Annotated in this window: 211 protein-coding genes, 7 tRNA genes, 1 other RNA gene, 4 pseudogenes and 1 riboswitch (2 of these 224 running past the window's edge); of the genes and pseudogenes, 97 read left to right on the top strand and 126 right to left on the bottom strand. The window is 73.1% G+C overall.

Annotated elements, in window-relative coordinates; all coding sequences use genetic code 11:
* The 3 genes from HUT16_RS17070 to HUT16_RS17060 all read left to right on the top strand — a co-directional run.
* Positions 1–247: the 3' end of an IS110 family transposase gene (locus HUT16_RS17070; protein WP_176189021.1), read on the top strand. 1,208 nt of this gene lie to the left of the window's left edge; 247 of the gene's 1,455 nt are visible here — the last part of the coding sequence; its start codon lies off the left edge, out of view; it ends in the stop codon at positions 245–247.
* Positions 248–512: 265 nt separating this feature from the next.
* The gene (locus HUT16_RS17065; protein ID WP_176189020.1) at positions 513–842 is read left to right on the top strand and encodes a hypothetical protein; all 330 of its coding nucleotides are present in this window, start codon (positions 513–515) and stop codon (positions 840–842) included.
* A 289-nt stretch (positions 843–1,131) separates the two neighbouring features.
* Positions 1,132–1,782 carry a hypothetical protein gene (locus HUT16_RS17060; RefSeq protein ID WP_176189019.1) on the top strand — a complete coding sequence of 217 codons (651 nt, stop codon included), beginning with the start codon at positions 1,132–1,134 and terminating at the stop codon, positions 1,780–1,782.
* Between the two features lie 46 nt (positions 1,783–1,828).
* Here the strand turns inward: HUT16_RS17060 and HUT16_RS17055 are convergent, their stop codons facing one another.
* The 6 genes from HUT16_RS17055 to HUT16_RS17030 form a co-directional block, all read right to left on the bottom strand.
* Complete coding sequence (locus tag HUT16_RS17055) at positions 1,829–1,996, bottom strand: hypothetical protein (protein ID WP_176189018.1); 168 nt, start codon at positions 1,994–1,996, stop codon at positions 1,829–1,831.
* Between the two features lie 262 nt (positions 1,997–2,258).
* Positions 2,259–4,673 carry a CRISPR-associated helicase Cas3' gene (cas3, locus tag HUT16_RS17050; protein ID WP_176189017.1) on the bottom strand — a complete coding sequence of 805 codons (2,415 nt, stop codon included), beginning with the start codon at positions 4,671–4,673 and terminating at the stop codon, positions 2,259–2,261.
* A 16-nt stretch (positions 4,674–4,689) separates the two neighbouring features.
* On the bottom strand, positions 4,690–5,367 hold the full coding sequence (cas5, locus tag HUT16_RS17045) for a CRISPR-associated protein Cas5 (RefSeq protein WP_217712075.1): 678 nt from the start codon (positions 5,365–5,367) through the stop codon (positions 4,690–4,692).
* On the bottom strand, positions 5,364–6,386 hold the full coding sequence (gene cas7i, locus HUT16_RS17040) for a type I-B CRISPR-associated protein Cas7/Cst2/DevR (protein WP_176189016.1): 1,023 nt from the start codon (positions 6,384–6,386) through the stop codon (positions 5,364–5,366). The genes cas5 and cas7i overlap by 4 nt, the downstream gene beginning before the upstream one ends.
* Positions 6,383–7,831: a hypothetical protein gene (locus HUT16_RS17035; protein ID WP_217712074.1), complete on the bottom strand. Its 1,449-nt coding sequence runs from the start codon at positions 7,829–7,831 to the stop codon at positions 6,383–6,385. Before HUT16_RS17035 ends, cas7i begins: the two co-directional genes overlap by 4 nt.
* Positions 7,828–8,319, bottom strand: coding sequence for a CRISPR-associated endoribonuclease Cas6 (locus HUT16_RS17030; RefSeq protein WP_217712073.1), 492 nt, complete (start codon positions 8,317–8,319; stop codon positions 7,828–7,830). The genes HUT16_RS17035 and HUT16_RS17030 overlap by 4 nt, the downstream gene beginning before the upstream one ends.
* A gap of 3,062 nt (positions 8,320–11,381) precedes the next feature.
* On the opposite strand from HUT16_RS17030, the gene HUT16_RS17025 reads away from it, so the two are divergent.
* The 3 genes and pseudogenes from HUT16_RS17025 to HUT16_RS17015 all read left to right on the top strand — a co-directional run bounded on the left by HUT16_RS17025 (position 11,382) and on the right by HUT16_RS17015 (position 14,073).
* Complete coding sequence (locus HUT16_RS17025) at positions 11,382–12,860, top strand: TnsA endonuclease N-terminal domain-containing protein (protein ID WP_176189014.1); 1,479 nt, start codon at positions 11,382–11,384, stop codon at positions 12,858–12,860.
* Positions 12,861–12,883: 23 nt separating this feature from the next.
* Positions 12,884–13,183: pseudogene (locus HUT16_RS17020) on the top strand (transposase); the annotation flags it as partial.
* A 17-nt stretch (positions 13,184–13,200) separates the two neighbouring features.
* Entirely contained in the window at positions 13,201–14,073 is an 873-nt protein-coding gene (locus HUT16_RS17015; protein WP_176189012.1) for an IS3 family transposase, read from the top strand.
* Between the two features lie 75 nt (positions 14,074–14,148).
* Here HUT16_RS17015 and HUT16_RS17010 read toward each other — a convergent pair whose 3' ends face one another.
* The 4 genes from HUT16_RS17010 to argS all read right to left on the bottom strand — a co-directional run bounded on the left by HUT16_RS17010 (position 14,149) and on the right by argS (position 25,266).
* Positions 14,149–16,941, bottom strand: a complete 2,793-nt coding sequence (locus HUT16_RS17010) for an ATP-binding protein (protein ID WP_176189011.1) — start codon at positions 16,939–16,941, stop codon at positions 14,149–14,151.
* 44 nt (positions 16,942–16,985) lie between these two features.
* Complete coding sequence (locus HUT16_RS17005) at positions 16,986–19,694, bottom strand: DUF1156 domain-containing protein (RefSeq protein WP_176189010.1); 2,709 nt, start codon at positions 19,692–19,694, stop codon at positions 16,986–16,988.
* Positions 19,678–23,169, bottom strand: coding sequence for a helicase-related protein (locus tag HUT16_RS17000; RefSeq protein WP_176189009.1), 3,492 nt, complete (start codon positions 23,167–23,169; stop codon positions 19,678–19,680). Before HUT16_RS17000 ends, HUT16_RS17005 begins: the two co-directional genes overlap by 17 nt.
* Positions 23,170–23,505: 336 nt before the next feature.
* Entirely contained in the window at positions 23,506–25,266 is a 1,761-nt protein-coding gene (gene argS / locus HUT16_RS16995; protein WP_176189008.1) for an arginine--tRNA ligase, read from the bottom strand.
* Between the two features lie 341 nt (positions 25,267–25,607).
* Between argS and HUT16_RS16990 the strand changes: the two genes are divergently transcribed.
* From HUT16_RS16990 to HUT16_RS16955, 8 genes are read left to right on the top strand one after another with little or no spacing between them, the layout of a single operon-like run.
* The gene (locus tag HUT16_RS16990; RefSeq protein ID WP_176189007.1) at positions 25,608–27,410 is read left to right on the top strand and encodes a hypothetical protein; all 1,803 of its coding nucleotides are present in this window, start codon (positions 25,608–25,610) and stop codon (positions 27,408–27,410) included.
* 46 nt (positions 27,411–27,456) lie between these two features.
* A complete protein-coding gene (locus HUT16_RS16985) occupies positions 27,457–29,469 on the top strand; it encodes a radical SAM protein (RefSeq protein WP_176189006.1) in 2,013 nt (670 codons plus the stop codon).
* Between the two features lie 11 nt (positions 29,470–29,480).
* Positions 29,481–30,680 carry a glycosyltransferase gene (locus HUT16_RS16980; RefSeq protein ID WP_176189005.1) on the top strand — a complete coding sequence of 400 codons (1,200 nt, stop codon included), beginning with the start codon at positions 29,481–29,483 and terminating at the stop codon, positions 30,678–30,680.
* Positions 30,677–31,720 (top strand): radical SAM protein, encoded by a 1,044-nt coding sequence (locus HUT16_RS16975; RefSeq protein WP_176189004.1) that lies wholly within the window; start codon positions 30,677–30,679, stop codon positions 31,718–31,720. The genes HUT16_RS16980 and HUT16_RS16975 overlap by 4 nt, the downstream gene beginning before the upstream one ends.
* Positions 31,713–33,365, top strand: coding sequence for a pyridoxal-dependent decarboxylase (locus tag HUT16_RS16970; protein WP_176189003.1), 1,653 nt, complete (start codon positions 31,713–31,715; stop codon positions 33,363–33,365). The genes HUT16_RS16975 and HUT16_RS16970 overlap by 8 nt, the downstream gene beginning before the upstream one ends.
* A 5-nt stretch (positions 33,366–33,370) precedes the next feature.
* The gene (locus HUT16_RS16965) at positions 33,371–34,168 is read left to right on the top strand and encodes a hypothetical protein (RefSeq protein ID WP_176189002.1); all 798 of its coding nucleotides are present in this window, start codon (positions 33,371–33,373) and stop codon (positions 34,166–34,168) included.
* Positions 34,161–34,895, top strand: a complete 735-nt coding sequence (locus tag HUT16_RS16960) for a sulfotransferase (RefSeq protein ID WP_176189001.1) — start codon at positions 34,161–34,163, stop codon at positions 34,893–34,895. The genes HUT16_RS16965 and HUT16_RS16960 overlap by 8 nt, the downstream gene beginning before the upstream one ends.
* A complete protein-coding gene (locus tag HUT16_RS16955; protein ID WP_176189000.1) occupies positions 34,892–35,422 on the top strand; it encodes an adenylyl-sulfate kinase in 531 nt (176 codons plus the stop codon). The genes HUT16_RS16960 and HUT16_RS16955 overlap by 4 nt, the downstream gene beginning before the upstream one ends.
* A gap of 7 nt (positions 35,423–35,429) precedes the next feature.
* On the opposite strand, the gene HUT16_RS16950 is transcribed toward HUT16_RS16955, so the two are convergent.
* Both HUT16_RS16950 and HUT16_RS38240 read right to left on the bottom strand, forming a co-directional pair.
* The gene (locus HUT16_RS16950) at positions 35,430–36,287 is read right to left on the bottom strand and encodes a methyltransferase domain-containing protein (protein ID WP_176188999.1); all 858 of its coding nucleotides are present in this window, start codon (positions 36,285–36,287) and stop codon (positions 35,430–35,432) included.
* 114 nt (positions 36,288–36,401) lie between these two features.
* Positions 36,402–37,118 carry a tyrosine-type recombinase/integrase gene (locus HUT16_RS38240; RefSeq protein ID WP_254897840.1) on the bottom strand — a complete coding sequence of 239 codons (717 nt, stop codon included), beginning with the start codon at positions 37,116–37,118 and terminating at the stop codon, positions 36,402–36,404.
* A 1,195-nt stretch (positions 37,119–38,313) separates the two neighbouring features.
* Here HUT16_RS38240 and HUT16_RS16940 point away from each other — a divergent pair.
* The 3 genes from HUT16_RS16940 to HUT16_RS16930 all read left to right on the top strand — a co-directional run bounded on the left by HUT16_RS16940 (position 38,314) and on the right by HUT16_RS16930 (position 39,289).
* Positions 38,314–38,676: a hypothetical protein gene (locus tag HUT16_RS16940; RefSeq protein WP_176188998.1), complete on the top strand. Its 363-nt coding sequence runs from the start codon at positions 38,314–38,316 to the stop codon at positions 38,674–38,676.
* 33 nt (positions 38,677–38,709) lie between these two features.
* Entirely contained in the window at positions 38,710–38,916 is a 207-nt protein-coding gene (locus HUT16_RS16935; RefSeq protein WP_176188997.1) for a hypothetical protein, read from the top strand.
* Positions 38,917–39,040: 124 nt separating this feature from the next.
* Positions 39,041–39,289: a hypothetical protein gene (locus tag HUT16_RS16930; protein ID WP_176188996.1), complete on the top strand. Its 249-nt coding sequence runs from the start codon at positions 39,041–39,043 to the stop codon at positions 39,287–39,289.
* Between the two features lie 404 nt (positions 39,290–39,693).
* Here HUT16_RS16930 and HUT16_RS16925 read toward each other — a convergent pair whose 3' ends face one another.
* From HUT16_RS16925 to HUT16_RS38235, 5 genes are all read right to left on the bottom strand, one after another.
* Positions 39,694–40,173, bottom strand: a complete 480-nt coding sequence (locus HUT16_RS16925; RefSeq protein ID WP_176188995.1) for a hypothetical protein — start codon at positions 40,171–40,173, stop codon at positions 39,694–39,696.
* An 86-nt stretch (positions 40,174–40,259) separates the two neighbouring features.
* Entirely contained in the window at positions 40,260–41,144 is an 885-nt protein-coding gene (locus HUT16_RS16920) for a hypothetical protein (RefSeq protein ID WP_176188994.1), read from the bottom strand.
* Positions 41,145–41,855: 711 nt separating this feature from the next.
* Positions 41,856–43,142 carry an MFS transporter gene (locus HUT16_RS16915; protein ID WP_176188993.1) on the bottom strand — a complete coding sequence of 429 codons (1,287 nt, stop codon included), beginning with the start codon at positions 43,140–43,142 and terminating at the stop codon, positions 41,856–41,858.
* Positions 43,143–43,149: 7 nt separating this feature from the next.
* On the bottom strand, positions 43,150–43,833 hold the full coding sequence (locus HUT16_RS16910) for a pyridoxamine 5'-phosphate oxidase family protein (protein ID WP_176188992.1): 684 nt from the start codon (positions 43,831–43,833) through the stop codon (positions 43,150–43,152).
* A gap of 155 nt (positions 43,834–43,988) precedes the next feature.
* Positions 43,989–47,507, bottom strand: coding sequence for a BTAD domain-containing putative transcriptional regulator (locus tag HUT16_RS38235; RefSeq protein ID WP_254897839.1), 3,519 nt, complete (start codon positions 47,505–47,507; stop codon positions 43,989–43,991).
* Between the two features lie 292 nt (positions 47,508–47,799).
* On the opposite strand from HUT16_RS38235, the gene HUT16_RS16900 reads away from it, so the two are divergent.
* Positions 47,800–49,089: an NAD(P)/FAD-dependent oxidoreductase gene (locus HUT16_RS16900; protein WP_176188991.1), complete on the top strand. Its 1,290-nt coding sequence runs from the start codon at positions 47,800–47,802 to the stop codon at positions 49,087–49,089.
* Positions 49,090–49,251: 162 nt separating this feature from the next.
* Here the strand turns inward: HUT16_RS16900 and HUT16_RS16895 are convergent, their stop codons facing one another.
* The 11 genes from HUT16_RS16895 to HUT16_RS16845 form a co-directional block, all read right to left on the bottom strand.
* Positions 49,252–50,337, bottom strand: coding sequence for a tryptophan dimethylallyltransferase family protein (locus tag HUT16_RS16895; protein ID WP_254897838.1), 1,086 nt, complete (start codon positions 50,335–50,337; stop codon positions 49,252–49,254).
* A gap of 267 nt (positions 50,338–50,604) precedes the next feature.
* Positions 50,605–51,927, bottom strand: coding sequence for a cytochrome P450 (locus tag HUT16_RS16890; protein WP_176188990.1), 1,323 nt, complete (start codon positions 51,925–51,927; stop codon positions 50,605–50,607).
* A gap of 15 nt (positions 51,928–51,942) precedes the next feature.
* Positions 51,943–52,554, bottom strand: coding sequence for an ATP/GTP-binding protein (locus HUT16_RS16885; protein ID WP_176188989.1), 612 nt, complete (start codon positions 52,552–52,554; stop codon positions 51,943–51,945).
* Positions 52,529–52,909 carry a DUF742 domain-containing protein gene (locus tag HUT16_RS16880; RefSeq protein ID WP_176188988.1) on the bottom strand — a complete coding sequence of 127 codons (381 nt, stop codon included), beginning with the start codon at positions 52,907–52,909 and terminating at the stop codon, positions 52,529–52,531. Before HUT16_RS16880 ends, HUT16_RS16885 begins: the two co-directional genes overlap by 26 nt.
* Entirely contained in the window at positions 52,906–53,307 is a 402-nt protein-coding gene (locus HUT16_RS16875) for a roadblock/LC7 domain-containing protein (RefSeq protein ID WP_030457517.1), read from the bottom strand. Before HUT16_RS16875 ends, HUT16_RS16880 begins: the two co-directional genes overlap by 4 nt.
* Positions 53,304–54,563 (bottom strand): ATP-binding protein, encoded by a 1,260-nt coding sequence (locus tag HUT16_RS16870; RefSeq protein ID WP_176188987.1) that lies wholly within the window; start codon positions 54,561–54,563, stop codon positions 53,304–53,306. Before HUT16_RS16870 ends, HUT16_RS16875 begins: the two co-directional genes overlap by 4 nt.
* 507 nt (positions 54,564–55,070) lie before the next feature.
* Positions 55,071–56,783 carry a proline--tRNA ligase gene (locus tag HUT16_RS16865; RefSeq protein ID WP_176188986.1) on the bottom strand — a complete coding sequence of 571 codons (1,713 nt, stop codon included), beginning with the start codon at positions 56,781–56,783 and terminating at the stop codon, positions 55,071–55,073.
* A 138-nt stretch (positions 56,784–56,921) separates the two neighbouring features.
* Positions 56,922–57,578 (bottom strand): hypothetical protein, encoded by a 657-nt coding sequence (locus HUT16_RS16860; protein ID WP_176188985.1) that lies wholly within the window; start codon positions 57,576–57,578, stop codon positions 56,922–56,924.
* A gap of 172 nt (positions 57,579–57,750) precedes the next feature.
* Positions 57,751–58,260 carry a hypothetical protein gene (locus HUT16_RS16855; protein WP_176188984.1) on the bottom strand — a complete coding sequence of 170 codons (510 nt, stop codon included), beginning with the start codon at positions 58,258–58,260 and terminating at the stop codon, positions 57,751–57,753.
* Positions 58,261–58,363: 103 nt separating this feature from the next.
* Complete coding sequence (locus HUT16_RS16850) at positions 58,364–59,902, bottom strand: LCP family protein (protein ID WP_176188983.1); 1,539 nt, start codon at positions 59,900–59,902, stop codon at positions 58,364–58,366.
* A 336-nt stretch (positions 59,903–60,238) separates the two neighbouring features.
* Complete coding sequence (locus HUT16_RS16845; protein WP_030457509.1) at positions 60,239–60,466, bottom strand: hypothetical protein; 228 nt, start codon at positions 60,464–60,466, stop codon at positions 60,239–60,241.
* A 161-nt stretch (positions 60,467–60,627) separates the two neighbouring features.
* Here HUT16_RS16845 and HUT16_RS16840 point away from each other — a divergent pair, with 161 nt between their 5' ends.
* Positions 60,628–61,830, top strand: a complete 1,203-nt coding sequence (locus HUT16_RS16840; RefSeq protein ID WP_176188982.1) for an ROK family transcriptional regulator — start codon at positions 60,628–60,630, stop codon at positions 61,828–61,830.
* A gap of 69 nt (positions 61,831–61,899) precedes the next feature.
* Here HUT16_RS16840 and HUT16_RS16835 read toward each other — a convergent pair whose 3' ends face one another.
* The 3 genes from HUT16_RS16835 to HUT16_RS16825 form a co-directional block, all read right to left on the bottom strand.
* Entirely contained in the window at positions 61,900–63,141 is a 1,242-nt protein-coding gene (locus HUT16_RS16835) for an RNA polymerase sigma factor (RefSeq protein ID WP_176188981.1), read from the bottom strand.
* Positions 63,138–63,491, bottom strand: a complete 354-nt coding sequence (locus tag HUT16_RS16830; protein WP_176188980.1) for a YciI family protein — start codon at positions 63,489–63,491, stop codon at positions 63,138–63,140. The genes HUT16_RS16835 and HUT16_RS16830 overlap by 4 nt, the downstream gene beginning before the upstream one ends.
* A gap of 188 nt (positions 63,492–63,679) precedes the next feature.
* Complete coding sequence (locus HUT16_RS16825) at positions 63,680–64,480, bottom strand: GNAT family N-acetyltransferase (protein WP_176188979.1); 801 nt, start codon at positions 64,478–64,480, stop codon at positions 63,680–63,682.
* A gap of 83 nt (positions 64,481–64,563) precedes the next feature.
* On the opposite strand from HUT16_RS16825, the gene HUT16_RS16820 reads away from it, so the two are divergent.
* From HUT16_RS16820 to HUT16_RS16795, 6 genes are all read left to right on the top strand, one after another.
* The gene (locus HUT16_RS16820) at positions 64,564–64,980 is read left to right on the top strand and encodes a MerR family transcriptional regulator (RefSeq protein ID WP_176188978.1); all 417 of its coding nucleotides are present in this window, start codon (positions 64,564–64,566) and stop codon (positions 64,978–64,980) included.
* A gap of 22 nt (positions 64,981–65,002) precedes the next feature.
* The gene (gene trxA, locus HUT16_RS16815) at positions 65,003–65,326 is read left to right on the top strand and encodes a thioredoxin (protein WP_303392080.1); all 324 of its coding nucleotides are present in this window, start codon (positions 65,003–65,005) and stop codon (positions 65,324–65,326) included.
* 105 nt (positions 65,327–65,431) lie between these two features.
* Positions 65,432–66,517 carry a hypothetical protein gene (locus HUT16_RS16810; RefSeq protein ID WP_176188976.1) on the top strand — a complete coding sequence of 362 codons (1,086 nt, stop codon included), beginning with the start codon at positions 65,432–65,434 and terminating at the stop codon, positions 66,515–66,517.
* 54 nt (positions 66,518–66,571) lie between these two features.
* Positions 66,572–66,994, top strand: a complete 423-nt coding sequence (locus HUT16_RS16805) for a MarR family winged helix-turn-helix transcriptional regulator (protein WP_176188975.1) — start codon at positions 66,572–66,574, stop codon at positions 66,992–66,994.
* Positions 66,995–67,036: 42 nt separating this feature from the next.
* Positions 67,037–67,453, top strand: coding sequence for a PPOX class F420-dependent oxidoreductase (locus HUT16_RS16800; RefSeq protein WP_176192709.1), 417 nt, complete (start codon positions 67,037–67,039; stop codon positions 67,451–67,453).
* An 81-nt stretch (positions 67,454–67,534) separates the two neighbouring features.
* Positions 67,535–68,317, top strand: coding sequence for a MerR family transcriptional regulator (locus tag HUT16_RS16795; protein WP_176188974.1), 783 nt, complete (start codon positions 67,535–67,537; stop codon positions 68,315–68,317).
* A 7-nt stretch (positions 68,318–68,324) separates the two neighbouring features.
* On the opposite strand, the gene HUT16_RS16790 is transcribed toward HUT16_RS16795, so the two are convergent.
* From HUT16_RS16790 to HUT16_RS16780, 3 genes are all read right to left on the bottom strand, one after another.
* Positions 68,325–69,341, bottom strand: coding sequence for a helix-turn-helix domain-containing protein (locus tag HUT16_RS16790; RefSeq protein WP_176188973.1), 1,017 nt, complete (start codon positions 69,339–69,341; stop codon positions 68,325–68,327).
* Between the two features lie 449 nt (positions 69,342–69,790).
* Positions 69,791–71,284, bottom strand: coding sequence for an aminopeptidase P family protein (locus HUT16_RS16785; RefSeq protein WP_176188972.1), 1,494 nt, complete (start codon positions 71,282–71,284; stop codon positions 69,791–69,793).
* A gap of 167 nt (positions 71,285–71,451) precedes the next feature.
* Complete coding sequence (locus HUT16_RS16780; RefSeq protein ID WP_176188971.1) at positions 71,452–72,870, bottom strand: PP2C family protein-serine/threonine phosphatase; 1,419 nt, start codon at positions 72,868–72,870, stop codon at positions 71,452–71,454.
* Positions 72,871–72,951: 81 nt separating this feature from the next.
* Between HUT16_RS16780 and HUT16_RS16775 the strand changes: the two genes are divergently transcribed.
* Positions 72,952–73,926, top strand: a complete 975-nt coding sequence (locus HUT16_RS16775; protein WP_368662740.1) for a bifunctional DNA primase/polymerase — start codon at positions 72,952–72,954, stop codon at positions 73,924–73,926.
* 277 nt (positions 73,927–74,203) lie between these two features.
* On the opposite strand, the gene HUT16_RS16770 is transcribed toward HUT16_RS16775, so the two are convergent.
* From HUT16_RS16770 to HUT16_RS16755, 4 genes are all read right to left on the bottom strand, one after another.
* The gene (locus HUT16_RS16770) at positions 74,204–75,181 is read right to left on the bottom strand and encodes a DUF5926 family protein (RefSeq protein WP_176188970.1); all 978 of its coding nucleotides are present in this window, start codon (positions 75,179–75,181) and stop codon (positions 74,204–74,206) included.
* A gap of 76 nt (positions 75,182–75,257) precedes the next feature.
* Positions 75,258–75,755: an ATP-binding protein gene (locus HUT16_RS16765; protein ID WP_176192708.1), complete on the bottom strand. Its 498-nt coding sequence runs from the start codon at positions 75,753–75,755 to the stop codon at positions 75,258–75,260.
* Between the two features lie 249 nt (positions 75,756–76,004).
* Positions 76,005–76,826, bottom strand: coding sequence for a glycerophosphodiester phosphodiesterase (locus tag HUT16_RS16760; protein ID WP_368662686.1), 822 nt, complete (start codon positions 76,824–76,826; stop codon positions 76,005–76,007).
* 165 nt (positions 76,827–76,991) lie between these two features.
* Positions 76,992–78,365, bottom strand: coding sequence for a cytosine permease (locus HUT16_RS16755; RefSeq protein WP_176188969.1), 1,374 nt, complete (start codon positions 78,363–78,365; stop codon positions 76,992–76,994).
* Positions 78,356–78,507: riboswitch (TPP riboswitch) on the bottom strand. (Overlaps the previous gene by 10 nt.)
* Before the next feature lie 325 nt (positions 78,508–78,832).
* Between HUT16_RS16755 and HUT16_RS16750 the strand changes: the two genes are divergently transcribed.
* On the top strand, positions 78,833–80,557 hold the full coding sequence (locus HUT16_RS16750) for a S1C family serine protease (RefSeq protein WP_176188968.1): 1,725 nt from the start codon (positions 78,833–78,835) through the stop codon (positions 80,555–80,557).
* 61 nt (positions 80,558–80,618) lie between these two features.
* A tRNA-Ser gene (locus HUT16_RS16745) sits at positions 80,619–80,704 on the top strand.
* A 103-nt stretch (positions 80,705–80,807) separates the two neighbouring features.
* Here HUT16_RS16745 and HUT16_RS16740 read toward each other — a convergent pair.
* The 16 genes from HUT16_RS16740 to HUT16_RS16665 form a co-directional block, all read right to left on the bottom strand.
* Positions 80,808–82,220: a site-specific integrase gene (locus HUT16_RS16740; RefSeq protein WP_176188967.1), complete on the bottom strand. Its 1,413-nt coding sequence runs from the start codon at positions 82,218–82,220 to the stop codon at positions 80,808–80,810.
* Positions 82,221–82,276: 56 nt separating this feature from the next.
* Positions 82,277–82,471 carry an AlpA family transcriptional regulator gene (locus tag HUT16_RS16735; protein ID WP_176188966.1) on the bottom strand — a complete coding sequence of 65 codons (195 nt, stop codon included), beginning with the start codon at positions 82,469–82,471 and terminating at the stop codon, positions 82,277–82,279.
* A gap of 169 nt (positions 82,472–82,640) precedes the next feature.
* The gene (locus HUT16_RS16730) at positions 82,641–83,897 is read right to left on the bottom strand and encodes a DUF3631 domain-containing protein (RefSeq protein WP_176188965.1); all 1,257 of its coding nucleotides are present in this window, start codon (positions 83,895–83,897) and stop codon (positions 82,641–82,643) included.
* Between the two features lie 41 nt (positions 83,898–83,938).
* Complete coding sequence (locus HUT16_RS16725; RefSeq protein ID WP_176188964.1) at positions 83,939–84,847, bottom strand: bifunctional DNA primase/polymerase; 909 nt, start codon at positions 84,845–84,847, stop codon at positions 83,939–83,941.
* Between the two features lie 55 nt (positions 84,848–84,902).
* Positions 84,903–85,229, bottom strand: a complete 327-nt coding sequence (locus tag HUT16_RS38230; protein ID WP_254897837.1) for a hypothetical protein — start codon at positions 85,227–85,229, stop codon at positions 84,903–84,905.
* Positions 85,226–85,819 (bottom strand): hypothetical protein, encoded by a 594-nt coding sequence (locus tag HUT16_RS16715; protein WP_176188963.1) that lies wholly within the window; start codon positions 85,817–85,819, stop codon positions 85,226–85,228. The genes HUT16_RS38230 and HUT16_RS16715 overlap by 4 nt, the downstream gene beginning before the upstream one ends.
* A gap of 95 nt (positions 85,820–85,914) precedes the next feature.
* Complete coding sequence (locus HUT16_RS16710; RefSeq protein WP_176188962.1) at positions 85,915–86,343, bottom strand: hypothetical protein; 429 nt, start codon at positions 86,341–86,343, stop codon at positions 85,915–85,917.
* Positions 86,344–86,448: 105 nt separating this feature from the next.
* Positions 86,449–86,721: a hypothetical protein gene (locus tag HUT16_RS16705; protein WP_176188961.1), complete on the bottom strand. Its 273-nt coding sequence runs from the start codon at positions 86,719–86,721 to the stop codon at positions 86,449–86,451.
* Between the two features lie 169 nt (positions 86,722–86,890).
* Positions 86,891–88,918: a plasmid transfer protein TraB gene (gene traB / locus HUT16_RS16700; RefSeq protein WP_176192706.1), complete on the bottom strand. Its 2,028-nt coding sequence runs from the start codon at positions 88,916–88,918 to the stop codon at positions 86,891–86,893.
* Positions 88,919–88,973: 55 nt separating this feature from the next.
* Positions 88,974–89,495 carry a plasmid transfer protein TraA gene (gene traA / locus HUT16_RS16695; protein ID WP_051827572.1) on the bottom strand — a complete coding sequence of 174 codons (522 nt, stop codon included), beginning with the start codon at positions 89,493–89,495 and terminating at the stop codon, positions 88,974–88,976.
* 83 nt (positions 89,496–89,578) lie between these two features.
* Entirely contained in the window at positions 89,579–89,926 is a 348-nt protein-coding gene (locus HUT16_RS16690; protein WP_176188960.1) for a hypothetical protein, read from the bottom strand.
* Between the two features lie 13 nt (positions 89,927–89,939).
* Complete coding sequence (locus HUT16_RS16685) at positions 89,940–90,485, bottom strand: hypothetical protein (protein WP_176188959.1); 546 nt, start codon at positions 90,483–90,485, stop codon at positions 89,940–89,942.
* Positions 90,486–90,494: 9 nt separating this feature from the next.
* A complete protein-coding gene (locus tag HUT16_RS16680; protein WP_176188958.1) occupies positions 90,495–90,932 on the bottom strand; it encodes an NUDIX hydrolase in 438 nt (145 codons plus the stop codon).
* A gap of 22 nt (positions 90,933–90,954) precedes the next feature.
* Positions 90,955–92,457 carry a DUF2637 domain-containing protein gene (locus HUT16_RS16675; protein ID WP_176188957.1) on the bottom strand — a complete coding sequence of 501 codons (1,503 nt, stop codon included), beginning with the start codon at positions 92,455–92,457 and terminating at the stop codon, positions 90,955–90,957.
* Between the two features lie 104 nt (positions 92,458–92,561).
* A complete protein-coding gene (locus HUT16_RS16670) occupies positions 92,562–92,957 on the bottom strand; it encodes a WhiB family transcriptional regulator (protein WP_176188956.1) in 396 nt (131 codons plus the stop codon).
* Positions 92,957–93,208, bottom strand: a complete 252-nt coding sequence (locus HUT16_RS16665; protein WP_176188955.1) for a hypothetical protein — start codon at positions 93,206–93,208, stop codon at positions 92,957–92,959. The genes HUT16_RS16670 and HUT16_RS16665 overlap by 1 nt, the downstream gene beginning before the upstream one ends.
* 871 nt (positions 93,209–94,079) lie before the next feature.
* On the opposite strand from HUT16_RS16665, the gene HUT16_RS16660 reads away from it, so the two are divergent.
* On the top strand, positions 94,080–94,928 hold the full coding sequence (locus tag HUT16_RS16660) for a GntR family transcriptional regulator (RefSeq protein ID WP_176188954.1): 849 nt from the start codon (positions 94,080–94,082) through the stop codon (positions 94,926–94,928).
* Positions 94,925–95,614: an HAD family hydrolase gene (locus HUT16_RS16655; protein WP_176188953.1), complete on the top strand. Its 690-nt coding sequence runs from the start codon at positions 94,925–94,927 to the stop codon at positions 95,612–95,614. The genes HUT16_RS16660 and HUT16_RS16655 overlap by 4 nt, the downstream gene beginning before the upstream one ends.
* A gap of 129 nt (positions 95,615–95,743) precedes the next feature.
* Here HUT16_RS16655 and HUT16_RS16650 read toward each other — a convergent pair whose 3' ends face one another.
* Positions 95,744–96,685, bottom strand: a complete 942-nt coding sequence (locus HUT16_RS16650) for a HEPN domain-containing protein (protein WP_176188952.1) — start codon at positions 96,683–96,685, stop codon at positions 95,744–95,746.
* A gap of 401 nt (positions 96,686–97,086) precedes the next feature.
* Between HUT16_RS16650 and HUT16_RS16645 the strand changes: the two genes are divergently transcribed.
* Together HUT16_RS16645 and HUT16_RS16640 are read left to right on the top strand one after the other, a co-directional pair.
* Positions 97,087–97,172, top strand: a tRNA-Ser gene (locus HUT16_RS16645).
* Between the two features lie 220 nt (positions 97,173–97,392).
* Positions 97,393–98,286: a YDG/SRA domain-containing protein gene (locus HUT16_RS16640; RefSeq protein ID WP_176188951.1), complete on the top strand. Its 894-nt coding sequence runs from the start codon at positions 97,393–97,395 to the stop codon at positions 98,284–98,286.
* Positions 98,287–98,340: 54 nt separating this feature from the next.
* Here HUT16_RS16640 and HUT16_RS16635 read toward each other — a convergent pair whose 3' ends face one another.
* Together HUT16_RS16635 and HUT16_RS16630 are read right to left on the bottom strand one after the other, a co-directional pair.
* The gene (locus tag HUT16_RS16635; protein WP_176188950.1) at positions 98,341–99,279 is read right to left on the bottom strand and encodes a restriction endonuclease; all 939 of its coding nucleotides are present in this window, start codon (positions 99,277–99,279) and stop codon (positions 98,341–98,343) included.
* 129 nt (positions 99,280–99,408) lie between these two features.
* On the bottom strand, positions 99,409–99,630 hold the full coding sequence (locus tag HUT16_RS16630; RefSeq protein WP_033214354.1) for a hypothetical protein: 222 nt from the start codon (positions 99,628–99,630) through the stop codon (positions 99,409–99,411).
* A gap of 110 nt (positions 99,631–99,740) precedes the next feature.
* Between HUT16_RS16630 and HUT16_RS16625 the strand changes: the two genes are divergently transcribed.
* Together HUT16_RS16625 and HUT16_RS16620 are read left to right on the top strand one after the other, a co-directional pair.
* A complete protein-coding gene (locus HUT16_RS16625; protein ID WP_176188949.1) occupies positions 99,741–101,105 on the top strand; it encodes an FAD-binding oxidoreductase in 1,365 nt (454 codons plus the stop codon).
* Between the two features lie 847 nt (positions 101,106–101,952).
* Positions 101,953–102,285 carry a hypothetical protein gene (locus HUT16_RS16620; protein ID WP_176188948.1) on the top strand — a complete coding sequence of 111 codons (333 nt, stop codon included), beginning with the start codon at positions 101,953–101,955 and terminating at the stop codon, positions 102,283–102,285.
* Between the two features lie 242 nt (positions 102,286–102,527).
* On the opposite strand, the gene HUT16_RS16615 is transcribed toward HUT16_RS16620, so the two are convergent.
* Complete coding sequence (locus HUT16_RS16615; protein ID WP_176188947.1) at positions 102,528–103,376, bottom strand: DMT family transporter; 849 nt, start codon at positions 103,374–103,376, stop codon at positions 102,528–102,530.
* Positions 103,377–103,792: 416 nt separating this feature from the next.
* On the opposite strand from HUT16_RS16615, the gene HUT16_RS16610 reads away from it, so the two are divergent.
* From HUT16_RS16610 to HUT16_RS16600, 3 genes are all read left to right on the top strand, one after another.
* Positions 103,793–104,905 (top strand): DUF1906 domain-containing protein, encoded by a 1,113-nt coding sequence (locus HUT16_RS16610; RefSeq protein ID WP_176188946.1) that lies wholly within the window; start codon positions 103,793–103,795, stop codon positions 104,903–104,905.
* 379 nt (positions 104,906–105,284) lie between these two features.
* Entirely contained in the window at positions 105,285–106,955 is a 1,671-nt protein-coding gene (locus tag HUT16_RS16605) for a long-chain fatty acid--CoA ligase (RefSeq protein ID WP_176188945.1), read from the top strand.
* Positions 106,956–107,075: 120 nt separating this feature from the next.
* Positions 107,076–107,663, top strand: coding sequence for a DUF4396 domain-containing protein (locus tag HUT16_RS16600; RefSeq protein WP_176188944.1), 588 nt, complete (start codon positions 107,076–107,078; stop codon positions 107,661–107,663).
* A 66-nt stretch (positions 107,664–107,729) separates the two neighbouring features.
* On the opposite strand, the gene HUT16_RS16595 is transcribed toward HUT16_RS16600, so the two are convergent.
* Positions 107,730–108,449: a hypothetical protein gene (locus HUT16_RS16595; protein ID WP_176188943.1), complete on the bottom strand. Its 720-nt coding sequence runs from the start codon at positions 108,447–108,449 to the stop codon at positions 107,730–107,732.
* 211 nt (positions 108,450–108,660) lie between these two features.
* On the opposite strand from HUT16_RS16595, the gene HUT16_RS16590 reads away from it, so the two are divergent.
* Both HUT16_RS16590 and HUT16_RS16585 read left to right on the top strand, forming a co-directional pair.
* Entirely contained in the window at positions 108,661–109,338 is a 678-nt protein-coding gene (locus HUT16_RS16590; protein WP_176188942.1) for a response regulator transcription factor, read from the top strand.
* Positions 109,339–109,411: 73 nt separating this feature from the next.
* Complete coding sequence (locus HUT16_RS16585) at positions 109,412–110,866, top strand: cell wall metabolism sensor histidine kinase WalK (RefSeq protein ID WP_254897836.1); 1,455 nt, start codon at positions 109,412–109,414, stop codon at positions 110,864–110,866.
* A 7-nt stretch (positions 110,867–110,873) separates the two neighbouring features.
* Here HUT16_RS16585 and HUT16_RS38225 read toward each other — a convergent pair whose 3' ends face one another.
* Together HUT16_RS38225 and HUT16_RS38220 are read right to left on the bottom strand one after the other, a co-directional pair.
* A complete protein-coding gene (locus HUT16_RS38225) occupies positions 110,874–112,037 on the bottom strand; it encodes a response regulator (RefSeq protein WP_254897835.1) in 1,164 nt (387 codons plus the stop codon).
* Positions 112,038–113,559: 1,522 nt separating this feature from the next.
* Positions 113,560–114,231: pseudogene (locus tag HUT16_RS38220) on the bottom strand (PAS domain-containing protein); the annotation flags it as partial.
* A 276-nt stretch (positions 114,232–114,507) separates the two neighbouring features.
* Between HUT16_RS38220 and HUT16_RS16575 the strand changes: the two are divergent.
* From HUT16_RS16575 to HUT16_RS16565, 3 genes are all read left to right on the top strand, one after another.
* A tRNA-Ser gene (locus HUT16_RS16575) sits at positions 114,508–114,598 on the top strand.
* Positions 114,599–114,766: 168 nt separating this feature from the next.
* Positions 114,767–114,842, top strand: a tRNA-Arg gene (locus HUT16_RS16570).
* A 34-nt stretch (positions 114,843–114,876) separates the two neighbouring features.
* A tRNA-Arg gene (locus HUT16_RS16565) sits at positions 114,877–114,952 on the top strand.
* A gap of 114 nt (positions 114,953–115,066) precedes the next feature.
* Here the strand turns inward: HUT16_RS16565 and HUT16_RS16560 are convergent.
* Together HUT16_RS16560 and HUT16_RS16555 are read right to left on the bottom strand one after the other, a co-directional pair.
* Positions 115,067–116,266: a globin domain-containing protein gene (locus HUT16_RS16560; protein ID WP_176188941.1), complete on the bottom strand. Its 1,200-nt coding sequence runs from the start codon at positions 116,264–116,266 to the stop codon at positions 115,067–115,069.
* A 10-nt stretch (positions 116,267–116,276) separates the two neighbouring features.
* Entirely contained in the window at positions 116,277–116,789 is a 513-nt protein-coding gene (locus HUT16_RS16555; RefSeq protein WP_176188940.1) for a globin family protein, read from the bottom strand.
* Between the two features lie 203 nt (positions 116,790–116,992).
* On the opposite strand from HUT16_RS16555, the gene HUT16_RS16550 reads away from it, so the two are divergent.
* The 3 genes from HUT16_RS16550 to HUT16_RS16540 all read left to right on the top strand — a co-directional run bounded on the left by HUT16_RS16550 (position 116,993) and on the right by HUT16_RS16540 (position 123,119).
* Positions 116,993–120,598, top strand: a complete 3,606-nt coding sequence (locus HUT16_RS16550; RefSeq protein ID WP_176188939.1) for an Ig-like domain-containing protein — start codon at positions 116,993–116,995, stop codon at positions 120,596–120,598.
* A 209-nt stretch (positions 120,599–120,807) separates the two neighbouring features.
* On the top strand, positions 120,808–122,148 hold the full coding sequence (locus HUT16_RS16545; RefSeq protein WP_176188938.1) for an SPFH domain-containing protein: 1,341 nt from the start codon (positions 120,808–120,810) through the stop codon (positions 122,146–122,148).
* Complete coding sequence (locus HUT16_RS16540; protein ID WP_176188937.1) at positions 122,145–123,119, top strand: C40 family peptidase; 975 nt, start codon at positions 122,145–122,147, stop codon at positions 123,117–123,119. Before HUT16_RS16545 ends, HUT16_RS16540 begins: the two co-directional genes overlap by 4 nt.
* 71 nt (positions 123,120–123,190) lie before the next feature.
* On the opposite strand, the gene HUT16_RS16535 is transcribed toward HUT16_RS16540, so the two are convergent.
* The gene (locus HUT16_RS16535) at positions 123,191–124,147 is read right to left on the bottom strand and encodes an aldo/keto reductase (RefSeq protein WP_176188936.1); all 957 of its coding nucleotides are present in this window, start codon (positions 124,145–124,147) and stop codon (positions 123,191–123,193) included.
* Positions 124,148–124,296: 149 nt separating this feature from the next.
* Here HUT16_RS16535 and HUT16_RS16530 point away from each other — a divergent pair, with 149 nt between their 5' ends.
* Both HUT16_RS16530 and HUT16_RS16525 read left to right on the top strand, forming a co-directional pair.
* Complete coding sequence (locus HUT16_RS16530) at positions 124,297–124,503, top strand: hypothetical protein (protein WP_176188935.1); 207 nt, start codon at positions 124,297–124,299, stop codon at positions 124,501–124,503.
* A 106-nt stretch (positions 124,504–124,609) separates the two neighbouring features.
* Positions 124,610–125,461 carry a tyrosine-protein phosphatase gene (locus HUT16_RS16525; protein ID WP_176188934.1) on the top strand — a complete coding sequence of 284 codons (852 nt, stop codon included), beginning with the start codon at positions 124,610–124,612 and terminating at the stop codon, positions 125,459–125,461.
* Between the two features lie 22 nt (positions 125,462–125,483).
* Here HUT16_RS16525 and HUT16_RS16520 read toward each other — a convergent pair whose 3' ends face one another.
* The 11 genes from HUT16_RS16520 to HUT16_RS16470 form a co-directional block, all read right to left on the bottom strand.
* On the bottom strand, positions 125,484–126,284 hold the full coding sequence (locus tag HUT16_RS16520) for an RNA polymerase sigma factor SigF (RefSeq protein WP_254898318.1): 801 nt from the start codon (positions 126,282–126,284) through the stop codon (positions 125,484–125,486).
* Between the two features lie 221 nt (positions 126,285–126,505).
* Complete coding sequence (locus HUT16_RS16515) at positions 126,506–127,363, bottom strand: RNA polymerase sigma factor SigF (protein WP_176188932.1); 858 nt, start codon at positions 127,361–127,363, stop codon at positions 126,506–126,508.
* A gap of 202 nt (positions 127,364–127,565) precedes the next feature.
* Positions 127,566–127,859, bottom strand: a complete 294-nt coding sequence (locus HUT16_RS16510; RefSeq protein WP_176188931.1) for a Dabb family protein — start codon at positions 127,857–127,859, stop codon at positions 127,566–127,568.
* Positions 127,860–127,953: 94 nt separating this feature from the next.
* On the bottom strand, positions 127,954–128,118 hold the full coding sequence (locus HUT16_RS16505) for a hypothetical protein (RefSeq protein ID WP_176188930.1): 165 nt from the start codon (positions 128,116–128,118) through the stop codon (positions 127,954–127,956).
* 377 nt (positions 128,119–128,495) lie between these two features.
* Positions 128,496–132,221 carry a HEAT repeat domain-containing protein gene (locus HUT16_RS16500; protein ID WP_176188929.1) on the bottom strand — a complete coding sequence of 1,242 codons (3,726 nt, stop codon included), beginning with the start codon at positions 132,219–132,221 and terminating at the stop codon, positions 128,496–128,498.
* Positions 132,218–132,667 (bottom strand): hypothetical protein, encoded by a 450-nt coding sequence (locus tag HUT16_RS16495; RefSeq protein WP_176188928.1) that lies wholly within the window; start codon positions 132,665–132,667, stop codon positions 132,218–132,220. The genes HUT16_RS16500 and HUT16_RS16495 overlap by 4 nt, the downstream gene beginning before the upstream one ends.
* Before the next feature lie 132 nt (positions 132,668–132,799).
* Positions 132,800–133,468, bottom strand: coding sequence for a DUF4328 domain-containing protein (locus HUT16_RS16490; protein WP_176188927.1), 669 nt, complete (start codon positions 133,466–133,468; stop codon positions 132,800–132,802).
* Between the two features lie 173 nt (positions 133,469–133,641).
* Positions 133,642–133,731, bottom strand: a tRNA-Ser gene (locus HUT16_RS16485).
* Positions 133,732–133,784: 53 nt separating this feature from the next.
* The gene (locus HUT16_RS16480; protein WP_176188926.1) at positions 133,785–134,372 is read right to left on the bottom strand and encodes a nucleoside deaminase; all 588 of its coding nucleotides are present in this window, start codon (positions 134,370–134,372) and stop codon (positions 133,785–133,787) included.
* Positions 134,373–134,401: 29 nt separating this feature from the next.
* Positions 134,402–134,962 carry a hypothetical protein gene (locus tag HUT16_RS16475; RefSeq protein ID WP_176188925.1) on the bottom strand — a complete coding sequence of 187 codons (561 nt, stop codon included), beginning with the start codon at positions 134,960–134,962 and terminating at the stop codon, positions 134,402–134,404.
* 307 nt (positions 134,963–135,269) lie between these two features.
* Positions 135,270–135,518 (bottom strand): hypothetical protein, encoded by a 249-nt coding sequence (locus HUT16_RS16470; RefSeq protein WP_176188924.1) that lies wholly within the window; start codon positions 135,516–135,518, stop codon positions 135,270–135,272.
* A 156-nt stretch (positions 135,519–135,674) separates the two neighbouring features.
* On the opposite strand from HUT16_RS16470, the gene upp reads away from it, so the two are divergent.
* Positions 135,675–136,310 carry a uracil phosphoribosyltransferase gene (gene upp / locus HUT16_RS16465; RefSeq protein ID WP_176188923.1) on the top strand — a complete coding sequence of 212 codons (636 nt, stop codon included), beginning with the start codon at positions 135,675–135,677 and terminating at the stop codon, positions 136,308–136,310.
* A 104-nt stretch (positions 136,311–136,414) separates the two neighbouring features.
* On the opposite strand, the gene HUT16_RS16460 is transcribed toward upp, so the two are convergent.
* The 3 genes from HUT16_RS16460 to HUT16_RS16450 form a co-directional block, all read right to left on the bottom strand.
* Positions 136,415–137,119, bottom strand: a complete 705-nt coding sequence (locus HUT16_RS16460) for a LytR C-terminal domain-containing protein (protein ID WP_176188922.1) — start codon at positions 137,117–137,119, stop codon at positions 136,415–136,417.
* Between the two features lie 205 nt (positions 137,120–137,324).
* On the bottom strand, positions 137,325–137,621 hold the full coding sequence (locus HUT16_RS16455; RefSeq protein WP_014136828.1) for a type II toxin-antitoxin system VapB family antitoxin: 297 nt from the start codon (positions 137,619–137,621) through the stop codon (positions 137,325–137,327).
* A gap of 122 nt (positions 137,622–137,743) precedes the next feature.
* Complete coding sequence (locus tag HUT16_RS16450) at positions 137,744–138,907, bottom strand: hypothetical protein (protein ID WP_176188921.1); 1,164 nt, start codon at positions 138,905–138,907, stop codon at positions 137,744–137,746.
* Positions 138,908–139,001: 94 nt separating this feature from the next.
* On the opposite strand from HUT16_RS16450, the gene HUT16_RS16445 reads away from it, so the two are divergent.
* Together HUT16_RS16445 and HUT16_RS16440 are read left to right on the top strand one after the other, a co-directional pair.
* Positions 139,002–139,850 (top strand): alpha/beta hydrolase, encoded by an 849-nt coding sequence (locus tag HUT16_RS16445; RefSeq protein WP_176188920.1) that lies wholly within the window; start codon positions 139,002–139,004, stop codon positions 139,848–139,850.
* Positions 139,851–139,972: 122 nt separating this feature from the next.
* Entirely contained in the window at positions 139,973–140,494 is a 522-nt protein-coding gene (locus tag HUT16_RS16440) for a YbhB/YbcL family Raf kinase inhibitor-like protein (RefSeq protein ID WP_176188919.1), read from the top strand.
* A 117-nt stretch (positions 140,495–140,611) separates the two neighbouring features.
* On the opposite strand, the gene HUT16_RS16435 is transcribed toward HUT16_RS16440, so the two are convergent.
* Positions 140,612–141,106 (bottom strand): FBP domain-containing protein, encoded by a 495-nt coding sequence (locus tag HUT16_RS16435; RefSeq protein ID WP_176188918.1) that lies wholly within the window; start codon positions 141,104–141,106, stop codon positions 140,612–140,614.
* Positions 141,107–141,220: 114 nt separating this feature from the next.
* Here HUT16_RS16435 and HUT16_RS16430 point away from each other — a divergent pair, with 114 nt between their 5' ends.
* Together HUT16_RS16430 and HUT16_RS16425 are read left to right on the top strand one after the other, a co-directional pair.
* Positions 141,221–141,736, top strand: coding sequence for a histidine phosphatase family protein (locus tag HUT16_RS16430; protein WP_176188917.1), 516 nt, complete (start codon positions 141,221–141,223; stop codon positions 141,734–141,736).
* Between the two features lie 26 nt (positions 141,737–141,762).
* Positions 141,763–142,359, top strand: coding sequence for a hypothetical protein (locus HUT16_RS16425; RefSeq protein WP_176188916.1), 597 nt, complete (start codon positions 141,763–141,765; stop codon positions 142,357–142,359).
* Here HUT16_RS16425 and HUT16_RS16420 read toward each other — a convergent pair.
* Positions 142,350–143,342 carry a PD40 domain-containing protein gene (locus tag HUT16_RS16420; RefSeq protein WP_176188915.1) on the bottom strand — a complete coding sequence of 331 codons (993 nt, stop codon included), beginning with the start codon at positions 143,340–143,342 and terminating at the stop codon, positions 142,350–142,352. The two genes, HUT16_RS16425 and HUT16_RS16420, sit on opposite strands and share 10 nt — an antisense overlap.
* 272 nt (positions 143,343–143,614) lie before the next feature.
* Positions 143,615–144,742, bottom strand: coding sequence for a PD40 domain-containing protein (locus HUT16_RS16415; protein ID WP_176188914.1), 1,128 nt, complete (start codon positions 144,740–144,742; stop codon positions 143,615–143,617).
* A gap of 255 nt (positions 144,743–144,997) precedes the next feature.
* Between HUT16_RS16415 and HUT16_RS16410 the strand changes: the two genes are divergently transcribed.
* Both HUT16_RS16410 and HUT16_RS16405 read left to right on the top strand, forming a co-directional pair.
* Complete coding sequence (locus tag HUT16_RS16410; RefSeq protein WP_176188913.1) at positions 144,998–145,138, top strand: hypothetical protein; 141 nt, start codon at positions 144,998–145,000, stop codon at positions 145,136–145,138.
* Positions 145,139–145,141: 3 nt separating this feature from the next.
* The gene (locus HUT16_RS16405; RefSeq protein ID WP_176188912.1) at positions 145,142–145,663 is read left to right on the top strand and encodes a DinB family protein; all 522 of its coding nucleotides are present in this window, start codon (positions 145,142–145,144) and stop codon (positions 145,661–145,663) included.
* A gap of 102 nt (positions 145,664–145,765) precedes the next feature.
* Here HUT16_RS16405 and HUT16_RS16400 read toward each other — a convergent pair whose 3' ends face one another.
* A complete protein-coding gene (locus tag HUT16_RS16400; protein ID WP_254897834.1) occupies positions 145,766–147,265 on the bottom strand; it encodes an amidase in 1,500 nt (499 codons plus the stop codon).
* 70 nt (positions 147,266–147,335) lie between these two features.
* Here HUT16_RS16400 and HUT16_RS16395 point away from each other — a divergent pair, with 70 nt between their 5' ends.
* Positions 147,336–147,818 carry a hypothetical protein gene (locus HUT16_RS16395; RefSeq protein ID WP_217712072.1) on the top strand — a complete coding sequence of 161 codons (483 nt, stop codon included), beginning with the start codon at positions 147,336–147,338 and terminating at the stop codon, positions 147,816–147,818.
* A 6-nt stretch (positions 147,819–147,824) separates the two neighbouring features.
* On the opposite strand, the gene HUT16_RS16390 is transcribed toward HUT16_RS16395, so the two are convergent.
* Positions 147,825–148,511 carry a Crp/Fnr family transcriptional regulator gene (locus HUT16_RS16390; protein ID WP_176188911.1) on the bottom strand — a complete coding sequence of 229 codons (687 nt, stop codon included), beginning with the start codon at positions 148,509–148,511 and terminating at the stop codon, positions 147,825–147,827.
* A 266-nt stretch (positions 148,512–148,777) separates the two neighbouring features.
* Between HUT16_RS16390 and HUT16_RS16385 the strand changes: the two genes are divergently transcribed.
* The 5 genes from HUT16_RS16385 to HUT16_RS16365 are packed head-to-tail and all read left to right on the top strand — an operon-like array spanning position 148,778 to position 152,058.
* Complete coding sequence (locus tag HUT16_RS16385) at positions 148,778–149,527, top strand: hypothetical protein (protein ID WP_176188910.1); 750 nt, start codon at positions 148,778–148,780, stop codon at positions 149,525–149,527.
* Complete coding sequence (locus HUT16_RS16380; RefSeq protein ID WP_176188909.1) at positions 149,524–149,814, top strand: hypothetical protein; 291 nt, start codon at positions 149,524–149,526, stop codon at positions 149,812–149,814. Before HUT16_RS16385 ends, HUT16_RS16380 begins: the two co-directional genes overlap by 4 nt.
* Positions 149,811–150,560, top strand: a complete 750-nt coding sequence (locus HUT16_RS16375) for a hypothetical protein (RefSeq protein WP_176188908.1) — start codon at positions 149,811–149,813, stop codon at positions 150,558–150,560. Before HUT16_RS16380 ends, HUT16_RS16375 begins: the two co-directional genes overlap by 4 nt.
* On the top strand, positions 150,557–150,850 hold the full coding sequence (locus HUT16_RS16370; protein WP_176188907.1) for an AlpA family transcriptional regulator: 294 nt from the start codon (positions 150,557–150,559) through the stop codon (positions 150,848–150,850). Before HUT16_RS16375 ends, HUT16_RS16370 begins: the two co-directional genes overlap by 4 nt.
* Positions 150,847–152,058 carry a hypothetical protein gene (locus tag HUT16_RS16365; protein ID WP_176188906.1) on the top strand — a complete coding sequence of 404 codons (1,212 nt, stop codon included), beginning with the start codon at positions 150,847–150,849 and terminating at the stop codon, positions 152,056–152,058. Before HUT16_RS16370 ends, HUT16_RS16365 begins: the two co-directional genes overlap by 4 nt.
* Positions 152,059–152,185: 127 nt before the next feature.
* Here the strand turns inward: HUT16_RS16365 and HUT16_RS16360 are convergent, their stop codons facing one another.
* On the bottom strand, positions 152,186–153,160 hold the full coding sequence (locus tag HUT16_RS16360; protein ID WP_176188905.1) for an NADP-dependent oxidoreductase: 975 nt from the start codon (positions 153,158–153,160) through the stop codon (positions 152,186–152,188).
* Between the two features lie 118 nt (positions 153,161–153,278).
* On the opposite strand from HUT16_RS16360, the gene HUT16_RS16355 reads away from it, so the two are divergent.
* On the top strand, positions 153,279–153,872 hold the full coding sequence (locus tag HUT16_RS16355) for a TetR/AcrR family transcriptional regulator (RefSeq protein WP_176188904.1): 594 nt from the start codon (positions 153,279–153,281) through the stop codon (positions 153,870–153,872).
* 122 nt (positions 153,873–153,994) lie between these two features.
* Here HUT16_RS16355 and HUT16_RS16350 read toward each other — a convergent pair whose 3' ends face one another.
* Together HUT16_RS16350 and HUT16_RS16345 are read right to left on the bottom strand one after the other, a co-directional pair.
* The gene (locus HUT16_RS16350; RefSeq protein WP_176188903.1) at positions 153,995–154,375 is read right to left on the bottom strand and encodes a MerR family transcriptional regulator; all 381 of its coding nucleotides are present in this window, start codon (positions 154,373–154,375) and stop codon (positions 153,995–153,997) included.
* Positions 154,372–155,469, bottom strand: a complete 1,098-nt coding sequence (locus HUT16_RS16345; protein ID WP_176188902.1) for a YafY family protein — start codon at positions 155,467–155,469, stop codon at positions 154,372–154,374. The genes HUT16_RS16350 and HUT16_RS16345 overlap by 4 nt, the downstream gene beginning before the upstream one ends.
* 140 nt (positions 155,470–155,609) lie before the next feature.
* Between HUT16_RS16345 and HUT16_RS16340 the strand changes: the two genes are divergently transcribed.
* The 3 genes and pseudogenes from HUT16_RS16340 (at position 155,610) to HUT16_RS16330 (ending at position 158,242) form a co-directional block, all read left to right on the top strand.
* Positions 155,610–156,251, top strand: a complete 642-nt coding sequence (locus tag HUT16_RS16340; protein ID WP_176188901.1) for a DinB family protein — start codon at positions 155,610–155,612, stop codon at positions 156,249–156,251.
* 224 nt (positions 156,252–156,475) lie between these two features.
* Positions 156,476–157,380: pseudogene (locus HUT16_RS16335) on the top strand (sigma-70 family RNA polymerase sigma factor).
* 193 nt (positions 157,381–157,573) lie between these two features.
* Positions 157,574–158,242 (top strand): NAD(P)-dependent oxidoreductase, encoded by a 669-nt coding sequence (locus HUT16_RS16330; protein ID WP_176188900.1) that lies wholly within the window; start codon positions 157,574–157,576, stop codon positions 158,240–158,242.
* Positions 158,243–158,600: 358 nt separating this feature from the next.
* On the opposite strand, the gene HUT16_RS16325 is transcribed toward HUT16_RS16330, so the two are convergent.
* Positions 158,601–159,773 (bottom strand): SMI1/KNR4 family protein, encoded by a 1,173-nt coding sequence (locus HUT16_RS16325; protein WP_176188899.1) that lies wholly within the window; start codon positions 159,771–159,773, stop codon positions 158,601–158,603.
* A 193-nt stretch (positions 159,774–159,966) separates the two neighbouring features.
* Here HUT16_RS16325 and HUT16_RS16320 point away from each other — a divergent pair, with 193 nt between their 5' ends.
* Together HUT16_RS16320 and gap are read left to right on the top strand one after the other, a co-directional pair.
* Positions 159,967–160,923 (top strand): GlxA family transcriptional regulator, encoded by a 957-nt coding sequence (locus HUT16_RS16320; protein WP_176188898.1) that lies wholly within the window; start codon positions 159,967–159,969, stop codon positions 160,921–160,923.
* A gap of 170 nt (positions 160,924–161,093) precedes the next feature.
* The gene (gap, locus tag HUT16_RS16315) at positions 161,094–162,092 is read left to right on the top strand and encodes a type I glyceraldehyde-3-phosphate dehydrogenase (protein WP_176188897.1); all 999 of its coding nucleotides are present in this window, start codon (positions 161,094–161,096) and stop codon (positions 162,090–162,092) included.
* A 56-nt stretch (positions 162,093–162,148) separates the two neighbouring features.
* Here the strand turns inward: gap and HUT16_RS16310 are convergent, their stop codons facing one another.
* Together HUT16_RS16310 and HUT16_RS16300 are read right to left on the bottom strand one after the other, a co-directional pair.
* Positions 162,149–163,369, bottom strand: coding sequence for a serine hydrolase (locus tag HUT16_RS16310; RefSeq protein WP_176188896.1), 1,221 nt, complete (start codon positions 163,367–163,369; stop codon positions 162,149–162,151).
* A gap of 177 nt (positions 163,370–163,546) precedes the next feature.
* Positions 163,547–164,518, bottom strand: a complete 972-nt coding sequence (locus HUT16_RS16300) for a helix-turn-helix transcriptional regulator (protein WP_176188895.1) — start codon at positions 164,516–164,518, stop codon at positions 163,547–163,549.
* A gap of 275 nt (positions 164,519–164,793) precedes the next feature.
* Between HUT16_RS16300 and HUT16_RS16295 the strand changes: the two genes are divergently transcribed.
* The 3 genes from HUT16_RS16295 (at position 164,794) to HUT16_RS16285 (ending at position 167,211) form a co-directional block, all read left to right on the top strand.
* Positions 164,794–165,309 carry a SigE family RNA polymerase sigma factor gene (locus tag HUT16_RS16295; protein ID WP_176188894.1) on the top strand — a complete coding sequence of 172 codons (516 nt, stop codon included), beginning with the start codon at positions 164,794–164,796 and terminating at the stop codon, positions 165,307–165,309.
* Complete coding sequence (locus tag HUT16_RS16290) at positions 165,306–166,223, top strand: hypothetical protein (RefSeq protein WP_176188893.1); 918 nt, start codon at positions 165,306–165,308, stop codon at positions 166,221–166,223. Before HUT16_RS16295 ends, HUT16_RS16290 begins: the two co-directional genes overlap by 4 nt.
* A gap of 304 nt (positions 166,224–166,527) precedes the next feature.
* Positions 166,528–167,211, top strand: a complete 684-nt coding sequence (locus HUT16_RS16285; protein WP_176188892.1) for a hypothetical protein — start codon at positions 166,528–166,530, stop codon at positions 167,209–167,211.
* A 145-nt stretch (positions 167,212–167,356) separates the two neighbouring features.
* Here the strand turns inward: HUT16_RS16285 and HUT16_RS16280 are convergent, their stop codons facing one another.
* From HUT16_RS16280 to HUT16_RS16270, 3 genes are all read right to left on the bottom strand, one after another.
* Positions 167,357–168,133, bottom strand: coding sequence for an ABC transporter permease (locus HUT16_RS16280; RefSeq protein ID WP_176188891.1), 777 nt, complete (start codon positions 168,131–168,133; stop codon positions 167,357–167,359).
* On the bottom strand, positions 168,130–169,101 hold the full coding sequence (locus HUT16_RS16275; protein ID WP_176188890.1) for an ATP-binding cassette domain-containing protein: 972 nt from the start codon (positions 169,099–169,101) through the stop codon (positions 168,130–168,132). Before HUT16_RS16275 ends, HUT16_RS16280 begins: the two co-directional genes overlap by 4 nt.
* Positions 169,102–169,217: 116 nt before the next feature.
* Complete coding sequence (locus tag HUT16_RS16270) at positions 169,218–169,889, bottom strand: DUF4097 family beta strand repeat-containing protein (protein ID WP_176188889.1); 672 nt, start codon at positions 169,887–169,889, stop codon at positions 169,218–169,220.
* Between the two features lie 254 nt (positions 169,890–170,143).
* Between HUT16_RS16270 and HUT16_RS16265 the strand changes: the two genes are divergently transcribed.
* Entirely contained in the window at positions 170,144–170,866 is a 723-nt protein-coding gene (locus tag HUT16_RS16265) for a helix-turn-helix domain-containing protein (RefSeq protein ID WP_176188888.1), read from the top strand.
* 18 nt (positions 170,867–170,884) lie between these two features.
* Here HUT16_RS16265 and HUT16_RS16260 read toward each other — a convergent pair whose 3' ends face one another.
* The gene (locus tag HUT16_RS16260) at positions 170,885–171,577 is read right to left on the bottom strand and encodes a DUF6882 domain-containing protein (RefSeq protein WP_176188887.1); all 693 of its coding nucleotides are present in this window, start codon (positions 171,575–171,577) and stop codon (positions 170,885–170,887) included.
* Positions 171,578–171,887: 310 nt separating this feature from the next.
* Here HUT16_RS16260 and HUT16_RS16255 point away from each other — a divergent pair, with 310 nt between their 5' ends.
* A complete protein-coding gene (locus HUT16_RS16255; protein WP_176188886.1) occupies positions 171,888–173,045 on the top strand; it encodes a cellulase family glycosylhydrolase in 1,158 nt (385 codons plus the stop codon).
* 104 nt (positions 173,046–173,149) lie between these two features.
* Here the strand turns inward: HUT16_RS16255 and HUT16_RS16250 are convergent, their stop codons facing one another.
* From HUT16_RS16250 to tgmA, 6 genes are read right to left on the bottom strand one after another with little or no spacing between them, the layout of a single operon-like run.
* Entirely contained in the window at positions 173,150–173,434 is a 285-nt protein-coding gene (locus HUT16_RS16250; RefSeq protein WP_176188885.1) for a hypothetical protein, read from the bottom strand.
* Entirely contained in the window at positions 173,431–173,739 is a 309-nt protein-coding gene (locus HUT16_RS16245; protein ID WP_176188884.1) for a hypothetical protein, read from the bottom strand. The genes HUT16_RS16250 and HUT16_RS16245 overlap by 4 nt, the downstream gene beginning before the upstream one ends.
* A 36-nt stretch (positions 173,740–173,775) precedes the next feature.
* Entirely contained in the window at positions 173,776–173,997 is a 222-nt protein-coding gene (locus tag HUT16_RS16240; protein WP_176188883.1) for a hypothetical protein, read from the bottom strand.
* A 38-nt stretch (positions 173,998–174,035) separates the two neighbouring features.
* Entirely contained in the window at positions 174,036–175,178 is a 1,143-nt protein-coding gene (gene tgmC / locus HUT16_RS16235; protein WP_176188882.1) for an ATP-grasp peptide maturase system methyltransferase, read from the bottom strand.
* Positions 175,175–175,390, bottom strand: a complete 216-nt coding sequence (locus HUT16_RS16230) for a hypothetical protein (RefSeq protein ID WP_217712212.1) — start codon at positions 175,388–175,390, stop codon at positions 175,175–175,177. Before HUT16_RS16230 ends, tgmC begins: the two co-directional genes overlap by 4 nt.
* Positions 175,303–175,638 (bottom strand): putative ATP-grasp-modified RiPP, encoded by a 336-nt coding sequence (tgmA, locus tag HUT16_RS39760; RefSeq protein ID WP_368662685.1) that lies wholly within the window; start codon positions 175,636–175,638, stop codon positions 175,303–175,305. Before tgmA ends, HUT16_RS16230 begins: the two co-directional genes overlap by 88 nt.
* Positions 175,639–175,809: 171 nt before the next feature.
* Here tgmA and HUT16_RS16220 point away from each other — a divergent pair, with 171 nt between their 5' ends.
* The 3 genes from HUT16_RS16220 (at position 175,810) to HUT16_RS16210 (ending at position 177,246) form a co-directional block, all read left to right on the top strand.
* Complete coding sequence (locus tag HUT16_RS16220) at positions 175,810–176,640, top strand: helix-turn-helix transcriptional regulator (RefSeq protein ID WP_176188881.1); 831 nt, start codon at positions 175,810–175,812, stop codon at positions 176,638–176,640.
* Positions 176,637–176,858, top strand: a complete 222-nt coding sequence (locus HUT16_RS16215) for a DUF397 domain-containing protein (RefSeq protein ID WP_176188880.1) — start codon at positions 176,637–176,639, stop codon at positions 176,856–176,858. Before HUT16_RS16220 ends, HUT16_RS16215 begins: the two co-directional genes overlap by 4 nt.
* Before the next feature lie 160 nt (positions 176,859–177,018).
* Positions 177,019–177,246, top strand: coding sequence for a DUF397 domain-containing protein (locus HUT16_RS16210; protein ID WP_176188879.1), 228 nt, complete (start codon positions 177,019–177,021; stop codon positions 177,244–177,246).
* A 30-nt stretch (positions 177,247–177,276) separates the two neighbouring features.
* Here HUT16_RS16210 and HUT16_RS16205 read toward each other — a convergent pair whose 3' ends face one another.
* Entirely contained in the window at positions 177,277–178,131 is an 855-nt protein-coding gene (locus HUT16_RS16205) for a helix-turn-helix transcriptional regulator (RefSeq protein WP_176188878.1), read from the bottom strand.
* Positions 178,132–178,393: 262 nt separating this feature from the next.
* Here HUT16_RS16205 and HUT16_RS16200 point away from each other — a divergent pair, with 262 nt between their 5' ends.
* Positions 178,394–179,461, top strand: a complete 1,068-nt coding sequence (locus tag HUT16_RS16200) for a methyltransferase domain-containing protein (protein WP_176188877.1) — start codon at positions 178,394–178,396, stop codon at positions 179,459–179,461.
* A gap of 53 nt (positions 179,462–179,514) precedes the next feature.
* Here the strand turns inward: HUT16_RS16200 and HUT16_RS16195 are convergent, their stop codons facing one another.
* Complete coding sequence (locus HUT16_RS16195) at positions 179,515–181,479, bottom strand: lamin tail domain-containing protein (RefSeq protein ID WP_254897833.1); 1,965 nt, start codon at positions 181,477–181,479, stop codon at positions 179,515–179,517.
* A 229-nt stretch (positions 181,480–181,708) separates the two neighbouring features.
* On the opposite strand from HUT16_RS16195, the gene HUT16_RS16190 reads away from it, so the two are divergent.
* Entirely contained in the window at positions 181,709–182,665 is a 957-nt protein-coding gene (locus tag HUT16_RS16190; RefSeq protein ID WP_176188876.1) for a LysR family transcriptional regulator, read from the top strand.
* 59 nt (positions 182,666–182,724) lie between these two features.
* On the opposite strand, the gene HUT16_RS16185 is transcribed toward HUT16_RS16190, so the two are convergent.
* The 3 genes from HUT16_RS16185 to HUT16_RS16175 form a co-directional block, all read right to left on the bottom strand.
* On the bottom strand, positions 182,725–183,939 hold the full coding sequence (locus HUT16_RS16185; RefSeq protein ID WP_176188875.1) for a metallophosphoesterase: 1,215 nt from the start codon (positions 183,937–183,939) through the stop codon (positions 182,725–182,727).
* A 244-nt stretch (positions 183,940–184,183) separates the two neighbouring features.
* Positions 184,184–185,410, bottom strand: a complete 1,227-nt coding sequence (locus HUT16_RS16180; RefSeq protein WP_176188874.1) for a hypothetical protein — start codon at positions 185,408–185,410, stop codon at positions 184,184–184,186.
* A gap of 173 nt (positions 185,411–185,583) precedes the next feature.
* Positions 185,584–186,693, bottom strand: coding sequence for a hypothetical protein (locus HUT16_RS16175; protein ID WP_217712070.1), 1,110 nt, complete (start codon positions 186,691–186,693; stop codon positions 185,584–185,586).
* Positions 186,694–186,890: 197 nt separating this feature from the next.
* On the opposite strand from HUT16_RS16175, the gene HUT16_RS16170 reads away from it, so the two are divergent.
* The gene (locus tag HUT16_RS16170; protein WP_176188872.1) at positions 186,891–187,175 is read left to right on the top strand and encodes a GlsB/YeaQ/YmgE family stress response membrane protein; all 285 of its coding nucleotides are present in this window, start codon (positions 186,891–186,893) and stop codon (positions 187,173–187,175) included.
* A 121-nt stretch (positions 187,176–187,296) separates the two neighbouring features.
* Here HUT16_RS16170 and HUT16_RS16165 read toward each other — a convergent pair whose 3' ends face one another.
* Both HUT16_RS16165 and HUT16_RS16160 read right to left on the bottom strand, forming a co-directional pair.
* Entirely contained in the window at positions 187,297–189,768 is a 2,472-nt protein-coding gene (locus tag HUT16_RS16165) for an ABC transporter permease (protein WP_176188871.1), read from the bottom strand.
* A complete protein-coding gene (locus HUT16_RS16160) occupies positions 189,768–190,502 on the bottom strand; it encodes an ABC transporter ATP-binding protein (RefSeq protein ID WP_176188870.1) in 735 nt (244 codons plus the stop codon). Before HUT16_RS16160 ends, HUT16_RS16165 begins: the two co-directional genes overlap by 1 nt.
* 85 nt (positions 190,503–190,587) lie before the next feature.
* Here HUT16_RS16160 and HUT16_RS16155 point away from each other — a divergent pair, with 85 nt between their 5' ends.
* Entirely contained in the window at positions 190,588–191,196 is a 609-nt protein-coding gene (locus tag HUT16_RS16155; protein WP_176188869.1) for a DNA-binding response regulator, read from the top strand.
* A gap of 85 nt (positions 191,197–191,281) precedes the next feature.
* Here HUT16_RS16155 and HUT16_RS16150 read toward each other — a convergent pair whose 3' ends face one another.
* The 3 genes from HUT16_RS16150 to HUT16_RS16140 form a co-directional block, all read right to left on the bottom strand.
* Entirely contained in the window at positions 191,282–193,393 is a 2,112-nt protein-coding gene (locus tag HUT16_RS16150) for a sensor histidine kinase (RefSeq protein WP_176188868.1), read from the bottom strand.
* 79 nt (positions 193,394–193,472) lie between these two features.
* Complete coding sequence (locus HUT16_RS16145) at positions 193,473–194,906, bottom strand: DEAD/DEAH box helicase (protein WP_176188867.1); 1,434 nt, start codon at positions 194,904–194,906, stop codon at positions 193,473–193,475.
* 196 nt (positions 194,907–195,102) lie between these two features.
* Positions 195,103–195,306, bottom strand: coding sequence for a cold-shock protein (locus HUT16_RS16140; protein WP_030916923.1), 204 nt, complete (start codon positions 195,304–195,306; stop codon positions 195,103–195,105).
* A 446-nt stretch (positions 195,307–195,752) separates the two neighbouring features.
* Here HUT16_RS16140 and HUT16_RS16135 point away from each other — a divergent pair, with 446 nt between their 5' ends.
* Positions 195,753–195,974 (top strand): hypothetical protein, encoded by a 222-nt coding sequence (locus HUT16_RS16135; RefSeq protein WP_176188866.1) that lies wholly within the window; start codon positions 195,753–195,755, stop codon positions 195,972–195,974.
* A 308-nt stretch (positions 195,975–196,282) separates the two neighbouring features.
* On the opposite strand, the gene HUT16_RS16130 is transcribed toward HUT16_RS16135, so the two are convergent.
* Together HUT16_RS16130 and HUT16_RS16125 are read right to left on the bottom strand one after the other, a co-directional pair.
* Positions 196,283–196,687: a carboxymuconolactone decarboxylase family protein gene (locus HUT16_RS16130; RefSeq protein ID WP_176188865.1), complete on the bottom strand. Its 405-nt coding sequence runs from the start codon at positions 196,685–196,687 to the stop codon at positions 196,283–196,285.
* Positions 196,684–197,349, bottom strand: coding sequence for a class II aldolase/adducin family protein (locus HUT16_RS16125; protein WP_176188864.1), 666 nt, complete (start codon positions 197,347–197,349; stop codon positions 196,684–196,686). The genes HUT16_RS16130 and HUT16_RS16125 overlap by 4 nt, the downstream gene beginning before the upstream one ends.
* Positions 197,350–197,499: 150 nt before the next feature.
* Here HUT16_RS16125 and HUT16_RS16120 point away from each other — a divergent pair, with 150 nt between their 5' ends.
* Entirely contained in the window at positions 197,500–197,883 is a 384-nt protein-coding gene (locus HUT16_RS16120; RefSeq protein WP_176188863.1) for a MerR family transcriptional regulator, read from the top strand.
* Between the two features lie 44 nt (positions 197,884–197,927).
* Here HUT16_RS16120 and HUT16_RS16115 read toward each other — a convergent pair whose 3' ends face one another.
* The 5 genes from HUT16_RS16115 to HUT16_RS16095 form a co-directional block, all read right to left on the bottom strand.
* Positions 197,928–198,275, bottom strand: coding sequence for a hypothetical protein (locus HUT16_RS16115; RefSeq protein WP_254897832.1), 348 nt, complete (start codon positions 198,273–198,275; stop codon positions 197,928–197,930).
* 508 nt (positions 198,276–198,783) lie between these two features.
* Complete coding sequence (locus tag HUT16_RS16110) at positions 198,784–199,050, bottom strand: Txe/YoeB family addiction module toxin (protein WP_176188862.1); 267 nt, start codon at positions 199,048–199,050, stop codon at positions 198,784–198,786.
* Positions 199,047–199,325 carry a type II toxin-antitoxin system Phd/YefM family antitoxin gene (locus HUT16_RS16105; protein ID WP_176188861.1) on the bottom strand — a complete coding sequence of 93 codons (279 nt, stop codon included), beginning with the start codon at positions 199,323–199,325 and terminating at the stop codon, positions 199,047–199,049. Before HUT16_RS16105 ends, HUT16_RS16110 begins: the two co-directional genes overlap by 4 nt.
* 33 nt (positions 199,326–199,358) lie before the next feature.
* Positions 199,359–199,922: an SMI1/KNR4 family protein gene (locus HUT16_RS16100; protein ID WP_176188860.1), complete on the bottom strand. Its 564-nt coding sequence runs from the start codon at positions 199,920–199,922 to the stop codon at positions 199,359–199,361.
* A gap of 335 nt (positions 199,923–200,257) precedes the next feature.
* A complete protein-coding gene (locus tag HUT16_RS16095; protein ID WP_176188859.1) occupies positions 200,258–201,808 on the bottom strand; it encodes a hypothetical protein in 1,551 nt (516 codons plus the stop codon).
* A 381-nt stretch (positions 201,809–202,189) separates the two neighbouring features.
* On the opposite strand from HUT16_RS16095, the pseudogene HUT16_RS16090 reads away from it, so the two are divergent.
* A pseudogene (locus HUT16_RS16090) lies at positions 202,190–202,654 on the top strand (GNAT family N-acetyltransferase); the annotation flags it as partial.
* Between the two features lie 101 nt (positions 202,655–202,755).
* On the opposite strand, the gene HUT16_RS16085 reads toward HUT16_RS16090, so the two are convergent.
* Positions 202,756–202,840 (bottom strand) — tRNA-Ser (locus tag HUT16_RS16085).
* A 132-nt stretch (positions 202,841–202,972) separates the two neighbouring features.
* Here HUT16_RS16085 and ffs point away from each other — a divergent pair.
* From ffs to HUT16_RS16040, 8 genes are all read left to right on the top strand, one after another.
* Positions 202,973–203,063, top strand: an RNA gene (ffs, locus tag HUT16_RS16080) — signal recognition particle sRNA small type.
* A gap of 68 nt (positions 203,064–203,131) precedes the next feature.
* Positions 203,132–205,324: a DNA polymerase III subunit gamma and tau gene (locus tag HUT16_RS16075; protein ID WP_176188857.1), complete on the top strand. Its 2,193-nt coding sequence runs from the start codon at positions 203,132–203,134 to the stop codon at positions 205,322–205,324.
* A 182-nt stretch (positions 205,325–205,506) separates the two neighbouring features.
* A complete protein-coding gene (locus HUT16_RS16070; protein ID WP_176188856.1) occupies positions 205,507–205,851 on the top strand; it encodes a YbaB/EbfC family nucleoid-associated protein in 345 nt (114 codons plus the stop codon).
* A gap of 310 nt (positions 205,852–206,161) precedes the next feature.
* Positions 206,162–206,761: a recombination mediator RecR gene (gene recR, locus HUT16_RS16065; protein ID WP_033221137.1), complete on the top strand. Its 600-nt coding sequence runs from the start codon at positions 206,162–206,164 to the stop codon at positions 206,759–206,761.
* Positions 206,754–207,416, top strand: a complete 663-nt coding sequence (locus HUT16_RS16060) for a DUF5063 domain-containing protein (protein WP_176188855.1) — start codon at positions 206,754–206,756, stop codon at positions 207,414–207,416. Before recR ends, HUT16_RS16060 begins: the two co-directional genes overlap by 8 nt.
* 323 nt (positions 207,417–207,739) lie before the next feature.
* Positions 207,740–209,023, top strand: a complete 1,284-nt coding sequence (locus tag HUT16_RS16055) for an aspartate kinase (protein WP_176188854.1) — start codon at positions 207,740–207,742, stop codon at positions 209,021–209,023.
* A gap of 265 nt (positions 209,024–209,288) precedes the next feature.
* Positions 209,289–209,816, top strand: coding sequence for a SigE family RNA polymerase sigma factor (locus tag HUT16_RS16050; protein ID WP_254898316.1), 528 nt, complete (start codon positions 209,289–209,291; stop codon positions 209,814–209,816).
* A 938-nt stretch (positions 209,817–210,754) separates the two neighbouring features.
* On the top strand, positions 210,755–210,925 hold the full coding sequence (locus tag HUT16_RS16040) for a hypothetical protein (RefSeq protein WP_176188852.1): 171 nt from the start codon (positions 210,755–210,757) through the stop codon (positions 210,923–210,925).
* 53 nt (positions 210,926–210,978) lie between these two features.
* On the opposite strand, the gene HUT16_RS16035 is transcribed toward HUT16_RS16040, so the two are convergent.
* Entirely contained in the window at positions 210,979–211,737 is a 759-nt protein-coding gene (locus tag HUT16_RS16035) for an SDR family oxidoreductase (protein WP_176188851.1), read from the bottom strand.
* A 159-nt stretch (positions 211,738–211,896) separates the two neighbouring features.
* Between HUT16_RS16035 and HUT16_RS16030 the strand changes: the two genes are divergently transcribed.
* Positions 211,897–212,757, top strand: coding sequence for a helix-turn-helix transcriptional regulator (locus tag HUT16_RS16030; RefSeq protein ID WP_176188850.1), 861 nt, complete (start codon positions 211,897–211,899; stop codon positions 212,755–212,757).
* A 21-nt stretch (positions 212,758–212,778) separates the two neighbouring features.
* On the opposite strand, the gene HUT16_RS16025 is transcribed toward HUT16_RS16030, so the two are convergent.
* Positions 212,779–213,339, bottom strand: a complete 561-nt coding sequence (locus HUT16_RS16025) for a hypothetical protein (protein ID WP_176188849.1) — start codon at positions 213,337–213,339, stop codon at positions 212,779–212,781.
* 174 nt (positions 213,340–213,513) lie between these two features.
* Between HUT16_RS16025 and HUT16_RS16020 the strand changes: the two genes are divergently transcribed.
* Together HUT16_RS16020 and HUT16_RS16015 are read left to right on the top strand one after the other, a co-directional pair.
* The gene (locus tag HUT16_RS16020) at positions 213,514–215,337 is read left to right on the top strand and encodes a prolyl oligopeptidase family serine peptidase (protein ID WP_176188848.1); all 1,824 of its coding nucleotides are present in this window, start codon (positions 213,514–213,516) and stop codon (positions 215,335–215,337) included.
* Positions 215,338–215,371: 34 nt separating this feature from the next.
* Positions 215,372–216,019, top strand: coding sequence for a hypothetical protein (locus HUT16_RS16015; protein WP_176188847.1), 648 nt, complete (start codon positions 215,372–215,374; stop codon positions 216,017–216,019).
* Positions 216,020–216,083: 64 nt separating this feature from the next.
* Here HUT16_RS16015 and HUT16_RS16010 read toward each other — a convergent pair whose 3' ends face one another.
* Complete coding sequence (locus HUT16_RS16010) at positions 216,084–216,866, bottom strand: SURF1 family protein (RefSeq protein ID WP_176188846.1); 783 nt, start codon at positions 216,864–216,866, stop codon at positions 216,084–216,086.
* Between the two features lie 92 nt (positions 216,867–216,958).
* On the opposite strand from HUT16_RS16010, the gene HUT16_RS16005 reads away from it, so the two are divergent.
* The 3 genes from HUT16_RS16005 (at position 216,959) to HUT16_RS15995 (ending at position 219,037) form a co-directional block, all read left to right on the top strand.
* On the top strand, positions 216,959–217,534 hold the full coding sequence (locus HUT16_RS16005; RefSeq protein WP_176188845.1) for a helix-turn-helix domain-containing protein: 576 nt from the start codon (positions 216,959–216,961) through the stop codon (positions 217,532–217,534).
* Positions 217,531–218,046, top strand: a complete 516-nt coding sequence (locus HUT16_RS16000) for a GNAT family N-acetyltransferase (protein ID WP_176188844.1) — start codon at positions 217,531–217,533, stop codon at positions 218,044–218,046. The genes HUT16_RS16005 and HUT16_RS16000 overlap by 4 nt, the downstream gene beginning before the upstream one ends.
* A 61-nt stretch (positions 218,047–218,107) precedes the next feature.
* Positions 218,108–219,037, top strand: coding sequence for a GlxA family transcriptional regulator (locus tag HUT16_RS15995; protein WP_176188843.1), 930 nt, complete (start codon positions 218,108–218,110; stop codon positions 219,035–219,037).
* A 66-nt stretch (positions 219,038–219,103) separates the two neighbouring features.
* Here the strand turns inward: HUT16_RS15995 and HUT16_RS15990 are convergent, their stop codons facing one another.
* Together HUT16_RS15990 and HUT16_RS15985 are read right to left on the bottom strand one after the other, a co-directional pair.
* Entirely contained in the window at positions 219,104–220,291 is a 1,188-nt protein-coding gene (locus HUT16_RS15990) for an Ig-like domain-containing protein (protein WP_176188842.1), read from the bottom strand.
* A 138-nt stretch (positions 220,292–220,429) separates the two neighbouring features.
* On the bottom strand, positions 220,430–220,963 hold the full coding sequence (locus HUT16_RS15985; protein ID WP_176188841.1) for a PadR family transcriptional regulator: 534 nt from the start codon (positions 220,961–220,963) through the stop codon (positions 220,430–220,432).
* Positions 220,964–221,050: 87 nt separating this feature from the next.
* Between HUT16_RS15985 and HUT16_RS15980 the strand changes: the two genes are divergently transcribed.
* Entirely contained in the window at positions 221,051–221,821 is a 771-nt protein-coding gene (locus HUT16_RS15980) for an alpha/beta fold hydrolase (RefSeq protein ID WP_176188840.1), read from the top strand.
* A gap of 11 nt (positions 221,822–221,832) precedes the next feature.
* Here HUT16_RS15980 and HUT16_RS15975 read toward each other — a convergent pair whose 3' ends face one another.
* Entirely contained in the window at positions 221,833–222,204 is a 372-nt protein-coding gene (locus HUT16_RS15975; protein WP_176188839.1) for a nuclear transport factor 2 family protein, read from the bottom strand.
* 95 nt (positions 222,205–222,299) lie between these two features.
* Between HUT16_RS15975 and HUT16_RS15970 the strand changes: the two genes are divergently transcribed.
* Positions 222,300–223,190, top strand: a complete 891-nt coding sequence (locus HUT16_RS15970; RefSeq protein ID WP_176188838.1) for a LysR family transcriptional regulator — start codon at positions 222,300–222,302, stop codon at positions 223,188–223,190.
* Between the two features lie 47 nt (positions 223,191–223,237).
* Here the strand turns inward: HUT16_RS15970 and HUT16_RS15965 are convergent, their stop codons facing one another.
* The 3 genes in view from HUT16_RS15965 to HUT16_RS15955 are tightly spaced (at most 16 nt apart) and all read right to left on the bottom strand, a layout consistent with a single transcriptional unit that may run on beyond the window.
* Positions 223,238–224,356, bottom strand: coding sequence for an aminopeptidase P family protein (locus tag HUT16_RS15965; protein ID WP_176188837.1), 1,119 nt, complete (start codon positions 224,354–224,356; stop codon positions 223,238–223,240).
* A gap of 15 nt (positions 224,357–224,371) precedes the next feature.
* Entirely contained in the window at positions 224,372–225,730 is a 1,359-nt protein-coding gene (locus HUT16_RS15960; protein ID WP_176188836.1) for a dipeptidase, read from the bottom strand.
* 16 nt (positions 225,731–225,746) lie between these two features.
* Positions 225,747–226,225 carry the 3' portion of a hypothetical protein gene (locus HUT16_RS15955; RefSeq protein WP_254897831.1) on the bottom strand. It continues 67 nt past the right edge of the window, so 479 of the gene's 546 nt are visible here — the last part of the coding sequence; its start codon lies off the right edge, out of view — the gene reads right to left on this strand; its stop codon occupies positions 225,747–225,749.

Raw genomic sequence — 226,225 nt, 5'->3', positions numbered from 1 at the left:
CATCATGTGCCTGTACCACTGCGTGACCACCGGGGTGGGGTACGACGACGCCCTCGCCTTCGGCTACACCCCGGGGCCCGGCGCGCCGACGCTGGCCAGGCAGCCGCTGCTCGGCGAACAGGACGTCGCCCGCGCCCGGGACCTCCTCGCCCTGCCCAACGCCAGCGTCTCCGCCGTGGCGAGCACCCTGGGGGTCAGCCGCCAGAGCATCGGCCGGCACGTCCTCGGCAGACCGAGGTCCCGCTGACCGCCCCGCCCGTCCCAGGGCGCAGGTGTCCCCCGTACTGCGGGTGAGACCTCCGCCCTCGGCCAGGGCGGACGCGAGGCGGGTGGGCCGCGGTACGCCCGCTGATCTCCGGGCCACCGAGCCCCTACGTGGGAATGGCGCCCGCACCGCCCACCCGCCTCGCCACCCCCAGGAAGCACGCCGGCCCCGACCGGCACGCCCCCCACTCCGTCCCTGGAGACCCCTCCACCGGGCACCGCCGCACCCAGCGAAGGAGAGCGCCCCCATGACTGCAGACGACAAGGCCACCGACCCGACCCTCGGCTTCGCCGGGCCCATCCCGCACCCGCCGACGAAGCAGGGGCCCAACGGCCGGACGCTGCGCCGCCGCTGGATGCTCACCGGCTACCAGGCACCCGTACTCGGCAACGCCCACTTCGAGTCGGCGTTCGTCCCCGACGACGGCACCCCGGACGGAGAAGTCCTCCACGAGTGGCACGAGAGGGACGGCTTCCTCCCGCTGTGCCTCGTCGTCACCGGCTGGACGTACTGGTCCTGCCACCGCGCGTACGAACGCCTCTGGGCCGAACGCAAGACCGCGGAGACGGCCTCGTAGTACTGCCAGGAAACCGCCGCCAAGAACAGGCGGCAGCGCTGCCCCCGCTCACCGGCCGGGCCGGAGCAACACCTTATGAGTCACCCCGGACTTCGAGTCCCGACGCGGGAGCGGTGCCGCGTCCGGCCGCCTCTCCGCCCACCCGAAGCGGCCCCTTCGCCCCGCGGTGGACGGGCGGCCGGGACGGAGACGCCCCACTTCACCAACCGGGCCCCGAGCCCCGAGGAGAGTACGGCGCTGCCCGGCCGCCACCCAACCACTTCAACATCGAACCCAGGGAAGGACCTTGATGCGCGACCTCCTCGACGAGACGTACCTGAACACCCTCTGCGGGCACCTCGCGGAACGCCCACCGGCCCGCGGCGCGTGGCTGGACCGGGCACGCGGTTGGTCATCCCCGCCGAGCGACCGCCGCCAGGGGGCCTGGCTGAGGATCGCCACCACGCCGCACGTCCTCTACGAGGTCGCGGCCGACGCCGAGGTGCCGCTGCCGCCGAGCACCGGCGACACCCACCCGCTGCAACTCGTCGCCCAGGACAACATGCTGGCCACCACCCTCGCCGTGTACGCCACGCTGATAACGACCGCCCCCGGCGGCGAAGCCCACCTCGCGGGCGGCCCCAGCATCGGCACGATCATCGGCAACCTGGTCAAGCGCGGCCCCACCCACGCCGTCACCGCCCGCGCCACGGTCCGAGAGATCGCCCGCAGCGGACGGCCCGCCATGTCCCGGGTCGTCCACGACGCCGGCCGGGCCCGCGGCTCCCGCGTCGACCTGCGCACCGTCGCTGCGCTCTCCTTCGCCATCGCCGGAAGCCACCGCCTCCAGCGACTGACCACCAACCCCACCGGGCACTGGCCCAACGCCCTCAACACGGAGGAGCAGCTCTGGGAGCCCGCCACGGAGGTGATCCGCGACTTCACCGCAACTGCCCACTAGAGAGTGTCCGGCCGATCGTGCGCGGAGTCGGGTGGTGGGTTGACTCCTACCAGAGGATGACGACCAGTCCGCCGTCGCCGGTGTTCCCGTTCCAACCGCCCTTGCCGCCCTGGCCGGGCTCGGAGTAGACAACGTGTCGCTCGCCCCGGCCGCCGTCGCCGCGGCGGATGCTGGCGGGCAGGGTGTAGGCGGTACCGTCGGGGCCGGTGGGCACCGTGGCCGGGCTGGCGCCGAACAGGCGCTGGACCTGATCCGTGAGGAACTACGCCGTGCGATCACCTTCATGGGCACGGCCGGAAGCGGCGCCAGCCTGCTGGCGGCGCATGACCCCGTCGGTGCCGTATACGTCGTCCGATACGTGTATCAGCCGTCATCCGGTCCGGCCTCGAAGCTGCGGGCAGTGCCTTCGCGTGGCCTTCCGTCGCAGCGTTCGTGAGCTGTGTCGCCAGTGCCGCACGTCACGTTCCTCGTACGCTTCATGATGGGCTGCTGTGTGCTTCCGGAGGGTGGCCGCGGACATTGAGCAGTCCGAGGTCGGGGTCGTAGTCGGCGTCGAGGACGTGGACGTCCAGGGCGTGTTCGTAGCGGCTGAGGAGGACGGCCGATGGGGACAGGGGGATGAGGTATTCGTCGGCGAGGAGGCGTCCTTCGGCTCGGGTGCCCTGGGCGAGGGCTTGGGTGTAGGCGTCGAGGTGCTGTTCGAGGACGGCTTCGGTGCCGTCGAAGAGTTCGTCGAAGGAGCGGGAGAGGCGGGAGCGGTCGGCGAAGGGGTAGTGGAAGGTGAGGAAGGCGTTCTCGAAGCTGCGGCGGTGGGCGATGACGTCGTGGTGCCAGCGGCGGCCCCAGTCGGTGGTGTAGATGATGTTGAGCCAGCCGGTCGCGTCGGTTTCGTCGATGATGCGGTGGCGGTGGTCGAGTAGGTGCCGCCAGGCCGCTTCGACGGGTTCGCGGGGGTAGATGCCGTCGGCGAACTCGCCGGGCTGCTTGCTGCGGCGGGTCCAAGCGGGGGCGTGGACGATGACGTCGGCGGGTTCGCGCAGCCCGAGGCGGTTGACCCGGCCGAAGCGCTGCAGGAGGGCTTCGAGGACCGCGGCGGCGGTGAACAGGACGTCGAGGTCGAGGTCGAGGCTGACCTCGACGGCCTGGGTCGCGACCAGCAGGCCGGGCATGCGGTGGGCCGCGGTGCTGGCGAAGCGGGCGCCGATGCGGCGCTCGATGCGGCTGCGGTCCCGGCGCTCGAAGCGGGAGTGCAGGAGGAAGGCGCTGTCGTTGCCGTGCAGGGCGCGGCAGTGGGGGGCGAGGCAGGTGAACAGGGCCAGGGCGTGGGCGATGTTGTTGGCGACGACCAGGACGCTGCGGCCGAGTTCGAGTTGGGCGCGGACCTCGGCGGCGGTGGCCGGGTGGGTGAGGTGGCGGTGGCGTACCTGGAGGCGGTGGCGGGGCGGCAGGCCGAGGTCGGGGGTGTCGATCAGGGTGGGCTGGTGGGTGAGGGTGGTGGTGAACAGGTCGGCGAGGGCGTCGGGCAGGGTGGCGGAGGCGACAGCGATCCTTCCGCCCAGGCGCTCCCACAGACGGGCGGCGGCGAGGATGTAGCCGAGGCGGCGGGGGTCGTAGGCGTGCAGTTCGTCGAGGATGAACACCGAGTTCGCGGCGTCCACGAGCAGGCCGGCGTGGGCGGGGCCGGCGAGGGCGGCGCGCAGCAGCTGGTAGGGGGTTCCGACGCGGACGCTTTCGCGGAACAGGCGGGTGGCAGCCTGCCGGGACAGGGCTTTGGCGGCCTCGTCTGGTGCGGGACGGCCGGGGTGCTCCGTGTCCTGGTCGGTGTCGTCGGTGGGGCGAATGGCGGCGGCCAGGTGGTAGGAGGCGGCGCGGGAGTGGGCGACGCCGACCAGACCCGGGTCGCCGAGGAGGTCGGCGAAGCGGTCGGCCATCGCGTTGATGGAGGCGAGGTAGGGCAGGACGTAGAAGAGGCGGGGGGTGCCGCCCATGCGGTGGGCGAGTTCGGTGATCTGCAGGGCCGCCCACAGCAGGAGCGCTTCGGTCTTGCCGCTGCCGGTGGGCGCGTGCAGGAGCATGTGGCCGGTGGTTGCGGCGGCGCGGAGCTGGTGTTCGCGCAGCCCCTGTCCCCGGTGGGCCATCCGTTTTTCCAGGGTGGGGCGGAAGCGGTGGTTGAAGGGCTGGTCGGTGTGGAGGGTGCCGTGGGCGGAGGAGAGGTGGTCGGCGAGGGTGACGGCGCCCTGGAGCAGGGCGGCGGCCAAGCCGGTGTCGGTGTCCACTCCCACTGACCAGCGCTCCAGCAGGCAGTCGAGGACGTCGTGCGCGGCGTCGAGGAGTTCGCCGGCGTTGGGCGCGTCGGCGGGGCGGGGCGCGGTGGGCAGGGCGGAGGAGGCCGCGGTGGTGCGCAGCCAGCCGGCCATGGCCTGTACCGCGGGGTCGTCGATGTGGCCGATCCGCTCGGCGAGTTCGTCGGGGGACAGTCCCTCGTAGAGGAAGCGAAGGTCCCGGCCGGTGCTTCCGGTCAGGGCGCGGTGGTGGGTGGCGACGCCGGCGGCGACCCACGGCAGCAGCGACCCGTCGGGGACGAGGGCGGGCAGGAAGCCGAGCGAGACGACTTCGTGCCGCTCGCCCCAGGGCTGTGCCCGGTCGCGGACCATCTTCTGGAATCCGTCGGTGATCTTGCCGCTGTCGTGGCACAGTCCGCCCAGCTGGGCGGCCGGCCAGAACAGGTCCTTCAGGGGGCCTTCGGCGGCGTCGATCCGGCCGATGCGGTGGGCGAGTTCGCTGCCCGCGGTCAAGGTGGCCGCCAGGTGGGCGGTCAGTTCCTCGGCCGGCTGGCCGCGCTTCGCGCTCTTGGCCAGCAGACCCCGTAGCTCCCGCGTGCTCGTGTCCATGTGGGCTTCCCCGGGTTCAGGGCCGGTCGGGGGCGGTGGTGAAGTGGAGCGCGGGATGGACCGGCGGCAGCAGCACGACGGCCTGGCCGTCGGTGTCCGCCCGGCTCCCCGGCACCGGGAGGGGGCTGCGGCCGGTGGCGTCGTGCCGGAAGTCGCCCCACACCGCCCGCCCGTGGTCCGGCGCGGCGGCGATCGGCAGCCGCAACGGCGTGCCCCGGGCCTTGGGGAAGGCGGGGACGAGAGCGCCGCGCTGCTCACCCTCGCCGGGGGCCAAGGTGGTGTGGTCGAGGCGGATGCCGACGAGGTCCTGGCTGCGGCCCAACCGCATCGGCCACACCGGGCGCCGCAGTCGCTGCCACCACAGGTCCATGTCCTCCAGCAGCCACACGGTCGCCACCGTGTCGGCGAGGAACTCACGCTCGCGCGGGACCGGGAAGGGCGTCTTCCCCCGGGGCGCCAGCGGGTGGTAGGTCTCCAGGTCCACGCCGAGGCCGGCGGCGTGGAAGGCCAGGGCGAAGCGCAGCCGGACATCGACACTGCCCCAGCCGCCGGCCACCGCCGCGAGCATGCCCGCGACGGTGGACGGCGGCGGGCAGGGGTGCGTGACCTGCGCCGTGGCGTAGAGGTGGTTGCGGAAGGAAAGCACCGGGGCGGTCAGTGTCACCCTCAGCGCCTCGACCGGGGCGCCGCTCACGCGCTGTCCTCGAACCAGGCGTCGTGGCGGCCCTCCTCGAACCGGTCGGCCAGGTCGGTCAGGACCGTCCGGGGGTGCCCGATGGCGACCTTCTTCGCCTTGACGAGGTCGGCCAGGTCCTTGGCGGCCCGCTCGCGCTGGCCGTCGAGGAAGCCGGGTGCCCAGCCGATCAGCACCTGACCGTCCAGTTCCTCGCTCCACGCCCCGATCTCCTCGCGCAGCACGTCCGCCTGGAACACGGCCTTGCCGTTGCTGGCGCCCAGGATGCGGGTGAACGGGTTCACCCCGCCCTTGAGAGGGGCCAGCAGCACCAGCGCCGGAGTGCGGTCGCCGTAGTGGAGGGACTTCTTCGCGCCGCCGTGCAGCCGGGCCAGCGCCCGCAGCAGCACCACCACGCGCCGCCGACGCTCCGCCAGCGGCAGGCGCACCGCCTCGGTGCTGCGCAGCACGGTCTCCTCGGCGCCGGCCTCGATCGCCTCGGCGATGCTCTCGGGGCTGAGCGCGGGCCGCAGACCCGAGCCGTTGGTCTCGAAGACGCCGACGCGGGGCAGGTCCAGGAGCACGTCACCGGCCAGGACGGCGCTGTAGAACTCGTGGGAGTGGATCACGGGATTCTCCCCGGTGGGGAAGTCCCGGGTCATGGTGCCGAAGTCCTCGGTGGGGCGCTGCGGGGCGACGGAGACGAAGGTTCCGGTGGCCAGCACCGTGTCGCGGTAGTGGCTGTCCTGCGGCTTGGCGACCATGTAGCCGAACAGGTCGTCGTCCAAGTACAGGTCGGGGCGGCCCGCGGTGTGGGCCTGCTGCTTGTCCTTGCCGCCGCTGCGGGTCACCGGCGAGCGCGGCTCCTGCTCGGGCATGGTGGCGCGCAGCCAGTACCGGAACGCGGGCGTGGAGATGTACGGGTGGACGTCCGGGCCGACTCGCATCTGCTTGACCCTGCCGGTGTTCTCGTCCGACTTGCCGTTGTTCGGGGCGCCCGCCACCACGTCCAGAACGATCTTCCCTGCCAGGCACGTCATTTCTCGTCCTCCGTCCCGAAGCCCGGGCGCCACTCGTCTTCGAGGCCGCCCTCCCCGCCCTCGTCCCCGTCCTCCTTGTCGCCCTTCTCGGCAGGCTTCCAGCCGAGCGTGTTCAGCTCCTGCAGCACCCCCACCACGAGCATGTTCCGGTGGAACCAGCCCGGGTTCTCCGACACCGGGTTGAACAGGAGCTCGAAACTCCGCTCGGTCACCAGCGGCCCCTTCACCCCCGGGGGCGGGTCGACGGCCCACTGCACACCCTTGGAGGTCAGCCACTTGCGCAGACCACCCGGGTCGCTCAGCAACCTGCGGAAGGCGCGCAGGTCCCCGGGGGAGGTGGCGGTGCTCAGCAGCGCGGCCACGTTGCGTGCGGTCCCGGCGATCTCCGCCAGGTCTTTCTCGGTCATCAGCATCACCTCGGTGGCGAAGGAGTCGAGCAGCCGTGCCAGGGCCCGCGTGCGGGACCGGTCACTGCCCGCGCCGGTCAGGTTGCCCAGCAGCCGGGGGATCCCGGCGGACACGATCCGCTGCGGGGAGCGGAAGGCGTTGCGGGCCAGCGACACCAACCCGGGCGTCGACGCGCTCTCGTGGGCCCGCACCAGCTCCGCGAAACCGGCACGCAGGCCCTTCAGCCGCTGGGTGCGGCGCAGCCACTCCGCCAGCGGCTGCTCCAGCGAGTGGATCTCCAGCATCGGGTCGCGGTTGCTGTTGCTGAACACCATCAAGTCGACGGAGGCACCCACCGGTCGGCGGTGGGTGCGCAGCGCCTCCAGCGCCACCACCTCCCGCGCCTGGATTTGCCGTCTGCTGCCGTCGCCGGTGGCGGCGAGCATCCGGTTGAAGTCGACCTGCTCGGCCACCGCGTGCTTCAGGAAGGCGTCGTCCCAGCTGTGCAGGGCTACCGACGGGCCGCCGGTCAGCCGCACCCCGTAGGGAAGGGCGTAGAAGCTGTTCAGGCACGGCCAGCACAGCGCCACCCCGGTGTGGCCGCGGGGCGTGCAGTTGCGGTAGGAGCTGCTCTCGGCCAGCGGCACGTCGCTCTTGCCGTAGAACCCGACCGCCTGCCGCGAGCACAGCACGCACGCCACCGACGGCCACTGCTGCCGGCCCGGCAGCGTCCGCCACCGCCGCACCCACTCCCGCACCCCGTCGTCGGAGCGCTTGCCGTTGCTCGGGTGGTTCATCGCCGTGTCGGGGAAGAACGAGTGGCTGGCCTTCAGCCAGAACCCGTCGGCCGCCTTGGTGTCGCGGCCCAGCGCGGCGCGCACCGCGTCCTCGGCCATGACCTCCAGCGCCGCCTCGAAACCCTCCGCAGTCATCCGGTCGGGGGCGTCCTCGCCGGCCAGCGCCGCGAGCGCGAACGCGCCCACCCGCTGCAGCGGATGCGGGGTCAGCACGAGCCGGTACTGCTCGCCCTTGCCAGGGTCCACGACCGGGTTCGTCATGTCGCGATCCATCCGCATCCGGTGGAGTTCGCCTGGCCCAGCCCCCAGCTCCACAGGGCACGCAGCGTCTGCGGCGCCCCTGACAGCTCCACCTCCACCGCTGCCCCCGGCTTGCTGCCGTACTTCCCCACCACCGACGTCCTCGGCCCCACCCAGAACACCGACTCCAGCCCCACCCCGGCATCCAGGCCCAGCGTCTCGGCCTTGCGCCTCAGGTTCCCCTGGAAGTAGCCGGCCCACTCCCTCTCGCCCGGCAGCACCCACGCCTGCCGCGGCCCTCGCACCCCGTCCTCGCTGTACCCGGAGCCCTTCATCACCACCGGCGTCACCGTCCGGAACACCGCCCGGCCCTCCGCGAACTCCGGCGGCGCGAGCACCGATAGCCCCGTCAGCCGCAACGCCACCCCGCCCCAGTCCAGAAGTTCACGCTCCTTGAACCCGGACGCCAGCGCCCGCACGACCTGCGGAAGAGGACTCCCGAACTCCACAACCCCCCGTCCACCCGCCGCCCGACCCCCAGGACGCCCCCGCGCCCTGGAGAACACAGGCGCCCCGTACCCGAACGGAACCATCCCGTACGGGCCCTCGCCCCCCTCGTGCAACCGGCTTCCGAGCGCCGGCGCCACCCGCCCCAGCACGTCGTACACCAGCCCCCGCCCCGGAGCCAGCACACTGCCATGCGGCAACCTAGCCGCAGACGTCACAACCGCCAGCCGTATCCTCATCCGCACCCCAGATGGTCTGGGCAAAACGACAGCTGATACCCAATTCAGCCTTACACCAAGACTCCGAAGACCGCCACCCGGGAGCCCCCAGCCGCCAACCACTCCTCCCGCGGGTTTACCCTGGGGGTCCTCACCATCCCTCGGAGTGGTAGCAACGAGTTGACGAAGAGGGAGACCTCCCGCAGGACCTCCGTCCTCACCATCCCTCGGAGGGGTAGCAACTAGGGCTGGTGGTGGGGCAGGCCGTTGCCGTAGCCGGTCCTCACCATCCCTCGGAGGGGTAGCAGCGCCCGACCCCGCCCGCGATCCTGCCGGACAGCCGCAGGTCTATACCACCCCTCGGAGGGGTAGCAACCTGGCTACCACGTGCGCGCTCTCGTGCAGGCGGGTTCCACACCATCCCTCGGGGGGAGCAGCAACGGGTCGGGGTACGCCAGCAGCGTGTACGGACATCGCCATCTTTTGCTAACCCTCAGAGGGGTAACAACACCAGGGGGTCCTCGCCGTATCCGACAAGGACAGCCTTCCACACCGCTTCTAGGAGGGGTAACAACGTTTGCGACACCGACCGGAACTGCACCAGCTCGGGTCCGTACTACCCCTTGGAGGGGCAGCAACACGCCGCAGACGGCGTCACCCGGCTCAACCGCTCCCGTCCGCACCACCCCTTGGAGGGGTAGCAACGACAGGAACGTGGCGATGCTGCGCCGGGCGGGGCCCGTCCGCACCACCCCTTGGAGGGGTAGCAACGTGGTGATCGAGGAACCGCAGCCGCTGGCGTCGGCGGTCCGCACCACCCTTGGAGGGGTAGCAACGGCCTATGGACATCCGAATGTCCATGACCTGACCTGTCCGCACCACCCCTTGGAGGGGTAGCAACCCCGGCTGGAGCGGGTCCGCCGCGAGATGGGCCAGCGTCCTCACCACTCCCCGGAGGGGTAGCAACGCGAGCGCTGGCCAGCGTTGGAGCGGGCGACCTGGCGTCCTCACCATCCCTCGGAGGGGTAGCAACACCATCGCGGCCTCGTCGATGACCAGGACGTGTCTCCACCACCCCTCGGAGGGGTAGCAACTCTTTCGGGGCGCCCGTGCCGTACGTGCGGAGTCTGGTTCACGCCATCCCTTGCAGGGGTAACAATGTGTAGTGGGCATTCAGCATTTTGTGCTGGGCCGCCTTGCCACCCCTGGGAAAGGTAGCAACTGGGCATGCTGCTCCCCACCGGCGCGCCGCCGCCCCCTTGGAGGGGTACCAACTGGTGCTGGATCGGACAGGCGGGGCCTCCCCTCGGGCCCCACTGCCCCTTGAAGGGGTACCAATGTGTAGGCGCCCGGGGGCAGCAGCACATCGGCGGCCCTCACTGCCCCTTGGAGGGGTACCAACCCAGACACCATTGAGTGGACTCCGTAACCGGCGAGCCCGAATCCTCACCACCCCTTGGAGGGGTAACAACGGGTGCAGGGTACCGATCGAGTGGATGACCACCTAGAGCTCTCACCGCTCCTTGGAGGGGTAGTAACGCCCACTGGCCTCGGATGTCGCCGCCATCGGCCTCGGTACCGGTGCGGACCTCTACCGATGCCGAATGGCCGCGAATACGTCAGTACCGGGTATCGGCTGTCTGGTGCGCAGATGAGCGACGAGTGGCGACCGACGGCACGATGGCTAGGCGTGGACTCGTGAGCGGTCTACCCTCGTAGGTAGAGCGTCGAACGACACGGTGCACAGCAGGTACGCGGTACGGAACGGCGGCGCTGCGACGAAACGTCGCTGTAGTGCTCCTGCGCGACTGCTGCGCGAGTAAGGGCGGTATGCCACAGAGAGTGACGGTAAGGGATTTCAAGATCCACGACATTCCGTGCCAGGGCCTGTGCGGCTTGTGACCTGCGGATCTACCAGTCTTGCGCGGAAAGCTTCCCAAGCTTAGAGCGCGAGTTCGATTCTCGTCACCCGCTCCACGGCAAAGCCCCAGGTCAGCGGCCTGGGGCTTGCTTGTTGTCTAGACCAATTCGGGGTTTTAGGCTATGAGCTTGGATTTCTCGAGATTCTCGGGAGGTGTGACGGGGGTTTCGCTGTTGGCTCTTCCGGGGTCGGAGCTGTGCGGGCTGTCGGGGCGGCACCTACGGTCACGTCAGATACCTTCCCTGGAAAGCGACTTGGCGCCGGTTACCTGGTGACCGCCTGGATTCTTCTGCTGGATGGGCGACTCCGTGTGGGCTGGGTCGGCGGTTTGCGGCGGGGTGGACCGGGTCTGATTCGAAGCTGCGCACGAGTAGCGCACGAGTAGCACAGGGGCCCGCCGAGGGCCGTGGATCCCTTGTCCTGCGGCCTCTGTGCCCGATCGGGAGATATGAGCTTCTTTCGGGCCACCCCATCGAGCGGACAGAACTGGTGGCGAGGTGGGCCTTCGTGTTAGCTCGCAGCCGGACCGCCCGAGAGGCGGGGCTGTTCAGTGTCCCTTCCGGTCGGGCCCCGGCTGTGTGCCGGGGCAGCGGCGGCAGCGGGCCACCGTAGCGATCCGGTCGTGATCGTCCCCTGCTTTCCGCCCGGGTGAGCGGGGCGGCGAGGGCCTTCTCCCGGGTGCTCTCACCAGGTCATCTTTGGGGCGCCCTGTCGGCTGCGACAGTGCCGAGCGACCCGCGTACTGGTCAGATGCTTCAAAGTGCCACCCTGTACAGCCGCCGGCGCCGTCGTCAATGCCGAGATAAATCGAAAGTACGTTTTATTGGTCGGTTTTGTCGGTGCTCCCCACTAGCGTTGGTGCTCGCCAGCCGAATTTGCCTGGATACGGTGTGGAAGCCTTCCGGCTCAGGGTAGGTGGGAGCGCGTGGACCTCGACAACGCAGCGGGTGTCATGGAGTCAATGTCCGAACGCAGACCTGTCCGCTCGGTGGTGGCGGAGTGGGAGCAGGTGACTGGCCACTCGTTGCGCCCGGAACGTCAGGAGATGTTCCTCGCGCGTCCTGTCGTCAAGGAATTGGCGGATGTATCTCACGCCGTTCGATTGGCCGCAGCGCGGCGGCTTTGGGCCGCCAGGGGCCAGTTGCTGCTGGATTACTGGCTGCTGGACCGCCGGTGCCCTGGTGCGTCTGCGCAGACCCCGGTCTGGCAGAGTTCCGGTGAGCTGGCGCCCGACACCGTGATGATCTTGCGTGAGCTCATCACGCTAGCCGTCGAGGAAGTGCAGCACCCGCGGGACCGAGAAATCCTTGCCCGCCGCATTGGGCTGCACGATCAGCTGCCTCAGACCTTGGAACAGGTGGCCGCTGCGTTCGACTTATCGGGACAGTGGGTTAGCCAACTGCAGAACCGTGCGTTGGGGCGTATGTCGCGAGCCGCTGCGCCCGCGACCCGACGCCTGCGTAGCCTCCTGGCCGACCTCGGCGGCTTGCCTGCGGCTGAGGGGGAGTCGAGCACTCCCGAGCGCCTGCTGGGGCTGAGCGAGGCCGTCGTCCCCTCGTTGGCACCACGGCAAGCAGTCACATTAGTTGCACGGCTGGCCGGTGTTCCACGGGCTTGCGCGGAGAACTTGGCGGCTGAAGCGATGACGGTGCGTGTGTCGAGGCGTGCGGAGGAACGCCACGAGGCCGCTCGGGTGGGAAGAACCGAACGAGCCGATCTTCGCTGGTCCCGCATCGCCGGGGACATCCGGTGGCCCGGCGGGCTCTGGGAGGCGCCCCAGCAGAGGGATCTGCAGGCGTTGCGTGAGGTCAACGACGACCGGGCCGGCGTGTGGTTCTGCCCGAAGTTGAAACGTGATATCTCCTATGAATCGGCCACCGAGCTCGTAGTTATCCAGCTTCTTAGCTTCACTTCTGAAATATTGTTCTACCAAGAGCAGCCCCTTGCCGTCGGGTACGAGTTCGATGGCCGCGAACGGACCTACTATCCCGACCTCCTCGCTGTCACCACCGACGGGCGCTGCATTCTGATCGAGGTCAAGCCGCTCTATGAGGTAGCTACGGCTATCAACGTGGCCAAGTCCCGTGCATTGGAGACCCTGTGTCGCAGACGGGGATGGGGTTGGCTGGTGACGGATGGTAACCGAACCAGGGCTCTTCTGGAGTCCAGACCGGTCAGCCCGGAGTTCGCTGAACTCATCAGCTCGGCTCTGGCTCACAACGGCGAGCTGACCTGGCCTCAGGTATGCGCGGCGGCAGAAGGCTGTACGTTCGATTGGGCCGATCTTGCCGCGCTGGTTCTCCGCAATGGCTGGGACTGGCGGCACCGGCCGTACCGGCTCAAGGCCCAGCCATCCAAAAGTGCTGATGGCGTGGGCTTGATCCGCTTTGACGGACACTCCTGATCAGGGGCTTCGGCCCCGGAAGGATGATGTCCATCATGGAGAGCATGGGGAAGAAGAAGCCGCGCCCTCGCCGCTCGTTCACACCGGAGTTCAAGGCCGAGATCGTCGAGCTGTGCCGACGCGGTGACCGCTCGGTCGGTCAGGTCGCCAAGGACTTCGACCTGACCGAGACCGCGGTGCGCGACTGGATCAGGCAGGCCGAGGTCGATGCCGGTGAACGCGCCGGTCTGACCAGCGGTGAGCGTGAGGAACTGGCCCGGCTGCGGCAGGAGAACCGCCGTCTGCGCGAGGACGTCGAAGTCCTCAAGCGTGCGACGGCTTTCTTCACGAAGGAGACCCGATGACGGTGCACCCGTTCATCGAGGCGGAGAAGCAGGGCAGCCGCAACGTCAAACGGGCGTGCGAGCTGCTGAAGGTCTCCCGTACCGCCTTCTACGCCCGCCGCACCGCCGCCCCAGGTCCCCGTGCGGTGCGCGACGCGGAGCTGACCGAGAAGATCACCGAGGTCCACGAAGCCTCCCGCGGCAGCTACGGAGCTCCGCGTGTGCACGCCGCCCTGCAACGCGAGGGCGACCGGTGCGGTCGCCGACGGGTCGCCCGGCTGATGCGGCAGGCCGGCCTCCAGGGCCGACACCGCAGACGAGCCCACCGCACAACGACCCCCGACCCGCTCGCCGCCGCCCGTCCGGACCTGGTCCTGCGCGACTTCACGCCGGACCCGGTGGCCCTCGATGCGCGCTGGTGCGGCGACATCACCTACATCCCCACCGACGAGGGCTGGCTCTACCTGGCCACCGTCATCGACATCGCCTCCCGCCGCGTCATCGGCTGGGCCACTGCCGACCACCTGCGGACCGAACTCGTCTCCGACGCGCTGCGGGCTGCCCGCCATCGCCGCCGACCCAACGGCCCGGTGATCTTCCACTCGGACCGCGGCTGCCAGTACACCAGTCGTGAATTCGCCGATCTGGCGATGAAGTTCGGCGTCCGGCTGTCGGTCGGTCGCACCGGCCAGTGCTGGGACAACGCCCTCGCGGAGTCGTTCTTCGCCACGCTGAAGCGCGAGCTGGTCGACGACCGTTCGTGGCCCACCCGGGCAGCAGCCCGCACCGCGATCTTCGAATGGATCGAGAGCTGGTACAACATACGCAGGCTGCACAGCAGCCTCGGCTACCGCAGTCCCGCCGAGTACGAGACCGTCCTCGTGGCCTGACCACCACACCGCAGGTGTCCGTCAAAGCGGAGCAAGCTCACTCCCGCGGTTGCGCGGGAGGCGCCCTGGCGTGTTCTATTCGGCGCGGACCTCGGCGTGCGGGTCGCTCTCTTCGATGGGCTCCAGCAGTCCGTTGCGCAGGGCGGTGCGGTCGAAGGGGCCTTCTGCGGAGATGTGGATCTCCACGTCGGTCGCGCTGCCTTGCCCTCGGAGCCATGCGAGCGCTCGGTAGAGGTCGCCGAGACCCGACTTGTCGAACTTGGCGCGGATGTCGACGTTGCGCACGACGTCTGCAGGCGGTGCCTGCGGCTCGGGCCGGGCCCGGTTGTTTCCAGCGTCTTTGGGCGCGGGGGCGGGGAGAGTGGGCTCTGTGGGCGGGGCGTCGGATGCTGCAGGCTGACCATCCTGCAGCATCGCGCGGGCGTGGTCGTGCCAGATGACGGCTGCGTCTGCGGAGAGGTCGATCTCTTCTGCGGGGATACGCTCGGCGAAGCGGATCCGTCCGACATCGAGGGGGCGCAATGTCCCTTGGTGGTCAGTGATGCCGACGGCGTATCCGAGCTCCGAGCTGCTGATGGCGTTCGTGATGGCGGTGGCGAGAGCGCGATGGTTCCAGAGCTTGGTGAAGTCGAAGTAGCTGTAGAACCAGTCGACGAGGTCGGAGCAGCGGACGACCGGCCTATCGGGTCCGAGGCCGGAGAGTGCGACGAGGCGGGAAGCGGTGACGGAGCTGAAGACCCGCTGGCTCAGGGCTTCGACGACACGTTCGTGCAGTGCGCGGCCTGCGGCGAGCATGGAGCGCAGGTCGATGTGCTCCAGGATGTACGGAGAGTCGTCGTCCTGGCGCGGCCGCGTCGGCAGCACGGCGGTGTCGTATGCCATGCCGAGCGCTGCTGCGGCGTCACGGCGAGCGTTTCCTGCCTTCTCTCGGAGCTCGTCGATCTGCTCCGGGGAGAAGCCGTACTTGGGTGACTTGGTCAGAAGCCTGTCGGCGGCCAGCCGCAGCCGGGTGGAGTGCCGGGCACGGTCGAACTGGGAGGCGTCAGGCAGGACGAAAGCGATGCCGTTGCGGTAGCGCCGGGTCCCGGCTTTGCCGGCCTGCTCGATGAACTTGCTGAGCGGCTCGCGGTCCTGTGACCACTCGGGGTGGAGGTAGCAGACCGTGAACAGAGGCTGCTCGTCCGCGAGACCGTTAGGCCCGTCGGGCCACAGGCAGATCCCTGTGGCACCCCGCAGCTGCCGCTCAAGTTCCAGGCGGACATCGATGAGGACTTCGAGGGAGGTCAGCTTGGCGGCTTCGTCCCGGACGAGTTTGGTGAGGTTCGGGGTCGGCTCGAACCGGTAGCGACGGCCCGTGTGGTGGAGGTAGAGCTCCTCCTCCCGCAGGTCGTGGAGGGCAGCGAGGACGATGTTGCGGTCCAGGCCTGGCACCAGGACGCCGCGGACGAGGTCGGATTCGAGGACGCCGCGGTCTTCTCCTTCTCGGGCGCCGAAACTGTAGAGCATGACGGCGCTGGCGACGCGGGTGCCGACGTTGAGCTGTGAGATGGTCGGACTGTCGATGCCAAGGCGTCGGTCGACGGTGGCGGCGCCGGATCCGGCGGAGGTGATGTCGCTGGAGAGGACAGCGGTGAACCGCTCGCGTTCGCCGACCTGGGAGAAGAACGCGCCGCGGACCTGCTCGTCGGTGAAGTCGATGTCACCGGGCCCGATCAGGGGGCTCTTGGCGCCGTTGCGCCACAGCGCGTGGACGACTGCCGCGAGGAACTGCAGTGCGCCGCGGGTGCGCTGGTAGGACGGCAGGGAGCCCCAGCGGTGGTACATGAGGTCGAGCAGGTCGGGGTGGAAGGGGTAGGCCTCGACGATGCGCTTCTCAAGGTTCCCGGCAACGACCTCGGCTTCACGCCGGCCGTCGCTGGTCTCGGCGGTGGCAAGGAGCTGCTTTCGCAGAAGCTGTCCGTAGGCGCGTGCGACCTCCGTGTGGACCTGTTCGTTGCCGATCTCGTCGAACAGGCGCCGCTGCACGACGCGCAGGACCTCGTCCTCGGAGACGGGCTCGCGCTTGGCGTCGACACGGGCCACCAGCTTGTCGAGGTCGCTGAGGAGACCTTCGGCTCCTACCGCTTCGCCAACGCTGGCCTGGAGGCTGTAGACCATGACGGCATTGGGGTGCGAGCTGACGGCCTCGGTGAGGGCCTGGATGAAGAGCATGGCCTGCCGGCCGGCGGTGGAGTCGCCGCGCTGGACGGCCATCGCCTTCTCGACGAAGACCAAGACCTCGTCCAGCAGGACGAGGGTGGGGCCGTCGCCGAGGATGCGGCGCAGAGTGTCGCCGCCTGGGGCGGAGCCAGTGCGATCGTGCTCCGCGACCAGCTCGTACCGGCCGAGCTGTGCGGCGAGCTCGCCCCACAGGGTATGGGTCACGGTCCCGGTGGCAGTTGCCGGCGACAGCGGGTCGAGTTCCTCACCGGACAGCACGGCGACCTGGACCTTGCCCGGGTCGGTGATCTCCTTGAGCGCCGGGCACGCGGCGAGGGCAGCCGGACGATCGCGGACGAGATGCAGCAGTGCGACGAGGCTGTGGGTCTTGCCGCCGCCGAAGGGGGTGCGCAGTTGCAGGACATGTGAGCCCTTGCCGCCGGCGAGGACGTCCATGACGTCACCGAGCAGTTCGCCCATCTTGGCGGTCAGGTAGGTCGCGCTGTAGAACCTGCCCGCATCGGAGTACACCGGGGCGATGCCCGGCCTCCGGCGGAAGACGCCAGCGAGATTGGCGGCGTACGTGCCCATGTCCAGCACGCCGGCGGCGACGTCCTCGTGCGGGCGGGCGATGTCCGTCCACGGCGCCAGCCGGTACCCGGAGCTCACGGTGTTGTCCTTCCCCTCGGTCGGTTCACATCGGCGGCGCCACGTCAGACCAGGCCCTGGTCCCCAGTGATGCTTCGCCACGAAACTAGCAGTCGTTCGGCTGCGCTCGCCTCACGGGTCTTGGCCTCGTTGGGAGTTGAGCGCAAGGCTCGGCCCGCGAGGGCCTGGATGAGTTGCTGCAGTCGGAGCGTGTCGACATTGGTCGACAGCAGGTAGGGGCGGACGTCGGCCGGCTTGTGCTCGGCCCGCCACAGGAGGGCGTGCGCCACGTCGATCAGGGGCAAGGTGGTGGGCGGGGCGAGTTCGACGAGCGGCATAGTGCCGCCGGCGTCGAAATGCGGCAGGCCGAGGCGCTCGTCGTCGCCCCGGTCTTCGAAATCGCGCAGGACCACCGCGGACTTCACCTTCGCCACGTGGGGGTTGGCGCCATTGGTCAGCCCGTTGGGGCTGTCCAGGTCGGCTCCCGTCATCCGGGCGAGGTTGTTGGCCTCGTCGAAGGGCACGGGGCTGTAGCCGTAGGAGTACTGGGCTGCGACGTAGTAGCGGGTGACCGGGTCGACTCCGGCGAGGGATCCGAAGATCGCGTCCAGGACGCGGCTCTGGACGGTCTCCAGAAAACGTTCGGCGGGCAGTGCGTCGCCGTTGTCCTGTTCGACCCGTTCGAATCGGGTGAGTGCCCGCAATCCCGCGCCCACAGTCGCGATGACGAGGTCCGCGCCGGTGATACCGAGGCCCTCCAGCCGTTCTAGTCGCTCCTTGATGATGTCGTTGAGTTCCGACATCACCTCGGCCTCGCTGCCTACTCCTGCATTGGCGTCGCGCTTGCGGGCGACAAGGAAGATGGAGGAGGCAAGACTGGCGGTTCCTCGGCCGACGGCCCGCTCGGGCATCTCCGTGTCGAGCGGCCACGCCTCGGTGATCATGAATCCGGCGCTGCGAAGGGCTTCCACGAGGCTCGACCAGCCGGACGTGGTTTTGTGGGCGTAGACACATACCAAGGGGGCGCCGGGCTTCAGGACGCGGTGGGCCTCCTTGAAGGACTGCTCCATCAGTGTCTCGTAGTGGTTGCGGGCGGCGTCCTTGCTTCCGGCATGCCGGTAGGCCGCGACGACGGCCTCGCTCCTCTTCGGGGTGAGGTCTCCGCCGAGGTCGGTGGGGTAGAGGAATCCGACCGACCGCTTGAGCCAAACGTAGAAGAAGTCCGACAAGTCGGCATAGGAAATGTTGTCGTAGTAGGGCGGGTCGGTGACGACGGCGTCCTGCGAGTCGGCAGGAAGCGGGAGGGCCGTCGCGGATCCGCGTACGCACTGGGCGGGGTTGCGGATGTTCGCGAGCCGGTCGACCAGGTTGGCCGTTTCCTTCAGGTACTTGCGGACGTCGCCCGAGGCACCGGCGAAGGGGTTGGCTTCGTAGAAGTCCCAGACCATCGGCAAGGCCTGGCGGGCGAAGGTGTTCGTCCCGCCTTCGTTCTTGGTGTCCAGCCGGCACAGGTTGGACAGCCGGTCGGCGACCCGGTTGAGGGCCATGGCCAGGGCGGTGGCCATGGCGCCGGCCCGGCCCTCCTCCATGCCGTCCTCGCGGGCCCGGTCGTGGACCCGGCGGATTCCTGCGGAGAGCGTGCTGAGGGCGAGGAGCTGGCGCGGGGTGAACAGGTCCCGGTAGTGGGAGAAGCCGTACACCATGCACGTGCCGCCGGTGATGCGCATCGTGCCAGGCAGCGACTCGTCCATTGGCTCCAGCTGGAGTTCGGCCAGTCGCCGTGCGCATTCGGCGTCGTCAGGCAGCTCATACTCGCCGACGGGGAGGTAGTCGCGGCCTCGGCCGACGGCCTTGAGCGCGATAGCCGCCAGCGGCGCGGTGGTCATGCGCCCGGCGCGGGCCTCCTCCTTCACGTAGCGGCCTTCGACGGGTGCACCGCAGATCCGGCAGGTAACCTCGCCACCACGCGATCCCTCGGCGGGGTCGAATCCCAAGCCGTCCTCGGTGGAGGATTCCACCACTTCGTAGCGCAGGGTCCAGCTGTCGCGGTCGGCGATCGGCCGCAGTGCGACGTACCGGCCCTTCCTACGGCCCAGCCATGTCTGGCGCAGCAGGTGGGCGTCGTGGGCGGGCGCTGCGGGGTTCGGGCAGCGCACAGCCCTGGTCCACAGGTAGGCCAAGGGCGGACGCCTGTCCGTCTCGGAGTCGCCGATCATGGTCTGGCCGGTGCCGCTGTCCACCGTGGGATAGAGGTCGGAAAGATCCGCCCAGGCCTCGTCGACCCAGAGGGTGCCCCAGCGACGGATGTCGTCACCGAGGCCGGGGTAACGCTGCGGGAACTCCATAAGGGTCCGCTCGATGAGGTGCGCCACCGGGTTCAGCTCGTTGGCGGTCACCTCGCAGCCGAGCCGGAGGGCCTCCAGCGGGATGGCACCTCCGCCGGAGAACAGGTCGACGACCTTCGGGGCCCGGCCTCCGTGTGCTGCGAGGACCTCGGCCCTCGCAGTCTCGACGGCCTGCTCGGGGCCGCCCCACGTGCACAGGGCGTCGAAGAAGTCGGACAGCTCCTGGACCGAGCGGGTCCGCCCTGCGGCCGGGACGAGGGCGGAGTAGATCGCGGCCCGGGAAGCGGCCAGCGGGCGGCGCGCCCACCACAGGTGCAAGGACGCGGGATGGCCGACGCGCCCGCCGACCTTCTCGCTCGCGCTGGTGCGGCTGATGACGTCGATTGGGATGACGTCCTCGATGAGCCGCTTGTCACTGCTGTCGCGCACTGTGATCCTCTCGCCCCGCGGTCTCCGTGTTGCCGACCGCGTGAGCTCGGATACTAGCGCCCGGCACCCGGTAACCGGTGATCTGCCGGATCGCCGCAACGTTGGGCAACGTGTGGTAGGGGTCCTGGACACGCATCAGATTAGGCGCTGTCGTGGCGCCGTACACCACGTAAAGCCAGAATCCCGCGCCCCAGCGCTGTGCGGCGTACCACTCGGTCCGGTACAGGCCCACATCGCCCGCTGATGCGCCTCGGCCCTTGACCTCGATCCGGCGGACCTCGCTGGAACCGTCGGGCAGAATCTTCGTCGATCGGATGTCGAACCCGGAGCCGTCCCGCAGGTCTCCCACGTACTCCGGCGTCCAACCTGCCGAACGTTCGAACTCCATCGCCACGCGGACAGCAGCGTCCTCGACCTCCTTGCTCGGACGCATGACGTTGATGTCGGGGTCGTTGGGTGCGGCCGGCGGGACCACCACAGCTGTGCCGAGATAGGTCACCTTCCCGGGGCGCACAACACCGAGTCGGCTGAGCGACTCCAGCTTCGAGGTCCGACGGTGGCCCAGTTCCTTCAGCTGCCGGTCGGTGTTATCGCGCAGCAGCCGGTACGAGTCGTCGCCAGCATCGATCTTGGCATTGTATGCCATCCACCGATCGTCCAGGCGATGCTTCTGCGCAGCCATCGCCTCCTTCAGGTACGTCTCGCGCAGCCGGGCGTGGTCCAGCCGGTTGGTCCGCTCTGCCGAGGCACGCGGAAGCTGGACCTTCACCCGCAGCCAGTCCGTGGCCAGCCGGATCTGGTCCGGACCGGGCGGCTCGGCCTTGCCTCCGTCGGTAGGGGTCAAGGTGTGCAGGACGTCTGCCGGGCCGCGGTGCAGCCCGTCCTGGTCCTCTATCACCGCGACGACCTCGGAGAACACCTGCTCCGGCGAGCCATGGACGTCCTCACCGACAATCTGGTAGGCGAAGAGGTGCACCAGGTACGGCGACCGGGTGCCCGGGTCGATGAACACCGCCGAACTCTGCGGCACGCCGTCCGCGGCCAGGTCGCGCTCCAAGGACTCCGACAGAGCGGCGAACAGCGGGTGGCCCGGCGAGCAGAGAGCTGCGTCCTCGTGCTCGACGCGGTCGCGCTGCTCCTTGCGGAAGGTGAGCTTGCGGTAGTCGGCGGAGGGGCGGCCACGCAGGCGCACGGACGACAGGTCGTCGCTGCGCAGGGCGGCCGGCACGCGCTCCACACGCAGCAGCTGGTCGGCGCGACGCTCGACTCGAAGATGCTGGCGAGCTGCGGCCTGGAGGAAGAACTCCTCCACGTACTCAGGCATCAGGCGACGCTCGTCGGACAAGAAGTTCTGTCCGCGGACCCACTCGATGTCCACGTACTTCTTCGCCAGCGCGATACCGGTGGCCTGCTCGTATTGGGCGAGCTTCTCCGAGTCCAAACGATTGATCTCCGCGACGGCGGCATCACGGTTCGCCCGGGTCGGGTTCGCCAGCGTCTCCTTCACCAGCCGCTCGAAATCGATGCCGTTGATGGTCAGCAGCTCACCGATCACGTCGTAGACACGGCCGTTGAGGTCCTGGCGCATCGCTTCCAGGCGTGTGTGCAGGCGCTCCAGGAGTTCGCCTTCGACGGTGTTGGTCGCGCAGAAGTTGAAGATCCAGCAGTCCGCGCTCTGCCCGATCCGGTGAACACGGCCCATGCGCTGCTCAAGGCGGACGGGGTTCCACGGCAGGTCGTAGTTGATCATCAAGTGGCAGAACTGCAGGTTGATGCCCTCGCCGGCCGCTTCGGTCGCGATGCAGATCTGCTTGTTCTGCCGGAAGTCGTGCTGGATGCGCTTGCGCTCCGCCGGCGGGTGACCGCCGTGGATAGTGCACACGTCGTAGCCCCAGTTCTCCAGGTGCTGCTTCAAGTACTCCAGGGTGTCCCGGTGCTCGGTGAAGATCAGCAGCTTGCCCCGACCGTCGCGGAGCTCCTGAAACTCCGCCCTCTCCAGGCATTCCCGGAGCGCCGTGAGTTTGCGCTCCTCACCGCCCTGGGTCCGCACCCGGTCGGCGTGCGCGACAAGCCTGCGCAGTTCTGCCACCTCGGTGCGCAACTGAGAGATCTGCCCTGCGCCACTGACCTCCGTGGCCAGCAGGTCGTCGGCGACCTCGTCGATGTCGTCCGACTCCGATTCCAGGTCGTCGAAGTCACTGTCCGCAGGTAGGCGGCCCAACGCGGCCAGACGCCGTGCCGCGTCACCCGGCCGCATCGCCGTCAGCTGATCAGCCAGTTCCTCCAGACGGTTGGCCCGCTTGGCCAGCGACGAGCGGATGGCGCCGAGACTGGAGGCCAGGCGACGCTGGAGCACCGTGCGGGCCAGCGCCACCGCGTTGCCCCGGGACCCGCCGCTCGCCCCGAGGTAGCGGTTGACGTAGTCCGTCACACTCATGTAGAGGTCGTACTCGGCGGTGGACAGCTGGAACGGCTGGGTGCGCACATGGCGCTCCACGAACAGAGCGCCATTCCGCTCGTCGACGAGGTCTTCCTTCTGCCGCCGCAGGAAGTACGGGTTGTCCTCGTTGGCGATCTGCTTCTTCACCAGATCCGCCGAGGCGAATTGGTCGGGGTCGAGCAGCCCGAGGAACCTTGTGAACCGGTCCTCGTCGCCCGAGTGCGGCGTCGCCGTCAACAGCAGCAGCCGGTCGGCCTGCTGCGCGACGCCCTCCACCGCCGTGTAGCGCTTCGTCTTGACGACTCGCTCCTCGCGCCCGCGCTTAGTGACTGCGGATGCCTTGTGCGCTTCGTCCACGATCACGAGATCCCACTGGTTGCGCAGCAGGTCTTCCCGGACATCGTCACGCTTTGCGAAGTCGAGGCTGCTCACGACCATCGGGTATCGCTCCCACGGGCTACGCCCGACCTGGTGCCTTACCTGCTCGCCGCCGACCACCTCGAACTGCTCGTCGAACTTGTCGAGCATCTCGTCCTGCCACTGCGTGGTCAGCGGAGCAGGGCACAGGATCAGCACCCTCTCGACGACGCCCCGCAGCTTGAGCTCCTTGAGCAGCAGGCCCGCCATGATCGTCTTTCCTGCTCCAGGATCGTCCGCCAGAACGAACCGCAGTCGCGGTTGCGGGAGCATGTGCCGATAGACGGCCTCGATCTGATGGGGCAGCCCTCGCACGCCACTCATCGACACGGCGAACAGCGGGTCATGGGCGAAGGCCAGGCGGATGCGCTGAGACTCCACCCAGAGGAAGAAGTCGTGCGGACTAACCAACGAGGACTGGCCTGCAGCTTGATCGAGTGCAGCCTCCAGCTCGGAACGGAAGAGCTGGGTTTCGTCCGGGGCGCCACTGGAATGCCTTACCCGGACCAGGTAGACGTCGTCGCCGATCTCCTCGACGTGCTCGACCCGCACGGGGTGCGCGAAGTGCCCCTCCAGCATGACCTTCTGATTCTTCGCGCGGTCCTGCAGGTCATCCACGTCGGTCCTCCCAGCAAAGTCGCTCACCATGCAAACGTAGCGGACAGCACCGACACCGCCATGGGCATCGGCGCAGGGCACCGGGGCAGCGTAGAGGCCTGTTCCAGCGATCCCGCATGGGGAACGCCGTTCGCCTGCTGCTCAATGAACGGACGGCCCCAGAAAAAGTGCTCCGCGCTCTGATACCTCGGGCCCCGTGACGGCACAGCGCCCGCTCGAACGGCAAGATCACGCAGTCTGTCGGCCTAGCCGGCCCCGACGAACAGCAATGGGTCGGCATATCCAGCCCCGGGTCCATACGTATGGGCCCGGGAGCATGCTAATTGGGCATGTGCATTACAGCCGTTCGGGGGTTCCGATACCGAGGAGGTCCATGCCCTGGCGCAGGGTCTGGCCGGTGAGCTGGCAGAGCAGCAGGCGGGTCTCCATGACCGCGGGGCTGGGGGCCTTGAGGACGGGGCAGTGCTCGTAGAAAGCGGTGTAGGCCGACGCGAGGTTGTGCAGGTAGGCGCAGAGGCGGTGGGGCTCGAACGTTGCGATCACCTGGGTGATGGTGGCGCCGAATTCGTCGAGGAGAAGTCCGAGGGCGCGTTCGGTCGGCTCCAGGGTGAGTTCCTGGTGGACGGTCGGGGTGACGCCTTCGGGGGCCTTGCGCAGGATGGACTGGATGCGGGCGTAGGCGTACTGGAGGTAGGTGCCGGTGTCGCCGTTGAGGGAGACCATGCGGTCGGCGTCGAAGATGTAGTCGCGGGTGCGGGAGGTCGAGAGGTCGGCATACTTGACGGCGCCGATGCCGACCTGCTTGGCGCGGTCCTCGAGTTCCTCGGTGGGGAGCTGGGGGCTCTTCTCGGAGACGACGGTGCGGGCCCGGTCGACGGCTTCGTCGAGGAGGTCCATGAGGCGGACGGTCTCGCCGGAGCGGGTCTTGAAGGGCTTGCCGTCCTTGCCGAGGACGGTGCCGAAGCCGAGGTGCAGCGCGCGGACATTGTCGGGCAGCCAGCCGGCGCGGCGGGCGGTGGCGAAGACCATCTGGAAGTGGAGGGCTTGGCGGCTGTCGACGACGTAGAGGAGCTGGTCGGCGCCGAGTACACCGACGCGGTCGCGGATGGCGGCGAGGTCGGTGGTGGCGTAGCCGTAGCCGCCGTCGCTCTTCTGGACGATGAGCGGGGTCGGCTCGCCGTCGGGGCCCTTGATGTCGTCGAAGAAGACGCACAGGGCTCCGTCGGAGCGGACGGCGACGCCGGAGGCTTCGAGGTCGGCGCACACGTCGGCGAGCCTCGGGTTGTAGTAGCTTTCGCCGATGGCGTCGGCGTCTTCGAGGAGGACGCCGAGGCGGGCGTAGACGGCCTCGAAGTAGACCTTCGACTCGTCGACCATGCCCTGCCAGGAGGCGACGGTCTCGGGGTCGCCGGCCTGCAGGTCGACGACGCGCCGGCGAGAGCGGTCGGCGAAGTCGGCGTCGCTGTCGAACGTGGCGCGTGATGCCTTGTAGAGGCGGTTGAGGCGGGACATCGACGGGCCGGCGTCGTCCGGCTCTGTGCCGTCGCCGAGTTCGTCGGGGTGCTCGACGAGGTACTGGATGAGCATGCCGAACTGGGTGCCCCAGTCGCCGAGGTGGTTGCGCTTGATGACCTTCTCGCCGGTGAACTCCAGGGTGCGCACGAGTGCGTCGCCGATGATCGTCGAGCGCAGGTGGCCGACGTGCATCTCCTTGGCGATGTTCGGCTGGCTGTAGTCGATCACCGTGATGCCGGGTTGGGCGGCGCCGCCGACGCCGAGCCGGGTGTCCGCCGCGCGGGCGGCCAGCCGCTGAAGGATCGCGGCGTCGGTGACGGTGACGTTGACGAACCCGGGGCCGGAGACCTCCAGGCCCGCGATGACCTCGTCCGCGGCCAGGTGTTCGAGGACACGCGCGGCCACCTCGCGGGGGTTGGTCCGCAGGGGCTTGGCGAGGCCCATGATGCCGTTGGCCTGGAAGTCGGCGCGGTCGCTTCGTCGCAGCTGGGGGTCGCTGTCCGCTGCGTCGGGGAACGCGGTGGAGATCGCCTGAGCGAAGCGCTGCTGCACCGCGTCGGCGATGGAGAGGACCGTAGCCATAGAACGAAGGACCACTTCTGTGAGAGGGCGGATCCGCGGGCGGGCCGCGGGAGTCGCACAGCAACCGCACCAGGTGGACGGTCGGCGCCGCACGCCGATTATCCCACGCCCTCAAGGGCGGAAGGCCGATTAGGCGCAGCAAGCAAGCACGCCGACGACCCCCAACAGCGTTGATGGCCACAAGAACTGAATGATCATCAGTATTTGAGAGCCTTCCCTCCGCTTCGCGCGGCTCCGTACGGACCGGACGCCGACGACCGAATCCGAGAAATCGATCGAACACACGGTGACGGAGCAGCTACGGTGGCACATCTGCGTGCGGCACTCGGGAGGGGAGTGGGGTGAGCAGAACGATGAAGGATGCGCGTGGGCCGGGGGGCCTTGCGGTCTCGGTTCGGCGGGCGTTCGACCAGAGCAGCGAGACGGTCTCCTTCGACGACCCCGGCTTCGTCGACGTCGGTGGGTGGTTACGCCGGTTCCGGCACCGCGGGCGCGACTTGGTGGCGAAGCGCCGGTCGGTGGAGGAAGCGCTCTCGGAGCGGGATCTGGCGGCCGAGTCCGCGCGCCGGCTGGCCGGATTGACGGTCGGCGGGTTCGGCGCCGTAGAGGTCTGCGTTCCCGAGCTGGTGCCGTTACCCGGACTTGGCGCCGCACTGGTCTCCCCGTATCTGGGCAGGCCCTTGTCGGCCGGGAGCTGGACGAGCGCTCTGCCCATACCTGTCATCACCGGCCTGCTGGTGGCCCTGCTCGGTAGAGGGGTCGAGGCGTCGGGGTGTGTGCCGCGGAACATGTTCCGCCAGGACGGGCGGACGGTTCTGATCGATTGGGAGGACGCGCTCCTGGTCCGGGCGGGCGAAGCCCCTGGCGAGTTGACCTTGATGAAGTGGGACATCGCCTGGTCCGACCTGCTCGGGCGCGACCTCAAGCTGCGCGAGCGCATCCCCGTTTCGTCGCCGGGCGAGCGCACGGAGCTGGACGGCTTCGAGACGGTCCTGGCGGCCTGGCTTCCCTCGGACGCGGCCCGGCGGGATGTCCGCCGTCGCGGAGTCGAGGTGACGCTCGCGAGTGAACTGCCGTCGAAGAGGGCTGGATCGGCGAGCGCCGCCGCTCTGGGCCACCTTGCCGAGGACGTCCTTCCCGCAAGGCTCGGTGTCTTCCACACCGTGCTGACCGCGCACCTGCGCGAGCAGTGCGGTGAGGACGCCTACGCTTCCCTGCTCGGGCAGTTGGACACCCTGGTTGCAGGGAGCCGACCGGCCGCTCATGCGACGGATCTGGGGGCGCTGCGGCGGGCGTGGGTCCTGGCCCTGTTCTCGGCCGCCGAGAGAGATGTTTCCGCCGAAGCCGTGCCGCTGGAGCAACTGGTCCGGCGAATAGCCGAGTTGGCTTGTACGAGCGGTTGGGATGCGGCGCGCAAGCGGGCCGCGGCGGCCGAAGAGATCACTGACCGGCTCGCCGCGGTGATCCTCGCCGTTTTGCGGCTGGAGGGACTGGATCTGCTGTTGCGGGGCTCGTGTGCCCAGGGGGTCCTGGGCCTCGGCAGCGACATCGACTTCGAGTTGAGTTCGGCGGCGCTGCCCTATGGGCACCGGCCCGCGGAGGACCTGCTGATCGAGGCACTCGCCTGCTTCCGCCTGGACGCCGAGGGATCCACCGCGCGCCCCGTCGAGCGTGACCTCGTCAGCGCCGACGGAGGCACGGGCCGCGACCTCCACGAGTGGTTCGAGCTCCGCCGGCCCGGCTCCACCGCTCACGACCCTGGCTGGGCAGCGGCCGCCCTCACCCTGCCGTCCGCCGATACTGTCGGCCGCCCGAGCCAGTACGAGGATCAGGGCCGCGAGCTCACCGCCAAGTACCTGTGGTTCGAATCCCGGGCCGCGCTGGCACGCCTGGCGTCCGCCTGCTCGGGCGCGGCGCCAATGCCGGTGACCGTGGAGCGGCAACTCGCCGTCCTCCCTCAGGCGATCGGAGTCGAGGACGCGGCGGAGCTTCGCGATCTCGTCCATGCCTCGTTCGCCCTGCGGGAGACGGCCGACCCCGCACACCCCGCCGACGACCGGACCCGGCGCGAGATCACCCGGCTCGCCGACCGACTGGATCTGTTCCGCCGGCGCCTCGGACTGCCCGGCCCGCGACACCTGTAATCCCGTACCGCCCCGATCCGCACCGTCTCAACCCGAGAGGTCCACCGTGATCAGCGACGCGATTCCACTTTCCACCAGCGACCCCGCGCACGTCTCCTTCGCCGACGGCTACGTCTTCCACGTCCGCGGCGGCCATATCACCGCCCCGGGCACGCCGTGCCCGTGCGGCGCGCTGGAGGCGGTCCACCAGGTCACGTCCTACCGCGAGGCGTACCCGCAGGCCCAGCTCTCCCTGACCGACCAGTGCAACATGGGCTGCACGTACTGCTCGTTCCGGGACCGGGTCCACGCCGACGGCAAGCCGGTGACGATCCCGCTGGAGACGGTGGTGCAGGGCCTGGCCACCCACCGCAAGCGCCTCATCGAGGAGGACGCGCGGTACAGCCGCGTCGACTTCGGGCTCGCCGGCGAGACGATGCTGGTGCGGCACATGCACGAGGAGGTCCAGACCCTGGTGGAGGAAGGGCTGGCCGACTCGCCGGTCAGCGTGGTGTGGGCCGGCCCGATGGTCACCAACGCGACGCTGTCGATGACGCCGGAACTCGCCGACCGGCTCGGCCCGCCCCAGGACATCAGCCTCGACGGCCCGAAGGAGGTCCACGACCGGGTCCGCTTCTACACCGGCGGGCGCGGCGGCACCTACGACCACGTGCGGCCGGTCCTGGACCGGGTGCTGGCCCGCCACCCCGACATGGGCGTCTCCGCGGTCCTGACCGCGTACTGCACCGACTTCGTCGCGATCTTCAGCCACCTCTTCGAGGACGTCGGCGCCCGCAACATCTACATGAAGCCGGTCAACGCCACCCACGACAAGGACTACGCCCTCAACGCCGCCACGCTGCCGGCCTTCCGCCAGGGCTACGCCGACCTGGTCGACCACATCCTCGCCCAGCCGCCTCAGGGCATCCTCGCCCGGCTGCTCGCCCTGAACTCCGAGGACTTCTTCATGCGGTTCTTCTACCGGGTGAAGGACCGCGCGGCGCAGGTCTACCGGTGCGGTGCGGGCAAGAGCGGCACCTACCTGGACACCAACGGCAACCTCTACCCCTGCGCGCACTTCATCGGGAAGTCCGGCTGGCACATCGGCCACGCCTCCACCGGCGTCGAGGACAGCGAGCGCACCCGATACCTGGACCTGGTGGTCGACCAGCGCGACGGGTGCTCCACCTGCCCGTCCCGGTACGTCTGCGGCGGCGGCTGCTACTACCAGGCCGTGCTGGCGAACGGGGACATCACCAGGCCCGACGAGGTCAAGTGCGACCTGATCCGGTTCATCACCGACCTCGCCATCCGCCTCGTCATCACGCTTCGCGAGGAGCACCCCGAGGTGCTCGACGCCCTCCCATCCCCGTACGGGCTCACCGACGAGGCGCTCGCCGCACCCCCGGAGGCCGACTACCGGCCGAAGGCCACCCTCATCGCGGACCCGGACAACGACAACACAGCCATCCCGCTGGGCACCGCGGGCCGTCTGCGGGGCGGCCTGGCGACCTCGGCCGGTCTGCGGGCCCGGCTCGCGCTCGACAACGGCCGGCTCGCGGTCGGTCTCGACCTCGGTGACACCCCGAATGCCGTGCGCGCCGTGAGGGTTCTCCTGCAGCCGCTGGGTTCGGGATCCTTCACCCTGCACGACCTTGCCGCCCAGCAGTGGCCGGGTGAGGACCAGTGGAGCTTCGCGCGCGACGGCGCGAGCCGGCTCAACCTGCCCACGGCTCGATTCCGCCGCGTCCCGCACCCCGATCCCGTCTGGGAGGACATCGAGGACGTCGACTTCTCCTGGGAAGCGGACCAGGTGCGCCTCCGGTTGCCCCTGCCCGCGCATGGAGAGACCGGGGCCGGTCTCGGGGTGAACGTGTTCGTGGACTTCGCGGACGGCGGCTGGACCGCCCTGACCCTGCACGAGCCGTTCGCGGTCCTCGACCGCTCCCGCACCGGAGCCCTGCGACTGTCGGGGCCAGAAGCCCTCACGGGGCCGGAGAGCGCTGGTGTGAACGGGCGGATGCCCGCCGGACTCACCCCGATCGGCCGCTGGGCCGGTCTCCAGGGCAACACCTGCTGAGGGGCGCAGACGTGCGGATCCTTCTGACCACCCACCGGTTCGCCGGCGACGACGCCGGCGGCACGGAGATCCTGGCCGACGACCTCGCCCGCGCCCTGACTGCCCGCGGCGTGCACGTCAGCTGGCTCGCGGCCGGCGAACCACCGCCCCCGCACCGCCGCACGGCCGGCGAGTACCTGAGCCTGCCCGTGGCGTTCACCGGCGACTACCCCGTTGGCTGGCGCGTCCAGGAGACGGAACAGGCCCACCGCGTCGAGCAGTTGCTCGTCGGACGTCCTGGCGTGGATGTCGTGCATGTCCTGCACTTCAGCCGCATCGGCCTGGAGTTCCTCGGCACCCCGTCCCTGGCCGGGGTGCCGGTGGTCGCGACGTTGACCGACTACACCACGGTCTGCCCCGATCACCAGCTCGTTGTCAGGTCCGCCGGTACGCAGTGCACGGCGACCGCACCCACCCGGGACTGTCTCGAATGTCTGAATGCCCCCGCGAACGCCCACGGCGACGTGGCCCAGTGGCGGGCGCGGAACATTGCCTGGCTGAACGACCGGGTCAAGGCTTTGTGGACCCAGACGCCCTACCAGGCCGCCGAGCTGGCGAAGGCCGGCGTCGACGTGGGCAAGGCTGTCCGCGACCGCGCCTACTACGGGCTGCCCGACACCTGGGCTCCACTCGCAGCCAGCAGCGGAGACGGGAGGCATCTGCTGTTCCTGGGCAGGTGCTCGCCCGAGAAGGGCCTCCACCTCCTACTCGACGCCTACCGTCGCAGCCGCACCGACCTGCCGCTGCTGATCGCGACAGTGCCGGACGACGCCCCCTACGAGGAGCGGATGCGCGCCCTCGCCGCGTCGGATCCCCGGGTGCGCTGGCTTCCCCCGCACTCCCGTGCCGAGGTCGGTCCGGTGCTGGCCGACGCCCGGGCGCTGCTGGTGCCGTCGCAGTGGTGGGAGAACCACCCGTTGGTGGCGTACGAGGCACGGGCCCTGGGTGTCCCGGTGTGGTCCTCGGCCGTCCCGTCCATGCACCACCTCGCAGACGACCCCGGCGTCCACCTCGTCGAGGACTACCGCGATCCGGCCGCCTGGACCCGAGCGATCGACGCGGCCTCCCACCAACTGGCCCCTCGGATGCCGTCGTTCGACCGCAGGGTGGAGGAGTTCGCCCTGTTCGCCGACGAGACCGTCTCCGTCTACCGAAAGGCGGTGGCCGGGTGACACCCGAACACGCGCCGCAGATCACGGTGCCCGAGCGGTTCCGGAAGTTCCTCGTCACCGACGACTTCGACCGCTACGGCCTCACCCCCGGACAGCCAACCACCATGCCGCAGTACCTGCAGGTGGAGCTCACCGACCTGTGCAACCTCGCGTGCGCCGGCTGCCTTCGGGCCGTGCACGACAGCAGCGGTGGGCACCTGCCCCTGGAGGCGTTCGTCGCGCTCCTCGACCAGCTCCCCGACCTCGGCCACGTCTCCTTCGTCGGCGGCGGAGAGGCACTGATCGTCCGCGACTTCGCCGCCTACGTGAAGGCATGCACCGACCGCTCCGTGTTCACCTCGACGAACACCAACGGCCTGCTGGTGCGCCGCCGACTCGGACCGGTCCTGGACGCCGGGCTCGACCTGATCGCCATCAGCGTCGACGGCACCGACGACGCCACCCTCGGACGGATGCGCTCCGGGCTGCGCCTGTCCCAGCTGAGCACGGCCCTGCGCGAAGCGGTCGCACTAACCCAGGGACGGAAGACCGGACTGTCCGCCGCAGTGACGCTCTCCTCGGCGAACCTGTACCAGTTCCCGGCGATCGTCGACTTCGTCGCCGACCACGGCCTCACTCGCGTCAGCGTGGAGAGCCTGCACCACTGGGGCGAGGACAAGACCCTCAATACCGAGTCCCTGTTCGCCCTCCCCCCGGGCGACGTCGTCCCGCACCTCGAGGCCGGCCTCGCCCGGGCCGAGGAACACGGCCTGCAGCTGTCGATCTTCGACTACTCCCGCCTCGCCTCCCCGGCCGCCGCGAACGCCGTCTGCCCGTGGCCGTGGGACGCGAGCTACCTCACCAAGGACGGCGACGTCACGCCGTGCTGTGTCCACATGGAGTCCAGCCCCGGCAACGTGCTCGGCAACATCCACCAGACGCCGATCGCCGAGATCTGGACGGCAACGCCCTACCGGTCACTGCGGGACTCCTTCCTCCAAGGCCCCGCCTGGTCCTCGTGCGAAGGCTGCGTGTATCGAATGGAGTTCGGACGTGCCTGACCCCCAACCGCCCGCCCTGCTGAGCAACCGTCCCCGGGACGACAGCCGCGCGCTGCTGCACCGGGCGGTCGACCTCGGACTCGACTTCACCACCGGCGAGCTCCGCGACCACCTCGTCCTGCGGCACGCGAGCGTCGGCGAACTCATCGACCGCCTCGCCAGGCCGATCCCCCACACCGGGACCAGCGACGACCGGCTCATGGACTCCCTCGCCGAGATCGCCGGCTGGTCGATCTCCCAGGCCGACCCGCGCTACCTCGCCTTCCCTGACACCGGCGACAGCATCGCCGCCCTCACCGCGGACATCGTCGCCACCTTCCTCAACCAGAACCTGATCGCCTTCGACCGCAGCGCGCCCGCCGCCAGCGTGATCGAAGCCCAGCTGATCACCTGGCTGCGCGAACTCATCGGCTACAAGGCCGCGCCGCTCACCGCCTACCAGGGACTCGCCTCGCTCGGCGGGATGTGGACCTCCGGCGGCAACATGAGCAACCACATCGCCATCGCCGCAGCCCTCGCCCACACCTACCCCGAAGTCCGCCACCGCGGCCTGCGCGCCATCCCCGAGCAGCCCGTGATCCTCCTCGCCGGCGGCGTCGAGCACTTCTCCTACCTCGCCGCCGCCCAAGCCCTCGGCCTCGGCACCGACGGACTCCTGTGGGCGGACGCCACCCCCGACTTCACCAGCGACCCCGCCTCGATCGCCGGCCTGCTGGCCTCACCGCAGCCCGGCAAACGGATCTTCATGGTCGTCGGCGTCGCCGGGAACTGCCGCACCACCGGCATCGACGACCTGCAAGCCCTCGCCGACCTCTGCGCCCAGCACGGCGTCTGGTTCCACGTCGACGCCTGCCACGGCGGCAGCCTGCTGTTCTCCGAGAAGCTCAAGGTTCAGCTCGCCGGCATCGAACGCGCCGACTCCGTCGCCCTCGACCCCCACAAGGGCCTGTTCGTCTCCTACCCCTCCAGCTACGCCCTCTTCCGCGACCCGACCGTGCTCGGCCACTTCACCCGCTACCCGGACCGCGCCGACGACCCCAACTGCCTCGACCTCGGGCTGATTACCCCGTTCTACGGATCCCGCGGCTTCGAATCACTCAAGCTGTGGGCCCTGATGAAGCACCAGGGCACCGACGGCATCGGCCAACTCGTAGAAGCCCGCCAGGCCACCTACCAGCGCATGGTCGACCTGCTGGAGCGCACCGGCACCTTCCGTCTCCTCGGCACCTCCGACTTCTACCGGTGCGCCTTCGTCTTCCTCCCCAACCCAGTTGCCCACGCCCTCCAAGAGGCTTACAGCCGGCCTGAACTCCACGGGGCGGTACGCGCACTCGTCTCCCGCTACACCGCGGCCTTCGCCGACCGCCTCTACCGCAGCGGCACCGTCGTCTTCGACCTCTTCGCCCTCCAGGACCTCGCCGACCGCATCGGACTCGGGACCACCGCCAAGTACCAGGTCATGGGCATGTGCGTCGGCCACCCCCACATCCCCGACGACATCGAGCGCGGCATCGAACAGGCCATCCTCGACCACTCCCAGGAACTCACCGCCGCCATGCTGAACGACGCCCGCGCACTGCTCACCACCGCAGCCCCGCCCGACGGCGGTGCCGCGGCGGACGTGACCGGACCGGCAGGGTGGTGACCCCGGTGGCCTACCCGCCCGCTTTCACCATCGCCTACCTCGTCCACAGCGACGTCGAACTCCTGCGCCGCACAATCCCCGCCACCCTCGACGCCCTGTGCCGGGGCACCCGTCACCCCTACGACCTGGTCCTCGTCGTGGACGGCGCCGAGAACGCCCCGATCGAAGAGATCACTGAACTCGCGCACTCCACCTGGGGATTCGACGAGGTACGGCTGCGCTGGCGCACCCGCCACCGGGCCTCCGGCGACCAGGCCAACAACATCCACACCCACTTCGTCACCGACAAGAGCCGATTCCTGATCACCATCGAGGGCGACGTCGTCGCCTTCCGCGACCCCAACGCCACCGACGTCCTCGCCGAGATCGCCGACACCTTCGACCGCTACCCCCAGCTCGCCCTCGCTCAGCGCATCGACGACCACGAATGCTGGCAATGGAAACTCGAAGACGCCGGCCCCGTCCTCAGCGCCGAGGTCCGCTCGGTCAACCGGGTCTCCTCCCACTTCCTGATCTACGACACCCACCGCGCGCGTCCCGTCATGGCCGCAGCTGGCGGCATCCCCGGCGACCGGTTCCACGACGACGGCCAAAGCTGGCTGAACTACGAGGACTGGCTCTCCCACACCTTCGCCCACCCCGCCGGGCCCGGCATCGGCTACCTGCACCAGCTCCCGCTGCGGATCTTCCACTGCGACGAGAAGACCACCCCCGGCTCAGCCCACTACCGCCGCGACCTCGAAACCCGCCTGCGCGTCTTCGCCGAACGCGAGCACCAGGTGAAGAAGGAGTTCCGTGCCTGACCAGCGCCTCGTCCCCGCACCCGTCTTCATCCTCTCCCCGATCCGCTCCGGATCGACCCTGCTGCGCTGCCTGCTCGGCTCCCACCCCGACGTCCACGCCCCGCACGAACTCCACCTCGGTGGCCTCACCGTCACCGTCGACGACGAGTTCACCGACCTCGCCATGCGCACTCTCGGCCTCGGCCGCCAGGACCTCGAACACCTCCTGTGGGACCGGCTGCTGCACCGTCAACTCACCGAAGCGGGCAAGACCGTGCTCGCCGAGAAGTCCCCCGGCAACGTCTTCATCTGGCAGCGCCTCGTCGACTGCTGGCCCGACGCCCGCTACATCATCCTGCGCCGCCACCCGGTGGCCATCGCCGACTCCATCCGCCGCGCCGGCGACGCCACCGACCTCGCCGAAGCCGCCGTCACCGTCGGCAAGTTCGCCACCGCCCTCGCCGAAGCCGCCGCCCACGTCCCCACCTCCGTCAGCGTCACTTACGAGCAGCTGACCGCTGAACCGGAAGTCACCTGCAAGACCCTGTGCGAGTACATCGGCATCCCCTGGGAGCCGACCATGCTCGACTACGGCCGCCACGACCACGGCCCGTTCGTCTACGGCATCGGCGACTGGTCATCCCAGATCGCCTCCGGCCGGATCCAGGACGCCACCCCGCCTCCGGCCGACGTGACGATCCCGCCGCTGCTCAAGCACTGGTGCGAGAAGTGGGGCTACCCCGCGTGAAGCACCCACCAGCCTCCGCGGTCTTCTGGCTCATGGGCCTGCCGGCTTCCGGGAAGACCACCCTCGCCCGCCGACTCCTCGCCCACCTTCAACACGAGCACCGCGACTGCGTCCTGTACGACGCCGACGAACAGCGGGCCACCGGCATCCTGCGAGACCTCGGCTGGTCCCCGGAAGACCGCATCGCCACCATCGAGGCGCTCGCCCACGCCGCCCTCCGGCACCCGATCGGCATCGTCACGCTCGTGACCTCCACGCCCGCAGAACGGCAGCTCGCCGCCGACCTCCTCGGCGAACGACTTCACCTCATTCACGTCCGCGCACCCGAACAGCTCCGGCACGCCCGCGACGCCCTCCGACCGACACCCGCCTACCGCCCTACCCCCGCTCCTGATGCACCCGAGCTCTCCTGGACCGACCCCGAACACCCGGCGCTCACCCTGGACACCACAGCTCCGCTCGGCCTCTCGGAGAAGGCCATCTGCTCGTTCGCCGACAACGTGCTCCGGCGCCGCACCGTGCCGTAGCCGTCCGTCACGCTGCGGCGGGAGGCGTCGACGCCCAGCGCTCCCCGTGCCCGGGCAGGATGCCATCGTGAGTCGGCGGAGCGGTGCCGCCGGCCAAGCGCTCCTCGCTCGGGCGCTCGGCGACCGCGATGAAGGCCAGCTCGGAGAAGAAGAACCCGCCCAGGCGATCCGCCTCCCGCACCGTCGCGAACCACTTCTCGACCTCGGCCGCGCTGACCGCGCCTCGGCCATGCTTGTCCGCGGACAACAACGCCTTTCGGATCTCGCCGATCCTGGCCTCCGCGTGACCCGACAGCTCGGTCGACCACGTCAACAGCGGCTCGACGCTCACCAGCCTCAGCGCACTCCGCGCCAACAGCAGCCCCAGCTTGCGGCCGATTCGCCCGTCCGCGTGATCCATCCAGTTCTGCACGTCGTCCGCGTATGCGTGACAGACCCGCCGATCAAGGTCCGCATCCGCGCCGGCGATCACGAGAGAGTCGAAGTCGACGTGCGCAAGGACCGCCCGCCCACCCGGCCGGAGAACGCGAGCGATCTCTGCCAACAATTCATCTGGATCCGGCAGGCACTCCACGGTGTTGTACGACAGCACGGCATCCGCACTCCCATCCCCGCACGGAATGGCGGATCGCAGGTCTGCGGCAAGCGCCACCAGCGTGCCGGGGTGGCCCTGAAGGTTCTGCCGCGCCTGCCCGAGGAAGGCGGGAGACCTGTCGACTCCGATCAGCGTGGCATCCGGGGCTAGACGGCTCAGCGAGAGCAGCGTCGGGCCGGAGCCGCAGCCAAGGTCGATGATCCGGCTGTCGGCCATGGGCGCGATCAGCTCCGCCAACCGCGAATGGATTGCCTCTGCGCTGTCGGACAAGGCACGGCCCCTCTCCCGCGTACCGAGCTGCAGGCAAGACCGGCGAAACGCCTGCCACGTATGCGCATATTAGGTGCAAACATGCACTAATCGCCTTTTGGGAGATCGTCGGACTCATGGTGTTGTTCGGTTGCGGCCTGCGCTGCGGCGGAGGTCGGCGAGGATGCGGTGGTCGAGTTTGTCGGCGAGTTCGCGTTGGCGGTTGTCGGTGGAGTGCTGGTAGCCGATGGCGGCTCGTGGGGTGCTCTGGCCCATGCGGACCATGAGGTCCTTGAGGCTGACGCCTTCCTGAGCGAGGAGGGTGTTGCCGGTGTGGCGTAGGTCGTAGAAGGTGAAGTTCTCCGGCAGGTCGGGGACGTTGGCGCGGGCCTTGTGGAACTTTCGGCCGAAGGTGGAGCGGCGGAAGGGGGCTCCCTTCTCGCCGACGAAGACGAGTCCAAGGGGGCCGGGTTCGGCGTAGCGGTCCATGTGCAGGTGCAGTGCTTCGTCGAGGATGGCGGGCAGGTGGACGGTGCGGGTTCCGGCCTCGGACTTGGGGCGGCCGGTGGCGCGCCTGCCGTTGAGGAGTTCGGGCGAGGCGGAAGTGATGCGGATCAGGCGTCGGGGGACGTCGATGTCCTCGCGCCTGAGGGAGGCGAGTTCTTCGGGGCGCAGGGTGGCGAACCCGCCGAGGAGGACGAACAGGCGCCACCGTTCGCCGACGGTGTTGGCGAGCGTGAAGACCTGGGGGACAGTGGCGGTGTGGCGTTCGGCCGGGTGCTCGCTGCCGGCGCCGCGGATGCGGCACGGGTTGCGGGGGAGTGTCTCGTCGTCGGCGACGGCGGTCTCCATGATCGCCTTGAGGAGCCGGTAGGCCTTAGCGGCGACTGATTCACCTTGTTTGTCCAGTTGTTCGGAGTTCCAGTGCCGGACTTTCGCGAAGGTGATGCGGGTGACGGGTGTGCTGCCGAAGGTGGGCAGGATGCATGCCTTCAGCAGGCGCTGGTAGAGCCCGCGGGTGGTGGCCGCGAGGGGGCGGTTGTCGATCCAGTCCTTGGCGTAGTCCTTGAACAGGACGCCCTTGAGTGGGGAGGTGATGGGTGCGCGGCGGCCGTGGGCGAGGTCAGCCTGAACGAGTGCGAGCCAGGTCAGGGCGTCGAGCTCGGTGTCGAAGGTTTCCGGAGACCGCTGTGTCCGGCCGTTGCGGTCGGTGTAGGTCGCGCTCCAGCGGCCCGACCTGTATTGGCGGGCGTTGCCGAAACCGGCGACGTGCCTTCTGCTTGCGAGGCATGGCAGACCTTCTTGGAGGACTCCACCGAGCCCTGGGTCGGTGGGGCGGCAGATGCCCGGAGCACCGATAGGGCAGGCCGACTGGCCGTGCTGAGGTCTTCGGGCCGTCGGCGCTCTTGGCTGGGGAAATGTTCCCCACCGTCATTATATGTCGCGTTCATGCCGCACGGGAGGAGCCTCTCGGTCTCATTGCTGCGCGCCCAGGGGAAGTGAAGCGCTGTGAGCATCGATCAGGTGGCCCGGTGGCAGCCTTGCTCGCCGAGGAGCGGTCGGTGTCTCATAGCCGTTCGGTCGGTTACGCCAGGGCATGATCGAGGTGACTCCAAGACGGCGAATCGAAGCGGCCGTGGAGCGTCGTGTGCGACTGTTGCGCGAGTAGGGGCGGTATGTCGGGGTCGGTGCCGGTCAAGGATTCCATGATCCGCGGCGCTCCGGGGTGGGGCCTGCAAGGCTTGTGACCTGCGGAAATGCCCGATTCGGGGCAAAAGCTTCCCAAGCTTAGAGCGCGAGTTCGATTCTCGTCACCCGCTCCAGCAGAGAGCCCCAGGTCAACGACCTGGGGCTTCTTCATTGTCTGGACCAATTCCGGGACCGCGTGTCCTCTCGGAGCCCGTGACAAGGACGTCTTCGTCTGGGAGAAGCCTCCGATCATCCGAGTCGGCTCGGACCGCTTCGCGCGGTACCGCCGAGACTCGGGCAAGCGGCGTTCCAGGCCGAGGTGGAATCGGCCGGCCTCCAGCGGCGCCAGGAGATGTTGGTGCTTGCCGAGGTACAGGCACCGGCATGGGTCGCTGAGTGGTTCAGCAGCGAAACCAGGGGGCTGGTCTTCGTCCGGCGTCGGCGCACCCGGACCGAGAGCTACCCCACCCAGCTCGCCAAGTTCCGCGAGGAGACGGAGGCCCGGATGCCGACGCCGGAGAGGGCGGCGGACCGCTACGTCTTCCCTTGCGAGTTCTCTGCCCCGAGTAGGAACACCGTGCAGATCAGCTCCACCTGCCAGCCGAGTTCGGACGTGCAGGCCAACGGGGACTTCATCCTTGCCGCCGAGCGGTTCGTCATCGTCCTGGACGGCGCCACGGCCATCGGCCTGCCGTCCGGGTGGGAGCGCAGCGTGTCGTGACTGGCGGGTCGCCTCGACGGTCGACTCGCCTGTGTGCTGATCGAGAACCCGGGGCTCGCCCTCACCGAGGTGCTACGCGAAGGGATCATCCGGGCCCGGGGCCTGTACGCGCAGTGCGACCTCACCAACCCGAACAGCCCGTCCAGCACGGTCGCCATCGTGCGCGAGCACAATGGGCGGTTGGACTGCCTCACCCTTGCGGACTCCCCATCGTGGTCCGCACCCACGGCGGCGAGGTGACGGCGGTGTTCGACGACCGGATGTCACCCTGCCCGCCTATGGCCGCGACTCCCTGAGCGTCCTGCGCAACACGGACGAAGGCTTCTGGATCGCCAGCACCAAGCCGGAAGCTGCGGACCGGGCCGTGACGGCGAGCTTCCCCCTTGCGGACGCCGAGAGCTTCGGCATAGTCACCGACGGCGTTTCGCGGCTCGTGGAGCGCTACGGCTGGACCTGGGAGCGGCTGTTGGACACGCTCGCCAAGCAGGGCCCCGAACGAGCCGTCCAAGCCATCCGTGATGCCGAGTTGGCCATCGAGCCAGGCACCTTCCGGGGCAAGCGCCACGATGACATGACAGCCGCCTACGGCCAGCTCGTACCCGGCGGGGAGTAGATCAAAAGGCAGAGGCAGTAGAGCTGTTACGAGTTCCACTACTTCATCAAGGCGCGCACAGCGCGCCAGCGCGGCCTTGGCCGATCGCCGACGCTCCTGCCTTCGCCCCACGCCAGCGGCGCCCCGGCCGCGTCGGCGGACGGGCGGCAGAGAGAGCAGGGGCCCCAAACTCCGCCGGGGCTGGGGCCGACGGCTCCACGATTTTACCCACCTGCCAGGACCGGGCCCCGCGTCGAGCAAGAACGGGGGGCCACTCGGCCACATTGCGGTCAGGCCCAAAAAGCCCTGACCGAGTCGCAACAGCTTACGGCCCCCCGATCATGCTCGACCCCAGACCAGGCAGGACACCGGCCAAAACCGCTCCGCCGCCCTAATGCACTCGCTCCTCCGGAAGTCTTCGGGACTTAGATTCCCGGATTATTTCTCCTGACAACTCGGACTTCTTCCGGGCCGCCACCAGACGCTCCATCATGGTCCGATACATCAATCAGAAGCCTGAATAGCCAAATCAGTCGAATTGTGCGCAGAATACCGAGGACCAGAACGGCTTCCAGTAGCCATCCTGCCCGGCCCAGATTTTCCCCAGAGTCATAAATCATGACAGCGAGGCATCCAATTGAAACTTCTGACATCGAAACCAGAATGCTAACCCAGTTACGGCGCAGGCTTGGGCCAAACCTGACTCTAATAAACGTCATTCGCCGTCCAGAGCTGGAGGCATATTGACTAATTGCAGCCGTGCCAAATCCGCCAATAATCGCCGCCACGGAAGCGACCGTCGCATAGATGCTCATGCGCTGATCTGCCGAGTTTTCGGCTAGCAAGTGCTTGCCGGAAATGAAACCGTGGGAGATCGTAATCGCCACCGCAAGCACCCAGTCCACCGTGGGGCGTTCGCCCCATGCGTTGTATATGGATGTCGTGAACCGCGCCCAACGAGCCATCACTCCCCCAATCGACTTCAGGGAGACTATGGCACGGCACTGACAGCGTCACGCAGCTCGCGCTCACACTCAGTAGCTACCTGCGTGATCGCTCTTACTGCCGCCTCATGCCAGGGGGCTCCACCCTCGCTCCGCCGCATCATCACTTGCCGCTGGGCAGTAATGTGATCAGATACAAAGTTGATCTTCTCTTCGATCAGGTCACCGTCGCCGTTGGGGAGGACGACATGAGCAATAGCCCGGTCTACGGCACCGCCCTCGCCCACCAGGCTCGCGTATTGGGAAATAAAACCTAGAACATCTTCTCTCAGTTGGCTTTCCCCGCGCGAGCGTCGAGTTCCTCGGCTGAAGGGTCCCTGCTTGGGAATCTTCATTGTTAGTGTAATTAGGGCATTTGGGTTATGCCTATGAGCCCGGCGAGACAAATCTCCGAGACCGGCTACGTCCGAATCCAGAAGATCCGGCCCTGGGCGGAGTCTCACCTCGAAGAAGTTAATCGCTTCGGCCCTCTTTAGCTTCTCGCGAGCATTTCTTCCGATGAGAGGGACTACTGCGATATCACGGTCAAGCCCAGAGTCCATGCTGTTCAGCCAACGCTGAACCGCGCTTGGCCGCGGGGCTGACATTGTTCCTTGTAGAACGCCGATGATATTTCCATAAGGCAGAAAGCTGACGACGGTTGTGTCAACGATGCTTCTATTCTCTTCTAGCTGCAGATGATCGATTCTTCCATGGACCCAATCGATCTGCTGAATGTCGCGGTCTCGAAGTCGAGCCACCCCTAGATGCATGCGTCCACCCGCTACCACGGGCTCGCCGAAATAAATATCTTCGGTGTCTCGATATAGGCGGCGCTCGGGGGGAATGTCTCCAATATTGGCCAGCACCGTTTGCCAGTCAACATTAGACATGCGTGCCTCGCCCGAGTCCTTTGGTCGGACAATCTCATAAAAGGCGACGGTCTTCTTTCGGTCAGATCCAGTCACAAGCCACCCCCTGGCAACGTGCGCGACGCCGCCCTGCGGCGCTTGGTCAGAAGTATGGTCGGGTTTGAGGCTTCTCGCTACCGATTGCGCCTAACTCAGTCACTCTCTGTCCAGATGGAGACGCCATCTCGCGGTCTGCCAGCCGCCTTGTCTGCCGATGTTTGATCGAAAGATGGTGTCTAGGACCGCGTTGGCCAGCTAAAACAGAGCACGCGTCTGTCATGGAGTCTGGCAGTCCAGTGATCGGCACCTGTGATGGCCATGGGGTGATCTCTCGGGGCGTCCTGCGGGGTCTGTCCTTACCTGCAGTTCGGGTCGTGACAGCGATGGGCCGGGAAGCAGTTCGCTCAGCTTGATCTTGGAAGCGGGATGACGGGTAGCGCTCCTTGCGTGCCCCATCCGTGTCTTACGAGGCGAAGACAGGCGGTCAGTAGCGGTCAACAGTTAGCCTTTCGATAGGCGTCGTAAAGAGCCTTCTGGCGGCATCTGTGCAGTTCAGGGTCCAGGCAAGCTGACTGGCTGTCGAGATTCCCAAGCTTAGAGCGCGAGTTCGATTCTCGTCACCCGCTCCAGCAGAGAGCCCCAGGTCAACGACCTGGGGCTTCTTCGTTGTCCGGGCGGGGGTGCGGGGAGGGGTCAACCGGGGTGCGGTGATGGGTCGTTGGGGTGGGCGGCGGGGCGGTCCGGGATGCGGGGGAGGGTGCGGACGGGGCGGGCGAGGAGGAGGGCGGCGGGGGTGAGCAGGGCGACCAGGGTGCCGGCGGCGAGGACGTGGGAGGTGCCGAAGGCGTGCGCGGCGGGCCCGGCCAGGGCGGAGCCGATCGGGTAGAGGCCCACCGAGCCGGCGACCTCGTAGGCATGGACGCGGTTGAGGACCTCGCCGGGCACCTGGGTCTGGACGGCGGTCGACCACATCACGCCCCAGACGCCGATGCCGGTGCCGACCAGCACCTGGGCGGCGGCGAGCAGCCAGACCGGGGCGTGCAGCAGGATGGCGAGGGGGTAGAGCGGATAGGCGAACATGGCGACCGCGCCGGCCGCGAGGGGGCGGCGGGGCTTGTAGCGGATGGCGAGCAGCCCGCCGGCCACCGTGCCCGCGCCCAGGGCGCAGTTGACCAGGCCGAACGCGGTGGGCCCGTGGGCGGGGACGACGACGCCCGCGGCGAGCGAGAGCTGCGGCCCCCAGGCGAGGACGGCGTAGACCATCCAGATCAGGATGACCCCCCACAGCCAGCTCCGGGAGCGGAACTCGTGCCAGCCGACGGCCAGGTCGTGCCGGAACGAGTGCCCGGCGGGCGGGGCGGGAACGGCGCCGAGGCGCAGCGCGAACAGGCAGGCCGCGCTGGTGGCGTAGGCGAGCGCGGACAGCGCCATCACCCAGCCGGTCGACCCGAAACCGACCAGCACGCCGGCCAGCGCCGGGCCGCCGAGGCCGGTGATCGCCTCCGAGGTGCGCAGCACGCCGTTGGCGCCCTGGACGTCGCGGGCGATCAGCGGGACGGTCGAGGCCGCGCCGGGCTGGAACAGGGCGTTGGCGGTGCCCGCCACCGCGAGCAGGGCGTACAGCTGCCAGAGCCGGTCGACGCCGTGCCAGAACAGGGCGGCCAGCAGGACGTGCGCGGTGAGGTTGGTCAGGTCGGCGACGATCATCATCCGGCGGGCGGTGAACCGGTCGGCGAGGACGCCGCCGAACAGCACCAGCCCGGCGAACGGGGCCACCAGGAAGGCCATCGCGTAGCCCGCGGTGTCCAGGCCGTGGCCGGCCGAGAGCAGCCCGGCCGAGACGGCGACCGGGAGCATCGCCCAGCTGAGCAGACCGGCGCTGCGGGCGGTGAAGTAGCGGCGGAAGTTGCGGGACCAGATGGCCGGTCCGGGGGCGGTCGCGGCCGCGGCCGCGGGGTGGTCGGTCAGGCCGGTGGGCACGGCGGGATCAGTCCTTCGGTCGGGAGGAGGGGTGCGCGCCGGTGGCGGCGGCGAGCTCGGCGCGCAGCAGGGCGTTCTCCCGCTCCAGCCGGGCCAGCCGGTCGCGGATCGGGTCCAGGACGTCGGCGAGTTCGCGCTCGGTGAAGCGCGGGGTGATGTGGTTGGGGCAGTTCCAGGCGTGCGCCTCGACGCTGATGGTGACGAGCTGCTCGACCCGGCCGTCGGTGCGCGGGGTGGCGAGCCGCCGGGCGAGGTCCGGGTCCCGGTCGGCGGGGACGGCGGTGGCCCGGCCGAAGACCTTCAGCCGGGCCTGCCGGGCGTGGTCGAGGAAGAACAGGGCGACCCGGCCGTCCCCGCCGCGCAGGTTGCCGGTGGTGAGGTACTGCCGGTTGCCGCGCACGTCGAGGTAGCCGAGGGTGTACGGGTCCAGCACGTGGACGAAGCCGGGCGGGCCGCCGCGGTGCTGGATGTACGGCCAGCCGTCCTCGTTGACCGTCGCGAACAGGAAGCCGTCGAGCCCCTGGACGAAGGCCGCCGCGGCGGCGCTGAGCGGTTCGGGCCCGTCGTCGGGTCTGTCGTCGGGCGCGTCGTCGGACGTGCGCAGCCGGCGCTCGGCCGCGGCGGCGCTGCCCATTTCCTGCTGGACGCGGCGCACGGAGGGCGTGCGGGCGAGTCGGTCGTAACGGCTCAAGGTGTCACCTCTGGGTCCGGTGCGGGTGAGGTGCGACCACCGTAAGGAGCCGGGCTGTGCGATCGGCCGGAGCGGAACCGGAAGGAGGAACGGGCGCTGCGGGTGCGCTGAGCTGCGGTGATGCGGCGGGGCGGAAGTTCCGCGGAACTTCCGGGTCAGCGCGGCGGGGTTCCGCCCGTCGCCCGGACGAGCAGCAGGGCCTCCCGGCGGTGCCGGACGGCGTCGGCGTCGGCACCGAGCGCGGCGGCGGCCAGGGCCAGGACGAGCCGGGTCCGGGTCTCGCCCGGGCGGTGGCCGGTCGCCCGGTGCAGGGCGAGCGCGTCGGCGCCGAGGGCCAGGGCGGCGTGCGGCTCGCACAGCCGGACGTGGACGCGGGCCAGGACGGTGAGCGCGTCGCCTTCGAGCACCCGGTACTCGGCTGCGCGGGCCAGCGCCAGGGCGCGTTCGGCGGTGCGCAGTGCGGCCCGCGGATCGGTTTCGATCAGGGCGGCGGCCAGCCCCGCCAGGGCGGCGGCCTGCGGGTGCCGGTCGCCCGAGGCCTCGGCCGACCGCAGCGCCTCCCGGTACGCGGCCGTCGCCTCGGCCGGGCGGTGGGCGCGGAGGTACGAGTCGGCGAGGGCGAGCCGGGCCCCGGCCTCCAGCGCCCGGCTGCGCCCGGCCCGGGCGGCGGCGAGCGCGCTGTGGGCCAGCAGCCGCCCGGTGGCGTGGTCGCCGAGGTCGGTGTGGGCACGGGAGAGGCAGCTCAGCGCGACGGCCTCGCTGAACCGGTTGCGGTGCCACCGGTGCACCGGCAGCGCCTCGCCGATCCCCCGGATCGCCTCCCCGGGCCGTCCGAGCGCCCGCTGCACGACGGCCAGGTTGGTCCGGGCGATGGCCTCCCGGTCGCTCGCCCCGCCGCTGTGACCGGAGCCGGTGGCGGTGGCGGTGGCGGGGCCGGAGCTGGTGGCGGGGGCAGGGCCGGGGCCGGAGTTGGTGGCGGGGCCGGTGGCGAGGACGCGGGCGGCCTGCGTGAAGTGCTCGGCGGCCTCGGGCAGACGGCCGAGCTTCCAGCAGATCAGGCCCAGCACGGTGATGTCGTCGGGGTGCGGGCCGCCGCGCCCGTCGGACCCACCGGACGCCAGGTCGCGGGGCGGGACGGGCGCAACGGGTATGAGCGGGCGGTGCGTCAACTCGTGCTTGGCTTCGGCGGGTTCCGCGTCGCAGACTCGGGTGGCGGTCGCGTTCGGATGCTGACGACCGGTCAATCCGCTGATGGTGGGCGGCTGCTCGACGTCAATCCATTGATCGCCGCCAAACTGCTGATGAGCGTCAATCAATGGATTGACGTCAACCGCCCCCGAGCCGCCATCACCGCACCCCCCGCCGCACCCCTCATCGCCCTCCGCCGCCAGCCCCGCCGCGTACGGGTGGAGCAGGCCGGGCAGCCGGTAGTGGCCGGGGGGTTCCTCCCGGACGAGGTGGGCGTCGGCGAGACGGTCCAGTAGGGCGGTGGTCTCGGTGGGGCCGGTGGCGGCGAGCGCGGTGGCGGTGGCGGCGGTGAGCCCGGCGGCGGGGGCCCGGCCGAGCAGGCGGAACATCCGGCGGGCGGGGGCGGGGAGGACGCGGTAGGAGTGGCCGAAGGCGGCGCGCAGGCCGGTGCGCGGGTCGTCGGCGAGGTCGAGCCGGGCGAGCAGGGCGGCGTCGGGATGGGCGGCGTCGGGGTGGGCGGGGGCGTAGTCGGCGAGGGCGGTGGTGCGGGTGGTCAGGTCGGCGGCGGCCAGGCGCAGGGCGAGGGGGAGGCCGCCGCAGGCCCGGACCAGGCGGTGGGCGGCGGCCGGTTCGGCGGCGACCCGGCAGGGGCCGAGGACGCTGCCGAGCAGCAGGGCGCCCTCGGCGGGGTCGAGCGGGTCGAGGGTGAGGCGGCGGGCGCCGTCACCGGCGACCAGGCCGGTGAGCCGGGTGCGGCCGGTGACCAGGACGGCGCAGCCGGGGGCGCCGGGGAGCAGCGGGCGGACCTGTTCGGCGTCGCGGGCGTCGTCGAGGAGGACCAGTAGGCGGCGGTCGGCGAGCAGGGTGCGGTAGAGCGCGGCGGCCTCGTCCGGGTCGGCGGGCAGCCGGTCGGGCGGGGTGCCGAGGGCGCGCAGGAAGCGGGCCAGCACCTCGTCCGGGTGCGGTGCGGGCCGAGCGGAGTGGCCGCGCAGGTCGGCGAAGAGCTGGCCGTCCGGGAAGCGGTCGCGGTGCCGGTGTGCCCAGTGCGCGGCGAGGGCGCTCTTGCCGATGCCGGGCGGGCCGACCACCACGAGGAGCGGCGGGCGGGCGGCCGGCTCACCGGGGTGGTCGAGGTGGTCGGGGTCGGCCGGGAGCAGCGCGTCGAGCGCGCTCAGCTGCCGGTGCCGCCCGACGAACGGTCCGGTGGTGGGCGGGAGTTGGGCAGGCTTCGGGAAGGCGCCGAGGGTGTTCGGGATACCCGGGGCGTTCGGGGCGTTCGGGGTGTGCGGCAGCGACTGGTGCTCCCCGGCAGCACGTGGTGGAGGCCACCCGGCGGTGGGCCCCGGTAGGACGCGCGGTTGGGCGTCGAGAGCGTTCGGGGCGTCCGGGGCGTCCGGGGTATGCGGCAGCGGCCAGTGCTCCCCGGTGGCGCGCGGTGCGGGCCGCGTGGCGGTGGGCCCCGGTAGGCCGCGTAGGACGCGTAGGTGGGCGTCGTGGAGTTCGGGGCCGGGGGTGACGCCGAGTTCCTCGTCGAGGCGAGTGCGCAGCCGGGTGTAGGTGTCGAGGGCGTCGGCCTGGCGGCCGCTCGCGGCGAGGGTGAGGATCAGCCGGGCGTGCAGCCCCTCGTGCAGCGGTTCGGTGTGGGCGAGTTCCCGCAGCAGCGGGACGGAGTGGTCGGGGCGGCGCAGCAGCAGGGCGGTGTCGGCGTGCAGCAGGGCGGCGCGGATGCGGCGTTCGTTGGCGGCGACCGCGGCGGGGTGCCGGCGCAGGGCGGGGTCGGCGTCGGCGAGGACGGGGCCGCGCCAGTGCCGCAGGGCGCGGGTGAGGTCCTGGTGGGCGGCGTCCGGGTCGGGGGCGTGCCACAGGCAGGTGGTGCGGGCCAGCAGGTCGTCGAAGCGGCCGAGGTCGGTCCGGTGCCGGGGCAGGCCGAGCCGGTAGCCGGTGGGGGTGCGGACCACGCCGGCCGCGGGGTCGTCCGGGTCGTCGGGGCTGAGCAGGCGGCGCAGTCGGCTGACGTGGGTGTGCACCAGGCTCTGCTGCGATGCGGGCGGGCCGGCCGGCCACAGGGTGTCGGTGATCTCCTGCCGGGTGGCGGCGGCGGGGTGGGTGAGTGCGAGCAGGCCGAGCAGGCGGTGCAGGGTGGGGCTGCCGATCGGGACGGTGTCGCGGCCGCGGCGCAGCAGCAGCGGGCCGAGCAGCAGCAGGGTGGTGCGGCCGGTCCCGGGGGCGTGGTCGTCCCGGGTGGCGGCGGTGCGCAGCGCGGCGGCCTGGTCGGTGGTCAGGGCGAGTGCGTCGGCGAGCCGGTGGACGGTGCGTGCGCGGGGCCGCCGGACCCGGCCGTGTTCGAGGTCGCGCAGGGCCCGGGCGCTGAGTCCGGCCCGGGTGGCGGTGGTCTGCTGGTTGATCCCGGCGCGGGTGCGCAGTTCGCGCAGCAGCGCCCCGAAACCGGACGGGTCGGCCGGATCGGCCGGTCCGTGCTCGGTCATGACGCCCCCTCGGTTCCGGACGATCAGTGTGGGCTCCGTCCGCCGCCCCGGGCAAGGCGATCGGGTGGGGAGGACGACCGCAGCCGACTCCAGGCGACTCCAGGCGACTCCAGGCGGCTGAAGACGGCTGAAGACGGCCGCAGACGGCTGAAGACGACCGCAGACCCGGGGCCCGGCCCCGGAACGTGCCCGGAAGTCCTCTGGGAAGGCATGTGAAGGCTGCATATGCTCTGAGGCATCAAGATCGCTGCCAGAGCGGTCAGTTCGAGTGCAACACTGCATGGAGGCCGCGGTGAGTGTCTGTGTGATCGGTGCGGGTCTGTCCGGTCTCGCGGCGGCGTACGCGCTGCGCGAGGCGGGGCTGGACTTCGTCTGCCTGGAGGCGGCCGCCGAGGTGGGCGGGGTGTGGCGGGACCGGGCGCCGGGGGAGCGGGGTCCGGCCTACCGGGCGCTGCACCTGAACACGGCGAAGGCCCTGACGGCGTTCAAGGCCTTCCCGATGGACGAGGACCTGCCGATGTACCCGAGCCGCCGGGACATGGCGGAGTACCTGCGGGCGTTCGCGGAGCGGGCGGGGCTGCTGCCGTACGTGGAGTTCCGCACCGAGGCGGTGTCGGTGCGGCAGGACGGGCACGGGGCGTGGCGGGTGGTGAGCCGGGACGTCCACGGGATGGAGAGCGTGCGGGTCTTCGACCAGGTGGTGGTGGCGTCGGGCCACCACACGGTGCCGCTGGTGCCGGACCCGCTGCCGCCGGGGGCGGAGTCCTTCACCGGCCGGATCCTGCACTCGATGGAGTACGCGGACGGTGCGGACTTCGCGGGCCTGCGGGTGGTCGTGGTGGGCCTCGGCGCGTCGGGGGTGGACATCGCGGTGGACCTGTCGCGGCACGCGGCGCGGACGATGGTCTCGGTGCGCCGCGGCCAGCACGTGGTGCCCAAGCAGCTGTTCGGCATATCGGTGGAGGAGATCGCGGTCGCCCCGTGGTTCACCGCCAAGTCCCTGCCGGAGCAGCAGGAGTTCATCGAGGAGGCGCTGCGGGTGGCGCGCGGCCCGCTGTCCGGGTACGGCCTGCCCGAGCCGGAGAACCGGATCTTCGCGACGCCGGTGACGATCTCGGACGAGGTCCTGAGCCGGATCCGGCACGGCGCGGTGCTGCCGAAGCCGGGCATCGAGTCGCTGGCGGGTTCGACGGTCCGCTTCACGGACGGGAGCACGGCGGAGGTGGACGCGATCGTCTACTGCACGGGGTACGGCTGGTCGTTCCCGTTCCTGCCGGCCGACCACCCGGCGGGCGGGCACGGCCCGGTGCCGCTGTACCGGCGGATGGTGGACGCGGAGCGGCCGGGCCTGTTCTTCCTGGGCCTGTTCCGCCCGGTGGGGTCGATCACCCGGCTGGTGGAGGCGCAGGCGCAGTGGTTGGTGCGGCTGGTCACCGGCGCGTCGGTGCTGCCCGCCGCGGAGGTGATGCGCAAGGAGACGGACGGGCACCTGGCCGGGATCGAGCGTCGCTACGGCCTGTCGGCCGGGTCCTCGCTCCAGGTCGACGTGAACGGCTACCTGCGGGAGTTGACGGGGGCTTAGGCCGCAGCGGAGGGTTCGGGGGAGGCTCGTGATACAGGGGGTCACGGGTCTTCTCCGACAGCTGCGGCCGTCGTCGGCCGTCGAGGGCCGCGGTGGGGCGCGGTGGGTCCCGGTGGAACGTGCCGGGCGCGGGGGTGCAGCGCGGCGGTCAGAGCACGGTGGTCAGAGCACCGGGCGCGGTCCGGTGGGCCGTTCGTTGGGCGGGCGGACCCGGTACGCCTCGGAGGACAGGTACGCGGTCAGCCGGGGGTCGTGGCCCTGCTGGTGCACCATGGCCAGGTAGGCGATCAGGCCGACGCCGTCCTCCAGCCGTCGCGGGGTGAGGGCGCCGAGCGCGTCGCGGAGCACGTCGGGGGCGATCCCGTACCGGGGCAGCAGCTTCTCGGCGCGGTCGAGCACCTCGCGGTCGTGGTGGGCGTAGTCGCGGACCGGGACGTGCAGGGTGAAGCCGCTGGGGCGGTCCGCCGCCGGGTCGGTGAAGGAGTGGCAGGCGAGCACGGGGCGGCGGTCGAAGACGCCGTCGTGCCCGGCGGGCAGCCCGGCGGCGGTGTACAGGAAGGCTTCGGTCTCGGCGGGCGAGGGGCCGCCGGCCATCCGGTCGAGCGCGCCGACGGCGGAGGCCCGCAGCCGGTGGTGGGCGGTGTACACCTTCAGCCGGGGGGCCGCCCAGTCGCCGAGGTCGAGGGCGAACAGCAGCAGCCGGTCGGCGGGCGGCAGGCTGTCGTACGCCCGGTGGTGGCCGAGCCGGTCCAGCGCCTCGCGGACGGTGGCCCCGGCCCGGTCGGGCCCGGCCGCGGCGGGGTTGAGGTAGGCCTTCATCCGGGGGGTGCCGCCGGCGGTCAGTTCCAGGGTGATCCAGAGCGCGAAGCTCCCCCGTGGGTCGTCGGGGAGGAAGAGGTCCTGGACCAGGTCGAGCTGTTCGGTGGAGATGCCCCAGCGCTGGGCGAGTCCGTGCAGCGCGCGCAGGCCGAGCCGGCTGCTCTCGGCCAGGGTGCCGAAGCCGCTGGAGGGTTCGAACAGGACGCGCAGCGAGGGGGCGGCGGCGCCGGGGGAGAAGGAGAGCGAGAACTCGACCGGGGTGTGGTCGTCGGAGAGGAAGGTCGGGGCGGCGGGCGGCAGGTCGAGCGAGCGGCGCACCACCGGTCCGAGCGCGTCGGTCAGGGCGCGGGCGTAGCCGGCGCAGTCGCCCGCGTCCAGGCCCACCAGCTCGCACAGGGAGAGCAGTTGACGGCCCGTGTGGCTGCCCACGGTCCGCCCGGAGGGTGCGGGTGGCAACAGAGATGTCCCCCGGCCGTGCGGCCGGGGGACATCGGTGCGAAGGGGACGACCGCCGGGGGCGGCTGGCCCCGGGAGGAGCGGGCTGCGGGTCTCGGCGGCGTCTCTGGATATGTGGTCCATGACACCCTCCTGTTCTCCGGTCATCGGCGCCATGGCATATGGCGCAGGCATTCGCGCTGATTACCCGGGTTTTTCAGGATTCATGCCGTAATCACGGCCACATAAGTGTTGCGAGAATCACCTGCTGAGCCAGTTGAGGAACTGGCTCCAACGCCCACCCTTCGCGGCGGGCTGCGCGGCCTTGGCCGTCTGGGCGGTCTCGGCGGCCTGCGGGCGCTGGTCGGAGGCGTTCGGGGTGAACCGGACGGGCAGCGAGACCAGGGCGCGGTTGAACGGGCCGGGCCGCCAGCTCAACGTCTCCTCGGGAACGGCCAGTTCGATGTCCGGCAGCTGGTTGAACAGGTTCTCCAGCGCGGTCATGGCGATCTGCCGGGCCGGGTCCTTGGACGGGCAGGCGTGCGGTCCGGCGCCCCAGGCCAGGTGGGCGCGGCTGCTGGCGCGCCGCTCGGCGGCCAGGATCGGGCTGCTGTTGGCGGCCGCGAAGCTCACCAGCATCAGGTCGCCGGCCTCGACCTTCTCGCCGGCGAACTCCCCGTCGGCAACCGGGTAGTGCGGGCCCATGTTGGTGATCGGCGGGTTCTCCCAGAGGGTGTCGTCGATCGCCTCGTCGATCAGGCCGCCCTGGTGCGCGTAGGCGTCGTGCACGAGCAGCCGGTGCAGGGTGTTGCCGAGCAGGTTGCCGAGCGGCTCGACGCCCGCGCCCAGCAGCAGGGCCAGCTGGTGCGTCATCTCCTCGTCGGTGAGCTTGGCGTGGTGCTGCATCATCCAGGAGGTGACGTCCTCGCCGGGGCGGCTGCGCTTGAGCGCGACCAGCTCGCCGACCGCGCCGTACAGCACCTGGGCGGACTTCTCGGCGTTCACGCCGTCGAACATGCCGGAGATGCCGAACATCACCCGGTCGCCGATGTCGGCCGGGCAGCCGAAGAGCTCGTTGAAGACGAACAGCGGCAGCTGCTTGGCGTAGGAGCTCAGCAGGTCGCTCGAACCGCGGTAGCCGAACTGGGCGATCAGGAAGTCGGAGATCTGCCGGGTGCTGCGGGCGAGCTTGCGCTGGTCGATCCGGGCCATGCTGTCGGTGATGGCCTGGCGCAGCCGCAGGTGCTCGACGCCGTCCGCGAACAGCACGTTCGGGCGGTGCAGCAGCAGTTGCAGCACCGGGCTGTCCATCGGGACGGCGCCCTCGTTGAAGGCCCGCCAGCGGCGGGAGTCCCGGCGGTAGGAGGTGGGGTCCTGCAGCAGCTGCAGGGCGGCCGAGTACTCGGTCACCAGGGTGGCGTCGACCCCGGGGGCGAGTTCGACCGGAGCGGTGGGGCCGTAGTGCCGCAGGTAGTCGTAGTAGGACTGCGGGTTGGCCGCGAACTCCGGCCCGTACAGCGGCACTCGGCCGCCGTGGGCCGGGCACCCGGGCGGGGGCACCGGGGCGGGGGAGTGAGTGTCCATGGCTGCGTGTTGCTCCTAGCTGGCGCGGTCCAGCAAATAGCGGACGAGAGTGGTGAGTGCGGCGGCCGACGACTTCTCGTTGCGCGCGTCGCAGGTGACGACCGGGGTTTCGTCGAGCAGGTCGAGGGCCTCCCGCAGCGCCCGCTCGGCGCGTTCCGGGTTGCCGTCGAAGTGGTTGACGGCGATGGCGTAGTCCAGCCCGTACTGCTCGATCAGGTCGATCACGGGGAAGGAGTCGGCGAGCCGTTCGGGGTCGACCAGGATCAGCGCGCCGAGGGCGCCGCGGGCCATGTCCTCCCACATCTGGACGAAGCGGGTCTGGCCGGGCGTGCCGAACAGGTACAGCACCACGCGTTCGCTGAGGGTGAGCCGGCCGAAGTCCAGCGCGACCGTGGTGGTGGTCTTGCCCCGGACGCCCTTGAGGTCGTCGACGCTCTCGGAGACCCGGGTCATGGTCTCCTCGGTGGACAGCGGTTCGATCTCGGAGATCGAACCGATGAAGGTGGTCTTGCCGACGGCGAAGTGCCCGACGACGAGGATCTTCACGGCGGTCTGGGTGGCGCCGCCGGCGACGTAGTCGTCGGTGGTCAGCCCGACCCGGTCATCCGAACTTGCGGTGAAGCCCATTGAGCACCTCCTCCAGAAGGTCCTTGTCCGCGTTCCGGGCCCTCGGGACCGGCGGACGGGTCATCAGGTGGCCGCCCTCGGTGAGCGAGGCCAGCACGATGCGGACCACGCCCAGCGGGAGCCGGGTGTGGCCCGCCACCTCGGCGACCGACAGGTAGCCGGCCGAACAGATGTCGAGCAGCCGCGCCTCCTCCGGCGTGAGCCGGACGGGGCGGCGGCCCTCGGCGGGGGCGGCGGTGACCAGGGTGATCAGGGAGAGCTCCTGGTCGTCGGGCAGCTCCCGGCCCTTGGTGATGACGTAGGCGCGGACTAAGTCCACCGGCTCGAACTCGAAGTCCTCGCCGCCCGCCTTCACCGGCGGACCCCGAGGTCCTCGCGGGGCGGCGCGGCGAGGAACTTGCCGAGCTGGCCCACGAGCTGCTGCATCCGGAAGGTGATGTCCTGCATGTCGACGTCCGGCAGCGCGGACACCCCCAGGTAGGCGCCGTCACCGGCGGAGATCAGGAACACCCAGCCGCCGTCGAACTCGACCAGGGTCTGCTGCCAGCGCTGGGTCGGGTTGTCGCAGAAGAAGCCGAGCGAGCGGGAGAGCGACTGCACGCCGCTCATCGCGGCGGCCACCCGGTCCGCGTTGTCCTTGTCGATGTCCCTGGTACGGGCCATCAGCAGGCCGTCGGCGGAGATCAGGACCGCGTGCAGGGCCCCCGGGATCTCCAGCGCGCTGTCGAGCATCCAAGACAGATCGTCGTTCACGAGAACTCATGCCCTTCACTGCTTGCACCGCGGGTGCTGGTCGTCTGGTTCGCGTCGTCCCGCTGGGTGGCGCGACCGGACCTGGTGCCGCGCTGGAAGGCCCCCAGGATCGCCGCGGTCTGCTCCCCGGAGCGGGACGCGGCGGCGGCGGGCGCTGCGGGCGCGCCGTAGGGGGCGGTTTCGGTGGCCGGGACGATCGCCATCGGCCGCTTGCGGCGGCGGATCGGCAGGCCGTCCTCGGTGGAGCCGAACGACTCGGTTGCCGGGGGAGGGACCGCGGCGGCGGGGAGCGCGGCCGGCTGCGCTGCCGGTCGCGCCACGGGGGCGGGCGCCTGGGCCGGGGCCTGGGCGGCCATCGGGGCGGACGCGGCAGGCGGCTGGGAGCGCCGGTCCGGCATGCCGGTCAGCAGTTCGTGCGGTAGCAGCAGGACGGAGCGGACGCCGCCGTACGGGGAGGCGGAGTCCACCGAGACCTCGAAGCCGAAGCGCTCGGAGAGCACGCCGATCACGGCGAGGCCGAACTGCGGCGGGTTGCCGAGGCCGCCGACGCCGTTGACCCGTTCGGTCGTCAGGAGCCGTTCGGCGCGGGCCCGTTCCTCGTCGTTCATGCCGACGCCGGCGTCGTCCACCACGATCACCACGCCCTTGGGCACGGTGCGGATGTTGATCTCGACGACGGTGTCGGGGCTGGAGTACGAGGTCGCGTTGTCGAGCAGCTCGGCCAGCGCCAGGGCGACCGGCTCCACCGCGCGGCTGGAGACGCCGAAGTCCACCTGGGAGAGGATCTCCACCCGGCGGTAGTGGCGGATGCGGCCCTGGGCCGAGCGCACCACGTCGTACACCGAGGCGACGTCGCGGTGGCGGCCGAGCCAGCCGCCGCACAGCACGGCGATGGACTGGGCGCGGCGGCCGAACTGCGAGTTGGTGTGGTCGACCTCCAGCAGGTCCTGCAGGATCACCGACTCGCCGTACTTGTCCTGCAGCCGGGAGAGGATCAACTGCTGTTCCGCAGCCAGGCCCTGGAGCGTCCGCATGGCGGACTTCAATACCGTTTTGGTTGCTTCGTCCGCTTGTTCCTGAGCGGAGGCGACCGACTGCGTATAGTGGTGCTCCAGGTCGGTGTAGTGCTCCCGGAGCCCGCCAATCTCCTGTCGGAGTGCCGCGGCTGCCTTGCGCTGGCGGACCACGACAAGGACCGCGGCGGCCAGGACGAGGAAGAGAACCCAGAGCAATGGGTTCGCTGTGTATTTCGTCATAAGACTCTCTTCAGGCGACTGGCGGCCGACTGCTGAATCCCCGTCATCGCAGGGTGAACCCGCCGCTCCCCCAAGCGGGATGATCGTATCATCGGGCGAATAGGTGAACGATCGTCAGCGTCGATGTGAAGATCCGTCTCATCCCGGGTGGACGCGGGTAGTTGGAACCCCAGGTCAGTGCCCTGTTGCCGAGCCGCCCGAGCCTCCGGCCGGGCCGCTCCGGCCCGCGCACCGCCTCCCATCGGGGCTTCTACCACAGGGAGGCCGGACAGTGCGGTAGCGACGCGTCGGATCGGGGTTTTTCCGGCGAAATCCCGAGGAGTCGCTCGTCGGGGTGCTATGCCGGTCGCGGCGCCCGGAACTTCACGGGGCGCAACCCGCCGTTAAGGCGGGGACATCCGGCCCACCCGGCCCCCGCAGCACGCACACCGGGTCTGCACGGAATCCGCCCCCTGTGTGCGCCGCGTACGCGTCGGCCCCCGGGCGCCCGGAGGCCGACGCGCGCGCTCAGCCGACCGACCCGGCCAGCTCCGCCACCACCGCGTCGAGCGCCACCTCGCGGACGGCGCCGTCCGCCCGGGCGGTCAGCTCCACCACCCCGGCCGCCAGCGAACGCGCGCCGACGGTCAACCGCCGGGGCACGCCGATCAGTTCGGCGTCGGCGAACTTCACCCCGGGCCGCTCCGCCCGGTCGTCCAGCAGCACCCGCACGCCCGCCGCGCCCAGCTCCGCGTACAGCCGCTCGGCCGCCGCCGCCACCGTCCCGTCCCGGTCGGGCAGCACCGTCAGCACCACGTCGAACGGGGCGACCGCGGCGGGCCAGCGGATGCCGCGCTCGTCGTGGTGCGCCTCCACCAGGGCGGCCAGCACCCGCTCCACGCCGATGCCGTAACTGCCCATCAGCGGCACCACCCGCTCGCCGCCGGGCCCGGAGACCGCCACGTCCAGCGCCTCGGTGTAGCGGCGGCCGAGCTGGAAGATGTGCCCGACCTCGATGGTGCGCAGCACCTCCAGGGCCGACCCGCACTCCGTGCAGGCCTCGCCCGCCGCGACCTCCCGCAGGTCCGCCCAGCGGCCGACCCCGGCGTCCCGCCCGACCGACACCCCGCGCAGGTGGAAGCCGTCCCGGTTGGCGCCGCAGGTCAGGCCGGTGCGGCCGCGCAGCGCCTCGTCCGCGACCACGGGCAGGCCGTGGCCGCCCAGCGGGCCGAGGCTGCCGGGGGAGGCGCCGAGCGCCGCGGTGATCTCCTCGGCGGTGGCGGCCCGGGTCGCCGAGGCGCCCAGTGCGTCCAGCAGCTTCTGCTCGACCAGGGCGTGGTCGCCGCGCAGCAGCACCAGCGTCAGCACCCCGTCGACCACCTGCACCAGCGTCTTCAGCTGCCGCTCGGGCGCGACGCCGTGCCGCTCCGCCAGCTCCTCGATGGTGCGCGCCGCGGGCGTTGCGAACTCCTCGGGCCGGTCGGCGCCGGGCCGGTCGGCGTCCGTCGGGTCGACGACGGCGGGCAGCGCGGACAGCGCCTTCTCGGTGTTCGCCGCGTACCCGCAGCCCGGGCAGCGCACCACCAGGTCCTCGCCCGCCGCCGAGGGGCTCATGAACTCCACCGAGGCGCTGCCGCCCATGCTGCCGCTGGAGGCCCGCACCCCGAACGCGGGCAGCCCGAGCCGCTCGAAGATCCGCAGGTAGGCCCGCCGGTGCGCCTCGAAGGAGCGCTCCAGGCCGGCCTCGTCGAGGTCGAAGCTGTACGAGTCCTTCATGGTGAACTCGCGCACCCGCAGCAGGCCCGAGCGGGGCCGAGCCTCGTCCCGGAACTTGGTCTGGAACTGGTACCAGACCTGGGGCAGCTGCCGGTACGAGCGCAACTCCCCGGCGAGGTGCGCGAACACCTCCTCGTGGGTCATCCCGAGGGCCTGCTCGGCGCCCTTGCGGTCGGTCAGGCGGAACATCTCCTCGCCCATCGACTCCCAGCGCCCGGTGCGCCGCCACAGCTCGGCCGGGTGCAGCGCGGGCAGCAGGAACTCCTGCGCCCCGATCCGCTCCATCTCCTCGCGCACCACCGCGACGATCCGGGCCCGGACCCGGGCCGCCAGCGGCAGCAGCGAGTAGTGGCCCGCCGCCAACTGCCGCACGTACCCGGCGCGGACCAGCAGGCGGTGGCTGGCGGCGTCGGCGTCGGCCGGGTCCTCCCGCAGGGTGGGTACGTACAACTGCGACCAGCGCATCGGGACACCGTCCTCTCGGCCCGCGGAAAATGAGTTCGGATTCTAACCGTTACCCGGATTCGGGCGCTCCGAATAATTCCGCGCCGCCGCGGGCCGGGGGCGGCGCACCGCCCCCGGCCGGGCCGGACCGCCGCCGCCTCAGTCGGTCGCCGGGCCGCTCGCCCCGCCGGCCGGAGTGCGCGGGGCGTGCTGGAGGTTCGGGGCCAGGCAGAGGCTGAAGCTCTTCTTCCGGCTCCACTGCGCGTACTGGGTGGTGTAGCCCGCCACGTCGTCGCAGGCCGAGTGGTCGCTGCTCTGCTTCACCGCGAGCACCTTGTACGCGGCCTTGGCGTCGGTGCACGGCACGATGGCGAGGATCGGCTTGGTGGCGGTGCCGCCGGACTTGTACAGGCACTGGCCGGGCTGGGCGATGCCCGCGTCGTCCTGCGGGCCGAACAGCCAGTAGGCGCCCATCGCGATCGCGCCGAGGCCGACCCCGACCACGGTCAGGACCTGCCGGGGCCGCCAGCGCGGCACGGTGCGGGCGCCGTAGCCGCCGGGGGGCGCGTACACGACCGGCCCGCCGGGCGCGGGCGGCGGGGGGTACTGACCCGGCGGCGGGTAGGCACCCGGCGGCGGCGGAGCGTACTGACCCGGCGGGTACGCGCCCTGCTGGGGGTAAGCGCCCTGCGCCGGGTACGGGCCCTGCGCCGGGTACGGGCCCTGCGGCGGCGGGTGGCCCCCGGCCGGCGGGTACGGCCCGGGCGGGGGGTACTGGCCCGGCGGCGGGTACGGGCCCGGCTGGGGTGTGCTCACGGATTCTTCCTTCGCGGCGGGAAAGGCGTAACAGGCCGACGAAGCGTAGCCAGGCGGCCGGGAAGGAATGGGGCGAACGCCGGGGAATCATTGCCTTTTCTTTGCCGGGAAATCGGCGTGAATCCGGCATTTGGCCACGAATGGCCCGGCCATTTCGGAACGCCCCCGGTGGTTATTGCCCTTTTCGTGCCGCCCGAACCCCCCGGCGCCCGGGCGTTCCTGACGGGCACTCCGTTCCCGACCGGCCGTCAGGCCGCTGTTCGGGCACCGCCGTCCGGTCCGGTCCGGACGGCGGGTCGCCGCGCCGCCAGACGGCGGTCAGCAGCAGGCCGAGCAGCCCGGCCAGCGCGCAGGCCACCGCGACGGCGACGGTGGTCCAGGCGGCGGTGCGCAGCGGCGCGGTGAGCCCGGTGTGCGGGCGGGACAGGCCGAGGACGGCGCCGAGCAGGAAGAACGCGGCGGCGGCGCTGCCGCTGACGACCGGCACCACCAGGGCCAGCGCGCCCAGCCAGCCGGTCAGCCGCTCGCCCGGGACGGTGCTCCGGGCGGGCGGGCCGGGCTCGGCGTCCCGCAGCCGGGCGGCCGGGGCGGTGCCGTCGGCCGGGGCGGTGCCGTCGGCCGGGGCGGGCCCGAAGTCGTCCCGGTCCTGCCGGGCGGGGCCGTCGCCGGTGTGCCGGTCCATCGCCGTTGTCCCCCCGTGAGTGGTGGTGTGCTCGTGCGGGCGCGTACGGGTGCGGTTCGGCCGGAGGCCCGTGGGCCCCGGCCGCGGGTCTCGGTCGCGAGTCTCAGCCGTAGGTCAGGTCGGCGCAGGCGTCGTCGTCGGCGGAGCGGGCCTGGCTGACGCTGGTGGGCAGCGGGCCGGTGGGCACCGGCGGGGCGGCGGTGGTGCCGCCGTCGGCGGCGTAGTCGGCGCCCAGGGTGAGCGCGATCCCGGCCCGGCCGCCGGCCTCCAGGACGGCGCCGGGGAACAGCGCGGCGACCTTCTCGGCCTGGGCCCTCTCGCCGGGCCCGTACTCGACCAGGGTGCTGCGGTGGGTGCGGGAGGCGGCGTTGGCCCGGCCGGTGACGGTGAAGCCGGAGCCCTCCAGCGCCTCGGCGGCCCGGGTGGTCAGCCCGGGGGTGTCGGTGCCGTTGTAGACGGCGACCCTGACACCGGTGCCGTCGGTCCTCGGCGTCCCGGCGGAGGCGGCGCCGGACGCGGCGGGGCCCGGCTCGGCGGAGGCGGAGTCGGTGCCGGCGGCGGGCGGCGCGGAGCCGTCCTGCCCGTCCAGGGTGCGGTCGCTGCGGAGCGCGGCCCACAGCTGGTCGGCGTCGGGGTGCACCAGGGCGACGCGTTCGCCCTGGTAGCGCCAGGGCACGGTGAGGAACTTGATGTCGTGCAGGTCGACGTCCTTGAGCGACATGGCGAAGTCGATCAGCTTCGCGGCCGAGCCCAGGCCCTGGTCCACGGTGAGCGCCTTGGTGGCGGCGTCGGCCAGCGGCAGCAGCGTGGTGGGGTCCATGCCCTGCGACTTGACCTGCTTGATCAGCGAGGACAGGAAGGCCTGCTGGCGCTTGGTGCGGCCGATGTCGGAGCCGTCGCCGAGACCGTGCCGGATGCGGACGTAGTCGAGCGCGGCCTGGCCGGAGATGGTCTGGTGGCCCTGCTTGAACAACTCCTTGCCCTTGTGGCCGAGGTTGGGGTCGAGGTCGCCCTCGTAGACGGCCTTGGGCAGGCAGACGTCGACGCCGCCGACCGCCTTGGTCATGTCGGCGAAGCCCTGGAAGTTGACCACCATGGTGTGGTCGACCCGCAGCCCGGTGAGCTTCTCCACGGTGTTCTGGGTGCAGGCCGGGTTGCCCTGCTCGGTGTCGCCGACCGAGAAGGCGCTGTTGAACATGGCGCTGGGCTGGTCCTTGGTCCAAGTCTTGTTCGGCAGCATGCAGGGCGGGATCTCGACCAGCGAGTCGCGCGGGATGGACACCCCGACGGCGTGCTTGTGGTCGGCGTAGACGTGCAGCAGGATCGCGGTGTCCGAGCGGGCGCCGCCGTCCTCGCCGCCGCCGAGGTCCTTGTTGGCGCCGTCGCGCGAGTCGGACCCGATCAGCAGCAGGTTGACGGGGGTGCGGCCCTGGGCGTCGGCGCTCCCGGCGGCGGGCCGGTCCTTGCTGACGCCGTCCTCGTCGAAGGTGCTCAGGTTGCCGTTCAGCCGGTAGTAGACCAGGCCGCCGGCCAGGACGGCCAGCGAGACGGTGCCCGCGGTGGCCCACAGGGCTATCCGCCGCGCCCGGTGGCCGCGGTTCCGTGCGCCGCCGCGACCGCCCTTCGCCCTGCGTGCGGACATGACGCCCCCTCACCCGTTGCCGTCGGCCGAACTTCTACATGGCTGTAGAAGTCGAGCGAAGCATACAAACCCGGTCGGGTGAAGTCACACCCGTGCCGCACCGGGCCCGATCGGGCGGGTGCGGGCGGAGGGGACGGGGCCCGGGTGCGGCGGTCGACGCGTCGGCGGGCGGGCCGGAAGTCGACGGGCTGAAGTCGGCGGGCCGGAAGTCGGCGGGCCGGAAGTCGGCGGGCCGGAAGTCGGTGCGGCGGGCGGATAGGGGTGCGGCGGGCGGATGCGGGCGGGGCGGGCGCCCCGGAACGGCGGATCCCCCGTCGGCTGCGGCCGGGCGGGGGATCAGTGGGTGCGGAGCAGTCCCAGGTGCACCACGGTGACCTGGGCGAGGTCCAGGTCGGCGTCGCGGCGGTGCCTGCGGGCCTCGGCCGACTCGGCGCGCTCGATCGCCTCGCGGCGGGCGTCCTCCTCGGCGGCGGCGTCCACGATGAACAGGTGGCGGCCGGAGCGGATCTCGTTGGCGTGCGGAATCTCGACGCACCAGCGATGACGGCTCTGGGTGGCGTTCATCGGCCTTCCTCTCCCGGCGCGTCCCGCGTACCGGCACATGAGGTACTCCTGCTGACCTAGACCATAGGTATAGGCCAATTCGTCCGTCAAGAGGACGAGCAGGCTGTCAAATAATCCTTTCAACGGTGAAAAGGGGCGGCAGGTCCGCTACCGTTCCGTGCATGACAGCCCCCGCCACCCAGGCCCCCTCGGCCCGCCGCCTGCGCACCCGGGCCACCCTGCTCGCCGTCCTGGGCGAGCACGGCACCCTGAGCCGGGCCGAGATCAGCCGGCTGACCGGGCTCTCCCGCTCCGCCGTCAGCAGCGCGGTCACCGACCTGCTCGACGAGGGCCTCGTCAGCGAGACCACCGCCTCCCCCGCCGCCGACGGCCCCCTCCGCCCGACCGGACGCGGCCGCCGCGCCGCCGCCGTCACCCTGCGCCGGGCCCACGCCCTGGTGCTCGCCTTCGACTTCGGCCACACCCACCTCACCGCCGCCGTCGCCGACACCACCGGCGCCGTCCTCGGCGAGGCCACCGCCCACCTGGACGTCGACAACCACCCGCGCGAGGTCCTCGACGCCGCCCGCACCCTCGCCGGCCGGGCCCTCGACGCCGCCGGGCACCGCCTCGACGAGATCACCGCCATCGCCGCCGGCATCCCCGGCGCCCTCGACACCCGCACCAACGTGGTCCGCGCCCCCTCCACCCTCTCCCAGTGGATCGGCATGGACCCCGCCGCCGAACTCGGCCGGGTCTTCGACCGCCCCGTCGCCGTCGGCAACGACGCCGAGATGGGCGCCCGCGGCGAACGCGCCTACGGCACCGGCCACGCCGTCAACGACCTCGTCTACGTCAAGGCGTCCACCGGCATCGGCGCCGGCCTCCTGCTCGACGGGCGCATCTACCGCGGCGCCAGCGGCATCTCCGGCGAGATCGGCCACATCCAGCTCCCCGACACCGGCACCTGGTGCCGCTGCGGCAACCGCGGCTGCCTGGAGTCCGTCGCCTCCATCGTCGAGGTCCGCCGCCGCCTGGTGCACGTCCTCGCGCCCGGCGCCCGCCCCGGCGAGGCCGTCGACCTCCCGCCGCTCGACCAGCTCGCCGACGTCCCCGCCGCCGCCCGCGTCATCGGCGAGGCCGGTCGCACCATCGGCCGGGTCCTCGCCGACCTGGTCAACTGCCTCAACCCCGCCGCCATCATCATCGGCGGCGAACTCGGCCAGGCCGGCGCCCCCCTCGTCCACGGCATCCGCGAGTCCGTCGACCGCTACGCCCAGCCCGCCGTCGCCGAAGCGGTGGACATCCGCGCCACCCGCCTCGGCCTGCGCTCCGAGCTCTACGGTGCGATCGACGCGGCCGTGGCGGTCGCCGTCGGCCGCTGACCCCGGCCGGGCCCTCGTACCGGTGGCTGGGCCCTCGTACCGGTGGCCGGGCCGTCGCGCCGGTGGCCCTCAGGGCAGCTGCCGGGCCCGCTCCGTGAGGTAGCGGCGTTCCGGGAGGCTGGGGGCCAGGGCCGCCGCGCGGCGGAAGGACTCGGCGGCGGCCGCGGCGCGCCCGGCCCGGGCGAGCAGTTCGGCGCGGACCGCGTGGTAGCGGTGGTGGCGGGACAACTCGCCCTCCAGGGCGTCGAGTTCCTCCAGCGCGGGCCCGGGGCCGCGGACCTCGGCCAGCGCGACCACCCGGCTCAGCGCGGGCATCGGGCCGGGGGCCACCCGCAGCAGCAGGTCGTACAGGGCCAGGATCTGCGGCCAGTCGGTCGCCGCCACGTCCGGCGCCTCGTCGTGCAGGGCCGCGATCGCCGCCTGCAACTGGTACGGCCCGACCCGGCCGGCCGGGAGGGCGCGTTCGACCAGTGCGGTGCCCTCCGCGATCGCCGCCGCGTCCCAGCGGCCGCGGTCCTGCTCCGGCAGCGGCACCAGCTCGCCGTCCGGGCCGGTGCGGGCCGGGCGCCGGGCGTCGGTGAGCAGCATCAGCGCGAGCAGGCCCATCACCTCCGCGTCCCCGGGCAGCAGCCGGTGCAGCAGCCTGGTCAGCCGGATCGCCTCGTCGGAGAGCCGGGAGGTGGTCAGCTCGTCGCCCGCGGTGGAGGTGTAGCCCTCGTTGAAGACCAGGTACAGCACCTGCAGCACCTCGCGCAGCCGCCCGGCCTCCTCGTCCGGGCCGGGCAGCGCGAACGGCAGGCCCGAGGAGCGGATGGTCTGCTTGGCCCGGCCGATCCGCTGCGCCATGGTCGCCTCCGGCACCAGGAACGCCGCCGCGATCTGCGCGGTGCTCAGGCCGCCCACCGCGCGCAGCGTCAGCGCGACCCGGCTCGGCGCGGTCAGCGCCGGGTGGCAGCACAGGAACAGCAGCGCCAGCGAGTCGTCCCGGTCGGCGTCCGGCCCGGCGTCGGCCGGGCGGCCGAGCAGTTCGGACTGCGGGGTCGCCAGGAACAGCCGCTCCTCGCGCTCGCGCCGCGCCCGGTCGGCCCGGACCAGGTCGACCAGCCGGCGCGAGGCCACCGTCACCAGCCAGCCGCGCGGGTTCTCCGGGCGCCCCTCCCGCGGCCACTGCTCGGCGGCCGCGAGCAGCGCCTCCTGCACCGCGTCCTCGCAGGCGTCGAACGCGCCGGAGTGGCGGCGCAGCAGCGCGGCCAGGACCTGCGGCGCGAGTTCGCGCAGCAGGTCCTGGTCGGTGCGGGCCGGCAGGCTCACTTGGCCTCGTGCAGGATCGGCCACAGCTCGACCGGCTCGCGGTCGGCCCACGGCATGTCGGCGGCGATCTCCAGCGCCCGCTGCTCGCTGTCGACGTCGAGCAGGTAGAAGCTGGCCATGTACTCCTTGGTCTCCAGGTACGGGCCGTCGCTCACCACGGGCAGCCCGTCCTTGCGCCCCACCATCCGGCAGGTCGCGGCGTCGTTCAGGCCGTAGGCGCCGATCAGTTCGCCGCTCTCCTGGTAGCGCTTGTTGAAGGCGTCCTGCTGGGCGATCGCCTCGGTCCAGCCCTCGGCCGGCAGCGAGTCCCACTTCTCCTGGTTGCCGTAGGTCATCAGCAGGTACTTCACGTGGACCACTTCCTCGTCTGGTGCGTGCGGTGTCGTGCTTGCGTCCAGTGGTCGGAGCCGGGGGAGCGGTTCTCTACACGCCACCCCGCAGAATTCTCGGAAATTTTCCGGACGGTCGCCCACCGGCACGTCGACCCCGCCGCGCGCAGCGCCCCCGCTGCTGCGCACCGAGTGCGGCGCGATGCGGGTCAGCCGGCGGGCGGGGTCCAGACGTACGGGGTGGTGGTGGTCACGGCGTGCATGCCCAGGCGGCGCAGGACGGGGGCGCTGTCGGGGGAGGCGTCGACCTGGAGGTGGCGGATGCCGTGGTCGAGGGCCCAGCGGGCGCGGTGGGCGACCAGGGCGCGGTAGATGCCGCGGCCGCGCCAGGCGGCGAGGGTGGAGCCGCCCCAGAGGCCGCCGAACCCGGTGCCGGGGGTGCTGGTGAGCCAGGCGGCGGAGACCACCTCGGGGCGCGGGGCGTCGGTCTCGGCGACCAGGACCAGGAACCCGTCGGCGTCGCCCGCGCGGGAGGCGAGGTCGCCGGCCAGCCAGGACCAGTCCTCGTCCCAGACCTCGGTCTCCATCGCGGCGATCCGCCGCATGTCGGCGGGGTCGGTGACCCGGCGGATGGTGACGCCCTCGGGAGCGGGGGTGGGGGTGGCGAGTTCGGCGGCGAGGCCGATCAGGACGGTCTCGGCCTCCTCGCCGACGAAGCCGGCGGCGGTGAGCCGGGCCGGGAGGTCGGCGGGGAGGTCGTGGCCGCGGGTCTTCCACTCGACGGCCTCGCCCCGGGCGGCGAAGAACTCCCGCTGCCGGGCGATGAGTTCGTCGAGTTCGCGGTCGCGCAGGCCGAGGTCGGGGCGGGGCGAGGTGACGAAGCCGCGGAAGCCGCCGTACTTGCGCAGCAGCGGGCCGTCGCTGTCGTGCGTCTCGCCCTCGCCGGCGGTGCCGAGGCCGCGCATGTGCTCGTCGTAGGCCGCGAGCAGGGCCGTGGTCAGTTCGGTCATCAGGCGAGCGTAACGATCACCGCAAGGCGGCTTCCCGGCCCGGGGCTGGCGTTGACGCCGGGGTGAAGGTCTAGCGTCGTGGCATGCGGATCGGCGAGCTGGCACAGCGGGCGGGCACCACCACCAGGACGCTGCGGTACTACGAGTCGCGGGGGCTGCTGCCCGCGCGGCGCGGGGGCAACGGGTACCGGGCGTACGACGAGGAGGACCTGCGGCTGCTGCGGCAGATCAGGGTGCTGCAGGACTTCGGGTTCGGGCTGGAGGAGACCCGGCCGTTCGTGGAGTGCCTGCGGGCCGGTCATCCGGCGGGCGACTCGTGCCCGGCCTCGCTGGAGGTGTACCGGGCGAAGCTGGCCGAGCTGGACGCGATGGTGGCCCGGCTGAGCGAGGTCCGGGAGGTGCTGGCGGGCCAGCTGGCGCAGGCCGAGGCGGCCCGCGACGCGCTGGCCGGGTCCGGTTCCGACGAGCCGCGCTGCGAGCTGGTCCGCACCGAGGAGTGACGACGAGAGCGAGGAGGAGCCGATGGGCGGCGTGCGCAGTGTGACGGACCGGGACTTCGCGAGCGAGGTGCTGGCGGCCGAGGGGCCGGTGCTGGTGGAGTTCACCGCCGAGTGGTGCCCGCCGTGCCGGCAGCTGGCGCCGGTGCTGGCGGAACTGGCCGAGGAGCAGGCGGGGAAGCTGGCGGTGGTGGCGCTGGACGTGGACGCGAACCCGGAGACCCGGATCGCGTACGGGGTGCTGTCGATGCCGACGCTGATGGTGTTCAAGGGCGGCGAGCCGGTGCGGTCGATGGTGGGCGCGCGGGCGAAGAGCCGGCTGCTGCGGGAGCTCGACGACCTGCTGTAGGCGGGTGAGCCGTGCCACAGGGCGCGGCGGGGGGTGGCTGCGGGACAATCTCGCGTTGTAAAGTGCAACTAAATATTAGTTGTAGTTTCCAACCATGGAGTTGTGATGTCCTCGCTGTCCGCGGTGTCCCGCCCCGCCCTGCGGCACGTCCTCACCCACCTGGTCACACCGCTGCTGATGTGCCTCGGCATGGGGATCGCGTACCTCTCCGCCTTCCACGCCCCCGCCCCGCACCAGCTCCCGGTCGCCGTGGTCGGCCAGGGCCCGCAGGTCCAGGTGCTGGCGCAGACGCTCAAGGACAAGGCCGGTGACGGGCTGGACGTCACCACCGCGGCCGACACCGGCACCGCCCGGCAGCGGCTGCTCGACCGCGACCTGGTCGCCGCCTACGTGCCGGACGCCGACGCGCCGACCCTGCTGGTCGCCACCGCGCACTCGGAGACCTCGGCCAGCGCCGCCGAGAAGGTGTTCACCGAGGTCGCCGCCCGGCAGGGCAGGCCGCTGACCGTCCAGGAGCTCACCCCGCTGCCGGCCGGCGACCCGACCGGGCAGGGCCTGTTCTTCCTGCTGGTGGCGCTCAGCATCGGCTCCTACGGCTCGGTCGCGGTGCTCGGCGCGGCCGGTGCGGCACTGGCGATGCGGGTGCGGGCGCTGCTCGGCCTCGGCGTGGCCCTGGTGGTCAGCCTGTTCGGCCTCGCCCTGGCCGGGCCGGTGTTCCACCTGGTCGAGCACGGCCTGCTCGGCGTCTGGGCGATGAGCTGGCTGTACGCGGCGGGCATCATCGCGATCGGCACCGCCCTGCACACCTTCCTCGGCCGGTGGACCACGCTCACCATGATGGCGCTGTTCGTGATGCTCAACTTCACCAGCTCCGGCGGCATCTTCCAGCCCGAGCTGCAGAACGGCTTCTACGGCGCGCTGCACTCGTTCTGGAACGGCGCGGGCTTCCTGGAGGGCGTCCGCGACCACGTGTACTTCGGCGGCCGGGCCGGGCTCGGCGGCCACGTCGCCACCCTGTTCGGCTGGCTCGCGGCCGGCGCCGCGCTGCTGCTGCTGGCCGCCCGCACCGAACGGCGGCGGGCCCTGGCCGCGGCCCCCGCGCAGGCCGGGGAACAGCCCGCGGAGCAGCCCGTCGCGCAGGCCGGGGAGCGGGCCGGGGACGAGGAGATGGAGGAGGCGGTCGGCGTCTGAGTGCGGCTGCCCCTACCGTGGTCCGCAACACCGCACGACGAAGGAGCCACCGCCATGCCCGACCGCGACGCCGCGCTGGAGACCATCCAGCGGGAGCTGACCGCGTTCGCCCGCCGGGCCCGCCACAAGGCAGCCCAGCTGCACCCCGAGCTCTCGCTGGTCACGTACAGCATGCTCGACCTGGTGAAGGAGCGCGGGTCCTGCCGGGCCGCCGACCTGGCGTCGCACTTCATGCTCGACAAGTCCACCGTCAGCCGGCAGGTCGCCGCGCTGGAGCGGCTCGGGCTGCTGGGCCGGGTGGCCGACCCGGACGACCAGCGCGGACAGCTGCTGCACCTGACGGACGCCGGCGAGCAGCTGCTCGCGGAGGCGTACGAGCAGCGGCGGCGGGCCTTCACCGACCGCTTCACCTCCTGGGACGACGAGGACCTGGACCGGTTCGCCGCCTACCTGATCCGCTACGGCGAGTCCGAGTAGGCGGCCCGGGCGGGAGCCGGGAGGATGGCGGCCATGCCCACCATGACCGAGCCCGAGTGGCGCGCCTTCCTCTCCCACGGCACCCGCACCGGCAAGCTCGCCACCACCCGCGCCGACGGCCGTCCGCACCTCGCGCCCGTCTGGTTCCTGCTCGACGGCGACGACCTGGTGTTCAACACCGGGCGGGACACCGTCAAGGGCCGCACCCTGCGGCGCGACGGCCGGGCCGCGCTGTGCGTGGACGACGACCGGCCGCCGTTCGCGTTCGTGCTGGTCGAGGGCGTGGCCTCGGTCAGCGAGGAACCGGCCGAGGTCCGGCACTGGGCGGGCCGGATCGCCGCCCGCTACATGGGCGAGGACCGCGCCGAGGAGTACGCCGCCCGCAACGGCGTCCCGGGCGAGCTGCTGGTGCGGCTGCGGATGGACAAGGTGCTCGCGCAGGGCGGCGTCGCCGACTGAGGCCCGCCCGGCTCCCGCTTGACCCTCACGCCGCGTGAGGCTCCAGGCTGGTCGCAACAGCGGCGGGAAGGAGGGAACGCGATGGACGGCGAGGGCTACACGGTCGGACGGCTGGCGGCGATCGCCGGGGTCACGGTGCGCACCCTGCACCACTACGACCGGATCGGCCTGCTGTCGCCGGACGGCCGCACCCCGGCCGGCTACCGGTGCTACGGCGAGGCCGAGCTGGACCGGCTGCAGCAGATCCTGTTCTACCGCGAACTCGGCTTCCCGCTGGAGGAGATCGCGGCGATCCTGGACGACCGGACGGTCGGCCCGAGCGAGCACCTGCGCCGGCAGCGCGAGCTGATCGGCGACCGGATCCGCAAGCTGGAGGAACTCGCCGCGGCGGTCGAGCGAGCGATGGAGGCGAGGACCTTGGGGATCCAGTTGACCCCGGAGGAGAAGTTCGAGGTGTTCGGCGCGGACTACCAGGAGGACTGGGAGGACGAGGCCCGGCAGCGCTGGGGCGGGAGCGCCGCCTGGCAGCAGTCCCGGCAGCGGACCGCCCGCTACACCAAGGCGGACTGGGAGCGGATCAAGGCCGAGGCCGACGGCATCAACGACGCCCTGGTGGCGGCGTTCACCGCCGGATCGGCCCCGGGGAGCGAGCAGGCGATGGCGGTGGCCGAGCAGCACCGGCAGCACATCGGGCTGAACTTCTACGACTGCGGCCCGGCGATGCACCGCTGCCTCGGCGACATGTACCTCGCCGACCCGCGGTTCACCGAGACGTACGAGAAGCTCGCCCCGGGCCTGGCGCAGTGGCTGCGGGACGCGGTCCACGCCAACGCCGACCGGCTGGAGCGGGCGCGGGAGGACTGACGGCGGCTCAGGCCGCCCGGCCGAAGGTGCGCCGGTAGGCGGTCGGGGAGGTGCGCATGGTGCGGCCGAAGTGGTGGCGGAAGGTCGCCGCCGACTCGAAGCCCACCGCCGCGGCGATCTCCTCCACGCTGCCCTCCGGCGACTCCAGCAGCGGCAGGCTGGCCGCGATCCGCTGGATCGCCACCCACCGCATCGGGCTGACCCCGTTGCGGGCGGTGAAGTGCCGCAGGTACGAGCGGTCGGACATGCCGGCCGCCCGGGCCAGCAGCGGCACGGTCAGCGGCCGGGCGAGGTGGTCCAGCGCCCAGCGCATCGAGTCGGCCACCCCGTCCTCCGGCTCCTCCACCGGCCGCACCGCGGCCTGGACGAACTGGGCCTGGCCGCCGTCCCGGTGCGGCGGCACGACGAAGCGGCGGGCGACGGTGTTGGCGACCTTGGCGCCGTGGTCCTGCCGGACCAGGTGCAGGCACAGGTCGATGCCGGCGGCGCTGCCCGCGCTGGTCAGCACCTGCCCGTTGTCGACGTACAGCACGTCCGGGTCGACCCGGACGCCCGGGTAGCGGCGGTGCAGCTCCCCCGCGTACCGCCAGTGCGTGGTGGCGGGCAGGCCGTCCAGCAGCCCGGCGGCGGCCAGGGCGAAGGCGCCGGAGCAGATCGACACCACCCGGGCGCCGCGGGCGTGCGCGGTGCGCAGCGCGGCGACCACGGCGGGCGGCACGTCGCCGTACGGGTCGGGCACCCCGACCACCACGACGGTGTCGGCGGCGGCGAGTTCCTCCAGGCCGTGCCGGGGCGTCAGGGAGAACCCGCCGACCGCCTCCAGCGGGTGGCCGGGGCGCTCGGCGCACACCCGGACGTCGTACCAGGGGGCGGAGAGCAGCCCGGCGAGCTCGGGCCGGGCGAGGGCGAACACCTCGACCACCACGCCGAGTTCGAACGGGGCCATGCCTGCGAAGGCGTACACCGCGACGGTGTGCACCGGCGCCGGGCGCCTTCCGATGGTGACGGGTACGGGCTCGGCCATGTGGTGCTCCCCGGGGCGGCCGGTGGCGGTTTCGCGCCGAGTGTAGCCGTCCGGGCCGCCGGTCCGGCGCCGGTGGCGTCCGGAGCGGACGGGTGCGCACGGACGGTGGCGCAGGCTGACCGGACGGGGGCGGAGCGCGGCGGAAAACCTTTGGAACCGGGGGACAACCTCCCGGGAGGATGGAGCGTCACCAGGTCGGGGGGCGGTGCGGCCGCCCCTGTCCTCGACTGTCCTCGACTTTCCACCACCACGTCCGGAGAGCCTCAGATGCCCACGTCGTTCCGTGTCCGTTATGCGAAGAACATCCAGATCAGGGCGGCCCGTTCGGGCTGGGGCCGGCGCCACTGAGCGCGCCGGTGCCCTCCCGCGCCCCGTCCGCCCGCGACCGCGCGGGGCCCCACCGGCGGGGTTCTCCGGTGGGGCCCCGGCGCGGAGCGCGGGTCAGCGGGTCAGGCGGACAGCCCGGCCATCCAGGACTCGACCTCGTCGGCCTGCCGGGGCAGGGCCGCGGAGAGGTTCTCGTTGCCGTCGGCGGTGACCAGGATGTCGTCCTCGATCCGCACGCCGATGCCGCGGTACTCCTCGGGGACGGTCAGGTCGTCGGCCTGGAAGTACAGGCCGGGCTCGACGGTCAGCACCACGCCCGGCTCCAGCAGCGCGTCCACGTACTCCTCGCGGCGGGCGTGCGCGCAGTCGTGCACGTCGAGGCCGAGCATGTGGCCGGTGCCGTGCAGCGTCCAGCGGCGCTGCAGGCCGAGCTCCAGGACCTTCTCCAGGTCGTACACCGAGGCGTCGATCAGGCCCCACTCCAGCAGGCGCGCGGCGAGCACCCGCTGCGCGGCGTCGTGGAAGTCGCGGAAGCGGCCGCCCGGCCGCACCGCGGCGATGCCGGCCTCCTGGGCGTCGTACACCGCGTCGTAGATCTTGCGCTGGAGCGGGGAGAAGGTGCCGTTGACCGGCAGGGTGCGGGTGACGTCGGCGGTGTAGAGGGTGTGCGTCTCCACGCCCGCGTCCAGCAGCAGCAGTTCGCCGGGGCGGACGTCGCCGTCGTTGCGCACCCAGTGCAGGGTGGTGGCGTGCGGGCCGGCCGCGGCGATGGTGCCGTAGCCGACGTCGTTGCCCTCGACCCGGGCGCGGCGCCAGAAGGTGCCCTCGATCCAGCGCTCGGAGGTGGCGACGGCCCGGTCCAGCTCGCGCACCACGTCGGTGAAGCCGAGCACGGTGGCGTCGCAGGCGGCGCGCAGCTCGCCGATCTCCCACTCGTCCTTGACCCGGCGCAGCCCGGACAGGAACACCGTCAGCTCGTCGTCCTTCTCCGGGTCGAGCTGCTCGGCGAGGGCGGCCTCCAGGCCGGCGTCGTAGCCGCGCACGATCCGGGTCGGCACGGTGGCGGCGGCCAGCTCCTCGGCGGCCTTGCGGACGTCGCGCACCGGCAGGCCGTACAGCTGCTCGGACTCGGCCAGCGAGTGCCGGCGGCCCACCCACAGCTCGCCCTGGCCGCTGAGCCAGAACTCGCCGTTCTCCCGGTCGGAGCGCGGCAGCAGGTACAGCGCGAACGCGTGGCCGCCGTCGACCGGCTCGCCGACCAGGACGGCGTCCTCGGTGCGGTTGCCGGTCAGGTGGACGTACTCGCTGGCGGCGCGGAAGGCGTACTCGGTGTCGTTGGCCCGGGTGCGCAGGTTGCCCGCGGGCACGACCAGGCGCTCGCCGGGGAACGCGGCGGACAGCGCGGCACGGCGCGCGGCCGCGTACGGGGCCTGGACGTCGGGCTGCAGGCCGTGCAGCTCGGTGTCGGCCCAGCCGGTGCGCATGGACGCGGCGAGCTCGTCGGAGACGCCGTCGTACAGGCCGTTCTTGCGGCTCTTGACCGGTTTCTCGGCCTCCTCGCCCTGGGCGGAACCCTCGGGGTTCTCGGACACCGCCGGGCTGCGGTCCTCGGTCACTACGTCGCCTCCTCGCGCGCGCTACCGCCCGCCCGTCCCCGGATCGCGGGGCGGCGGGCGGATGTCGCCCCCATGGTACGTAGGGCCGTTCGAACGGAGGAAGGGCGTCCGTCGTCCGGTGGGCCCGGGCGCCGGGCCGGGCGTCCGGCCCGGGGCAGGCTCCGGGCTCACTCGAAGCGGACGGCCAGCAGCACCAGGTCGTCCACCCCGGGCTCGCCGCCGCCGGCCTGTTCCAGCAGGTGGGCGCAGAGCCGGTCCGGGTCGATCCGGACGTCCCGCGGGGCGTCGGCGGCGGCCCGGCGCAGCGCGCTCTGCCCGGCGTGCAGGTTCGGGGCGAAGCGGCGGGCCAGGCCCTCGGTGTACAGCACCAGCACGTCGCCGCGCTCCGCGGTGAGCTCCACCCCGGGGGCCTCCCAGCAGCTGAGCATGCCCAGCGGCGCGGACAGCGAGGTCTCCACGAAGTTCGCGCCGTAGCGGGTGAGCAGCACCGGCGGGCAGTTGGCCGCGCCGGCCAGCGCGATCCGGCGCTCCGCCGGGTCGACGCAGGCGTAGACGGCGGTGGCGGAGCGGGTCGGCTCGGTGGTCTTCAGCAGCAGTTCGAGGTCGCCGAGCACCGAGACCGGGTCCTCGCCCTCCAGCACCGCGTAGGCGCGCAGCGCGGCCCGCACCCGGCCCATCGCGGCGGCGGCGCCCACGCCCGAGCCGGGCCCGGCGCCCGGGCCGCCGCCGAGCACGCTGCCGACGGTCAGGCCCACGGTGTCGTCGGGCAGCGCGATCGCGTCGTACCAGTCGCTGCCGGCGGCCCGCTCCAGCCCGGCGGGCACGCAGCGCACGGCGACCTTCAGGTCGGCCCGGGCGGGCAGGTGGTCGGGCAGCAGCGAGCGGCGCAGCGCCTCGGCGGCGCGCACCGCCCGGTCCGCCGCCAGCTGGCGGGCCAGCAGCGGGGCGGCGAACTCGCAGTAGCGGCGCACCAGGTGCTCGCGGCGCTCGTCCGGGCTGCCCGGCTCGTCGTAGAACCAGGCGGCGGCGCCGAGCGGGCCCTCGGGGCCGCCGGACAGCGGCAGCGCGTAGCAGGCGCCGAGGCCGAGCTGCTCGGCGACCTCGCGGAAGCGGGGGCCGACGGCCGGGTCGGTGGCCAGGTCGGCGATCAGCAGCCGGCCCCCGGGGCCGGGGCGGCCGAGCAGCCCGGCGAACGGGCCGTGCTCGATCGGGACGGTCTCCAGCGTGCCGAGCGTCGCCCGGTCCAGGCCGAGCCCGACCGGGCGGGCCGGCTGGCGGTCCGGCCCCGGGGGCAGCGTCACCACCAGGCCGCGGCGGGCGCCGAGCAGGGCCGCGCCGGAGTCCAGCAGCGCGTCCAGGGTGCCGGCCAGGCCGTCGGCCCGGGCCAGCAGCTCCAGGTGCTCCTGCAGGCTGGTGAAATCGGACAGCCATCCGGCCAAACGGTCCTGCAGGTCGGCCGCGGGCACCTCGCCCAGCACCGGCAGCAGATCGGGCAGCGGCTCCGGCGGCACCGGAGCGGCGGCCGGGGCGGGCGTCAGCGCCGTGGCCGCGGACGCGGAGGACGCCAACGGGTGGACGTCGGTCATGTCGCAACTCCCCACAATCCGGAACGTGTCACGCAAGACCACCGAGACCGACCGAAACGATGTCTTTACTCACTACTCGGCATGTTTCCCCCACTTGTACACAGGCCGATCGGGGCATGTCCAGGAGTGCGGCGGCCGAACGTGCCAGGGATCGTATGGGCAGGCCGCCGGGGCGCCACCCGGGGCGGGACGCACTCACTCGTACGGTGGAACCGGGGGCCGGGCGGCCGCGTCCATCCGGAGGTATGGGGGATTCTCGTTCCAGCGGCGGGTAGCCGAGACGCACACGCACCGCCCGCCACCCCGAGCACGCCGAACACGCCGTCCGACCGGTCGGACGATCGCACCGACCGTGCCGTGCGCTCCGATGCGAACGCGGAAAGGAACGAGCCGCCATGCGCCCACCCCGCCGAGAGCAGCTGTCCGAGCGTGCCGGCCGGTGGTGGCCGGGCCGCCGGGGGCGTTCGCTGGCGCTCGCCGCCGCGCTGGAGGCCGCCGTCGGGTGCGGCTGGCCGGTGCTGCCGGGCGCGCGGACGGTCCGCGGGGCGCCGGGTCCGTGCTCGTGCGCCGACCGGTCCTGCACGGTGCCCGGCGGGCACCCGCACGACCCGCCGCTGGAGGCGGCCACCACCGATCCGCGGATGGTGCGCTGGTGGTGGAGCGGCGCGCGCCGGGCGCCCGGTGCTGGCGGCGACCGGGCGGGCGCTGGGCGCGGTGAGCCTGCCGCGCCCGGCCGGGCCGTGGCTGCTGCGGCACCTGGAGGAGATCGGCGTCCCGTGCGGCCCGGTGCTCGGCACGCCGGGCCGGTTCGTGCTGCTGACCGCGCCGTACACGCTGCCGGAGCTGGGCGGGATGCTGGCCGAACGGCCCTGGGTGCCGGGGGCGTTGCGCTACCACGGGCCGGGCGGGTACCTGGTGCTGCCGCCGTCCCGGACGGGGGCGGGCCCGGTGCACTGGGTGCGCCGGCCGGGGCGGGGCCGGCCGTGGCTGCCGGAGGTCGGGACGCTGCTGGGCGGGCTGATCACGGCCAGCGCGGTCGCCCTGCCGCAGCGCTGAACCGGCCTCCGGGCCGGTCTCCGGCTGGGCCCGGGCCGGTCCTCGGAGCCGCCCGTCTTGATGATGCTCAGTCAGCTAGGCTGCGGGGAACGGCCCGGAACGACGAATGTCCGACCGCTGGCGACGGGGGATGCACCAGCGGTCGGACATTCCAAACAGTAACAAAGATCCGGCTCCGCGCCAATTTGTCCACGCCGAAAGGTCTTTGGGATTCCCGGCGGCCTTCCGGTGAACGCCGGGAAATGTGACGCGGGTCACTCCGGAGTGGTGCGGGCGGTCAGTTCAGGGTGATCTGACGGCTCACCAGATTGGCCCGGGCCCGGCGCTCCTCGGCGGTCAGCGGCGCGGGCGCGGCCAGCACCTCGGCCAGCTTCGCGGCGAACTCCACGGCCGGCTTCTCCACCTCGGCGGCGGACATCTCCACCGGCAGGTCCCACACCGGGACGGTCAGGCCGTGCGCCCGGAACGAGCCGACCAGCTTGGTGTCCTCGCCCAGCGAGCTGTCGCCGGCCGCCGACAGCCGGGCCAGCGCGTCCAGCAGCTGCTCCTCGGGGACGGTCATCACCCAGCGCAGGTGGTTCTTGTCCGGCGTGCCGCACCAGTACGCCGAGTCCACCCCGGCCAGCTTCTCGGTCGGGATCGCCGAGGCGTTGGCCCGCTCCAGCGAGGCCGCCACCTCGCCGGTCGCCGACTCGGCGTCCTCCAGCCAGAACTCGAAGCCGGTGTGCACCTCGGGCTCGAACGCGGCCGAGGTGTCCAGCAGGTCCTGCAGGCGGCGGCCGCCCGGGTTGGTCCGGCGGGCCGGCACCGGGGTGCCCGGCTCGGTGGCCAGCGCCAGCTCCAGCGCGTCCGCCAGGTCACGGCTCAGGTCACCGGAGGAGGACTGCGTCTGCAGACCCAGCAGGATCGACCCGTCCGGGCGGCGCAGCGCCGGCCAGGCCAGCGGCAGCACCGTCGCCAGCGTCACCGACGGGACGTCGCCGACGGCCTCGTCCGCCACCCCGGCGGCCAGCGCCAGCGGCACCGTCGCGGCCGGGACCAGCTCGCGCAGGGCCACCCAGTCGGCCTCGCCCGGCAGGCCCTCGAACGGGCGGTGCACCAACTCCTGCACCGCGTGCGCCGCCTGACGGCCGTGGCAGGCCTTGTACCGGCGGCCGGAACCGCACGGGCACGCCTCGCGCGCCCCGACGACCGGGACCTCGCCCTCGACGGCGGTGGACTGGCTGGGCTGCTTCTTCGCGGCCTTCTTGGCCATGGTGCGGCTCTCCCGGAGACGTCGGACGTTGCACCGGGCAGCCTACTTCGCCCGCGCGGCCCCGCCCGGGCCCCGCTCAGGCGCTGCGCCGCCGCCCGCCGCCCGCGACCTGCCCGAACGCCGGCAGCTGCGCCCAGACCGTCACCTGACCGGGTGCGTGCCGCACGCCCCAGTCCCGGGCGAGCTTGCCCACGATGCTCAGGCCCCGGCCGCCGTGCGCCGTCACCGAGGGGCTGGCCGGGACCGGCCGGGTCACCGCCCCGCCGTCCGTCACCTCCAGGGTCAGCAGGCCGTCGCCGAGCATCTGCCAACTCACCAGCACCGTGCCGCTCTCCGCCTCCTCGTCGGCCGCGCCGTCGCCTTCCGGCCCCAGCGGTCTCGCGTGCCGACAGGAATTGCTGAGCAGTTCGGAGAGGATCAACACCGCGTCGTCAATCACCGCTTCCGGTATCGACCGGTCGCCGAGATCGCTGCGCAGCCTGCGCCGCGCGGTCGAAACACTGGCCGGCCCGTGCGGAACCGCCATGGCCGATGAGGTCGACCCGGCCTGAACTGGCACAGCTCGCGCCACCATCAACGCCACCCCCGGACCTCCTTCAGCTTCTGCCGAGGGATGGATGCCCGCAGGTAATGCGTCGGAAACGGACGTTCGACGATCCGATGGCGGCATTAACGACATCCGCACGGACCACGGGCAAAAGGTGAGGCGTCCCTCACGTTCCGCCCCGGCGATCGGCGGGAAACACCGCGCGGAAATACCCCGTTCGGTATTTCTGTCACGCGATTGGACCGCGGGTGCCGCCCCGCGCGCGGGCCGGGGCGGTCAGCGCCCGAGCCGGGCCAGCACCTCGGCCGGGCGGTTGGTGATCAGCGCCTCCACCCCCAGCGACAGGCACAGTTCGACGTCCTCCGGCCGGTCCACCGTCCACACGTGCACCCGGTGCCCGGCCCGGCGCAGCGCCGTCACCACGCCCGGGTTCCGCCGCACCAGCTCGATGCCCGGGCCCGCGATCGACGCGCCGCCCGGCAGCGACCTGGTCCGGCCCAGCACCGGCAGCCGGCGCTCCCACAGGTACACCCGGGGCACCGCCGGGGCGGCCCGCCGGACGCGGTGCAGGGCCAGCTCGGAGAAGCTCATCACCCGCACCGCCGACTCCTCGGGGGAGGCCGGCAGCAGCCCGAACCGGCCCAGCGTCCGCAGCAGTTCGGCCTCCACCCGGCCCGCGTACCGCACCGGGTGCTTGGTCTCGATCGCCAGCTCCACCCGCCGCCCGGCGTCCGCGACCAGCTCCAGCAGCCGCTCCAGGGTGAGCACCGAGCTGCGCCGCGGCTCCCGGGGGTCCTTCCACGAACCGAAGTCCAGCGCGGAGAGCTGAGCCAGCGTCATCGCCGACACCGTGCCCCGCCCGTCGGAGGTCCGCTCCACCGTGCGGTCGTGCACGCACACCAACTGCCCGTCGGCGGTGACCCGGACGTCGCACTCCAGCCCGTCCGCGCCCTCCTCCAGCGCCCGCCGGTACGCCTCCTCGGTGTGCTCCGGCAGCGCCGCCGAGGAGCCCCGGTGGGCGATCACCTTGACCGCCGAGCGGTCGACGCGGTCCGTCCGGGCGGCGGCCGGACCGGCCGCGCTGTGCTGGGTGTCCACGCCGACCACCGTACGCGGCGCCCGGTGGCCGCCGTCCCCCGGCACGGCGACGGGCGGGTGAACAGCGGCCGTCTCCGGCCGGGCGGCGGGCGGGTGGCCGGTGGTCGTTTCCCGGCCCGGCGGCGGGCGGTCGGGCGGTCGGCCGAACGGGCGGACGGCCGCGGCTCAGGAGCGCCCGGCGTCGTCCTTCGGCCGCTCCAGCGCGGTCACCGCGAGGGTGGCCAGCGCCGCCGCCAGGAACGAGAACAGCGAGGCCGAGGTCCACGCCTGCGGGGTGAAGTGCACCGCCCGCTGGACGCCCTCCCACAGCCCGGTCCACCAGTCGCCGATCCCGGACGGGGCGAGCAGCTGGTACACCGCGAAGCCCACCGCCCACGGCAGCAGCATCACCCAGCGGGCCGGGGCGTCCTGCCCCAGGTCCCAGCCGCGTCGGCCCGCGCCCAGGAAGTAGTCGGCCGCCAGCACCGCGAACAGCGGCACGAACACCGAGCCGATCAGGCCCAGGAACCCGTAGTACGAGTCGGTGAACTCCTTGATCTGCAGCGCCAGCACCGTCACCAGCACGCCGATCCCGCCGGTCAGCACCCGGCGGTCCACCCGCGGCCACAGGTTGTGGACCGACATCGCGGTCGAGTACACGTTCGCGAACGACTGGTCGGTCTCCCGCAGCACCAGCACCAGCAGGAACGCCCAGCCCGCCGCCACGCCGGTGAACGACTCGAAGATCCGGCCCTCGTCGCCGCCCGACTGCAGCAGCGCGACGACGCCCAGCACGTAGCACCACACCTGGGCCACCGAGTACCCGGAGAACGTCGCCCAGAACGCCTTCGAGGAGCTGCGCGCGTGCCGGGTGTAGTCCGCGGCCAGCGGCACGAAGGAGACCGACACCGCGATCACCGCGTCCGTCGCGTGCAGGAAGCCGTGCCAGTTGCCCGCGCCCGGGTCCGGGAAGCCCTGCCGGGCGAACTGCACCGTGAAGTACACCATCGCCGCGCCCACCGCGACCGCCACGTACTTGCGCAGCACCGCGATCGCGCCCAGCGGCCAGATCGTCAGCACCGTGGTCAGCACGCCCGCCAGCAGCACGAACAGCCAGCGCCAGCCCGCGGTGCCGGACACGGTCTGCGCGCCCCAGGCCACCACCGTCAGCTCGTACACGCCCCAGCCGACGCACTGCACGATGTTCAGCACCGTCGGCACGTACGACAGCCGGGTGCCGAACAGGCCGCGCAGCACCGCCATCGCCGGGGCGCCGGTCCGGGCGCCCACCAGGGCCGCCACCGCCAGCATCGCGGTGCCGATCACGGTGCCCGCGACGATCGCCGTCACGGCGGCGGCGAAGCCCAGCTCCTGGCCGGACTTGCCGAGCACCGTCGCGGCGCTGGTGAAGCCGATCAGGCTCACCCCGAGGTTCGCCCACAGCGCGAACAGCGCCCGGAAGTCCAGGGTGCGCGGCGGGGCGGTGTCGAGGGTCAGCGGTGCCTCGGCGCGCGCCTCGGGGGCGCGCTCGGAAAGCTGGGCAGACGGAACAGCCGTCATGGCCGATACTCCCTACGCCGGCATTACCCGGACAGGTTCCGGCGGTCAGCGCCCCCTCGGCCGTGGTGGCGTCACCGCCATGCCCTACGGTCGAACCGGCGCACTCTCAGCCTGGCTGGTCCAAGCTCCCGCGACGTTCTTCGGTTTACAGGAGCGACAGGCTAGCCTCCGGACGGGGGAACGCCAAGACCGGGGGCGGTCCGTCCGCATCGCGGGCAGCCGTCCGGCCCGCCGCCGGGCCCGCTGCCGCGCAGGTCGCGGGGCGTGTCACTGGGCGCGTCACCGGGCATGTCGCTGTGCATGTCGCTGTGCATGTCAGAGCGGGCTAAGGCTTCTCATGATTTCTTCAGGGGCCCGCTTACGGTGTCCGAATCCGGTATAGGAAAAACTGTGCCCCGAGGTTGTGAACCGTGACCCCGGCGCCGCGGTTCGCGGCCGAAGGTTCTGTTCAGCGATGGAGGTCGTCCGTGAGCACCGAGCACGCGAGTGGTACCACCCCGCCGGAGAAGGCCACCGGGCCCACCGGCACCGAGGCGGTGGCCGCCGGCTCCGGTACGCCCGCCGCGCCCGCCCCCGCCTACCTGGACGCGCCGCCGCCGGTGCTGCCCCCGGCCCCGCCGGTGCCCGCGGCCGAGCAGACCATCCAGCTCGGCAAGGTGGTGCCGGACGCGGCCCCGGCCGCCGCGCCCGCAGCCGCCGCGCCCGCCGCGCCCGCGCCCGTCGCCCCGGCCGCTCCGGTGGACGCGCCGCCGCCGTTCCAGCACCCGTACGGCGCGGCGGCCGAGCCGGTCAGCCCGTACGCGCGTCCGGACGGGGCCGCCACCGCGGTCGAAGCGGCGCTGCCCGCGTCCGCCGCGCCCACCGTGACCTCGCCCGTGCTGCAGGAGGGCCAGGCCGCCCCCGGCGACCCGTCCGCCCCCCAGCAGCCGCACCACCCGTTCGGCGCCGGCCAGCCGGTCGGCGGCTGGGGCCACCCGTCCGGCTCGGCCCCGGCGGGCGGCGCCGGCACCGGCGGCCCCGGCACCCCGTGGGGCGCGCCGCAGCCCGGGGCCGGCGGTCCCGGGAAGCGCAAGCGCGGCTCGCTGGTCGCCCTGGTCGCGGCCGTCGCCCTGGTGGCGGGCCTGGCCGGCGGCGCGATCGGCGCCTCCGTCACCGACAACGGCCGCAACGGCGGCGGCAGCGGCGCCAGCCACAGCAGCACCACCGTCACCGTCGGCGACACCCACAAGAACCTCGACCGGGCCCCCGAGTCCGTCGCCGGGATCGCCGCGAAGGCGCTGCCGTCCACCGTCACCATCAAGGCCGAGGGCTCCAGCGAGTCCGGCACCGGCACCGGGTTCGTCTTCGACACCGAGGGCCACATCCTCACCAACAACCACGTGGTCGCCCCCGCCGCCAACGGCGGCAAGCTCACCGTCAAGTTCTCCGACGGCTCCTCGTACAGCGCCTCGGTGGTCGGCCGCGCCCAGGGCTACGACGTCGCGGTCGTCCGCCTGGACGACCCGCCGACCGACAAGCTCAACCCGCTGCCGCTCGGCGACTCCGACAAGGTCGCCATCGGCGACGCCACCATCGCGATCGGCGCCCCCTACGGCCTGGAGGGCACCGTCACCACCGGCATCATCTCGGCCAAGGACCGCCCGGTGGCCTCCGGCGACGAGACCGGCGCGCAGGCCTCCTACATGAACGCCCTGCAGACCGACGCCTCGATCAACCCGGGCAACTCCGGCGGCCCGCTGCTCGACGCCGGCGGCTCGGTGATCGGCATCAACTCCGCGATCCAGTCCAACACCAGCGGCAACGGCCGGGCCGGCTCCATCGGCCTCGGCTTCGCCATCCCGATCAACCAGGCCAAGTGGGTCGCCCAGACCCTGATCAAGGACGGCACCCCCGTCTACGCGATCCTCGGCGTCCTGCGCAACGACAACTACAACGGCGACGGCGCCCAGATCTCCACCACCGCCGTCCAGGGCACCCCGGCCGTCACCCCCGGCGGCCCCGCCGACCAGGCCGGTCTCAAGGCCGGCGACGTCATCACCAAGCTCGGCGGCATCTCCATCGACAGCGGCCCCACCCTGGTCAGCGAGATCTGGACGCACAAGCCCGGCGAGAAGGTCGAGGTCGAGTACAAGCGCGACGGCAAGACCGCCAAGACCACCGTCACCCTCGGCGAACGCAAGGGCGACAACTGACCCCCACCCCGAAACGGTGTGCACCCGGGCCGCTCCGACCCGTTAGGCTGGCCTCCACCTAGGAGGGTTGCCCGAGCGGCCTAAGGGACCAGTCTTGAAAACTGTCGTGGCCTCGCGCCACCGTGGGTTCAAATCCCACACCCTCCGCGCAGGTGGCTGAACAGCCAGGTCAGGGCGGGTACCGGAGAGATTCTGGTACCCGCCCTGACTCGTTCCGTGCCGGGCTGTCCCACCCCTGTGCCGGGCTCGGTCAGTGTTCGTGGGCCAGGTGTGGGCCGGATTCGAGCCCGTACTCGGCGTCCAGGAACCGCTGGATCAGCTCGTTGGCCTGCTCCCGCCGGCCGTTCAGCACCTTGGCGTAGAAGTGGAACAGCACCGCCACGCTGTGCCCGGCCCGGTACGCCACCTCGGTCGGGTCCACCCCGGAGGCGATCCAGCCCGAGACGCAGGTGGCCCGCAGCTTGCCCGGAGTCTCGGCCAGCGGGGTCTCCAGCTGGTGCGGCGGCAGGACCAGCTGCCGGGCCTCCTTCCAGACGTCCGAGTACTCCTTGGTGGAAACCAGCCCGCCGGTCGCCGACTGGAACAGCCGCCCGTCCAGGCCGAGCCCGAACTCCTCCACGTGCGCACGGAGCCGCTGCACGTAGACCGGCGGGATCGGCACCGTCCGGGTGGAGTTCCGGGCCCGATGCTTCAACCCGCGCTCCTCGTAGGTCTTGCCGTCGTCCGTCCACCGGGAGCCGACCCGCGGTGAGGTCTTCGCCAGCACGGCCGACCCCCATCCCTCGGCCGGCAGGTGGCAGTCCTCCCTCCGCAGGTTCACCGCCTCCGAGGGGCGGGTGGCGATCCAGTTGGTGGCGCCGTACAGGGTCGACATGTGCCGACCGCGAGTGCCGAGCGTGGCGACGGCGTCGACCAGCTCCCGCGCCTGGCGGGGCCCCGGGACGTAGCGCCAGTCGATCTCGGAGTCGGTCTCCGGCGGCGACCAGTCGATGAAGCTCAGCGGGTTGGCGGTGAAGAACCGCCGCTCCACCGCGTAGCGCAGGGCGCCGCTGAAGGTGGAGTACTTCCGGCGGATCGTGTTGTCCGCAGCTCGGGTGCCGTCCAGCTTCAGCGTGATGGCGGTGAGCGCCTCCCGGATCACGTCGGACTCGTCCAACCGGGAGATGGGCAGCGACCGCTCGGCGATCCACTCCAACGCCGCGGCGATCTCGGGCGGCGGGTCGCCCTTCTGCGGCGAGAAGTTGAACGCCCAGCAGCTCAGCGCCCGCCGCAGCACCCGGGGCGGCGGGCCGCCGCGGGGGTCCGTGACCAGCGCGGGCGTGAGCGTCGCGAGGCCATCTGCACGGGCCGAGCGCTCCTTGGCGGAGTCGTCGGGCCACTTCATCGAGACGTGCTTCACCGCGTGGCCGAACCAGGTCTCCTCCGGCGGCGCTTCCTTCGCCCGCAGCGCCTCCAGCTCGGAGACCGGGAGTCCGGTCTCCTCGTCGAACTGCTCGCCGTTCTTCATCGCCGTCTTCAGCTCGGACAACCGGCCGATGGCCAGCGTCTTCGTGACGAAGCTCTTCGAGTGGCCCTCCGATCCGACCTTCCAACGGAGTTCGAACGGGCGCCGGCGCCCCTCTCGCTTGCGGATCGTGTAGAGGCGGACGTCGTAGGTCAGCAAGAGGTACTCCTGAGAGGGGCCCCGGCATCCCGGGGCCCCTACGAGTTGAAGGGTGGTCAGGCTGCGGTGCTCTGCTCCTGCGCGATCCACCAGGCGTCGAGGTCCGAGCGCCGGACGCGGATCTGACCGTTCGGCAGCTTCAGGAGTTTCGGGCCCTTGCCGCGGGCGACCATGCGGTAGAAGGCCGAGCGGGACATGTCGAGTTCTTCGAGGACGGCGGCGAGCTTGAGCTTCGTCTCCGGGTTGGGCATGTGCGGCTCCTCAATCGGGATCTTGGGCTTTCGCCCTCTCTTTCTTGAGGTCCGCTACCGCCGCTACGTCCGCTACTTCCCTGGTCAAGGGCTTGTAGCGGGTAGCGCTTCAGGTAGCGGTAGCGGATCGGTGCCGCTTCCGGTGGCTACCGGGAGCGGCAGGTGATTACTATCGGGCGATGCTCTGCTCGGTGGCGGAAGTCGGGTCGGCATCCGCTACCGCTACCGGTTCCGCTACCGAGAACAGGGCCCTGACCTGGGAGGTAGCGGGAGAAGCGGCGGTAGCGGACACCTCGGGGGCGGGCTGGCAGTAACGCGTCCAGGCGTCGGCGAGGTCGGAGGCGTAGTAGCCCTTGGCGACGGACTTGGGGCCGGTCTTGATGTTGCGGGGCTTGATGGGGTCGCCGTCGACGGTGACGTAGTCGCCGAGCATGCGGGCGAGCGCGCGGGCGACGATGGGCTTGCCGTCGAGGTCGGCCCACGGCGCGTCGTCCAGTTCGGCGAGCTTGCCGAGCAGGTCGGAGGTGAGCATGCGTTCGGCGGGCCCGAAGATGTCGCGCAGGTCGGTCAGCAGCCGGATACCGACGCTGCCCTTGTCGTTGGCGCGGGCGGCGGTGACGAGCTGGACGCAGGCGGCGCGGGCGCGGGCGGGCCAGTGGCCGCCGGCGGCGTCGGCGACGGCGAGCAGGGGCTCCCAGACGTCGGCGGGGCGGTCGCTGATGCCCTCGGGCAGCTCGGGCCAGACGTCCTGGAGCTTGTCCCGGACGCTGTCGGCCCAGGCAGCGAGGCGCTTGCGCAGGGCGTGGCCCTGGGCGGCGTGGACGCGCTCGCGGAAGGGTTCGACCTTCTCGTTGGGGGCGCGGCGGCGCATCCGGATGATGACGGAGCGGCTCATGATCGTGTCGGGGAGGTCGCCGAGTCCGCCCATGGCGAGTGCGGCGTAGACGGGGAAGCGCTGGACGGTCTGGGTGTTGCCGTCGCCGACGCAGCGCAGGACGACGCCGGAGCGGCGGTGGCCGGAGTTGATGAGTCCGCGCAGGTCCTCGTTGCCGGCGGCCTTGGGCCCGAAGGTGGTGTCGACCTCGTCGAACAGCACGGTCGGGCGGGCCTCGGGGTCGGAGACGGAGCGGAACAGCGCGGCCGGGCTGACGTCGGTGGTGAGCATCGGGCGCGGGGTGAGCGTCTCGATGATCTCCAGCGCGCGGGTCTTGCCGGAGCCGGGCTCGGGGGAGAGGAACGCGATCCTGGGGGTGGACTCGAACGCGTCGAGGAGGTGGGTGTGGGCGTCCCACAGCACCACGGCGACGAACGCGGCCTCGCTGGGGAAGACGTTGAAGCGGCGGTGGTGCTTCTCCACGTCGTCCAAGAGGGCGGCGCCGTCCTCGGGCCCGTCGGGGGCGGTGTGGGGCGGGGTGTGTTCGGTCATCGGGGGTGGTCTCCTGGTTGTTCGCGGGCGGGCCGTCGGGCCTAACGAGCGTTGCTGGTGAAGGAGTTGGCGGCTTCGAAGCCCCTGGTGACGGCACGGGCGGCGTAGTCGTCGGGGACGCCGACGGAGGCGGCGGCGGCGATGAGGTGGGCGGCGATGGCGTCCAGGCCGCAGGGCCCGGGGCAGTGGGCGTGCTGGGCGGCGAGGAAGCGGGCGACGCCGAAGGTCTGCGATCCGGCGCCGGACTCGGGCAGCGCACGGATCTTCGCCAGGCCGCGGTTCAGGCCGTCGGTGACGTAGCGCTCGGTGTGGCGGCAGCCGGTGGCGACGTTCCGCGACCACGGGGCGGGGCTGGAAGAGGCCAACCGCCCGCCGATCGGGGCGGGGTTGGCCTCTTCAGCCCGGACCACCAGCGCGCGGACGGCGTCGGTGAGGCGGGTCATCGTGCCGGTGCCGGTGCCGAGCCAACGGGCGTACTGCATCAGCGACTTGACGTCCACCCCAGGCCGGACACCGTTGGAGGACGGCATGGCGCCGAGGTAGACCCAGTGCTCCCCGCGGGTGGTCGCCACGGTGCGGGTGGGCGGCATGTGTTCGCGGGCCCAGGCGACGGCGTCCGCGTGGTCGAGGTCGAGCACGGTCAACCCGGCGCCGCCCGGGTGGTAGCCGACGGCGCGGGCCTCGCGCCAGGCGTCCAGCCACGGCCTGGACAGGATCACCTGTCGGTCGGTGCTGGCGGCGGCCCAGGCGTGGCACGGCCTCGGGCACTCACAGGGACCGGGGGCGCGCATGTTCGGCCGGCCGCCGCACCGGGAGCGGGTCGGGCTGATCTTCTCGCAGGCACGGCAGTTGCCCAGGGGCCCCTTGCCCTCGCGCAGCGGCAGCACCGGCACGCCCGCCGCCGCGAGCCGGAGCGCGTCGGCGATCAGGTAGTGCGTGGGATCGGTCATCCGGAGTCCTTCCGGACCGACCAGCCCGCCGCTGACCGGCGGGCCGGTCGGCGGGTCACAGGTCGAAGAGGGCGTCCGGCCTGGCCGCGACGATGCTCCGCTGAGCCTTGCGCGCCAGCAGGCGGGCGGCGTCGCGGCAGGCAGGGCACCAGGCGTCGAGGGCCCGCTTGGGCAGGGCGGCGATACGGTGCGGGGGCAGCAGCAGTTCGGCCGAGTCGGCGGGTGCCGCGAGGAGACGGACGGTGCCGCCGACGTTGGCGAACAGGAACGTGCGGTAGTCGATGCGGCCCTGCGCGGCCAGCACCAGAGCCGCGGTGGACTGCACGCCACCGCCGAAGGAGAAGGAGCGGATCACCGGGGCCTGCTGCGTGGGGGTGCTCATCGGACGCCTCCGGCGGCGAGGTCGTTCACCAGGTGGGCGTGCATGTTCACGAAGCCGACCAGGGAGTTGACCGCGTCCTTGGCCTGCATCGTCATGCGAGGCCCGGGTGCCGCGACCGTCGGGGTGATCAGGTCGTAGGTGGGAACGGGCAGCAGGAGCGTGGCGGTGATCAGCAGCGCGCTGCGACCGGTGGGGCGGGGCTCTTCCAGTGCGGTGAAGGCGCCGTCGGTGGCCCACACGTCGCGCTGCCAGTCCGACAGCCGGTGGTCCGGGGCGGCGGCGAGCTGGTGGTGGCGCAGGGGGACGTCGATGCGCACGGCGACCTGGTCCAGGTCCTCGCCGTAGCTGACGAGGGTGAGGGAGTGCAGGTCGGGGCGGACGCGGACGTAGCCCGGCGACATGACCGGGGCGGTGGCGGTCTGCCAGGCGGCGAACGCGAACTGCTGGGCGGAGAGCAGGTCGCCGTCCTCGTGCAGCAGGCTGGCGTTGTAGCCGAGGTAGGCGCCGAAGCGCGAGAAGCCGTCGGAGGCGTCGCGTCGGTCGGCGACGTCGTCGGCGAAAGCCAGCGTGGACGGGCTGAACTTGGGCATGCTGGTTCCTGTTCGCTTGTGCGGACTGGGCCCCGCAGCAGCCGTCTCTCTGCCAAGATCGGTCGGCTGCTGCGGGGCTTTTGGTGTGTCTGGGGTCAGGCGTAGTAGGAGAGTTGGGCGGCGGTGGTGTGGTCGATGTCGCCCTCTTCCACGGCGCGGGCGAGGTCGGGGGTGAGCTGGTCGGCAGTGGGTTCGGGGGCCGGGTCCGACAGGGGCAACAGGTGCGAGTCGCCGGTGAGCAGGGCGTGGACGGCGGCGGTGATGATGTCAGGGGTGGCGACCAGACCGAGGACCAGTTCGTCGGTGTTGTTGAGGAAGCCGTCGTCGTTCACGTAGCCCCAGTGCCAGCCGATGACCTGCGTCCACACCAGTCCGACCGGTCCACGGGGGACGCTGATGTAGATCTCGGTGAGCATGACCTCGCCGTCGTCGCTGTCGAACTGGGTGAACGACTCACCGCCCTCGGCGAGGTCACCGAGGGCGGCGAGGACGGCCTCGAAGTACGGTTCGTGCGGGGCGCTCATGGGCGCTTCCCTTCGCGTGGAAGGGCCGGGCTGTCCGGCCCCCGCACCGCCCACCAGCCGCCGGGGCGGGTGCTGGGCGGCACGGCGGCAGGCACAGACCGAAGGTCAGAACGGCGGCTCGTCGCTGTAGACGGGCTCGCGCCAGCCGAACAGGCGGCGGGCGATCCACCGAGGGATGACCACGGAGCGTTCCGGGTGGTCGGGGTTCCAGCAGGCGCACGGGACGTACTCGGTGCCGGCGTACTCGCCGTTCTCGTCGCCGTAGTCGTAGGCCCAGCCGCCCTCGCCCCAGCACTCGGGGCAGCGCGGGCGGGGGGTGTCGGCGAGGACGAGCAGGGGCCGGTGGTCGGCGCGGTAGTGCAGGCGCAGGCGGGGCATCGGCGCGGGTTCCTTCGGGGTGAGGAGAGCCCGGTGGCGGCCCGGTCGGCCGGTCCGCCGGACTGTCGGGTGAGGTGTCAGAAGCGGGTGTCAGACGGCGTCAGGACGCGTCTGACACTCCGTCTGCCTAGGAGATTGGGTGTCAGGGGGTGTCGGGTGTCAGGAAGTGTCAGACGAGGGCCGGGGCGGGGGTGATGCGGTAGCGGCCGGCCTTCGCGGTCGGGACGAGTCGGCCGTCCTCGATGAGGCGGCGGAACTCTCCGGAGACCCACTGGCGGCCCCGGCCGAAGCGCTCGGCGTGCTTCATGACGTCCTTGGGGCCGATCACCATGACGCCGTCCTGCTCGAACTCGGCAACGATGGCGTCCATCGCGGCGCGGGCCTCCTCGGCGGTGAGGTCCGGCCCGGTCGGGTTACCGAGGGTGATGGCGGCGAGGGTGTTCGGGACGGGCGGGAGTTCGGTCTGCGGGTCGAGGTGGGCGTCTTCCGCGTCCACCCGGCCTGTCGTCTCCGGCTCCTGCGGCTGCTCGTATTCGTCGCCGCGGTCGCTCTCGTACACGCTGTCCTGCCCGTCCTCGTCGTCGTCGCGGCGGTGGGTGTAGGCGTTGCCGACGGCGGCGGTCGCGGCCTTGGCGGTGACGGGGTCGACGGTGGCGCCGTTGCGGCGGGTCCACTCGGCGAGCTGCTCCATGACGCGGGCGGCGTTGCCGGTGAAGCGCCAGGTGCGGCCGGGGGCGCTGTGCCGCTGCTCGTCGACACCGGGGGTGACGAGGTAGCAGTAGCCGGGCCGGCGGTTGCCCCAGGCGCCTGGTCGGGCACCGGCGTCCAGGACCGGGGCGGGCAGTGCCATGCCCTCGTCGCGCGGGTCGAGGCCGAAGGTCAGGACGGACGGCATCGAGGCGCGGGTGCTGGTGGAGATCTGGTCGTGACTGGGACGCTGAAGGGAGATGACCAGCGCGATGCCGGCCGAGCGGGCCTCCTGCGCGGTGCCGGTGAAGGCGTCCTCGCCCATGAAGCGCAGGGTGTTGGCGGCCTCCTCGAACCAGCCGACCAGGAACGGCATGCCCGCGCAGCCGCAGGCCCGGCCCTTCTGGCAGGAGTGCTCGGGGTCCGTCTGCTGCTGGGCGGCGGCGGGGGTCCACTGGCGGTAGCCGTGGGCGCCGAGCCAGCGGGTGCGGGCGGGGATGACCGCCTGGAGCGCGGTGACCATCGTCTCGGTCGCGGCCCCGCCTTCGACGGCCCAGTCCAGGCCGGGCCGCAGCGGTCCGAAGTCCTGGAAGCTCTTCGGGTCGGAGAGCCACACGATCACGTCGCGGCGGCTCATGATCTCGGTGAGGACGTTCAGCGCGCCATCGCCCTTGCCGGAGCCGGACATGCCGCAGACCAGCAGGTGCGTAGAGTTGCGGCCCGCCGCCGGGTCGCCGGGCAGCCAGAGCTGCAGGGGCGAGCCGTCGTCGTAGCGGCCGATGACCAGCGGGTCGGCGATCGAGCCGCCGACCTGGGTGGGCATCTCCCACTCGACGACCTCGGAGAGCATGTCGCGGGGCACCACGACCAGGCTGCCGCGGCGGGCGGAGTCCGGGTCGGGCAGGTAGCGCACCGCGGTGGGGGCGACGTCGAGGGCGGAGGCGATGTTGCCGAGCGACCGCGTCACGTCGTCGTTGGTCAACTCGCCAGCAGGGAGCGAGATTTCGGCGGTGAGGCGGTTCGGTTCGACCTCGGTGCGGCGGATCGCCGCCCCGGCGAGCTTGACCTTCTCCAGCAGCGAGCCGTCCGCGTCGGTGGCGGTCTGGACGGCTTCGGGGTTGCGGCGCATCACCTGGCGGACGTTCCACGACAGGGCGAGCACGGCCCCGCCGATCCAGAACGTGCCGAAGGTCAGGCCGTTCCAGCCCGCCAGCGCGACGCCGGTGAACCAGGCGCTGCCGGCCGCGACGGTGACCGCCGAGTGCAGGCGGCGCTGCGGGGTGGTGGACTTCCCCGCCCACGCGGTCGCGCCGGTCAGGGCGACGGAGCCGAGGGTGAGGCCGACCGCGTACCCGGTCGAGCCGTGCGCGGGTACCCATGCCAGCGACCCGGCGACGCCGGTGGCGGCGGCGGTGATCCACGGCGGGGTGTAGGGCTTGGCGCGGTGCGCGACCCACGCGGCGACGCCGCCCGCGTTGCTGGCGCCCTCCAGGGACTCCCGGTGCTGCACCTCCGCTTCGGCGGCGCTCTTGCTCGTGTTGTTCCTGGTCACGGCCGGTCTCCTCTCAGAACTGGAAGGGGCGGTGCTGCGGCTGCGGGCGCTGGGGGGTCATGACGTCGGCGTACTCGCGCTGGAAGGCGGCCCACGCGGCGGCGGCGTCCTTCGCGGCGTCGGTGAGCGCGTCGGCGGCCTTGGCAAGCTTGCGGGCCACCGCCCGGGCCCGCATCTTCCGGCTGAACGGGTTGTCGCCGGGCACGTTCGGAGCCTGCTCCAGGGCGGCCTTGAGGATCTCCGCCGCCACCTCCACCTCGATCGCGGAGTAGGCGCCGAACGCCCGCAGCGCCTCGCAGTAGGAGCGCACGTCGGCGGCGGAGTAGAACGCGGGCTCGGGCAGCGCCAGCGGGCTGGTGCGGCCCACCCCGGTGCCGGGGTTGGCCGCCGCACCGGGCTGCTGCGGCACGCCCGGCGTCCCCTTGTTGATGTTGATGTTGAACCCGGGGGAGAACGTCGCCCCGGAGCCGAAGCCGTTGCGGGTGTTGCTCGTGCTGTTGGTGCCGCCGGTCGGCGTCTTCGCCTGGTTGGCCATCGCGGTGCCTCCCCATGCGGGCCGGGACTGTCCCGACTCCCCACCCCCGCCCGGCCGTTGAGCCGGGAAGGGACGGGCAGTCGTCAGTTCTTCCGCATGTCGCGGATAATCCACCGGATCACCAGCGACGTGACGGCCAGCGCCAGCGCGGCCATCCCGACCGCCAGCAGCGCGGCCGTGGCGGCGAGCAGCACCGGGATCAGCACCGCGGCCGCCCCCGCGCCGGCGGCCACGTAGCCGCCGAAGCGCGAGACGGCCGCGTTGTGCTCGGGCTGCACCACGACCGGCGCCGGCGCGGGTGCCGGGGCGGTGGGCAGCAGGGCACCGCTGTGGCCGCTGTTCAACTGGGCGGCGACCAGCAGCGCCAACTGCTGGAGGTCGACGTTGGAGCCGCCGTCCGGCGCGGGGACGACGTTGAGGTGACGGGTCATCGGAACTTCTCCTTCAGCTCTGATCGGCGGCGAGCGGGGCGGTTGGCTTCTTCCTTCGGTGCTGCCACCAGGCGCCCTGAACAGCGAAAACACCGATGAGCCACAGCAGCGCGACAACGCCGTCGGCCGGGCCGAACCAGACAGCGGCGGCCGACCAGGCGAGCGCGGCGGACGCGACGACGACCGGAACGGTCAGGGCACGGGCCCGGCGGCGCACGGCCGGACGCGAGTGCCGGTACGCCGCCACCGCCCATCCGGCGGGCAGCAGCAGGCCAGGAACCGCCATCGCCACGGCGGCGGCGGGCACCGTCAGCGCCAGCACGCCGGTGCCGATGAAGAGGCCAACCCCCGCCCCGGTCGGCGCGAGGGCGATGCGGTGCCGCCACGCCAAGCGGGCGGTGGCGAGCGCGAACCTGCTGGTCAGCGAGCCCTTGGTGTGGGGCACGACGACGACCACCGGTTCGGCGCCGTCGCCGAGGTGGATCACGTGCGCGGCCGGGCCGGAGCCCCGGCCGCGCTGGGCGGGTATGCGGATCTTGGACGTGCGGACGCGGGTCATGGCGCCTCCTCAGGGGCGGATGGTGAGGGGCAGGGCCCGGGTGTCGGCCACGATCAGCCGGTGGTCGAACGCCAGGTCCGCCGGCAGGTCGGCGAGCGGCACCCACTGCACGGAGGCGGCGTCGTCCCCGGCCAGGGCCTCGGTGCCCTCGGGCACCCGCACCGCGTAGGCGGCGCCGATGTACCGGCCGCGCGGGTCCCTCTCCGGGGCGTCGTAGAGACCGACGAACACCAGGTCGGCCGCCTCGACGCGGACGCCGGTCTCCTCCAGCAGCTCGCGGGCGGCGGCGTCCCGGGAGGTCTCGCCCGCATCGACGTGGCCGCCGGGCAGGGCGAACATGCCCTGGTAGGGCGGCCAGCCGCGCTCGATCAGCAGCACGGCGTCACCCCGGAAGCACACCACGTCGGCGGTGTAGCGCAGCGCCTCGAACTTCTCGATCTCGGGCATGTGCAGTTCCCCTTGAGGCAGGTCAGAGGTGGGCGGGGGCGGTGGGACGGTAGCCGGCGGCGAGGAGGTCGGCGGCGTCGGCGCGGCGCTGGGAGGCGGTGGCGAGGGAGACGCCGAGGTCGTCGATGATCGCCTGGAGGGTGACGGCCTCGACGTCGCCGCCGGCCGCGAGGATCATGCGGGCGACGCGGCGGGCACCCCGGGCGGCGGGCGTCAGCTTCGCGGCGTCCTCCGCTTCGACGGCGCGCAGCTCCGCTTCGGCCGCGCGCTCGCGCGCTTCGGCGGTGCGCTGTCGGGCCGCCGCTTCGGCTTCCTCGTCCTCGGCGCGGGCGCGGTTGGCGGCGGTGGTCCGGCGCTTGGCTTCGGCCGTGCGCTCGGCCGCTTCGGCGGCTTCCTGCTCCGTTTCGGCCGCGAGCTTCGCGGTTTCGGCGGTGCGCCGGCGGGTGTTCTGGAGTTCCTCTTCGGCTGTCGCCTCGGCTTGCTCGGAGGCGATCGCGCGGGCCTGTGCTTCGGCCGCGCGGGCGCGGGCTTCGGCGGCGCTCCGCTCCGTTTCGGCGGCGGCCTGGGCGGTTTCGGCGGCGCGGGCGCGGGCTTCGGCGGCCTCCTGCACGGACGCGGCGGCGGCCAGTTCCTCGGCCGACTGGTCCAGGCGCTGGACGGCTTCGGCCTTGCGGCCGGCGGCCAGGGTGCGGGCGGTGGCCGTCGCCTTGGCGGTCGCGGTTTCGGCGCCGACCTCGTACCCGGCGGCCTCCACCCGGCCCGCCGTTTGGAGCCTGGTGATCTCCAGTTCGGCGGCCCGCTGCTCGGCCCGCACCGCGGCGTTCTTCTCGAACTCGGCGGCACGCTCGGCCCGCAGCCGGGCCCGCTCGTCGGCCTCCTGCGGCAGGGCCAGGGCCTCGTCCACGCTCAGCCCGAAGCGCTCCATCACCAGGGGAAGCAGCAGCTCAGCGGGCGCGTTCTTCAGGTTCTTGCCGTGGTCGCGCTCCAGCATCACCCGGTAGACGGTGCGCTCGCGCTCCAGCTCGATCGCCTGCTGGTAGGAGTCGATGCCCCACAGCCGCATCCGCCGGTACATCGCGAACGACGGGCCCGGGGCGAGGATCCAGCGGTGCAGCGGCACGCCGTCTCTCTGGTGGCCGGCCTCGATCCGGGTGATCCGGATGACCAGGCGGCGACCGGCCTCCACCACCGCGACGAACATGATCGGGATCACGGCGTGCATCGCGGTGCCGGTCGGATTCGCCAGCGGCGGGCCGGCGGAGGCGGCGTTGAAGTAGATCGTCGCGGCGGTGAAACCGTGGGCCAGCAACCGCAGCATCGGCCACGGCGTGCCTTTGCGGATCAGGTGCAGATCCATCGCCAACAAGGCGACGATCCCGGCGTCCACACCGACCGGGAACGCGTAGCTGAAGCGGCCGAAGCCGTGGGTGAAACCGAGGTCCCGCAGCGCGGCGTAGGAGCCGCTGAAGCCGATCCCGGCCAGCGCCACCGCACCCACCGCGGCCACCACCGTCAGGCCCAGCATCAGCCTGCCCGAAGCCCTCGACCCCGTGGCCGAAGCGGCGCCGGGCGCGGCCGAAGCCGGGGCGGCCGGCGCCGAAACGCGGAAACGCGGGAAGGCCGACGTGCTCACGCGGCACCCCCGAGCCCCGCCTCGGCGGCGGCCCGCTCGCGCAGACGCCGGCGGTGCCGGCGGTTCTCCTGGGCGTGCTTGAGCTTGCGGCGCTCGTCGGCGTCCAGGCCGCCGAAGATCCCGGCGGGCTCGCTCCGCTTCAGCGCGCCGTCCAGGCACAGCAGCCGCACCGGGCACCGGGCGCAGATCATCTTCGCCCGCCGCACCGCGAACTCGAACACACATTCCCCTTCGGGGGCGTCCGGGTCGACCTCGGGGAAGAACAGGTCCGGGTCGACGCCCTTGCACGCCGCACCCGGCAGGAAACCGCTGGCCGGCGCCGTGAACGGGGCCGCGGGGGCGATGTGCGGGTGGCAGGTGCCGCGCAGGCCCCGCCGGTGGATGCGGGCCATCACGCCGCCACCTTCCACGCCCGCACCCGGCCGCGCTCGGCACCCGCGCCCATCAGCCGACGGGCCACGCTCCGGGCGGTGAAGTCCAGCTCCCGCAGCACCTCCCGGGCCACGTCCAGCCGGGCCGCCTCCTGCTCCGGGCTCTCGCCCGGCACGCCGGCGAACAGGTCGGCGTCCACGCCGACGCCGAACGCCAGCTCCTTCAACTCCTCGGCCCCGAGGGCCTCCTGTCCTGCGACAATCGTCTTCACGGTCTACCTCGATCTCAGGTTGTCGGTAGGCCCAGGGGCCGCCGCGCGTTCCTTGGCCGGAGCGCGGCGGCCCCGAATCGGGCCCGGACCACTCGGTACGTCACGAGCAGCCGCGGCACCCGGCACGCACCAACGGCCCAACCTGGGCCGGCTGTTGCGTGCCGGGCACCGTGATCACTCGTAGGCGATCAGAAGCAGTGGGCCCCGCCCGCGATCAGCGGCGGGGCCGGATACATCGGCGAACCCTCACGGTTCGACCTCCTTGCGAATCAGCCCTGCTGGGCTGCTGATCGGGAGTGCCCGTCCTACGGGCGTCAGGGGTATCGGTCCTGGTCCGGCGCTTCCTCTCTGCTCAGCGCGAGCAGGGCGGCACACCCTCGGGTGCTGCATGGCTTGCTGCCGCCGGTGACGTCACCCGGTCACCTCGGGGGCGGTCTGTCTCATCCCGCCACATGCTTCGAGACCTCGCTGGACTCCTCGGCTCCCCGGCCTGCCGTACGAATCGGCCTGGCCAGCGTCCGTCCGTCCCCACGCCCGCCAGAGCGGGCGGCGTGCCACCGCGTAGGGGGAGGGCTTCGTTCGTCACGGCGGTTCGCCCCCGGCCTCTCGACCTGGGCGCCTACCGTGACTGCCGCCCTCGCGTCGGTCTCGCATGATCCCTCTTCAGTTCTCAAGCAACAGCGCTCACTTCGGACGGGTCTCACCCCGCCCTCCAGGCGCGTCCGTGCAGCTCAGAGCAGCCCAAAGAAGGCCACTCTGTGTCGCCCCTGTCTCACTGTGTGGCGACACACACAACATAGGCAACCTGCCTAAGCAGGTCAAGAGGGTTGGGTTTCTCGCGCATGTTGGGCATCCGCCCTAGGATTGCTCCATGAGCCTCGACCCGGATGACTCCCGACCGCCGTATCAGCAGGTCAGCAGCTCTCTGCGAGCGTCGATCCTGACCAAGAAGCCGGGCTTCGAGACCGGCGACAAACTCCCGTCCGGCCCCGAACTCGCCAAGCACTTCGGCGTTGCGCGCGGCACCGTGGACAAGGCTCTCGACCTGCTCAGGCAGGAGGGGCTGATCGTCACCCGGCAGGGCAGCGGATCGTTCGTCAGGGAGCGCACGTCCCGCCCTGTCGGCCTCCGGCCGCACCTCGAAGCCGCCTTCGAGCAGAAGCACGTCACGCTCGACTTCGCCGGCTTCTCCAGCGAGACCTTGCACAACGCCTTGGTCGAGCCGCTGGACAAGGTCCGAAGCGGCCGGCTCGCGCCTGAGTCCATCGCGGTGCGCCTGCTGCTGCCCGACACCTCTGCCCCGATGGCCGTGCCTGTCCTGGTCGACGGCCTTCAGGACGAGGTGGCGCTTCGCGAGCGGGCCCGGGACATCGCCCTCACCAACGCGAAGGGCATCGCCCACTCCGTCGAGGTGCTGGCGGAACTCGGCCTGGTCCAGTCCGCCAACGTCGAGGTCAAGGTGCACCGGGCGTCGAGCCTGTTCAAGCTCTACATCCTGAACCGGGCCGAGGCGTTCTTCGGCTTCTACCCGCTGCGCGAGCGGACCGTGGCGATCGATGGCGACTCGCACACGTTCTTCGACGTCACCGGGAAGGACACCACCCTCTTCCACCACGCCGTGGGGCCCGACGATTCGTCGCTCGGATCGCAGTACGTCCAGCAGGCCCAGACCTGGTTCGACAGTGTGTGGTCCACGATCGCGTACGAGCGTCAGCCATGACGGAGACGAACGCATCCCTCACGGACCTGCTCCGCCCGGTCAAGCACGTGCTGCTCGACTTCGACGGCCCGGTCTGCTCCGTGTTTGCAGGCTTCCCCGCGCCCGACGTGGCGCAGAGCCTCCAGGAAGGGCTGGAGGCTCTCGGGTGGAAGATGCCGGAGCAGGGCCAGGTCGAGACCGATCCGCTGGCCCTGCTCCGCCTGGTCGCGGAGCACCGCCCGGATCTCGTATCGCCCGCCGACCGGCGACTTACGCTGCTCGAAACTGGGGCCGTGCAGTCTGGCCGGCCGAACCCCGGTGGCGAGGCAGTGCTCCGGGCCTGCGCCGAGTCTGGGCGGGCGGTCTCGATCGTCAGCAACAATGCGACCGCGGCGATTGAGTCCTACCTTGCTGCGCATGACCTCACGCGATACGTCACGCGGTCGGTCGGTCGTACACCGGGTGATCCGGCATCGATGAAGCCAAGTCCACGGCTCCTTCTCGAAGCCATGAGTGGCGGCGAGACCCAAGACTTCATCTTCGTGGGTGACGCGACGCGCGACGTCGAAGCCGGGCTCGCGGCGGGGGTCGGCGCCATCGGCTATGCCAATAAGCCCGGTAAGCGCGAACGGCTCGAAGCCGCTGGCGCGCTTGTGGTGGTTGACTCTATGGACTCCATCGCAGCCGCCTTGGAGGCCAGCAGTTAGATGAAATAGCGCCACCGAAACTGCGGATTGCCAGTGCACGGCCGGGCCCGTGCACTGGCAATCTTACTTTCGTTCCGGCGCCCCATTTTCGAGTGGATATGTAGATATTATCCGACGCCTTGAGGAGATTTAGATCCATCCGGGTATTGCTGGAATATCAACTTTCTCCCACCATCCTGATTCGCCTTCCGGGGAGAAGAGATCGTCAATCTCTGGAATTCGAAAGAAAGGGGCCGAATCCAGAGCTTCAAGTGCTCCCTTGTAGCTAGAACAGGTGGAAGAAAGGCGTGCAATTGACGGTATGGCCCTCATCATGAACTGCTGAAGTCTAGTAATGTCGGCAATATCTGGCTCTTTTCCGTTGTGAACTAGGCGCGACCGGGAGGCGTAAATAGACTTCAAGCGTTTGGCCACTTTGTAAGAAGGCTCGCCTTTAGATGTGAGCAGTGCGCCGCGCTGGGACAGCCTGAAGGTGAGGTCGCCTTGAAGGCCATCGCCCAGAAGTGACTCGTATGCTACCGCCAACAGGAGTAGAGAATTCGAGAAATTTCGATCCTGGCGCTCGTAAACTGACTCTCTAAAGAAGTCCAGGGCGACGGATATGCGCTTATCTGGAGTGGGAGAGGGCCAGCTTTCGCAGATTTCTCCCCAGGCCGAGAGTCGTGATGAGCTGATGAAGCTGTGCCGGGCTCCTTTTATCATTCCCAACCATTTCACGCGTTCCCAGTGCTCTCCGTTGTATCTATCAAGAACTGCAGAGAATCCTGGAGCAACTCGCTCCGCACAGCACAGGAGAGAGATTTTTCTGCGGGAAAATTCCAGTAGCCATGCTGCTGGGCGGTCCGGAACATTGTGGATTTCCAGGCGCCAGCCGCCAAAGTACCTGTTGTATATGGAATATGCAACTCTGTCCTCCTCGTCCTTTTCGAGTCGGACCATTGCCATTTCGCCACCTAGGGGGATTCTCTGAGGTTGATCGATGAAGTTTTTCGATTCGTCTCGAACGATGACATCAAGGAGTATGCAGCAGATTCGCAGATCGCCCTCTTTGTAGGGCTTGAGGTTATCCATGGGCGAATTTTATCTAGAACTTTTCTGGAAATCAATCGATTTGGCGGATCGCGATTGAAGGAAAGATCTGGGATTATCCACTCTCGTCTTGTGAAGGCGAGGTTGGCATATGGGGCTGATTCAGGGAGAAATCAACCTACGTAGCTCGCCAACCGTTTCGGCTTCATGCGAGGCGTAGATGCTGAGGGAATAGGCCCGCAAGGCTGCTCAGTCGATAGCGCTGGTCTGCGGGCAGGACATCGTCTATGCGCTGCGCCAACACGGCCACTGCACTCCCAAGAGCGTGCGGTCTTGGCTCAACCGTGAGTTTCTGCTGATGTGAGTGGAAGAGCAGCCTCTTGTGGGCCAGGTGTGGGCCACCGGTTTCTTGTGAGTCGCAGTTGCAGGCTGCGTTCCTGTTCAGGGTGGGTGTCGATGGGCGGCTTCATCCAGTCTTGAAAACTGTCGTGGCTTCGCGCCACCGTGGGTTCAAATCCCACACCCTCCGCCCGAGCACGGCCCCCGACCAGCAGCGATGCGGCCGGGGGCCGTCGCCGTTCCCGGCTCGGTCGGTTCGCGGGTACTCCTTGAAAGCTTCGTGGTCGTACGACAGCATGGGCCTCCTGCGCCGGGGCGGGGACGTGGTGGTGCGGTAGCAGCGCCGGCCCGTGTCTCGGAGGCGGAAGAGAGCAGCTGTCAGGTCAGTCATGGTTGAGAGGGGGCGGCTCGTGATCGGTGAGGTTCCCGGCGTCGAGATCGGCCAGGAGTTCAGCTCGCGCCGCGAGGCGCACGAGGCCGGAGTGCACCGTCCGTTGCAGGCGGGGATCTGCGGGACGAAGCGGAGCGGTGCCGAGTCGATCGTGGTCTCCGGTGGGTACAAGGACGACCAGGACTACGGCGACGTCATCGTTTACACCGGGCACGGCGGGCAGGACGCGGCGAAGAACCAGGTCAGCGACCAGAGTTTGGACGATCCCGGGAACGCGGCGCTGGTCACCAGCCACCTTGAGGGCCAGCTTGTCCGAGTGCTGCGCGGGGCGCACCGGGGTTCGCACTTCGCGCCGCGCAGCGGGTACCGCTACGACGGGCTGTACCGGGTGGCAAGTTACGGCAGCACGGTCGGTACGGACGGGCACCGGATCTGGCAGTTCCGCCTGGAGGCGGACCAGGAGGTCGACGTACCCGAAACTCCCGACCAGGACGCGCAGTCGGTGTTGGTGACCGTTCCCGCCCCACCGCCGTCCGGGAACGCAACGCCCTTGCGGGTGCGGACGGAGGTGCAGCGGACCGTCCGCAGCGGGGCGGTCGTGCGGCAGGTGAAGTCCTGGCACGGGAGCGCTTGCCAGGTGTGCGGCCTGGTGGTGGTCCTGCCCGGGGGCGTGTACAGCGAGGGCGCCCACATCCAGGCGCTGGGCAGTCCGTACGATGGTCCGGACACCACGGACAACGTGCTCTGCCTCTGCCCGACCTGCCACGTGATGTTCGACGGTGGCGCGATCGTCCTCACGGACGACCTGGGCGTCGTCAGGCACGGCGAGCTGGTGGGGTCGCTGCGGACGCATCCGCAGCACGTCATCGACCCCGTGCGGGTCCGCAACCACCGCGAACGCTGGGGCGGTTGATCCGAACCGGCGCGGAGCTCGGGGCCGGCCCGGCGAAGGGCCGGCCCCGGGCGGTCAGAGCGTGATCGTCGGGTCAGTGCTGCGGTAGCCCTTCCCGTCGGGCCAGATGACGGCACATCCCTGGCTGGCCGCCAGGTCCAGCAGGTCGGTGCGGGGCTGGCTGGGGACCAGGATGGCCTTGAGGGGAGCGTCGAGGTACCGCGAGTAGTCGGCGAGCTGGCCGATGGCCATCCGGATGTTCTCGCGCGTGACGCTTCCCTTGGCCTCGACCAGCAGGTTCAGGGCTTCGACGTACACGTCGGTGTAGAGGGGGCGGGTCTCGCCGGTCGGCATGATCTGGTGCCGTCCCACCTGGTGGTTCTTGGTCCGCAGGTAGTCACCCAGGGCAGCGACGAGCTTCGACTCCTTCCGCTCGGCCTCGTACGCCTCGCGGTTGGGCTCGACGAACATCTTCTCGGTCAGCTGCTGCTCCAGGGGGAGGTGCTGCACGGGGTTGGAGCTGTCGGTGGTTTCGAGCAGCCGGCCGAGGCGGGACGTCGGGTCCTGGGGCCGGGTGTCGACGGGACGGAGCCGGAAGACGATGACCTTCCGGAGCGGTCCACCGTTCGTCTCCGGTGCGTCCGCCTCGTAGTACGGGTCGTCGGCGGCGATCTCGAATTCGCCGAGGTAGGTGACCAGGCCGCGGGCACCCTTGAAGACGCGCAGCGCGCGTCCTTCGGCCCGGTGGTTGAGGATGCTGGCGTTGCCCGAGATCATGCGCTGGTCGCCGTACTGCCCCTCGCCGCTGTAGTGGAAGTACCCGTCGGGCATCCAGCCGTCGTAGTAGCCGTGTTTCTCCCCGGCGACCGGGTCGGTGAAGACCATGACGTTCAGGGTCCTCGCCGACGGCCCGATGCCCCCCTGGGTCCGCCCGCCGAAACGGGCGTGGAGCTGCTTGCGCTCGATGCTGTCGCCGGGTGCCAGGTCCCATGCGGTGTGCTGCGGCTCGGTCATCTGTTCATCCCCCTGGTGTCGGGTACGCCGAGTCATCCGCCCGGCAGGATGAGCATACAAACACACCATGGGAATCGGATAGCGAATTTCGGCATCCGATTCACTGTTCAGTTCTGTCGGTCGGCTCGGTCAGAACAGGGTGGGCGGGACGTCCGGGGCGGGGAGGCCGGGGAGGGCGTCCTGCCACAGGGTGGCTTCGGTGAGCGGGAGTTGGCGCATGCTGCCGGTGCAGAGGCTGAGGGAGCGGCGGTCGCGCTTGTGGTCGTGGATGACGCCGTAGCCGGTGCGGCGGGTGGGCATGAGGGCGACCGGGCGGTCGCAGTCGGGGCACTGGATCCGGGGTGCGCGCATGGGACCAGGGTGCCGGAGCGGACCGACACCGCGGGAGGGGGCGGCGAGCGGTTGTCCGGGTGAGGGAGGGGGAGGGGAGGAGAGTGCGGACGAGTCGAGTGGAGGTTGTTGTGGGTGGGTTGGTCGAACGGCTGCGCGCGGGGCTGCCGGACGGGGCGGTCGCGGTCGATCCGGACGTCACGGCCGCGTACGCGCGGGACATGGCCGGGTTCTGCGCGGTGGGTGAGCCGGCGGTGCTGGTGTTCCCGGAGACGGTCGAGCAGGTGCAGTTCGTACTGCGGACGGCGACCGAACTGCGGGTGCCGGTGGTCCCGCAGGGCGCCCGGACGGGCCTGTCGGGCGGGGCGAACGCGGTGGACGGCTGCGTGCTGCTCTCGATGACCAGGATGAACCGGATCCTGCGCCTCGACCCGGTGGACCGGACCGCCGTGGTGCAGCCGGGCGTGGTCAACGCCGACCTGTCCCGCGCCGCCGAGGCCCTGGGCCTGGCCTACCCGCCGGACCCGTCGAGCTGGGAGTCCTGCACCATCGGCGGCAACATCGGCACCGGCGCCGGCGGCCTGTGCTGCGTGAAGTACGGGGTGACCGCCGAGTACGTGCTCGGCCTGGACGTGGTGCTGGCCGACGGACGCCTGCTCCGGACGGGGCGGCGCACCGCGAAGGGCGTGGCCGGGTACGACCTGACCCGGCTGCTGGTCGGCTCGGAGGGCACCCTGGGCGTGGTCGTCGAGGCGGTGCTGGCCCTGCGGCCCGCCCCCGGACCGCAACTCGTGCTGGCCGCGGAGTTCGACTCGGTGGATGCCGCCGGGCAGGCGGTGTGCCAGGTGATGGCCGCCGGGCACACGCCCTCGCTGATGGAGCTGATGGACGCCACCACTGTCCAGGCGGTGAACGAGATGGCCCGGATGGGCCTCCCGGAGTCGACCCGGGCCCTGCTGCTGGTCGCCTTCGACGGCCCGGACCAGCGGGAGCGGCTGGCCGCGGTCGGCGACCTGTGCACCGCCGCCGGCGCCACCGCGGTGGTGCCGGCCGAGGACCGGGCGGAGTCCGAGCTGTTGCTGCAGGCCCGGCGGCTGTCGCTGCCCGCACTGGAACGGCTGGGCACCACGATGATCGACGACGTGGCGGTGCCGCGCAGCGCGCTCGCCGCGATGCTGAACGGCGTCGCGGAGATCGCCGACCGCCACCGGCTGACCATCGGCGTGGTCTCGCACGCGGGCGACGGCAACACCCACCCGGTGGTGATCTTCGACGCCAAGGACGAGGACCAGACGGCCCGGGCCCGCAGCTCCTTCGACGAGATCATGGCGCTCGGCCTGGAACTGGGCGGAACGGTGACCGGTGAGCACGGCATCGGCCTGCTGAAGCGCGAGTGGCTGGCCCGGGAGCTGGGCCCGGTGGGGCTGGAGCTGCAGCGGCAGATCAAGGCGGCGTTCGACCCGCTGGGCATCCTCAACCCGGGGAAGATGCTCTGACATCGATGCCCTGACATCGGTGATGCGGCACCGGCGTCCTGGCATTGGTGTCTCGACATGGATGCTTCGACATGGATGCTTCGACACGGGTGACTTGGCATGGGTGACTCGACATCGGTGCCGAGTCATCAATGTCCCGACACGGGTGATCCAACACCGGTGTTCTGGCATTGATGCGCCGACACCGATACCGACACCGATACCGACACCGACGCCTTGCCGCGAGCGGCTCGGCATCGACACCCCAACACCGATGCGCCGACACGGGTGCCCCGGCATCGGCGTCCCAGCATCGGCGCCTAGACACCGATGTCGAGACACTGATGCCTGAACATCGATGCCCCGACACCGAAGTTTCGAACGGTCGGAACTATTTCCCGACCGCCGCAAGAAACCGGCCATGGAATTCGCGCAGAATTCGCCAGGTCATCATTATCCGGCATGCGGATGGTATGAGAATCCAGCCCGATCGGCCGAAATGTCGACTTCGTGCGGTCACCTACCCCGAACACGGCGCGGACGGGCCGTTCGTGCGCCCCGGGGCTCGCGCGACTCGCCGGAAACCGATCGTCGTGCGCCCGTCCGGACGGGGTGTCGGCTGCCGCCGTCCGGGCGAAGTGGCAGCTCGTAGGCGGTGTGTCTGTCGACGAACCGATCGGCCCGGGATTATGCGCCGTTGCCGCCGCGTCACGCTAATGGGGGAAAAGGCTCAGTGGTGCTGGTGCTTTGTCGATTTGTTGCGGAAGTCTGGTCCTCGGCGTCGCAGCCCCGGAGCCTCGTCTGGCCGCGAACTCCGGAACACCTTTACGTCTGGCAATACCGAGTAAGAACCAACGGAGGGAATCCCATGACGCGCTTCCGCACCACACGTCTGGCCGCGCTGGTCGCGTCCGTCCCGCTCGCAGCCGGTCTGCTGCTGGCCGGGGCGGGTGTCGCGGCGGCCGACAACGGTGCGGCTGCCGACCACGGCTCGAACAGCGGCGTGGTCTCGAACCTCGGCAGCGGCAACATCTTCGGGTCGGTCGACGGCAACTACAACTCCACCCAGCAGACGGCGACCGGTGCCGGCGCGTCGAACCAGAACAACACCCTCGGGGTGACGGGCAACTCGGGCGTCGTCTACGCGGACCAGTCCAACAAGAACTTCAACTTCGTCTTCGCGCCGGTCTACTCGTACTGACCTTCCGGCGGGAGGTGCGGACGGTTCGGCGGGGGCGCCGGACCGGACGGAGCACGGACCGCCGGGCACCCGGGAGTGGAAAGGGTCAACCGCCTCGGGGCGCACAGACGCACGACGATCAGAACCCCTCGGGGGCGCGGCACCGCCACGGCGGAGGCCGCGCCCCCGAGGGGTTTCTCCCGAGCGGGAAGGGCAGAAGAGGGGAGGCGGGGAGGGGGAAGGCCGGGCGGAAGGGCGGTGGCTCAGCGGCGCGCGGTGAGTGTCGCGCCGACGCTCGCGGCGACCACGCAGCAGATACCCAGCACCTGCGGCAGGCCGAGCAGCTGGCCGAGCACCAGCAGTCCGACCAGGGCGCTGATCGCCGGGTCCAGACTGACGACCACGCTGAAGACCCGCTGCGACATCCGGCGCAGCGCCGTCATCTCCAGCGCGTACGGCAGGACCGGGAAGAGCAGGGCGACGCCCGCGACGGCGAGCAGCAGCAGGGCGGGGGAGGAGGAGCCGGCCAGGCCGTGCAGGGCTTCGGCGGCGCCGAACGGGGCGAGGACGACGGTGCCGATGGTGAACGAGACGGCCAGGCCCTCGAAGCCCTTGAAGGCCGCGCCGACCTTGTCGGTGAACAGGATGTAGCCGGCGTAGCAGGCCGCCGCGCCGAACGCGTAGGCCAGGCCGACCGGGTCGAGGCCGCCGGAGCCTCCGTCGCCGCCCAGCAGGGTGAGCAGCGCGACCCCGGCGGCGGCCAGTACCGCCCACAGCACGTGCCCGGCGCGGCGGGCGAAGACCAGGGCGACGGCCAGCGGGCCGAGGAACTCGATGGTGGCGGCGGTGCCCATCGGCAGCCGGTCGACCGCCCCCGCGAACAGCAGCGTCATTCCGGCGGAGGCGATGCCCAACAGCCCGGCCAGCGCCAGGTCGCGCGGACTGCGCCCGCGCAGCCGGGGCCGGGTGACGGCGAGCAGCACGACGGCCGCGAAGGAGATCCGCAGGAAGGTCGCGCCCGCCACCCCCAGCACCCCGAACAGCGGCTTGGACGCCGCCACGCCGAGTTGCACCGCCAGCATCGACACCAGGCACAGCACCGGCGCAGGCACGCGTCCCAGCCGCGACCGCACGCCGTCCAGCACGCCGTCCAGCGCGCCGCGCCCCGTGCCGGAGCCCGCGCCAAGGTCTACGCCGCGCCCCGCACTGGAGTCCGCGCCAAGGCCCACACCGGGCCCCGCGTCCTGCCCCGTGCCGCGGCGCAGATTGCGTCGGCGGGTGCCGGTCGATCGGGTCTGGGCCCGGGGGACGCCGGTATCGGCCTTCGAAACGGAGGCGATGCTCGGGAGTTCGCTGGTGCTTTCAACGGTGAGGGACGTGCCTGGCATGTGATCGAGTCTGTCGTAAGGAGTGGTTGCGGTCAAAGCCGGTTACCGGTGAGCTGCGTCGCAGGGCCACCCGGGTGAGTCGGAAGCGTCGGCGGCGTGTCCTGCCGGGCGGGGTGACGGTCCGTCAGTAGTCCTGGAGGGTGCGCTACCTCGGCCCGGCGGCCCTGACGGCCGCGTCACTCGTCCTACTGCTCGCCACCGACCAGGACGCCGTCGGAATGCTGGCGGCCGGTCCGTCGGCCACCCCTGCCCGCGTCGAGAGCCGGGCCGCGAGCCAGACCGCCACCGGCCGGGCCTTCCCCGCGCAGGCCGCTCCCAGCCGGACCGCCCAGGAGTCGGCCGCCCCCGAGCTCGCCACCCGGCGGATGTCCACCGTGGCACACCAGGCCGCCCCGCTGACCGCCGCCGGGACCACAGCCGGGACCGCCCCGCTGACCGCAGCCGGGACCGCCGTCGGGGCCGTCGCCGAGGCGCCGCCCGTCCGGTTGAACCGCACGGTGCTGTCCGACCCGCTGCGTTCGCGCCGGGGCCCGCTGCCCGTCGAGGTGTTCACGGGCGCCGGGTTCGACGCCTGCACCGCGCCCCCGCTGGAGACCATGCGGGCCTGGTGGGGCACCTCCCCGTACGGCGCGGTCGGGATCTACACCAGCGGGCGGCAGCGGGCCTGTGCGCAGCCGGAGCTGACCGCGGACTGGGTGCGCGAGGTGCGGAGGACGGGCTGGCGGCTGATCCCGACCCACGTCGGACGGCAGGCCCCGTGCATGACGGCGAGCGGCAAGACGCAGCGGATCGACCCGGCGGAGGCGGTGCAGCAGGGCAAGGAGGAGGCCGCCGAGGCGGTGCGCGCGGTGCGGAACCTGGGGCTGCGCACCGGTACCCCGATCTACCTCGACATCGAGGCGTACCCGCGCGGCGACTCGGCGTGCAGCCAGGCGGTCACGGACTTCACCGTCGGCTGGACGCAGGCGCTGCACCGGGCGGGTTTCCGCTCCGGCTTCTACTCCTCCACCGACTCGGGCATCGCCGACCTGGCCGCCGCCGCCCGGGCCGGCAGCGCGCCGCTGCCGGACGCGGTCTGGTACGCCCGCTGGGACGACCGGGCGACCACCACCGACGGCGCGGGCCGGCTCGGCGACGACCTGTGGGCCGACCGCGCCCGGATCCACCAGTACCGCGGCAACGTCCAGGAGACGTACGGCGGCGCCACGCTGACCGTCGACCGCGACCAACTGGACGCCCCGGTCGCCCGCTGAGCCACCCCCCAGGCCCGCCCACCCCCAGGCCAGTCGCCGAGCCACCCGCCCGTCCGTCCGTCCGCTGAGCGCACGGATGACAGCTGCGGGAGCATGGGAAAACGCGTGGAGGCGCGCGGGAACGCGGCAGAGAAGCGCGGGAGCGCGTGAACGCGTGAACGGGTGATTCGCCCCCGTTCGAACGCGACGGACCCGGCCCGCTCCCGTCCGGCCGGTGCCGCCACGCCCCGGACTCGGGTGCGCACGTCTCGTGACCTGCGGAGGAGGGGTCGGTCTCATCTCGGTTGCGACTGCTGACAGCGGGGGAGGACCGGGAAACAATCGTAGGAATCGGTTGCTACCTGCGAGTAGCAACGTGCCGCCGGTCAAGGAGGACCCCGTGTACAGCACGATGCAGGACGTTCCGCTCACCGTCGCCCGGATTCTGCAGCACGGGGCCACCGTCCACGGCCGTTCGACCGTCACCACCTGGACCGAGGGCGGCCCGCAGGTGCGCACCTTCGCCGAGGTCGGGGCCCGTGCCGCGCAGCTGGCGCACGCGCTGCGCGAGGAGTTCGGGGTCTCCGGGGGCGAGCCGGTCGGCACCCTGATGTGGAACAACACCGAGCACCAGGAGGCGTACCTGGCGATACCGTCGATGGGCGCCGTGCTGCACACCCTGAACCTGCGGCTGCCCGCCCACCAGCTGGTCTACATCGTCAAGCACGCCGCGGACCGGGTGGTGATCGTCAACGGTTCGGTGCTGCCGCTGCTGGCCGCCGTGCTGCCGCAGCTGGCCGGCACCGTCGAGCACGTGGTGGTGGCGGGGGCGTACGACCCGGCGCTGCTGGCCGGGTTCGGCGGGACGGTGCACGACTACGAGGACCTGCTCGCGGGCCGCCCGACCGACTACCCGTGGCAGACCGACATCGACGAGAAGCAGGCCGCCGCGCTCTGCTACACCTCCGGCACCACCGGCGACCCCAAGGGCGTGGTGTACAGCCACCGCTCGATCTACCTGCACTCGATGCAGATCATCGCCGCCGCCAGCTTCGGCCTGACCGCCCGGGACACCGTGCTGCCGGTCGTCCCGATGTTCCACGTCAACGCCTGGGGCATCCCGCACGCGGCGTTCATGACCGGTTCGAGCCTGCTGATGCCGGACCGCTTCCTGCAGCCCAAGCCGCTCGCCGAGATGATCGACCGGATCAAGCCGACCTTCGGCGCCGCCGTCCCGACCATCTGGACCGGCCTGCTGGACGAGCTGGACGCCGGCGACTACGACACCTCCACCCTGGAGACCGTCGTCATCGGCGGCTCGGCCTGTCCGCCCGCGCTGATGAAGGCGTTCGAGGAGCGGCACGGCATCCGGGTGATCCACGCCTGGGGCATGACCGAGACCTCCCCGCTGGGCACCGTCGCCCACCCGCCGGCCGGCGCCACCGGCGAGGAGGAGTGGGCGTACCGGGTCACCCAGGGTGTCTTCCCGTCCTCCGTGCAGGCCCGGCTGGTCGGCCCCGGCGGCGAGACGATGCCGCACGACGGCGTCGCCGAGGGCGAGCTGGAGGTGCGCGGGCCGTGGATCGCCGCGGCGTACTTCGGCGGCGCGGGCAACGAGGCCGAGGCGCCCGAGGACAAGTTCAGCCCGGACGGCTGGCTGCGCACCGGCGACGTCGGCACCATCACCGCCGACGGCTACCTGACGCTCACCGACCGCGCCAAGGACGTGATCAAGTCCGGCGGCGAGTGGATCAGCTCGGTCGCGCTGGAGAACCACCTGATGGCCCACCCCGAGGTCGCCGAGGCCGCCGTGGTGGCCGTCCCGGACGAGAAGTGGGGCGAGCGCCCGCTGGCCACCGTGGTGCTGCGCCCCGGCGCCACGGCCGGGCTGCCCGAGCTGCGGGCCTTCCTGGCCGAGCGGGTCGCCTCCTGGCAGCTGCCGGAGCGCTGGTCGCTGATCGAGTCGGTGCCGAAGACCTCGGTCGGCAAGTTCGACAAGAAGGTGATCCGTGCGGACTACGCGGCCGACCGCCTCGACGTGACGGTGCTCGGCAAGGCGGACAAGGGCTGACGCGGGGCTGCCGGGCGGCCCTCCTCGCGAAGATCCGGAGAACCGGTTCGGAATACCCCTGGGGGGTATAACGTTCCCGGTGGTCGGGGAAACCCGCCGGACCGGACGAGGAGGGCCGTCATGGAGCACAGCACGCACCCGGAGCACGAGCACCACCACGCACAGCACGAGCACGCGCACGAGAACACACACGCGCACGCGAACGAGCACGCGCACCGCACCGGTCACCAGCAGCACGCGGGTCACGCGCACCACGCCCGCGCCCACGGCGGCGGCAGCAGCTGGCGCACCGCCGCGCAGGCGACACTGCACTGCCTCACCGGCTGCGCCATCGGCGAGGTGCTCGGCCAGGTGATCGGCGTGGGCCTCGGCCTGCACAACGGCGCGACGGTGGTGCTGTCGATCGCGCTCGCCTTCGTGTTCGGCTACGCGCTGACCATGCGCGGCGTGCTGAAGGCCGGTCTGCCCCTCCGGGACGCGCTCAAGGTCGCGCTGGCCGCCGACACCGTGTCGATCATCGTGATGGAGCTGATCGACAACGGCGTCATGGTGGCCGTGCCCGGGGCGATGGACGCGGGCCTCGGCCAGCTCCTGTTCTGGGTGTCGCTGGCCGGTTCCCTGGTGCTGGCCTTCCTGGTCACCGTCCCGGTCAACCGCTGGCTGATCGGCCGCGGCCGGGGCCACGCGGTGGTCCACGCCTACCACTGACCCCGGCCCCGGGGCCGTCCCCGCCGTACGAAGCAGTCCGGCCCCGGCCCCGGCCCGGTGCGGGCCTCAGCGCCCGGCGGCCGCGGTGCCGGTGGTGTTGCCGGTGACCGACCCGTCGGTGCCGTCGACCGTCACCAGGTGGCGGACGCCGTCCGCGCCGAGCACCTCCACCGACCAGGAGCTGCCGCCGCCCTCGCGGCCGACCACCGAGAGGGCGGCCACCTTGCCGTTCGGGACGGCCGCGGCGGCCTTGGCCAGCGCCTGGTCGGCGGGGACGGCGGGCAGCGCGGCGGGGGCGAGCCTCCCGTCCGGGCCGACCGCAGCACCCGCGCCGGCCGGGCCGTCCTGCCGGATGGTGACGCCGGGCGGCAGCGCCCCGTCGCCGGGGAGGACCCGGACCGACCCGTCCCGGTCGGTGATCACCAACTGGCCGGTCGAGCCGGGGAGTTCGGGGAGTTCGGGGAGGCCGGGGAGATCGGGAAGGCCGGGGACGCGGACCGGGCCCTGCACCGCGTAGGCGCGGCCGAACCCGGGCCCCCCGCGGTCGTGGTGGCGCTCCAGCGCCACCCCCGCGCCGACGGCCGCCACGCCCAGTACGACCGCCACGGCGGCGCCCAGCACCCAGCGCACCCCGCGCCGCCGGGGCAGCCGCACCGAACGCCGGGACGCGGTGGGTGCAGCGGGTGCGGCGGGTGCGGCCTCGGGCTCCGGCAGCGGCGGCTTGGTCAGCTCGGGCCCGGACTCCGCGACCGGCGCGGACGCGGACACGGGCACGGTTTCGGACACGGGCACGGTTTCGGACGCGGACGCGGACTCGGAATCAGACGCGGGCGCGGGCTCGGGCGACTGCGGTGCGGACATGCGGGTACGACCCCCTCCTGGGAACGCGGCCGGGGACCGATCCCGTCCGGCCGGGCGCCCAGCATGCAACCGCCCGCCTGAAGCCAGGCTGAAGCCGCCCCGCCGCCCGGGCCGGACGCCTGCGACGCTGTCTGCCATGCGCGTACTGGTGGTGGAGGACGAACGGCGGCTCGCCGCCACGCTGCAGCGCGGGCTGCGGGCCGAGGGCTTCGCCGTCGACCTCGCCCACGACGGCGCGGAGGGGCTGTGGCTGGCCACCGAGCACGACTACGACGTGATCGTGCTCGACATCATGCTGCCCGGGCTGAACGGCTACCGGGTCTGCGCCCGGCTGCGCGCGGCCGGTGACGAGACACCGATCCTGATGCTCACCGCCAAGGACGGCGAACTCGACGAGGCCGAGGCCCTGGACACCGGCGCCGACGACTTCCTCTCCAAGCCGTTCTCGTACGTGGTGCTGGTCGCCCGGCTGCGCGCCCTGGTCCGCCGCACCGGGCGCCGCCTGCCGCAGACCCTGGAGTTCGGCGACCTGGCGATCGACCCGGCCCGCCGGACCTGCACCCGGGCGGGCGCCGAAGTGCGGCTGACCACACGGGAGTTCGCGGTGCTGGAGTGCCTGGCCCGGGCGTCCGGCGGGGTGGTGTCCAAGCGGGAGATCCTGGAGAGCGTCTGGGACGCCGCGTTCGACGGCGATCCCAACATCGTCGAGGTGCACATCAGCGCCCTGCGCCGGAAGATCGACGCCCCGTTCGGCCGCAGCGCGGTCGGCACGGTGCGCGGGGCCGGCTACCGGCTGGCGGTGGACGGTGGCTGACCGGGCGGGGCCCCTGCACCGAGCCCTTCAGCGAGCCCTGCGCCCAGCCCTGCGCCGGGCCCCGCACCGGGCGTTGCGCGCAGCACTGTGCCGGGCCCCGTACCGAGCCCTGCGCCGACTGGTGCCGCGCTCGGTGCGGGCCCGGGCGACCTTCGCCGCCACCGCCGTGGTGGCCCTCGCCCTGGGCGGCACCGCACTGGCCCTGGTCGGCGTGCTGCAGGCCAACCTGACCCGGGACGTCCGGCAGAACGCCGCCCGGCAGGCCGACAAGGTGGCCGCGCTGGCGGAGCGCGGGCACCTGCCGCGGATCATCGTGGGCACCGACAACGGAACCGTCCGGGTGATCGACGAGCGGGGCAGCCTGATCGCGACCACGTCCGACCTGGTGCCCGGGTTCGGCCTGTCGCTACCGCCGCTGCCGCCGGTACCGGCGGTGCCGCCGGCGCCCGAGCCGTTCGACCGCGGGCGCGAGTGGCGGCTGCCGGACCCGGCGGGCGAACGCTACGTCGGACAGCTGATGAGCGACTCCGGGCAGCAGGTGGTCTCGGTGTCCGTCAACGGCCCGGACGGGAACCTCGTGGTCTACTCCTCGGCCTCCCTGGGGCCGGTGGCGGCGGCCGAGCGGATCGCCACCGCCGCGCTCGCCGTCGCCCTGCCGCTGCTGGTGGCCCTGGTGGCCCTGGTGACCTGGCGGGTGACCGGCCGGGCGCTGCGCCCGGTGGAGGCGATCCGCTCCGAGGTCGCCGAGATCACCGGTCACGACCTGCACCGCCGGGTGCCGGTGCCGGGCACCGGCGACGAGGTCTCCCGGCTGGCCGTCACCGTCAACTCCACCCTGGACCGGCTGGAGGACGCCGGGCAGCGCCAGCGCCGCTTCATCGCCGACGCCTCGCACGAACTGCGCAGCCCCATCGCCGTGTTGCGCACCCAGCTGGAGGTCGCGCTGGCCCACCCCGACCCGGAACTGTGGCCCGAACTGCTCGCCGACGCCCTCCAGGACACCGTCCGCCTCCAGGACCTCGCCGCGGACCTGCTGCTGCTCGCCCGGCTGGACGCCGCCGACCCGGTCGCCACCGAACTCCTCGACCTGGACGTGCTGTTCGCCGACGTGCTGGACGCCCGCCCGGCCGACCGCGTCCCCGTTCGGGCCGAACTCGCCGATGGGGCAAGGGTGCTGGGCAACCGCACCTGGCTGACCAGGATGCTCACCAACCTGGTGGACAACGCCCAGCGCTACGCGGACCGCCGCATCGAGGTCCAACTCGCCGTCGAGGACGACGAGGTGGTGCTGGAGGTGCGCGACGACGGGCCCGGCATCCCGGAGCCGGACCGGGAGCGGGTGTTCGAGCGGTTCACCCGGCTCGACGACGCCCGCAGCCGCGAACTCGGCGGCGCAGGGCTGGGACTGGCCATCGCCCGGGACCTCGCCGAGCACCACGGCGGCACCCTGGCCGCCGCCGAACACCCGTACGGCGCCCGCCTGGTGGCCCGCCTCCCGTCGGCCGGGCCACCTGCGCAGGGCAGTTGACGCGGCGTCAGAACGAGGCGCCGCTGCCCGCCGTCACGGGCTGGCCCAAGGTGCCGATCCGGGCCAGCAGTTCGACGATCCGGCCCTGCACGTCCTCGGTGGTGGAGCGCTCGGCGAGGAACAGCACGTTCTCGCCGGTGCGCAACCCGGCCCGGGCCTGCGGGTCCAGGTCGGCCGAGGTGTAGACGACCAGCGGGGTGCGGTGCAGCCGGTCGTTGGCGCGCAGCCAGTCGAGCAGCCCGAGGTTGCGGCGCTCGATCCGCTGCAGGTCCAGCACCACCAGGTTCGGCTGGATGCTGCTGGCCCGGGCCACCGCCTCGTTCTCGTCGGAGGCGTGCTCGACGTGCATGCCGCGCCGCTCCAGGCTGGCCACCAGCGCCGCCGCGACCTCCGGGTCGGACTCCACCAGCAGCACCCGGGCCGCGTGGTTCTCGCCGTCCCGGGGCGCGAGCGCCCGCAGCAGCACCGCCGGGTCCGCGCCGTACGCGGCGTCCCGGGTGGCCTGGCCGAGGCCGGCGGCCAGCAGCACCGGCACCCGCCCGGCCAGTGCGGCGGTGCGCAGCGACTGCAGCGCGGTGCGGGTGATCGGGCCGGTCAGCGGGTCGACGAACAGCGCGGCGGGGGCCTGCGGCACCTGCGCGTCCACCTCCTCGCGGGAGGCGACGACGACCGGACGGAAGCCGCGGGTCTCCAGCGCGCCCCGGGTGGACGGGTCGGGCTCGGGCCACACCAGCAGCGGGCGCGGGCCGTCCGGCGCCTGGTCGCGGGCGGGGGCGAGTTCGGCGACCGGCCGGGGCGGGGTGCGCCCCTCGACCGGGGCGCCGCCGGGCAGCGCCAGGGCCGAGCCCGGGCCGCCGGTCTCGCCGGAGCCGCCCTGCGGGGCCTGCCCGTTCAGGCGCTGGCCGTTCAGCAGCGTCGGGTCGACCGCGGGCGGGGTGCTCCCGGCGGCGGGCAGCGCGTTCGCGGCGGGCGCCTGGCCGGGCGCCTGGGCACCTGGGAACGCGCCCGGGAAAGCGGCCTGGAAGCCGCCCATCGGCCGCGGCGGCAGCAGTTCGCCCAGGCCGCTGCCGACCGGCTGCGGCCGGTCCTCCCCGGCGGCGTCCGGCGCGGCGGGCAGCGCCGGTGCGGCGGGACGGGCGACCTCCAGCGCGGCCGACTCCGGCGCCCCCACCTGAGCCGCGCCGGCCTGAGCCGCGCCGGCCTGAGCCGCACCCGCCTGAGCCGCACCCGCCTGAGCCGCCCCCGCCTGGGCCGCACCGGTCCGGGCCGGGTCGGCCTGCGGGCACCGGCGGGCGCCGCGCCACCGGGCGGCGCGGGGTCGCCGGCGGGGACGGGCGGCAGGACGGCCGTGACCTCCTCCGCGCTCTCCGCCAGGTCGGCGGGCAGGGCCAGCCGCCGCCGACGCCCGGTGGGCTGGGCGGTCGGGGTGACCGGTTCCGGCGTCGAGACCGCCAGCGCGTTCTCCAGGCCGGGGTAGACCGGCGTCCCGGGGTCGGGCACGCCGGGGATGTGCAGCGCCCCGGAGCTGTCGCCGGACGAGGTCTGGGTGGCGGCCCGGCGGGCCCGGCGCCCGGAGCGGGTGGCGCCCTCGGCCGGGTCGGCGGCGACACCGCCGCCGGCGGTGTCGTCCGGCCCGGTCCGGCGCCGAGCGCGATCGGCCCGCGCGGGCCTGCCCGGCTCCCGCCGCGGCCGGCGCCCCGGCGTTCCGGGCCCGGCGCCGCCCGGAGCCCTGGGTGTCGTCGGCCCGGGCCTCGGCGCGCTCGGCGCCGGACTCGTCCGCGGCGGCTCCCGACGGCGCGTCGGCGGCCGGCCGCGGCTCGGCCGGGGCGGCCTGGCCCGGCAGGTCCGGGATCATCGCGGTGTCGGAGTCCTTGGGCACGTGCTGCTGCTTGTCCGGGCCGCCGGACGCGTCGCCGTCGGGGTCGAGCGGCAGCTCCACCACGTAGGTGGCACCGGCCCCGGCGGGCAGGTCGTGGCGCTGCAGCACCCCGCCGTGCCGCTCGACGGCGGCGCGGGCGATCGGCAGGTGGACGGCGCTGGAGCTGCGGGCGGGACCGCGGACCTCGACCCGGGCGACGTCGCCGCGCCGGGCGGCGGCCAGCACCACCATGGGGGCTGCCCGTCGGCCGGTGCGGGCCCGGCGAACGGCGCCCCGGCGCCCCGGCGGGGGCGGCCTCGCCCTCGGCCCGGGCGGGCTCGGGGACGGGCGTGACGCCGCTGACGTCGGCGACCAGGTGGGCGAGCGCCCGGGCGAGCCGCTCGCGGTCGGCGAGCACCTTCACGGCGGCGGCGTGCACCGAGTAGCGGACCCGGCCGGGCCCGACCAGTTCCCCGGCCCGTTCGACGGCGAGCTGCACGACCTCGTCCAGACCGACCCGCTCGCGCTCCAGGGCGGCCTTGCCGCGGTCGGCGGCGTCCTCGAAGCGCTGGTGCTCCAGGACGCCGTCGATCAGCCGGCCGAACCGGCGGCACTCGTCGGCGAGCCGGCGCAGCGTCCAGTTGGCCTCGGGCCACAGCTGTCCGGCGGGGTCGGCGGCGAGCGCGTCGATCCGGCCGTGCAGGGCGGTGAGCGCCCCGCCGAGCTCGGACTCCAGGACGGCGGTGAGGTGCTCGTTGCGGGCGGCGAGGGCCAGCTCGCGGGTGCGGTCGGTGAAGGTCATCACCGCGCCGACCAGCTGCTCGCCGTCCCGGACCGGGGCGGTGGTCAGGTCGACGGTGACCGGACGGCCGTCCTTGCGCCACAGCACGGTGTTGCGGATCCGGTGCTTGCGGCCGGAGTGCAGGGTGTCCACCAGCGCGGAGCTCTCGGCGGCGAGCGGGCTGCCGTCGGGCTGCGAGTGCTGGATCAGCGGGTGCAGCTCGCGGCCGCCGAGCTCGCTGGCCCGGAAGTCCAGGATGTGCGCGGCGGCCGGGTTGACCAGCACCACGCGGCCCTCCAGGTCGACGCCGAGGACACCCTCGGCGGCGGCCCGCAGGATCATCTCGGTCTGCTTGTGCTGGCGCCGCAGCTCGGACTCCACCCCCAGGCGGGCCGACATGTCGCGGACCAGGAGCAGCAGCAGGCCCTGGTCGTTGGTGGCGAAGGACAGGAAGCCGTGTGCCTCCCCGCCGCCCTCGTCGGTGAAGTCGTTGCCGGACACCTCGACGGTGAAGGCGGTGCCGTCGGTGCGGCGGGCGGTCATCCGGACCGGTCGGTCAAGGCTCTCGGTCTCGCTCGCGGGGGGCCGCATGGAACCCGGGATCCGACTGGGGTCGAACTCCGGCAGCAGGTCCAGCACGCCCATTCCGACCAGCGAGGTGCCGGGTGCCTGCAGGCTCTCCACGGCGGCCTTGTTGACGTCGACCACGGTGCCGTTGCTGTTCACCAGCAGCAGCGGGTCGGGCAGTGCATCGAGTATCGCGGCGAGGCGAGCAGCGCCTCGGGTCGGCCTGCTGCTCACGTCGACAGGTCTCCTCACGGCTTCGGGCCGCCGCTGCGACGGGCGGCTCTGGCTCTCCTCGGAGAGGGAAGTATCTCATTCTTCTTTGCGCCGTGGACGACCCGGCCAGTATCGTTGTGGTGGTTGGTGCCGGGGCCGTCGGCTATGGCATCATCGCAGTCGCACGGAACGCGCCGGAGTGCCGGTCGCGGTCCGGGTGTTGGAGGCGTCGCCTAGTCCGGTCTATGGCGCCGCACTGCTAATGCGGTTTGGGCTTTACCGTCCATCGAGGGTTCAAATCCCTCCGCCTCCGCTCACCGGGAGCCCCGTCGGTCACTGACCGGCGGGGTTCCTGCGTTGTCCGGCGGATGTCCGGGCCCGGCCGGGCCTGGCCGGGGCCCGCGGCAATCAATTTCGCCCCTGGTCGACGGTCATGTAATGTTGTCCCCGCACCGCCCAGGAGGCCAGTCCGCCGGGGCGAGCGCTCATAGCTCAACGGATAGAGCACTTGACTACGGATCAAGAGGTTGCAGGTTCGAATCCTGCTGAGCGCACCAAACTCCGCTCGCGGTTCCGCAAGGGGCCGTCCGAGCGCTCATAGCTCAACGGATAGAGCACTTGACTACGGATCAAGAGGTTGCAGGTTCGAATCCTGCTGAGCGCACCAGCCGAAGGCCCCGGGTGACCACCCGGGGCCTTCGCCGTTCCCGGGGGCGCCGGAGCGGGTGTCGTCGGCCCTGCCGTCCCCCGTTGTGGTGGTCGGGGGGCGGCAGGGCCGGCGTCAGCCGAGTTCGGTCCGGTTGATCCAGGGCACGTCGCGCTCCTCCAGGAACCACTCCGCGGGGGTGAGCGGGCGGCTGCGGTTGAAGGTGGGCGTGACGGGGTCGTGCCGGACGTGTTCGGACTCGGCGCCCTGCTCCAGGAGTTGGGCGCGGACGGCGGGGACGAGGTCGGGCGGGCCGGACAGGTGGACGTCGTGGCCGGAGCAGTCCCCGTACCCGCTCAGGCCCTCGCGCAGCAGCCGGGCGGCCTCGCTGCGGGAGGCGCCGCGGTCGGGTGCGGAGAGCACGGCGTGCAGCCAGGAGTGTTCCTTGACCAGGGCGTGCACGGTGTCCAGGTCGTACTGGTCCTCGTCCCCGCGGGCGGCGACGAAGACCGTGGTGGGCCGCCCGCCGTCCCGGGCGAGCTGTTCCAGGAGCGCCTTGACGGGGGCCCAGCCGGTACCGGCCGCGACCATCAGCAGCGGCCGGTCGGAGCCGGGGGCGAGCACGGCGTCGCCGAGCGGCGGCCCGACCCGGACGCTCTCGCCGAGCCGGACCTCGTTGACCAGCGCGGTGGACACCAGCCCGTCGGGGACCCGGCGGACGTGCAGTTCCAGGGTGTTGTCGGGGCGGGGGGCACAGGCGACGGAGTAGGGCCGCCAGACCTGCGGGCGACGGTCGGAGCAGACCGTCAGGTACTGGCCGGCGGTGTACGGGTACGGCCGGTCGGGCCGCAGGGTGAGCACCGCCAGGTCGGGGGTGGCCCGGCGGAGGTCGACGACCTCGGCGTTCCACCAGGCCGGGACGGAGTCGGGGACGGCCGCGGCGGCGTCGATCATGGCCTTGGAGATGACGGTGAAGGCCTCGAGCCAGGCCTTCTCGATCTCGGGGGTCCAGTAGTGGCCGGAGAAGTGCTTGAGCGCGGCGATCAGGCTGGCGCCGACGGCGGGGTAGTGCTCGGGCGCGGCCTGGAACTTCCGGTGGTCGCGTCCGAGTGCCGCCAGGTAGCCGGTGAGTTTCTCCGGCTCCTCCAGCCGCACCACGAGTTGGGTGAGTGCGGCGAACAGGCGGTCGCGCTGTTCGGCGAGCCTGGCCGGAAAGAGCTCTTCGACACCGGGGTTGTTGGTGAACAGGTGGGCGTAGAAGAACTTGGTCAGCTGATCGGCGCGGCGCTCGACGACGGCGAAGCTGGCGCGGATGACCGCAGGGTCGAAGGGCACCGGGAGGCTCTCAGCCCGCGGCTTCTTCGGTCATCGCCGCGCTCATGACATCCGTGACGACGCCGTAGAGCGCCGTCCACGCGGCTTCGATCTCCGGGGTCCAGGCGTCGCCCGCGAAGTGGGCGAGGGAGGCGAGCAGGCTGGCGCCGACGGCGGGGAAGTGCTCGGGGAGGGCGCCGTAGCCGGCGTGCCGGCGGCCCAGGCCCTGGAGCACGTTGACCACGGTGTCGGTGTCCTCGAGCTTGTTGACCAGGGTGCCGATGGCGGCCCAGAGGCGGTCCTGCTGCTCGTTCATGTGCTCGGCGAAGAGCTTGCGCACGCCCGGGTTGTGCTCGAACAGGTGCGTGTAGAAGTAGGCGGTGACCTCGCTGCCGTGGGGCTCGACGGCGGCGAAGCTGCTCTTGATGAGAGTGGGATCAATCGTCACGCCCGCCGACTCTACTGATAAACCCACCAATTCGAACAGGGTGATGTGACCGATGGTCAACGACTGGGCGGTAGTGCCCGATTGGTGGTTGTTCATGGGAGTTGACGGTGGGTCGGGCGGGTATCCCGATGCTGCTGACCGAGTGGCCGCCAATCGGGTGGTGTCGGATGAAATGACCGGGTGTTGCGGTATGGCCGAAACCAGATCGTGATTCCCTTTTGTCGGATCGTCATGAGCATTCGGGTGCATGGCGGTCGGACCGCGATCCAGGCGGCCGACGACACCGAGAGGAGAGCCGGATGTGCCGACAGTTCCCCCACCGGGCCCCGGCCTCCGACGCCCGCCCGGCCGACCGTGACCGGCCGCGTCCCAGGATCGGCCGGCGCACCGCCGTCCTGATCGCCACCGGCCTGCTGACCGGCGCCGTCGTGCCGCCGTCGGCCGCCCAGCAGAGCCCGGACGGCTGGTCCGCCGAGCGGCGGGCCGTGCTGCCCTCCGGCCTCGCCATCCAGTTCGACTACGCGGCCGTCCCCGGGGTGGGCGTCGACGCCGCCCCCGGCAAGCTCGCCGACCGCTCCGCCGGCGGCAGCCCCTACACCGACGGCATCCGCCCGGGCGACCCGGCCGAGACCTTCCAGGCGGCCGAGCGCCGCCCCGGCGCCGACGGCTCCTGGCACACCCTCGGCACCCTCCAGCTCTCCTTCTCCCGCCCCGTCCGCAACCCCCGACTGCACGTCAGCGGCCTCGCGGGCACCGCGACTTCGAAGAACGGCAGCACCTCCACCGACACCCGGCTGACCGTCACCGGCGGCAGCCCCGCCGCCCCCGCCCTGGTCGGCCGCACCGGCTGGCGCGGCTGGACGGTCGGCTCCGGCGAGCTGGCCCCCGCCCCCGACGCCGGGCCGCTCCCCGCGGCCGACGGCTCCGGCACCCTCGAACTCGCGGGCACCGTCTCCACCGTGTCGCTGCGCGTCGAGCAGCGCTCCACCGCCCTGGACGGCTCCACCACCCCGCCCGCCCCGCTCCGCCAGGCGTACACCGTCACCCTCGACGAGGGCCTCGGCAGCGCCCCGCAGGACTACGGGAACGTCTCGCACCTGGTGTCCGACCTGTTCCTCGGGCAGGACGCCGCCACCTCGGCGACCAGGGCCCGCCCCGGCCTCGCCCAGTCCGTCGAGTCCCCGCTGCAGCCCGGCCCGCCCGCCGACCCGCCACCGCCGTCCCCCGATGCCGGCCCGGTCGCCCCCAGCGTGGAGATCGACGGCGGGGAGAGCCGCCGCAGCCCCTGGGCCAGCCCGCCCCCGCCGCAGCTCCAGCCCGGCCGCGCCGAGTACCAGGGCGCCGACCCGACGCTGCACTTCCCCGCCGAGGCCGCCGTCGGCCGCTCCTACCACCTGGACGTGCCGGTCAACCCGGGCAGCGGCCCCGCCGTGCTGGCCGGCTGGATCGACTTCGACCACAACGGCCGCTTCGACCCGCTGGAGCGCGTCCAGACCGACGTCCCCGACGGGGCGGACCACGCCGCCCTGGAGTGGCAGGTCCCGCCCGGGGCGACCGGCGGCGACACCTGGGTCCGGCTGCGGCTGGCCCGCAGCGGCTCCCAGCTGGTCGCCCCCGGCGGCTTCGCCGACTCCGGGCAGGTCGTCGACCAGAAGATCGCCCTCTCGATCGGCGCCGCCAAGCCGCAGGTCGCCCTCCCCGTCCCCGGCACCACCACCCGGGAGACCCGCCCCGAGTTCCGCGGCGACGGCGCCGTCCCCGGGGCGAGCATCGCCGTCCAGGAGAACGGCACCACCCTGTGCACCGCCAAGGCCGGCAACGACGGCTCGTGGAACTGCCGCCCCGACGGCCCGCTGGCCGAGGGCACCCACACCCTCTCCCCGGTGGAGACCACCCGCAGCGGCATGGTGCTGCGCGGCGACGAGTTCCGGCTGACCGTCAGGACCACGCCCCCCACCGCGCCCGTGCTCACCCTGCCCGCCTACACCAACGACCCCGGCCTGCTGCTCACCGGGCTCGGCGAGCCCGGCTCCACCGTCACCGTCACCGCGGACGCCACCGGCCGGGGCGAGGGCGGCGAGCTCTGCTCCACCGCGGTCGCCGCCGACGGCACCTGGTCCTGCCTGCCGGTCGAGAACCTCGCCGACGGCCGCTACCAGCTCACCCCGCGCGCCGTCGACGGCGCGGGCAACCGCTCGGACGGCAGGGCGGCCGCCCTCACCGTCGACACCGCCGCCCCCGACCGCCCGCAGCTCACCGCCCCCGGCAGCGGCGAACTCCTGCACACCGCCCGCCCCGCACTCACCGGCCGCGCCGAGCCCGGCACCACCGTCACGGTCACCGTCGCCACCGGCCACGGCGACGAACGCACCACCGTCTGCAGCGCCGTCACCGCCCCCGACGGCACCTGGTCCTGCACCCCCGGCCGCGACCTCGCCCCCGGCGACCTCACCCTCCTCCCCACCGCCACCGACCCGGCGGGCAACGGCACCCCGGGCGACCCGGTGCCGGTCCGCGTCGCCGCCCCGGCGGGCGGGAGTGCGAGTACGAGCCCGAGTGCGAGCCCGAGTACGAGCCCGGCTGCCGAGGCCAGTGCCGGCCCGGCTGCCGAGACGAGCGCGACGGCGAGCGCCAGCGCCAGCGCCAGTACCAGCACCAGCGCCGACCCGAGCCCGAGCGCGTCGGCCTCGCCGTCCGCGTCCGACGCCCCGGCGAGTGCTCCTCCGTCGTTCCCGGCGGTGCCGGACGTGGTGGTGCCGGTGTCTCCGGAGTTGTTGCCGATCGTGGTGCCGTCGACGGACGAGCCGACCGGCGCGAGCCCGAGCCCGAGTGCGTCGGTGTCGGCCTCGCCGTCCGTCGCTGCGTCCGGTACACCGTCGGCGTCGCCGACGAGCGGTGCGAGCCCGAGCCCGAGTGCCGAACTGAGTGCGCTCCCGAGTGCGTCGTCGTCCCCGGCGGTCCCGGTGTCGCCGGAGTTGTTGCCGATCGTGGTGCCGCCGACGGACGAGCCGACCGGCGCGAGCCCGAGTGCGAGTGCGTCGGTGTCGGCCTCGCCGTCCGTCGCTGCGTCCGGTACGCCGTCGGCGTCGCCGACGAGCGGTGCGAGCCCGAGCCCGAGTGCCGAGGCGAGCGCCAGCGCCGAACCGAGTGCGTCGTCGTCCCCGGTGCCGCCGGAGCTGTTGCCGATCGTGGTGCCGCCGACGGACGAGCCGACCGGTGCGAGCCCGTCTGCTTCCGCGTCCGCTGCTCCCTCCTCGGCGGAGGGTTCGGCCGAGCCCGCGCTGACGCTGCCGGTGCCGTCGGACGTGCCGTCGCCGGTGGTGCCGAGTGTGCCGGACAAGCCGGATGTGCCGGTGGTGCCGCAGCCGTCCGAGTTGCTCGCGGTCGGGGTGCCGTCGGCCGTCCAGCCGATGGACGGCCGGGTCGCGCCGGAGCCCGCGCCGCCCGGGGCGCCGGACCGGCAGGTCGCGCTCGCGACGGCCACGCCGACCCGGGGGACGCCGGTCGCGACCACGCCGCCGCCGGTCGGCACGCCGTCGGCCGCGGTGCCGACCTCGACCCGGAAGCCTTCGGCGGCCGCGACGGTGCTGTCCGCCACGCCTCCGCCCGCCGGCTCGTCCTCGCCCGTCGCGGCGTCCGTCCCGGCCGCCCCGGCGGTGTCCTCCGACCCGGAGCCAGTGGGGGGCGACGAGCCCGCCGCGGACGCGCCGGTGGCGGGCGGGGAGTCCGCGTCCGCGCCGTCGCGGACGCAGGCCGCGCCGCCGCCGGACGCGGTGGCGGCGGCGCACCGGGCGGCGGCCACCGGGTGGCGCGGGCTGGCCTGCGGGGCGCTGCTGGTCGCGGCGGCCGTGGGGCTGTTGACCCGTCGGGTGTTCGGCCGGGGGAGTGGCTCCCGGCGTCGCTGACGGCCCGTCCGATCCGTCCCGTTCCCGATCGGCCCGCTCGTTCCCGCAGTTCAGGGCGGGCGGGCCGTCCCGCATCCACTGAACGGACAAATCGACACACCTTCTCATATGTGTCGCATTTGATGACTTATCAACTTAGCCTGAGCCTGGCGCTGCCCGGCAGGTCCGGGCTGCCCGGTGCGCGAAACTCTGACCCTTAGGACACGTGCATGGACGTCACCCGCGGCCCGTCGCCGCGAACCAACTCCTGGCCCCCCGCCGCACCCCAGCCCCCGGTCGGCGCGACCCAACTCACCAAGGCGGTCGCCAAGGCGGTGGCCAAGCCGCTGATCACGGCCGCTCCCCCGGCCGAGGAGCTCCTCGACCGGGGCCCGGACACCCAGCCGCTGCCGGTGATCGGCGCGGACGAGCCGTCCGCGTTCCCGCCCGGGCCCCGGGCCGTCGTCGAATCCGCCACCGCGGAACCCGCCGGGGCGGCCGACCGGGCCGCGTCGAGCGGGCTGCGCCGGCTCGCCGCGGCCACCGCGCGGCAGCAGGCGGCGCACCCGTCCGTCGCGGACGCCGCGACCCACCGCCGGCCGCCGCGCGCGGACCAGTCGCTGCGCGAGCGGCGGGCGTTCGTGCTGCCGGGCTGGCTGCCGCTGCTGGTGCTGCTGGCCGGGGTGGCCGGGATGCTGCTGGTGCTGGCCCGGGCCGGGGTGCTGACGGACCTGCCGGGGCTGCCCGACCTGCGCGGCGCGGCGGCGCGGGCGAGCGGGGAGGCCGAGGCCGGTGACGGGACGCTCGCCGCGGTCAGCGCGATCGGGCTGGTGATGCTGGGCGCGGTCGGCGGGCTGCTGTCCAACCCGGGCGGCGAGACCCGGGTGCTGACCCGCTGGGGCCGCTACCGGGGCACCGTCCGCCGCACCGGCCTGCTGTGGGTGAACCCGCTGGTGCGGCGCCACCGGGTGGACGTCCGGCTGCGGCACTGGCGCAGCGAGCCGGTGCGGGTCACCGACCGGGCCGGGACGCCGCTGGTGGTGCGACTGCTGGTCGTGTGGCGGGTCAAGGACACCGCCCGGGTGACGCTGGGCATCGCCGAGCACGAAACGTATCTGCGCGAGCAGGTGCAGGCCGTTCTCACCCGAACCGCCTCCCTGCTGCCGTGCGACTCCGATTCCGCGCCGGGGCCCGCGCTGCGCGACGGCCAGTGGTTCGCCGACGAGCTGACCAGGGCGCTGGCCGCCGAGACCGCTCCGGCCGGGATCGAGGTGTACTCGGTGCAGCCGCTGGCGCTGGACTACGCGCCGGAGGTCGCCGAGTCGATGCGCCGCCGCCGGTTGGCCGACCTGGACGCCGGGCTGCGGACCGTCCTGGTGGACGACGCGGTGGAGGCCGCGGCCCTCGCGGTGCGGCGCCTGGAGCGCGCCACCGCGCACGAGTTGGACGACAGCGCGCGCAGCGCCCTGATGGAGCAGCTGCTGGTCGCGTTCGTCGCCCCGGCCGGGGTCGCCGCCCCGGTGCCCGCCCCGGCGGTCCGCCCGAACCGCAAGGAAGGAAGGCCCGCGTGACGACCGCGCTCACCTCGATATCCACCGACCCCGCCGACCTCCCGGTCTTCTCCGGGGCCCCGCTGCTGGGCTTCGCCGAATCCGACGGTGCGTCAGTCTGCCGGTGCGCCGTGTGCGTCCGGTCGGCGCTCCGCACCGTCGGGTCCGGCGCGGCCGAGCGGCTCGGCCGAATACCCCGTGCCGTGCGCTCGGCCTGGCTGGCCGTCGCGGTGCTGGCGGGAGCGGGCCCGGTCGGGCTCGGTCTCGGCGCGAGCCCCGCGCAGGCGCTGCCCGCACCGTCCGGACCCGGCTGGGACGGCAGGGTCTACTGGTTCCAGAACGCGGCGGGCCAGTGGCGCTACACCCAGTGGTACGACGTCTACCTGGAGCGCACCGGCGGCTCGGGGAGCGCGCAGCCGCAGGCCCGGCCGCAGCAGCCGGCGCAGTCCTCCGGCGGTATCCGGCAGGGTTGGGACGGAACGGTCTACTGGTTCCGGAACGCGGCCGGCCAGTGGCGCTACACCAGCCACTACGACGTCTACGTCGACCGGACCGGCGACCGCGGCGCCCAGCAGTCCGGGCAGTCGTCCGCCGGGCAGTCCGTCGGGCAGCCCTCCCGGCCCGCCGCGAGCGGGGTGGAGGCGGCGGTGGCCTACGCGCTGGCGCAGCTCGGCAAGCCCTACGCGTGGGGCGGCAACGGGCCGGACGGGTTCGACTGCTCGGGCCTGGTCCAGCAGGCGTTCCGCCGGGCCGGGATCTCCACCCCGAGGGTCGCCGACGACCAGTACCGGGCCGCCACCCCGATCTCCGCGGGGCAGCTGCAACGCGGCGACCTGGTGTTTTGGTCCGGCAACGGCCGGGTCTCCGGCATCCACCACGTGGCCGTCTACCTCGGTGACGGGACGTACGTGGAGGCCCCGCGCCCGGGCAAGGACGTCCGGGTCTCCCGCCTCAACAGCGGGTACTACCCGGACTTCTTCGGCCGCTACTGAGCGGCCGGGAAGCACGGCGGCGCCCCTCCCACAGCGTGGTGGGAGGGGCGCCGCCGCCGTGTCCGGGGAGGTCAGTCGGAGGCGGCGGTGAGCAGGTCGAGCTCGGCCGCGGTCAGCTCCAGCGAGGCGGCGGCCAGCAGCGGCGGCAGCTGCTCGACGGTGCGGGCGCTGGCCAGCGGCGCCGCCACCGCGGGCTGCGCGGCCAGCCAGGCCAGCGCCACCGTGGCGGGCTGCACGCCGTGCGCGGCGGCGACCTCGTCCAGGGCGGCGAGCACCCGGGGGCCGCGCGGGTCGTCCAGGTAGGCGGACGCGCTCCGGGCCCGGGCGGAGTCGACGGCCGCGCCCGGGCGGTACTTGCCGGTCAGGAAGCCGGCGGCGAGCGCGAAGTACGGGACGACGGACAGGCCGTGCGCGGCGACCACGTCGGCCAGCGGGCCCTCGTAGGTGCCGCGGGAGACCAGGTTGTAGTGCGGCTGCACCGCCACGTACCGGGCCAGGCCCTCGCGCTCGGCGAACTCCAGCGAGGCGGCCAGCCGCTGCGGGCCGATGTTGGACGCGGCGACCTCGCGGACCTTGCCCTCGCGGACCAGCTCGTCCAGCGCCGTGACGATCTCCTCCACCGGGGTGTCCGGGTCGTCCCGGTGGGTGTAGAGCAGGTCGATCCGCTCGACGCCGAGCCGGCGCAGCGAGGCCTCCGCGCCGCGCTTGACGGTGGCCGCCCGCAGGTTGTCCAGGCCGGGCATCGAGCCGACCTTGGTGGCGATCACGAGCTGCTCGCGGTCGGCGCGGCCGCGCAGCCAGTCGCCGATCACGGTCTCCGACTCGCCGCCGGAGTTGCCCGGCGCCCAGGCCGAGTAGACGTCCGCGGTGTCGACGAAGTTGCCGCCCGCGGCGACGTACGCGTCGAGCACGGCGGCGGACTGCGCGGCGTCGGCCGTCCAGCCGAACACGTTGCCGCCGAGCGACAGCGGGGAGACCGCGAGGTCGGAGGGGCCGAGGTTCACCCGAGGGGCGTCACTGGTGGTCATGACCGGGGACAACCCGTTCGGGGCCGCCTTGATTCCGGCCGGTCGTGCGTCCACGGCCGGGTCGTCCGAGGTGAGAGGTCCGTGCAGACCGGCTCCGGTACGGGGTCCGGGGTGTCGGCGGGCGGCCCGGGGCCGCTAGAGTCCCGTCCATGGCTGACAACGACTACGACCCCGCCGGCTCCACCCAGATGTTCCGGGCGTTCGTCGACGAGGCCCCGGCCCCGCAGGCCCCGGGCACCGTCACCACTTACGGCAGCAGCAGCCGCTCCTCGTCGAGCCGCACCCCGCTGATCCTCGTCGGGGCCGTCGTGGCCCTGGCGGTCGTGGTCGGCGTGATCTGGCTGGCCGTCAAGTAACACCCCGCGCACCCGCCCGCACGGGGCCGACCGGGCATCCGGGCGGCCCCGGCGCCGGTCGTGCCTACACTGGCCCGGTCGTCCGCACCGCCGCCAGGAGGCACCCGTGACCGCGCCGTCCACCGTGACCGCCAGGAGCCTCGGCCTGGCCGCCGCCGTCAACGCCCGTGACCTGGGCGGCTACCGCACCGCGGACGGCCGCACCGTGCGCGGCGGCGCGCTGCTGCGCACCGAGGCGCTCAGCCGGCTCGGCGAGGCGGACCGGGAGCTGCTCGGCGCGCTCGGGCTGCGGCACGTGGTGGACCTGCGCAGCCTCGACGAGGTCCGCCACCTGGGCGCCGACCTCGTCCCCGGGCTGCCCCCGGCGGTGGTGCTGCCGGTGGACGCGGCGGCGACGCTCAGCGTCCCCTCGCCCGACGGCCTCGGGCCGACCCTGCACCACCTGCCGGTGTTCTCCGCGGACTTCGACCTGTACGTGGAGCTGCGCCGGGCGCTGGGCACCGGCGACCCGGCGGCGGTGCACGCCGTCCTCGGGGACGGCCGGGGCGCCGCGATGATGACCTCGATGTACCGCTGGTTCGTCACCGACGCCGTCGCCCGCTCCCGCTTCGCCACCGTCCTGCGGCTGGTCGCCGAGGCGGACGGCGCGCCGGTGCTCTTCCACTGCACGGCCGGCAAGGACCGCACCGGCTGGACGGCGGCCCTGCTGCTCACCGCCCTCGGCGTGGACCGGGAGAGCGTGCTGGCGGACTACCTGCTCACCAACGAGCGCGCCGCGGCCGTGATCGACCGCGTCGACCCGCTGATGCGGCCGCTGGCCCGCGCGGAGGCCGGCTACCTGGAGGCGGCCTTCGAGGAGCTCGCCCTCGGCTGGACGGGCTTCGAGCACTTCTGGCAGGACGGCCTGGGGCTGACCGAGGAGCACCTGGTCCGGCTCCGGCGGGCCTGCACCGTCTAGGGCCCGCGCCGCCCGGCGGGCCTCACTCCGCGGTGAGGCCCTCCCGGAGGTGGGCGAGGGTCTTGGTGAGCAGCCGGGAGACGTGCATCTGGGAGATGCCGATCTCCTCGCCGATCTGGGACTGCGTCAGGTTGCCGAAGAAGCGCAGCATGATGATCCGGCGCTCGCGGGGCGGGAGCTTGGCGAGCAGTGGCTTGAGCGACTCGCGGTACTCGACGCCTTCGAGGGCGAGGTCCTCGTAGCCGAGGCGGTCGGCGAGCGGGCCGTCGCCGCCGTCGTCCTCGGCCGGGGAGGAGTCGAGGGAGCTGGCCGTGTAGGCGTTGCCGACGGCGAGGCCCTCGACCACGTCGTCCTCGGAGACGCCGAGGTAGACGGCGAGTTCGGGGACGGTGGGGGAGCGGTCGAGGCGCTGGGAGAGCTCGTCGCCGGCCTTGGTGAGGGCGAGGCGGAGCTCCTGGAGGCGGCGCGGGACGCGCACCGACCAGCTGGTGTCCCGGAAGAAGCGCTTGATCTCGCCGACCACGGTGGGCATGGCGAAGGTGGGGAACTCGACGCCGCGGTCCGGGTCGAAGCGGTCGATGGCCTTGATCAGGCCGATGGTGCCGACCTGGACGATGTCCTCCATCGGCTCGTTGCGGCTGCGGAAGCGCGCGGAGGCGTACCGGACCAGCGGCAGGTTGAGCTCGATCAGGGTGTCCCGGACGTAGGTGTGCTCCGCGCTGCCGGACTCCAGCCCGGCGAGGCGGCGGAACAGCGAGCGGGACAGCGTGCGGGTGTCGAGGGCCCGGTCGGGGGCCTCGGCGGGACCGGCCTGGGCCGGGATCGATACGGCGACGGCTTCGGCCTGGGTTTCGACTTCGATGACCGCACTGCCCGGTTCTGTGAACACGCGCCCACCCCCTCGTGACTGTCTGTCGAACGGTCGCCACCGCGCAGTGGTTCCCGGCTGACGGGTCTGACTGCTCAATACCGGCCCACCGGCCCCGGCAAACCCGAACGTCTCGACTCGTCACCCGCCGGTGACGCGGGGAAACAGGGGGCGGCTCACTCCTCCCAGGAGTTCCCGGTGCGCAGCCGGGACAGGATCCGGGACAGCAGCCGGGAGACGTGCATCTGGGACATGCCGAGTTCGGTGGAGATCTGCGACTGGGTGAGGTTGGCGAAGAACCGCAGCATGATGATCCGCCGTTCCCGCTCGGGGAGTTGGACCAGCAGGTGGCGGACCATGTCGCGGTGCTCGACGTCGGTGAGGGCGGAGTCCTCGTAACCGAGCCGGTCGAGCAGGGCGAGGCCGCCCTCGTGCTCCTGGGCGGCCTCCAGGGAGGCGGCGTTGTAGGCGCGGCCGGCGTCCAGGCAGGCCCGGACGTCCTCCTCGGGGATGCGCAGGTTGGCAGCGATCTCGGGGACCTTGGGGGCCCGGCCGTGGGTGACGGTCAGCTCCTCCATGGCGCCGCTGACCTGGACCCACAGCTCCTGGAGCCGGCGCGGGACGTGCATGGTGCGGACGTTGTCGCGGAAGTAGCGCTTGATCTCGCCGAGGATGGTGGGCAGCGCGTAGGTGGGGAACTGGACGCCGCGCTCGGGGTCGAAGCGGTCGATGGCGTTGATCAGGCCGATGGTGCCGACCTGGACGATGTCCTCCATCGGCTCGCTGCGGCTGCGGAAGCGGGTGGCGGCGTAGCGGACCAGCGGGATGTTGGCCTCGATCAGGGCGGCGCGGACCCGGACCCGCTCGGGGGCGCCCGGCGGGAGCTCGGCGAGCCGTTCGAACAGCACCCTGGTGAGGGTGCGGACGTCCACCGCGCCGCAGGCGCCGGGTCGGCGGGAGGCGAGCTCGACCGGGTCCGGCGGGTCCTCGACCCGGTCCTCGGGCGCACTGCCCTGCTGCGTCCGCACGGACACGTCACCCTCCCTTGAGAACCACCTCGCCAATTTCCGGCAAAACCGGTCATAGCATCACAAGTCGCTCTGTGGCCGGGCAAGTACCCGGCGGAGGCGTGTTGACGGGCCGTCCAGCATTCGGCGCAGTGCCCGACGGCCCCCGTCCTCGGGTGGAGGGCAGGGGCCGCCGGGTCGTGCGTGTGCGATGGACGGTGCGGGAGGGTCAGACCTCCAGGTCGGCGATCACCCAGGTGGCGAACTCGCGCCACTGCGCCGCGGCGGCCTGGTGGGCCGGGTGGCCCAAGTACGCGGCCAGTGCCGCGCGGTCCTCGACCAGGCTGTTGATCGCGAAGTCCCGGGCGATGTCCCGCTCGGTGAAGTTCCAGCCGCACTCCCACTCGCGCAGCTCGGGGACCAGCGCGCCGAGCTCCTCGAACGCCTTGGCGCCGGCGACCGCCCGCGGGTCGTCCTTGGTGACGCCTTCGTTGAGCTTGAACAGGACCAGGTGCCGGATCACGATGCCGCTCCTCGCGGGTGAGGGAGGGCGTGCCCGCGCGGGCGAGCGCCCCCGAAGGACGAACCCCGCCACGGTACTAGGGCGCCGGAGCGGCTCAGCGCACCAGTCCGGTCATGAACGAGCCGACCGCCTTGGCCGCGTCCGAGATGCCGACGAAACCGGACTTCACCAGGTCCGCCGAGCGCTCCGGCGAGGTGATGATCGTGTAGATGACGAAGACGACCATGATCCACATGGCCACCTTCTTCGCCTGAGCCATCGAACGGGCCTGCCTCCCTGAGTCGGGCCGCCGTCCTCTCCCCGTGCGGCCCTGCCACCCGGCAGCTTATCCACCGGACGGCGCAAGGAGTGAGGGGTGCGTTCACCCGCCGGGACGAAGGTCCCGCGCGGACGGGGCTTTCTCCGGATGTGTCCACCCGGTCGGCCCGGCAGGATGGTTGATGTACCGAGGATCTGGCAGGAATCCCCGGTACGGAGATCCGGAGGTCCCCGCTGTGGGACCGGTGCCGCGGCATCCCCCCGACGCGGCGCCGGTTGTGGGACCTCCGCCTCGGGGCAGCAGCTCGTCCCCCCGGAGCTGCTGCCCCCACCCCGGACCGAGAGGTTCCGGCCGGCTCCGCCCCCCGGGCACGGTGGTCAACCGCCCGGGAGGGCGGGGCCGTTCGCCGTTCCCGGCCGGGCGCCCCCCACCGCGCAGGCCAGCAGCCGGGCCGCCTCCTCGGCCGCCGCCGGCACCAGCTCGGCCCGCGCCCGGGCCGCCAGCAGCTCCGCCGTCTCCCCGCCCGGACAGCCGGAGGCCAGCGCCCGCAGCGCCGCGATCCGCACCCCCGCGTCCGGGTCCTCCACCGCCCGCCAGCGCAGCAGCTCGACCGCCGCCCGGTCCGGCGAACCGGCCAGGGCCCGCAGCGCCACCCGGCGCGGCAGCGGGTCCGGGTCCTCGACGGCGCGCTCGCGCAGCAGCGCGGCCAGCCCGGCGGCGTCCCCCGCGCCCGTGCGGGCCAGCGCGTGCAGGGCCACCGAGCGGATCGCCCCCGAGGTGTCCGCCCCCGCTCGCTCGCGCAGCAGCTCCCGCACCGCCGGATCGTCCGGCCGGTGCGCCAGCAGCGCCCGCAGCACCGACAGCCGCACGTCCGCGTCGCGCAGCCCCGCCGCCCGCGCCAGCAGCAGGCCGGCCGCCCGCGGCTCGCCGTCGTGGCAGCGCACCACCGCTGCCAGCGCCGCGTCCCGCACCCGCGGGTCCGGGTCGGCGCGGGCCCGCTCCAGGAACAGCGCCCGGGCCGCCGGGCCCGGCTCCCGGCGGTTCGACAGCGCGGTCAGCGCCGCCGCCCGCACCTGCGGGTCCGACGGGTCGGCGGCCTGCCCGCGGACGAACGCCTCCAGCTCCGGGTCGTCCGCGAAGTGCGCCGCCAGCTCGGCGACGGCCGCCGCCCGGCCCGGGCCCTCCTGCTCCGCCCGCTCGCGCAGGAACGCCGCCACCCGCGGATCGCCCGCCCAGACCTGCCCGAGCAGCGCCAGCGCGCCCGCCCGGACGTCCGGCAGCCGGTCCTCCACCGCCAGGCCGCGCACCTGCTCGGCGACCTGCGGATCGCCCGCCCAGCGCAGCGCCAGCACCGGCGGCACCCGCAGCCGCACCAGCGGATCGCGGTCCTCGGCGACCCGGCGGCGCAGGAACGCCGCCACCCGCGGATCGCCCGCCCAGCCGCGGGCCAGCCCCACCAGCGCCGACACCCGCACCTGCGGGTCCGGGTCCGACTCGGCCAGCCGGCGCAGGAACGGCGCGTTGTCCGGGTCCTCGGCGGGCTGCAGGCAGATCGCCTGCAGCGCCATCCGGCGCACCCCCGGGGCCCGGTCGGTGCGCACCCGCTCGCGCAGGAACGCCGCCAGCCCGCCGTCCATCCGGTCGTTCGCGGTCAGCGCGAACACCGCCAGGCCGCGCAGCTCCGGCCGCTCCTCGGCCGCCGCGATGCCCCGCAGCAGCAGCTGCGCCGGGCCGTCGCCCGTCCAGCCCTTGCCGAGCGCCAGCATCTCGTTCAGCCGGTTCACGCCCCCGGCGTCCGCCACCCGCGCCGCCAGGAACGCGCCCGTCTCCGCGTCCCCCGCCCAGCCCTCGGCGAGCGCCGCCACCGCGGCCTCCAGGGTCAGCGGGTCGGCCTCCCGCTCCACCCGGCCGCGGACGAACGCACCCGTCCCCGCGTCCCCCGGCCAGCCCTCGGCGAGCGCCCCGAAGGCGGCCGCGCGCTGCGCCGAGGACCAACCGTGCTCCGCCCAGCCGCGCAGCACGGCCGGCCCCCGCGGGTCGTTCAGGTGCAGCGCGCAGGCCAGCCGGGCCGCCACCGCGCCCGCCTCCAGCGGGGTCGGCGCCTCCCGGCCCGGCTGGTGGCCGTGCACCAGGTACCAGCGCAGGAACCGCTCCCGGCCCGCCCAGTGCGGGCCCAGCCCGGCCAGCACCGGGCGCAGCGCGTCCAGCGCCTCCACCGTCTCGCCCGGCAGGTAGGCCGAGCCCTCGGCCGCGTACGCCTCGAACAGCGCCGCCAGGGCGTCCACCACCGCCTCGGACTGCGCCGTCACCAGCCCCAGCCTGCGGACCTCGCCCAGGCAGCGCACCGCCAGCACCAGCCACTGCGGCGCCGCGTCCCGCGTCCCCGGCGCGCCCGGCAGCGCCGGGGCCCGCTCCAGCAGCAGGGACACCGCCGCGCCGACGAACCGCTCGTCCAGCTCCCCGGCCAGCAGGAGCAGCACCTCCCGCCACGCCGGGTCGCGCCAGCGGGCCGCGAACACGCCCTGCAGCAGCTGCTCCTCCGTCAGCGAGCGCTCCCGGTTGAAGCGGTGGGCGATGTCGGACGCCGCCAGGTACTCCAGGAACGCCCGGTGGACGAAGCCGTACACCTCGCCGCCGAACCGGCTCAGGATGAAGTTGCGCTCCCGGAACTGCTGCAGCATTGCCCGGGCGGCCGGTGCGGCCCGGTCGGCGGGCAGCTCGTAGCGCTCGCGCAGGTAGCCCTCGAAGGAGGACAGCAGCACCCGGCCCGGGATGTGGTTGCCGGCGATGCCGTCGCCGCCCTCCTGCATCCGGCGGGCCACCAGGCGCAGCAGCTCCAGCCGGTCCTCGGAGGCCAGGTACGGCATGCCGCCGTCGACCCGCCGGTCCTGCAGGTACTTGCTCGGGTCCCAGTGCTCGACCAGCACCGCCACCGCGTGCTCGTACACCGAGCGGCGGTCCCGGGGCAGCTCCCGGCGGCGGCCGATGATCGCCAGGATGGTCAGGATCAGCGGGTTGCCCGCCAGGTCCCGGACCGGGGCGGAGCCGGCCACCGCGGCCGTCACCCGCCGGCGCAGCCGCCGGGCCTCCACCGGGTCGGCCGGGCAGGCGTTGGCGTACCAGCGGGCCGCGAAGGCGTCGATCTGGCCGGTGTCCAGGTCCTGGAGGGTGTAGTGGCCGAAGCCGGCGGCGTCCATCGGCTCGCGCCGGTAGCCGATCATCCGGGAGGTCACCACCACCCGGACCTGCGGGTGGCGGGCGGCGAACGCGCCGATCCGGCGGCTGGCGCCCTCCCTGACCCGCGGGTCGAACAGCTCGTCCAGGCCGTCGAACAGCACCAGGGTGTGCGCCGGGTGCTCGGCCAGCTGACGGGCCAGCAGGTCCTCGGGCAGGCCCAGGCCCTCGGTGCGGTGCAGGTGGGCCAGGAAGTCCTCGAAGGTCCACTCCCGCCGGCCCGGGTCGGCGTACCGGCGCAGCTCCACGATCAGCGGCAGCCGGCCCGCCAGCGGGGCCAGTTCGGGCGGCACCCCGGCCTCCGGGTCGAGCAGCGGCTCGGTCAGCGCCAGGCACAGGAAGCGGGCCAGCGTCGACTTGCCCGAGCCCGGGTCGCCCAGCAGCACCGCCCGGTGCCCGTCCGGGCCGGCCAGCAGCGGCAGCACCGGCACCGCCGGGCGCTGCCGGTATGCCTCGCGGACCCGGCGCACCGTCTCCCGCTCGACGCCCGGCGGCAGCCGGCCCGGGTCCGGCCCGCCCGGCTCGGCCAGCCGCCGCAGCAGCTCCCGGGGCAGCTCCACCGGGGGCGGGTCGGAGCGCACCAGCTGCGGCACGAACACTTCGCGCAGGTGCACCGCCGGGTGCTCGTCCTGCTCGGACAGCGGGGTCAGCACCTCCAGGTCCAGCCGCAGGTAGCGCTCGCGCAGCCGCAGCGCGTAGCGCCGCCGGGCCTCGCCCAGGTCGCCCGGCGGGGGCGGCTTCGGGCCGGTGGTGATCTGCACCGTCCCGGCCCGCTGGACCATCGTCAGGTCGCCGCCGACCCGGGCGCCCGCCGCGGACTGGGCGCCGCCGGCCCCGTCGCCGAACAGCCGCCGCCAGAAGCCGCTCACGGCCGCGGCCGCCCGTCGGTAGGCCGCGGCCCGCCGAAGCGCACCGAGCCCTCCACACCGTCCACCAGCTCCACGTCCCCGCCCGCGCGGACGTTCCGGGCCGACAGCCCCCCGGCGGGCGGCGCGGCACCCGGGACGGGGTCCGGCGCCGCCTCCGGGACGGGGCCGGGGGCGGACGGGGCGTCGATCACCACGTCGCCCTGCACGCCGCGCACCAGGCGCACCGAGCCGCCGGCCGCCGCCCCGTCCGCCGACTGGCCGCCGGAACGGCCGCCGGTCCCGCCCGCGAGGGTCAGCACCAGGCCCGCCACCCCGACGAACAGGCCCAGTACGCCCGCCCACTGGTTGGCCCGGTCCAGGCCCTCCGCCCACAGGAACACCGCGAGCCCCGCCACCGAGACCCCGGCCCCCACCCACACCAGCATCCGCCACCGCGCACTCCCCATGCGGGCATCATCCCCTCAACTCGCCCACCGCCAACCGCAGATGGGCGCGCGAAGCGGGCGGGCGCCCGGGGCTCGCCCGCCGCGCGGGGGCGGCCGGCGGAGCACCGGCCGGGGAGGCGGGGGGCGAACGGGTCAGGCGGCGGGCGTCCAGGCCGCGCGGGCCCGGGCGGCGTGCTCCTCCTGCATGGCCGTCAGGCGGCGGACCACCAGCACCGCGAGCACCGCCGCGGCGGCGACGAGCAGCTCGGAGGCGATCAGCAGGGACACGGCCTGCCGGTACGAGTCGACGTCGTGCCGGGCGGCCCCGGAGTCCATGCTCCGGGTGCCGAGGAGGGCCAGCAGCTTGCCCAGCACCAGGGTGGCCCACCAGGCGTGCACCAGCCCGGCCGGGGCGGGCCGCGGCGCGCCGTGCTCGCCGGGCGGGCCGCTGGCCCGCCAGACGTCGTTGGTGATCCGCCACGGGAACCAGAGGTTCACCAGCGGGACGACCCAGCCGCCGACCGCCCACCCGCGCGCGTACTGCCGCCCGTGCGGGTGGATCACCTCGGCGTTCACCCGCACCCGGTACAGCCACAGGACGAACACCACCGCGGTGGCCGCCGACAGCAGCAGCCCGGCGTTGCGCGCGGCGTCCGTCCCGAAGAAGTCCACCAGCGACGTGATGTCGTCGCCCGGCTCCGCCGTGTACAGGCGCAGCATCACGGGCACCGAGGCGAGGGACGCCGCCCCGTTCAGGCCGAGCAGCAGCACGGACGCGGTGGCCAGGCCGCTCGGCGACCTGTAGACGGCTGGCGACGCCATGGGTGAACTCCCGGTTCCGGTGGTGGAGGAGCCCGCACAGTAGCGCCCCGCGCCGATCCAAAGCCAGGTAAAATCCCAGCTCAGGGCCGGTTTGTCCGCTTCGGGGCGGGAAGATCCGGAACGCGGCCGGGAACGCCGAAGGGCCCGACCGGAGACCGGTCGGGCCCTTCGAGTGGCGGTAGCGGTGGGATTCGAACCCACGGTGGAGTTGCCCCCACACACGCTTTCGAGGCGTGCTCCTTTGGCCGCTCGGACACGCTACCGAGGGGAACTCTACCGGATCGCGGGGAGCGGACGAAATCCGTTCCGGGGGCGGTCAGCGCTGGGTGTCGAAGAAGGCCAGCAGTTGGGCGGTGCACTCCTCGGCGAGGACGCCGCCGACCACCTCGGGGCGGTGGTTGAGCCGGTTGTCGCGGACCACGTCGAAGAGCGAGCCGGCCGCGCCGGCCTTGGGGTCGTACGCGCCGAAGATGACCCGGGCGAGCCGGGAGAGCACGATCGCGCCCGCGCACATGGTGCAGGGCTCCAGGGTGACGACCAGGGTGCAGCCGCTCAGCCGCCACTCGCCCCCCCGCCGCCCGCCGTCCTCGTCGGACGCGCTCCGCGCGGCTCCGTTCAGCGCCCGCGCGGCCCGGCGGATGGCCACCACCTCGGCGTGGCCGGTCGGATCGCCCACCGCCTCGCGGACGTTGTGGCCCCGGCCGAGCACCGTGCCGTCCGGCCCGAGGACGAACGCCCCGACCGGGACGTCTCCGGTGGCGGTGGCCAGGGCGGCCTCCTCGATCGCGAGGCGCATCCGGTCCCGCCACCGGTCGCGGACCGGATCGGGGCGTTCGGGGGCGGGCAGCGGAGCGATCCGCGGCCGTTCGCCCCGGGTGTCGGGGGGGAGGGGGACGGGCTGCATGGACCCAGTGTCGGGCACCGGGCCCGCCGCTACCGAACGGCCTCCAGGACCTCGCCGCAGCCGAGCGCCTCGGCGATCTCGCCGAGCGCGTCGCCGGGCGCCGCGCCCTCGCCGGCCAGCTCCAGCAGGTCGGTCGCGGTCATCCCGAACTCGGTCAGCAGCTCGGAGTCGCCGATCGGCCCGACCGGGTTCGCGCCCCGTCCGCCCGCCGGCTCCTCGTCGTCCTCGTCGGCGTCCTCGGCGACCGCGCCGTCCTCCTCGTCGAGGCCGGCCACCAGCCCGTCGAGGTCGTCGAAGTCCGCCTCCCCGTCCTGTTCGATCAACTCGTCGGTGAGCACCGCGCCGTACGAGCTGCGCGCCGCGGCGGCCGCGTCGGAGACGAAGATCCGCGGGTCGTCCTCACCGTCGATGCGCAGGACGGCGAACCAGGCGTCCTCCTGCTCGATGAAGACCAGCACGGTGTCCTCGTCCTCGGCCGCCTCGCGGGCCAGGTCGGTCAGGTCGGCCAGGGTCTCTACGTCGTCGAGTTCCGTCTCGCTCACATCCCACCCGGCACCGGTGCGAGCAAGCACTGCAGCGAAGTACGCCACCAGGGACACTCCCAAGATTGGTCTCGGCTGTCGGCGATCTCGGGCGGGTGCGGTCCGGCCGCCCCCGCGCCAGAGGGCGGTCCGCTGTTCGGACCGTCCCACCGCATCGTGACAGAAAGCCCGCCGCTGCGGGGGGTGTTCGGCAGCGCGTCTTCGCAGGTCGTGTCGGAAAGGTCGGCTTCCGGCCGCTCCGGGCACGGATCTTGACCGTCGGAGGGCTTGCGGCGGGGGCGCCGGGGCGCCCGCGGGGGCGCAACTCCGGTGCGGGGCGCGGCCCGCGGGAGGCGGCCGGATCGGATCGGCGCGGTCAGATCCGGAAGGTTCGCATCCGCAAGGCCTCGCGCATCCGGCGCTCCTTGGTCCGTCTCGGCTGCACCCGGGCCCGCAGCTCCCTGGCCTCGGCCAGCTCGCGGAGGAACACGGCCCGGCGCTTGCGCCGCTCCGCGTCGGTCTCCGCGTCGGTCTCCGCGTCGGTCTCTGACGTCGGACGGGACTCGTCTGTCGAGCCGGACCCGCCCGCGCCGGCGGTGGTCGCCCGCGTCGGGTTGCTCTTCATAGGTTCCGACTTTCCCAGATCGGCCTCGGGGATACCACAGGAGCGGCCCGACTTCCGAGATTCGCGGGATTCCCGGAGCGGTCCGGCGGGCCGCCCCGGTCGTCCCGGTTCGTACGGAGTCGTACACACGTGCCGGTGGCCGTTACCGTTGGTCCCATGCGTCTCCACGTCGTCGACCACCCGCTGGTCGCCCACAAGCTGTCCACCCTGCGCGACGAGCGCACGGACTCGCCGACCTTCCGTCGGCTCACCGACGAGCTGGTGACCCTGCTCGCGTACGAGGCGACCAGGGACGTCCGCACCGACACGGTCGAGATCACCACGCCCGTCGCCGTCACCCGGGGCACCCGGCTGTCCTACCCGCGCCCGCTGGTCGTCCCGATCCTCCGGGCCGGCCTGGGCATGCTGGACGGCATGACCCGGCTGCTGCCGACCGCGGAGGTCGGCTTCCTCGGCATGGTCCGCAACGAGGAGACGCTGGAGGCGTCCACCTACGCGACCCGGATGCCGGACGACCTCTCCGGGCGGCAGATCTACGTCCTGGACCCGATGCTGGCCACCGGCGGCACCCTGGTCGCGGCGATCCGGATGCTGCTGGAGCGCGGGGCCACCGACGTCACCGCGGTGGTGCTGCTGGCCGCGCCCGAGGGCGTCGAGGTGATGGAGCGCGAGCTGGCGGGCCGTCCGGTCACGGTGGTCACCGCCGCGGTCGACGAGCGGCTCAACGAGCACGGCTACATCGTGCCCGGCCTGGGCGACGCGGGCGACCGGCTGTACGGCACGGCGGGCTGAGCCGGGCCGCGCGGAAAGTGACGGACGGCGGGGTCCGGTCGGCGGCGGGTGCCGCCGACCGGACCCCGCCGTGTGCGTGGGGCGATCCGCCGGGCCCGGTGGGCTCAGCAGTGGCCGGGCTCCGGGGTGGGGGAGGGCTTGGTGAGCTCGGCGAGCGCCGCGGCGGCCTGGGCGGGGTCGGAGAGGGCGTTGAAGGTGTCGCCGATGACGAAGTCGACGGTGGCGTCGGTGCGGCCGTCCTCGGTGGAGGTCGCGGCGGCGACCTGGGAGACCAGCAGGGTGGCCGCGCCGAGGCCGCCGGGGCCGCTGAGGATCTGCGCGGTGCCGGGGACCTTCTTGTCGAGCGCGGCGGGCGCGTTGCCGACCTTGTCGACCACGAAGCCGCGCTTGCGCAGCTCGTCGGCGGTGCGGGCGGCCAGGCCGGACTTGTCGGTGGCGTTGTAGACGTTCACCTTGACCGCGGCGGGCTGCGGCACCGCGGTGTCGCTGGGCACGGGCGCCGGGGCGCCGGACGCGGGCGCGCCGGCCGCCGGGGAGGCCGGGGCGCCGGCCGAGGGGGAGCCCTCCGGGGCGGCGAGCGGTTTGCCGGAGGCGGGCGCGCAGGCCTGGGCGGTGGCGCCCTTGTGCTTGCCGGTGAAGACGTCGTACAGCTGGACGCCGCCGACCGAGACCAGGCCCAGGACCAGGACGCCGCCCAGGCCGAGGGCGACCTTCCGGCCGCGGCGGGTGGGTCGGCCGAGCCGGGGGTAGGCGTTGCCGGTGACGCGGTACTGCTTCCCCTTCAAGCCCCGGGGAGTCAACATGCTCATGGTCTGTCTCCCCCTAGGTGCCAGGGTGGGGTGTCGGTGACCGCGGTGCGGCCGTGGGGAACGGCCCGCGTGACCGCTGTAGTCAGCAGACTAATCCGACAACGGGTGCGCAGGTACTAAATGATCATCATCCGGGGGACGACGGCACTCGAAAGGACGTACCGGCACCGCCGCCGGTTGCGCCCCCCGTCCGGATGACTTCGGATCAGTCCATCTCCAGCACGCGGGCGTGCAGGACCTGCCGCTGTTGGAGGGCGGCCCGGACGGCGCGGTGCAGCCCGTCCTCCAGGTACAGGTCGCCGCGCCACTTCACCACGTGGGCGAACAAGTCCCCGTAGAACGTGGAGTCCTCCGCGAGGAGGGTCTCCAGGTCCAACTGGCCCTTGGTGGTCACCAACTGGTCCAGCCGCACCGGACGCGGCGCGACGTCCGCCCACTGGCGGGTGCTGGTCCGGCCGTGATCCGGATACGGCCGTCCGTTGCCGATGCGCTTGAAGATCACACGGAAAGCCTACCGTTCGGGACGCTCCGGGCGCAGCAGGCGGGGGTGAACGGTGCGTTGGCCGAAGGTGCGGACCAATCGGGCGCAACCGGGTCGAACGGCGCGTTCCGGGCGCCCGCGGGCTAGCGCAGGGCCTGGCCGATCCGGTCCATCGAGGACAGCCGCATCAGGCCGTAGTTGTAGAACTCGACCTCGGGGACGCCCAGTTCGCGCAGGGTCTCGATCTTGGCGGTGAGGTTGGCCGGGCCGTCGCAGTCGGAGGCCATCGGGCGCAGGATCACCGCCATGTCCTGCGGGCGGACGCCGTGCAGGGCGAAGGCGGCGACCTTCTCGCGGACCTGCTCGGGGGTCTTCGCGTAGCCGAGGGTCTCGATCTGGTGGGCGGCGCCCGCCAGCGAGGGCAGGTCGATGCCGGACAGCCAGCCGGTGCCGGGGCCGCCGCCGTCCATGAAGGTCAGCCGCATGCCGCGCTCGGCGGCGGTGGCGGCCAGCTCGGCGGCCAGCGAGGTGACGGTGCGGGCCGAGGCGTCGACGTACGCGGCGAACGCGCCGCCCGCCAGCTCGTCCAGCGCGGCGGGGGCCAGCGCCCGGGACTCGTCGGCCAGGCGGGCCCGCAGCTCGGTGCGGACGGTGTCGCGGACGTGCTCGGCGGGGACGCCCGCGGCGCTCGCGGCGGCCAGGCAGTGCGGGCAGAAGCAGACCGACAGCAGGGCCTCGGTGACCGGGCCCAGCTCCTCGAAGTAGCGCTCGTGGTGGTAGCCGTGCGCCAGGCCGTGGAAGTGCAGCGACTCGGCGCGGATCGCGTCCACGCCGTAGCGGCCCAGCTCCTCGACCACGGTGCGGCAGTACTCGCGGACCTCCGGGTTGGCCGGGCACAGCTCGGTCAGGTGCCGGTCGCCGAAGGCGTTGGCGGGCGCGCAGTCGGGGTGCGCGAAGCCGAGCCGGTCGTTGTGGCAGAAGACCGTCCAGGCGTGCAGCTTCAGCCCGCGGCGGCGGGTCTCCTCGGCGGCCTCGGCGAACGGGTCGCGCTCCCCGATCGCGGTGGAGGGCAGCGGGGCGAGCCGCCGCCCGGCCCAGCGGGCCGGGTCGGGCCGGAAGTACGCGGCGCCCGGCTCCAGGTACCGCAGCACCCGGCGCGGGTTGTGCGGGAAGACGTCCCGGGCCTCGTGGTAGACGGACGCGAGCGTGACGCCGCCGACGCCCGCCCGGTCGGTAAGGTTGCCGAAGAAGGTGTCGGCCCCTTCGTCGAGCAGGTCGGTGGCGAAGGCGAGGACGGACGTCTCCACGGGGCAACTCCGGAGAAGGAAGTACGGGGAGTGACCACGCTAACCGTGCGCTCCTGTATTGGTCTATACCTGGTTGGGTGAGGAGAGCGGCGCCATGACGGTCTACCGGGGCTTCGACCAGCGGGAACTCGACCGGGAGTACTCGCCCAGCAGCAGGGTCGCCGACTTCGACGCCGAGATCGGCGCCTACGCCGCCGAGAGCCGCCGCGCCTACCGTGAGCTGCCCGGGCACCGGGAGCTGCGCTACGGGCCCGCGGCCCCCGAACTGCTCGACTTCTTCCCCGCCGCCCGGCCGGGCGCGCCGCTGCACGTCTTCGTGCACGGCGGCTTCTGGCAGGAGCTGGGCAAGGAGGACTCGGTCTTCCCCGCGCTGGACCTCGTCCCGCTCGGCACCGCGTTCGCCGCCGTCGGCTACGGCCTGGCCCCGCACTGGACGGTCGAGCGGATCGTCGAGCAGGTCACCGCGGCCGTGCACTGGCTGGTCGGGCACGCGGCCGAGCTCGGCGCCGACCCGGAGCGGATCGTGCTCAGCGGCAGCTCCGCCGGGGCCCACCTGGCGGCGTCGGCGCTGCTGGACGAGCGGCTGCGCGGGCGGATCCGCGGGGCCGCGCTGCTCAGCGGCGTCTACGACCTGGAGCCGGTCACCCTCAGCTACGTCAACCAGCCGCTCGGCCTCGACGCCGACCGGGCCCGCCGGCTCAGCCCGCTGTACGCCGGGGCACCGGCGCTGGCGGCGCTGCCGCCGGTGGTGCTGGCGCTGGGCGAGCACGAGACGGACGAGTTCGGGCGGCAGCAGGCGCAGTTCGCGGAGGCGGTGCGGGAGGCCGGCGTCCCGGTGCACGAGATGCTGGTGGGCGGGCGCAACCACTTCGACCTGGTCTTCGACCTGGGGAAGGTGGACACCGTGCTGGGGGCGGCGGTCGAGGGGCTCTGGCGCGGGTGAGCCGCTCCTGACGGGCGGGCCGGCGGACCTGCCGGCGGGGCGTGTTGGCGGGGCGGTTCCGACGGGGACGCGCCGATAGGGTGGGGCGGCATACCGAGAGCCTTCGATGGGGATGGTGGCCGATGACCGGGCGTATTCCGCTTCCGTACGACTTCCTGCCGCCGGTGCCGGCGTTCGAGCTGCGCAGCACGGACCTGGTGGACGGCGCGACCATGCCGGACGCGCACGTGCACGCGCTGGGGAACACCTCGCCGCAGCTGTCCTGGGCGGGCTTCCCGGCGGGGACCAGGTCGTTCGCGGTGACCTGCTACGACCCGGACGCGCCGACGGCGGCGGGCTGGTGGCACTGGCTGCTGGTGAACCTGCCGGCCGGGGTCACCGAGCTGGCGGCCGGGGCGGGGGCCGGGGACGGGGAGCTGCCCGGCGGGGCGTTCCACGTCCGCAACGACTTCCCGGGGCACCGGTACGACGGGGCGGCGCCGCCGCCCGGGCCGGCCCACCGGTACGTGTTCGTGGTGCACGCGCTGGACGTGCCGGCCCTGGAGGTCGGGCCTGACACCCCGGCGGCGCAGGTCGGGTTCCACCTGACCGCGCACGCGCTGGGCCGGGCCGTGCTGACGGTGGAGTACCAGTCCGCGCCGTGAGCGCCGAGGCCCTGAGGCACTGAGTCCCTGAGGCCCTGAGTCCGGGGCCGGGGGCCGGGGGCCGGGGGCCGGGGGTCGGGGGCGCCGAGCCGGGGCCCTGGGCTGCGGGGCGGGTGCTCAGGCCAGGACTTGGCGCAGGAACGCCTCCAGGTTGGTGACCGTCCGGGCGATCTGCTCCTCCAGCGGGAGCGACTCGTCCGGGCGGCTGACCGTGGCCGGGCGGCGCAGGCCGCGGACGTACAGCGAGCAGGCCAGGTCGGCGCAGAGGTAGGTGCCGACGGAGTTGCCCTCGCGGCCGGCCGCGCCGGCCCGGGGGGCGGTGAGCAGCGAGACGCCGCTGCCCGCATGGGCGGTGATGCAGACCGAGCAGACGTTGGTGCGGGTCAGGCTGCGCTTCACGTTCGGCGAGCGGAGCGTGATGCCGACCGGGGTGCCGTCCAGGACGGCGACCAGGTAGGCCCGGTCGGGGGCGCCGAGGTCGCGCCAGCCGAGGAAGTCCAGCTCGGGCCAGCGCTGTTCGGCCAGCCCGCGCGGGACGGGCAGCCGTTTGGCCTCCCCCTTGGAGCAGTTGACGAAGGACGCGCGGATCTCGGACTCGGTCAGGGCACGCATGGGGGCGACGCTAGCCGAGCGGGCGCGGGCGTGTCGTCCGGTTTTCCGCCGGTATCGGATGCCGGCCCGCGCGTTGGGTGGAGTGAGGTTCGCGGCACGGGCCACACTGGGGGGATGGGGATGACGCGACAGCGGCGGTTGATCGTGCTGCGGCACGCCAAGGCGGACTGGCCGGACGTCCCGGACGAGCTGCGGCCGCTGGCCGAGCGCGGCCGGGCCGACGCGGTGGCGGCCGGGCGGTGGCTGGCGGAGCACGGGTTGGTGCCGGACCGGGTGCTGTGCTCCACCGCGGTGCGCACCCGGCAGACCTGGGAGCTGGCCGAGCCGGAGCTCGGCGGCGCGCCCGAACTCGTCCTGGAACCGCGGGCGTACCGCGCCGGGGCGGACGAACTCGTGGATCTGCTACGGGAGTTGCCACCGGTGGTGCGCACCGTGCTGCTGGTCGGGCACCGGCCCGAGGTGCAGGAGCTGGTGCTGGGGCTGGCCCGCAAGCGGGAGGGCGAGGCGCTGGAGCGGGTGCGGGAGAAGTTCTCCACGGCCGGGATCGCGGTCCTGGACGTGCCGGGCGAATGGGGACAACTCGTACCGGAAGAGGCCGAGTTGGTCGACTACGCGGTGCCGCGCGGGTGAGCGCGGGGGCGTGATAGTCATGGGAGGTGCGCTTCGACACCGTTCCCAAGCCGCCCGCCGTGGAGGCCCGCCCGCGTGACGAGCGGGGCTACCCGGTACCCGCGATCACCCCGTGGGAGGACGGGCGGCCGCAGTTCGCGCTGACCGACCACGAGCGGTCGGCGGCCTGCGCTCGGGAGCGGCTGTGCTCGGTGTGCAACACGCTGATGCCGCGCGGGCCGGTGTGGCGGGTGGTCGGCGGCGCGGAGGCGGCGGCGATCGGCGAGGCGCTGGCGGCCGGCCGGCCGTACCGGAACATGGCGCCCACCATGGAGGGGCCCGGCCACCGGGCGTGCATGCTGTACGCCTCGATGGTCTGCCCGTACCTGGCCCGGTCGAACGCCCGCCGCCGGGTGACGGCCGAGCAGGGCGACACCCCGGACGAGCTCACCGCGCACGTGGTGCGCGGGGCCGCCCGGGGCGAGGCGGGTGCGGTGGTCGGCTTCGCCGAGTACGAGTTCGCGGTCACCCCGACCAAGGTGCTGTTCCGCTTCCTGGACCCGGTGGAGTGGCTGCCGCACCACAACGCCGATCAGCAACTGCCGAACCTGATGCAGGAGTTGGAGCGGATCACTCAGCGGTAGGCGGGCAGCCCCACGGTGTCGGAGACCAGCTCCGGCGTGCCGCCCGTGAACGGGACGGTGTAGATGCCGTCCGGGCCGCGGAAGGCGACCGTCTGGCCGTCGTGGCTGATGGCGGGCTCGGTGTAGTCGACCGTCGCGTCCGGGGTGAGGTCGATCTGCTGGTCGGCGTTCTCGTCGCCCGGGCTGGCGAAGATGTGACTGTGCCCCTTGGCGGAGCGGACGAACACCAGCGCGCCCTCGTCCGCCAGCGCGGGCTGCGAGCCCTTGGCGATGGCACCGCCGTTGGTCCGGCTGACCACGTCGTGGAAGTACACCTGGCCGTCGGTCTTGTTGGCGTACACCGTCATGCCGGAGAGGCCGTTGGCGTACGGCCACAGGTTGCCGGTCTGCGGGATCTCGGCGCCCTCGGAGTCGCCCAGGTGCAGTTCCTCGACCTTGCCGTTCGGCTTGGCCTCGGCGGACATCAGGCGCAGGTCCTTCTTGTCGTCCGCGGTGAACAGCAGGTAGCTGCCCGCGCCGTGCGGCTCGTCCGCGTCGAAGACCTGCCAGGTCGGGTGCGACCAGGTTGTGCCGGAGGGCGCCTTGGCGACGACCTGCTTGTTGCCGCCGTCCGGGTCGGAGGTCTCCAGGTTGCCGTTGCCGTCGACGAAGGCGGCCTGCTTGCCGTCCGGGGACCACGCCAGGTCGCGGACCACGGTGCCGAAGTCCACGTACTTCCCGTCCATCAGCACGGTGTTGGTGCCGGTGCTGATGGTCAGCTTGGTGCCGGCCGTCTTGTTCAGCGTGCCGATCTTGACGGGTGCGGCGGAGGAGGCCGGGGCGGGGCTGCCGGGCGTGGCGCTTCCGGCGGCGGAGGTGCCGCCGCCCGCGCCGGTGGAGCCGTCCTCCGGGTCGCAGGCGGTGAGCAGCAGGGCCGAGCCGGTGGTGACCGCGGCCACCAGCAGGGCGGCGGCGGAGCGGCGGAGACGGGCGCGTTCGTTCATGGACGGTTCCCCCCTGGGACGGAATTCGGACGGCGGGAGCGGTCCGGGCCGGGGCTCGACCGCCGCGTGCGTGACGGACACATCCTGGCAGTGGTGGACGACAGCCCGGACGGCAGGTCCGTCCGGGCTGTCGTCTCGGTGGTCCCGGTTCGCGGACCCTGAATTCGCGAACCGGGACTGGCTGGTGACGCTCCGTCGGGAACGCGGGGGCGGACGGGGCGGCAGGCCGCCCGGAGGGGTCCGGGCGGCCTGCCGAGGGTGGTGCCGGTGGTTCAGCCGCGGTAGGCCGGGAGGCCGACGGTGTCCGAGACCTTGGTGGGGGTGCCGCCCTTGGCGGGCAGGGTGTAGATGCCGTCGGGGGCGCGGAAGGCGATGGTCCTGCCGTCGGGGGAGAAGGCCGGCTCGGTGTAGTCCACGGTGGCGTGCGGGGTGAGGTCGCGCTCCGCGGAGCGGTCGTCACGGTCCTTGGTGAACAGGTGGGAGTGGCCGTCCACCGAGCGGACGAACACGATGTCGCCCTCGTCGTCGAGGTCGGGCTGCGAGCCCTTGGTGACCGGGCCGCCGTTCTGCCGCAGGTAGTCGTCGCGGAGGTAGACCTGGCCGTCGCCCTTGTTGGCGTAGACCGCAGTGCCGTTCCGGGTGCCGACGTTCGGCCACAGGTTGCCGGTGGCCGGGTTCGGCACGGGGTTCTCGTCGGCGTAGGTGCCCAGGCGGATCGGGGCCGGGGTGCCGCCGGTCGCGGGGACGCCGAGCAACCGCAGGGTGCCGTGGTCGTCCGCGGTGAAGAACAGGTTGTTCTTGGCCGGGACGCCGTACGACTGGTCCTCCGCGGTGGGCGTGTACACCTGCCAGGTCGGGTGGGACCAGGTGACCCCGGCGGGGGCGGTGGCGACCAGGACCTTGTGGCCGCCGTCCGGGTCGGAGGTCTCCAGGTTGCCGTTGCCGTCGACGAAGGCGGCGTGCTTGCCGTCGGGGGACCAGGCGAGGTCGCGGACCACGGTGCCGAAGTCGACGACCTTGCCGTCCATCACCACGTAGCGGGTGCCGTTGCTGATGGTCAGGCCGGTGCCCTTGGTGAGGTTGAGGGCGGCCTTGGTCGGCTCGGCGGAGGGCTGCCGGGCCGGGGCGGATGCCGACGCGGAGGGCTGCTGGGCCGGGGCCGAGGCGGTGGGCGTGGCGGCGGTGGTCGGCGTGGCGGAGGCCGACGCGGAGCCGGCCGGGGTGGCGGACCCGGTGGCGGTGTGCGACGGACCGGCCGTGCGGGAGGGGGTGGCGGTGCCGGCCTTGGCGGCGTCGGCGTCGGACGGGTCGCAGGCGGTCAGCAGCAGGGCGGAGCCGGCGGTGATCGCGGAGACGAAGGCGACGGCGGCGGAGCGGCGGAGGCGGGCGTGCGCGGACATGAATGGTTCCCCCCAGGAACAGTGGATGTGGTGATCGCCTCCGTCGGTTCCTTCGTTCCGTCCTCCGGGGCGATGCCTAAAGCTTCGCAGTCCAATGACCCCGCTCGGTAGGCGAATTGTCACCGCTGGGCAACAGGCGTTCGGGCATGTCCGAGCGCGTCGCCGGGCGGCCGTCGGGGCCACTGGTTAGCGTGGCAGCGCACGTGCTTTCCCCGGGGCGGCGCCCCGGGGCCCGACAGCGGAGGGAGAGGCACCATGACGGCACTACCCGAGGGCACCCCCGTCCGGGCGGACGCGGTGTCCGCCGCCCCGGAGGGCGCCGGGGCGTCCTGCGGGAAGGCGCCGGGCCGGACGCCCGGCGAGGGCGGACGGCCGAGCACGCCGGAGGTGGCCTGAACGATGGTCACCCCGCTCCCCGGGCCCACCGGCGAACGCGCCGACCTGCTGGCCGCGCTGGACAAGCAGCGCGGCTTCCTGCGCTACACCGCGCGCGGCCTCACCGACGAACAGGCCCAGCAGCGCACCACCGCCAGCGAACTCACCCTCGGCGGGTTGATCAAGCACGTCGCCGGGGTGGAGGAGCGCTGGCTGCGGTTCGCCGTCGGCGGCGCCGAGGCGATGCGCGCCGAGGGCGCGCCGGACGACGCCGGCTCCTGGGCCGAACAGTTCCGGATGCTGGACGGCGAGACCCTGGACGTCCTGCTGGAGCGCTACCGGGCCGTCGCCGAGCACACCGACCAGCTGGTCGCCACCCTCGACCTGGACGGCGAGCACGCACTGCCCGCCGCGCCCTGGTTCGAGCCCGGCGCGGCCTGGAGCGTGCGCCGCGTGCTGCTGCACGTGATCGCGGAGACCGCGCAGCACGCCGGGCACGCCGACATCCTGCGCGAGGCGCTGGACGGGCAGAAGACGATGGGCTGACGGGCCCTCGGGGCCACGGGCCCGGGCGGGCTCGGAGTTGGGCGGTCCCGGGGCCGGGCGACCACGGGACCGGGCGGGCTCGGAGTTGGGCCGACCGGGCCGTCAGAGGTCGGGCTCCAGGTGGGCCCAGGGCCGGGCCGACTCCACCTGGGCGGCGAGGGCGAGCAGGGTGCCCTCGCCGCCCAGCGGTGCCACGAACTGCACGCCCAGCGGCAGCCCGTCCGGGGTGCGGTACAGCGGGACGTTGGCGGCCGGGCGGCCGGTGATGTTGGCGAGCTGGGTGAACGGGACGGGCGCCAGGTTGGTGATCACCGCCCGCTCGTACGCCTCCGTCCGGCTGAGCAGGCCCAGCAGGCCGAGCGGCAGCAGTAGCCGGGCCAGCGCCCGGACCGCCGGCGGGGTGTCCAACTCGCCGATCCGGACCGGCGGTTGCGCGAGGGTGGGGGTCAGCAGCAGGTCGTAGCGGGTGTGGAACCCGGCGAGCTGGCGGTTGTACAGGTTCCAGCGCTGGTGGGCGGCGTAGTAGGCGGGCGCGCGCATCCGGCGGCCGGCGGCGGCCAGCACGTGGGTGTCCAGCTCGAAGCCCGCGTCGCCGGAGCCGGTCAGGCGCTTGACCTCGTCCACGGTGGCGGCGGTCTCGGTGGCCCACATGGCGAGGAAGTCCAGGGCCAGGCCGCGCTCGTCGATGCCGGTGTCGGCCTCCTCGACGCGGTGGCCGAGGCCCTCCAGCAGGACGGCGGCGTCCGCGACGGCGGCCAGCGCCTGCGGGTGCACCTCGGTGCCCAGCGGGGAGCGGGTGGTGAACCCGATCCGCAGCGGGCCGGGCGCGCGGCGGGCCTGTTCGGCGTACGGGGTGTCCGGGCGGTGCGGCAGGTACGGGCCGGCCGGGTCGGGGGCGCCCGCCAGCACGTCCAGCATCGCGGCGCTGTCCCGGACGCTGCGCGAGAGCACGCCGTCGGTGGCCGCGCCGTGCAGGTGCTCGGCGGCGGCCGGGCCGGCCGGGACGACGCCGCGGCCCGGCTTCAGCCCGAACAGGCCGCAGCAGGCCGCCGGTATCCGGATCGACCCGCCGCCGTCGTTGGCCCCCGCCACGGGGACCACGCCCGCGGCGACGGCGGCCGCCGAGCCGCCGGAGGAGCCGCCCGGCGTCCGTCCGGTGTCCCACGGGTTGCGGGCCGGGCCGGTGGCCTCCGGCTCGGTGACGCCCTTGCTGCCGAACTCCGGCGTGCTGGTCTTCCCGAACACCACCAGCCCCGCGTCCAGCCAGCGCCGCACCGACTCGCTGTGCGCGGCCGCGGGGGTGTGCTGCAGGGCCCGGCAGCCGCTGCCGGTCGGCAGGCCCGCGTAGTCCTGGATCAGGTCCTTGACCAGGAACGGGACCCCGGCGAACGGGCCGCTCAGCTGCCCGGCGGCCCGCGCCCGGGCCACCTCGTACATCGGCCGCACGATCGCGTTCAGCCGCCCGCCGACCTGCTCGGCCCGTCCGATCGCGGTCTCCAGCAGCTCCCCGGCCGAGACCTCCCCGCCCGCCACCAGCGCGGCCAACCCCACCGCGTCGTACCCGCGGTACTCGCCGTACTCCACCACGACCTCCGAGATCACCGACCCGAGCGTGCCGGTGACCCTACCGCCGAGTAGGCCCGCCGCCCAGGCCCTAGCAGCAGGAGACGACATGACAGTGCACGACATCGAACGGATCGGGACGGTGGCGGTCTTCGGCGCGGTGTGGGCGGTCCTCGTGACCGGCCACGCCCTGGCCGACCACGTGTTCGGGCAGACCGACCACCAGGCGGCCAACAAGGCCGCGCCGACCCCGGCGGAGGTCGCTGCCGGTGCGAACCCCCGCCGGGGCTGGAGGGCCTGCCTGGCGCACGTCGCCCGGTACCACCTGGTGATGGCGGTCGCCCTGGCGCTGGTGCGGCTGGTCATCCCGCTGCCGCTGTCGCCGGTGGGGACGGCCGCCGGGTTCGCCTGGTCGATGACCACCCACGCCTGGCTGGACCGCCGCTGGCCGGTGCGCTGGCTGCTGCGGCACCTCGGCTCCGCGGCCTTCGCCGAACTGCGGGCGGCCGGGATGAACGGGATGTACCTGGCCGACCAGGCGCTGCACAAGGGCGCCCTGCTGGTCTCGGCGGTCCTCGTCACCCGGCTGTGAGCGCGTTCAGCGGCACACCAGGGAGGCGGTCCGCAGGATCCAGTCCCGCCGCAGGACCTCCAGCGCCCCGTGGTGGTTGGCGAAGTTCTCGGTGAACTCGCTCCGGCCGAGGGCCCCCACGATGGCGGCGTGGCGGACTCCCAGCCAGCGGCTCACCTTCGCGTTGCTCAGCGCGAGCCTGGTCGCGCGGAAGTCCCGGCGCGCTTCGTCCACCACGCGCACCGCCGGGTGCACCCCGACCGCCAGCCGGGTCAGCGGGTCCTCGAACTGCCGCATCAACTGGTCGATCCGCTGGCGTTCGTGGAGCAGGGCGGCGACCGAGAGCTCCAGATCGGGGTGGTGGAGCAGCCGGCGCAGCTCGGTGACCGGGATCCGGACGACCCGGCAGGCGGTCAGGGCCGCGACCGTGGCGGTGCGCGGTCCGCCGAACAGCGCGGCCTCGCCCAGCAGGTCGCCCGGACCGCGCAGGTGGCAGGAGACGCGGCCGTGGCTGGTGCCCTGCTCGACCCAGGCCAGGCCCTCCAGCAGCACCACGACGTGGGGGCCTGGCTCGCCCTGGGTGAGCAGTCGGCGGCCCGGCGCACAGGTGACCTGTTCGAACTCCGTCGTCACGGTGCGCCAGGCCCGTGTGCCGATCAGCGCGCGCCAGGGGCCGAACTCGAGGGAGGGGGAGGGCGGAGACGTCCGGTGCATGCGGGGGAGGTTATGGGGCGCGGAGCGGTCGACGCGCCCGAGTTTCCGAAGGGGCGACCGGACGGACCGCAGGTTGACGGCGAACCGAACGGGCTTTCTCCACCTGGTCGTTGGAGCGATTCGTGTGATCCGTCACTGGTATTTCGTTCCCGGGAACGGACAGCCGGGGCCCCCGCCGCACATCCTCGGGTGGGCAACAGACCGCCGACCAGAGGAGAGTGCCAGTGCCGACTCCACCACTCGCTCCCGGAACCGAGACCGTTCCGATGCCCGATCTGCAGGGAATGGCGGCGTTCGACGCGAAGGGCTTCTCCGAACTGCCCTCCCTCACCCAGCCCGGAGTGAGCCGGCTGATCGCGGAACTGGTCGACGAGAGCTTCGTCGAGGCGGGGCTGCGGCAGGTGCTCGACGAGCGGTCGTTCCTGGCCCCGCGCGGCGACGGCCTGGCGACCGGTTTCCCGCCCAGGCACCTGCCCGCCGTGGTGGACCGGTTCGTCCCCGTCCTGGACCGGGCCGCCGCCGCGTACAACGCCTGCCACCGGGGCACGCCGGTGCGGCTGCGGATGAGCCTGCACCTGGGGCCGGTCACCATCGACGGGACCCCGCCCGACGCCAACGGCACCGCCCGCAACGACCTGCACCGACTACTGGACAGCGAGCCGCTCAAGCGGGCGATGGACGACTCCGACCCGGAGGTCACCCACCTGGTCTCGATCCTCTCCGACCGGGTCTACCAGGACGTGCTGGTCGGCGGCTACAGCAAGCTGCGGCCGGGGGCGTGCACCCGGGTCGAGGCCACGGTCAGCGGCAAGGCGTTCCACCAGGTGGCCTGGTTGTACGTCCCCTACCCCTCGGGGGACGGGCCGGGCCGCGCCGGGGTCGGACCGGGGCCGGGCGGGGCCCCGGACGGCCCGTGGCGCTTCTCGCGGCGGCCGCGGTTCAGCCAGACCGTCGGGAACGGGACCGCCGTCGCCGGGGACGTGCACGGCGGCCTCACCATCGTCCACCGCCCGTGACCAGCGAATTCGAAGCCGATCACGCGTACGCCGACACCTGCGCCGGATGCCGGCACCAGCAGGTCGGCAGCGGCCTCGCCGTCGGCGGGGACATCGGCGAACTGCACCTCTACATCGGGCAGTTGCGGATTCCCCCGGTGTTCGGCGCGCTGGTGCGGACCGGGCTGGGCGAGGCGGTCGGCCGGCTCGCCCGGGCGACCCGGGCCACCGCCGACTTCTTCGACCGACACACGCCACAGCAGGGCCGTCCGACCGACGGGCCCATAGCGGAAGGAACGGACCCATGACGACCCTCGCCTTCACCGGGCTGCTCGACAGCATCCACCACCGGGTTCTCCACCCCGATCCGGACCGGCGGCTGCGGCTGGAGGTCCCCGGCCCGGCCGGGGGCCGGCGGCTGCTCGATCCGTCGGCCGCCCGCGACCTCGCCTACCGGTCCGGCCCGGGGGAGGGCCGGGAGGTGTGGGCCGGGGCGATCCGGCTCGCCCAGCGCTCCCAGCGGCCGGAGGGGGAGTGGTCGACCTACCTGGTCTGGCTGTGCTCGCCGGCCCTGCGGCGCACCGTCTGGAAGGTCTCCCACCGGCTCGCCGCGGACCGCAGGGACATCGAGGCCGAGGCCGTCACCGGCCTGCTGGACGCCGTTCCGGACGCCGATCCGGACCACCCCGAAGCGCCCCGCTGGCTGGTCCGGCGGGCGGCCCACCGCGCCTGGGACGCGGCGAAGTCGGCCTGGCCGGAGCGGCCGGACGAGGCGGCGGCGGCCATCGCCGACCGGCAGACGCTCCGGGACGGCACCCCGACGCAGGCACAACCCTGGGAACCCGACTGGGAGTTGGCGATCAGCCCGCCGGCCCGGTCGGACGGGCTCGCGGCGCAGCTCAGGTTCACCGTCTCGCCCGCCGTGCGCGAGGGGGAACGGCTCGGCGCGCTGGCCGAGCGGATGGGCCTGGCCGAGGTGGTGCGGCGGGCCCGCAGGCCGCGCGGCCCCGTGGTCGGCACCCTCTCGCTGCGCCCGGCGGGGGCGGCGCGATGAGCGGAACCGGGGGCGGGATGAGGTTCAGCGAGGTGTTCGACCTGCCGCTGACGATCGACGTGCGCACCGCGGCGCGGATGCTCGGGCTCTGCCCGGCCACCGTGTACCGCCGCCTCAAGGCGGACGACTTCCCCTGCCCGGTGCTGCGCCCGGGACGGCAGTACCGCATCCCCACCGCCGGCATGCTCCGGGCGATGGGGATCGAGGAGATCCCTGTCCACGCCGAGGACCTGCAGCGCGGCGCCGAGTACGCGGCCGCCGAGGACACCGACCCGGAGGAGCGCGCATGAACGCCGCCGACCCCGCCCCGCCCGTCCCGCCTGCCCTGCCGGTCCCGCCCGTCCGGGGTGCCCGGGACGCTCCGCCGCCCGCGCTGAGCTGCTTCGTCATCGGCCCGATCGGCGACCGCCACAAGGACAACGGGACCCCGGAGCGCCTCGCGTACGAGGAGGCGCTGGAGATCTACGAGAAGGTCGTCCTGCCGGCCTGTGACAGCGTGGGCCTGGAGCCGACCCGGGCCGACCTGATCGCCCAGCCGGGCGAGATCACCGAACAGGTCTGCCGCCACGTCATGCATGCCGACGTGGTGGTCGCGGACGTCACGGGCGGGAACCCGAACGTCATGTACGAGCTCGGCATCCGGCACCTGCTGGGACGGCCGACCGTGCAACTCGGCGAGCACGGACGGCTGCCGTTCGACATCTCGCTGATCAGGACCATCCAGTTCAAACGGACCAGGGGCGGGCTGGTCGACGCGCGCAAGGAGCTGGAACAGGCGCTGGGCAGCGGTCTGCGGGACGGGTTCGGGATTCCGACTCCGGCCCGGGTGTTCATCGGTGCCGAGCCCGGGGAGTCCGCGGACCCCGGCCCTGGCCCCGGCCCCGGGGCGGCCGACCCGGACGACCCGATCGACCCGGACGACCCGGACGCCCCCGGGCTGTTCGAACGGTTCGCCGCGGTGGAGGCGGACATGGAGGTGATGGGCGAGGACATGAACGCGATGACCCGCTCGATCAACGACCTCGCCGAGGTGATGGAGCAGTTCGGCCCGCAGATCCAGCGCGCGTGGGGCACCGGTGCGCCGCTGTCCGCGAACCTCGCGGTGACCAAGCGGATGGCGGCGGCGCTGGCCACCCCGGCGAGCGAACTGCGGGTGCGGGCGGACCGGTTCGCCTCCCACATGGAACGGATCGACCAGGCGGTGGGCTCCGCGCTGGACCTGCTGCAACGCTCCCCGGACTTCCGGGACGTGCTGGGTGCGGACGCGTTCGTCAACGACCTGGTGGGCGTGGCCGTGTCGATCCGGGAGGGGCTGGCGGTGATGGAGCAGTTCCGCGCGCTGCTGGCGGTGCTGGCCGGGATGAGCGGGTCGCTGCGGCAGCCGGTCAGGGAGATCGCCCGGGCCATCGACCGGCTCGGGGAGGTCGTGGCCCGGGCGGAGGCGTGGGAGCGGCGGGGGACCGCGATGCTCCGGGAACGGGTCGTCCGGACGGCGTAGGCGGCCCGGCCGGAGTGCGACGGGGCTGGTTCGGGGTGCTGTTGGAGTGTTGCCGGGGTGTTGTCGGGCCGGTGTGCGGGGCGGTGCGGGGATGGTGCGGGGTGCCGGGTGGGTCTCGTGCGGGTGTTCAGTCGGTGACGTGCAGGACCAGCTTGCCGCGCAGGTGGCCCTGTTCGGCGCGGCGGTGGGCGGCGGCTGCTTCGGCGAGCGGGAACACCTCGGTGACGGCGACCCGGACGGCGCCGGAGACCACCAGGGCATCCAGCTCGGCGAGGTCGGTGCCGCTCGAACGGACCTGCCACATCCGGTCGTTGAAGACCAGGCCGAGTTCGCCGACGGCGTGCTCGGTGCGGTAGTCGCCGAAGTAGACCGGGGCGACCCGGCCGCCGCGGCGCAGGACCGGGAGCAGGCGGTGGGCGTCCGGGCCGCCGACGGCGTCGAGCAGCAGGTCGGCGTCCCGTACCGCGTCCGCGACCGGGCCCGCGGTGTAGTCGACGAAGCGGTCGGCGCCCAGCTCGCGCAGGAACCGCTCGTGGCGGCCGGAGGCGACCGCGACCACCTGCCCGGCGCCGCCCGCCTTGAGCAGTTGCAGGGCGAGGTGGCCGACGCCGCCGGCCGCGCCGTTGACCACGGCGGTGATGCCGGGCGCGGGGCGCAGGTAGTGGGCGAGGTACTGGTGGGCGGTCAGGCCGGCCATCGGGAGGGCGGCCCCCGTCAGGTGGTCCAGGGCGTCGGGCAGCCGGGCCAGGTGGGCGTCCGGGACGGTCGCGTACTCGGCGTAACCCGCGCCCCGGCCGGGGAAGTTGACCAGCGCGTGGACGCGTTCGCCGATCTGCCAGGCGGAGTTCGGGCCGGTGGCGGCGACCGTGCCGGAGACGTCGCTGCCCGGGATCAGCGGGAGCGCGGGGGACGGGCGGAGCTCGGGCGGGAGGTTGCGGTAGCCGTTGCGGGCGTACCAGTCGGGCGGGTTGACGCCCGCCGCGTGCACCCGGACCAGTGCCTCGCCCGGGCCGGGCACGGGGCGCGGCACCCGTTCGCGGACCAGTACCTCGGGTGCGCCGAAGGCGTGCAGGCGCACCGCCCACATGGTGTCGACGGACATCCGTGTCTCCCCTCCGCAGGCCCGAACGGGCACTGCCGTAGAATCCGGAGCACCGCTCCGGAAGGTTGGGGAGAGTTTAGGCGGAGCACTGCTCCGAATGTCAACGACGGGATGGAACATGGCTGTTGAGCCGACGGCCCGGGCGCCGCGTGCGGACGCCCGGCGCAACCGGGACCGGCTGCTGGAGATCGGGGCGCAGGTGCTCGCCGAACAGGGCGCGCGGGCCTCGCTGCGGGACGTCGCCCGGCGGGCCGAGGTCGGACTGGGCACGCTCTACCGGCACTTCCCCAGCCGGGAGGCGCTGCTGGAGGCGCTGCTGGCCCAACGCTTCGACCAACTGGCGGCAAGAGCATCGGAGTTGGCGGAGTCGGGTGCCGATCGGGAGGGCGGCGCCGATCCGGTGGCCGATCTGGTCGACTGGCTGCGGGAGTTCTGCGCGGGGGCGGGCGCCTACCAGGGCCTGCCGGAAGCGCTGTTGGCCACGCTCCGCGACCCGGCCTCGCCGCTGCACGCGAGCTGTGCGGCGATGCGGGAGGCCGGGGGCGGGCTGCTGGCCGCCGCGCAGCGGGCCGGACGGATTCGGGCGGACGTCACCGGCACGGACCTGTTCGCCCTTGCGAACGCGGTGAGTTGGGCCGCCGGGCAGGCGCCGGCCCTGGCCGAGCGGCAGGAGCGGCTGTTCGAGGTGGTGGTGGACGGGCTGCGGACCTGAGGGCTCGGCGGGTCGTGCGGGTGGTTCGGTCGACGGGTGGTTCGGTCGGCGGGTCGGGCGGTGGTCCGGCCGGGGGCTCGGCCGGGGGCTCGGCTGGGGGTGGCGGGGGTCGGCCGATGGGTTCAGTCGGCGGTGAGGACGCTGCGGTAGTAGTCGATCTTGTCGCGGAGGTGGGCCCGCTGGCGTTCCAGTAGGGCGATCTGGTCGTTGACGGCGGTGTCGTGCCGCTCCAGCAGCTCGATCCGGCCGAGCAGGCTCTCCGGCCCCTCGGTGCGGGCGAGTTCGGCGTAGCGGCGCATGTCGGCGATCGGCATGCCGGTGTCGCGCAGGCAGCGCAGGATGCCCAGCCAGCCCATGTCGTCGGGGCTGAACCTGCGGTGGCCGCTGGTGGCGCGGGTGATGGAGGTGAGCAGGCCGATCCGCTCGTAGTAGCGCAGGGTGTCCAGGCTGAACCCCGAGCGTTCGGCGGCCTCGGCGGGAGTGAGCAGCTGCTGAGTCGTCACCGTTCCGATTCTGCCTGCTGGCCGGTTCCGGTGCGGCGGGTGTCCGGGGCGGGCGCCGAGGACGGGCCGTGGGCCGACGACGGGGCGGGCGCCGACGACGGGCTGGGTGTCGACGACGGGGCGGGCGACGGGCCGGGGTCGGTGGCGCGGCGGAAGCGTTCGCTCCAGGCGACCAGCAGGGCGGCGAGTTCGGGCGGGGAGACCAGCCGGAAGTCGGCGTCCAGCGAGCCGAGCGCCATCGCGGGCCACTCCAGCGAGTCGGCGCTCATCCGCACCCGGCTGCGACCGGCGTCGACCTCCTCGACCTCGGCCCACTGGCCGATCCGCTCCCGGACCTGCCGCGCGGGGGCCTCCACCAGCGCCTCGACCCGGTGCGGGCGGGGCTGGTTCTGCAGGCCCGCCCGGACGAACTCGGCGGCGTCGGCGGCCGGGAGGGTGCGGGGCAGGAAGCGGGCGCCGGTCGGCTCGGGGGCGGCGAGCCGGTCGAGGCGGAAGGTGCGCCAGCCCTGGCGGGTGAGGTCGTAGGCGACCAGGTACCAGCGGTGCCCGAGCCGGACCAGTGCGTGCGGCTCGGCGTGCCGCTCGGTGGCGGCGCCGTCGGCGGCCTCGTACCGGAAGCGCAGCCGCTCGGTGTCCCGGCAGGCCAGCGCGACGGCGGTCAGGGCGTCCGGGTCGATCCGGGAGGCGGTGTCGGTGCGCCAGGTCGCCGGGACGGTGACGGTGCGTAGCGCGTCCACCCGGCGGCGCAGCCGGGCGGGCATCACCTGCACCACCTTGGCCAGCACCCGGACGGAGGCTTCCGCGATGCCCTCCACCGCGTTGTCGGCCGCCGCCTGCAACCCGACGGCCAGCGCGACCGCCTCCTCGTCGTCGATCACCAGCGGGGGCAGCGCGGCCCCCGCGGCGAGCTGGTACCCGCCGTCGACACCGCGCCTGGCCTCGACCGGGTAGCCGAGTTCGCGCAGCCGGTCGACGTCGCGGCGCAGGGTGCGGGCGGAGACGCCGAGGCGGGCGGAGAGTTCCTCGCCCGCCCAGAAGCGGTGGGACTGGAGCAGGGTGAGCAGCCGCAGGGTGCGGGCACTGGTGTCGGCCATGGTTCCCATCCTCGCGCCATTGCGGACGGAAAGTGGCCGCAATGCTCCGTACCGTGGAACACGAAGCGAGCAGGAGAAGCGCACTGCACAGCGCACCGCGCACCGCACACCGCGCACACCGCGACCGGAGAGGCGACACCATGAGCACCGAGACCGTCGAGACCGCCCAGACCGCTGAGGCCGCTGAGGCCGTTCAGACCGCTGAGGCCGTTCAGGCCACGGAGACCGCCCGGACCGCTGACGACCAGTACCCCGCCGCCACCGCCGAGGGCCCGACCCCCGAGCACGCCGACCTGATCGCCGAGCTGCGCACCATCCGGCACTTCCTGCGGCTGACCGCCCGTGACCTCGACGACGAGCAGGCCTCCCGCCGCACCACCGTCAGCGAGCTGACCATCGGCGGCCTGATCAAGCACGTCACCTCGATGGAGCGGGCCTGGGCGGCGTTCATCGCCGTCGGCACGTCGGCGCTGCCCGACTTCAACGCCATGGCCGAGGCCGACTACCAGGCCCGCGCGGACGAGTTCCGGCTGCTGCCCGGCGAGACCCTGCTCGGCGTGCTGACCGCGTACGAGGCGGTGGCCCGCGGCACCGACGAGCTGCTGGCCGGCCTGGCCGACCTGAACGTCTCGCACCCGCTGCCCTCGGCGCCCTGGTTCGCCCCCGGTGTCAGCTGGTCGGCCCGGCGCACCGTGCTGCACATCATCGCCGAGACCGCCCAGCACGCCGGGCACGCCGACATCATCCGGGAGTCCCTGGACGGGCAGAAGAGCATGGGCTGACCCCCTCCCGGCCCATCGCGGAGAGGCCCGCACCCCGACGTCCGCGTCGGGGTGCGGGCCTTTTCCGTTTTTCTCCGGCTTCCGTGTCACACCCGGGCGGCGCTGCCACTCTCGGGATGCGGACGCAGACGCGGATACGGATGCGGGCACGAGTACGGATTCGGACGCGGGCACTTCGGACGCGGGCGCTGGCCCGGGTGCGGACGGAAAGAGGAGAGGGCGTCATGGACCAGGCCACCGAAGTGTTCACCGAGCACCGGGAGTTGCTGTTCTCGATGGTCTACAACCTGCTGGGCACGGTCGCCGACACCGAGGACGTCCTGCAGGAGACCTGGCTCGCCTGGTCCGGTCGGCACCGCTCCGCCGAGGCCGGGCCGGTCCTGCACCCGCGGGCCTACCTGGTGCGCACCGCCGTGAACACCGCGCTGGCCCGGCGCACCGAGATCAGCCGACGGCGGGAGAGCTACTTCGGGCCCTGGCTGCCCGAACCGCTGGTCGCCCCGGCGGGGGTGGCGGACGCCGAGGGGGTGGAGGAGGCGGGCGAGCGGGCCGAGGCGGTGTCGATCGCGCTGCTGGTGGTGCTGGAGACGCTCACCCCGCTGGAGCGCGCCGTGTTCGTGCTGCACGAGGTGTTCGGGTACAGCCACCCGGAGACCGCCGAGATCCTCGGCCGCAGCCCCACCGCCGTCCGCCAGCTCGCCCACCGGGCCCGCGAGCACGTCCGGGCCCGGCGACCCCGCTACCGGGCCGACCCGACCGTCCGGCGGCAGGCCACCGAACGCTTCGCCGCCGCCGTCGGAGGCGGCGACCTCGACGCGCTGCTGCGGCTGCTCGCCCCCGACGTCACCCTCTGGGCGGACGGCGGTGGCAAGGCGACGGCGGCCGGCCCCGCCCGGTGCGCGGCCGCGGGCAGGTCGCCCGGCTGCTGGTCGGCGGCTCCGCGAGGGCCCCGCAGGGCGTCCGGGTCCGCTGGGCCACCACCAACGGCGACCCGTCGGCGGTGCTGCTGGTCGGCGCCGCCCCCTTCGCGGTGCTGGTGCTGGACCTGACGGCGGACGGCGAGCAGGTCACGGACATCTACTTCGTGACCAACCCGGACAAGCTTTCCCGGGTGGGGGAGGAGGGGTGAGCCGGGCGGGACGGACGTGTGGGCGGGCGCGCGAACGGGGCTTGCGGGCGGGGTGCGCGAGCGCGTTGAGCGGGCGGCGGTGCGTGGGTGGCGGTGCTGCTGCGGGACCGGGGTCCGGGCGGGCGCGCGGTGATGGGCAAGTGTGCTGGTTCACAAGGGAATTGACGAGAGACCGAGGAAGCAGGGGAGAGCGATGAAACTGACCGTGGTGGCCGCGACCGGTGGGATCGGACGGCAGGTGCTGACGCAGGCGGTGGAGGCCGGGCACGAGGTGACGGCGGTGGTGCGGGACCCGGGGAAGCTGGGGGAGACCGGCGTCCGGGTGGTCCGGGCGGACCTGGCGCGGGCCGGGGCGGCGGACCTGCGGGAGGCGGTGGCCGGGGCGGACGCGGTGCTCTCCGGACTCGGGGCGGTGGGCAAGGCGGGTGTCGGGGTCGCCGAGGCCGGGACGCGGGCGCTGGTGGAGGCGATGCGGGAGGCCGGGACGCGGCGGCTGCTGGTGGTGAGCGCCGCACCGATCGGGACGGTGCCCTCACCGGACCGGCCCCACCCGCCGCGACACGACCCGGGCGAGGGCCCGGTGATGCGGTACGTGCTGACGCCGATGGTGAAGCGGGTGCTGCGCGCGCACTACGCGGACCTGGCCCGGATGGAGGACGTGGTGCTGGCCGGCGGTCTGGACTGGACGGTGCTGCGCCCGCCCCGGCTCACCGACGGACCGCTGACCTGCGACTACCGGGTCGCGTACGGGCAGAACCTGCGCGGCGGGTCGACGGTGTCGCGGGCGGACGTCGCGCACTGCATGCTGCGCTCCGTCGGCGACCCGGACACGGTTGGGCGGATCATCGGCATCGCGTACTGATGTCACGTCACCGATGACGCGCCATCGTTGTCGGCTCATTGATGTCGCGACATCGGTGATGCACCAACGATGTCGCGACATCGGTGTCGGCTCATCCGTGTCGCATCACTGGTGTCGTGTCACTGGATGACGTGACACCAATGTCATCTCATCGATGTGTCGTTATCGATGTCGAGGCACCAATGTTGCATCACCGATGCCGCGTCATGGGTGTCGCCTCATTGATGTCACGCCATCGATGCCGCGACATCAGTGATCCGGCATCGATGACGCGTCACTCATGTTGGAACACCGATGACACGACACCGATGCGACGACACTGATGCCGCGACACCGATGCCGCGACACCGGTAACGCGTCACCAGTAGGCGTTGTCGTCGAACGGCTCGAAGGTCGCGTACTCGACCGGATCGTCCTCCTCGTCGTACGCCGGCAGGCCCGGAACGTCGATCTCGCGCCGCAGCCAGGCCAGCAGGACGTCGACCAGGCCGCCCTCCAGCGGCGGGCCCTGGTCGGCGTGCCGGGGCCAGATCGCCAGCGGCCAGCGGTCCGGGTCGGGGCCCTGGGCGAGCCAGCCGAGTTCGTCGCCGTCGCGGGAGGTGGCGAAGGGGAGGAAGCCGCCGGGTTCCGGCCAGACCGGCAGTGGGTACTCCTCCGGGTCGTCCTCGCGGAAGAAGGCGTAGTTCTCGCTGGTGTCCCGCTGGTGCTCGATGAAGTCGTGCGTGCCGTTGCGCAGCGGGGTGTGCAGGCGGAGCCAGCCGCCCAGGTGGCCGGAGCCGTAGAGTTCCATGAACTCGCGGTAATCGGTGGGCAGTTCGGTGCCGAGTGCGGCGGCGAGCGAGGTCCAGGTGTGGCCGCTGCCGAGGTAGGGGTGCTCGGGTGGCGGGGTGAGGACGCGGAGGGCGGCGAGGCCGGTGCCGGTCTGCAGGGCGAAGCGGCGCTGCTCCTCGTCCAGCCGGGGCACTGCGGGGGGCGGGGGCGTCCAGGCGACGGCCTCGGTGAGGAAGGCGGTGCCGGCCCGGACGGCGGGGCGGGGGCCGATCGGGGGGACGTCCGGCCCGGTGACGAGGGAGTGCAGCAGCGGGCCGAGGGCCAGGCCGGTGCGGTACCAGCCGGCTGCGCCGTTCTCGTCGTGGCTGATGCGCTGGACGACCACCGTCCAGCGGTCCGGGTCGGGGTCGGCGGTGTCCCAGAACAGCGTGTCGGACTCCCGGGTGGCACCGAAGGCGAGCAGGCCGCCGGGCTCCGGATGGACGGGCGGTCGCTGCGCGCCGTGCAGTTCGCGCAGCTCGATCCGGGCACTGCGGTGCTGCTGGTGCAGCCACTTGCCGTAGTCGAACCGGTCGTCCTGGACGTACGGCCCGTGCACCCAGAGGTGGTCGCCGAACAGCACCGGTCCGTGCCGGTCGAGCAACTCCCGATAGTCGGTGGGCAGTTCCAGCCCTAGCCAGCTCTCGACCACCGCCCAGTCCACCGGGACCGGCCTGGTCCGGTACTCGGACGACTGCTCGGTGTACGCGGCGATGTCCATTCCCGCTCCCCTCCGACGCTTGCGACGCTTCCGGTGCTTGCAGCGCTGCGGCGCTTGCGAAGTTTTCGATTCATCCGGCGCCGCCTCCGCGAGACAGCCCCCGTACGCCGCCCCGCAGGCCGCCCCGCAGGCCGCCCCGCGAGGCCGCCGGGTGAGGCTACGGCACGGCACGGACGGCACCTACCCTGAAGGGATGTCAGCTCCTCGCCTGCGCCGGGTGGCCGTGCTGGTCCTGGACGGCGCCAAACCGCTCGACGTCGGGATCCCCGCGCAGGTGTTCTCCACCCGGGGCAGCATGCCGTACGAGGTGCGGGTGTGCGGGGCGGCGCCGGGGCTGGTCGCGGGCGGGGACGGCCTGTCGTACCACGTGGCGCACGGGCTGGAGGCGCTGGAGTGGGCGGAGTCGGTGTTCGTGCCCGGCTACCGGCATCCGGACCGGGACGATCCGCCGCCCGCCGTGGTCGAGGCGCTGTGCGCCGCGCACGCCCGCGGGGCCCGGTTGGCGGCGATCTCCACCGGGGCGTTCGCGCTGGCCGCGACCGGGCTGCTGGACGGCCGCCGGGCCACCACGCACTGGCACTACACCCGGGCGCTGGCCGCCAAGTACCCGAAGGTGCGGGTGGACGAGAACGTGCTGTTCGTCGACGAGGGCAGCGTGCTCACCTCGGCGGGCGCCGCGTCCGGCATCGACCTGTGCCTGCACGTGCTGCGCGGCGACCTGGGGGTGGCCGCGTCCAACCACACCGCGCGCCGGCTGGTCGCCGCGCCGTACCGCAGCGGCGGCCAGGCGCAGTACGTGCCGCGCAGTCTGCCCGAGCCGGTCGGCGAGCGGTTCGCGGCCACCCGGGAGTGGGCGCTGCACCGGCTGGACGGCCCGCTGACGGTGCGGACGCTGGCCCGGCACGCCGCGGTCTCGCCGCGCACCTTCTCCCGCCGCTTCGTCGAGGACACCGGCTACACCCCGATGCAGTGGGTGCTGCGGGCCCGCGTCGACCTGGCCCGTGAGCTGCTGGAACGCTCCGAGCACAGCGTCGAGCGGATCGCCGCCGAGACCGGCCTGGGCACCGGCACGAACCTGCGGACCCACTTCCAGCAGATCCTCGGGACCACGCCCAGCGAGTACCGGAGGACCTTCGCGAAGGGTGAGTAGGCGTCCTCCCCCGGCTTGGCACGATCCTTGCGAACCGTGGCACTGGCGCCACTGCCACCGCCCCTCCCGGCGAGCGAGAGTGGAGTCATCCACCCGGCAGGAACGCCGCAGGAACGCTGCAGGAACGCCGTAGAAGAGCCGCAGAAGAGCCGCAGAGAAGGGCACCACCCATGACCCGCATCGCCGTCAACGGATTCGGCCGCATCGGACGCAACGTGCTGCGCGCCCTGCTGGAGCGCGACAGCAAGCTGGAGGTCGTCGCCGTCAACGACCTGACCGAGCCCACCGCGCTCGGCCGGCTGCTCGCCTACGACACCACCTCGGGCCGGCTCGGCCGCCCGGTCACCGTCGAGGGCGACACCCTGGTGGTCGACGGCCGCCGGATCAAGGTCCTCGCCGAGCGCAACCCGGCCGACCTGCCCTGGGCCGAGCTCGGCGTCGACATCGTGCTGGAGGCCACCGGCCGGTTCACCTCCGCCGAGGCCGCCCGCGCCCACCTCGCCGCCGGTGCGAAGAAGGTGCTGGTGTCCGCCCCGTCGGACGGCGCCGACGTGACGCTGGCCTACGGCGTCAACACCGAGGCGTACGACCCGGCCGCGCACACCATCGTCTCCAACGCCTCCTGCACCACCAACGCGCTCGCCCCGCTGGCCGCCGTCCTCGACGAACTCGCTGGCATCGAGCACGGGTTCATGACCACCGTGCACGCCTACACCCAGGAGCAGAACCTCCAGGACGGCCCGCACCGCGACCCGCGCCGGGCCCGGGCCGCGGCGGTCAACATCGTGCCGACCACCACCGGCGCCGCCAAGGCGATCGGCCTGGTGCTGCCGCAGCTGGACGGCAAGCTCTCCGGCGACTCGATCCGGGTGCCGGTGCCGGTCGGTTCGATCGTCGAGCTGAACACCACCGTCGCCCGCGACGTCACCCGCGAAGAGGTGCTCGCCGCCTACCGCGAGGCCGCGGCCGGCAAGCTGGCGGGCGTGCTGGAGTACTCGGAGGACCCGCTGGTCTCCTCCGACATCACCGGCAACCCGGCGTCCTCGATCTTCGACTCGGAGCTGACCCGGGTCGACGGCCGCCACGTCAAGGTGGTCGCCTGGTACGACAACGAGTGGGGCTTCTCCAACCGGGTGATCGACACCCTGGAGCTGCTCGCCGCGAGCTGACGCCGCACCGCGAAGGGGCCCGGACCGGTTCGCCGGCCCGGGCCCCGTCGCCGTGTTCACAGCGCGGGCAGGTCGAACGCGGCGGCCGCGACCCGGTACTGGGCGGGGAAGGACGCGCCCTGCCGGGAGGTCGGGGTGAAGGAGCAGACCAGGTCCCGGGAGGCGTCCCGGGTGGCGAACATCGCGCTGGTCCAGCCCGGGCGGCTGCCGGTCTTGCCCCACAGCTCGATGCCCGGCGCCGGGGTGAAGCGCATCAGGCCGGTGCTGAAGCAGGCCCGCCCGGTGGTCGGGCCGATGTCGCAGTTCTGGTTGTGGAAGTTCGGCACGTCCGGGACGGCGAACAGCTCGGCCTGCTGGGCGGGCGGCAGCAGCTCGCCGCGCAGCAGGGCGGACAGGAAGCGCTCCAGGTCGGGCGCGGAGGAGAGCATGCCGCCCTCGGCCCACGGCCACGGGCTCTGCCGGGTGACGTCCGCCAGGCCGGTGCCGCCGTCCGGGCGCGGGACGGCGAGGACGGCGTGCGCGGTCGGGTCCGGCAGCGCGGTGTCGGTGGCGGCGGGCGCCGAGGTGTGGCGCAGGCCCAGCGGGCGCAGGATCCGGTCGGTGACCTCCCGCTCGAAGCTCCGGCCGGTGACCCGCTCGATCAGCAGCCCCGCCAGGTAGTAGTTGACGCCGTTGTACTGCTGGGCGGTGCCCGGCGCGAACTGCATCGGCTGCCCGGCCAGCACGTCGACGGCCTGCCGGGGCGTCCAGTGGTCGGCGGCGTGCGCGGCGAACCAGGCGGCGCTGCCGTCGTCGGTGCTGCCGTCGGGGGCGAACAGCTTGCCGCCGGAGGGCAATCCGCTGGTGTGGTTGAGCAGTTGGCGGACTGTGATCGGCGGGTAGCCCTCCGGGAGGGCGTGCGGCAGGTAGCGCTGGACGGTGCCGTCCAGGTCGATCCGGTGCTCGGCGGCGAGTTGCAGCAGCACGGTGGCGGTGAACACCTTCGAGATGCTGCCGATCCGGAACCGCCCGTCCGCGTTCACCGGCCGCCCGGTCGCCGGGTCGCCCGTCCCCGAAGTACCGCTCCACCGGCCGCCGTCGCCGTCCACCAGCACCACCGCGCTGGTGATCTCCGCGCTCGGCAGCCCGGCGATCGAGGCGCGCAGCGCGGCCGCATCCGGCCGGGCCCGGTGCACCGTGATCTGCGCCGCGCCGGACGTCCCGGCGGTGAGCGACACCACCAGCGCACCGATCGCGGCCGTCCCCGCCAGCCTGCCCACCGTCGTCCTTGCGCGCATCCCCGTACTCCTCAACCCCGTTGTTCCTGACGCTCCTTGACGTCGAGAAGTCTTCCGCCCGAGCCGCGCCCCGCCATCCGGGACGAACCCCGAGCCGCCCCGGATCCGACCCCGGGATGGGGTGCGGGTGGGGGTGGGGGTGGGGGTGGTGCAGCCGGCGCGGGGCCCTCGGGGTCCTTACTGTTCCGGGCCGGGGCGGCCCCGGCGGAGGCGGAGTCGGGTGCTGCTTCGCGGCACCGGCCGCCGTTGCTGTCGCGGCAGGACGATTTGATTCGTCGGGCGGAGGACAGGGAGATCTTCGGGCTCCTGGTTCAGCAGTCCTTCCAGGATGCGTTGGACCAGTCGAGCCGTGTCCGGGGCGGACAGGCAGTCACCTCGGAGCCGGTCGAAACGGCGTGCGTGCATGGCGATCGTGTGGTCGTCGTTGATCAGGTGCCCCGTGCCCAGGCTCTCCGAGTACAGGTACTCCTGCCCACCGGGAAGGGTGATCAGGGTCATCGACGTGTTCACCGGGGTCCTTTCGGCCAGGGAGAACGGGGCCACCTGGAGGACGATGTTCGGCCGCTGCGCGACGTCCAGCAGGTGGCGCAGCTGGCCTGTCATGACGGCGGGACCGCCGATCGTCCTGCGGAGCACCGCCTCGCTGAGGATGACGACCAGCATCGGTCCGTTGGGGTCTTCGAGGAATCGGCGCTGGCGGCCCATCCGGACCCGCATCCGTTCCTCGATCAGGTCCTGGTCGGGCATCAGCGCGTTGCGCGTGAAGAGCGCATGGGCGTAGTCGGGGGTCTGTAGCAGGCCGCCCACCAGTGAGACGTGGTACTCGCGGTGCATGGTCGCCGCCGCCTCCAGCTCGAAGAAGCGCTGGAAGCCGTCCGGGCGCTCGAAGTCCTGGTGCCAGGGCACCCGTCGCCAGAAGCGCAGCAGTCGGCCGTCGGTGTCCAGCAGCCTGTCGCAGGCCCGGACGAAGTCCTCCTGCGGTACGCGGTCGCTCGACTCGATCCGGCTGATCAGGGACCTGTCGCAGTGGGTCAGCTGGGCCAGGTCGCCCTGCGACAGCCCGGCCCGCTCGCGGGCCAGGGCCAGCTCCTCGGCGAAGAACTCCGGCGAGCAGAACGCGCGCTCTCGTGCGGATTCCCGACGACCCACTGTGGCTCCTCCCGGCGGCATGACCGGATCTCCTATCTGATGCTCACTCAAAGTAGCTCTACGGAAAGGCTGTTGGGTGGAAAAGGGCGACAGCGGAACGTCGGGGTCGTTTTCGGCCGGAGTTCGGTCGAAACGAGTCAGCCGCCAGGCCGCGCCCCCGCTGCCGACGTCCGGCGAGCGCCAGGATCTAATGGCCACCCACCGTAGCCGCGCGGGCCGGTTCGGAGGGAAAACCGCTGACAACCTTCTGGTGGGGGCGGGGCGTGAGGGTGGATGTGAGTCGAGAAACCGAGGACGACGCCTACGCGGCCTTCGTCGAGGATGCCTGGCCGCGGCACTTGCGGACGGCCACGTTGATAGCGGGGAACCGCGACCTGGGCGAGGAACTGCTCCAGGACTGCCTGGTCAAGCTGTACGTGCGCTGGCACCGGGTCGGCGTCGAGGACCCGCACGCCTACCTGCGGCGGATGCTGGTCAACGGCAACATCAGCCGGTGGCGCAGGTTCCGCCGCGAGACGCTCACCGACCAGCTCCCCGAGCCGGCGGTCGGGCACCCCGGTCCGGCCGAGGACGGGATGGACGAACTCCACCGCGCGCTGCGCTCGTTGCCGCTCAAACAGCGCGCGGTGGTGGTCCTCCGGTACGTGGAGGACCTGACGGAGAAGGACACCGCGGCCGTGCTCGGCTGTTCGGTGGGCACGGTGAAGAGTCACCACGCGCGGGCGATGGCCCGTCTGCGCACCGTCCTCTCGGGCACGTGGTGGAAGAACCAGGAGGTGGCCGTCCGTTGAGCATCGATCACGAGGAGCTCTCCCGCGCCCTCCACACGCTGAAGGACCGCCAACCGCCGCCCGGCCCGGCCCCCGTCGCGCACCTGCTCCAGGCGGGCCGGCGCCGCAGGCGGCGTCGCAACGTCACCTCGCTGGCCGGGGTGGTCGCCGCCGTCGCCGCGGTGGCGGTCACCGCCTCGGTGCTGCTCCCCGCCGGTTCGGAGAAGCACGGGCAGGGCCCCGCCGGCGGCGGCTCGCCGTCGTCCTCGGCCTCCGCCCCGCCCTCCGGGTCCGCGTCCGGGCCGCCCTCGCCCTCCGCGTCCCCCTCGCCCAGCAAGCCGGTCAACGGGCAGGTCGGCGAGCACATCCGGCTGGGAGCGAAGTTCACGTACGTCTACGGCTTCGAGTACCCCTCCCCGTACCGGCTCGTCAGTACGTACGACGCCATGTCGGGCAGCGTCAAGGTCGGGACGGTGTTCATGCAGGTCCGGCAGAGCGGCGGCGTGGAGGTCGCCGAGAACAAGGTGCTGATGCACGCCGACTGCGCGGGCGAGAGCTTCTGCACCATCGACAGCCGCGACGACGGGACGAAGGTGCAGGTGGAGATCCCGCCGGAGGTGAAGGGCGAGGTCCGCAGCGGCCAGGTGTTCGTCTTCCGTCCGGACGGCACCACGCTGTCCCTGACCTACCTGAGCGAGAAGGTGGCCACCCCCTCCGCGCCGTCCGGCAACGGCCAGCCCCTGACCAAGGACGACCTGATCCAGGCGGCGCTGTCCGAGGACTGGCACGACCTGGTCGTCCCGGGCCACGAAGTCGGCACGAGCACCCCGGGCGGCACGGACACCCCGGGCGGCACGGGCACCCCGAGCGGTACGAGGAGCACGGGCGCTACGGGCGGCGCGGCCAGCGCGGGCGTCTCCGGCCTGCGGACCTGACCGCTCCACGGGCACCGGCGGGCGGTGCGCACCGGACTCTCCCACCGGTGCGCGCCGCCCGTCGGCCGTGCGGGAGGCTCGGCGGACGGGTGACAACCCTGCGGGGCGGCTCGTGCGTGTGAGGGGTGTGAGCCAAGAGACCGAGACCACTGCCGCTACTACCACTGTTCCTGCTGCTGCCCGTGCCGCCGCTCCGGCGGAGAAGACCGGGAAGGCCGGGCAGGTCGGAAAGTTCGGGAGGGCGGGGAAGACCGGGAAGGCGGGGAAGGCCGGGCAGGTCGAGATTCCGCCGTGCTGGCCGGGCGTGCCCGGGTACCCGGAGGTGCCGCTGATCCGGCCGGGGTGGTGGAAGCGGCTGGGCCTGGTCACGCTGGCCACCCTGGTGCTGGTGGTGGTCGTCGGCGTGATCGAGGTGGAGACCCACCCCGGGCCGGGCGGCCGTACCGGCGCGGCGGGTGCCCCGGGGGCGGGTGCCCCGGTGGCGGGGAGCGCCGCCCCGTCCGCGTCGAGTCCGGTGCGGGCCTCGCCGCGGCGGCGGGAGATCTACGACTTCAGGATGCCGGACGGCATGCAGTTCTCCCGCAGCCACGTGGAGCTCCACCCGGTCTACCTGGTGAGCGCGTACTACACCGTCCAGAAGGGCGGCCGCTTCGGCTCCGTCCGGGTCGACGCCACCCACGTGCCGGAGGTGCCGCGCGGCGGCACGTACCGGCCGAGCCAGGACTGCGGCGGCGTGTCGTGGTGCACCGTCACCACCCGCGAGGACGGTTCCGTGCTGCGGGTCGAGACGCCCGGCGCCGGTGCGGACGGCTACCCGCAGGACTGGACGGTCGCCGTGTACCGGACGGACGGCAGCGAGGTGACGGCGGTCTTCAGCGTCTTCGCGGAGGCGGACCGCTCGGTGCTGACCGTCGACCAGCTCACCCGGGTCGCGCTCTTCCCCGACTGGCAGACCGTCGCGGAGCAGGTGCCCGAGGGCTCGGCCTGAGCGCGGCCGGGAGGAAGGGGCACCGACGGACGCCGACGGACGCCGACGGGCGGCACGCACCGGCGGAGGGGGCCGGTGCGCGCCGCCCGTCGGCGCCGGGGGGAGCGGGGAAGTGGGGGAGCGGGGGAGCGGGGCGGAGCGGGACCTACTGCGGGTCGCGGTCGAACTGGGCGCGGGACCAGCGGTAGCCGAGGACGGTGAGGGCCGCGCACCACAGCAGCGCGATCCACCAGTTGTTGCCGATGTGGGTGCCGAGCAGCAGGCCGCGCAGCGTCTCGATGGCCGGGGTGAACGGCTGGTACTGGGCGATCGGCTGGAACCAGCCGGGCATCGAGTGCAGCGGGACGAAGGCGCTGGAGATCATCGGCAGCAGGATCAGCGGCATCGCGGCGTTGCTGGCGGCCTCCGCGTTGGGGCTGCCCAGGCCCATGCCGACGGCGATCCAGGTGAGCGCCAGGGCGACCAGGACCAGCAGGCCGAACGCGGCCAGCCACTCCAGGGCGGTGGCGTCGTGCGAGCGGAAGCCGATCGCCACCCCGACCGCGCCGACCAGCAGCACGCTGGCCACCGACTGCAGCACGCTGCCGGCCACCCGGCCGAACAGCACCGAGCCGCGGTGGATCGCCATGGTGCGGAACCGGGCGACGATGCCCTCGGCCATGTCGGTCGCCATCGACACGGCGGTGCCGATCACGGTCGAGCCGATGGTCATCATCAGGATGCCGGGCACCAGGTAGGTGACGTAGGCGGAGCGGCCGAGCCCGCCGCTCATCGCGCCGCCGAAGACGTAGACGAACAGCAGGAGCAGCATCACCGGGGTGAGCAGCAGGTTCAGGGTGAGCGACGGGTAGCGCCGGGCGTGCAGCAGGTTGCGCCGCAGCATGGTGGACGAGTCGCGGACGGCGAGGGCGAGCGTGCTCATCGGGCGTTCTCCTCAACGGTGGTCCGGGTGGGGGTGGCGGACTGGGCGGGGGCGCCGGTGAGGGCGAAGAAGACGTCGTCCAAGTCGGGCGTGTGGACGGTGAGTTCGTCGGCCTCGGTGCCGGCTCCGTCGAGGCGGTCCAGGACGGAGCGCAGGGCGCGCTGGCTGCCGTCGCCGGGCACGCTCAGGGTGAGGGCGGCGTCGTCGCGGGCGGCCTCGGTGAGTGCGGCGGCGGCCGAGCGGTAGGCGGCGGGGTCGGTGAAGCGGAGCCGGACGTGGCCGCCGGGGACGAGCCGCTTGAGCTCCTCGGCGGTGCCCTCGGCCACGATCACGCCGCCGTGCAGGACGGCGATCCGGTCGGCGAGTTCGTCGGCCTCCTCCAGGTACTGGGTGGTGAGGAAGACGGTGGTGCCGTCGGCGACGAGCTGCCTGATGATCTGCCACATGCCGTGCCGGCTACGCGGGTCGAGGCCGGTGGTGGGCTCGTCCAGGAAGATGATCCGCGGGTTGCCGACCAGGGTCATCGCGATGTCCAGGCGGCGCTTCATGCCGCCGGAGTAGGTCGAGGCGGGCTTGTCGGCGGCCTCGGTGAGGTCGAAGCGGGCCAGCAGGTCGGCGGCGACGCGGCGGCCCTCGGCCTTGGGCAGGTGGTGCAGGTCGGCCATCAGCAGCATGTTCTCGGTGCCGGTGATCAGGCCGTCGACGGCGGAGAACTGGCCGGTGACGCCGATCGCGGTGCGGACCTGCTGCGGTTCGGCGGCCAGGTCGTGGCCGCCGACGCTGACCCGGCCGGCGTCGGCCCGCACCAGGGTGGAGAGGATCTTGACGGCGGTGGTCTTGCCGGCGCCGTTCGGGCCGAGCAGGGCGAAGACGGTTCCGGTCGGGACGGCGAGGTCGACGCCGTCCAGGACGGTCTTGTCGCCGTAGGACTTGCGCAGCCCGTTCGCCGCGATGGCCAGGCCGTTCATGGGGTGCTCCCTGTGGGTGTGGGGGTCGGTGCGGGGGCGGTGCGGGCGGTACGGGGCTGTGCGCGGGCGGTACGGGGCGGTGCGGTACGGGGTTGCGCGGGGGTGCCGGTCGCCGGTCAGGCGGCGGTGCGGGCGGAGATGTCGCCCTTCGAGGTGGTGGCCCGGATGGTGACCGCGGGGACGTCGTCGGCGTTGCGCAGCGCGTTGTCGATGCGGCCGTGGCCGGTGCCGGCGTCCAGCGAGGCGGAGACGCCGCGGGCGACGCCGACCGAGATGGAGCCGGCGAGGGTGGTCAGTTCGAGCGTGCCGCGCACCGCCTCGGTGACGGTCAGGTCGCCGCGCTGGGTGCTGAGCCCGCCGGGGCCGGTGAGCCGACCCACCTCGATGTCGCCGTCCTGCAGGGTGAGGCTGGCGGCGGACGCCTCGTCGAGCTTCACCGCTCCCCGGGCGCTCTCGAAGGTGACGTCGCCGAGCCGTCCCACGCCCCGGAGCCGGGCGTCCGCGCTCTTCGCCTCGACCTTCGAGCCGGACGGCAGCTGCACGGTGACGTCCAGCGCGCCGGACGGGCCGAGCAGGCGGTGCGGGGCGGAGCCGGTGACGATCCGCAGCACGCCGTCCGCGTAGCTGACCTCGGTCTGCTCGACGGCCTTCGCGTCGCGGCCCTTCGCCGGGTCGGCGGGCCGCAGTTCTACCACGGTGTCGGTGCGGTCGGCGGCGATGAAGCGGACCAGGCCGGCCGGGACGTCCAGGACGACGGTGACCGGGGCGGGGGTGTCGAACTTCTGCATGGTGTGCTCCCTGTGCTCGGGGGTGCGGCCCGCGGTGCGCCGCTTCGTTTCTGACATTGGAAACGCTACGTTGCGTTCAAGGGTTGGGCAACATGCTTGTTGCAATCGAAAGGAATAAGTGCAGGTAGAGATGGGAAAATCGTTGCAACAACCCTGAAGCTAACGCAACGTCAGCGGGCAGGCTCGTTGCAATGGAATGAGGGTGAACGCTATGCTGGGGGCGGAAACGCCACACACCGCAGAAGGGGGCCCCGATGCCGGGAGGCAGGCTCACCCAGCAGGAGCGCCAGCAGATCGCGCTGGGCCTGGCCGACGACCTCGCCTACGCGGAGATCGCCCGCCGGATCGACCGGCCGACCTCCACCGTCACCCGCGAGGTCATGCGCAACGGTGGCCCGGCCGGCTACCGGGCCGACCTCGCCCACCGCGCCACCGAGCAGCGTGCCCACCGCCGGGCCGCACCGGCCCGCGGCCCGCGCCCGGCCGACCGCCCGGCCGACGGACGCGACCCCGAGGCGATGGCCGGTTTCGAGGAGGCGATCACCACCGTCTTCATGCAGTCCGGCCTGAGCCGGATGCCCGCCCGGGTGCTGGCGGCGCTGCTGCTCACCGACTCCGGCTGCCTGAGCGCCACCGACCTCGCCCGGCGCCTGGAGGTCAGCCCGGCGTCCGTCTCCAAGGCCGTCGCCTTCCTGGACGAGCAGTCGATGATCCGCCGCGAGCGCGACGAGCGGCGCCGCGAGCGCTACCTGGTGGACGACGAGATCTGGTACCAGTCCGCGGTGGCCAGCGCGCAGGCCAACGCCGTGGTGGCCGCCACCGCGCGCCAGGGCGTCTCCGTCCTCGGCTCGGCGACCCCCGCCGGGGCGCGGCTGGAGAACGTCGCCCGGTTCCTCGACCACCTCTCCGAGATGCTGCTGCGCGCCGCCGAGCAGGCGCGCGAGGTGCTCTCCAGCAAGCCCGTCGAGGAGGGCTGAACTCCCTTCGCCGGGTGCTCAGTTGCCGCCGAGCGTGCCGTCGACCGAGGCGATCCGCCCCTGCGGGTCGAACGACACCCGGACGGTGTGCCGGTTCGGCAGGAGGGCGGTGATCGCGTCCGCGTCCTCGGTCACGCTCGCGCCGTGGTGCCCGAAGTAGCCGCGCACCACGGCGCGGGCGTCGTGCCCGAACAGCCCGGCGCCGGTCAGCAGCATCCGCGGCACGGTCACCGGGTCGAGCGGCGCCGGGCGGAGGGCCGGGTCCTGCGGCACGAAGTACACCCGGGTCTCCGGCCCGGCCTCCTGCCCGATGTAGCCCGGCGCGCCGAGCACGCCCATGCCGGTGAAGGCCAGCGCCTCGGCCGCGTGCCGCGGGTCCGCGAAGCCGGACAGGTCGACCCCGGGTTCCGCCAACTCCGGTACGCCGTAAGCCCGTCCGAACTCGGCGAGCCGGGCGGAGGCGGCCGTCACGGGCGTCCCGGCGAAGCCCGGGTTGGCCCAGCCCCACAGCCACGACCGCGCCGCGGGGTCGAACGTCCCGAGCAGCCCGACCCGCAGGGTCAGCCCGCCGCTCTCGTAGACGCCCCGCTCCAGGTCGGCCGTCCACGGCGCGTCCGGCAGCACGAGGCCCAGGGCCTCCAACTGCTCCGCGCCCCGGGCGGCGTGGTGTTCGGCGACGCGGAGGAAGGGCTCACTGAAAGTCGTGGTCACGCCGCCAGCCTAGCGAGGCGGAGCGAGTTGACGGAGTGTCAGTTCTGCTCTGCTTGACCGATTTACTTCACGGCCGGTAGCGACTGCTGAAATTGCTACGGAAGATGGCAAATTAATCGGTTAAGCGCAAAGCATTGACCGGGTGGGTGTGCCGTGCCACGATCCCGCAGACAACGTTGCCAAGACCTTGTCGCCGCAGCCGCCCGTTCTCCCTCCACCACCCGCCCGGCCACCTCCGCCCCTGCGGAGGGACGGCCCGCGGCGGGGTGCCGGAGCGGCCGCGTTCCCCACCCCCACCCAGAGGAGAGTCATGGAAAAGCCGCCGAGCCGCAGGGCGCTCACGGCTGTCGGCGCGGCAGTCGCCGCCGTCTTCGGCCTGCTGTTCTCCGTCTTCGGGTTCACCCCCGGCAGCGCCGAGGCCGTCACCTCCGGCATCCACGTCAGCAACGGCCGGATCTACGAGTCCAACGGCAACCGGTTCGTCGTGCGCGGCGTCAACCACGCGTACGCCTGGTACCCGAGCCAGGCCACCGCGATCGCCGACATCGCGGCCAAGGGCGCCAACACCGTCCGCGTCGTCCTCGGCGACGGCCAGCGCTGGACGCGCACCAGCACCGCCCAAATCTCCGCGCTGATCGCCCAGTGCAAGGCCGCCAAGGTGATCTGCGTGCTGGAGGTGCACGACGCCACCGGCTACGGCGAGGACGCCGCGGCCGGCACGCTCGACGGGGCCGCGCAGTTCTGGGTCGACAACAAGAGCGCGCTGATCGGCCAGGAGAACCACGTCGTCGTCAACATCGCCAACGAGCCCTGGGGCAACACGGGTTACACCGGCTGGACCGCCGCCACCAAGAGCGCGATCGCGAAGGTCCGCGCCGCCGGGATCCACAACGCGCTGATGGTCGACGGCCCGAACTGGGGCCAGGACTGGTCCGGCACCATGCGCGACAACGCGGCCTCGGTGTTCGCGTCCGACGCCGACCGCAACACGATCTTCTCGATCCACATGTACGGCGTCTACAACACCGCCGCCAAGGTCCAGGACTACCTGAACGCCTACACCTCGGCCGGACTCCCCATCGTGGTCGGCGAGTTCGGCGCCCAGCACAGCGACGGCGACCCGGACGAGGACGCCATCATGGCCACCGCCCAAGCCCAGGGCATCGGCTACCTCGGCTGGTCCTGGAGCGGCAACGGCGGCGGCGTCGAGTACCTCGACCTGGTCAACAACTTCGACAAGAACTCGCTGACCACCTGGGGCAACCGCTTCTTCAACGGCGCCAACGGCATCGCCGCCACCGCCAAGCGCGCCACCATCTACGACAACCCCACCTCGTCCCCGACCGCGACCAAGGCGCCGAACGGCTACCCGTACTGCGCCTCCGCCTCCTCCGACCCGGACGGGGACGGCTGGGGCTGGGAGAACAGCGCCTCCTGCGTGGTGCGCGGCGGCAAGGCCGACCACTGACCCCCACACCCTGACGCCCCGCCACCCCACGGGGGGCGTCACCCGCGAGGCCCGCTCCTCCGTCCACCCGGACGGGGCGCGGGCCTCCGCCGGTTCGGAAGAGTTCAACCGTCCTTCGACTCGGACGGCTCGGGGTGCACCTCGCTCCAGACGACCTCCCGTGCAGTGCCGTTGTTGCGGGAGGGCGGGGAGTAGGTGTGGCCCCAACGGTCGCCGAGGGCGAGGGCCTTCAGCACGGCCAGGTGGTCGTCGGTGCCGTCGGGGCGGAGGATGTCGAGTTCGATCCGGTAGCCGTCCGGGGTCGTGGTCAGCCGGGCCTCCCTGCCGCCACCGGCTCTGGTGAGCTGGTCGGCGATCTCCCAGGCGCGCTGCCGCAACACGTCGTTCACGAGGCGGCCCCCAGCGCGGAGGGCAGAGGCGGGACGGGCAGCTCGCCGCGCAGGTGGGCGAGTTCGACCAGCGACTCGGCCAGCCGCTGCACCCACGGCAGCCCGACGCAGCCCAGTGCGACGGCGCCGAACTCCGGCAGCACGTCGTCCCGGTAGACGGGCGACAGGCCGGACGGCGGGTCCAACCTCGCTGCCCGGAAGGCCCGTTCCAGCAGATCGGCGGCCCGCTCGGCCTCGGTGAACCTGCCGCGCAGGAACCGCTGGAGGACATCGGTCTCCTCCAACGGCTGTCCGGTGTAAAGCACTTGCTCTCCCCTTCTCGATGCCGTGCTGGAACGTGTTCAGGCTGCGCCGACGGATGCGCCGACGGATGCGGCGGCGGTGCAGCGCGGACAGGCGCAGGCCGGCCAGCTCAGGGCCGAGACCAGCGGCAGAACCTCTTCTTCGTCCGAGAAGCAGGCGGAGACCGGATCTCGGGCCCCGTCGGGTCGCACCCGGTAGATGCGGATCGTCAACTTGGCGCCCCGGTACGGCTTTTCCGGGGGGATCTGGTGTGTCGTCATGGTTGGTGCTCCGTGCTGGTGCGTGCTGGGTGCGCGGGTCAGATCGGTACGTGCCAGCCCGGGCCGTCCTCGGTGCCGATCCAGACGCGCTGACCGGTGGCCGACACCGTGATGCCGAAGCCCTGCTGGTGCGGTGCGCCGGCCGACTGCCAGGCGTCGATCGCGTCCTCGACCTGGTCCCAGAGCCGGAGCGGTCCGCGTTGGGTGACGGTCCACCCGCCCTCGGGGCCGGGGGCGGTCCTGGCCTGCGATCCGGTGGCCACGTCCGAGAGGATCTGCCGCCCGCCGGCTCCCATCCGTTCGGCGGAGGGGGCGGCGAGCTGGGCCACCCAACTGCCGCTCCAGGTATCGATGGTGGCGGGGTCGATGCGGGCCGGCCGTTCGTCGCCGGGCAGCAGGACGATGCTCCGGCGGGGCGGACGGTCGTGCGGGCGGGCGGTCATGAAGCTGGTGCCGCCGGGCAGGAACCGTCCGCGTGCTTCGCCCGGCCCGGTCACGGTGAGCAGCGCGAGGCCGTAGCCGTGGGACCAGCCGGAGAGGGTGGCCAGGACCTTCCCGCCCGGCCTGACCTGGTGCAGCCACGGGTACGGGACGTGCCGCACCGCGCAGGTGGCGATCAGCCGGTCGTACCGCCCGCCGTCCGGGTCCCCGAGCAGCCCGTCACCGACGAGGAGCCGGGGCGCGTACCCGGCGGCCTTGACGCCGGCAGCGGCGGCCGCCCCGACCAGCGGGTCGTACTCGACGCTGGTGACGTTGCCGTCCCCGAGCCGGTGCGCGCCGAGGGCGGTCGAGTAGCCGGTGCCAGTGCCGACCTCCAGGACGCGGTGTCCGGGCTCGACACCGAGCTGGTGCCACATCCGCAGCACCAGCGAAGGCAGGGTGGACGAGGCGGAGGGCGTGCCGGTCACCGTGCCGCCGGGTACGTCCTCGGGCCTGGTCCGTCCGTCGAGTTGGGTGATCAGCGTCCGGTTCTCGTAGACGCCCGCCAGCCATCCGGGTTCGCCCTCGTGGGCGACGCGGTACTCGGTCGGGTTGCTGCCCGGGACCGGGAGGAAGTACGACCCGACGAACAGTTCCCGGGGGACGGCCCGGGCGGCGCGCTCCCAGGCGGGGTCGGTGATCGCGTCGTCCCCGGTGAGACCGTCCACCAGGGCGGCGCGGAGTTCGGCGGAGGTGCTCACGGCTCAGGGCCTTTCGTCAGTCGGTCGGCAAGGGCCTGGGCGATGGCGGCGGTCGTCCCCGCCAGCTGCCACGCCCACTGCCCGTTCGGGTTGCATGCGAGGAAGTACCAGGAGCCTCCGGCGGTCACGGCGAAGTCGAACGCCTTCGGCACCCTGGCCCGGAAGAGGTGCGGGCAGATGGACACGGCGTCGGTGATCTCGGTCTGGTCCACCTCCCTACCCACACCTGCCGCGCGGATCCTCCGGCATCCCGGTACCTGCTGTCCCACAGCGGCTTGTAGACCGCCCCGTCGGACTGGCGGGCGCAGAACTCCCGGGCTTCCTCCCCGACCGTGCGGCCGTGCTCGTTCACGAGTACGGCGATCTGCGTCTCGGGGCCGATCACGGGGATGAACTGCGGGACGGGGGTGCTCGGTGCGTACGGCGCCATGCGGGTGGTGCCCCATGGTGCGGTCGTCATCTGTGCGGTGCCTCCGAATCCGGTGCGTGCGGGCAGGGCGGAGCCTCGTGCGAGCACGTCGGGGGATGCGAACGGTGGGTGACCGTCCGTGTATCCATAGTTGCGAGATCGCTGACGGTCCGCCACCATCTGAACCGGACAGTCTGCGTATTTCAGTTGGGGGCAACTGCCGTGAACAAGAAGGATCTTGACCCCACGATCTCTCCCGCGCACGCGTTCGGCGTCCAGCTCCGGCGGTCGCGCGAAGCGAAGGGGCTCACGCAGGCCCAGCTCGGGGATCTGCTGGGCGTCACGGGCACCTACGTCGGTTGCTTCGAGCGTGCGAGCAGGGTTCCCCACATCGACGCTGTGACCAGGGCGGATGAGGTGTTGGAGACCGGAGGGACGCTGTCGCTCCTGTATTGGAACATTCGGCACACCGCGTTGTTCGAGGGCTTTCCGGAGTTCACCGAATGCGAGGCGAAGGCCACTGAGCTACGACTCTTCGAGATCGGCATCATGCCGGGGCTGCTCCAGACTCCGGAGTACGCACGGATCGAACTTGCCGGTGGAGTCTCGCGTGGCAACATTTCAACCGAACAGGCCGCCGAGCGACTCTCCTTTCGCCTCGCCCGACAGGCGGCGATCACCCGTCGACCAGCGCCCATGATCCACGTTGCGATGGACGAGAGCGCACTTCGCTGGCAGGTAGGTGGCCCTGCAGTGATGATTCCGCAGCTACGACGCATCGAAGAATTGGCCGAACTGCCGAATATGATCATCCAGGTGGTGCCCTTCAGTCTCGGCACTCGCCGTCCGTTCCACCATTGCCTGACCCTGCTCACCCTCCCCAACCACACACAGGTCGGCTATGTGGAGGATATGAAGCAAGGACACCTCGAACGAGACATCTCCACTGTTCAGGAGTGGTCCAGGGACTACGCTCGCATGCAGGCTGACGCGCCGTCCGTAGCCGATTCGATGGCGACAGTCCGTGCCGTACGAAAGGAACTGGAACGATGACCCTTCCTCCTGACCTGAGCGTCGCGTGTTGGAGCAAGTCGAGCTACAGCGGTTCCGGCGGGCAGTGCGTCGAGATGGCGTTGAACCTTGTTCAGATGCACGGCGTCGTGCCAGTCCGTGACTCCAAGGACCCCCAAGGCCCCGCGCTGGTGTTCACCACGGCTGACTTCGACACCTTCGTCACCGCCCTCAAGTCAGGCTGGTTCGGCGAGGTTTGATTCACCGCGTATGCGGATGGCGATCATGAAGTTCGCATGTTTGAAAGGGCTTTGCGGGTGTGCGCGGCGGTGGCGGAGGGCAGTGTCTCCCTTCGGACGGGGGCACGACGCTGCCGGCCTCGCTTCGGCCGGCCGCCCAGATGGCAAAGGAACTCAAGTGATGCGCACCGACCGGGACAAGACGGACCTGAGCCGCGCCGTGTGGCGGAAGAGCAGCTTCAGCGGTTGCCAGGGCAACTGCGTGGAGGTCGCCGACGGCTTCCCCGGGGTGGTTCCCGTCCGGGATTCGAAGGACCCCGCGGGGGCGGTGCTGGTCTTCGGGGCCGGGGCCTGGTCGGTGTTCGTGGCCGGGGTGCGGGCGGGGGAGTTCGGCACCGGCGGAGCGTGACCTCCGGGTGGTGGGCGGCCGCCGCGGAGGCTAGCGGTGGGTGCGGTGCGCGGTCTCCGGGCCGATCTCGCGCAGCAGTTCCAGCGGGCCGGGGTCGGTCACGTCGGGCGGGGGCGTGAACAGGCGCAGGCGCTGGTCGGCGGCCTGGGTCTGGAGCAGCTCGTAGTCGAACTCGATCGGGCCGACCGCCGGGTGGACGACCCGGAGGCGGCTGGTGCGCCGGACGGCGACCTCGTGGTGCTGCCAGAGGTCGGTGAACTCGGGGCTGGCGGTGGTCAGTCGGTCGAGCAGGGCGCGGGTGGGCGGGTCGAAGCCGCGGCGGGTGGCGGCGGCCCGCAGCTCGGCGACGTGCAGGCGGCCGAGCGGTTCGCGCTCCTCGGCGGGGTAGGCCTCGCGGACGGCGGGTTCGGTGAACCAGCGCCAGACGATGTTGCGGTCCGGCTCGGCGACCGTGCACACGCACCCGAACAGCGCCTCGGCCAGGGCGTTCTGGGCCAGCAGGTCGCCGAGGTCGGTGAGCAGCTGGGCGGGCGTGTCGCCGAGCCGGTCGAGCAGGTAGCGCAGGGCGGGACGGACGTGCCGGCCGGCGGTCGGGCCCTCGGGCGGGCGGTGGCCCGCGAGCAGGTGGAGGTGGTCGCGTTCGTCCCCGGTCAGCCGCAGGGCCCGGGCGAGCGCGGCGAGCAGCTGCGGGGACGGCTGGGAGCTGCGGCCCTGTTCGAGCCGCATCACGTAGTCGGCCGAGACGCCCGCCAGCTGGGCGAGTTCCTCCCGGCGCAGGCCGGGGGTGCGGCGCCGCGGCCCGGCCGGGAGTCCGGCGTCCTGCGGGCGCAGCCGCTCGCGGGAGCGGCGGAGGAAGTCGGCGAGCCCCGTCCGGTCCATCTGCATGCCGTCCATCCTGCGCCGCCCGGGGCGGGTTCCGCAGCGTTCCGGGGATACGGGGGCGGAGGTGGCCCGTTCAACAGGGCGGTCGGCGGCGGGAGGACTAGCGTGACGGGAGAAGGGGTGCTGCCCAGCCCACCGGGCCGCCGGTCGCGGCCGCGGGCCCGTGGCGCGGCCTCCGTGGTGACGCGTCCGCGTGGCGGCGCGCCCCCGTCGCGGTGCGGACCCGCTCCTCCCGGCCGCCGCCGCGGTGGCGGAAGGAGGAGTCATGGCTGTCGCCGTGGAACCGGACCGGGCGAAGCAGGAGGCGTTCGCGGGCCGGATGCTCCAGGTCCTGAACGACGCCTGCCTGGGCCTGATGGCCGGGGTCGGCCACGAGAGTGGCCTGTTCGACGTCATGGCGGGCCTGGAGCCGGCCACCGCCGGGGAGGTCGCCCGGGCCGCCGGGCTGAACGAGCGGTACGTCCGGGAGTGGCTGGGCGCGATGGTGACGGGCGGGGTCGTCGACTACGACCCCGCGCGGGAGTCGTACCGGCTGCCGCCGGAGCACGCGGCCTCGCTCACCCGGGCGGCCGGCCCGGACAACCTGGCCCGGATCGCCCAGGACCTCGGCATGCTGGCCGAGGTCGAGCAGCGGGTGGTGGAGGCGTTCCGGACGGGCGCCGGGGTGCCGTACGCGGCCTACCCGCGCTTCCAGGCGCTCCAGGCCGAGGAGTCCGGCGAGGTGTACGACCTCGCCCTGGTGCACGGGATCGTGCCGCTGGTTCCCGGCCTGCCGGAGCGGCTGCGGGAGGGCATCGACGTCCTCGACGTCGGCTGCGGGCAGGGCCACGCGGTCAACGTGCTCGCCGAGGCGTTCCCCGCCAGCCGCTTCCAGGGGCTGGACCGCTCCGAGGAGGGCGTCGCCGCCGCCCGCGCCGAGGCCGCCGGGCGCGGCCTGCCGAACGCCCGGTTCGAGGTCGGCGACAGCGCCGAACTGACCGGCTCCCACGACCTGGTGACGGCCTTCGACGTGATCCACGACCTGGCCCGCCCCGCCCGCACCCTGGCGGCGATCGCCGGGGCGCTGCGCCCCGGGGGCGTCTTCCTGATGGGCGACATCGCCGCCTCCAGCCGCCTGGAGGAGAACATCGGCCACCCGCTCTGCCCCGCGCTCTACACCTTCTCGGTCTTCTACTGCATGAGCGTCTCGCTCGGCGAGGGCGGCGAGGGCCTGGGCACCGTCTGGGGCGAGCAGACCGCCCGCCGGATGCTCGCCGACGCGGGCTTCGGCACGGTGGACGTCCGCCGGGTCGAGGGCGACATCCTCAACGTGTACTACGCGGCCCGGCGTTGAGACGGCGGGGGCTCCGACCGCGGGTGCGGTCGGAGCCCCGGTTCCTCACGGGATCAGCAGGGGAAGGTGCCGCTGTAGAGGGCGTGCCCGTACGAGGAGGTGCCGGAGCCGAAGCCGTAGATGCCGTCGTCGCTCCAGACCGCCTCGCGGAAGCCGCCCGCGCAGGTGGAGGTCGGCGCGAGGGCGAAGCCCTCCAGGTTGTCGACCGGCAGCACGGCCGGGTTGGTGTAGGTCACGTCCGGCACGATCGCGCCGGAGGCGTTGACCTTCAGGAAGGTGTGGGTCTCGCCGCAGGTGTTGTCGCAGGTGGCGACGATCCGCTGGGTGCCGGCGTCGTAGGTCACGTCCATCACGCCGGGCTTGCCGGTGGAGACGGTGCCGAAGGTGGTGAAGCTGCCGTCCGAGTTGAGGCCGTAGACGTGCAGGGTGCCGTCGTACTCCAGGCCGGCGAAGAACAGGCCGGAGCCGTGCAGCGGGTAGTTCGCCGGGTTGTAGGCGGCGCCGGTCAGCGGGTCGGTCCAGCCGCTCGCGGTCAGCCAGCTGTCGGGGACGTAGCCGACGCCCTCGAAGCCGAGGTTGGCGTCGTCCTTGCTGCCGGTGTCGAGCTGCGGGAACTGCGTGGTCATGTCCCACTGGTGCAGCGGGGTGAGGGTGCTGCCGGTGGCGGCCGGGTCGAACTCCAGGACGGTGTCCTTCGGCACGGTGTTGTTGCCGTTGTCGCGCTCGGAGGTCACGTAGAGGTGGCCGTTGCCGCCGACGGTCAGGCCCTCGGAGTCGGGCTGGCCGGTGCCGCCCGCGAAGCGGATCTGCTTGCCGGTGGCGCTCCAGGTCGCGTCCGGGACCCACTTGCCGTTGCTCTTGACCAGCTTGTACAGCCAGTTCTTGTTCTTGGCGGCCCACAGCACGGACGGGTTGGCCGGGTCGAAGGCCAGCCCGCTGACGTCCCGGCCCTCGGGGCCGGTGGAGGTGGTGAACGCGCAGACGTCGTCGGCGATGGTGACGTCGAGGCCGCCGGGCCAGGACTGGGTGCCGGGCGGCGCGGAGCCGGTGCCGCCGGGCGCCTCGGGGGTGCAGCCGCTGGTGAGCGAGCCGCCGCCGCCGAGCAGCCGGCCGGTGGTGCCGCCCGTACCGCCGCCGCTGCCGGAGCAGGAGTTCACGGCGCCGAAGGTGGCGTTCGCGGAGGTCCGGAAGCCGGTGGCGCAGCGCTCGTCGGAGGGCGAGGCGCCCGCGGCGGCCCAGGTGGCCGAGTCGACGGTGTTGCCGCTGCCGTCGAGCAGGAACAGCGAGTCGTTGCCGCCCAGGCCGATGGTGGAGTTGAAGGTGACGTAGCCGCCCGCCGGGATGCTGGTCGCGCTCGGCGAGGAGGACGAGATCGAGGCCGCGGTGTGCGCGGTGTCGTTGTCCACGTACTTCCAGGAGCCGATGCTGACCGCGCCGGTGCCGCCGTTGTACAGCTCGACGGTGTCCGAGCCGTCCGAGCTGACCTCGTTGACCACCACCTTGCTCGCGGCGGGCGGTGCGGCCGGGCAGCCGGCCGCGTTGGCCGAGCCGAAGGTGGTGGCGGTGGTGGTGGTCACCCACGCGCCGGTGCCGTCGCCGCCGCAGCGGGCCATCGCGGGCTTGGCCCGGTCGGTCGCCCAGTCGACCCGGTCGACCACCGTGCCGCCGGCGGTGTAGATCACCACCTTGTCCGAATCGCCCAGCCCCTTCGGCGAGTTGAAGGTGACGAAGCCACCGGCCGGGATGCTGCTCGCGGACGGGCTGAAGCTCTGCGGCGAGAAGCCGTCGTCGGCCATCTTCCAGCCGCTGATGCTCACCGCCGCCGAACCGGCGTTGTAGAGCTCCACCGTGTCGTTGCCGGAGGAGGTGACCTCGTTGATGCGCACGTTCTGGTAGCCGGCCGGGTCGGCAGCCGCCGCGGGCTGCGCGGCGAACAACCCGGTGACCAGCAGGCCGGAGAAGGTGAGGGACGCGGCGCACACGGAGGCGACGCCGACACGCGAGTGTGTAGTGGGCACGGGCCGGAACTCTGGCGACCCCACGTGGAAACGGCGTGTACGCCGCCTGAATCCCGCCCCCTCACCGCCGGAACGCCAGGTTCACGCCGCCTCGGTCCGTCGCCGTCCGGCCACCTGGCCGGCTGCCCCTCGCACAACCAGTGGTTGATCACCGGGCTGCTCATGGACGTGGGAAGGCGGATGATGCGCTGGATCGACAACCGTCCGTTGTTCGCTAGGCTGGCCCGTCATGGACCTCGAAGCCGTGCGCACCTACGTCGCCGTCGCGGAGGCCGGCCAGTTCCAGTTGGCCGCCGCCGACCTGGCGGTCACCCAGCAGGCCGTCTCCAAGCGGATCGCCGGGCTGGAGCGGGACCTCGGCGTCCGGCTGTTCGCCCGCACCCCGCGCGGGGCCGAGCCGACCGTCGACGGGCAGGCGTTCCTGCCGCACGCCCGCGCGCTGCTGCGGGCCGCCGACCGGGCCGTCGCCTCCGTCCGGCCCGGGGCCCGGCCGCTGCGGGTCGACGTGATCAACTCGCGCGGTGCGGCCTCCCGGCTGATGCGGGACTTCCACCGGGCCCACCCGGGCGTCGAGTTGGACATCGTCATGCTGCTCGACATCGACAGCGCCGTCGCCGCGATCCGCTCCGGCAGCATCGATGCCTCCTTCCGGGCGGTCGCCGCGCCCGGTCGGCCGCTGCCCGAGGACCTCACCGCCACCCGGGTCGTCGACGAGCCGCTGCACCTGCTCACCGGCCCCGGGCACGCCCTCGCCGCCGCCCGCGCGGTGCCGCTGGCCGAACTCGCCGGGCACCGGATCTGGATGCCCGGCCTGCTGCCCGGCAGCGAGTGGGCCGCCTACTACGCGGCGCTGGCGGGCGAGTTCGGCCTGACCATCGAGTCGACCGGCCCCAACTTCGGCTCCGACGCGCTGCTCGACACCATCGCCGACACCCCCGCGCTGGCCACCTTCACGGGCGAGGACACCCGGCTGGTCTGGCCCACCGGCCACGGCCTGCGCCGGATTCCGGTGGTCGACCCCGTCCTGGTCTACCCGCACGCGCTGCTCCACCACCGGGACGACCCGCACCCCGCCCTGTCGGCCCTGCACGCCCACCTGGCGGCCGCGGCCGCCCCGGCCCCCGCCGGAGCCTGGACGCCCTCCTGGACGCCTCCCTGGACGCCCTCCCGGCCACCGGCGGGCTGAGCCCCGGCCGGAAGCACCCCGGAGCCAGGCCCTACCCGCGCTGTCCGCCCCGCCCCGCCCTACCCGCCCTCGCCCGCGCGCAGCGTCAGCAGGGTGATCTCGCTGGGCGCGAACACCCGGAACGGCGGCCCCCAGAAGCCGGTGCCCCCGCTGGTGTAGAGCCAGGTCCGCTCGCCGTGCCGGCTCAGGCCGCGCACCACCGGCTGGTCGAGCCGGACCAGGTACCGGAACGGCCAGATCTGGCTGCCGTGGGTGTGCCCGGACAGTTGCAGGTCGATCCCGGCGGCCGCCGCGTGCGGGACGTACTTGGGCTGGTGGGCGACCAGCAGCACCGGCAGGTCCGGGTCCGCCCCGGCCAGCGCCCCGGCCAGGTCGGCCCGGTGCCCGGGCAGGCCGGAGGACTCCGCGGTCACGTCGTCCACCCCGGCCAGCACCAGGGCGTCGCCGCCGCGCTCCACCACCAGGTGCCGGTTGTGCAGCGCCTCCCAGCCCAGCTCGGCCATCCGGTCCAGCCAGCCCTGGGCCTCGCTGCCGTACTCGTGGTTGCCCGTCACGTACACCCGGGCCAGCCGGGCCCGGACCGCGCCGAGCGGGGCGGCCTGCGCGCGGCGCTGGACGGGCGTGCCGTCCGCGATGTCGCCCGCGTGCACCACCACGTCCGCGTCCAGCGCGTTGACCGCCTCGGTGACCCCCGCCGACCAGGCCGCCCGGTCGATCGGCCCGTAGTGGGTGTCGGCCAGCAGCACCACCCGGGTGCCGTCCAACCCGGCGCCCAGCCGCGGCAGCCGGACGTCCAGCCGCCGTACCCGGGGCACCCGCATCGCCTCGTGGTGGCCCCGGGCGAGCACCCCGGCCGCCAGCAGCACGACCGCCGCCGCGACCAGCCGGGCCCGGCCGGCGCCGCCGACGCCGGCCGCGGCCAGCAGCAGGTCGGCCAGGGCGCCCAGCACCGAGCAGGTCCACAGCACCCACACCACGCCGAGGCTGGTGTCCGCGATCCGGGCCGCCCGGTCGTCGCGCGAACGCGGGCGGTGGCCCCGGACCATCAGGAACGGGAAGCCGACCGCCCAGGCCAGCAGCACGGCCGTGCCCGCCGCCACCACCGGCAGCGGCCAGTCGGTGCCGGCCGCGAGCAGCGTCCACCACGGCGGCAGGCACAGCAGCACCAGGACGCCCACCAGGACCGCCACCCGCCGACCCGCCCGCCGTCGCCCGCCCGTCGCCCCCCGCGCGGGGGCCTCCGCCCGCCCGGTGGACCTGCTGTCCGTCGCCATGCCGCCTCCTGTGTCCGGCCCCCCGGCGCCCGCCCGGATCGGAAGGCGATCCGGGCCGGTTCGGTGCGGGGGGTGATCCCGAGTCTCGCGCACGGGCGGGGGAGGGTGGTAGCCCGCGGTGCGGGGGCCGACGGACGGCCGCCGCGCCCCGGCCCGGACGGGACGAGGTCCCGGCCCACCCGGGCCGGGACCTCGTCGCGCAGTCGCGCAGTCGCGCAGTCGCGCAGTCGGGAGAGGGCGCGGCTCACCCGCCGCCGTAGGTGGCCTGGGTGACCGCGAAGACGTTGCGCCCGCCCGGGGTCTCCTGCAGCGACCACAGCAGGTCGGCCTTGGTGCTGTCCTCCCAGTAGGAGATGCTCTCGCCGCCGCCCACCCAGGCGAAGGTGGACGGGCCCGCGCTCGGCGTCCAGTAGTAGAGCTTCTTCTGGCCCGAGGAGTTGAACCACCAGCGGCCGTTGTGCGAGGCCACCCCGTTGAGCTTGTACCAGGGCAGTTGGAGCGCCTGGCTCGCGGTCGTCGTCGCGGCGAACGTGGTCGCCCCGGGCGCGAACGGGAAGCGGACCGCCCGCGGCGCCCGGGTCGGGTAGTCGGGGCAGTCCGTCGACAGCTCCGGGCAGGTGTACTCCGTCATCACGATCGACTTGCTGACCCGGTCCAGCGAGATCGACGACCACACCAGCGGCTTGGTGCCGGTGGGCGTGTGCGCCGTGACGGTGCCGACCTGCGGGAGCACGTACGCGTAGTTGTGCGCGTAGTAGACCGACCCGGACTGGCGGCCGATCTGGTCGGCGGTGCCGCCGGTGTCGGTGTTCAGGATCTTGCGCAGGTCGAAGACCCGCATGCCGTTCCCGGTCTCGGCGACGTACAGGTAGTCGCCGTACCAGGAGACCCCGCCGGCGTGGATCGGGATGTCCTTGAAGCTCGGCGCCGCCGCGGTGCCGGTCGGCTCGACCAGCAGGATCTTCCGGTACTTGTTGGGGTAGGTGGCGTCCCAGTCGACCAGGGTGATTCGGCTGCGCTCGTGGACGCCTTCCTTGGTGCAGGAGTCCTTGGTGTACCAGCTCACCAGCACCAGCTGGTGCCCGTCGTAGTTGCCGCTGTTCGCGGTGCCCACCGCGTCCCGGCTGGTGGTGATGCCCTGGGGGTAGCTGTAGCAGTCGCCGTCGTCCCCGTCGTCGAACCGGAAGCCGGTGGACAGCCCGGCGACCGAGAAGCCCGAGGTCAGCCCCTGCCGGTCGTGGTTCGCGTTCGCCATCACCGTGTGCACCGGTGACGTCCCCAGCGTCGAGACCAGGGCCGAGTCGAGCGCGTCGAACTGGTGGTAGTCCGCGCTGAGCGTGTACGCGGACGCGTCCAGCACCGTCGGTGCCGCCGCGGCCGCCCCCGCCGCCGGGGCCCCGGCCAGCGCGCCGGTGACCAGCAGCCCGGCCGCGAACAGCGCCCCGGCGGTCCTTCTGACTTGACGGAACATCAGGTCGCGCCTCCCCCGTGCAGGTTGGATCAACGGCCTTTCACGCTAGGCGCGCACTGGGCATGTCCGCAACACCCGTGCGGTCCGGCCGCCGCGCCGACACCCGCCGCGCCGACACCCGCCGCGCCGACACCCGCCGTACCGACACCCGTCGCGTCAGGGCCGGGCCGGCCCTAGCCGCCGAACCCCGCCCGCTCGACCAGCCGGTGCCAGTACGCCAGTTCCCGCACCTCGGCCTTCCGGTGCACGCCGTGCGGCCGTAGCTCCTCGTACGCGCGCACGAAGCGCTCGGCGGTCCGCCGGGTCAGCCCGGGCACCTCGTCCAGGAACCGGTCCCACGCCGGGGCCGCCGGGTCCCACGGCCCGCAGTGCAGCCGGTCGACCGGCAGTTGCCGGGCCACCGCCCAGACCAGCAGGTCGGGCGCGTCCTCCAGCAGGTGCCGGTGCCGGGCCGGGGACTCCCGGAGCAGTTCCCCCAGTACCTCCACGACCGCGCGGTGGAACGTGATGGCGATGTGGATGCCGGTGGCCCGGGTGCGCTCGTCGAACAGCGTCCGGAAGGCCGGGCCGGACGGGTCCCGCCAGATCTCCTGCCGACCCGCGTCCGTCAGCGCGCGGTGGGCGAGGTCCGGCCGGGTGCCCGGCGCGAACAGCGCCAGCGCCGTCGTCGCCTCGCAGACGTGGTACCCCTCCCGGTGCGGGCCGCGCCGCTCCCCGCGCCGGAAGCCGAAGTACCGCCGGTCCCGGCCGAACTCCTCGACCAGCCGCCGCATCACCGGCTCCCGGACCAGCAGGTCCTGCGGCTGCACCGGGTTGTCGTACAGGTGCGCCCGGTCGTGCTCGGCGCGCGCCAGGTCGCGGGCCGCCCCGGTCAGCACCCGGACGTCCAGCACGGCCAGGTCCAGGTGGTCCGGGGGCAGTTCGGCGGCCAGCCGGGTGATCAGGGAGATCCGCTGGTAGCCGTCGACGCACTCCGGCCCCAGCAGGTCGAGCGTCCCGCTGCTGCGCGCCCCCTCCGGCACCCACCGCACCTCGTCGGCCCCCAGCACCACCCGCCCCACCACGCCGAACGCCTCCGGCCGCTCCCGCAGCACCCGCTCCAGCTCCCGGTTCTGCGCCGACCCCGCCAGGAACTCCCGCCGGGCCTCCAGCCGCCCCGCCGCGTCCGCCCCCTCCCCGAGCCCCGCCAACTGCCCCGCCGACACCCGGGCGTCCCACTGCCCGACGTCCGACCGGTGTAGCAGCGTCGTCCGGATCCGCCACCCCGCTCGGGCAAGCGGCACGTCCATCGGTCCCCGGGGCTCGGCGAAGAAGTTCACACCCCTACAACGGGCACCCCCGCGATCAGGTGACGGCCGTCCGGACGCATCCGCCCCACCACCCCCGGACCGAACCGGTTCCGGCGGGGGCGGTTTGAAATCCGCGGTACGGCGAAGACGGATCCCGTCAGCGAGAGCGCGCGTAGGAGAAGGAGAACGACATGAGCATCCTCGCCTGGATACTGATCGGTCTGATCGCGGGCGCCATCGCCAAGGCGCTGCTGCCGGGCAAGGACCCCGGCGGCATCATCATCACGATGCTGATCGGCATCGCGGGCGGCCTGCTCGGCGGCTGGCTCGGCAAGGTCATCTTCGGCGTCGACTCGATCGACGGTTTCTTCGACCTCTCGACCTGGGTCGCCGCCATCGTCGGCTCGGTCATCCTGCTCGTCCTCTACCGGGTGGTCGCCGGTGGCGGTCGGCACCACCACCACCGACACGCCTGACCGGGCACGTCTGATCGGGCACGCCCGACCGGCACGTCCGATCGGCACGGCGCACCCGTACGAAGGCTCCCCCTCCGCGTGAGGGGGAGCCTTCGTGCTGTGCGGGGGACGGGGGCGGGGTTCAGGCCCGGTGGTGCAGCCTGCGCAGGGCGGTGCGGGCGGGGAGCCAGGTGCCGAGGGCGGCGAGGGCGGCCGCGCCGAGCAGGACCGGGGCGAGCCGGGCGGCGGGGACGGCGGCCCCGGCGGTGCCGCGGGTGATGCCCTCGGCGTAGGTGCTGAGCACCGGGAGGGCGACGGCCAGGCCGAGCGCGGTGGCGAGGGCGACGGCGAGCGCGGTCTCCCAGCCGAGCATCCGCCGGATCTGGCGGCGGGTGGCGCCGGCCAGGGCCAGCGCGGTGAACTCGTGGCGGCGGGCGGAGATCCCCATGGCCAGGGTGTTCAGGACGGCGATGGCGACGAAGGTGATGATCAGCCCGAGGGTGACGTAGCCGATCCGCGCACCGGTCCGGTCCGCCGAGGCGGTGGTGGAGGCGGCGGCGGAGGCCCGGTCGAGCACCCCGAGCCCGGGCTCGCCCCGCAGGGCGTCGGCGAGCTGCTGCCGGGTCAGGCCGTCGCCGCGGACCAGTAGTTCGTCGTCCAGCGGCACGTCGACGTGGGCGGCGACCAGCTGGTGCGCGAGGGTGAGGTCGCCGAAGCCGAGGCCCCGGCCGTAGAGCGCGACCACCGTCACCTCCGCCGGGGTGCCGTCGGCGAGGGTCAGCCGGATGCGCTGGCCGAGCCGGTAGCCCAGCCCGTCCGCGGCCGCCGCCGTGCCGTCCGCCAGCCGGCCGAGGTCGCCGGCGGTGACGCCGAGGTCCAGGGTGTCGGCCAGCCGCTCGGGGGTGACGGCCTGCACGCTGCGCCTGGTGAGCCCGTCCCGGACCTCGCTGTGCAGGACCCGGGTCACCGTCCGGACGCCCGGCACCGCGGCGAGCGCCGCCGCGGCGGAGGCCGGGGCGTGCGGCCCGACCACGAAGTCGGCGGTGCTGCCGCGCTCGCGCTGGGCGGCGGCCGCGTGCCCGGTGGTGGTCTGGGTGAACAGGACGGTGCAGGCCATCGCGATCAGCAGGGTCAGCGGCACCACCACCGACGCCAGCCGGTGCGCCCCGGCCCGCAGGTGCTGGACGGCGAGCCAGCCGCCGATCCGGGACGCCCGCAGCGGCAGGCCCAGCACGGCCGTCCCGGCCCTCGCCACCAGCGGGCCCAGCAGGGAGAGCGCGGTGCACCACAGCAGGACGGCGAGGAAGCAGACCGGCGTCGAGGCCTGGTCGGAGTGCAGGGCGGTCAGCAGGACGGTCAGCACGACCGCGCCCGCGGCGACCAGCACCCCGGAGACGATCCGGACCGCCGCCGGGCGCGACGGCCTCGACTCCGCCTCGCCGAGCGCCTCGACCGGCTTGATCGCGGTCGCCCGCCGGGCCGAGACCCGGGCCGCCGCCCAGCCGGCCAGCAACGTGGCGGCCGCGGCGGCCAGCGCCGGGAAGGGCGAGAGCACCACGGGCAGGTTGGCCGGGGCGACGCCCAGGGCGACGAACCGGCCGTGCAGCCAACCGCCCAGCGGCAGACCGGCCATGGCGCCCAGGGCCCCGGCGGACAGGCCGAGCAGCAGCGCCTCGCCGCCGATCATCCTCCGCACCTGCCGCCCGGTCGCGGCGACCGCCCGCAGCACCGCGATCTCCCGCTGCCGCTGCTGGATCGACAGGCCGAAGGTGCCCACCACGATCAGCAGGGCCACCAGCAGCGAGGTGCCGGCCAGCACGGCGCCCGTGCTGACCAGGCGCACCCCGGCCCCGGCGGCGTCCGGGAACTCCGCCCCGCCGCGGCCGTCGCCGGTGCGCACCACCGCACCGGGGGTGTCGGCCAGCAGCGCCCGGACGTCGGCGGCGGCCGACGGCGCGGTCGGGAAGACGCCGACCGCGCTGACCAGGCCGTCGTGACCGGCCAGCGCCCGGGCCCGGCCGGTGGCGAAGAAGATCGCGGCCTGGCTGTCGAAGCCCTGCGCGGTGACCCCGACCACCCGCACGTCCAGCGTCCCCGAGGGCGTCCGGACGGTCGTGGCGGAGCCGGGCGACAGGTGCGCCCGGGCCGCGGTGGCCGCGTCGAGGACCACCTCGTCGTCGGCGGCGGGCGCGCGGCCGGCGGCCAGGGCGAGAGCGGCCAGTGGCGCGGACTCCCAGCCGTGGCCCCACGAGCCGCGGTCCGGCCCGCCGGGCAGCAGCGCCGGGAAGGTCACCTCGGTGGCGACGGCCCGCACCGACGGCAGGGCCGCGACGCGCTCCGCGAGGGCGGCGGGCACCCAGGCGCGGTCCGCGATCGGCTTGGACTTCTCCTTGGTCCTCCCCTTCCCCTTGTCCACCAGGGCGTGCACCTCCTGGTCGCCGGAGACGACGACCGGCGCGGCCGCGTAGCGCTCCGGCCGGACGGTGCCGACCAGGCCGGTGACCAGCAGCGTCCCGCAGCCGCAGACCAGGGCGGCGGCGCAGAACAGGGCGACGAAGGCACCGGCGAACCCGGCCCTGCGGTGCCGGAGGGTGGCGAGGGCGAGTCCCAGCATCACCGGTTCCACGCTCCCAGCCGGATCATGCGGTCGGCGACCTCGGTGGCGGTCGGCCCGGTCACGGTGTCGGCGACCCGGCCGTCGGCCAGGAACAGCACCTCGTCGGCGTAGGACGCGGCGACCGGGTCGTGGGTGACCATGACGAGGGTCTGGCCGAGCTCGTCGACGGTCTGCCGCAGCAGGGTGAGCACCTCACGGGCCGTCATGGTGTCCAGCGCGCCGGTGGGTTCGTCGGCGAACACCACCTCGGGGTCCGAGACCAGCGCCCGCGCGATCGCCACCCGCTGCTGCTGGCCGCCGGACAGCTGCCCCGGCCGGTGCCCGGCGCGGTCCTCCAGGCCGACCCGGCGTAGCAGCTCCGCCGTCCGCCCGGCGTCGGCCCGCCGCCCGGCCAGCCGCAGCGGCAGCGTGACGTTCTGCTCGACCGTCAGCGCGGAGACCAGGTTGAACGACTGGAACACGAACCCCACCCGCTCGCGCCGCAGTTCGGTCAGCTCCCGCTCGCCCAGCCGGGACAGGTCGGTGCCGCCGAGCCGGACGGTCCCGGCGGACGGGCGGTCCAGGCCCGCCGCGCAGTGCAGGAAGGTGCTCTTGCCCGAACCGGACGGCCCCATCACCGCGGTGAAGCCGCCCCTCGGCAGCCGCACCGTCACCTCCCGCAGCGCGGCGACCGCGCCCCGCCCCCTGCCGTGGACCTTGCTCACCGCGTCCAAAGTGATCGCTTCGCTCATGCCTCCAGCCTGTCGGCCCGCGAACTCCCCTCCCAGGGACGGGAACACGCGCCACCCGTGACATCGTCACGGGTAGGGTCGGCCCATGATCAGACTCCTGCTGGCCGAGGACCAGCACGTGGTGCGCGGCGCCTTGGTGGCCCTCCTCGGGCTGGAACCCGACCTGGACGTCGTCGCGGAGGCGGGCTCGGCGGACGACGTGCTGCCCCGGGCGCTGGTCTTCCGCCCCGACGTGGCGGTCCTGGACATCGAGATGCCGGGCCGGACGGACGGCCTGCAAGCGGCCGCCGCGCTGAAGGAGGCGCTGCCCGCCTGCCGGACGCTGATGCTCACCTCGCTCGGCCGCCCCGGCCTGCTGCGCCGCGCCCTGGACGCCAAGGTCGACGGCTTCCTGCTGAAGACCGCGCCGCCCGCCGAACTGATCGCGGCCGTCCGCCGGGTGGCCGCCGGGGAACGGGTGCTGGACCCGTCCCTGGCCGTCGCCGCCTGGGACCTGGCGGACAACCCGCTCACCCCCCGGGAGAACGACGTCCTGCGCGAACTGGCCGGCGGCGCCGAACCGCCCGAGATCGCCGGACGCCTGCACCTGTCCACCGGCACGGTGCGCAACGTCCTGACCGCGGTCGTCGGCAAGCTGAACGCCCGCAACCGCACGGACGCCGTCCGGATCGCCCGCGAGGCCGGCTGGCTCTGACCCGCGGAGCCGTGGACACCGGCTCCGACCCGCCGGGCCCTCCGCCTGCGGGCCCGGGCCCGGGCCCGCCCTGACGGTCCCGGGTTCAGCGCAGCGGCACCTCGGCCCGCAGCAGGTACCAGCCGTCGTCCGGCCCGGCGGCCAGCGTGCCGCCCGCCCCGGCCAGCCGGACCGTCAGCCCGCCGATCCCGGAGCCGGGCGCGGTGACGTCCGCCCCGACGCCGTCGTTCTCCACCTCCAGCCGCACCGCGCCGCCGCCCGCCGAGACGGCGATCCGCGCATGCCGGGCCCGGCTGTGCCGCAGGACGTTGGTGACGGCCTCGCGCAGCACCACGCCCAGCACGGCGCCCGCCGCGTCCGGCACCGGCCCGTCCTCCAGCTCCACGGTGATCCCGGCGGCCTCCAACACGGCTGCCGCCGAAGCCAGTTCGGCGGTGAAGGACAGCCGGGGGCCGTCGTCCGCCACCGCGCCCAGCTCGGCCCGGCCGCGTTCGGCCAGCCGCGCGATGTCCGCCAGCTCGGCCCGGCAGCGGACCGGATCGGCGTCCGCCAGCCGCCGGGCCAGCTCGGCCTTGAGCAGGATCGCGGCCAGGCCGTGCCCGAGCAGGTCGTGCAGGTCCCGGGCGGCGCGCAGCCGCTCGGTGACGACGGCGGCGCGGGCCAGCCCGGCCGCCGCCCGCTGCAACTCCCGCACCAGCCGGACCAGGCGCAGCACCGCGTACACCACCACGCAGGTGACCAGCGCGCTCACCGTGGTCAGCAGCACCGGTGCCGGGCCGCCGCCGACCGCTCCGCCACCGATCACCCCGGCGGCCACCAGCACCGCACCGGCCAGTGCCGCGCCCGCCCGCAGCGGCAGGGCGACCAGCAGCGAACCGGCCAGGATGCCGGCCGCGCCGATCCAGTTCCGGCCCAGCCAGGGCAGCGGCAGCAGGGCGAGCACCGCCGAGGCGAGCAGCGCGGCCCGGGCGTGCCGCGTCGCGTCCCGGATCGAGAAGCGGACCTGGAAGGCGCAGAAGAGCGCCGCGCACCCCGCCCCGAGGACGAGCCGGGGCCCGGGGACGAACATCAGCGCCTTGACGCAGAACACGCCGAGCAGGAACCAGTACAGGCCGAGCGCGGTCCGCAGCTCCGGCGGGTCCGCGGCGGGCGGGGCCGGCGTCGCGGCCACCGACGCCTCCACCGCGAAGCGCCCGTCCGGCTCCAGGCCCGCCGTCAGCCGGCCGCCGACGGCCCGCACCCGCTCCGCCAGGCCGTCCAGCAGGTCCGCGCCGAGCGCCGCCGTCGGCACGCCGTCGCTGACCACCCGCAGCACCACCCGCCCGGCCCGCTCGTCGGTCGACACCTCGCACCGCCTGGCGTCCCCGACCCGTACCACCGCGGTGACCGCCTCCCGCAGCACCGTCGCCAGCACCGTCCCGGCCGGGCCGAGCGGCTCGCGGTGCCCGATCCGCAGGTCGGCCGCGATGCCCGCCGAGCCGAGCAGGGCGCGGGCGCTGGCCGCCTCCGGGGCCAGCGAGAGGCTGCGCAGCTCGGCGGCGGCGGCCCGGACCGCCGTCAGCGTCCGGCGCGCCACGCCGATCAGCCCGTCCAGCTCCGCCGGGTCCCGGCGCTCCGCGGCCGCCCCGATCCCGGCCATGCCCGCGTCCAGCCCGCGGCCCAGCGCGGACGCGATGCGCAGGCGCTCGTCGGTGACCGCCGAGGCCGCGAGCTCCAGCCGGGCGCCGCGGGCCCGGCCCGCCAGCAGCGCCAGCGCGGTCACGGTGTAGAGCATGGCGCCGCCCAGCGCGACGGTCAGCAGCAGGTCGACGGCCTCCCGCACCTCCGCGGCCCGGCCCGCCTCCACCAGCACCGCCCCCGCCACCAGCAGGACCGGCAGCAGTCGGCGCCGCTCCAGCAGCAGGGAGGCCGCCGGCAGGCAGAGCAGGCCGATCGAGGCCCCGAGCGGCCCCACGGCGAGGAACCCGACCCCCAACTCCACCGGCGCCGCCCATCCGGCCCGCTCGGCCGGTCCGGGGGCGTCCCGGGTGTGCCGCGACTGCAGCCCCACCAGGACGAGGCAGGCCGCCACGACCGCCGCCCCGGCGGCGGGCTCCTGCGGGATCCGCCCGATGCCCCTCAGCAGGTGCGCCAGCACCAGCGCGACGGCCACCGCCACCGCCAACCGCCGCCCCACCGGCCCGCGTTCCCCCTCCACGCCGCGCATCGTACGCGGCCCCCGGCACGGCACCGGCGGCCTGTCCGTGCGTCGGGACGGCCGAACGGGCCGCCCTCGGCTACTCGCTGCGGAGCCGGGACGCGCCGCCGCCCGAGCCGCCCGGGGCCGGACGGGTGCGGGGGGCGGGGAACGGGCGGCCGGGGCGGTTCCGGCCGGTGGACCGGCTGCGGCGGGGCCGCTCGACGACGGGGTCGGGGACGGTGACGGGCACGCCGGTGGGGACGCGGGCGCCGGTGATCCGGGCCAGTTCCTCGTCGCCGGCCCGGACCGCGGTGGTGACGGGGGTGATGCCGGCCGTGGCCATCATCCGGGCCGTCCCGCGGCGCTGGTTGGGCAGGACCAGGGTGACGACGGTGCCGGACTCGCCGGCCCGGGCGGTGCGCCCGCCGCGGTGCAGGTAGTCCTTGTGGTCGGCCGGCGGGTCCAGGTTGACGACCAGGTCGAGGCCGTCGACGTGGATGCCGCGGGCGGCGACGTCGGTCGCGACCAGCGCGCCCACCAGGCCGCTGCGGAACTGCTCCAGGGTGCGGGTGCGCTGCGGCTGGGACTTGCCGCCGTGCAGGGCCGCGGCCATCACGCCGTTCGCGAGCAGCGTCTCGACCAGGCGGTCCGCGCCGCTCTTGGTGTCGGTGAACATGATCACCCGGCCGTCGCGGGCGGCGATGTGGGTGATCGCGGCGTTCTTGTCGACGTTGCGGACGTGCAGCACGTGGTGCTCCATCGTGCTGACCGCGCCCGCGGACGGGTCCACCGAATGGGTGACCGGGTCCTTCAGGAAGCGCCGCACCAGGCCGTCGATGTTGCGGTCCAGGGTGGCGGAGAACAGCAGCGTCTGGCCGCCCTCGGCGACCTGCCCGAGGAACGCGGTGACGTCGGGCAGGAAGCCCATGTCGGCCATCTGGTCGGCCTCGTCCAGGACGGTGACGCCGACCCGGTCCAGGCGGCAGAGCCTGCGCTCGATCAGGTCCCCCAGCCGGCCGGGCGTGGCCACCAGGATCTCCGCACCGCGGTTCAGCACCTGCGCCTGGCGCCGCACCGGCACCCCGCCGACCACGGTGGCCATCCGCAGCCGCGCCGCCTGGGCGTACGGGGTGAGGGCCTCGGTGACCTGCTGCGCCAGCTCGCGGGTGGGGACCAGCACCAGCGCCAGCGGGCACCGCGGCTCGGCCTGCTGCCCGGCGGTGCGGGCCAGCACGGCGAGGCCGAACGCGAGCGTCTTGCCGGAGCCGGTGCGGCCCCGGCCCAGCACGTCGCGGCCGGCCAGCGCGTTCGGCAGCGTCGCGGCCTGGATCGGGAAGGGGGTGGTGACGCCGCGCCGGGCCAGGACCCTCAGCAGTTCCTCCGGCAGGTCCAGCTCCGCGAAGGAGTCGACCGCGGGCAGGGCCGGGACGGTGCTCACCGGCACCGCGAACTCCTGCCGGGAGGCGGGCCCCGCGCTGCGGCCCGGTGCGGAGCCGGTGTGGCGGCGCGGAGAACGGCTGGAGCGGTTCATGACGGAAGGACCCTTCTCGGGGCGGCTCTCGGACGGCTCTCTGGGCGGCGGGTGAAGCGGCCGTCCGGGCCGGGCGCGTCCGGGGCGGACCGACCGTCCGGGGCGCGGGGTGGCACAAAGCCGAAGGGCCCGCCCCGGGCACCAAGTGCGCGGCGCGGGCCCCTCGCTGCCAGGCGGTTCGCCGTGGCAGTGGGAACTACAGCGGGCGAATGTTCTCGGCCTGCGGGCCCTTCTGGCCCTGCGTGACGTCGAACTCGACCTTCTGGCCCTCGAGCAGCTCGCGGAAACCGCTGGCGTTGATGTTCGAGTAGTGGGCGAAGACGTCCGGGCCGCCACCCTCCTGCTCGATGAAGCCGAAGCCCTTTTCCGCGTTGAACCACTTCACGGTGCCATTAGCCATGTAAAAATCTCCTTCAAGGACTTTCCGGAGCCCGCACGATACGGACACCGAGTCACGCGACGAGGACCCGTCCGGAGAATGTCCGGAAAACAGAAATGCGCCCGCGATACATCAGCAGGCGCACACAAAGTTCATGGGAACCACTACTGCAACTCCTTCGACTGTAGCAGCCGCGAGCCCGCAGCGGGGGGACATTTCGCCCCCGGTTTCGGCGGGGGTCGCCCCCCGGGCCGGCCGCCGGACCCGCACCGCAGGGCAACGTCCTTACTGATCAAGGCAGTTGATCGGATCGTGCGCGGCCCCCGGCGCGGCACCCGATCGGCGGCGCCCCGGCGCGCCCGCGCGCCCCGGGGAGTGCCGTTCGACACATTCGACATTTCGGGCATCCAGAATTCGGACCGTCAGAAAGGGTCGACTCCCGCGCTCCGCGGCGCATACTGGACTGGATGAAAAAGCCTGAAGCAGTCCGCCGGCACCTGCCCACCAGCCCCTTCAAGGCCAAGGTCGAAGCGCCGCGCAAGCACTTCGCCGTCGGCGACCGCGTCACCCACGACGCCTACGGCCTCGGCCGGGTCGTCGCGGTCGAGGGCGACACCGCGGTCCTGGTCGACTTCGGATCACGACAGGAACGCATCGCCGAGCCCTACCGCGGCATGTTCAACCTCTGACCCCGAGCCTTCCCCGCCCCCGAGCCCTTCCCCGTCTCCCGCGCGTCACCCGCGCCGTCGGCGCTTCCGTGCGCGCGCCTGCGGCGGGCAGCGGGCACTCGTCGAGCCGCACCTCGCACCGGTCACCGCGGTCGGGAGCGAGGTTCTCCCTTCGCCGCGCGGTGTGCCTGCCGCGCCTCGTCCTCGCCCGACTCGGCGACGTCCACCCGCGACGGCACCCGGCCCCGGCGCTGTTCCGTGCTGCCCGCGGCCGTCCCCCGGTTCCGTGCTGCCCGCGGCCGTCCTCCGGAACCACCGGCGTCCGGTGGTCAGCCGGCCCGGTCGCAGTCGTCCGGCAGGAGCTCGACGACGATCTCCATGCCGAGCGCGTAGGACGGCGTGCCCGACGTGATGAGCGCGGTCTCCGCGACGCCGATGAGGTCGGCGATCCCGGCGCCCGCGTGGAGCGCCCCGCGGGCGTGGATCCGGGCCGGGTCCGCCCGGCCGAGAGCCAGCAACTGCCCGAAGTGGACCAACTGCTGCACCCGGTCACCGAGCGGGTTGTCGGCCAGCACCACGTGGCGCAGGGCGGTGAACGCCTCCTCGGTGGGCAGCCGGCCGAAGGCCCGGGCCACCCGCAGGCGGTCCTCCACGGCGGGAGGGACGGCTCCGAGCGTCGTGCGGTAGCGCTGCCGCAGGGCTTCGGCACGTTCGGCGAAGGTGCGGTCGGTCATCGTGCGACCCGGGCGATCGAGGCCCGGACGGCTTCCAGGGCGCCCTCGGGGAAGTCCACGGCCCCGCCGATCGCGGCAGCGGCGAGCTCGGCCTCGGCGCTCTCCTCGACGGCCACCACGAGGTGACCGGCAGCCTCCGGGTCCGGACCGAACACCAGCAGCCCGTGGTTGGCCAGCAGGACCGCGGACGTGGTCGGGCGCCGTTCCAGGACGTCGGCGATGCCCCGGACCGACACGTCCGACCCGCGCGGCCCCCAGGGCACCACCGGTACGTCCTCCGGCTGCCCGAAGCGGAGCATCGGCTCGGTGCGGCACGGCAGCGGCCGGTGGGCCACCGCGAAGGCGGTCGCGGCGGGGGAGTGGGTGTGGATGATCGCGCCCACCCGGGGGCGGGCGCGGTAGACGGTGCTGTGCATGGTGATGATCTCGGCGCTGACGGAGCGCAGTTCTCCCTGCTGGACCTCCCCGTCGAGCCCGACGGTCGCCAACCGGTGGGGCTCCAGGTCGCGGACGAACCCCGGGGTCAACAGGAAGCGGTCGGCGTCGAGCCTGACGCTCAGGTTGGCGTGGCCGGAGTGCGACATCACCCCGGCCACGAACAGCTGCCGCGCGGCTTCGACGAGTTGCTGGGCCCGGTTCTTCGCTTCGGGTGTGTCCGTCATCTCTACGTCTCCCATGTCCGTGTGGTCCTCGCGGCGCCGGCAGGTTCGCCGCCGCTGCCCGTGCCGGCCACTCTGGGACTTGAACTAAGGTTCAAGTCAAGCGTCGCGTCGGTACGACGAACGCGGCGAGGGACAAGGGGGTCGGCGAGCATGCGCATGACGATCGGGCAGCTGGCCGAAGCCGCTGGCGTCCCCGCCTCGGCCATCCGGTTCTGGGAGCGCCACGGCCTGCTGCCCGCACCCGAACGCCAGGGCGGGCAGCGGCGCTACCCGCCGCAGGCCGCGGAGCGGATCGTGCTGCTGCGCAAGTTCCAGCAGGCCGGCCTGAGCCTGGCCGAAGTCAGGGAGTTCCAGCAGGACCAGCCGCGCCGACAGGCGATGATCCGCGCCAAGGTCGCCGAGATCGAGCAACGCGTACTCGACCTCCACCACGCCCACCAGCTCCTGACCCACGCCCTCCAGTGCAGCGAGACGGACATCGCCAGCTGCCCGACCTTCCGGGAGCAGATGAAGACCTGGGACCAACCCGCCTGACGTCCCCCGACCGCAGTGGCCGCTGATCTCGGGGGTGAGGACCGTCACCCGCCCCGGTTGCCGCGGCGCCACCACCGCGAGCACGGCGTCGATCGCGTACTTGTGCCCGTGCAGGCCGGCGTCCGCGAGCAGCCGACGTGCCGGTCGCGCCTCGTCTTGCCCAACTCGGCCACCTTCACCCGCGACAGCACCCAGTCCCAGCGCTGCTCCGTGGTGCGCGCGTCGTACGCCCCGGCCAGAGTCATCGCCGAGGTGACGACCTCCGCCTCGCCGCGGGCGGCGAGGTCCAGCCGGGCGATCATCATCCGGTCGCCGCGGACCGCGAGCGACAGAGCCGCGCTGTCCAGCACGAAGGCGCGCAGCCGCCGAACCTCCTCGGCCTGCTTCTTCACCCGCCCGCCCCGCCGCTCTTGCCACGAGCCGCCCGGCCCCGGTCGTGCTCCGCGCCGAGGCCGCCCAGTTCCGTGCAGGCGGCGGCCCGTTCGTCACCGCTGACCGACCCGCGTTCTTCCTCCAGCCAAGGGCGTCGGCGACGTAGGCGGAGAGGCCGCGATCGGCACTGTCCGCGGATCTCGTCCAGCAGTTCCTCGGGAAGCGTGACCGTGACCTTCTTGGACGCCGTACACACCACCATGCTCGCCATACAGCAGGGTGGCCCGGCTTCTCGGGAAACGCCGAAGGCCCGGGCCGCTGAGCGGTCCGGGCCTTCGATCAGGCGGAGGATACGAGATTCGAACGCGTGAGGGGTTGCCCCCAACACGCTTTCCCATTCTCCTCACCGCTGTTCGGTGCGGTACGAACCCGTCCTGGCCTGTGTCGGAGCGGTCGTAGCTGAAGCGGATGAACCCTGGTGGACGGGCATGAATGAGATCAGAACTGAGACCAGCGGGCCCTGCAGGACTACTTGCTGTAGTGGTATCGGCAGGCAATGATGCACACAGTGTTCGCCGGCTCGTCGAGGACGTAGACCAGGCGGTGTTCCTGGTCGATCCGACGGGACCACGCCCCGGCGAGTTCGTGGCGCAGTGGCTCGGGTTTGCCGATACCTTCGTGGCCGTTGCGGCGGATGTCCTCGATCAACTGGTTGATGCGCTTGAGCAGGCGGCGGTCGTTCGCCTGCCAGTAGAGGTAGTCGGCCCAGCCGCCGTCAGTGAACTGGATCTTCACGCGGACTGCTCGGTGACGTCCTCGGGGTCGATCAGCTCGCGGCTCTGCATCCGGCCTTCCCGGTAATCCCGGAGGGACTGGCGCAGGTGCTCGGCGTTAGCAGGAGACCGCAGCAGGTAGTCGGTCTCGCGGAGCGAGGCGTACTCGGCCAGGGAGACCACGACCAGCGGCTCGTGGCCAGCTCGGGTGATGATGAGCTCCTCGGCGTCGTCCTCGACGGAGTCGAGGGCGGCGGCGAGGTTGCTGCGGAGCTCAGTCGCGCTCATCGTCTTCATGGCGTACAGAATAACGTACGCCCCTGGCTCGGGCTAGGAGGAAAGCCGTCTCGCGGCGTCGGGCCAGGGTTGGGGTTCGGGCGCGTCTGCAGCCAGCATGACCTCTTTCTCCCACCAGCCGGTGCCGTCGACCCAGGAGCGCAACCACTTCGCGAGGGAGGGTGAATCCGTGAACCACGCCTCGGCCCAGTCGTCAGGATCGGCGTTCGGCTCGAAGAGCAGGACCGGCGCCTCGGGATCCTGGCAGTCCACCGCGGCGTACATGCCGCAGCCCCAGTCCAGGATCGGCAACAGGCCCCGCGGCCAGTATTCGCAGGGGCGGTACTCGGCGACCGCCGTCCGCCCCTCGCCGATCAGCGGGAACAGGAAGTAGTCAGGGCCGAAGCCGCCGTTGGCCACCTCCTGATACAGCCGTGCCAGCAACGGCGGCAGCGGGAAGCCGAGTTCGCGTTCGGCCGCGGCGATCTCACCGGCCCCGGCCCGTGCGGGCAATTCCCCCCTGCCCTGCTGCGCTCGTTCCCGGACGCGCGCGATGAGCGTCGAGGTGTCGTCTGCGGCCTCGGCCCGTGCGCCGTCCCGATCGTCCTGCTCTGTCATGAGCCCGGAACGTAGCGCTGCGCAGTGACAGGCAGAGGCCGCGGAGAGGACAAAATGCAGAGGGCCCGCACCGGTGAACGGTGCGGGCCCTCTGACCTGCGGAGGATACGAGATTCGAACTCGTGAGGGGTTGCCCCCAACACGCTTTCCCATTCTCCTCGGTGCTGTCCGCCGGGGTTCACCATCGTCCTGACCTTGGGTGATGTTGATCCCTGGTTGGATCACGGACCCTGCCGAACACTGGTGAATGAGACCAGAACTGAGACCAGGTCTTCCCTGTGGCGTTCATCCTGTCCTGCCCGCGCGGGCTGAGTCTCGGGTGGAACCGCTGCGGCTCAGCGGTGGTGGGTGGCCAGGTCGATCAGGCGGTGTGCGACGGTAGCCGGGATTGCGGGGTTGGCGGCCGCGTCCTGGGCCGAGCCCTGGTCGCGGAGCAGGGTGGTGAGGGTGGGGACCGGCAGTTGCGGGTTGTGGATCACGGCGTTACGGAGCCCGTAGGTGGCGGGTACGGGGAGGCCGGGGGTTTCCTGGGCGGCGCGGTAGTCCGCCTCGGTGGTGGCGAGCAGGCGCAGTGCGGTGGCGGGGGACAGCCGCGGGTCGGCCGCGGCGGGGGCGTGCACCATCGGGTCCGGATCGGTGGCGAGGCGTTCGACGGTCTCGGGGGTGCAGTCGGCGGCGTACAGGGCGAGCCGGCGCCGTTTCGGGTCGGGGTGGTCGGCGAGGCCGTTTAGCGCCTCGCGGGGGAAGTCGGGGCGGCGCAGCACGGGCCAGGGATCGGTCCAGTTCAGGGCAGCTTCCAGCAGCAGCTCGGCGGGCGGTGCCTCGTTGTGGTGGACGAGGGCGTACCGCACCGAGGTTGCCGGGTCGCGGGAGAGCAGGTCCAAGACGTCGGGCGGCAGTGTCCGGGCCCCGGCGACGGCCTCCCGGACGCGCGTGCTCGCGGAGGCGGCGAGCTGGCGCATCGCCGCGGGATCGCCGTGCTGGTCCTCGACCCAGTGCATCCACCAACTCGGCAGGCGGGTGGGCAGGCCGGGCTCGATCTCGGCGCGCAACTCCTCGGTGGCGTCGGGGCGGACCGCGACCCGGGACCGGACGGTCGGCTCGGGGTCGCGGGCCAGGACGGCGAGCGTGTCAGGGGTGAGCAGCTCGTTCTCGGCCAGGTGGAGGCGAACCCCCTTGTCGGGGTGGTCGAGCAGGTGTCGCAGGCAGTCCTCGTCGAAGTGCCGGACGCTCGCCGCGTCCCACTGCTCCCCCTGGTCCAGAGCGTCGAACTCCGCGCGGGAAATCGTGAGTTCGTGCCCGGCATGGGCCCCGGCGGCCGCCTGCACCTCCGGGTCGGGATCGGCCGCCAGCGCGGCACGCGAGTGCGCGTCCAGCCGCTCCCAGCCGCGTTCGCACAGCAGTGCGCGCACCTCGGGGTCGGGGTCGACAACCAGGGCCGCGGCCACCGGCTCGGGCAGGCCGCGGAAGTACAGGGCCCGCAGTCGTACCTTCGGGTCCGGGTCGGCGGTCCAGCCCGCGAAATCCTCCGCGGTGGGGCGCGGCGCGTGGCAGGAGGCCCGGTACAGCAGGGTGTTGCGGCGCCACCCGGCGGGCTCGTCGCCGATCAGCCGCACCCACTGCGCGACGCTCATTCCTCGCTGGTGCTCCGCCCACGCCCGGCGGATCTTCCAGTCGGATTGGGCGACTGCGGCGTCGACGACCTCCGGCGGGTGCATCCGGTCCGAGTACCCCACCAGGGTCGGTTCGACGGCGGCCAGCCGCACCCGGACGTCCAGCGCGGGATGCCAGCAGAGCCCGGAGATCCACGTCCACGCCATCCCGGGCCGCGCGGCCACCTCCTCGATGCCCTCGAACAGCCCGTCCCACTCCCCAGCCCCCGGCATCCCGGCCACCTTCCCCCCGCCGACTGCGGACCGTGACACCCTACCCGCTCGCCGCACGGCCAGAGCATGCCAAGTAGCCATATTTGAGCAGCCGTTGGTCAAAGCCTCCCGTCCCAAGCCGCAGCCGCCCCGACTCCGGAGAGTGATCAGAGGTTCTGACTCGGCCTCTCCAGCGGGCGCGCAAGGAGTAGATGGCGCTTCGCCCTTCTTTGGTGCTCCTGCCCCAGTCGCCAGAAGCGGCGATCTCCAAGCCTCGCTGCTCAACGGCTCCCTATTGGCTCTTGGTGGAGGCGTGTCGCCGTACGTGGGTCCATGCCCCCGCTGCCCGCACCGTAGCTTCGCTGCTGGCTTCGTGAGCCCTAGTGGAGACGGTACCGCCGAAGCTTCGAGCCCCGCACTCGCGACCAGGTGCAGGCGATCGTCGACCGCTCGATCGACTCGGCGAAGGCCGAACCGCGCACCGAGTACGGCCTCGCCGTCACCCGACACGGCGACCGCCGCCTGATCGGCTACGCCCGGCTGGCGACGGAGCCCCAGCAGGCCGCCACCATCGGCTTCGCCCTCCACCCGGCCGAGTGGGGCAAGGGTCAGGGCACCGAGGTCGTCCACCTCCTGTCCGCCCTCGGCTTCAACCTCCTCGGCCTGCACCGGATCCGGGCCGCGCGCTCCCCCCTGAACGAGGCGTCCGCCCGGACGCTCCTGCGAGCGGGCATGACCGAGGACGGCCGCATCCGCGACCACGTCTTCGTCAACGGAGCCTGGCGGGACTCGATCACCTACTCGCTCCTGGAGCACGAGTGGGCACCTGCGGATGGGGTGCAGGTCAACAGGCAAGGTAAGAAGTGACGCGGCGCTGATCTGACCGAAAGTGTTGCGTGCGGCGGCCTTCGGATGAGAGCTGAACGCCGAAGGCCCGGACCGCTGAGCAGTCCGGGCCTTCGATCAGGCGGAGGATACGAGATTCGAACTCGTGAGGGGTTGCCCCCAACACGCTTTCCAAGCGTGCGCCCTAGGCCTCTAGGCGAATCCTCCGTGGGAGAGCTTAGTACATGTCGAGGGGTGGTTGCGACCACGCTCTCGCAGGTGGGTGGCGGGGCGAGGCCTGCGGATCGGAGTTGGGGGTGGGTGGGGGGAGTGGGGGCCGGGATCCGCTACTCTTGGGGCAGCCCCTCGTGTGGCGCTATCTCTTTGAACCCCCCCAGGGCCGGAAGGCAGCAAGGGTAGGAGAGCTCTGGCGGGTACACGGGGGGTCCTTGCGTTCTGCGGGGGGTGCCGGTGGGTGGGCGGTCACGTTTGTCGGTTGGGCCCGATATCTTCGGGGGTGTGTCCCTAGCCCTGTACCGCCGCTACCGCCCCGAGACCTTCGCGGAGGTCATCGGGCAGGAGCACGTGACCGCCCCGCTCCAGCAGGCCCTGCGCAACAACCGGGTCAACCACGCGTACCTGTTCAGCGGGCCGCGCGGGTGCGGGAAGACGACGAGCGCCCGCATCCTGGCCCGCTGCCTGAACTGCGAGCAGGGCCCGACCCCGGACCCGTGCGGGGAGTGCCAGTCCTGCCGTGACCTGGCGACGGGCGGGCCGGGTTCGATCGACGTGATCGAGATCGACGCCGCCTCGCACGGTGGTGTGGACGACGCGCGCGAGCTGCGTGAGCGGGCGTTCTTCGCGCCGGTGCACAGCCGGTACAAGATCTTCATCCTGGACGAGGCGCACATGGTGACCTCGGCCGGCTTCAACGCGCTGCTGAAGGTGGTGGAGGAGCCGCCGGAGCACCTGAAGTTCATCTTCGCGACCACCGAGCCGGAGAAGGTGATCGGGACGATCAGGTCTCGCACGCACCACTACCCGTTCCGGCTGGTGCCGCCCGGCACGCTGCGCGACTACTTGGCGGAGGTCTGCGGCCGGGAGGGCATCCAGGTCGAGGACGCGGTGTTCCCGCTGGTGGTGCGGGCCGGCGCCGGGTCGGTGCGTGACTCGATGTCGGTGATGGACCAGCTGCTGGCGGGTGCCGACGAGGCCGGCGTGACGTACCGGATGGCGACGGCGCTGCTGGGGTACACCGACGCGGCCCTGCTGGACGAGGTGGTGGACGCCTTCGCCGCGCAGGACGGCGCGACGGTGTTCCAGGTGATCGACCGGGTGGTCGAGGGCGGGCACGACCCGCGGCGGTTCGTGACGGACCTGCTGGAGCGGCTGCGCGACCTGGTGATCCTGGCCACGGTGCCGGACGCGGGGGAGAAGAGCCTGATCGACGCCCCGGCCGACCGGATCGCGGTGATGCAGGCGCAGGCCGACCGCTTCGGCCCGGCCGAGCTGAGCCGCGCGGCGGACCTGGTGAACACCGGCCTGACCGAGATGCGCGGGAACGCCGCGCCCCGGCTGCAGCTGGAGCTGATCTGCGCCCGGGTGATGCTGCCCGGCGCGTACGGGGACGAGCTGTCCGTGCAGGCCCGGCTGGACAAGCTGGAACGGCGGGCGTCGGCGGGCGGTTTCGCCGCACCGGTCGCGTTCCAGCCGATGGCCCCCCAGGCCCAGGCCCAAGCCCTCCAGGCCCAGGCCCAGGCCCAGGCCCCGGCCCCGGAGGCGCAGGCCGCACCCGTGGCCCCTGCGCCCCCCGTACAGCAGCCCCCCGTACAGCAGGCACCTGCGCAGCAGGCTCCCGCCCCGGCCGGTCCGGCGCCGGGCGCCTGGCCGATCCCGCGCAGCTTCCCGCCCGGCGGCCAGCAGCCCCCGGCCGCAGCGGCCCCTGCGGCAGCCCCGGAGACCCCCGCAGCGGCCCCGGAGGCTCCGGTGGCGCCGGCCCCAGTGCCAGCTCCAGCGCCGGCCCCCGTCCCGTCCCCCGTCGGCGTGCAGCCCTCGGCGGCGGCGCAGCAGGGTGCGGCGCAGATCCGGCAGATGTGGCCGCAGATCCTGGAGGCGGTGAAGAACCGCCGCCGGTTCACCTGGATCCTGCTGAGCCAGAACGGCCAGGTGGCCGGGTTCGACGGCAGCGTGCTCCAGGTGTCGTTCGTGAACGCGGGCGCCCGGGACAGCTTCGTCGGCAGCCACAGCGACGAGGTGCTGCGGCAGGCGCTGGCGGACGCGCTGGGCGTGGACTGGCGGGTGGACTGCATCGTCGACCCGTCGGGTGCGACGAATCCGCCGTCGGCGCAGTCGGCGCCGCCCGCCCCGGCGGCCGGTGGCTGGGGGGCCCCGCAGGCTCCCCGTCCCGCCCCGCAGCCGGTGCAGCAGATCCAGCCCCCGGCGCCCCTGGTGCAGCAGGCTCCCGTGCCGCAGGCGCCCGCCCCGGTGCCCGCGCCCGCGCCCGCTCCCGTGCCGCCGCCGCAACACCAGCAGCCGCCACAGCCGCAGCCGCAGGCCCGGCCGGTGCAGGCCCCGCCCGCGGTGGCGCCGGAGGACGACGTCCCGGAGGAGGACGACCCGGACTTGAACGAGGACGTCTTCTCCGCCCAGGAGCTGATCGTCCGCGAGCTGGGCGCGACGGTGCTGGAGGAGATCCACCACCGTCCGGGCTGAGCCACCGCGCTGGCCGCCGGGCCGCCGGGCTGAGCCGCCGGGCCCGGGTGGGCCTCCGCAGCTGATGTGGGGCTGACGGGCGGCCGCGTAGGCTCGGGGGCGGGGCGCTGGTGCGGGCGGTTTCGGCCGGGCGCGCCGGTGCCCGGAGTGTCGTGGAGTGTCGAAGGATCGAGGAGAGTCCCGTGGTGTTCCCTGGTGGCCAGCCGAACATGCAGCAGCTTTTGAAGCAGGCGCAGAAGATGCAGGAGGAGCTGGGCCGGGCCCAGAAGGAGCTGGCCGAGGCCAAGGTGTCCGGCTCCGCGGGCGGCGGCCTGGTGGAGGCGACGGTGACGGGCTCGGGCGAGCTGGTCGCGCTGACCATCGCCCCGGCGGCGGTCGACCCGGAGGACACCGAGACCCTGGCGGACCTGGTGCTGGCCGCGGTGCGGGACGCCAACGCGGCGGCGCAGAAGCTGCAGGCCGAGCGGATGGGCCCGCTGACCCAGGGCCTGGGCGGCGGCGCCGGCATCCCCGGCCTCCCGTTCTGACCCGCCCGCGCTGCCCGCGCGCACTGACTGGCGCGCACTGAGCCGTACGCACCGGCCCGCGCGCACCGGCTCATGCGTTCCGACCCGCCCGCGCAGACCCGCCCGCGCAGACCCGTCGCGGGCGCCGCTCGGCACCGTCCGCTCGGCACCGTCCGAGCGGCACCCGGCGGGCACGCCCCGTGCGCGGCGGGAACCCCGGGTAACGGGTTGTGTGATTTATGGGCCAGTAGGGCGTCGGGCGGTGTGTCCGACGCCCGATTCGTTGGATGATGGCACCGGAGCGGACTCCGGTCGAAGGAAGGCGTGGCAGGTGTACGAAGGCGTGGTGCAGGACTTGATCGACGAACTGGGCAGGTTGCCCGGAGTCGGTCCGAAGAGCGCCCAGCGGATCGCCTTCCACATCCTGCAGTCCGATCCGGTGGACGTGCGCCGGCTGGCGCACGCGCTGCAGCAGGTGAAGGAGAAGGTGCGGTTCTGCGCGGTCTGCGGCAACGTCGCGGAGTCCGAGCAGTGCCGGGTCTGCCTGGATCCGCGCCGCGACCTCGCGGTGATCTGCGTGGTGGAGGAGCCCAAGGACGTGGTGGCGATCGAGCGGACGCGCGAGTTCCGCGGCCGCTACCACGTGCTGGGCGGGGCGATCAGCCCGATCGAGGGGGTCGGCCCGGACGACCTGCGGATCCGCGAGCTGATGACCCGGCTCGCGGACGGTACGGTCACCGAGCTGATCCTGGCCACCGACCCCAACCTGGAGGGGGAGGCGACCGCGACCTACCTGGCCCGGCTGTGCAAGCCGATGGGCCTCAAGGTCACCCGGCTGGCGAGCGGGCTGCCCGTCGGCGGGGACTTGGAGTACGCCGACGAGGTCACCCTCGGCCGGGCGTTCGAAGGGAGACGACTGCTCGATGTCTGACCGAACCGACACCACTGAACTGCCGGGCCCACTGGGGCGCACCGGCGCTCCGGACGACTTCGCGGTGCAGATCGCCGACTCGGTGGAGAGCTTCGTGCTGGCCGTCACCGAGGTGGCCAAGGGCGACGAGCCGGGCAGCGCGATCTCACTGCTCCTGCTGGAGGTCTCGCAGCTGCTGCTGGCGGGCGGCCGGCTGGGCGCGATCGAGGACGTGCTGCCGGAGGACCGCTTCGAGCCGGACGCCGGGCCGGAGCCGGACGGCGTGGAGCTGCGCGAGCGGCTCGCCGAGCTGCTGGCGCCGATCGACGTCTACCACGAGGTGTTCGACCCGTACGGCCCGCCGGAGAAGCCGAGCGCGTTCCGGATCTCGGACGACCTGGCGGGCGTGGTCAGCGAGCTGAACCACGGGCTGACGCACTACCGCGAGGGCCGGGTCTCGGAGGCGCTGTGGTGGTGGCAGTTCTCGTACCTGTCCAACTGGGGCTCGACCTGCACGGCGGTGCTGCGCGCGCTGCAGTCGCTGATCGCGCACGTGCGGCTGGACTCGCCGCTGGGCGCGGTGCCGGACGGGGCGGACACCGACGACGACGGGCTGACGGACGAGCAGCTGGAGCAGCAGGCGGGCGACCTGATGGCGGCCGAACTCGGCCTGTAGGCCGCTGAGCGGCCCGGCGCGGGCCCGGCTCCGAGCCCGGCACCGACGCCGAACCGGCCGCCGACCGGCCGGAAAGCGCCGGTCGGCGGCCGGAACCGTGCGGGTGTGACGCAACAGTCACCGGCCTCCCGGAAGCGAAGATTCCGGGAGGCGGACGGCGCTCCGGCGGCGATTCTTCGGAGCGGGCGGCCGGGGCCCGCAGACCTGCCGGTCGGCGGTGACCAGAGTCCGATATCCGCATCTCACGATGTGGAAGAGGTCGGTCGGAGAACCCCTGCTCGTTAGACTGGCCGCGACCTACCACCCCAAGTCGAGGAGCCCCCGTGGGCCTTGTCGTGCAGAAGTACGGCGGCTCATCCGTCGCGGATGCCGAAGGCATCAAGCGCGTCGCCCGCCGCATCGTGGACACCAGGAAGGCCGGCCACGAGGTCGTCGTCGTGGTCTCCGCGATGGGTGACACCACGGACGAACTCATCGAGCTCGCGGAACAGGTGACCCCTATTCCGTCCGGCCGCGAGTTCGACATGCTGCTGACCGCCGGAGAGCGCATCTCGATGGCGCTGCTGGCCATGGCGATCCGGACGCTGGGCTTCGACGCCCAGTCGTTCACCGGCAGCCAGGCCGGTGTGATCACCGACTCGACCCACAACAAGGCGCGCATCATCGATGTGACGCCGGGCCGGATCCGGGCGGCCCTGGACGAGGGCAACATCGCGATCGTGGCCGGTTTCCAGGGCGTCTCCCAGGTCTCCAAGGACATCACCACGCTGGGCCGCGGCGGCTCGGACACCACCGCGGTGGCGCTGGCGGCCGCGCTGGGCGCCGAGGTCTGCGAGATCTACACCGACGTGGACGGCGTGTTCACCGCCGACCCGCGGGTGGTCAAGAAGGCCCGCAAGATCGACTGGATCGCCTTCGAGGACATGCTGGAGCTGGCGTCGTCCGGCTCGAAGGTGCTGCTCGACCGCTGTGTGGAGTACGCACGGCGCTACAACATCCCGATTCACGTACGATCGTCGTTCTCCGGTCTGCCGGGGACGATCGTCAGCGGCACCAACCCGAACAAGAAGCCCGAAGGGGGCGAGATGGAGCAGGCCATCATCTCCGGAGTCGCCCACGACACGTCGGAGGCCAAGGTCACCGTCGTCGGCGTGCCCGACAAGCCGGGCGAGGCGGCCCGGATCTTCCGCGCGATCGCGGACGCCGAGGTCAACATCGACATGGTCGTGCAGAACGTGTCGGCCGCGGCCACCGGTCTGACCGACATCTCCTTCACGCTGCCCACCAACGAGGGCCAGAAGGCGCTGGACGCGTTGAACCGGGTCAAGGAGGGCATCGGCTTCGAGTCGCTGCGCTTCGACGACGCGATCGGCAAGATCTCGCTGGTCGGCGCCGGCATGCGCTCGAACCCGGGCGTCACCGCGACCTTCTTCGAGGCGCTCTCCGAGGCCGGCGTGAACATCGAGCTGATCTCCACCTCGGAGATCCGGATCTCGGTGGTCACCCGCGCGGAGGACGTGCCGGAGGCGGTCCGCGCGGTGCACACCGCGTTCGGTCTGGACAGCGAGAGCGACGAGGCGGTCGTCTACGGCGGCACCGGCCGCTGAACGGCCCCCGGGTCCGCCCCGGATACCCACACCGCAACGGTTGTGTGCGGGAGGGGTGAAGCGGACCCGGCCCGTCCGCCGGGTCTGCCAGAATCCCCCTTCGGAGCCAGTGCGCTCGGGAGGGGGATTCCCTCTTCCCGCGCAACAACGCCCCCGGCCGGGGCAACCAGGACAGGGGATCGTGTGTCCAACCATCGTGATCGACGTGACGCGGGCGGCGGTGGCGGCCGCCCTGCCCGGGGCGGCCCGGCGGGCCGGTAGTCGGATGGGCTTTGCTGCGGCGGCAGCGGACGCGACCGGGGCCAGCGTCGACCAGCTCACCGACGCCTACCGGGCCCACTACCGTTCCCTGTTGCGGCTCGCCGCGCTGCTGCTGGACGACCTCTCCTCCTGCGAGGACGTCGTGCAGGAGGCGTTCATCCGGGTGCACGCCGCCCGGCGCCGGGTCCGCGACCCCGAGAAGACGCTCGCCTACCTGCGGCAGACCGTGGTGAACCTGTCCCGGTCCACGCTGCGTCGCCGCCTGCTGGGCCTCCGTCTGCTGCCCAAGCCCATGCCTGACATGGCCAGTGCAGAAGAGGGGGCTTACGATGCGCTGGAGCGCGACGAACTCAAGGCCGCGCTCCGGGGGTTGCAACGCCGTCAGCGGGAGGTGCTGGTGCTGCGCTACTACGCCGACCTGACGGAGGCACAGGTCGCCGAGGTGCTCGGCATTTCCATCGGCTCGGTGAAGGCGTACGGGTCGCGCGGGATCGCCGCCCTGCGGGTGCGGATGGAGCCGGGCGATGACTGAGGGCCGGACCGAACGCCCCGGCGAGGGCCCGGCCGGTGACGGGGGCCCGCTCGGCGGCGGGGCGGCGTTCAGCGGCGGGGGGCCGCTCGGCCCGCTGACCGAGGACCTGCTGCGCGCCCGGCTGCACCGGGCCGTCGCCGCCGTCGAACCCGAACCCGGCGCGCTGCCCCGGCTGCGCGCCGCCGTCCACGCCGTCGCGCCGTCCGCCGGCGGGCCGTGGGCGGGGCCGTGGTGCTGGCCGCCGCGATCGCCGCGCTGCCGGTGGTGCACGTCACCGGGCCGTTCGACCTGTCCGGCGACCCGACCGGCGGGCAGGCCGCGCCCAGCCGGGGCAGCAGCCCGGTGAAGACCCCGGACAGCCGCGTCGGGCACCCGCACGCCTCCGCCGCGGTGCCGACCGCCGGCACCGCCGGGCCCAGCCCGGAGGCGTCCGCGAGCCCGTCCGCGAGCGGCAGCCCGGGTGCCCCGCCCGCCCTCGTCCCGGTGTGCGCCCGCACCGACCTCGGCCGGGCCGCCGCCGAGCAGGCCGCCGCCGACCCGGCCACCGGCAAGGTNTACGGCTGGTTCCGGATGACCAACACCACCGCGCGGGCCTGCCGGGTGGCGGCCCCCGGCAGGCTCGTCCTGGGGGCCGGTGCCGGCGGCGTCCGCCTGCTCGCGCACACCGTCGGCGACCCGGCCGGTTCGCTGCCCGACCCGGCGGGGCTGCCCGCCGAGGTGCCGCTCGACCCGGGCGGCTCCTACCTGGTGCGGTTCGCCTGGGTGCCCGACCGCTGCCCGGCCGCCTCCGAGTCGCCCGGCGGCACGGACGGGCCGCAGCCCAGTGCGGGGGCCAGCGCCGCCGCGCAGGCCCCGCGGCCGGCTCCGCCGCGGAGGCGACGCCGGCGTCCTTGGCGGCCGATCCGACCCCGACCGCGGACCCGAGCACCGGGGCGGTCGTGAGCAGCCCGTCGGCCGCGGTCTTCGCCCTCGGCTACGTGCCCGCCGACCAGCGGGCCCCCGGGACGCCGGTCGACACCGCGCTGTCGGCGGGCTGCGGCGGCACCGTCTACTGGACCGGCCCGGAGCCCGACCAGCCCGTCCAGGCCCCGCCGAGCACCCCGTCCTGACGCCCGGTCCGGCCGGCACCCCGCCCCGGCCGGAGCCGCCGGGTGTCGACCCGTCAGGCCTGCCGGGTCGGCAGCACCACCAGCTGGCGCAGGTTCACGTGCCGGGGGCGGCTGGCCGCGTAGGCGACCAGGTCGGCGACGTCGGCGGCGGCCAGCGGGCCGATCGCGTCGAACATCGCGCCGAGCTGGCCGTCCGGGCCGAGCGCCGGGTTGTCGATGTGGGTGCCCAGCTCGGTGTCGGTCAGGCCGGGCTCGATGTTGGTGACCCGGACGTCGCGCGGGCCGTACTCGCTGCGCAGCGCGGCCGAGAGCTGGGTCAGCGCGGCCTTGGTGGCGCCGTAGACCGCGTAGTTGGGGAAGACCACGTCCGCGCCGATCGAGGAGATGTCGACCAGGTCGGCGGTGGCGCCGGCCGCGGCGGCCTCGACCAGGTCGGGGCCGAAGGCGCGGATCATCCGCAGCACGCCGGTCACGTTGGTGTCGATCATGCGGGACCACTCGTCGATCCGGCCGTCGTCGATCGGGTTGGGCAGCATCACGCCGGCCGCGTTGACCAGCAGGTCGACCCGGCCGAAGGTCTCGTGGACGAGCTTGCCGGCCGCGTCGACGGAGTCCTGGTCGGTGACGTCGGCGGGCACCGCGAGCGCGTTCGGGCCGAGTTCGGCGGCCAGCTCGGCGAGCCGGTCGGCCCGGCGGGCCAGCAGCGCGACCCGGGCGCCGTCCGCGACCAGCTGCCGGGCGATGGCCTCGCCCATGCCGCTGGCGGCACCGGTGACGACGGCGGTACGGGTGTTCAGGGTGGGGTAGCCCATGGGAATCGCTCTCCTCAGTTCGCTGCGGTCTCCGCTTCCCGCGGCCCGCTTCCTGCTGACGGGTACGAGTCTGTTCGGCGGCGGCGGTCCTACCCAGTGCCGCGGTTTTCCTGGGTCCGGGAGAACCACCTTCGCGGCGGGGGCCGTATCGTCGGGGGCATGAGCGAACTGGGGGAGTTCCTGCGGCAGCGCCGCGCCCGCATCCAGCCGTCCGACGTGGGCCTGCCCGAGCTGGGGCGCCGCCGCCGGGTGCCCGGCCTGCGGCGGGAGGAGGTCGCGCAGCTGGCGGGGGTGAGCGTCGACTACTACGTGCGGCTCGAACAGGGCCGGGGCGACGGCGTCTCCGCGGAGGTGCTGGACGCGGTGGCCCGGGTGCTGCGGCTGGACGGCACCGAGCGCGGCCACCTGCACGACCTGGCCCGCCCGCCGCGCGACACCTACCGGCGCACGCCGCGCCGGATCAGGCCCGGGCTGCGGCTGGTGCTGGACTCGATGGCGTCGCCGGTGTTCGTGCTCGGCCGCTGCATGGACGTGCTGGCCTGGAACGCCCCGGCCGACGCGGTGATCGGGTTCTCCGAACTGGCGCCCGGCGCGCGGAACATGGCCCGGCACGCCTTCCTCACCGAGAGCGGCGGCCGGCTGTACCCGGAGTTCGAGCGGGTCGCCGCCGAGACCGTCGCCTACCTGCGGCTGGACGCGGCCCGGCACCCCGACGACCCCGAACTGGCCGCGCTGGTGGCCGACCTGACGGCCGGCAGCCCGCTGTTCGCCGAGCTGTGGGCCCGGCACGGCGTCCGGGAGAAGACCTTCGGGCGCAAGTTGCTGCTGCACCCGCGCGCGGGGGAGCTGGACTTCGGCTACGAGACGCTGGCCCCGCCCGGCGAACCGGGGCTGCTGCTGGTGGTGTACACCGTCGAGCCGGGCTCGGTGACCGCCGAGCGGCTGGCCGCGCTCACCGCGGCGAGCACCGCCGCGAGCACCGCCGCGAGCGCCGACGCCCCGGCCCCCGTACCGGTCTGAGAGCGCTGCGGGGGCGGGCGGTCAGATCCCCAGGAGGCGGGCCCGGGCCCCGGCCCGCTCCAGCAGCGCGTGCACCTCGGCCTGGCGGCGGCCCGGTCGGTCGTTCCACACGTCGGGGGAGGGCACGGCGCGGCCGGTGGCGTGCAGCACCTCCATCACCTGGGCGCGGGCCCGGCGCACGGTGTACGCGGTGCCGTAGCCGTGCGCCAGCACGGCGGTCTGCGCGCCCAGCAGGCAGACCCGGCCGCGGGCGTCCCACAGCGCGCCCTGCGTCCAGCCGGCCTCGGCGAGGTAGCGGGAGGTCAGCCGCAGGTGCCCGGCGACGGTGACCTCCACCGGGCGGGCCGGGCGGTGGGCCAGCAGGTCCAGCAGCGAGCGGCGGGGCAGCGGCTGGCCGTGGTTCCAGGGCTGCCGGACGCTGCCGTGCGGCCCGCCCGGCGGCCCGGGGGCGGGCGCGGGCGAGGGGGCGGCGGCGGGCGCGGGCAGCCCGGCCAGGTACTGCTCGATCTCCTCGACCAGGCCCAGCGCCTGGGCGAGCTCGTGCGCGTCGAGCCGGTCGAACGGGGGCGCGGGGACGGTCACGGCAGAACTCCTCCGGTCATTATGTCCGTATTTGTTACGGTACCGTTGATAGCCCGTCAGCGGCCGCACCGCATCAGCTCCGTGTCCGCACCAACGCCGCGCCGCCCGCGCGCCCCCCTCGCGCCCCCGTCCCGCCCGTTCCGATCACCCCCCGGCATCGGGTTGGATGAGCGCATGAACGAGCAGACGAACGCCGTCCCGGCGTGGGAGCAGCGGTTCCGGGCGGCACGGGTGTCCCTGCCGGACTGGGCGGACGAGGCACCCGACCGGGCGTTGTACGTGTCCAACGCGACCGGCACCTACGAGGTCTACGCGTGGGACCGCTCCACCGACCGGCACCGCCGGGTCACCGACCGGCCCAACGGCACCACCGACGCCGAACTGTCCCCCGACGGGCAGTGGATCTGGTGGTTCGACGACACCGACGGCGACGAGTTCGGCGTCTGGCGCCGCCAGCCCTTCGACGGCGGCCCGGACGAGGAGGCCGCCCCGGGCGTGCCCGCCGCCTACTCGGCGGGCCTGGCGCTCGGCCGGGACGGCACCGTGGTGGTCGGCACCTCCACCGACGACGAGGGCACCACCCTGTACCTGCGCCGCCCGGGCGCCGCCGGGCCCGAGGTGGTCTACCGGCACGCCGAGTACGGCGGCGTCGGCGACCTCTCGCACGACGGCGCCCTGCTGGCCGTCGACCACACCGAGCACGGCGACGCCATGCACTCGGCGATCCGGGTGCTGCGCCTGGCCGACGGCGCCACCGTCGCCGAACTCGACGAGGTCACCGGCCGCGACGAGCCGCGCGGCGTGGCCTGCCTGGGCTTCGCGCCCGCCGACGGCGACACCCGGCTGCTGGTCGCCCACCAGCGCAGCGGCCGCTGGGAGCCGATGCTGTGGGACGTCGCCGCGGGCACCGAGACCGAACTCGCCCTGCGCGACGAGCAGGGCCGCCCGTTCCCCGGCGACCTGTCCGCGCAGTGGCGCCCGGACGCCCGCTCGCTGCTGATCGAGCACGAGTACGAGGCCCGATCGGAGCTGTTCTCCTACGACCTGGCGGCCGGCGAGCTGACCAGGCTGGACACCCCGCGCGGCACCGTCGCCGGGGCCACCGCCCGCCCCGACGGCACGGTGGAGTTCCTGTGGTCCTCGGCCGCCGAGCCGTCCGCGGTGCGCTCCACCTCCGGCGCGGTGGTGCTGCGCGCCCCCGGCCCGGTGCCGCCCGGCTCGGTGCCGGTCGAGGACGTCTGGGTGGAGGGCCCCGGCGGCCGGGTGCACGCCCTGGTGCAGCGCCCGTCCGGGGAGGGCCCGCACCCCACGGTGTTCGAGGTGCACGGCGGCCCGACCCACCACGACAGCGACTCCTTCGCGGCCGGGCCCGCCGCCTGGCTCGACCACGGCTTCGCCGTCGTCCGGGTCAACTACCGCGGCTCCACCGGCTACGGCCGGGCCTGGACCGACGCGCTCACCGAACGGGTCGGCCTGATCGAGCTGGAGGACATCGGCGCGGTCCGCGACTGGGCGGTCTCCTCCGGCCTGGCCGACCCGGACCGGCTGGTGCTGTCCGGCGGCTCCTGGGGCGGCTACCTCACCCTGCTCGGCCTCGGCACCCAGCCCGACCACTGGACGCTCGGCCTGGCCGCCGTCCCGGTCGGCGACTATCTGGCCGCGTACGAGGACGAGATGGAGGCGCTGAAGTCGCTGGACCGCACCCTGTTCGGCGGCACGCCCGAGGAGGTCCCCGAGCGCTGGCGGGCCTCCTCCCCGCTGACCCACGTCGAGCGGGTCAAGGCGCCGGTCTACATCAGCGCGGGCGTCAACGACCCGCGCTGCCCGATCCGGCAGGTCGACAACTACGTCCGCCGGCTGGAGGAGCTCGGCAAGGTCCACGAGGTGTACCGCTACGATGCCGGGCACGGTTCGCTGGTCGTCGACGAGCGGATCAAGCAGCTCCGGCTGGAGATCGACTTCGTCCGGCGCCACCTGGCGCCCGGCACCGTCCGCTGAGCTGCGCAGGACCGGGCCACGAGGGGGAGAACTGATGGGTGGACGCGCCGTGCTGGCCGTCGTCGCGGTCGGCGCCGTCCTGCTGACCGCGGCCGGCTGCTCCTCGGGCAGCGGGAGCCACGACTGCGTCCAGGCGGCGGGTGCCCCCGCGGCCGACACCGGCCTGGTGCTGACCGGCGGCGGGGACGGCAGCGTGGTGCTGGCCGACGGCGGGGACGGCAGCGTCGTGCTGGCCAAGAGCGGCGGGCGCAGCTCCAAGGGCGGCTCCAGCGGCAGCCGGAGCTCCAAGGGCTCCAAGAGTTCGGGGAGCTCGGGGAGCTCGGGCGGTTCCGGCTCCAGGGGCTCCAGCACGTCGCACTACACCGGGGGCGGCACCACGGTGGTGCACCACTACCACCACCGCACCTCGGGCTCCACCCGCAGCGACGACTACGTCGACGACTGCGGCAACCCCTCGCCCGCGCCGGGCTTCACCGGCAGCGGCTTCGGCGACGACTGCGCCACCGCCCCGAGCGCGCTGCCCGCGGCCACCCCGGCCACCGGCACGCCCTCGCCCCGCCCGACCGGCACCGGGGCGGTGGCCTGCGGCAGTCCGGATCCGAGCGCCTCGGCCGCGCCGGGCGCCCGGGTCTCGCCGAGCGCCCGGGTGTCGCCGTCCGGGTCGAAGCCGAAGACCGGCTGACGGCGCGGGAGCGGTCCGGTTCCGGTCGGAGCCGGACCGGCCCGGGGTCAGTCCAGGCCCGGGGTCAGTCCAGGGCCGGGTCCAGTCCCAGGGCCCGGTCCTCCGCGGCCTCGGCCTCGCGGCGGACCAGCCGGAACCACATGAAGACCACGAACCCGGCGAAGACGAACCACTCCAGGGTGTAGCCCAGGTTCTGGAACGCTCGCAGGCTCAGCCCGTCCCCGCCCTGCGGCTGCACCGTGGGCACCGCCGCCAGGCCGACCGGGGCGTCGTCCGCCGCGACCCAGCCGTCGTACACGGGGTACGGCAGCACGTTGACCAGGGTGGCCGGGCTGATCGTGCCCAGCTGTCCGGCGGGCAGGCCGCCCGCCACCGCGCCGCCGCTGCCGCTGTTCTCCGGGGCCTGGAGCCGGCCGGTCAGGCTGACCCGCCCGGCCGGGACGTCCGGCGCCGCGCCGGGCTCGCCCGCCGCCCAGCCGCGCACCACGGCCACCGCCCGGCCGCCGTCGGTGACCAGCGGGGTCAGCACGTAGTAGCCCTGCCGCCCGTCCACCGTCCGGTCCGGCACCAGCAGTTGGTGCGCGCCGTCGTACGCGCCGGTGACCGTGACCGTCCGGCCGACGGTGTCGGTGCCGACCTTCGCCGCGCCGTCCGGCAGCACCGCCGCCAGCGGTGGCGCCTCGGCCGGGCCGGCCGCGGCCGACGTCCGGCCGCTCTCCCGGTGGGTCGACACCCGGGACTCGAAGCGGTCCAGCTGCCAGGTGCCCAGCATCAGGCAGACCACGACCGCCGCCACCGCGACGACCGTGCCGACGAGCCACCGCGGGCTGAGCAGGAACCGGTACACCCCACCACGGTAACCATTCCTGACATCACGGATGACCGCGGGTCGGCACCCCCGCCGCCGCCGTGTCCCGGATCGGGGATACCATCCCGGATATGGGACAGGACGAACCCCCGGACGAGGAGGGCCGCCGCCTCGCCGCCCGCCTCGCCGCACTGCGCGCCGACCGCGGCTGGTCGCTGGACGAACTCGCCCGCCGCAGCGGCATCAGCCGCTCCACGCTCTCCCGGCTGGAGCGCGCCGAACTCAGCCCGACCGCCGCCCAGCTCGGCCGGCTCTGCACCGCGCACGGCCGCACCGCCTCCCGGCTGCTGGCCGAGGTCGAGGCCGAGCCACCCGGCCTGCTGCGCGCCGCCGACCAGCCGCGCTGGCACGACCCGGCCACCGGCTTCGCCCGCCGCTCGGTCTCGCCGCCGCACCCGGGGCTGCGGGCCGAACTGGTCGAGGGCACCCTGCCGCCCGGCGCGGCCGTCTCCTACGCGGCGCCGCCCGTCCCCGGCCTGGAGCACCACCTGTGGGTGCTGGACGGCGTGCTGGAGCTGGAGCTGGACGGCGCCGTGCACCGCCTCGCCGCGGGCGACTGCCTCCGCCACCGGCTGCACGGCACCTCCGGGTTCCACTGCCCCGGCCCCGACCCCGTCCGCTACCTGATCGCGCTGGTGCTGCCGTGAACCCGACCGTCCGCCCGTCCGTTCCCGAAGACCTGGACGCCCTCGTCGAACTGCTGCTGGACGCGGTGGCCGACGGCGCCTCGGTCGGCTTCCTGGCCGGCACCGGACCGGCCGAGGCCGCCGCCTGGTGGGCCGCGCTGGGCCCGTCCGTCGCGGCCGGCACCCGGCTGCTGTGGGTGGCCGAGGACGCGGCCGGGCGCCTGCTGGGCACCGTCTCGCTGGTCCGGGAGGAGAAGCCGAACGGCCGCCACCGGGCCGAGGTCGCCAAACTCCTGGTGCACCGCGACGCCCGCGGCGCGGGCCTGGGCCGCCGCCTGCTGGCGCACGCCGAGGACGCCGCCCGGGCCCGCGGCGTCACCCTGCTGCTGCTCGACACCCAGACCGGCAGCGCCGCCGAGCACCTCTACCGCTCGGCCGGCTGGACGCCGTTCGGCACCGTCCCCGGCCACGCCGCCACCCCGGACGGCACGCTCGCCGACACCACCTACTACTACAAGCGGCTCGACGCCTGATGGCAGGAAAGGTGGGGTGCGCGTCCTTGCTGCCACCGGGGAGCTCCGCCAACCTGGGAGCATGCCGACCCGCAGCGTGCTGATCGTCCTGTTCGACGGGGTGCAGAGCCTCGACGTCACCGGCCCGCTGGAGGTGTTCCACGGCGCCGGGCACCCCGTCACCACCGCCTCGCCCGGCGGGCGGCCGGTGCGCAGCAGCAGTGGGCTGACCCTGCTGCCCGACACCGACCTCGACCTGGCCGCCCCCGCGCACACCCTGCTCGTCCCGGGCGGCGTCGGCACCCGCGGCGAGGTCGCGCCCGAACTGCCCGCCCGGATCGCCGAACTCGCGGCCGGCGCCGGGCGGGTGGTCTCGGTGTGCACCGGCACCTTCCTGCTCGCTGCGGCCGGCCTGCTGGCGGGCCGCCGGGTCACCACCCACTGGCGGCACTGCGCGACGCTGGCCGCCCGCCACCCCGAGCTGACCGTCGACCCGGAGCCGATCTACGTCCGGGACGGCCGGTTCCTGTCCTCGGCGGGCGTCACCGCGGGCATCGACCTGGCGCTGCACCTGGTGGAGGAGGACCTGGGCCGGGAGGTCGCGCTGGCGGTCGCCCGCAACCTGGTGGTGTTCCTGCGCCGCCCCGGCGGCCAGGCCCAGTTCTCCGCCCAGCTGTCGGCGCAGCTCGCCGAGCGGGACTCGGTGCGCGAGGTGCAGCGCTGGATCGTCGAGCACCCGGAGGAGGACCTGTCGGTGGAGTCGCTGGCCCGCCGGGCCGCGCTGTCGCCGCGCCAATTCGCCCGGGTCTTCGCCGCGGACGTCGGCATGACCCCCGGCCGGTACGTGGCCGGGGCCCGGCTGGAGGCGGCCCGCCGCCGGCTGGAGGACAGCCGGGACGGCGTGGAGCAGGTCGCCCGCTCCTGCGGGTACGGCTCGGCCGAGGCGATGCGCCGGGCCTTCGCCCGCACCCTGGCCACCACCCCGGCCGACTACCGCCGCCGCACCCGCTGAGGCCCGCCGCCGCGGGCCGCGGTCAGCCCGCGATCAGCCCGCGGTCAGCCCGCGATCAGCCCGCGGTCACCACTGCGACCAGGGCAGGGTCCAGCCGCTGAGGCCGTTGGCGGGGTCCAGCCGCTCCTTCTTGACCGAGTTCCGGATGATCACCACGTCGCCGATCTTCGAGGCGTTGTAGACCTGCCCGGCGACGGAGTCGTCGCTGCCCTCGGGGGTGTCGGGCATGCCGATGCAGCCGTGGCTGATGTTGGCGCGGCCGGCCACGCCGCGGGCCTGCGGGTTGCCGTGCAGGTAGGTGCCGGAGCTGGTCAGGCGCATCGCGTGCGGTTCCATCGCTTCGTAGCCGGGGCCCTTGAGGTTGGTCTGGCCCTCGGAGGTCATCTTCTCCATCCGGCTCTTCGCCGAGATGACCATGGTGCCGTTCCAGGAGGGGTTGTCGTCGGTGCCCGCGACGATCGCGATGGTCTGGTCCGGCTTGCCGTCCTCCTTGACCACCATCTGGTGGGTGCGGGCGTCGACCTCGCTGATCCGGGAGCGGGCGATGGTGAAGTGCTCGTCGCGCTGGGTCGCGCCGTACACGCCGGGGGCCAGCTCCACGCTCTTGGTGCGCAGGTGGACCTGGACGGTGGTGCCGGGCTTCCAGTACTCGGCGGGGCGCAGGTCGAGCCGGGTGTCGCCGTCGAACCAGTGGCCCCTGACCTGGGTGCCGTCCGAGGCCTCGACCGTGATGGCCCGTTCGACGGCCTCCTTGTTCGTGACCTTCACGCCGCCGAAGTTCACCGAGACGATCATGCCGACGCCGAAGTCCTCGCCGGTCACCACGTTGTCCTCAACCTTGACCGTCCGCCGCGGGACGAGCGTGGTGAAGGTGCTGGTGGCGGTGGCGGCCACGCCGTCGGCGTCGGCGGCCCGGGCGCTCACCCGGTAGGTCGAGCCGACCGCGAGGCCGCCGGGGGCCGGGGCCCAGGTGAGGCTGTCGGCGGCGATGGCGCCCTCGACCGGCCTGCCGTCCTGGTCGGTGACGCTGACCTCGGTCAGCTTGCCGGTCGCCACCGAGACCTTGACCGCGCCCGGGGCCACGTCCTTCGCGCCGTCCCCCGGCTCGATCGACAGCACCGCCGCGGACGCCTTCGCCCGCACCGGGCCGCTCGCCGTCCCCCCGGCCGGCGTGTCGGAACCGCCGCCGCCCCCGCCGCCCCCGCCGCCGCACGCGGTCAGCAGCAGCGCCCCGCCCAGAACCGCGCCCACCATCGAAATCCGTCGCACGACGGGTCCCCCTCCATCCGGTCTTTCCGGAAGAGGTACACGCTCGAAGGGGCGTTCGGGTTTCGGTCGGGAGCCCGGAGAAGTGTCACGGTTTCGCACGGGCCCGGCGGCGCGCCGGCCCGGTCAGCCCGCGGGTCCCGCCAGGTCGGCCAACGTCCGTTCCAGCCAGTCCAGTTCGGCCCGGCTGGTGGCGCGGGCCACCGCCAGCAGGCCCTGCCGGAACGGGTCGTCCAGCTCCTCGGCGGCCAGCGGGCGCCCGTCGTCGTAGAAGAAGCTGCTGGGCTGCCGCAGGAACTCCAGCCGCCGCCCCAGCACGGCGGACTGCTCGTCCGGGTCGCCGAGGTGGCGCAGGAAGGCGAGCACGGTGAACCAGTGGTTCTCGTCGGTGATCTCGGTGCCGTCGGCGTCCCGCAGCCGGCGCAGCAGCTCGGCCCGGCCGTCGGCGGTGAGGGTGAGCACGTGCCGGGGCGCGGCCCGGCTGCCGGGCTCGGTCTGCCGGACCAGCCACCCGGCCCGCTCCAGGCGCTTGATCGCGGGGTAGAGGGTGCCGTCCGCGATGGGCCGGACGTGCCCGGTCAGGTGGGCCACCCGCCGCTTCAGCTCGTAGCCGTGCAGCTGCTGTTCGAAGAGGAAGCCGAGGATCGCCAGTTCCAGCACCGGACCATCATCCCGCACCTGCGTTATGCATAGATGCCGATGTATAGTCCTGGCGAGGTAATAACCGTCATCCCGGGAGGACGAACCGTGCGCACCGCCGAAGTGACCCCCAGCGGCGCCCTGATGCGCTGGACCGAGATCCCCGGCGACCGGGGCCGCCCCCGCGTCTACCTGCACGGGCTCGGCGCCGCGGCCGCCCCGTACTACGCGGCCACCGTCGCCCGCCCCGAACTGGTCGGCGCCCGCTCGCTGCTGGTCGACCTGCTGGGCTTCGGCACCAGCGACCGCCCCACCGACTTCGACTACACCCTGGAGCAGCACACCGATGCGGTCGCCGCGCTGCTCGCCGCGGCCGGTGTCCGGGGCGCCGACGTGATCGGCCACAGCATGGGCGGCGCGATCGCCGTCCTGCTCGCCGACCGCCACCCGCACCTGGTGGCCCGGCTGGTGCTGGTCGACCCGAGTCTGGACCCGGGCACCCCCGAGCGCGGCCGGGCCGGCGGGGGCGGCATCGCCTCCTACTCCGAGGACGAGTACCTGGCCGGCGGCTGGCGGGAGATCCGCGACCTGGTCGGCCCGCACTGGTGGTCCACCTTGCGCCTGGCCGGCCCCGAGGCGCTCCACCGCAGCGCCGTCCACCTGGTCCGCGGCACCGACCCGACCGTCCGCGCCCGGCTCGCCGCGCTGACCGTGCCCCGGCTCCTGCTCCACCCGAGCTCCGACGCCCCGTACCCCGGCGGGCCGGAACTGCTGGCCGCCGGGGTGGCGGTGGTGCCCGTCCCGGACTGCGGGCACAACGTCATGCTGGACAACCCGGACGCCTTCACCGCCGAACTGGCCCGCTTCCTGGCCGACTGACCCCCGGCCGGTCAGGCCGCCCCGTCCGGGCGCTGGAACTCCGGCTGGTCCAGCAGCCGCAGCCAGCTGCCGTCCGGCTGCTGCCGCACCACCTGGGCGCGGGCCCCGGCGCCGTCCTTCGGCGGGGTCGCGGTCAGCGCGATGCCGTCCGCGGCCAGCGTCGGCAGCGGCGGCTCGGGGGTGAACCGCGGCCGGTGGGTCAGCACCTCCGCCCACAGCTCCCGGATCGCCGCCCGGCCGACCGTCACCTGCCCGGGCGGGTAGGCCAGCACCGCGTTCTCCTCGTACAGCGCCGCGACCCCGTCGGCGTCGCCCGCGTTGGAGCGCTCCACGAACAGCCGGGTCAGGTCCTCCGGGCGCATCGCCTTCTCGTACTCGCTCACCGCGGCCTCCTCCTCGTCGTTCTGTGCCTCCAGCCTCCGCCCGCCCCGTTCAGAAGTCCAACAGCTGGTTGCGTTCCGAACTAGAATCAGGAGTCATGGAGCTGAGGCAGCTGGAGTACTTCGTCGCGGTCGCCGAGGAGCGCAACTTCACCCGCGCCGCCGAGCGGGTGCACATCAGCCAGTCCGGGGTGAGCGCCCAGATCCGGCAGCTGGAGCGCGAGTTGGGCGCCGAGCTGTTCGACCGCTCGGCCCGCGCGGTGACGCTCACCGTCGCGGGCAAGGCCGCCCTGGAGCACGCCCGGCAGGCGCTGGCCGCCGCCCGCGCGGTCGGGCAGGCGGTCGGCGAGGTGAGTGGCCTGGTGCGCGGCAGCCTGCGCCTGGGCATGGTCGCCGGCTGCACCCTCACCCCGCTGTTCGACGGCCTGGCCGCCTTCCACCGGGCCCACCCCGGCGTCGAACTCGCCCTGCTGGAGGACGACTCCGAGCACCTCACCGAGGCCGTCCGCACCGGCGCCCTCGACCTCGCCCTGATCGGCCGCCCCGCCCCCGCCCCGGACGGCCTGGACACCCACGTGGTGGTCGGCGAACCCGTGGTCGCCGCCGTCCCGCCCGGCCACCCGCTGCTGGACCTCCCCGCCCCCGCCCTCGCCGACCTGCTCGCCCACCCGCTGGTCTGCATGCCGCGCGGCACCGGCCTGCGCGCCGTCCTGGACCGCGACTGCGCCGCCCGCGGCCTCACCCCGCACATCGCCCTGGAGGCCGGCGCCGCCGCCGCGATCGCCGACCTGGCCGTCCGCGGCCTCGGCGTGGCCGTGCTCAGCCGCTCGATGGCCGCCGCGTTCCCGGCCCTCGTCCCCGTCCCGGTCGCCGACCTCACCACCCCGGCCCTGCTCGCCCTGGTCAACCGCCCCGCCCCGCCCCCGGCCCTGCGCGCGCTGCTCTCCGCCCTGCGCCGGGCCTTCCACCTCCAGCCGCCCCCGGCGTGACGGAGGGCCGCCGGAACGCCGACGGCCCTCCCCGCCCCGCCTCCGGCTCAGTTCACGAAGGCCAGCTCGTGCGGCGTCCCGTTGAACCGCAGCCCGCCGTCCTCGGTGACGGTCACGATGTCCTCGATCCGGACGCCGAACCGCCCCGGCAGGTAGACCCCCGGCTCGATCGAGAAGCACATCCCGGGCACCAGCGGCTGGGTCTCGCCCTCCACCATGTACGGCGGCTCGTGGGTGGTGAGCCCGATGCCGTGGCCGACCCGGTGGATGAAGTACTCGCCGTACCCGCCGTCGGTGATCACCTTCCGGGCGACCCGGTCGATGTCCTGGCAGGTCACCCCGGGCGCGACGGCGTCGAACGCGGCCTGCTGGGCCCGCCGCACCAGGTCGTGGACGGCGAGCACCTCCTCGGGCGGCTCGGTGCCGACGAACACGGTGCGGGTGGTGTCGGAGCCGTAGCCGTCCTTCAGCCCGCCGAAGTCCAGCACCACGGTGTCGCCGCGCCGGATCAGCCGGTCCCCGGCCTCGTGGTGCGGGTTCGCCCCGTTCGGCCCGGAGCCGACCACGGTGAAGTCGACCTGGCTGTGCCCGTGCTTGATCAGCAGCGCGGCCAGGTCGGCGGCCACCTGGTTCTCGGTCCGCCCGACGAAGGGCATCCCCAGGATCTCCCCGTACGCCAGGTCCGCCGCCGCCCCGGCCGCGGCCAGCCGCTCCAGCTCGTCGTGGTCCTTCACCGCCCGCAGCATCGGCAGCACCGCCGTCAGCGCCGCGTACGAGGTGCCCGGCAGCGTCCGCTGCAGCCCGAGCAGGTGCATCGCCCAGGCGTTGTCGGAGATCCCGTACCGGCCGCCGCCGTCCAGGTTCGGCGCGAGCGCCGCGTACGGGTCGCTCCCGTCCGTCCAGTCGGCCATCCGGACGGCCTCCGCACCCGGCGCCTGCTCGGCGTCCGGGCGCTCCAACTTCGGTACCAGCAGCACCGGTTCGGCTCCGGCCGCGAGCACCAGGGCGGTCAGCCGCTCGGTCGTCGCGGTCGGCCGGTAGCCGGTCAGGTAGGTCAGGTCGGGGCCGGGGGTGACGACCAGTCCGGCCAGCCCGGCGTCCGCGGCGGCGGTCGCGGCGCGGGCCATCCGGGCCTGGAAGTCTGCGGTGGTGAACGGCGCGGGCATGCTCTCCCTCTCGAATCAGCGGTGGGCGGCGGCCGCGTAGTGGCGCAGGAACAGCGCCTCCACCCGGGCCATGTGCTCGATCTCGGACGGGTCCACGCTCTCGTTCGGCGCGTGGATCAGACAGCGCGGCTCCTCCACGCCCATCAGGATGATCTCCGACTCCGGGTACTGCGCCGCCAGCACGTTGCACAGCGGGATCGACCCGCCCTGCCCGAGGAAGGACAGCGGCTTCCCGTAGACCTCCCGCGCGGCCGCGTCCAGCGCCGCGTACGCCCGCCCGTCGGTGGCGGCCCGGAACGGCGAGCCCTTCGACTCCGGCTCCACCGTGACCCGGGCGCCCCACGGCGCGGCCGCCACCAGGTGCGCGGTCAGCGCCTCCTGCGCGGTGCCCGGGTCCATGCCGGGCGGCACCCGCAGGCTGACCCGGGCCCGGGCGGTGCCCGGGACCGCCGCCGCCGAGCCGACCACCGGCGCGCAGTCGATGCCCAGCACCGTCACCGCCGGGCGCGCCCACAGCCGGTCCGCGACCGTCCCGGAACCGGTCAGGCCGACGCCCTCCAGCACGCCCGCGTCCGCGCGGAACTGCTGCTCGTCGTACCCGACGCCGTCCCACGTCCCGCCGCCGTCCAGCCCGTCGATCCGGGTGCCGCCCTCGGCGTCGCGCAGCGAGTCCAGGATCCGGACCAGTGCGGCCAGCGCGTCCGGGGCGGGGCCGCCGAACATGCCGGAGTGCACGTCCGACTCCAGCGTCCGCACCGTCACCACGACGTTCGCCAGACCGCGCAGCGAGGTGGTCGCGGTCGGCACCCCGACCGCCGCGTTGCCGGTGTCGCAGACCAGCAGCACGTCCGCGTGCAGGTCCTCGGGGTGCTGCGGGACGTACGCCTCCAGGCCGCCGGTGCCCTGCTCCTCCGAGCCCTCGGCGACCAGCTTGATCCCCACCGGCAGGTCGTCGCCGAGCGCCCGCAGCGCGGTGAGGTGCATGACGACGTTGCCCTTGCAGTCCGCGGTGCCCCGCCCGTACCAGCGCCCGTCCCGCTCGGTCAGCTCGAACGGGGGCGTGGTCCAGGCCGAGTCGTCCAGCGGCGGCTGCACGTCGTAGTGGCAGTACAGCAGCACGGTCGGCGCACCGGGCGGCGGCGGGCGGTGCCCCAGGACGGCGTGGCTGCCGTCCGGGGTCTCCGCCAGCCGGACGTCCCGCAGCCCGGCCTCGGCGAACGCGGCGGCCACCCACTCGGCGGCCTGGCGGCACTTCTCCGGGGGCTGCTGCCGCGGGTCGGCGACCGACGGGATGGCGACCAGCTCGGCCAGGTCCCGCTGGGCGCGTGGCATCAGCGCCGCGATGCGGGCGGCGAGTTCGGTGTCGGTGGTCATCGCTGCTCCCTTCCCCTCAGTTCCGGATCGTGTCGCCGGTCTTGATGTCGTCGATCTTGTCCTGGTACTCGTCCAACTGGTCCGGGCAGTACACGCCCAGGATCAGCGCCTCCGCCTGCACCACCCGGTCGGGGACGATGACCGGCCGCTGCCCGGGGCCGTCCGCCCCGTTCGACATCTGCACCCGCTGCAGGCCGGTCTTCAGCGAGCTCGCCGGGTCCTCGCAGACCGCGCCGCCGTCCGTGCCCAGCGTCCGGGCGACCTGCTCCCGGTCCGGCGTCGGGTAGCCGTTCGCCTGCAGCTTCGAGATCAGCTCGTCGGCCTTCCGGAACGACTGGTTGGTGGCGTGCTGCTGGGTGAACGTCAGCAGGCCGACCACCGCCATCGCGACCAGCAGCACGATCGCGCCCACGTAGATCCACTTGTGCTGGGAAGCCATCCGGGTGCTCATCCGCCGCTCCTGACGTTCCGTCCGCTCCTGGTGCTCCGCCCGCT

Source organism: Kitasatospora sp. NA04385, assembly GCF_013364235.1.
In the GTDB taxonomy this organism is placed as follows: domain Bacteria; phylum Actinomycetota; class Actinomycetes; order Streptomycetales; family Streptomycetaceae; genus Kitasatospora.
The sequence above is the reverse complement of the archived record's forward strand: the minus strand, read 5'-3'. Positions and strand labels throughout refer to the sequence as shown.

Coding starts and splice junctions, on each gene's coding strand:
- HUT16_RS17065 (WP_176189020.1), top strand. CDS start 513: ATGACTGCAGACGACAAGGCCACCGACCCGACCCTCGGCTTCGCCGGG.
- HUT16_RS17060 (WP_176189019.1), top strand. CDS start 1,132: ATGCGCGACCTCCTCGACGAGACGTACCTGAACACCCTCTGCGGGCAC.
- cas3 (WP_176189017.1), bottom strand. CDS start 4,673: ATGGACACGAGCACGCGGGAGCTACGGGGTCTGCTGGCCAAGAGCGCG.
- cas7i (WP_176189016.1), bottom strand. CDS start 6,386: ATGACGTGCCTGGCAGGGAAGATCGTTCTGGACGTGGTGGCGGGCGCC.
- HUT16_RS17035 (WP_217712074.1), bottom strand. CDS start 7,831: ATGACGAACCCGGTCGTGGACCCTGGCAAGGGCGAGCAGTACCGGCTC.
- HUT16_RS17015 (WP_176189012.1), top strand. CDS start 13,201: ATGACGGTGCACCCGTTCATCGAGGCGGAGAAGCAGGGCAGCCGCAAC.
- argS (WP_176189008.1), bottom strand. CDS start 25,266: ATGGCTACGGTCCTCTCCATCGCCGACGCGGTGCAGCAGCGCTTCGCT.
- HUT16_RS38240 (WP_254897840.1), bottom strand. CDS start 37,118: ATGGAGACCGCCGTCGCCGACGACGAGACACTCCCCCGCAACCCGTGC.
- HUT16_RS16920 (WP_176188994.1), bottom strand. CDS start 41,144: ATGTCTAATGTTGACTGGCAAACGGTGCTGGCCAATATTGGAGACATT.
- HUT16_RS38235 (WP_254897839.1), bottom strand. CDS start 47,507: ATGACCGAGCACGGACCGGCCGATCCGGCCGACCCGTCCGGTTTCGGG.
- HUT16_RS16890 (WP_176188990.1), bottom strand. CDS start 51,927: ATGGACACTCACTCCCCCGCCCCGGTGCCCCCGCCCGGGTGCCCGGCC.
- HUT16_RS16885 (WP_176188989.1), bottom strand. CDS start 52,554: ATGGGCTTCACCGCAAGTTCGGATGACCGGGTCGGGCTGACCACCGAC.
- HUT16_RS16870 (WP_176188987.1), bottom strand. CDS start 54,563: ATGACGAAATACACAGCGAACCCATTGCTCTGGGTTCTCTTCCTCGTC.
- HUT16_RS16865 (WP_176188986.1), bottom strand. CDS start 56,783: ATGCGCTGGTCGCAGTTGTACGTACCCACCCTGCGGGAGGACCCGGCC.
- HUT16_RS16855 (WP_176188984.1), bottom strand. CDS start 58,260: ATGGACCGGCACACCGGCGACGGCCCCGCCCGGCAGGACCGGGACGAC.
- HUT16_RS16850 (WP_176188983.1), bottom strand. CDS start 59,902: ATGTCCGCACGCAGGGCGAAGGGCGGTCGCGGCGGCGCACGGAACCGC.
- HUT16_RS16845 (WP_030457509.1), bottom strand. CDS start 60,466: ATGAACGCCACCCAGAGCCGTCATCGCTGGTGCGTCGAGATTCCGCAC.
- HUT16_RS16840 (WP_176188982.1), top strand. CDS start 60,628: ATGACAGCCCCCGCCACCCAGGCCCCCTCGGCCCGCCGCCTGCGCACC.
- HUT16_RS16825 (WP_176188979.1), bottom strand. CDS start 64,480: ATGACCGAACTGACCACGGCCCTGCTCGCGGCCTACGACGAGCACATG.
- HUT16_RS16820 (WP_176188978.1), top strand. CDS start 64,564: ATGCGGATCGGCGAGCTGGCACAGCGGGCGGGCACCACCACCAGGACG.
- trxA (WP_303392080.1), top strand. CDS start 65,003: ATGGGCGGCGTGCGCAGTGTGACGGACCGGGACTTCGCGAGCGAGGTG.
- HUT16_RS16810 (WP_176188976.1), top strand. CDS start 65,432: ATGTCCTCGCTGTCCGCGGTGTCCCGCCCCGCCCTGCGGCACGTCCTC.
- HUT16_RS16805 (WP_176188975.1), top strand. CDS start 66,572: ATGCCCGACCGCGACGCCGCGCTGGAGACCATCCAGCGGGAGCTGACC.
- HUT16_RS16800 (WP_176192709.1), top strand. CDS start 67,037: ATGACCGAGCCCGAGTGGCGCGCCTTCCTCTCCCACGGCACCCGCACC.
- HUT16_RS16795 (WP_176188974.1), top strand. CDS start 67,535: ATGGACGGCGAGGGCTACACGGTCGGACGGCTGGCGGCGATCGCCGGG.
- HUT16_RS16790 (WP_176188973.1), bottom strand. CDS start 69,341: ATGGCCGAGCCCGTACCCGTCACCATCGGAAGGCGCCCGGCGCCGGTG.
- HUT16_RS16780 (WP_176188971.1), bottom strand. CDS start 72,870: ATGACCGACGTCCACCCGTTGGCGTCCTCCGCGTCCGCGGCCACGGCG.
- HUT16_RS16775 (WP_368662740.1), top strand. CDS start 72,952: ATGTTTCCCCCACTTGTACACAGGCCGATCGGGGCATGTCCAGGAGTG.
- HUT16_RS16770 (WP_176188970.1), bottom strand. CDS start 75,181: ATGGCCAAGAAGGCCGCGAAGAAGCAGCCCAGCCAGTCCACCGCCGTC.
- HUT16_RS16765 (WP_176192708.1), bottom strand. CDS start 75,755: ATGGTGGCGCGAGCTGTGCCAGTTCAGGCCGGGTCGACCTCATCGGCC.
- HUT16_RS16755 (WP_176188969.1), bottom strand. CDS start 78,365: ATGACGGCTGTTCCGTCTGCCCAGCTTTCCGAGCGCGCCCCCGAGGCG.
- HUT16_RS16735 (WP_176188966.1), bottom strand. CDS start 82,471: ATGCCCAACCCGGAGACGAAGCTCAAGCTCGCCGCCGTCCTCGAAGAA.
- HUT16_RS16730 (WP_176188965.1), bottom strand. CDS start 83,897: ATGACCGAACACACCCCGCCCCACACCGCCCCCGACGGGCCCGAGGAC.
- HUT16_RS16725 (WP_176188964.1), bottom strand. CDS start 84,847: ATGACCGATCCCACGCACTACCTGATCGCCGACGCGCTCCGGCTCGCG.
- HUT16_RS38230 (WP_254897837.1), bottom strand. CDS start 85,229: ATGAGCACCCCCACGCAGCAGGCCCCGGTGATCCGCTCCTTCTCCTTC.
- HUT16_RS16715 (WP_176188963.1), bottom strand. CDS start 85,819: ATGCCCAAGTTCAGCCCGTCCACGCTGGCTTTCGCCGACGACGTCGCC.
- HUT16_RS16710 (WP_176188962.1), bottom strand. CDS start 86,343: ATGAGCGCCCCGCACGAACCGTACTTCGAGGCCGTCCTCGCCGCCCTC.
- HUT16_RS16705 (WP_176188961.1), bottom strand. CDS start 86,721: ATGCCCCGCCTGCGCCTGCACTACCGCGCCGACCACCGGCCCCTGCTC.
- traA (WP_051827572.1), bottom strand. CDS start 89,495: ATGGCCAACCAGGCGAAGACGCCGACCGGCGGCACCAACAGCACGAGC.
- HUT16_RS16690 (WP_176188960.1), bottom strand. CDS start 89,926: ATGACCCGTCACCTCAACGTCGTCCCCGCGCCGGACGGCGGCTCCAAC.
- HUT16_RS16685 (WP_176188959.1), bottom strand. CDS start 90,485: ATGACCCGCGTCCGCACGTCCAAGATCCGCATACCCGCCCAGCGCGGC.
- HUT16_RS16680 (WP_176188958.1), bottom strand. CDS start 90,932: ATGCCCGAGATCGAGAAGTTCGAGGCGCTGCGCTACACCGCCGACGTG.
- HUT16_RS16675 (WP_176188957.1), bottom strand. CDS start 92,457: ATGCTGGGCCTGACGGTGGTGGCCGCGGTGGGTGCGGTGGCGCTGGCC.
- HUT16_RS16670 (WP_176188956.1), bottom strand. CDS start 92,957: ATGGCCCGCATCCACCGGCGGGGCCTGCGCGGCACCTGCCACCCGCAC.
- HUT16_RS16660 (WP_176188954.1), top strand. CDS start 94,080: ATGAGCCTCGACCCGGATGACTCCCGACCGCCGTATCAGCAGGTCAGC.
- HUT16_RS16655 (WP_176188953.1), top strand. CDS start 94,925: ATGACGGAGACGAACGCATCCCTCACGGACCTGCTCCGCCCGGTCAAG.
- HUT16_RS16650 (WP_176188952.1), bottom strand. CDS start 96,685: ATGGATAACCTCAAGCCCTACAAAGAGGGCGATCTGCGAATCTGCTGC.
- HUT16_RS16635 (WP_176188950.1), bottom strand. CDS start 99,279: ATGACCGAGCCGCAGCACACCGCATGGGACCTGGCACCCGGCGACAGC.
- HUT16_RS16630 (WP_033214354.1), bottom strand. CDS start 99,630: ATGCGCGCACCCCGGATCCAGTGCCCCGACTGCGACCGCCCGGTCGCC.
- HUT16_RS16620 (WP_176188948.1), top strand. CDS start 101,953: ATGACGCGCTTCCGCACCACACGTCTGGCCGCGCTGGTCGCGTCCGTC.
- HUT16_RS16600 (WP_176188944.1), top strand. CDS start 107,076: ATGGAGCACAGCACGCACCCGGAGCACGAGCACCACCACGCACAGCAC.
- HUT16_RS16590 (WP_176188942.1), top strand. CDS start 108,661: ATGCGCGTACTGGTGGTGGAGGACGAACGGCGGCTCGCCGCCACGCTG.
- HUT16_RS16555 (WP_176188940.1), bottom strand. CDS start 116,789: ATGAACAACCACCAATCGGGCACTACCGCCCAGTCGTTGACCATCGGT.
- HUT16_RS16550 (WP_176188939.1), top strand. CDS start 116,993: ATGTGCCGACAGTTCCCCCACCGGGCCCCGGCCTCCGACGCCCGCCCG.
- HUT16_RS16545 (WP_176188938.1), top strand. CDS start 120,808: ATGGACGTCACCCGCGGCCCGTCGCCGCGAACCAACTCCTGGCCCCCC.
- HUT16_RS16535 (WP_176188936.1), bottom strand. CDS start 124,147: ATGACCACCAGTGACGCCCCTCGGGTGAACCTCGGCCCCTCCGACCTC.
- HUT16_RS16530 (WP_176188935.1), top strand. CDS start 124,297: ATGGCTGACAACGACTACGACCCCGCCGGCTCCACCCAGATGTTCCGG.
- HUT16_RS16505 (WP_176188930.1), bottom strand. CDS start 128,118: ATGGCTCAGGCGAAGAAGGTGGCCATGTGGATCATGGTCGTCTTCGTC.
- HUT16_RS16495 (WP_176188928.1), bottom strand. CDS start 132,667: ATGGGGAGTGCGCGGTGGCGGATGCTGGTGTGGGTGGGGGCCGGGGTC.
- HUT16_RS16490 (WP_176188927.1), bottom strand. CDS start 133,468: ATGGCGTCGCCAGCCGTCTACAGGTCGCCGAGCGGCCTGGCCACCGCG.
- HUT16_RS16480 (WP_176188926.1), bottom strand. CDS start 134,372: ATGCAGCCCGTCCCCCTCCCCCCCGACACCCGGGGCGAACGGCCGCGG.
- HUT16_RS16470 (WP_176188924.1), bottom strand. CDS start 135,518: ATGAAGAGCAACCCGACGCGGGCGACCACCGCCGGCGCGGGCGGGTCC.
- upp (WP_176188923.1), top strand. CDS start 135,675: ATGCGTCTCCACGTCGTCGACCACCCGCTGGTCGCCCACAAGCTGTCC.
- HUT16_RS16460 (WP_176188922.1), bottom strand. CDS start 137,119: ATGAGCATGTTGACTCCCCGGGGCTTGAAGGGGAAGCAGTACCGCGTC.
- HUT16_RS16445 (WP_176188920.1), top strand. CDS start 139,002: ATGACGGTCTACCGGGGCTTCGACCAGCGGGAACTCGACCGGGAGTAC.
- HUT16_RS16440 (WP_176188919.1), top strand. CDS start 139,973: ATGACCGGGCGTATTCCGCTTCCGTACGACTTCCTGCCGCCGGTGCCG.
- HUT16_RS16435 (WP_176188918.1), bottom strand. CDS start 141,106: ATGCGTGCCCTGACCGAGTCCGAGATCCGCGCGTCCTTCGTCAACTGC.
- HUT16_RS16430 (WP_176188917.1), top strand. CDS start 141,221: ATGGGGATGACGCGACAGCGGCGGTTGATCGTGCTGCGGCACGCCAAG.
- HUT16_RS16420 (WP_176188915.1), bottom strand. CDS start 143,342: ATGAACGAACGCGCCCGTCTCCGCCGCTCCGCCGCCGCCCTGCTGGTG.
- HUT16_RS16415 (WP_176188914.1), bottom strand. CDS start 144,742: ATGTCCGCGCACGCCCGCCTCCGCCGCTCCGCCGCCGTCGCCTTCGTC.
- HUT16_RS16410 (WP_176188913.1), top strand. CDS start 144,998: ATGACGGCACTACCCGAGGGCACCCCCGTCCGGGCGGACGCGGTGTCC.
- HUT16_RS16405 (WP_176188912.1), top strand. CDS start 145,142: ATGGTCACCCCGCTCCCCGGGCCCACCGGCGAACGCGCCGACCTGCTG.
- HUT16_RS16395 (WP_217712072.1), top strand. CDS start 147,336: ATGACAGTGCACGACATCGAACGGATCGGGACGGTGGCGGTCTTCGGC.
- HUT16_RS16390 (WP_176188911.1), bottom strand. CDS start 148,511: ATGCACCGGACGTCTCCGCCCTCCCCCTCCCTCGAGTTCGGCCCCTGG.
- HUT16_RS16385 (WP_176188910.1), top strand. CDS start 148,778: ATGCCCGATCTGCAGGGAATGGCGGCGTTCGACGCGAAGGGCTTCTCC.
- HUT16_RS16375 (WP_176188908.1), top strand. CDS start 149,811: ATGACGACCCTCGCCTTCACCGGGCTGCTCGACAGCATCCACCACCGG.
- HUT16_RS16370 (WP_176188907.1), top strand. CDS start 150,557: ATGAGCGGAACCGGGGGCGGGATGAGGTTCAGCGAGGTGTTCGACCTG.
- HUT16_RS16365 (WP_176188906.1), top strand. CDS start 150,847: ATGAACGCCGCCGACCCCGCCCCGCCCGTCCCGCCTGCCCTGCCGGTC.
- HUT16_RS16360 (WP_176188905.1), bottom strand. CDS start 153,160: ATGTCCGTCGACACCATGTGGGCGGTGCGCCTGCACGCCTTCGGCGCA.
- HUT16_RS16355 (WP_176188904.1), top strand. CDS start 153,279: ATGGCTGTTGAGCCGACGGCCCGGGCGCCGCGTGCGGACGCCCGGCGC.
- HUT16_RS16345 (WP_176188902.1), bottom strand. CDS start 155,469: ATGGCCGACACCAGTGCCCGCACCCTGCGGCTGCTCACCCTGCTCCAG.
- HUT16_RS16340 (WP_176188901.1), top strand. CDS start 155,610: ATGAGCACCGAGACCGTCGAGACCGCCCAGACCGCTGAGGCCGCTGAG.
- HUT16_RS16330 (WP_176188900.1), top strand. CDS start 157,574: ATGAAACTGACCGTGGTGGCCGCGACCGGTGGGATCGGACGGCAGGTG.
- HUT16_RS16325 (WP_176188899.1), bottom strand. CDS start 159,773: ATGGACATCGCCGCGTACACCGAGCAGTCGTCCGAGTACCGGACCAGG.
- HUT16_RS16320 (WP_176188898.1), top strand. CDS start 159,967: ATGTCAGCTCCTCGCCTGCGCCGGGTGGCCGTGCTGGTCCTGGACGGC.
- gap (WP_176188897.1), top strand. CDS start 161,094: ATGACCCGCATCGCCGTCAACGGATTCGGCCGCATCGGACGCAACGTG.
- HUT16_RS16310 (WP_176188896.1), bottom strand. CDS start 163,369: ATGCGCGCAAGGACGACGGTGGGCAGGCTGGCGGGGACGGCCGCGATC.
- HUT16_RS16280 (WP_176188891.1), bottom strand. CDS start 168,133: ATGAGCACGCTCGCCCTCGCCGTCCGCGACTCGTCCACCATGCTGCGG.
- HUT16_RS16275 (WP_176188890.1), bottom strand. CDS start 169,101: ATGAACGGCCTGGCCATCGCGGCGAACGGGCTGCGCAAGTCCTACGGC.
- HUT16_RS16270 (WP_176188889.1), bottom strand. CDS start 169,889: ATGCAGAAGTTCGACACCCCCGCCCCGGTCACCGTCGTCCTGGACGTC.
- HUT16_RS16265 (WP_176188888.1), top strand. CDS start 170,144: ATGCCGGGAGGCAGGCTCACCCAGCAGGAGCGCCAGCAGATCGCGCTG.
- HUT16_RS16255 (WP_176188886.1), top strand. CDS start 171,888: ATGGAAAAGCCGCCGAGCCGCAGGGCGCTCACGGCTGTCGGCGCGGCA.
- HUT16_RS16240 (WP_176188883.1), bottom strand. CDS start 173,997: ATGACGACACACCAGATCCCCCCGGAAAAGCCGTACCGGGGCGCCAAG.
- tgmA (WP_368662685.1), bottom strand. CDS start 175,638: ATGACGACCGCACCATGGGGCACCACCCGCATGGCGCCGTACGCACCG.
- HUT16_RS16215 (WP_176188880.1), top strand. CDS start 176,637: ATGACCCTTCCTCCTGACCTGAGCGTCGCGTGTTGGAGCAAGTCGAGC.
- HUT16_RS16210 (WP_176188879.1), top strand. CDS start 177,019: ATGCGCACCGACCGGGACAAGACGGACCTGAGCCGCGCCGTGTGGCGG.
- HUT16_RS16205 (WP_176188878.1), bottom strand. CDS start 178,131: ATGCAGATGGACCGGACGGGGCTCGCCGACTTCCTCCGCCGCTCCCGC.
- HUT16_RS16200 (WP_176188877.1), top strand. CDS start 178,394: ATGGCTGTCGCCGTGGAACCGGACCGGGCGAAGCAGGAGGCGTTCGCG.
- HUT16_RS16190 (WP_176188876.1), top strand. CDS start 181,709: ATGGACCTCGAAGCCGTGCGCACCTACGTCGCCGTCGCGGAGGCCGGC.
- HUT16_RS16185 (WP_176188875.1), bottom strand. CDS start 183,939: ATGGCGACGGACAGCAGGTCCACCGGGCGGGCGGAGGCCCCCGCGCGG.
- HUT16_RS16180 (WP_176188874.1), bottom strand. CDS start 185,410: ATGTTCCGTCAAGTCAGAAGGACCGCCGGGGCGCTGTTCGCGGCCGGG.
- HUT16_RS16170 (WP_176188872.1), top strand. CDS start 186,891: ATGAGCATCCTCGCCTGGATACTGATCGGTCTGATCGCGGGCGCCATC.
- HUT16_RS16165 (WP_176188871.1), bottom strand. CDS start 189,768: ATGCTGGGACTCGCCCTCGCCACCCTCCGGCACCGCAGGGCCGGGTTC.
- HUT16_RS16160 (WP_176188870.1), bottom strand. CDS start 190,502: ATGAGCGAAGCGATCACTTTGGACGCGGTGAGCAAGGTCCACGGCAGG.
- HUT16_RS16155 (WP_176188869.1), top strand. CDS start 190,588: ATGATCAGACTCCTGCTGGCCGAGGACCAGCACGTGGTGCGCGGCGCC.
- HUT16_RS16145 (WP_176188867.1), bottom strand. CDS start 194,906: ATGAACCGCTCCAGCCGTTCTCCGCGCCGCCACACCGGCTCCGCACCG.
- HUT16_RS16140 (WP_030916923.1), bottom strand. CDS start 195,306: ATGGCTAATGGCACCGTGAAGTGGTTCAACGCGGAAAAGGGCTTCGGC.
- HUT16_RS16135 (WP_176188866.1), top strand. CDS start 195,753: ATGAAAAAGCCTGAAGCAGTCCGCCGGCACCTGCCCACCAGCCCCTTC.
- HUT16_RS16130 (WP_176188865.1), bottom strand. CDS start 196,687: ATGACCGACCGCACCTTCGCCGAACGTGCCGAAGCCCTGCGGCAGCGC.
- HUT16_RS16125 (WP_176188864.1), bottom strand. CDS start 197,349: ATGACGGACACACCCGAAGCGAAGAACCGGGCCCAGCAACTCGTCGAA.
- HUT16_RS16120 (WP_176188863.1), top strand. CDS start 197,500: ATGCGCATGACGATCGGGCAGCTGGCCGAAGCCGCTGGCGTCCCCGCC.
- HUT16_RS16105 (WP_176188861.1), bottom strand. CDS start 199,325: ATGAAGACGATGAGCGCGACTGAGCTCCGCAGCAACCTCGCCGCCGCC.
- HUT16_RS16100 (WP_176188860.1), bottom strand. CDS start 199,922: ATGACAGAGCAGGACGATCGGGACGGCGCACGGGCCGAGGCCGCAGAC.
- HUT16_RS16095 (WP_176188859.1), bottom strand. CDS start 201,808: ATGCCGGGGGCTGGGGAGTGGGACGGGCTGTTCGAGGGCATCGAGGAG.
- HUT16_RS16060 (WP_176188855.1), top strand. CDS start 206,754: ATGTCTGACCGAACCGACACCACTGAACTGCCGGGCCCACTGGGGCGC.
- HUT16_RS16050 (WP_254898316.1), top strand. CDS start 209,289: ATGGGCTTTGCTGCGGCGGCAGCGGACGCGACCGGGGCCAGCGTCGAC.
- HUT16_RS16035 (WP_176188851.1), bottom strand. CDS start 211,737: ATGGGCTACCCCACCCTGAACACCCGTACCGCCGTCGTCACCGGTGCC.
- HUT16_RS16030 (WP_176188850.1), top strand. CDS start 211,897: ATGAGCGAACTGGGGGAGTTCCTGCGGCAGCGCCGCGCCCGCATCCAG.
- HUT16_RS16020 (WP_176188848.1), top strand. CDS start 213,514: ATGAACGAGCAGACGAACGCCGTCCCGGCGTGGGAGCAGCGGTTCCGG.
- HUT16_RS16015 (WP_176188847.1), top strand. CDS start 215,372: ATGGGTGGACGCGCCGTGCTGGCCGTCGTCGCGGTCGGCGCCGTCCTG.
- HUT16_RS16005 (WP_176188845.1), top strand. CDS start 216,959: ATGGGACAGGACGAACCCCCGGACGAGGAGGGCCGCCGCCTCGCCGCC.
- HUT16_RS15995 (WP_176188843.1), top strand. CDS start 218,108: ATGCCGACCCGCAGCGTGCTGATCGTCCTGTTCGACGGGGTGCAGAGC.
- HUT16_RS15990 (WP_176188842.1), bottom strand. CDS start 220,291: ATGGTGGGCGCGGTTCTGGGCGGGGCGCTGCTGCTGACCGCGTGCGGC.
- HUT16_RS15970 (WP_176188838.1), top strand. CDS start 222,300: ATGGAGCTGAGGCAGCTGGAGTACTTCGTCGCGGTCGCCGAGGAGCGC.
- HUT16_RS15965 (WP_176188837.1), bottom strand. CDS start 224,356: ATGCCCGCGCCGTTCACCACCGCAGACTTCCAGGCCCGGATGGCCCGC.
- HUT16_RS15960 (WP_176188836.1), bottom strand. CDS start 225,730: ATGACCACCGACACCGAACTCGCCGCCCGCATCGCGGCGCTGATGCCA.